This is a genomic window from Variovorax sp. dw_308, assembly GCF_019207085.1.
In the GTDB taxonomy this organism is placed as follows: domain Bacteria; phylum Pseudomonadota; class Gammaproteobacteria; order Burkholderiales; family Burkholderiaceae_C; genus Variovorax.
In genome coordinates this window covers 222,595-449,369 of the sequence record NZ_JAATOM010000003.1, presented here as the reverse complement: position 1 = coordinate 449,369, position 226,775 = coordinate 222,595, and the positions used below count along the sequence as shown (strand labels likewise).

Annotated in this window: 210 protein-coding genes, 2 tRNA genes, 1 other RNA gene and 4 pseudogenes (2 of these 217 only partly in view); 94 read left to right on the top strand and 123 right to left on the bottom strand. The window is 66.3% G+C overall.

Translation table 11 applies throughout. The annotated features are described in order from the left end of the window. The 4 genes in view from pheA to gyrA are tightly spaced (at most 14 nt apart) and all read right to left on the bottom strand, a layout consistent with a single transcriptional unit that may run on beyond the window. A protein-coding gene (gene pheA, locus HCU76_RS08540; RefSeq protein WP_213955642.1) for a prephenate dehydratase crosses the window boundary here: on the bottom strand, positions 1–321 show its start. The gene continues 804 nt to the left of window position 1, outside the view; only the first 321 of its 1,125 coding nucleotides appear in the window; it begins with the start codon at positions 319–321; the stop codon falls past the left edge of the window. Continuing rightward, positions 314–1,432, bottom strand: coding sequence for a 3-phosphoserine/phosphohydroxythreonine transaminase (serC, locus tag HCU76_RS08535; RefSeq protein WP_213955759.1), 1,119 nt, complete (start codon positions 1,430–1,432; stop codon positions 314–316). Before serC ends, pheA begins: the two co-directional genes overlap by 8 nt. Beyond that, positions 1,432–2,022, bottom strand: a complete 591-nt coding sequence (locus tag HCU76_RS08530) for a DUF2059 domain-containing protein (RefSeq protein WP_213955643.1) — start codon at positions 2,020–2,022, stop codon at positions 1,432–1,434. Before HCU76_RS08530 ends, serC begins: the two co-directional genes overlap by 1 nt. Before the next feature lie 14 nt (positions 2,023–2,036). Further along, positions 2,037–4,667: a DNA gyrase subunit A gene (gyrA, locus tag HCU76_RS08525; RefSeq protein WP_213955644.1), complete on the bottom strand. Its 2,631-nt coding sequence runs from the start codon at positions 4,665–4,667 to the stop codon at positions 2,037–2,039. Between the two features lie 224 nt (positions 4,668–4,891). Between gyrA and ompA the strand changes: the two genes are divergently transcribed. From ompA to ntrC, 15 genes are all read left to right on the top strand, one after another. Further along, positions 4,892–5,533, top strand: coding sequence for an outer membrane protein OmpA (gene ompA / locus HCU76_RS08520; RefSeq protein WP_213955645.1), 642 nt, complete (start codon positions 4,892–4,894; stop codon positions 5,531–5,533). Between the two features lie 69 nt (positions 5,534–5,602). Beyond that, positions 5,603–6,322, top strand: a complete 720-nt coding sequence (gene ubiG / locus HCU76_RS08515; protein ID WP_213955646.1) for a bifunctional 2-polyprenyl-6-hydroxyphenol methylase/3-demethylubiquinol 3-O-methyltransferase UbiG — start codon at positions 5,603–5,605, stop codon at positions 6,320–6,322. Further along, positions 6,322–6,990, top strand: coding sequence for an HAD family hydrolase (locus HCU76_RS08510; RefSeq protein WP_213955760.1), 669 nt, complete (start codon positions 6,322–6,324; stop codon positions 6,988–6,990). Before ubiG ends, HCU76_RS08510 begins: the two co-directional genes overlap by 1 nt. A gap of 12 nt (positions 6,991–7,002) precedes the next feature. Continuing rightward, positions 7,003–7,389: a transfer-messenger RNA gene (gene ssrA / locus HCU76_RS08505) on the top strand. Positions 7,390–7,697: 308 nt separating this feature from the next. Then, positions 7,698–9,293, top strand: a complete 1,596-nt coding sequence (locus tag HCU76_RS08500) for a methyltransferase regulatory domain-containing protein (protein ID WP_213955647.1) — start codon at positions 7,698–7,700, stop codon at positions 9,291–9,293. Between the two features lie 133 nt (positions 9,294–9,426). Continuing rightward, positions 9,427–10,158, top strand: a complete 732-nt coding sequence (locus HCU76_RS08495) for a 16S rRNA pseudouridine(516) synthase (protein WP_213955761.1) — start codon at positions 9,427–9,429, stop codon at positions 10,156–10,158. Between the two features lie 74 nt (positions 10,159–10,232). Further along, on the top strand, positions 10,233–11,225 hold the full coding sequence (locus tag HCU76_RS08490; protein ID WP_213955648.1) for a YncE family protein: 993 nt from the start codon (positions 10,233–10,235) through the stop codon (positions 11,223–11,225). Beyond that, a complete protein-coding gene (locus HCU76_RS08485; RefSeq protein WP_213955649.1) occupies positions 11,212–12,012 on the top strand; it encodes a polysaccharide deacetylase family protein in 801 nt (266 codons plus the stop codon). Before HCU76_RS08490 ends, HCU76_RS08485 begins: the two co-directional genes overlap by 14 nt. A 14-nt stretch (positions 12,013–12,026) precedes the next feature. Continuing rightward, complete coding sequence (locus HCU76_RS08480; protein ID WP_213955650.1) at positions 12,027–13,001, top strand: sterol desaturase family protein; 975 nt, start codon at positions 12,027–12,029, stop codon at positions 12,999–13,001. A 16-nt stretch (positions 13,002–13,017) separates the two neighbouring features. Beyond that, positions 13,018–13,896 (top strand): EI24 domain-containing protein, encoded by an 879-nt coding sequence (locus HCU76_RS08475; RefSeq protein ID WP_213955651.1) that lies wholly within the window; start codon positions 13,018–13,020, stop codon positions 13,894–13,896. Next, positions 13,893–14,717 carry a molybdopterin-binding protein gene (locus HCU76_RS08470; RefSeq protein WP_213955652.1) on the top strand — a complete coding sequence of 275 codons (825 nt, stop codon included), beginning with the start codon at positions 13,893–13,895 and terminating at the stop codon, positions 14,715–14,717. Before HCU76_RS08475 ends, HCU76_RS08470 begins: the two co-directional genes overlap by 4 nt. Positions 14,718–14,862: 145 nt before the next feature. Continuing rightward, complete coding sequence (gene glnA / locus HCU76_RS08465) at positions 14,863–16,278, top strand: type I glutamate--ammonia ligase (protein ID WP_213955653.1); 1,416 nt, start codon at positions 14,863–14,865, stop codon at positions 16,276–16,278. A gap of 128 nt (positions 16,279–16,406) precedes the next feature. Continuing rightward, complete coding sequence (locus HCU76_RS08460) at positions 16,407–16,907, top strand: hypothetical protein (RefSeq protein WP_213955654.1); 501 nt, start codon at positions 16,407–16,409, stop codon at positions 16,905–16,907. A gap of 5 nt (positions 16,908–16,912) precedes the next feature. Then, the gene (glnL, locus tag HCU76_RS08455; RefSeq protein ID WP_213955655.1) at positions 16,913–17,989 is read left to right on the top strand and encodes a nitrogen regulation protein NR(II); all 1,077 of its coding nucleotides are present in this window, start codon (positions 16,913–16,915) and stop codon (positions 17,987–17,989) included. Positions 17,990–18,012: 23 nt separating this feature from the next. Beyond that, positions 18,013–19,563 (top strand): nitrogen regulation protein NR(I), encoded by a 1,551-nt coding sequence (gene ntrC / locus HCU76_RS08450; RefSeq protein ID WP_213955656.1) that lies wholly within the window; start codon positions 18,013–18,015, stop codon positions 19,561–19,563. A gap of 93 nt (positions 19,564–19,656) precedes the next feature. Here the strand turns inward: ntrC and xth are convergent, their stop codons facing one another. Beyond that, positions 19,657–20,430 (bottom strand): exodeoxyribonuclease III, encoded by a 774-nt coding sequence (xth, locus tag HCU76_RS08445; protein WP_213955657.1) that lies wholly within the window; start codon positions 20,428–20,430, stop codon positions 19,657–19,659. A 351-nt stretch (positions 20,431–20,781) separates the two neighbouring features. Between xth and HCU76_RS08440 the strand changes: the two genes are divergently transcribed. Further along, positions 20,782–22,260 (top strand): coniferyl aldehyde dehydrogenase, encoded by a 1,479-nt coding sequence (locus tag HCU76_RS08440; protein WP_218509006.1) that lies wholly within the window; start codon positions 20,782–20,784, stop codon positions 22,258–22,260. Positions 22,261–22,313: 53 nt separating this feature from the next. Here HCU76_RS08440 and HCU76_RS08435 read toward each other — a convergent pair whose 3' ends face one another. After that, complete coding sequence (locus HCU76_RS08435) at positions 22,314–23,039, bottom strand: SOS response-associated peptidase (protein WP_213955659.1); 726 nt, start codon at positions 23,037–23,039, stop codon at positions 22,314–22,316. 103 nt (positions 23,040–23,142) lie between these two features. Here HCU76_RS08435 and HCU76_RS08430 point away from each other — a divergent pair, with 103 nt between their 5' ends. Together HCU76_RS08430 and HCU76_RS08425 are read left to right on the top strand one after the other, a co-directional pair. Continuing rightward, a complete protein-coding gene (locus HCU76_RS08430) occupies positions 23,143–23,400 on the top strand; it encodes a type II toxin-antitoxin system Phd/YefM family antitoxin (RefSeq protein ID WP_218509005.1) in 258 nt (85 codons plus the stop codon). Between the two features lie 6 nt (positions 23,401–23,406). Then, on the top strand, positions 23,407–23,832 hold the full coding sequence (locus tag HCU76_RS08425; RefSeq protein WP_218509004.1) for a type II toxin-antitoxin system VapC family toxin: 426 nt from the start codon (positions 23,407–23,409) through the stop codon (positions 23,830–23,832). Positions 23,833–23,908: 76 nt separating this feature from the next. On the opposite strand, the gene dhaK is transcribed toward HCU76_RS08425, so the two are convergent. The 16 genes from dhaK to HCU76_RS08345 form a co-directional block, all read right to left on the bottom strand. After that, positions 23,909–24,898, bottom strand: coding sequence for a dihydroxyacetone kinase subunit DhaK (gene dhaK / locus HCU76_RS08420; protein WP_213955662.1), 990 nt, complete (start codon positions 24,896–24,898; stop codon positions 23,909–23,911). A 31-nt stretch (positions 24,899–24,929) separates the two neighbouring features. Further along, entirely contained in the window at positions 24,930–25,553 is a 624-nt protein-coding gene (gene dhaL / locus HCU76_RS08415; RefSeq protein WP_213955663.1) for a dihydroxyacetone kinase subunit DhaL, read from the bottom strand. A 38-nt stretch (positions 25,554–25,591) separates the two neighbouring features. Continuing rightward, a complete protein-coding gene (locus tag HCU76_RS08410; protein ID WP_213955664.1) occupies positions 25,592–26,620 on the bottom strand; it encodes an ABC transporter ATP-binding protein in 1,029 nt (342 codons plus the stop codon). After that, positions 26,613–27,737 carry an ABC transporter ATP-binding protein gene (locus tag HCU76_RS08405; protein ID WP_218509003.1) on the bottom strand — a complete coding sequence of 375 codons (1,125 nt, stop codon included), beginning with the start codon at positions 27,735–27,737 and terminating at the stop codon, positions 26,613–26,615. Before HCU76_RS08405 ends, HCU76_RS08410 begins: the two co-directional genes overlap by 8 nt. A 248-nt stretch (positions 27,738–27,985) precedes the next feature. Next, positions 27,986–28,195, bottom strand: a complete 210-nt coding sequence (locus HCU76_RS08400) for a hypothetical protein (RefSeq protein WP_218509002.1) — start codon at positions 28,193–28,195, stop codon at positions 27,986–27,988. Between the two features lie 289 nt (positions 28,196–28,484). Then, positions 28,485–29,441, bottom strand: a complete 957-nt coding sequence (locus HCU76_RS08395; RefSeq protein WP_213955667.1) for a carbohydrate ABC transporter permease — start codon at positions 29,439–29,441, stop codon at positions 28,485–28,487. Between the two features lie 10 nt (positions 29,442–29,451). Continuing rightward, positions 29,452–30,411: a carbohydrate ABC transporter permease gene (locus tag HCU76_RS08390; RefSeq protein ID WP_218509082.1), complete on the bottom strand. Its 960-nt coding sequence runs from the start codon at positions 30,409–30,411 to the stop codon at positions 29,452–29,454. 36 nt (positions 30,412–30,447) lie between these two features. Next, positions 30,448–31,788, bottom strand: coding sequence for an ABC transporter substrate-binding protein (locus HCU76_RS08385; protein ID WP_256354081.1), 1,341 nt, complete (start codon positions 31,786–31,788; stop codon positions 30,448–30,450). Positions 31,789–31,844: 56 nt separating this feature from the next. Beyond that, on the bottom strand, positions 31,845–32,876 hold the full coding sequence (locus HCU76_RS08380) for a LacI family DNA-binding transcriptional regulator (protein ID WP_218509001.1): 1,032 nt from the start codon (positions 32,874–32,876) through the stop codon (positions 31,845–31,847). A gap of 127 nt (positions 32,877–33,003) precedes the next feature. Next, on the bottom strand, positions 33,004–34,089 hold the full coding sequence (locus HCU76_RS08375; protein ID WP_218509000.1) for an App1 family protein: 1,086 nt from the start codon (positions 34,087–34,089) through the stop codon (positions 33,004–33,006). After that, a complete protein-coding gene (locus tag HCU76_RS08370) occupies positions 34,086–35,120 on the bottom strand; it encodes a nitronate monooxygenase family protein (RefSeq protein ID WP_218508999.1) in 1,035 nt (344 codons plus the stop codon). Before HCU76_RS08370 ends, HCU76_RS08375 begins: the two co-directional genes overlap by 4 nt. Beyond that, positions 35,117–35,620: a dihydrofolate reductase gene (locus HCU76_RS08365; RefSeq protein WP_218508998.1), complete on the bottom strand. Its 504-nt coding sequence runs from the start codon at positions 35,618–35,620 to the stop codon at positions 35,117–35,119. Before HCU76_RS08365 ends, HCU76_RS08370 begins: the two co-directional genes overlap by 4 nt. An 8-nt stretch (positions 35,621–35,628) precedes the next feature. Beyond that, on the bottom strand, positions 35,629–36,462 hold the full coding sequence (locus HCU76_RS08360; protein WP_218508997.1) for a thymidylate synthase: 834 nt from the start codon (positions 36,460–36,462) through the stop codon (positions 35,629–35,631). Further along, on the bottom strand, positions 36,459–36,647 hold the full coding sequence (locus tag HCU76_RS08355; RefSeq protein ID WP_213955673.1) for a type II toxin-antitoxin system CcdA family antitoxin: 189 nt from the start codon (positions 36,645–36,647) through the stop codon (positions 36,459–36,461). Before HCU76_RS08355 ends, HCU76_RS08360 begins: the two co-directional genes overlap by 4 nt. Before the next feature lie 29 nt (positions 36,648–36,676). Then, positions 36,677–38,095, bottom strand: coding sequence for an FAD-binding oxidoreductase (locus tag HCU76_RS08350; RefSeq protein ID WP_218508996.1), 1,419 nt, complete (start codon positions 38,093–38,095; stop codon positions 36,677–36,679). Then, positions 38,092–38,496 carry a DUF2069 domain-containing protein gene (locus HCU76_RS08345; RefSeq protein ID WP_218508995.1) on the bottom strand — a complete coding sequence of 135 codons (405 nt, stop codon included), beginning with the start codon at positions 38,494–38,496 and terminating at the stop codon, positions 38,092–38,094. The genes HCU76_RS08350 and HCU76_RS08345 overlap by 4 nt, the downstream gene beginning before the upstream one ends. 134 nt (positions 38,497–38,630) lie before the next feature. Between HCU76_RS08345 and HCU76_RS08340 the strand changes: the two genes are divergently transcribed. From HCU76_RS08340 to HCU76_RS08330, 3 genes are read left to right on the top strand one after another with little or no spacing between them, the layout of a single operon-like run. Beyond that, positions 38,631–39,842 carry a YihY family inner membrane protein gene (locus HCU76_RS08340; RefSeq protein ID WP_218508994.1) on the top strand — a complete coding sequence of 404 codons (1,212 nt, stop codon included), beginning with the start codon at positions 38,631–38,633 and terminating at the stop codon, positions 39,840–39,842. A gap of 27 nt (positions 39,843–39,869) precedes the next feature. Continuing rightward, positions 39,870–40,238 (top strand): thioredoxin family protein, encoded by a 369-nt coding sequence (locus HCU76_RS08335; RefSeq protein WP_218508993.1) that lies wholly within the window; start codon positions 39,870–39,872, stop codon positions 40,236–40,238. Between the two features lie 3 nt (positions 40,239–40,241). After that, the gene (locus tag HCU76_RS08330; RefSeq protein ID WP_218508992.1) at positions 40,242–40,907 is read left to right on the top strand and encodes an epimerase; all 666 of its coding nucleotides are present in this window, start codon (positions 40,242–40,244) and stop codon (positions 40,905–40,907) included. Positions 40,908–40,997: 90 nt separating this feature from the next. Here HCU76_RS08330 and HCU76_RS08325 read toward each other — a convergent pair whose 3' ends face one another. The 10 genes from HCU76_RS08325 to HCU76_RS08280 are packed head-to-tail and all read right to left on the bottom strand — an operon-like array spanning position 40,998 to position 51,226. Then, entirely contained in the window at positions 40,998–42,050 is a 1,053-nt protein-coding gene (locus HCU76_RS08325) for a phosphotransferase family protein (RefSeq protein ID WP_218508991.1), read from the bottom strand. Continuing rightward, a complete protein-coding gene (locus HCU76_RS08320; RefSeq protein ID WP_218508990.1) occupies positions 42,047–43,258 on the bottom strand; it encodes an acyl-CoA dehydrogenase family protein in 1,212 nt (403 codons plus the stop codon). Before HCU76_RS08320 ends, HCU76_RS08325 begins: the two co-directional genes overlap by 4 nt. Further along, positions 43,255–44,394 carry a class III poly(R)-hydroxyalkanoic acid synthase subunit PhaC gene (phaC, locus tag HCU76_RS08315; protein ID WP_218508989.1) on the bottom strand — a complete coding sequence of 380 codons (1,140 nt, stop codon included), beginning with the start codon at positions 44,392–44,394 and terminating at the stop codon, positions 43,255–43,257. The genes HCU76_RS08320 and phaC overlap by 4 nt, the downstream gene beginning before the upstream one ends. Continuing rightward, on the bottom strand, positions 44,391–45,398 hold the full coding sequence (locus tag HCU76_RS08310; RefSeq protein WP_218508988.1) for a poly(R)-hydroxyalkanoic acid synthase subunit PhaE: 1,008 nt from the start codon (positions 45,396–45,398) through the stop codon (positions 44,391–44,393). Before HCU76_RS08310 ends, phaC begins: the two co-directional genes overlap by 4 nt. Before the next feature lie 25 nt (positions 45,399–45,423). Beyond that, positions 45,424–46,206, bottom strand: a complete 783-nt coding sequence (locus tag HCU76_RS08305) for an SDR family NAD(P)-dependent oxidoreductase (RefSeq protein WP_218508987.1) — start codon at positions 46,204–46,206, stop codon at positions 45,424–45,426. Positions 46,207–46,214: 8 nt separating this feature from the next. Beyond that, the gene (locus HCU76_RS08300; RefSeq protein WP_218508986.1) at positions 46,215–47,858 is read right to left on the bottom strand and encodes an acyl-CoA synthetase; all 1,644 of its coding nucleotides are present in this window, start codon (positions 47,856–47,858) and stop codon (positions 46,215–46,217) included. Between the two features lie 4 nt (positions 47,859–47,862). Then, entirely contained in the window at positions 47,863–48,402 is a 540-nt protein-coding gene (locus HCU76_RS08295) for a carboxymuconolactone decarboxylase family protein (RefSeq protein WP_371319780.1), read from the bottom strand. A 32-nt stretch (positions 48,403–48,434) separates the two neighbouring features. Next, the gene (gene pcaG / locus HCU76_RS08290) at positions 48,435–49,061 is read right to left on the bottom strand and encodes a protocatechuate 3,4-dioxygenase subunit alpha (RefSeq protein WP_218508985.1); all 627 of its coding nucleotides are present in this window, start codon (positions 49,059–49,061) and stop codon (positions 48,435–48,437) included. Continuing rightward, the gene (gene pcaH, locus HCU76_RS08285; RefSeq protein ID WP_218508984.1) at positions 49,058–49,801 is read right to left on the bottom strand and encodes a protocatechuate 3,4-dioxygenase subunit beta; all 744 of its coding nucleotides are present in this window, start codon (positions 49,799–49,801) and stop codon (positions 49,058–49,060) included. Before pcaH ends, pcaG begins: the two co-directional genes overlap by 4 nt. A 30-nt stretch (positions 49,802–49,831) precedes the next feature. Beyond that, on the bottom strand, positions 49,832–51,226 hold the full coding sequence (locus HCU76_RS08280) for an MFS transporter (RefSeq protein WP_213955688.1): 1,395 nt from the start codon (positions 51,224–51,226) through the stop codon (positions 49,832–49,834). 323 nt (positions 51,227–51,549) lie between these two features. On the opposite strand from HCU76_RS08280, the gene HCU76_RS08275 reads away from it, so the two are divergent. After that, the gene (locus tag HCU76_RS08275) at positions 51,550–51,732 is read left to right on the top strand and encodes a hypothetical protein (RefSeq protein ID WP_213955689.1); all 183 of its coding nucleotides are present in this window, start codon (positions 51,550–51,552) and stop codon (positions 51,730–51,732) included. 12 nt (positions 51,733–51,744) lie between these two features. On the opposite strand, the gene HCU76_RS08270 is transcribed toward HCU76_RS08275, so the two are convergent. Both HCU76_RS08270 and HCU76_RS08265 read right to left on the bottom strand, forming a co-directional pair. Then, positions 51,745–52,551: an alpha/beta fold hydrolase gene (locus HCU76_RS08270; RefSeq protein ID WP_218508983.1), complete on the bottom strand. Its 807-nt coding sequence runs from the start codon at positions 52,549–52,551 to the stop codon at positions 51,745–51,747. A 1-nt stretch (position 52,552) separates the two neighbouring features. Further along, positions 52,553–53,857 (bottom strand): O-acetylhomoserine aminocarboxypropyltransferase, encoded by a 1,305-nt coding sequence (locus tag HCU76_RS08265; RefSeq protein ID WP_218508982.1) that lies wholly within the window; start codon positions 53,855–53,857, stop codon positions 52,553–52,555. Between the two features lie 144 nt (positions 53,858–54,001). Between HCU76_RS08265 and HCU76_RS08260 the strand changes: the two genes are divergently transcribed. Further along, complete coding sequence (locus tag HCU76_RS08260) at positions 54,002–54,457, top strand: CBS domain-containing protein (RefSeq protein ID WP_213955692.1); 456 nt, start codon at positions 54,002–54,004, stop codon at positions 54,455–54,457. Here HCU76_RS08260 and HCU76_RS08255 read toward each other — a convergent pair. The 3 genes from HCU76_RS08255 to HCU76_RS08245 form a co-directional block, all read right to left on the bottom strand. Next, positions 54,412–54,981, bottom strand: a complete 570-nt coding sequence (locus tag HCU76_RS08255; RefSeq protein WP_218508981.1) for a hypothetical protein — start codon at positions 54,979–54,981, stop codon at positions 54,412–54,414. The two genes, HCU76_RS08260 and HCU76_RS08255, sit on opposite strands and share 46 nt — an antisense overlap. Positions 54,982–54,988: 7 nt before the next feature. Then, a complete protein-coding gene (locus HCU76_RS08250; protein WP_218508980.1) occupies positions 54,989–55,687 on the bottom strand; it encodes a hypothetical protein in 699 nt (232 codons plus the stop codon). 349 nt (positions 55,688–56,036) lie between these two features. Further along, entirely contained in the window at positions 56,037–57,401 is a 1,365-nt protein-coding gene (locus tag HCU76_RS08245; RefSeq protein WP_218508979.1) for a homoserine dehydrogenase, read from the bottom strand. Positions 57,402–57,943: 542 nt separating this feature from the next. Between HCU76_RS08245 and HCU76_RS08240 the strand changes: the two genes are divergently transcribed. Together HCU76_RS08240 and HCU76_RS08235 are read left to right on the top strand one after the other, a co-directional pair. Continuing rightward, positions 57,944–58,183: a hypothetical protein gene (locus HCU76_RS08240; protein WP_218508978.1), complete on the top strand. Its 240-nt coding sequence runs from the start codon at positions 57,944–57,946 to the stop codon at positions 58,181–58,183. After that, positions 58,183–58,632 (top strand): putative toxin-antitoxin system toxin component, PIN family, encoded by a 450-nt coding sequence (locus HCU76_RS08235; protein WP_218508977.1) that lies wholly within the window; start codon positions 58,183–58,185, stop codon positions 58,630–58,632. The genes HCU76_RS08240 and HCU76_RS08235 overlap by 1 nt, the downstream gene beginning before the upstream one ends. A gap of 113 nt (positions 58,633–58,745) precedes the next feature. Here the strand turns inward: HCU76_RS08235 and HCU76_RS08230 are convergent, their stop codons facing one another. The 7 genes from HCU76_RS08230 to HCU76_RS08200 all read right to left on the bottom strand — a co-directional run bounded on the left by HCU76_RS08230 (position 58,746) and on the right by HCU76_RS08200 (position 75,293). Continuing rightward, entirely contained in the window at positions 58,746–63,857 is a 5,112-nt protein-coding gene (locus tag HCU76_RS08230; RefSeq protein WP_218508976.1) for a malto-oligosyltrehalose synthase, read from the bottom strand. After that, positions 63,850–65,679 (bottom strand): malto-oligosyltrehalose trehalohydrolase, encoded by a 1,830-nt coding sequence (gene treZ, locus HCU76_RS08225; RefSeq protein WP_218508975.1) that lies wholly within the window; start codon positions 65,677–65,679, stop codon positions 63,850–63,852. The genes HCU76_RS08230 and treZ overlap by 8 nt, the downstream gene beginning before the upstream one ends. A gap of 16 nt (positions 65,680–65,695) precedes the next feature. Beyond that, positions 65,696–66,556, bottom strand: coding sequence for a hypothetical protein (locus tag HCU76_RS08220; RefSeq protein ID WP_213955700.1), 861 nt, complete (start codon positions 66,554–66,556; stop codon positions 65,696–65,698). Continuing rightward, the gene (treS, locus tag HCU76_RS08215; RefSeq protein ID WP_218508974.1) at positions 66,553–69,912 is read right to left on the bottom strand and encodes a maltose alpha-D-glucosyltransferase; all 3,360 of its coding nucleotides are present in this window, start codon (positions 69,910–69,912) and stop codon (positions 66,553–66,555) included. Before treS ends, HCU76_RS08220 begins: the two co-directional genes overlap by 4 nt. Positions 69,913–69,925: 13 nt before the next feature. Next, a complete protein-coding gene (locus HCU76_RS08210; RefSeq protein WP_371319779.1) occupies positions 69,926–71,965 on the bottom strand; it encodes an alpha-1,4-glucan--maltose-1-phosphate maltosyltransferase in 2,040 nt (679 codons plus the stop codon). After that, a complete protein-coding gene (gene glgB / locus HCU76_RS08205) occupies positions 71,958–73,856 on the bottom strand; it encodes a 1,4-alpha-glucan branching protein GlgB (RefSeq protein ID WP_218508973.1) in 1,899 nt (632 codons plus the stop codon). The genes HCU76_RS08210 and glgB overlap by 8 nt, the downstream gene beginning before the upstream one ends. 216 nt (positions 73,857–74,072) lie before the next feature. Beyond that, complete coding sequence (locus tag HCU76_RS08200) at positions 74,073–75,293, bottom strand: polyhydroxyalkanoate depolymerase (RefSeq protein ID WP_218508972.1); 1,221 nt, start codon at positions 75,291–75,293, stop codon at positions 74,073–74,075. 115 nt (positions 75,294–75,408) lie between these two features. Between HCU76_RS08200 and HCU76_RS08195 the strand changes: the two genes are divergently transcribed. Further along, the gene (locus tag HCU76_RS08195) at positions 75,409–76,065 is read left to right on the top strand and encodes a glutathione S-transferase (RefSeq protein ID WP_213955705.1); all 657 of its coding nucleotides are present in this window, start codon (positions 75,409–75,411) and stop codon (positions 76,063–76,065) included. Between the two features lie 18 nt (positions 76,066–76,083). Here HCU76_RS08195 and HCU76_RS08190 read toward each other — a convergent pair whose 3' ends face one another. Further along, positions 76,084–76,749, bottom strand: coding sequence for a hypothetical protein (locus HCU76_RS08190; protein WP_218508971.1), 666 nt, complete (start codon positions 76,747–76,749; stop codon positions 76,084–76,086). Between the two features lie 335 nt (positions 76,750–77,084). Here HCU76_RS08190 and HCU76_RS08185 point away from each other — a divergent pair, with 335 nt between their 5' ends. Further along, on the top strand, positions 77,085–78,173 hold the full coding sequence (locus tag HCU76_RS08185; protein ID WP_213955707.1) for a PA0069 family radical SAM protein: 1,089 nt from the start codon (positions 77,085–77,087) through the stop codon (positions 78,171–78,173). Positions 78,174–78,321: 148 nt separating this feature from the next. On the opposite strand, the gene HCU76_RS08180 is transcribed toward HCU76_RS08185, so the two are convergent. Next, positions 78,322–78,882: an isoprenylcysteine carboxylmethyltransferase family protein gene (locus HCU76_RS08180; protein WP_213955708.1), complete on the bottom strand. Its 561-nt coding sequence runs from the start codon at positions 78,880–78,882 to the stop codon at positions 78,322–78,324. 119 nt (positions 78,883–79,001) lie between these two features. On the opposite strand from HCU76_RS08180, the gene HCU76_RS08175 reads away from it, so the two are divergent. The 9 genes from HCU76_RS08175 (at position 79,002) to HCU76_RS08135 (ending at position 86,576) form a co-directional block, all read left to right on the top strand. Continuing rightward, positions 79,002–79,982, top strand: a complete 981-nt coding sequence (locus HCU76_RS08175; protein ID WP_218508970.1) for a dialkylrecorsinol condensing enzyme — start codon at positions 79,002–79,004, stop codon at positions 79,980–79,982. After that, positions 79,972–81,108 (top strand): beta-ketoacyl-ACP synthase III, encoded by a 1,137-nt coding sequence (locus tag HCU76_RS08170; RefSeq protein ID WP_218508969.1) that lies wholly within the window; start codon positions 79,972–79,974, stop codon positions 81,106–81,108. Before HCU76_RS08175 ends, HCU76_RS08170 begins: the two co-directional genes overlap by 11 nt. Positions 81,109–81,113: 5 nt before the next feature. After that, positions 81,114–81,509 carry a hypothetical protein gene (locus HCU76_RS08165; protein WP_218508968.1) on the top strand — a complete coding sequence of 132 codons (396 nt, stop codon included), beginning with the start codon at positions 81,114–81,116 and terminating at the stop codon, positions 81,507–81,509. Continuing rightward, positions 81,506–82,486, top strand: a complete 981-nt coding sequence (locus HCU76_RS08160; protein ID WP_218508967.1) for a BtrH N-terminal domain-containing protein — start codon at positions 81,506–81,508, stop codon at positions 82,484–82,486. The genes HCU76_RS08165 and HCU76_RS08160 overlap by 4 nt, the downstream gene beginning before the upstream one ends. Positions 82,487–82,503: 17 nt before the next feature. After that, positions 82,504–83,415 carry an ABC transporter ATP-binding protein gene (locus HCU76_RS08155; protein WP_218508966.1) on the top strand — a complete coding sequence of 304 codons (912 nt, stop codon included), beginning with the start codon at positions 82,504–82,506 and terminating at the stop codon, positions 83,413–83,415. Positions 83,416–83,428: 13 nt separating this feature from the next. Further along, positions 83,429–84,586, top strand: a complete 1,158-nt coding sequence (locus HCU76_RS08150; protein ID WP_218508965.1) for an ABC transporter permease — start codon at positions 83,429–83,431, stop codon at positions 84,584–84,586. After that, positions 84,583–84,858, top strand: coding sequence for a phosphopantetheine-binding protein (locus HCU76_RS08145; RefSeq protein ID WP_213955715.1), 276 nt, complete (start codon positions 84,583–84,585; stop codon positions 84,856–84,858). The genes HCU76_RS08150 and HCU76_RS08145 overlap by 4 nt, the downstream gene beginning before the upstream one ends. 79 nt (positions 84,859–84,937) lie before the next feature. Continuing rightward, positions 84,938–86,020, top strand: a complete 1,083-nt coding sequence (locus HCU76_RS08140) for a beta-ketoacyl synthase N-terminal-like domain-containing protein (protein WP_218508964.1) — start codon at positions 84,938–84,940, stop codon at positions 86,018–86,020. Positions 86,021–86,060: 40 nt separating this feature from the next. Beyond that, a complete protein-coding gene (locus HCU76_RS08135; protein WP_218508963.1) occupies positions 86,061–86,576 on the top strand; it encodes a hypothetical protein in 516 nt (171 codons plus the stop codon). A 116-nt stretch (positions 86,577–86,692) separates the two neighbouring features. Here the strand turns inward: HCU76_RS08135 and HCU76_RS08130 are convergent, their stop codons facing one another. From HCU76_RS08130 to HCU76_RS08105, 6 genes are all read right to left on the bottom strand, one after another. Further along, positions 86,693–87,859: an acyltransferase gene (locus HCU76_RS08130; RefSeq protein WP_218508962.1), complete on the bottom strand. Its 1,167-nt coding sequence runs from the start codon at positions 87,857–87,859 to the stop codon at positions 86,693–86,695. A gap of 54 nt (positions 87,860–87,913) precedes the next feature. Beyond that, positions 87,914–89,320 (bottom strand): efflux transporter outer membrane subunit, encoded by a 1,407-nt coding sequence (locus HCU76_RS08125; RefSeq protein ID WP_218509079.1) that lies wholly within the window; start codon positions 89,318–89,320, stop codon positions 87,914–87,916. Between the two features lie 41 nt (positions 89,321–89,361). Further along, positions 89,362–90,570 (bottom strand): efflux RND transporter periplasmic adaptor subunit, encoded by a 1,209-nt coding sequence (locus HCU76_RS08120; RefSeq protein WP_213955719.1) that lies wholly within the window; start codon positions 90,568–90,570, stop codon positions 89,362–89,364. Between the two features lie 68 nt (positions 90,571–90,638). Continuing rightward, on the bottom strand, positions 90,639–93,848 hold the full coding sequence (locus tag HCU76_RS08115) for an efflux RND transporter permease subunit (protein WP_218508961.1): 3,210 nt from the start codon (positions 93,846–93,848) through the stop codon (positions 90,639–90,641). 129 nt (positions 93,849–93,977) lie between these two features. Beyond that, positions 93,978–94,178, bottom strand: coding sequence for a 4-oxalocrotonate tautomerase (locus HCU76_RS08110; RefSeq protein WP_218508960.1), 201 nt, complete (start codon positions 94,176–94,178; stop codon positions 93,978–93,980). A 70-nt stretch (positions 94,179–94,248) separates the two neighbouring features. Continuing rightward, positions 94,249–95,007 carry a class II aldolase/adducin family protein gene (locus HCU76_RS08105; RefSeq protein ID WP_218508959.1) on the bottom strand — a complete coding sequence of 253 codons (759 nt, stop codon included), beginning with the start codon at positions 95,005–95,007 and terminating at the stop codon, positions 94,249–94,251. Positions 95,008–95,135: 128 nt separating this feature from the next. Between HCU76_RS08105 and HCU76_RS08100 the strand changes: the two genes are divergently transcribed. The 3 genes from HCU76_RS08100 (at position 95,136) to HCU76_RS08090 (ending at position 96,640) form a co-directional block, all read left to right on the top strand. Continuing rightward, on the top strand, positions 95,136–95,864 hold the full coding sequence (locus tag HCU76_RS08100) for an alpha/beta fold hydrolase (protein WP_218508958.1): 729 nt from the start codon (positions 95,136–95,138) through the stop codon (positions 95,862–95,864). A 150-nt stretch (positions 95,865–96,014) separates the two neighbouring features. After that, positions 96,015–96,236 (top strand): AbrB/MazE/SpoVT family DNA-binding domain-containing protein, encoded by a 222-nt coding sequence (locus tag HCU76_RS08095; RefSeq protein ID WP_213955724.1) that lies wholly within the window; start codon positions 96,015–96,017, stop codon positions 96,234–96,236. Then, a complete protein-coding gene (locus HCU76_RS08090; protein WP_218508957.1) occupies positions 96,236–96,640 on the top strand; it encodes a PIN domain-containing protein in 405 nt (134 codons plus the stop codon). Before HCU76_RS08095 ends, HCU76_RS08090 begins: the two co-directional genes overlap by 1 nt. Positions 96,641–96,677: 37 nt before the next feature. On the opposite strand, the gene HCU76_RS08085 is transcribed toward HCU76_RS08090, so the two are convergent. The 11 genes and pseudogenes from HCU76_RS08085 to HCU76_RS08035 all read right to left on the bottom strand — a co-directional run bounded on the left by HCU76_RS08085 (position 96,678) and on the right by HCU76_RS08035 (position 105,637). Continuing rightward, positions 96,678–97,232, bottom strand: coding sequence for a GNAT family N-acetyltransferase (locus tag HCU76_RS08085; protein WP_218508956.1), 555 nt, complete (start codon positions 97,230–97,232; stop codon positions 96,678–96,680). A 107-nt stretch (positions 97,233–97,339) separates the two neighbouring features. Then, complete coding sequence (gene gnd, locus HCU76_RS08080) at positions 97,340–98,773, bottom strand: decarboxylating NADP(+)-dependent phosphogluconate dehydrogenase (RefSeq protein WP_218508955.1); 1,434 nt, start codon at positions 98,771–98,773, stop codon at positions 97,340–97,342. A gap of 224 nt (positions 98,774–98,997) precedes the next feature. Further along, the gene (locus tag HCU76_RS08075) at positions 98,998–99,975 is read right to left on the bottom strand and encodes a tripartite tricarboxylate transporter substrate binding protein (RefSeq protein WP_218508954.1); all 978 of its coding nucleotides are present in this window, start codon (positions 99,973–99,975) and stop codon (positions 98,998–99,000) included. A gap of 221 nt (positions 99,976–100,196) precedes the next feature. Then, positions 100,197–100,610 (bottom strand): annotated as a pseudogene (locus tag HCU76_RS36555) (DUF6691 family protein); the annotation flags it as partial. A 5-nt stretch (positions 100,611–100,615) separates the two neighbouring features. Then, on the bottom strand, positions 100,616–101,047 hold the full coding sequence (locus HCU76_RS08065) for a YeeE/YedE family protein (RefSeq protein ID WP_213955765.1): 432 nt from the start codon (positions 101,045–101,047) through the stop codon (positions 100,616–100,618). 19 nt (positions 101,048–101,066) lie between these two features. Next, the gene (locus HCU76_RS08060; RefSeq protein ID WP_213955730.1) at positions 101,067–101,696 is read right to left on the bottom strand and encodes a 3'-5' exonuclease; all 630 of its coding nucleotides are present in this window, start codon (positions 101,694–101,696) and stop codon (positions 101,067–101,069) included. Further along, a complete protein-coding gene (locus HCU76_RS08055) occupies positions 101,693–102,127 on the bottom strand; it encodes a TfoX/Sxy family protein (protein WP_218508952.1) in 435 nt (144 codons plus the stop codon). Before HCU76_RS08055 ends, HCU76_RS08060 begins: the two co-directional genes overlap by 4 nt. A gap of 33 nt (positions 102,128–102,160) precedes the next feature. Next, a complete protein-coding gene (locus HCU76_RS08050; RefSeq protein WP_213955732.1) occupies positions 102,161–102,634 on the bottom strand; it encodes a GNAT family N-acetyltransferase in 474 nt (157 codons plus the stop codon). After that, complete coding sequence (gene fghA / locus HCU76_RS08045; protein ID WP_213955733.1) at positions 102,631–103,491, bottom strand: S-formylglutathione hydrolase; 861 nt, start codon at positions 103,489–103,491, stop codon at positions 102,631–102,633. Before fghA ends, HCU76_RS08050 begins: the two co-directional genes overlap by 4 nt. Continuing rightward, complete coding sequence (locus tag HCU76_RS08040; protein WP_213955734.1) at positions 103,488–104,399, bottom strand: alpha/beta fold hydrolase; 912 nt, start codon at positions 104,397–104,399, stop codon at positions 103,488–103,490. The genes fghA and HCU76_RS08040 overlap by 4 nt, the downstream gene beginning before the upstream one ends. A 131-nt stretch (positions 104,400–104,530) precedes the next feature. Further along, positions 104,531–105,637 (bottom strand): S-(hydroxymethyl)glutathione dehydrogenase/class III alcohol dehydrogenase, encoded by a 1,107-nt coding sequence (locus HCU76_RS08035; protein ID WP_213955735.1) that lies wholly within the window; start codon positions 105,635–105,637, stop codon positions 104,531–104,533. Positions 105,638–105,891: 254 nt separating this feature from the next. On the opposite strand from HCU76_RS08035, the gene HCU76_RS08030 reads away from it, so the two are divergent. The 5 genes from HCU76_RS08030 (at position 105,892) to HCU76_RS08010 (ending at position 110,366) form a co-directional block, all read left to right on the top strand. After that, on the top strand, positions 105,892–106,251 hold the full coding sequence (locus HCU76_RS08030; RefSeq protein WP_213955736.1) for a hypothetical protein: 360 nt from the start codon (positions 105,892–105,894) through the stop codon (positions 106,249–106,251). Further along, positions 106,251–107,189, top strand: coding sequence for a zinc ribbon domain-containing protein (locus HCU76_RS08025; protein ID WP_218508951.1), 939 nt, complete (start codon positions 106,251–106,253; stop codon positions 107,187–107,189). The genes HCU76_RS08030 and HCU76_RS08025 overlap by 1 nt, the downstream gene beginning before the upstream one ends. Positions 107,190–107,351: 162 nt before the next feature. Continuing rightward, positions 107,352–108,185, top strand: a complete 834-nt coding sequence (locus HCU76_RS08020) for a shikimate dehydrogenase (RefSeq protein ID WP_213955738.1) — start codon at positions 107,352–107,354, stop codon at positions 108,183–108,185. A 60-nt stretch (positions 108,186–108,245) separates the two neighbouring features. Then, a complete protein-coding gene (aroQ, locus tag HCU76_RS08015) occupies positions 108,246–108,701 on the top strand; it encodes a type II 3-dehydroquinate dehydratase (protein ID WP_213955739.1) in 456 nt (151 codons plus the stop codon). Between the two features lie 114 nt (positions 108,702–108,815). Further along, the gene (locus HCU76_RS08010) at positions 108,816–110,366 is read left to right on the top strand and encodes a serine hydrolase (protein WP_218508950.1); all 1,551 of its coding nucleotides are present in this window, start codon (positions 108,816–108,818) and stop codon (positions 110,364–110,366) included. Positions 110,367–110,402: 36 nt separating this feature from the next. Here the strand turns inward: HCU76_RS08010 and dnaJ are convergent, their stop codons facing one another. The 18 genes from dnaJ to HCU76_RS07920 all read right to left on the bottom strand — a co-directional run bounded on the left by dnaJ (position 110,403) and on the right by HCU76_RS07920 (position 127,959). Next, on the bottom strand, positions 110,403–111,539 hold the full coding sequence (dnaJ, locus tag HCU76_RS08005; RefSeq protein ID WP_213955741.1) for a molecular chaperone DnaJ: 1,137 nt from the start codon (positions 111,537–111,539) through the stop codon (positions 110,403–110,405). A gap of 88 nt (positions 111,540–111,627) precedes the next feature. Next, positions 111,628–113,568: a molecular chaperone DnaK gene (gene dnaK / locus HCU76_RS08000; protein WP_218508949.1), complete on the bottom strand. Its 1,941-nt coding sequence runs from the start codon at positions 113,566–113,568 to the stop codon at positions 111,628–111,630. Positions 113,569–113,685: 117 nt separating this feature from the next. Next, positions 113,686–114,258, bottom strand: coding sequence for a nucleotide exchange factor GrpE (grpE, locus tag HCU76_RS07995; protein WP_213955743.1), 573 nt, complete (start codon positions 114,256–114,258; stop codon positions 113,686–113,688). A gap of 314 nt (positions 114,259–114,572) precedes the next feature. Then, the gene (locus HCU76_RS07990) at positions 114,573–114,923 is read right to left on the bottom strand and encodes an FKBP-type peptidyl-prolyl cis-trans isomerase (RefSeq protein ID WP_213955744.1); all 351 of its coding nucleotides are present in this window, start codon (positions 114,921–114,923) and stop codon (positions 114,573–114,575) included. Between the two features lie 111 nt (positions 114,924–115,034). Beyond that, entirely contained in the window at positions 115,035–115,391 is a 357-nt protein-coding gene (locus tag HCU76_RS07985; RefSeq protein ID WP_213955745.1) for a helix-turn-helix domain-containing protein, read from the bottom strand. A gap of 155 nt (positions 115,392–115,546) precedes the next feature. After that, positions 115,547–116,413, bottom strand: coding sequence for an archaetidylserine decarboxylase (gene asd, locus HCU76_RS07980; RefSeq protein ID WP_218508948.1), 867 nt, complete (start codon positions 116,411–116,413; stop codon positions 115,547–115,549). A gap of 122 nt (positions 116,414–116,535) precedes the next feature. Beyond that, positions 116,536–117,528, bottom strand: coding sequence for a tripartite tricarboxylate transporter substrate binding protein (locus HCU76_RS07975; protein WP_218508947.1), 993 nt, complete (start codon positions 117,526–117,528; stop codon positions 116,536–116,538). 113 nt (positions 117,529–117,641) lie between these two features. Then, the gene (locus HCU76_RS07970) at positions 117,642–118,406 is read right to left on the bottom strand and encodes an SDR family NAD(P)-dependent oxidoreductase (RefSeq protein WP_213955748.1); all 765 of its coding nucleotides are present in this window, start codon (positions 118,404–118,406) and stop codon (positions 117,642–117,644) included. Between the two features lie 213 nt (positions 118,407–118,619). Then, a complete protein-coding gene (garD, locus tag HCU76_RS07965; protein WP_218508946.1) occupies positions 118,620–120,209 on the bottom strand; it encodes a galactarate dehydratase in 1,590 nt (529 codons plus the stop codon). A 24-nt stretch (positions 120,210–120,233) separates the two neighbouring features. Next, complete coding sequence (locus HCU76_RS07960; RefSeq protein WP_213956205.1) at positions 120,234–121,244, bottom strand: beta-propeller fold lactonase family protein; 1,011 nt, start codon at positions 121,242–121,244, stop codon at positions 120,234–120,236. Positions 121,245–121,247: 3 nt separating this feature from the next. Continuing rightward, positions 121,248–122,600: a TRAP transporter large permease gene (locus tag HCU76_RS07955; protein ID WP_213956206.1), complete on the bottom strand. Its 1,353-nt coding sequence runs from the start codon at positions 122,598–122,600 to the stop codon at positions 121,248–121,250. After that, positions 122,591–123,085: a TRAP transporter small permease gene (locus HCU76_RS07950; RefSeq protein WP_213956207.1), complete on the bottom strand. Its 495-nt coding sequence runs from the start codon at positions 123,083–123,085 to the stop codon at positions 122,591–122,593. The genes HCU76_RS07955 and HCU76_RS07950 overlap by 10 nt, the downstream gene beginning before the upstream one ends. Before the next feature lie 10 nt (positions 123,086–123,095). After that, positions 123,096–124,082: a TRAP transporter substrate-binding protein gene (locus tag HCU76_RS07945; protein WP_213956208.1), complete on the bottom strand. Its 987-nt coding sequence runs from the start codon at positions 124,080–124,082 to the stop codon at positions 123,096–123,098. A 73-nt stretch (positions 124,083–124,155) separates the two neighbouring features. Continuing rightward, complete coding sequence (locus HCU76_RS07940; RefSeq protein WP_213956209.1) at positions 124,156–124,968, bottom strand: NAD(P)-dependent oxidoreductase; 813 nt, start codon at positions 124,966–124,968, stop codon at positions 124,156–124,158. Between the two features lie 11 nt (positions 124,969–124,979). Beyond that, positions 124,980–125,777, bottom strand: coding sequence for a transporter substrate-binding domain-containing protein (locus HCU76_RS07935; RefSeq protein WP_213956210.1), 798 nt, complete (start codon positions 125,775–125,777; stop codon positions 124,980–124,982). Between the two features lie 57 nt (positions 125,778–125,834). After that, positions 125,835–126,563 (bottom strand): amino acid ABC transporter ATP-binding protein, encoded by a 729-nt coding sequence (locus tag HCU76_RS07930; protein ID WP_213956211.1) that lies wholly within the window; start codon positions 126,561–126,563, stop codon positions 125,835–125,837. Beyond that, positions 126,547–127,200, bottom strand: a complete 654-nt coding sequence (locus tag HCU76_RS07925; protein WP_213956212.1) for an amino acid ABC transporter permease — start codon at positions 127,198–127,200, stop codon at positions 126,547–126,549. The genes HCU76_RS07930 and HCU76_RS07925 overlap by 17 nt, the downstream gene beginning before the upstream one ends. A 9-nt stretch (positions 127,201–127,209) precedes the next feature. After that, positions 127,210–127,959, bottom strand: a complete 750-nt coding sequence (locus tag HCU76_RS07920) for an amino acid ABC transporter permease (protein ID WP_213956213.1) — start codon at positions 127,957–127,959, stop codon at positions 127,210–127,212. A gap of 131 nt (positions 127,960–128,090) precedes the next feature. Here HCU76_RS07920 and HCU76_RS07915 point away from each other — a divergent pair, with 131 nt between their 5' ends. From HCU76_RS07915 to HCU76_RS07885, 7 genes are all read left to right on the top strand, one after another. After that, positions 128,091–128,885 (top strand): FadR/GntR family transcriptional regulator, encoded by a 795-nt coding sequence (locus tag HCU76_RS07915; RefSeq protein ID WP_213956214.1) that lies wholly within the window; start codon positions 128,091–128,093, stop codon positions 128,883–128,885. 116 nt (positions 128,886–129,001) lie between these two features. Then, positions 129,002–129,991, top strand: a complete 990-nt coding sequence (locus HCU76_RS07910; RefSeq protein WP_213956215.1) for a tripartite tricarboxylate transporter substrate binding protein — start codon at positions 129,002–129,004, stop codon at positions 129,989–129,991. A 193-nt stretch (positions 129,992–130,184) separates the two neighbouring features. After that, positions 130,185–131,102, top strand: coding sequence for a 5-dehydro-4-deoxyglucarate dehydratase (gene kdgD, locus HCU76_RS07905; RefSeq protein WP_213956216.1), 918 nt, complete (start codon positions 130,185–130,187; stop codon positions 131,100–131,102). 150 nt (positions 131,103–131,252) lie between these two features. Beyond that, complete coding sequence (locus HCU76_RS07900) at positions 131,253–131,711, top strand: nuclear transport factor 2 family protein (RefSeq protein WP_218508945.1); 459 nt, start codon at positions 131,253–131,255, stop codon at positions 131,709–131,711. Positions 131,712–131,853: 142 nt separating this feature from the next. Next, a complete protein-coding gene (locus tag HCU76_RS07895; RefSeq protein ID WP_218508944.1) occupies positions 131,854–133,290 on the top strand; it encodes an aldehyde dehydrogenase family protein in 1,437 nt (478 codons plus the stop codon). A gap of 168 nt (positions 133,291–133,458) precedes the next feature. Continuing rightward, on the top strand, positions 133,459–133,767 hold the full coding sequence (locus HCU76_RS07890; protein WP_218508943.1) for a hypothetical protein: 309 nt from the start codon (positions 133,459–133,461) through the stop codon (positions 133,765–133,767). A 128-nt stretch (positions 133,768–133,895) separates the two neighbouring features. Beyond that, a complete protein-coding gene (locus HCU76_RS07885; protein WP_218508942.1) occupies positions 133,896–134,222 on the top strand; it encodes a GYD domain-containing protein in 327 nt (108 codons plus the stop codon). A 10-nt stretch (positions 134,223–134,232) separates the two neighbouring features. Here the strand turns inward: HCU76_RS07885 and HCU76_RS07880 are convergent, their stop codons facing one another. The 7 genes from HCU76_RS07880 to HCU76_RS07850 all read right to left on the bottom strand — a co-directional run bounded on the left by HCU76_RS07880 (position 134,233) and on the right by HCU76_RS07850 (position 144,922). Beyond that, positions 134,233–135,495, bottom strand: coding sequence for a catalase family protein (locus HCU76_RS07880; RefSeq protein WP_218508941.1), 1,263 nt, complete (start codon positions 135,493–135,495; stop codon positions 134,233–134,235). Beyond that, entirely contained in the window at positions 135,492–137,000 is a 1,509-nt protein-coding gene (locus HCU76_RS07875; protein ID WP_218508940.1) for a hypothetical protein, read from the bottom strand. Before HCU76_RS07875 ends, HCU76_RS07880 begins: the two co-directional genes overlap by 4 nt. Next, positions 136,997–138,295 carry a hypothetical protein gene (locus HCU76_RS07870; protein WP_218508939.1) on the bottom strand — a complete coding sequence of 433 codons (1,299 nt, stop codon included), beginning with the start codon at positions 138,293–138,295 and terminating at the stop codon, positions 136,997–136,999. The genes HCU76_RS07875 and HCU76_RS07870 overlap by 4 nt, the downstream gene beginning before the upstream one ends. Positions 138,296–138,322: 27 nt before the next feature. Further along, positions 138,323–138,754, bottom strand: coding sequence for a hypothetical protein (locus tag HCU76_RS07865; protein WP_213956224.1), 432 nt, complete (start codon positions 138,752–138,754; stop codon positions 138,323–138,325). Between the two features lie 60 nt (positions 138,755–138,814). Then, on the bottom strand, positions 138,815–140,680 hold the full coding sequence (locus tag HCU76_RS07860) for a GMC family oxidoreductase (RefSeq protein ID WP_218508938.1): 1,866 nt from the start codon (positions 140,678–140,680) through the stop codon (positions 138,815–138,817). 21 nt (positions 140,681–140,701) lie between these two features. Continuing rightward, positions 140,702–143,227 (bottom strand): hypothetical protein, encoded by a 2,526-nt coding sequence (locus tag HCU76_RS07855; protein ID WP_213956226.1) that lies wholly within the window; start codon positions 143,225–143,227, stop codon positions 140,702–140,704. Between the two features lie 168 nt (positions 143,228–143,395). Continuing rightward, a complete protein-coding gene (locus HCU76_RS07850) occupies positions 143,396–144,922 on the bottom strand; it encodes a glycine betaine ABC transporter substrate-binding protein (protein ID WP_371319778.1) in 1,527 nt (508 codons plus the stop codon). 104 nt (positions 144,923–145,026) lie between these two features. Between HCU76_RS07850 and HCU76_RS07845 the strand changes: the two genes are divergently transcribed. After that, positions 145,027–146,112, top strand: coding sequence for an ROK family protein (locus tag HCU76_RS07845; RefSeq protein WP_213956227.1), 1,086 nt, complete (start codon positions 145,027–145,029; stop codon positions 146,110–146,112). A gap of 34 nt (positions 146,113–146,146) precedes the next feature. After that, on the top strand, positions 146,147–146,536 hold the full coding sequence (locus tag HCU76_RS07840; protein WP_213956427.1) for a response regulator: 390 nt from the start codon (positions 146,147–146,149) through the stop codon (positions 146,534–146,536). A 31-nt stretch (positions 146,537–146,567) separates the two neighbouring features. Here HCU76_RS07840 and HCU76_RS07835 read toward each other — a convergent pair whose 3' ends face one another. Then, entirely contained in the window at positions 146,568–147,941 is a 1,374-nt protein-coding gene (locus HCU76_RS07835) for a phospholipase D-like domain-containing protein (RefSeq protein WP_213956228.1), read from the bottom strand. Between the two features lie 497 nt (positions 147,942–148,438). Between HCU76_RS07835 and HCU76_RS07830 the strand changes: the two genes are divergently transcribed. Next, on the top strand, positions 148,439–148,699 hold the full coding sequence (locus HCU76_RS07830) for a hypothetical protein (RefSeq protein WP_218508937.1): 261 nt from the start codon (positions 148,439–148,441) through the stop codon (positions 148,697–148,699). A 386-nt stretch (positions 148,700–149,085) separates the two neighbouring features. On the opposite strand, the gene HCU76_RS07825 is transcribed toward HCU76_RS07830, so the two are convergent. Next, positions 149,086–150,204, bottom strand: a complete 1,119-nt coding sequence (locus tag HCU76_RS07825; protein ID WP_218508936.1) for a 5-methyltetrahydropteroyltriglutamate--homocysteine S-methyltransferase — start codon at positions 150,202–150,204, stop codon at positions 149,086–149,088. A gap of 145 nt (positions 150,205–150,349) precedes the next feature. Between HCU76_RS07825 and HCU76_RS07820 the strand changes: the two genes are divergently transcribed. The 8 genes from HCU76_RS07820 to HCU76_RS07785 all read left to right on the top strand — a co-directional run bounded on the left by HCU76_RS07820 (position 150,350) and on the right by HCU76_RS07785 (position 158,005). Continuing rightward, positions 150,350–151,462, top strand: coding sequence for an aromatic ring-hydroxylating dioxygenase subunit alpha (locus HCU76_RS07820; RefSeq protein ID WP_213956231.1), 1,113 nt, complete (start codon positions 150,350–150,352; stop codon positions 151,460–151,462). Next, the gene (locus tag HCU76_RS07815) at positions 151,459–152,223 is read left to right on the top strand and encodes a GntR family transcriptional regulator (RefSeq protein WP_218508935.1); all 765 of its coding nucleotides are present in this window, start codon (positions 151,459–151,461) and stop codon (positions 152,221–152,223) included. Before HCU76_RS07820 ends, HCU76_RS07815 begins: the two co-directional genes overlap by 4 nt. A 7-nt stretch (positions 152,224–152,230) precedes the next feature. After that, entirely contained in the window at positions 152,231–153,223 is a 993-nt protein-coding gene (locus HCU76_RS07810) for a PDR/VanB family oxidoreductase (RefSeq protein ID WP_218508934.1), read from the top strand. 148 nt (positions 153,224–153,371) lie between these two features. Continuing rightward, positions 153,372–154,547 (top strand): ABC transporter substrate-binding protein, encoded by a 1,176-nt coding sequence (locus tag HCU76_RS07805; RefSeq protein WP_213956234.1) that lies wholly within the window; start codon positions 153,372–153,374, stop codon positions 154,545–154,547. Between the two features lie 156 nt (positions 154,548–154,703). Then, positions 154,704–155,576, top strand: coding sequence for a branched-chain amino acid ABC transporter permease (locus tag HCU76_RS07800; protein ID WP_213956235.1), 873 nt, complete (start codon positions 154,704–154,706; stop codon positions 155,574–155,576). Continuing rightward, the gene (locus tag HCU76_RS07795) at positions 155,576–156,553 is read left to right on the top strand and encodes a branched-chain amino acid ABC transporter permease (RefSeq protein ID WP_218508933.1); all 978 of its coding nucleotides are present in this window, start codon (positions 155,576–155,578) and stop codon (positions 156,551–156,553) included. The genes HCU76_RS07800 and HCU76_RS07795 overlap by 1 nt, the downstream gene beginning before the upstream one ends. Then, complete coding sequence (locus HCU76_RS07790) at positions 156,550–157,308, top strand: ABC transporter ATP-binding protein (protein WP_218508932.1); 759 nt, start codon at positions 156,550–156,552, stop codon at positions 157,306–157,308. The genes HCU76_RS07795 and HCU76_RS07790 overlap by 4 nt, the downstream gene beginning before the upstream one ends. Next, positions 157,301–158,005 (top strand): ABC transporter ATP-binding protein, encoded by a 705-nt coding sequence (locus HCU76_RS07785; protein WP_218508931.1) that lies wholly within the window; start codon positions 157,301–157,303, stop codon positions 158,003–158,005. Before HCU76_RS07790 ends, HCU76_RS07785 begins: the two co-directional genes overlap by 8 nt. 182 nt (positions 158,006–158,187) lie before the next feature. Here HCU76_RS07785 and HCU76_RS07780 read toward each other — a convergent pair whose 3' ends face one another. Beyond that, positions 158,188–162,675, bottom strand: a complete 4,488-nt coding sequence (locus HCU76_RS07780) for a response regulator (RefSeq protein WP_218508930.1) — start codon at positions 162,673–162,675, stop codon at positions 158,188–158,190. A 48-nt stretch (positions 162,676–162,723) separates the two neighbouring features. Further along, the gene (locus HCU76_RS07775; RefSeq protein ID WP_218628250.1) at positions 162,724–163,887 is read right to left on the bottom strand and encodes a two-component system response regulator; all 1,164 of its coding nucleotides are present in this window, start codon (positions 163,885–163,887) and stop codon (positions 162,724–162,726) included. A gap of 137 nt (positions 163,888–164,024) precedes the next feature. Here HCU76_RS07775 and HCU76_RS07770 point away from each other — a divergent pair, with 137 nt between their 5' ends. Beyond that, positions 164,025–164,522 carry a flavodoxin family protein gene (locus HCU76_RS07770; protein WP_213956240.1) on the top strand — a complete coding sequence of 166 codons (498 nt, stop codon included), beginning with the start codon at positions 164,025–164,027 and terminating at the stop codon, positions 164,520–164,522. 8 nt (positions 164,523–164,530) lie between these two features. After that, positions 164,531–165,790: an MFS transporter gene (locus tag HCU76_RS07765; RefSeq protein ID WP_218508929.1), complete on the top strand. Its 1,260-nt coding sequence runs from the start codon at positions 164,531–164,533 to the stop codon at positions 165,788–165,790. 53 nt (positions 165,791–165,843) lie between these two features. Here the strand turns inward: HCU76_RS07765 and HCU76_RS07760 are convergent, their stop codons facing one another. The 7 genes from HCU76_RS07760 to dnaG all read right to left on the bottom strand — a co-directional run bounded on the left by HCU76_RS07760 (position 165,844) and on the right by dnaG (position 174,856). Continuing rightward, positions 165,844–166,446 (bottom strand): hypothetical protein, encoded by a 603-nt coding sequence (locus HCU76_RS07760; RefSeq protein WP_213956242.1) that lies wholly within the window; start codon positions 166,444–166,446, stop codon positions 165,844–165,846. Positions 166,447–166,530: 84 nt separating this feature from the next. Then, positions 166,531–166,935, bottom strand: a complete 405-nt coding sequence (locus HCU76_RS07755) for a hypothetical protein (RefSeq protein WP_218508928.1) — start codon at positions 166,933–166,935, stop codon at positions 166,531–166,533. A gap of 191 nt (positions 166,936–167,126) precedes the next feature. Next, positions 167,127–167,681 (bottom strand): DedA family protein, encoded by a 555-nt coding sequence (locus HCU76_RS07750; RefSeq protein ID WP_218508927.1) that lies wholly within the window; start codon positions 167,679–167,681, stop codon positions 167,127–167,129. A gap of 5 nt (positions 167,682–167,686) precedes the next feature. After that, positions 167,687–168,829, bottom strand: coding sequence for an HPP family protein (locus HCU76_RS07745; RefSeq protein ID WP_213956245.1), 1,143 nt, complete (start codon positions 168,827–168,829; stop codon positions 167,687–167,689). A gap of 3 nt (positions 168,830–168,832) precedes the next feature. Then, the gene (locus HCU76_RS07740; RefSeq protein WP_218508926.1) at positions 168,833–170,062 is read right to left on the bottom strand and encodes a multidrug effflux MFS transporter; all 1,230 of its coding nucleotides are present in this window, start codon (positions 170,060–170,062) and stop codon (positions 168,833–168,835) included. Between the two features lie 172 nt (positions 170,063–170,234). Next, positions 170,235–172,589 (bottom strand): RNA polymerase sigma factor RpoD, encoded by a 2,355-nt coding sequence (gene rpoD, locus HCU76_RS07735; RefSeq protein WP_218508925.1) that lies wholly within the window; start codon positions 172,587–172,589, stop codon positions 170,235–170,237. 260 nt (positions 172,590–172,849) lie between these two features. Further along, entirely contained in the window at positions 172,850–174,856 is a 2,007-nt protein-coding gene (gene dnaG, locus HCU76_RS07730) for a DNA primase (RefSeq protein ID WP_218508924.1), read from the bottom strand. A gap of 70 nt (positions 174,857–174,926) precedes the next feature. On the opposite strand from dnaG, the gene HCU76_RS07725 reads away from it, so the two are divergent. After that, positions 174,927–175,853, top strand: a complete 927-nt coding sequence (locus HCU76_RS07725; protein ID WP_218508923.1) for a YihY/virulence factor BrkB family protein — start codon at positions 174,927–174,929, stop codon at positions 175,851–175,853. Positions 175,854–175,951: 98 nt separating this feature from the next. On the opposite strand, the gene HCU76_RS07720 is transcribed toward HCU76_RS07725, so the two are convergent. Together HCU76_RS07720 and HCU76_RS07715 are read right to left on the bottom strand one after the other, a co-directional pair. Next, positions 175,952–176,974, bottom strand: a complete 1,023-nt coding sequence (locus tag HCU76_RS07720) for a beta-propeller fold lactonase family protein (protein WP_218508922.1) — start codon at positions 176,972–176,974, stop codon at positions 175,952–175,954. Positions 176,975–177,012: 38 nt separating this feature from the next. After that, a complete protein-coding gene (locus tag HCU76_RS07715) occupies positions 177,013–178,053 on the bottom strand; it encodes a YeiH family protein (RefSeq protein ID WP_256354095.1) in 1,041 nt (346 codons plus the stop codon). 217 nt (positions 178,054–178,270) lie between these two features. Here HCU76_RS07715 and HCU76_RS07710 point away from each other — a divergent pair, with 217 nt between their 5' ends. Then, entirely contained in the window at positions 178,271–179,203 is a 933-nt protein-coding gene (locus HCU76_RS07710; RefSeq protein ID WP_218508920.1) for a LysR family transcriptional regulator, read from the top strand. Between the two features lie 128 nt (positions 179,204–179,331). Here HCU76_RS07710 and HCU76_RS07705 read toward each other — a convergent pair whose 3' ends face one another. The 5 genes from HCU76_RS07705 to HCU76_RS07685 all read right to left on the bottom strand — a co-directional run bounded on the left by HCU76_RS07705 (position 179,332) and on the right by HCU76_RS07685 (position 184,486). Beyond that, complete coding sequence (locus HCU76_RS07705) at positions 179,332–180,738, bottom strand: NAD(P)/FAD-dependent oxidoreductase (protein WP_256354077.1); 1,407 nt, start codon at positions 180,736–180,738, stop codon at positions 179,332–179,334. 452 nt (positions 180,739–181,190) lie between these two features. Further along, complete coding sequence (locus HCU76_RS07700) at positions 181,191–181,667, bottom strand: 2,4'-dihydroxyacetophenone dioxygenase family protein (RefSeq protein ID WP_218508919.1); 477 nt, start codon at positions 181,665–181,667, stop codon at positions 181,191–181,193. Positions 181,668–181,777: 110 nt separating this feature from the next. Further along, a complete protein-coding gene (locus tag HCU76_RS07695) occupies positions 181,778–182,737 on the bottom strand; it encodes a TauD/TfdA dioxygenase family protein (protein ID WP_371319777.1) in 960 nt (319 codons plus the stop codon). 44 nt (positions 182,738–182,781) lie between these two features. Continuing rightward, the gene (locus HCU76_RS07690) at positions 182,782–183,153 is read right to left on the bottom strand and encodes a tautomerase family protein (RefSeq protein ID WP_218508918.1); all 372 of its coding nucleotides are present in this window, start codon (positions 183,151–183,153) and stop codon (positions 182,782–182,784) included. A gap of 289 nt (positions 183,154–183,442) precedes the next feature. Next, positions 183,443–184,486: an AraC family transcriptional regulator gene (locus HCU76_RS07685; RefSeq protein ID WP_218508917.1), complete on the bottom strand. Its 1,044-nt coding sequence runs from the start codon at positions 184,484–184,486 to the stop codon at positions 183,443–183,445. A 102-nt stretch (positions 184,487–184,588) separates the two neighbouring features. On the opposite strand from HCU76_RS07685, the gene HCU76_RS07680 reads away from it, so the two are divergent. From HCU76_RS07680 to HCU76_RS07665, 5 genes and pseudogenes are all read left to right on the top strand, one after another. Next, positions 184,589–185,644: an alpha/beta fold hydrolase gene (locus tag HCU76_RS07680; RefSeq protein ID WP_256354076.1), complete on the top strand. Its 1,056-nt coding sequence runs from the start codon at positions 184,589–184,591 to the stop codon at positions 185,642–185,644. A gap of 45 nt (positions 185,645–185,689) precedes the next feature. Then, positions 185,690–185,908: pseudogene (locus HCU76_RS37175) on the top strand (flavin reductase family protein); the annotation flags it as partial. Then, positions 185,909–186,106 (top strand): annotated as a pseudogene (locus HCU76_RS37170) (3-keto-5-aminohexanoate cleavage protein); the annotation flags it as partial. 76 nt (positions 186,107–186,182) lie between these two features. Beyond that, positions 186,183–187,055: a 3-hydroxyacyl-CoA dehydrogenase family protein gene (locus tag HCU76_RS07670; RefSeq protein ID WP_218508915.1), complete on the top strand. Its 873-nt coding sequence runs from the start codon at positions 186,183–186,185 to the stop codon at positions 187,053–187,055. A gap of 191 nt (positions 187,056–187,246) precedes the next feature. Next, positions 187,247–187,624, top strand: coding sequence for a helix-turn-helix domain-containing protein (locus HCU76_RS07665; protein WP_218508914.1), 378 nt, complete (start codon positions 187,247–187,249; stop codon positions 187,622–187,624). A 428-nt stretch (positions 187,625–188,052) separates the two neighbouring features. On the opposite strand, the pseudogene HCU76_RS07660 reads toward HCU76_RS07665, so the two are convergent. The 6 genes and pseudogenes from HCU76_RS07660 to HCU76_RS07635 form a co-directional block, all read right to left on the bottom strand. Beyond that, a pseudogene (locus tag HCU76_RS07660) lies at positions 188,053–188,260 on the bottom strand (IS6 family transposase); the annotation flags it as partial. 68 nt (positions 188,261–188,328) lie between these two features. Then, the gene (locus tag HCU76_RS07655) at positions 188,329–189,687 is read right to left on the bottom strand and encodes an MFS transporter (protein ID WP_218508913.1); all 1,359 of its coding nucleotides are present in this window, start codon (positions 189,685–189,687) and stop codon (positions 188,329–188,331) included. 31 nt (positions 189,688–189,718) lie between these two features. Continuing rightward, entirely contained in the window at positions 189,719–190,747 is a 1,029-nt protein-coding gene (locus HCU76_RS07650) for an alpha/beta fold hydrolase (protein WP_256354075.1), read from the bottom strand. Positions 190,748–191,014: 267 nt separating this feature from the next. Beyond that, positions 191,015–191,491 carry a 2,4'-dihydroxyacetophenone dioxygenase family protein gene (locus HCU76_RS07645; protein ID WP_218508912.1) on the bottom strand — a complete coding sequence of 159 codons (477 nt, stop codon included), beginning with the start codon at positions 191,489–191,491 and terminating at the stop codon, positions 191,015–191,017. Between the two features lie 104 nt (positions 191,492–191,595). Beyond that, positions 191,596–192,555 carry a TauD/TfdA family dioxygenase gene (locus HCU76_RS07640; protein WP_218508911.1) on the bottom strand — a complete coding sequence of 320 codons (960 nt, stop codon included), beginning with the start codon at positions 192,553–192,555 and terminating at the stop codon, positions 191,596–191,598. Between the two features lie 292 nt (positions 192,556–192,847). After that, a complete protein-coding gene (locus HCU76_RS07635; protein WP_371319776.1) occupies positions 192,848–193,465 on the bottom strand; it encodes an AraC family transcriptional regulator ligand-binding domain-containing protein in 618 nt (205 codons plus the stop codon). A gap of 262 nt (positions 193,466–193,727) precedes the next feature. Between HCU76_RS07635 and HCU76_RS07630 the strand changes: the two genes are divergently transcribed. Then, the gene (locus HCU76_RS07630; RefSeq protein WP_218508910.1) at positions 193,728–195,356 is read left to right on the top strand and encodes a 3-(methylthio)propionyl-CoA ligase; all 1,629 of its coding nucleotides are present in this window, start codon (positions 193,728–193,730) and stop codon (positions 195,354–195,356) included. A 92-nt stretch (positions 195,357–195,448) separates the two neighbouring features. Beyond that, entirely contained in the window at positions 195,449–196,525 is a 1,077-nt protein-coding gene (locus HCU76_RS07625) for an AraC family transcriptional regulator (RefSeq protein WP_256354074.1), read from the top strand. 84 nt (positions 196,526–196,609) lie between these two features. Here HCU76_RS07625 and HCU76_RS07620 read toward each other — a convergent pair whose 3' ends face one another. Next, entirely contained in the window at positions 196,610–197,368 is a 759-nt protein-coding gene (locus HCU76_RS07620) for a 3-hydroxyacyl-CoA dehydrogenase (RefSeq protein WP_218508909.1), read from the bottom strand. A 149-nt stretch (positions 197,369–197,517) separates the two neighbouring features. After that, positions 197,518–198,075, bottom strand: coding sequence for a phasin family protein (locus HCU76_RS07615; RefSeq protein WP_213956265.1), 558 nt, complete (start codon positions 198,073–198,075; stop codon positions 197,518–197,520). A 193-nt stretch (positions 198,076–198,268) separates the two neighbouring features. Between HCU76_RS07615 and HCU76_RS07610 the strand changes: the two genes are divergently transcribed. Then, on the top strand, positions 198,269–198,733 hold the full coding sequence (locus HCU76_RS07610) for a thioesterase family protein (RefSeq protein WP_218508908.1): 465 nt from the start codon (positions 198,269–198,271) through the stop codon (positions 198,731–198,733). A gap of 8 nt (positions 198,734–198,741) precedes the next feature. On the opposite strand, the gene HCU76_RS07605 is transcribed toward HCU76_RS07610, so the two are convergent. Both HCU76_RS07605 and HCU76_RS07600 read right to left on the bottom strand, forming a co-directional pair. Then, positions 198,742–199,146: a hypothetical protein gene (locus tag HCU76_RS07605; RefSeq protein ID WP_218508907.1), complete on the bottom strand. Its 405-nt coding sequence runs from the start codon at positions 199,144–199,146 to the stop codon at positions 198,742–198,744. Positions 199,147–199,188: 42 nt separating this feature from the next. Next, the gene (locus HCU76_RS07600) at positions 199,189–199,422 is read right to left on the bottom strand and encodes a CsbD family protein (RefSeq protein WP_213956268.1); all 234 of its coding nucleotides are present in this window, start codon (positions 199,420–199,422) and stop codon (positions 199,189–199,191) included. A gap of 180 nt (positions 199,423–199,602) precedes the next feature. Between HCU76_RS07600 and pncB the strand changes: the two genes are divergently transcribed. From pncB to HCU76_RS07575, 5 genes are read left to right on the top strand one after another with little or no spacing between them, the layout of a single operon-like run. Then, positions 199,603–200,808, top strand: a complete 1,206-nt coding sequence (gene pncB, locus HCU76_RS07595; RefSeq protein ID WP_218508906.1) for a nicotinate phosphoribosyltransferase — start codon at positions 199,603–199,605, stop codon at positions 200,806–200,808. Beyond that, positions 200,805–202,217: a sodium:proton antiporter gene (locus HCU76_RS07590; protein WP_218508905.1), complete on the top strand. Its 1,413-nt coding sequence runs from the start codon at positions 200,805–200,807 to the stop codon at positions 202,215–202,217. The genes pncB and HCU76_RS07590 overlap by 4 nt, the downstream gene beginning before the upstream one ends. A 5-nt stretch (positions 202,218–202,222) precedes the next feature. Further along, complete coding sequence (locus HCU76_RS07585; RefSeq protein ID WP_218508904.1) at positions 202,223–203,212, top strand: D-glycerate dehydrogenase; 990 nt, start codon at positions 202,223–202,225, stop codon at positions 203,210–203,212. Between the two features lie 20 nt (positions 203,213–203,232). Further along, positions 203,233–204,867, top strand: a complete 1,635-nt coding sequence (rmuC, locus tag HCU76_RS07580) for a DNA recombination protein RmuC (RefSeq protein ID WP_256354073.1) — start codon at positions 203,233–203,235, stop codon at positions 204,865–204,867. Between the two features lie 49 nt (positions 204,868–204,916). Continuing rightward, positions 204,917–206,104, top strand: a complete 1,188-nt coding sequence (locus HCU76_RS07575; RefSeq protein ID WP_218508903.1) for an MFS transporter — start codon at positions 204,917–204,919, stop codon at positions 206,102–206,104. Here HCU76_RS07575 and HCU76_RS07570 read toward each other — a convergent pair. Continuing rightward, positions 206,092–206,955: a TIGR00730 family Rossman fold protein gene (locus HCU76_RS07570; RefSeq protein WP_218508902.1), complete on the bottom strand. Its 864-nt coding sequence runs from the start codon at positions 206,953–206,955 to the stop codon at positions 206,092–206,094. The genes HCU76_RS07575 and HCU76_RS07570 overlap by 13 nt on opposite strands. Positions 206,956–207,027: 72 nt before the next feature. After that, positions 207,028–207,501: an Lrp/AsnC family transcriptional regulator gene (locus tag HCU76_RS07565; RefSeq protein WP_218508901.1), complete on the bottom strand. Its 474-nt coding sequence runs from the start codon at positions 207,499–207,501 to the stop codon at positions 207,028–207,030. A gap of 102 nt (positions 207,502–207,603) precedes the next feature. Here HCU76_RS07565 and HCU76_RS07560 point away from each other — a divergent pair, with 102 nt between their 5' ends. Both HCU76_RS07560 and HCU76_RS07555 read left to right on the top strand, forming a co-directional pair. Further along, a complete protein-coding gene (locus HCU76_RS07560) occupies positions 207,604–208,764 on the top strand; it encodes a M20 aminoacylase family protein (RefSeq protein ID WP_213956276.1) in 1,161 nt (386 codons plus the stop codon). 8 nt (positions 208,765–208,772) lie between these two features. Then, entirely contained in the window at positions 208,773–210,002 is a 1,230-nt protein-coding gene (locus tag HCU76_RS07555) for a diaminopropionate ammonia-lyase (RefSeq protein WP_218508900.1), read from the top strand. A 215-nt stretch (positions 210,003–210,217) separates the two neighbouring features. On the opposite strand, the gene efp is transcribed toward HCU76_RS07555, so the two are convergent. Beyond that, complete coding sequence (gene efp / locus HCU76_RS07550; protein ID WP_213956278.1) at positions 210,218–210,772, bottom strand: elongation factor P; 555 nt, start codon at positions 210,770–210,772, stop codon at positions 210,218–210,220. 139 nt (positions 210,773–210,911) lie between these two features. Further along, entirely contained in the window at positions 210,912–212,012 is a 1,101-nt protein-coding gene (gene earP / locus HCU76_RS07545) for an elongation factor P maturation arginine rhamnosyltransferase EarP (RefSeq protein WP_218508899.1), read from the bottom strand. Positions 212,013–212,050: 38 nt separating this feature from the next. Here earP and HCU76_RS07540 point away from each other — a divergent pair, with 38 nt between their 5' ends. Further along, positions 212,051–212,521: an OsmC family protein gene (locus tag HCU76_RS07540; protein WP_218508898.1), complete on the top strand. Its 471-nt coding sequence runs from the start codon at positions 212,051–212,053 to the stop codon at positions 212,519–212,521. 18 nt (positions 212,522–212,539) lie between these two features. Here the strand turns inward: HCU76_RS07540 and HCU76_RS07535 are convergent, their stop codons facing one another. Next, on the bottom strand, positions 212,540–214,522 hold the full coding sequence (locus tag HCU76_RS07535; RefSeq protein WP_218508897.1) for a gamma-glutamyltransferase family protein: 1,983 nt from the start codon (positions 214,520–214,522) through the stop codon (positions 212,540–212,542). 189 nt (positions 214,523–214,711) lie between these two features. Here HCU76_RS07535 and uvrC point away from each other — a divergent pair, with 189 nt between their 5' ends. From uvrC to HCU76_RS07520, 3 genes are read left to right on the top strand one after another with little or no spacing between them, the layout of a single operon-like run. Next, the gene (gene uvrC, locus HCU76_RS07530) at positions 214,712–216,661 is read left to right on the top strand and encodes an excinuclease ABC subunit UvrC (RefSeq protein WP_218508896.1); all 1,950 of its coding nucleotides are present in this window, start codon (positions 214,712–214,714) and stop codon (positions 216,659–216,661) included. A gap of 21 nt (positions 216,662–216,682) precedes the next feature. After that, positions 216,683–217,249, top strand: coding sequence for a CDP-diacylglycerol--glycerol-3-phosphate 3-phosphatidyltransferase (gene pgsA / locus HCU76_RS07525; protein WP_213956283.1), 567 nt, complete (start codon positions 216,683–216,685; stop codon positions 217,247–217,249). Continuing rightward, positions 217,246–218,136, top strand: a complete 891-nt coding sequence (locus HCU76_RS07520) for a DMT family transporter (protein ID WP_218508895.1) — start codon at positions 217,246–217,248, stop codon at positions 218,134–218,136. Before pgsA ends, HCU76_RS07520 begins: the two co-directional genes overlap by 4 nt. Here the strand turns inward: HCU76_RS07520 and HCU76_RS07515 are convergent. Beyond that, the gene (locus tag HCU76_RS07515; RefSeq protein WP_218509072.1) at positions 218,099–219,103 is read right to left on the bottom strand and encodes a LysR substrate-binding domain-containing protein; all 1,005 of its coding nucleotides are present in this window, start codon (positions 219,101–219,103) and stop codon (positions 218,099–218,101) included. The genes HCU76_RS07520 and HCU76_RS07515 overlap by 38 nt on opposite strands. A 74-nt stretch (positions 219,104–219,177) precedes the next feature. On the opposite strand from HCU76_RS07515, the gene HCU76_RS07510 reads away from it, so the two are divergent. The 7 genes from HCU76_RS07510 to HCU76_RS07480 all read left to right on the top strand — a co-directional run bounded on the left by HCU76_RS07510 (position 219,178) and on the right by HCU76_RS07480 (position 224,290). Beyond that, entirely contained in the window at positions 219,178–220,056 is an 879-nt protein-coding gene (locus tag HCU76_RS07510) for an alpha/beta fold hydrolase (RefSeq protein ID WP_218508894.1), read from the top strand. Between the two features lie 16 nt (positions 220,057–220,072). After that, on the top strand, positions 220,073–221,158 hold the full coding sequence (locus HCU76_RS07505) for a tartrate dehydrogenase (protein ID WP_218508893.1): 1,086 nt from the start codon (positions 220,073–220,075) through the stop codon (positions 221,156–221,158). 225 nt (positions 221,159–221,383) lie between these two features. Beyond that, the gene (locus tag HCU76_RS07500; protein WP_068642416.1) at positions 221,384–221,656 is read left to right on the top strand and encodes an HU family DNA-binding protein; all 273 of its coding nucleotides are present in this window, start codon (positions 221,384–221,386) and stop codon (positions 221,654–221,656) included. Between the two features lie 16 nt (positions 221,657–221,672). Beyond that, positions 221,673–221,748 (top strand) — tRNA-Val (locus tag HCU76_RS07495). Between the two features lie 76 nt (positions 221,749–221,824). Then, positions 221,825–223,732 carry a SurA N-terminal domain-containing protein gene (locus tag HCU76_RS07490; protein WP_218508892.1) on the top strand — a complete coding sequence of 636 codons (1,908 nt, stop codon included), beginning with the start codon at positions 221,825–221,827 and terminating at the stop codon, positions 223,730–223,732. Between the two features lie 29 nt (positions 223,733–223,761). Further along, positions 223,762–223,837, top strand: a tRNA-His gene (locus tag HCU76_RS07485). A gap of 117 nt (positions 223,838–223,954) precedes the next feature. Next, positions 223,955–224,290, top strand: a complete 336-nt coding sequence (locus tag HCU76_RS07480; RefSeq protein WP_213956362.1) for an H-NS family nucleoid-associated regulatory protein — start codon at positions 223,955–223,957, stop codon at positions 224,288–224,290. Positions 224,291–224,377: 87 nt separating this feature from the next. Here the strand turns inward: HCU76_RS07480 and HCU76_RS07475 are convergent, their stop codons facing one another. Further along, positions 224,378–225,364, bottom strand: a complete 987-nt coding sequence (locus HCU76_RS07475; RefSeq protein ID WP_213956363.1) for an NADPH:quinone oxidoreductase family protein — start codon at positions 225,362–225,364, stop codon at positions 224,378–224,380. A 186-nt stretch (positions 225,365–225,550) separates the two neighbouring features. Here HCU76_RS07475 and surE point away from each other — a divergent pair, with 186 nt between their 5' ends. Then, positions 225,551–226,309, top strand: coding sequence for a 5'/3'-nucleotidase SurE (surE, locus tag HCU76_RS07470; RefSeq protein WP_218508891.1), 759 nt, complete (start codon positions 225,551–225,553; stop codon positions 226,307–226,309). After that, positions 226,309–226,775, top strand: partial view of a protein-L-isoaspartate(D-aspartate) O-methyltransferase gene (locus tag HCU76_RS07465; RefSeq protein WP_213956365.1) — the 5' portion only. It continues 310 nt past the right edge of the window; 467 of the gene's 777 nt are visible here — the first part of the coding sequence; the start codon lies at positions 226,309–226,311; its stop codon lies beyond the right edge, outside the window. The genes surE and HCU76_RS07465 overlap by 1 nt, the downstream gene beginning before the upstream one ends.

Genomic DNA, 226,775 nt, shown 5'->3' with positions numbered 1-226,775 from the left:
GAGCACCGCCACGCGTTGGGGCGACTCGAGCGCGAGGCAGGCCGACATGATCTCGCGCCAGATGGCGGCCACGTGCGGCCCCTTCAGCGGCCCCGGGTTGCTGCGCTCCATCTTGTCGATGACCTGCGCGACGCGGTCGGGGCGGAAATAGGGCGTGCCTTCGCGCTTCTTGATCTCGCCGACCAGTTCGGCCACATGGGCACGTTCGTTCAGCAGGCCGAGCAGCTTCTGGTCGAGCGCGTCGATCTGTACGCGCAGTCCTGCCAGGCTGGCAGAAGCGTCGGTGGGCGGTTGGGGAGGGGAGGAGGCGTTGTCAGGCATGCGATTGCTCAAATTCTCGCATGCAGTCGACCAGCGCCTGCACGCCCGAAAGCGGCATCGCGTTGTAGATGCTGGCCCGCATGCCACCGACCGATTTATGGCCCTTGAGTTGCAACAGCCCGGCCTCGCGCGCCTTGGCCAGGAAGGCCTCGTTGCGGCTCTCGTCGGCCAGGAAGAAGGGCACGTTCATGCGCGAGCGACAGTCCGGGCGTACCTTGTTCAGATAGAAGCCCGAACCGTCGATGAAGTCATAGAGCAGCTTCGCCTTGGCGATGTTGCGCTGCTCCATGGCCTCGATGCCGGTGAGCCCACCTTCGGTCTGCTCGCGCAGCCACTGGAAGGTGAGCCCGGCCACGTAGATGCCCCAGGTCGGCGGGGTGTTGTACATCGACTGGTTGTCTGCCACCGTCTTGTAGTTGAAGGCGCTCGGGCAGATCTGCAGCGCATGGCCTAGCAACTCGTCGCGAACGACCACGATGGTGAGTCCGGCCGGGCCCAGGTTCTTCTGCGCGCCACCAAAGGCCAGCCCGACACGACGCCAGTCGACCGGGCGCGAAGCGACGTGCGATGAGAAGTCGATCGCCAACGGCGCCTTGCTGCCCAGCGCCGCCAGATCGGGCAACTCCTGGAACTCGATGCCGTTGATGGTCTCGTTGGTGCAGACGTGCACATACGAGGCGCCGGCATTGAGCTGCCAGCTTGCCGCATCGGGCAGGGCCGTGTGGCCGTCGGCGGCGTTGCTTGCGATGATGCGCGCGTCGCAATAGCGCTGCGCTTCCTTGTGCGACTTGATGCTCCAGCTGCCGGTGATCACGAAGTCGGCCTGGGTGCCGCGCGACAGGTTGAGCGGCACGATGGCGTTCTCGCCGAGCCCGCCACCCTGCATGAACAGGACGTGGAAGTGCTCGGGAATCGCGAGCAGCGCGCGCAAGTCGCTTTCGGCCTGCGCCAGGATGATGCCGAATTCCTTGCCGCGATGGCTCATTTCCATCACGCCCATGCCGCTGCCACGCCAGTCGAGCATCTCGTCGGCGGCGCGGCGCAGCACGGCTTCCGGCATGGCAGCCGGGCCGGCGGAGAAGTTGTATGGACGCTTGCCCTGCGCGGGCATCACTTCTTGGCGGGCGCCTTGGCAGGCGCCGCGCCTTGACCGCCGCCGCCACCACCGCCGGTCGGCGCGCCGAGGGCCTTGGCCACGGCGGCATCCAGTGCACGCATCTTCGGCTCGATGGTCGGCTTGGTTTCGGCCACGAGCTTTTCGGTCAGCGCATTGCGAAGCTTGGGATTGACTTCCTCGTACTTCTTGCTGAGCGGCGAATTCAGCCACGCGATCAGTTGCTTCAGTTCGTCTTCGGTAAAGGAGTCGCTCAGGACCGGTCCCAGCGCGCCAGGCGCCAATGCAATGGCCCTGTCGCGCACGTAAGGGTAGGCATCGTCGAAATACTTCTTGAGCTCGGCGTCCGCTGCCTTGGCTGCGGCCTCGCGCTTGTCGGCCGGTACCTGGGTCTGCAGGTAACCCGAACCGGCCTGGGCGATCTGGGCACTGGAGTCTTCGACGAGCACGCGCGCCAGTACTTCGATGCCGGGCCGTTGCAGATCGATGAACTGCTTGACCAGGGCGGCCTTGCCGTCTTGCGCCCAGCCGATCGAGCTGGTGGCGGCCATGGCGGTGGCGAGGATGGCGAGCTTGAGTTTTTTCATTCGGTAATTTCCGTTCAGGATGTTGGATTGGTTTCTTCAGGATTGGAGTCGGCGTCGGTGTTGGCGTCGTTCTCCACGATGCGCTGCAGCCCGCTGAGCTTTGCGCCTTCGTCGAGTCCGATCAATGTGACGCCTTGCGTGGCCCGTCCCAGTTCGCGGATTTCCGCGACCCGGGTGCGCACCAGAACACCCTTGTCGGTGATCAGCATGATCTCGTCGTCAGCGTGCACGAGCGTCGCCGCGACGACCTTCCCATTGCGCTCGCTTTGTTGAATCGCAATCATGCCTTTGGTTCCCCGGCCATGACGCGTGTATTCGGTAATGCTTGTACGTTTGCCGTAACCATTTTCAGTGGCGGTGAGGACGCTTTGTTGTTCGTCCTCGGCCACCAGCATGGCGATCACGCCCTGGCCGTCTTCCAGCGTCATGCCGCGCACGCCGCGAGCGTTGCGGCCCATCGGGCGCACGTCGTTCTCATCGAAACGCACCGCTTTGCCGCCGTCGGAGAACAGCATCACGTCATGTGCGCCGTCCGTCAGCGCGGCGCCGACGAGGTAGTCGCCCGGATCGAGGTCGACCGCGATGATGCCGGCCTTGCGCGGGTTGCTGAATTCATCGAGCGTGGTCTTCTTGACCGTGCCCATCGAGGTGGCCATGAAAACGTACTGGTTGGCCGGGAAGGTGCGCTTCTCGCCGGTGAGGGCGAGTACGACGTTGATCTTCTCGCCTTCCTGCAGCGGGAACATGTTGACGATCGGCCGTCCACGCGAGCCGCGCGAGCCTGCCGGCACTTCCCACACCTTGAGCCAGTAGAGCCGGCCGCGGTTCGAGAAGCACAGGATGTAGTCGTGCGTGTTGGCGATGAAGAGCTGGTCGATCCAGTCGTCTTCCTTGGTCGCCGTGGCCTGCTTGCCGCGCCCGCCGCGCTTCTGCGCGCGGTATTCGCCGAGCGGCTGGCTCTTGATGTAGCCGCTGTGCGAGAGCGTCACCACCATGTCGGTTGGCGTGATCAGGTCTTCGGTCGACAGGTCGAAGGCGCTGTGCTCGACCTGGCTGCGGCGTGCGCCCAGCTTGGTCTGGCCGAACTCCTGCTTGATGGTGGTCAGCTCGTCACCGATGATGACCGACACCCGCTCGGGCTTGGCGAGGATGTCCAGCAGGTCCTCGATCTCGGCCATCACTTCCTTGTACTCGACGACGATCTTGTCCTGCTCCAGGCCGGTCAGGCGTTGCAGCCGCATCTGCAGGATTTCCTGCGCCTGCGTTTCCGAGAGGCGGTAGAGGCCATCGGCAGCCATGCCGAAGTCGGCTTCGAGGCCGTCGGGGCGGTAGTCGTCGGCATTTACCACGCCGCCGTCGGCGCGGGTGCGGGTGAGCATCTCGCGCACCAGCTTGCTGTCCCAGCGGCGCGACATCAACTCGGTCTTGGCGACGGGCGGGGTCGGGGCGTTGCGGATGATGGCGATGAAATCGTCGATGTTGGCCAGCGCCACAGCCAGGCCTTCCAGCACGTGGCCGCGTTCGCGCGCCTTGCGCAGGTTGAACACCGTGCGGCGCGTCACCACTTCGCGGCGGTGCTGCAGGAAGACCTGGATCAGGTCCTTCAGGTTGCAGAGCTTGGGTTGGCCGTCGACCAGCGCCACCATGTTCATGCCGAAGGTGTCCTGCAGCTGCGTCTGCTTGTAGAGATTGTTCAGCACCACCTCGGGGACTTCGCCGCGCTTGAGCTCGATCACCAGGCGCATGCCCGACTTGTCGGATTCGTCCTGGATGTGGCTGATGCCTTCGATCTTCTTCTCGTGCACCAGCTCGGCCATGCGCTCCTGCAGCGTCTTCTTGTTCACCTGGTAGGGCAACTCATCGACGATGATGGCCTGGCGCTGGCCGCGGTCGATCTCCTCGAAGTGGCAGCGCGCCCGCATCACGACCTTGCCGCGACCGGTTCGGTAACCTTCCTTGATGCCGTTGATGCCGTAGATGATGCCGGCCGTGGGGAAGTCGGGCGCGGGCACGATTTCCATCAGGTCGTCGATGCTGGCGTCGGGGTGGCGCAGCAGGTGCAGGCAGGCGTCGACGACTTCGTTCAGGTTGTGCGGCGGGATGTTGGTGGCCATGCCGACCGCAATGCCGCCGGCGCCATTGACCAGCAGATTTGGCAGCTTGCTCGGCAATACCGCGGGCTCTTTTTCGGAGCCGTCGTAATTGTCCTGAAAATCGACCGTTTCCTTGTCGATATCGCCGAGCATTTCATGCGCAATTTTGGCGAGCCGGATTTCGGTATAGCGCATCGCCGCGGCCTGGTCGCCATCGACAGAACCAAAATTGCCCTGGCCGTCCACCAGCATGTGGCGCATCGAGAAGTTCTGCGCCATCCGCACGATGGTGTCGTACACCGACTGGTCGCCGTGCGGGTGGTACTTGCCGATCACGTCCCCGACGATGCGGGCCGACTTCTTGTAGGGGCGGTTCCAGTCGTTGTTGAGTTCGTGCATCGCATATAGCACGCGGCGATGCACCGGTTTGAGGCCATCACGGGCGTCCGGCAGGGCGCGACCGACGATCACGCTCATGGCGTAGTCGAGGTAACTGCGACGCATCTCCTCTTCGAGACTGATAGGTAAGGTTTCTTTGGCGAACGAGGTCATGAGCAGTACGCAGACAGCAAGGAGGCGAAATTTTACGCCCCGGCGGGTGTCGCACCGCCGCAACACAAGGCGGCTATTCCGGCTCCGTCCGGCGATTCCGGGCGCTCCGGCGGCCTGTTTGCCAAGGTCCCTGTGGCAGAATCGTCCCAACGTTTTGGGTGGTGGTCACTTAAAGCGTCCTTGATTCGCAGCGCGGCTGCGGCTTTTTCCCCAAGAGGAGAACCATGAAGAAACTGAATAAAGTGGCGATGATGTTTGCAGTCGCTGCGCTCGCCACTGCCGCCGGCGCGCAGACCCGTGTCACCGCAGCAAACGGCGGCCCCGTGATCGACAACTGGCAAGACAGCGCTGGTCAACTGGTCTGGAGGAACGGCACGAACGAACTGTGCTGGCGCGATTCGAACTGGACGCCCGCCACCGCCGCTGTCGGTTGCGACGGTGCCTTGGTTCCCGCCGCTCCTGTCGCGACGCCGGCGCCGCCTGTGCCGGTTCCCCCGCCGCAGGTCGCCGCTTCGAAGGTCACCTTCGCTGCTGACGCATTCTTCGACTTCGACAAGTCGGTCCTGAAGCCGGAAGGCCGCGCCAAGCTGGACGACCTGGTCTCGAAGATCAAGGGCGTGAACCTCGAAGTCATCATCGCCGTCGGCCACACCGACTCGATCGGCTCTGACGCTTACAACCAACGCCTGTCGGTCCGCCGCGCAGAAGCTGTCAAGGCCTACCTGGTCTCGAAGGGCATCGAACGCAACCGCGTCTACACCGAAGGCAAGGGCGAGAAGCAACCTGTTGCGGACAACCGCACCAAGGAAGGCCGCGCCAAGAACCGTCGCGTGGAAATCGAAGTGGTTGGTACCCGCGCCAACTAAGCACTCCGCAAGGATCTTGAGGAACCCCGCCACGGCGGGGTTTTTTTATGCGCCATTCATAATCGCGGGATGACAAATAGCTTGAATGCGGACCCGGCCGAATTGGCCAAGTTTTCCGAACTGGCACATCGCTGGTGGGATCTGGAGAGCGAATTCCGGCCACTTCATGAAATCAATCCATTGCGGCTTGACTGGATTGACGGAATTTCTCCGATCGGCGGCAAGCGCGTGCTCGATGTCGGTTGCGGTGGCGGCATCCTGGCCGACTCGATGGCGCGCAAGGGCGCCGACGTACTCGGCATCGACCTGGCCGCCAAGGCGCTCAAGGTGGCGCAGTTGCACGCGCTCGAAGCCGGCACCCGCAACGTCAAGTACCGCGAGGTGAGTGCCGAGGCCATTGCGGCCGAGGCGCCGGACGAGTTCGACGTGGTGACATGCATGGAGATGCTGGAACACGTGCCGGACCCGGCCTCGGTCGTCAAGTCCTGTGCGACGCTGGTGAAGCCGGGTGGCTGGGTGTTCTTCTCGACCATCAACCGCAACCTCAAGGCATTCATGCTCGCCATCGTCGGGGCCGAATACCTGCTCAACATGTTGCCGCGCGGCACGCACGAATACCAGAAACTGATCCGACCGAGCGAACTCGCCGCGCACTGCCGCGCAGCGAGACTGGTGCTGCGCGAGACCCGCGGCCTGCAGCACAACCCGGTCACGCGTCGGTACTGGCTCAATGACGACACCAGCGTCAACTACATGTTTGCAACCCAACGACCGCCAGCCGCCCCGTGATGCTTTTCCATGAAGTCCAAGCCGTGCTGTTCGACCTCGACGGCACGCTGATCGACAGCGCGCCCGATCTGGGTGCCGCCGCTGACAAGATGCGTACTGACCGCGGCATGACCTCGCTGGACTCGGCGTTGTATCGGCCGATGGCCGGGGCGGGCGCGCGGGGAATGCTGGGGATCGCTTTCGGCATCACGCCGGAAGCAGTGGAGTTCGAGGAATTGCGCGAGGAGTTCTATGTGAACTACGAGACGCGCATGCTGGAAAACACCTTTATTTTCGACGGCGTGCCCGAGTTGGTCGAAGCGTTGTGCGCGCGCGGGCTCGGCTGGGGTGTGGTGACCAACAAGTCGGAGCGTTTCACGGTGCCGCTGACGCGATCGATCCCGCTGTTCGCAAGCGCCGGCGCCATCATCAGCGGCGACACAACGCCCTTCGCCAAGCCGCACCCCGAGCCGCTGTTCGAAGCGGCGCGGCGGTTGCGCATCGACCCGGCCCGTTGCATCTACGTGGGCGACGACCATCGCGACATCCTGGCCGGGCGCGCCGCTGGCATGCAGACGGTCGCGGCGACCTACGGCTACCTTGGCGAGGAGGCCGATGCCACCGTCTGGCAGGCGAATGCGGCCATCGCTTCACCCTTGGGACTCTTGCAGGTACTCCAGCAGGCCTAGAATAGCGGGCTTGGGGCTGCACTGGTTTCGACGTGGGTTCGGAATCGCAGCGGGGCATGTCGAGCTGAATGCGCTCGTAAAACAGATTCAAACAAACTAACTGCAAACGACGAACGTTTCGCACTCGCTGCTTAATTGCCAGTGAGCTTTGCAACAGCAGGCCGATGGGCTGGGCAAGGGGGTGACAGAGCAATCTGAAACCTCCCGGCTGCAAAGATAATTACATGGGCTGGCTTCGATCCGGGTACCTTGGGTCGGGGCGAGAAAATAGGGTGCTGGCGTCCGGTTTAGCGTGTGACTGCGCGACTCCGGAAGCGAGACTCAAATCAGATCACTAAACATGTAGAACTGCGCGAAGAAGGCTTGCGGACGGGGGTTCAAATCCCCCCAGCTCCACCACACACAAGAGGGCCCGGATGATCTCCGGGCCCTTTTTCTTGCGCGACACTTTCCGGCGCCGCGCTGGTGGCTGAGATGCAGCCCGCCTCCGGGAGTGTCAGAGATGTCAGAGGTGTCGGGAGTGTCGGGAAATGCAGGAAATGCCGGGAAGAGCTGGGAAGAACTGGGAAGAGCTGGGAAGAGCTGGGAGAAGGACCTGGAAGGGCCGCGCCCCGCCCAGGCGCGGCTTTTTTTGCCCCGCGAGACTACATTAGGTCTTGCCCGGGGCCCGCGTTGCTGGCCTGTCTTTCTTCTCTCAGGAAAACTACATGCCGGACAAGCTGACGAGCGCGATCACGAGTTACTACGACGCGGTCCCGTACGACTCCCATCCCTTTCCGCAGTCGGCGCCCGAACACCTGGAGGCGCTGGCGTACCTGTTCGGCCTGGAGGCGGAGCCGCCGGCCGTGGCCCGCGTGCTGGAACTGGGCTGCGCGGCTGGCGGCAACCTCATACCCTTCGCGGCGCGGCATCCCGCTGGCAGGGCGATCGGCGTGGATGTTTCGCCGGTACAGGTCGGGCAAGGTGCCGCGGCGATCGAGCAGGCGGGGCTTGGCAACGTCGGCTTGCGCGCCTTCGACATCCACGACATCGACGCGTCCTTCGGCAAGTTCGACTACATCGTCTGCCACGGCGTCTACAGCTGGGTTCCGCCCACGGTCCAGTCGGCGATCCTGCGGGTGTGCTCCGAGAATCTTGCGCCGAATGGCGTGGCCTACGTGAGCTACAACGTCTATCCGGGCTGGAAGTCGCGCGAGATCGTGCGCGACGCCATGATCCTGCGCGGCGGGCCGCGTGACGCGCCGGAAGAAAAACTGTCGTTCGCGCGCGGCATGCTGGAGTTCCTCGAGCAATCGGCCCGGAAGGACAGCGTGCTCGAGAAGACGCTCGAGGAAGCGATGCCGATCGTGCGCAATGCGAGCAGCGCCTACCTGCTGCACGAGTTCCTCGAGCCCTGCAATGCACCGTGCTACTTCAAGGAATTCGTCGAACGCGCCGATGCGTACGGGCTGGCCTACCTGGCCGATGCAGAGCCGTCGACGATGTTCGTGCAGAACTATGGCGAGAAAGTTCGCGAGCCCTTGTTGCGCGAATGCGGCGGCAGCCAGGTGATGATGGAACAGTACCTCGACTTCCTGGTCAACCGCACTTTCCGGCAGACGCTGCTGGTCAGGAAGGAGCGGGCGGGACAGATCCGCTATCGGCTCGATCCGGCACGCCTGCGCTCGCTCGCTTATGCAGGGGTGTTCCTGCCGGATGATGGCGGCGCCATCAAGCTCGATGGGCCCGAGCAGCCCTGCACCGCGTTGCGCAACCAGAAGCTCACGTTGCGCCTGCCGGTCCACAAGGCAGTGGCGCAAGTGCTGGACCAGCACTATCCGGCGGCCGTCTTGCCCGATGTATTGCTGGACGAGGTGGCCGCGCGCACCGGCGAGCCGCGTGATGCGGTCGAGCCATTCGTCATGGCCATGCTGGAGGAGTTGCTCATCCTGGGCGCGGTGCGTTTGCGCCGGAGTCCGTTCGGGGCGGCAGTGACAGTGACGGAGAGGCCGCGCGCGTTGGCGGCGGTGCGCAGCTTGCCGGGCCTCGCGCTGCACACGGGCCCGAGCGCCCAGGCTTGCAACTTGTGGCATGAGAGCGTTGCGTTGTCGCCGCTCGAGCGCTGCCTCTTGCCCTTGCTGGATGGCTCGCATGGGCATGACGCGCTGGCAGACCATCTGGTAGCGGAAGCGCGTGCGGGGCGTATCCGGTTCATCAAGAATGAACAACCATTGAAGGATGAATCGGTGCTGCGCGAGTTCGCTGCGCAGCAAGTGGCGCTCGCTCTGCAGGACTTGCGTCGCAAGGGATTGCTTGCAGCCTGAAGCCGGCGGCTGGCCTTGCGGGCCTCTTCGATGGCGTCCCGTCGATCTGGCGCCCCGCCGGCTGGCGGCGCCGTCGGCAACAATCCCTGCTTCGGCGCGAATGCCTCGCGTCATCCTTCCGGTCATTGAAATCGTGCAACTCCAGGAAATTCTTTACTGCCAGGGCTTCGGAACCCGTCGCGTGTGTGCCGGCCTGGTGCAGCAAGGCCATGTATCCATCGCTGGCGCCGTTGAAACGGACCCATTCGCCGAGCTGGAGCCCGATGGGCTGCGCTTCACCGTACAGGGCACCGAGTGGGGGTTCCACGAGAAGGCCTACCTGATGCTGCACAAGCCGGCCGGCACCGAGTGCTCGCAAAAGCCCTCGACCTGGCCCAGCATCTACACGCTGCTGCCGTCGCCCTTGCGCCTGCGCCCGAACAAGGGTGCGGTGCAGGGCGTTCAGGCGATCGGTCGGCTCGACCAGGACACCACCGGCCTGTTGCTCCTGACGGACGACGGCCAGTTCATCCACCGGATGGGCTCGCCCAAGCACCATGTGCCGAAGGTGTACGAGGTCACGGTGAAGCATCCGCTGGACGAGGTGCAGGTGCAGAAGCTGCTGGCCGGCGTGGTGCTCGACGACGATCCGAAGCCGGTGCGCGCCGCGGCCTGCGAGGCGGTCGGGCCGCTGCACCTGCGCCTGACGCTGACCGAAGGCAAGTATCACCAAGTCAAGCGGATGGTGGCGGCGGTAGGCAACCGGGTGGAGGGATTGCATCGTTCGTCGATCGGTCGACTCGCGCTGCCGCCGGACCTGGCACCGGGGCAGTGGCGCTGGCTCACGGCTGGACAGGTCGAGTCGCTGCGCCAAAAACAGCACTGAACACCCATTGCCCCGGTCAGCCGCAGGTCCGGCCCGGCCGTTAAAATTCGAGTGCCCTCTTACGGAACCTCCCCTTGCGAATTTCTGCTTCCCCGACCGGCCGCATCGCGGCCTTTTTGTTGTCCCTGGCTGCGACCCTCACGACCGCCGTCGCGGCCGAGCCGCCACCGGTCTTCGTGCTGAATTCGCTCGACGCCACTGTCAGCGTGATCGACCCCGCCACCTGGGCGGAGAAGCAGCGCATCCCGACCGGCAAGGAGCCGCATCACCTCTACCTCACGCCCGACGAGCAATCACTCATCGTCGCCAACTCGGCCGGCGATTCGCTCACGTTCCTGAACCCGCGCACGGCCGAGGTGCAGCGCGTGGTGCACGGGATCATCGATCCGTACCAACTGCAGTTCTCGCGCGACATGAAGTGGTTCGTGACCGCGGGCAACCGGCTCAATCACGTCGACATCTTTCGCTGGGACGGCAAGGAACTGAAGCTGGCCAAGCGCATCGCCACCGGCAAGACGCCGAGCCACATCTGGATCGACAAGACCAGCACCACGGCCTACGTGACCATGCAAGACAGCGACGAGCTGATCGCGGTCGACCTGGCCACGCAGGCGATCAAGTGGCGCATTCCCACCGGCGCGATGCCGGCGGACATCTTCGGCATCAACGGCGACAAGACGCTGCTCGTCGGCCTGACCGGCAGTGATGGCGTGCAGGTGTTCGACGTGTCCGGCCCACAGCCCAAGGTGACCGGCAAGATCCCCACCGGCAAGGGCGCGCACGCCTTCCGCGCCGCAGGCGACGGCAAGACGGTGTTCGTCAGCAATCGGGTGTCGAACAGCGTCAGCCGCATCGACCTCCAGACGCTCAAGGTGACCGACGACTACCCGGTGCCGGGCGGCCCCGACTGCATGGACGTGTCGGCCGACGGCAAGACGCTGCTGGTGACCTCGCGCTGGGCCAAGAAGCTCAGCGTGGTGGACCTGGCGTCGCACAAGGTCGTGCATCAGGTGAACGTGGGTCGCTCGCCGCACGGCGTCTGGACGCTCGACCATGGCGCGCGTTAAGTCCCTGCAGCTTGCCGTCCTCCTGGTTGCGGCCCTTGCAGGCACCACCGGCGCAGTCGCGCAAACGTCCTGCGATAAGCCGGTGTATCTGACGGTCGACACGGGCCACATGGGCGTGGCGCCGCTCTTTGCCGAGGTGCTGAAGCGGCAGAACGTGCGGGTGACCTTCTTCGCCGCCGCCGAGCGTACGCAGACCGAGGGCGACAGCCTCGACAACCACTGGGCCGCCTGGTGGAAGGCGCGTGCCGCCGAGGGCAACGAGTTCGGCTCGCACACCTACGACCATGTCTACTGGCGCGGCGACGACAAGAGCATCGAGCCGCGCTTCCGCGTGCGGCCGTCGATGGGCGCGTTTGCCGGCCGCGAGTTCACCTGGACGGCGGCGCAGTACTGCGAAAACATCGCCAAGGCGGCCGATCGGCTGGCCTATGTCACCGGCAAGCAACCGCTGCCGCTGTTCCGCGCGCCGGGCGGCAAGACGTCGCCGAAGCTGCTCGCCGCCGCCAAGGCCTGTGGCTACGAGCATGTGGGCTGGTCGCCGGCCGGCTTCCTCGGCGACGAACTGCCGAGCGAGACCTACAGCAACGAGAAGCTGCTGGCGCAGGCCCTGGACCGCATCCGCCCGGGCGACATCCTGCTGGCGCACCTGGGCATCTGGTCGCGCAAGGATCCGTGGGCGCCGGCCGACCTGGAGCCGCTGATCGTGGGCCTGAAGGAAAAGGGCTTCTGCTTCCAGACGCTGCGCCAGCATCCCGACTACAAGGCCTGGATCGCTGCGCATTCTTGAGTTGGACGGCTGATATGGAATGGCTCACTGACCAATTCGCCGCGCTGCAGCAGTGGCTGTTCGAGGCGGCAGTGCAGCCGCTCGTGTACGCGGCGGGGCTGGGCGGCCTCGTCGAGGATGCATTCGACGCGACCGGGTGGGTGCTGGTCGGGCTCATCCAGATCGCCATCCTGATCGCGCTGATCGGGCCGTTGCAGCGCTGGCGACCGGTCGAGGCGGTGACGGACCGGCGCGCGATTCGCGTCGACGTGCTCTACACGCTGATCCATCGGCTAGGGTTGTTCCGGCTCGGCATGTTCTTCCTGCTGCAACCGCTGTTCGACGACGCGCTGGGCCCGTTGCGCGCCGACGGATGGGGCTCGCTCCATCTGGACGACCTCTGGCCGGGCGTCACCGACGTGCCCTGGGTCGCCTTCGCGATCTACCTGGTCGTGCTCGATTTCGTCGAGTACCTCATCCACCGCGGGCAGCACCGCTTCAACTGGTGGTGGGGCCTGCATTCGCTGCACCATTCGCAGCGACAGATGACGATGTGGAGCGACAACCGCAACCATCTGCTCGACGACGTCATCCACGACACGATCATCGTGGTGGTGGCGCAGCTCATCGGCGTGGCGCCGGGGCAGTTCATCGCCATCGTCGCCTTCACGCAGCTCAGCGAGAGCCTGCAGCATGCCAACTTGCGCCTGTCCTTCGGCGCGATCGGCGAGCGGCTCTGGATCAGCCCGCGTTTTCACCGAGTGCACCACAGCATCGGCATCGGCCACGAGTCGAACGGCCCCACCACGCTGGGTGGCCACAACTTCGGCGTGCTGCTGCCCTGGTGGGACATGCTGTTTCGCACCGTGGACTTCGAACATCGCTATGACCCCACCGGCATCCGCGACCAGGTCGAGCCCGATGCATCGGGCCGCGTGCGCGACTACGGACGCGGCTTCTGGGCGCAGCAATGGACGGGCTTGCGGCGCATGGTCGGTCGTGAGCGGTAGCGTATCCTCGCAGCCGATGCGTATTCTTCTCGATTCCTTCTGGCGCGCAGCTGCTTATTGCCTGCGCCCGCGCGTGATATTGCTGTCGTTCTTGCCGTTGGTGTTGATGGTGGCGCTGGCGGCCTGTCTCGGCTATTTTTTCTGGGAGCCGGCCGTCGTCTGGACGCGTGCAACGCTGGATTCCTGGCCGCTGCTGGCGAATTTCTGGGGCTGGATCGGGCGCCTCTTCACCGGTGACATCTCGGGCATGCTGGCGCAATTGGTGGTGGTGCTGGCGGCAACGCCGGCCATCGTGCTGGTCTCGCTGCTGATCGTGTCGGGCCTCATGGCGCCGGCGCTGACACGGCTCGTGGCCACGAGGCGCTTCCCGATGCTGGAACACAAGAAGGGGCCTCCGCTCATCTGGAGCGTGATCCGGGCGTTGGGGCTCACGCTGCTGGCGCTGATTGCCCTGGTGGTGTCGATGCCGCTGTGGCTGGTGCCGCCGCTGGTGCTGGTCCTGCCGCCGCTGATCTGGGGCTGGCTCACCTACCGCGTGATGAGCTTCGATGCGCTGGCCGAGCATGCCAATGCCGAGGAGCGTACGACGCTGTTGCGCACCCACCGCCTGCCGTTGCTGGGCATCGGCGTGCTGTGCGGCTATCTGGGCGCTGCGCCCAGCATCGTCTGGGCGTCCGGCCTTCTGTTTGCCGCCGGCTTCTTCGTGCTGGCGCCGATCGCGATCTGGATCTACACGCTGGTGTTCGCGTTCTCGGCGCTGTGGTTCGCGCACTACTGCCTCGACGCCCTGGCGCAACTGCGTGCGCAACGCACCGTGCCCAATGCCAACGGCAACCGCCCGGCCCTGCCGCACGATGGGGACAGGGCCATCCAGACTCAATGGGGAGCACCATGAAAAGCGAAACGAGCGGCGCGGGGCCGCGGTCCTTTGGCCTGATCGTCGTCGGCGACGAAATCCTCTCGGGCAAGCGCCTCGACAAGCACATGCCCAAGGTCATCGAACTGCTGACGGCGCGCGGCCTGCAGCTCGATTGGGCGGAGTACGTCGGCGACACGCCGCAGCGCATCACCGCGGTGCTCAAGCGCGCCTTCGCGTCCGGCGACATCGTCTTTTCCACCGGTGGCATCGGCGCCACGCCCGACGATCACACGCGCCAGTGCGCCGCGGCCGCGCTCGGCCGGCCGCTCGCCTTGCATCCGGAGGCCGAGGCCCTCATCCGCGAGCGCATGCGCGACACCGCGGCCGAGCAAGGCATCACCTACGAACCCGACCGCCCCGATAACGTGCATCGGCTCAACATGGGCGTGTTCCCGCAAGGCGCGACGATCATCCGCAACCCGTACAACAAGATTCCGGGCTTCAGCGTGGCCGACGTGCACTTCGTGCCCGGCTTTCCGGTGATGGCCTGGCCGATGATCGAATCGGTCCTCGATGCGCGCTATGCCGACCTGTTCGCACGAGGGCGCAGCGCGGAGAAATCCGTGATCGTCTATGGTGCGATGGAGGCCACCCTCACGCCCCTGATGGAAGCCGTCGAGCGCACGCATCCGGGCGTGAAGGTGTTCAGCCTGCCGAGCGTCGACCACCCCGAGCACGGCCGCCATATCGAACTGGGCGTGAAGGGCCATGCCGAGGGCTTGGCCGCGGCGTACCAACAGCTCATCGAGGGCCTGCACTGTTTTAATGCACGCCTCGGCCCCGAAATGGTGCGTTGAAAGTGTGCGCACCAAAAGAGGAGAATATGCCTCCCATCAGGGCCAAACGGCGTATTCGAAGCCCCTGTCGCACGCGCTGACAATGGCACAGAAACTGCATTCCCCACCCCTGAATTTCTAACCACCCCATCGCAAGGAGAATTTGATGGCAAAGACCGTCGCCGACGTACTCAAACTCGTGAAGGAAAACGAGGTCAAGTTCGTCGATTTCCGTTTCACCGACACCCGTGGCAAGGAACAGCACGTGACCGTGCCCGTCTCGGCTTTCGACGAAGGCAAGTTCACCGACGGCCACGCCTTCGACGGCTCCTCGATCGCCGGCTGGAAGGGCATCGAAGCATCGGACATGCAACTCATGCCCGACCCGAACACCGCCAATATCGACCCCTTCTTCGAAGAAACGACGCTGATCCTGACCTGCGACGTGATCGACCCGTCGGACGGCAAGCCCTACGAGCGCGACCCGCGTTCGCTGGCCAAGCGTGCCGAGGCCTACATGAAGGCTTCTGGCCTGGGCGACACGGCTTTCTTCGGTCCGGAACCGGAATTCTTCGTGTTCGACGGCGTGCGCTGGAAGAACGACATGTCGGGCTGCTTCGTGAAGATCGATTCCGAAGAAGCTTCGTGGAATACCGACAAGGAATACGAGCACGGCAACACCGGCCACCGTCCCGCGACCAAGGGCGGCTACTTCCCGGTGCCCCCGGTCGACAGCTTCCAGGACATGCGCTCGGAAATGTGCCTGGTGCTCGAATCGCTCGGCATCCCGGTCGAAGTGCATCACCATGAAGTGGCCAACGCCGGCCAGATGGAACTGGGCACCAAGTTCAGCACGCTGATCCAGCGCGCCGACTGGGTCCAGCTGCAGAAGTACGTGATCCACAACGTGGCCCACGCCTACGGCAAGACCGCGACCTTCATGCCGAAGCCGATCGTCGGCGACAACGGCTCGGGCATGCACGTGCACCAGTCGGTCTGGAAGGACGGCAAGAACCTGTTCGCGGGCGACGGCTACGCCGGCCTCAGCGAATTCGCGCTGCACTACATCGGCGGCATCATCAAGCACGCTCGTGCCCTGAACGCCATCACGAACCCCGGCACCAACAGCTACAAGCGCCTCGTGCCCGGCTACGAAGCCCCGGTGAAGCTGGCCTACTCGGCCAAGAACCGCTCGGCCTCGATCCGCATTCCGTTCGTGGCCAACCCGAAGGGACGCCGCGTCGAGGCGCGCTTCCCCGATCCGCTGATGAACCCGTACCTTGGTTTTGCCGCGCTGCTGATGGCCGGCCTCGACGGCGTCGAGAACAAGATCGATCCGGGCGAAGCCGCGAGCAAGGACCTGTACCACCTGCCGCCGGAAGAAGACGCGCTGATCCCGACCGTCTGCCACAGCCTGGACCAGGCGCTGGAATACCTGGACAAGGACCGCGCGTTCCTGACCAAGGGCGGCGTTTTCACCGATGCGTACATCGATGCCTACATCGACCTCAAGATGCAGGAAGTCACGCGTTTCCGCATGGCGACGCATCCGGTCGAGTTCGACATGTACTATTCCCTCTGAGCGAACAACTTCTTCAGTGACAAAAGGGCGGCTTTGGCCGCCCTTTTTCGTTGACGGGGAACATGCGAATGCCAAGCACATCCAATTGCAACGAAAATGTTTCCCAGTCGCGCCATTTCCACATGACCATGAAACCTGCATCGATCCTGTTACTGCCCCTGGTCCTCCTGGCCGCTTTGCCGGCGCTTGCCCAGGAGCGCGTCTACCGCTGCGGCAACGAGTACACGAACAACGCGACCGAGGCGCAGAAGCGCGGTTGCAAGGTCATGGAGGGCGGCAATGTCACGGTAGTGCAGGGCGCGCGGCCGGCGGCAGCGGCGTCGTCCAGCGCCGGGGCGGTGAAGTCGCCGCCGGGCAGCCCGCGCGTCGAAACCGCGGACCAGCGCGCGCGCGATGGCGAGGCGCGCACGGTGCTCCAGACCGAGCTGAAGAAGGCCGAGGCGCGCCAGGTCGAACTGCTCAAGGATTACAACAACGGCGAGCCCGAGAAGCAGGGCAGCGAGGCCCGCAACTACCAGAAATACCTGGATCGCGTGGCGGAAATGAAGGCCAACATCGCCCGCAACGAAAGTGACATCGCCGGCATCCGCCGCGAGCTCGGCCGCTTGCCGCCGCCGGCCAATCCGTGATCGCCATGGCCTTCGGCAAGGCCGCGGCTACCACCAAGCGTTTCCAGTCCTTCGATCTGCTCGCCACGATGATTGCCGTGGTGAAGCCGGATGGCTCGGTCCTGTTCGCCAATGCAGCCCTGGAAGATGCGTTGGGCACCTCGCGGCGTACGCTCGAGGGCTCGCAGTTCGGCGCCTGCTTTCATGAACCCGCGGTGCTGCGCACCGCCATCGACGGCGCCTGCACCCATGAATTCGCCACCCTGCGCTACGAGGCCTTCCTGCGGCGCGTCAACCATGAGTTGATGCCGGTGCAGGTCACGCTTTCCCGTGCCGAGAAAACGGGGGAGTTGATCATCGAGATGCTGGCGATCGAGAACCAGGTGCGCCAGGACCGCGAGGAGCGCCTGATCGACCAGGCGCAGGCCAACAAGGAGTTGATCCGCAACCTGGCGCACGAGATCAAGAACCCGCTCGGCGGCATCCGCGGCGCGGCGCAGTTGCTGCAGATGGAGGTGGAGTCGCGCGACCTCATCGAGTACACGCAGGTCATCATCCACGAGGCGGATCGGCTGCAGACGCTGGTCGACAGGCTGCTGGCGCCCCACCGCCGGCCGCACGTGGTGGGCGACGTCAACATCCATGAGGTGTGCGAGCGCGTGCGCTCGGTGATCCTGGCGGAGTTCCCGCGCGACCTGCACATCGAGCGCGACTTCGATCCGTCCATTCCGGAGTTCCGTGGCGACCGTGAGCAATTGATCCAGGCCACGCTCAACATCGTTCACAACGCGGCGCAGGCGCTCGCCGAGCGGCGCGCCGCGGGCGATGCGCGGATCACCTTCAAGACGCGTGTGGCGCGTCAGGTCATCTTCAACAAGCAGTGGTATCGACTGGCACTGGAATTGCATGTCATTGACAATGGACCGGGCGTGCCGGACGCGATCAAGGACCGCATCTTCTACCCGCTGGTGTCGGGCAGGGAAGGCGGGACAGGGCTGGGACTGACGCTGGCGCAAACCTTTGTGCAGCAACACCACGGCGTGATCGAGTGCGACAGCGTCCCGGGCCGGACCGATTTCAGGATATTGATACCGCTGCCCTAGCAGCCAGGCCGAACAGGAGTTGCATGAAGCCGATCTGGATAGTGGATGACGACCAATCGATACGCTTTGTGCTTGAGAAAGCGCTGCTGCGCGAAGACATGCCGACGCGCAGCTTCACCAACACGCGCGAAGTGCTTGCGGCGCTCGAAGCCGCCAATGAAGATGAGTCGCAAGGCCCGCAGGTCCTGGTGAGCGACATCCGCATGCCGGGTGGCTCGGGGCTCGAACTGCTCGACAAGATCAAGCTCACGCACCCCGGCCTGCCGGTCATCATCATGACCGCGTTCTCGGATCTGGACAGCGCCGTTTCGGCATTCCAGGGCGGCGCTTTCGAATACCTGCCGAAGCCCTTCGACCTGCCACGCGCGGTCGAACTGATTCGCCGCGCGGTCGATGAAAGCCAGCGCGAGGAAGTGGCCGAGGAACGCATGGTGGCCGCGCCCGAGATGCTCGGCCAGGCGCCTGCCATGCAGGACGTGTTCCGCGCGATCGGGCGGCTGTCGCAAAGCAATGTGACGGTGTTGATCACGGGCGAATCGGGTTCGGGCAAGGAACTGGTGGCGCGTGCGCTGCACAAGCACTCGCCGCGCACGAATGGGCCGTTCGTGGCGATCAACACCGCGGCGATACCGAAGGACCTGCTGGAGAGCGAACTGTTCGGCCACGAACGCGGCGCCTTCACCGGCGCGCAGACGATGCGCCGCGGCCGCTTCGAGCAGGCCGATGGCGGCACGCTCTTCCTCGACGAAATCGGCGACATGCCGTTCGACCTGCAGACGCGCTTGCTGCGCGTGCTGAGCGATGGGCACTTCTACCGCGTGGGCGGTCACAACGCGGTGAAGGCGAACGTGCGCGTGATCGCGGCCACGCACCAGGACCTGGAGCAGCGCGTCAAGCAGGGCAGTTTTCGCGAGGACTTGTTCCACCGGCTCAACGTGATTCGCCTGCGCCTGCCGGCGCTGCGCGAGCGGCGTGAGGACGTGTATTCGCTCACGCGGCACTTCCTACAGCAGAGCGCCAAGCAGCTGGGCGTGGACCCCAAGCGGATCTCCGACGCGGCGCTGGCGCAGCTCTCGACTTTCAACTTTCCGGGCAATGTGCGGCAGCTAGAGAACATCTGCCATTGGCTCACGGTGATGGCCCCTGCGCAATTGATCGAGCCGAAGGACCTGCCACCGGAAGTGATCGCGGGTGCGCCGGTGGAAGGACCGGTGCCGCACGCCCCGGCGCCATCGGTGCTGCTGCCGGCGAGCGTGCACGCGGAGCACGAGACCTTGGCCGAGGTACCGGCGTCGCCCGTGGCGCCGGCTGCTGCATCCACGGCGGGCGGCGAATCCGTGCCTGCGTCAGGCGGCAGTGTCGAGGCTTGGGAAACCGGGCTGGAGCACGAAGCCCAGGCCTTGCTCGCCGCGGGGCGTCACGATGTGTGGGATGCGCTGTCGCGCCGCTTCGAGTCGCGCCTGATCCTCACCGCGCTGGCCAGCACGCGCGGCCGCCGCATCGAGGCCGCGCAGAAGCTCGGCATCGGGCGCAACACGATCACGCGGAAGATCCAGGAACTGGGGATCGAGTAGCTGGAGGGCTGCAAGGGCCGTTGAATACGGAGTTCCGGACGCGGAGGACGCGGAGGATGCGTCCGGCTGTCCGATCCCGTATTCAACGGCCCGTCAGATCTCCAGCACCACCGGCGCGTGGTCGCTTGGCGTCTTCCACTTGCGCGGCACGCGGTCGATCACGCAGCTCTTGGCCAGCGGCACGAGCGGCGCGCTGACGAGGATGTGGTCGATGCGCAGGCCGCGGTTCTTCTGGTAGCCGAGCATGCGGTAGTCCCACCATGAGTAGCTCTTCTCGGGCTGGTCGAACAGGCGGAACGCATCGGTCAAGCCGAGCGCGAGCAAGGCCTTGAACTGGTCGCGTTCGGCGGTCGTGTGGTGGATGGTCTCGGCCAGGCCGATGGGGTCGAAGCTGTCGCGGTCTTCCAGCACGATGTTGAAGTCGCCGAGCAGCACCAGCTGGGGGTGCGCAATCATTTCCAGGCGCAACCATTCGCGCAGCGCGTTGAGCCAGTTCATCTTGTATTCGAACTTCTCGCTGCCGGGCGCCTGGCCGTTGACGAAGTAGCCGTTGACCACCCGCAACTCGCCCGCCGGCGTGTCGATGGTGGCTGCGATCACACGCGATTGCTCGTCCGTGAAGCCGCTGATGTTCTTCACCACGTCGCGCACCGGCTGCAGGCTCAGGATGGCGACGCCGTTGTAGGTCTTCTGGCCGAACACCGCGGCTTCGTAGCCGGCCGACTTGAGCACTTCGAGCGGGAACTTGTCGTCGGTCATCTTCAGCTCCTGCAGGCAGAGCACGTCGACCGGATTGGCGATCAGCCAGTCGAGCACATGCTGCAGGCGGGCGGTGAGGGAGTTGACGTTCCAGGTGGCGATTCGCATGGGTGGAATGAAGGGGATCTGATGTTGGACAACGATGCGCCGGATTGCCGATGCCAGGCATCCGATGGCCGTGCGTCCGGCGGCAGGCTGGCGCGCCGCGCCGCCCATTGTGCCCCGCCCGGGGCTGCCGCAACCTGGATGTGTGCGGTGTAGCACGCCGGCGCCACGGTCATGGCCGGAGCCAACAGGTTGACGCATCGATCGCATGGACGCACCATGCGATGCCATGGTCCGGCGCGGGCCATGCGGGAGTGGAATCCAGCCACCCATCTGGATGACCATGCAGAGGCGCCATGTCGGGCGCGCCAACTATCCGATGCGGCGCGCAAGCCCTTCCCCGGAGACCGCTCCATGAACAACGCTCCATTCCAGACTCCCGCCGCGCTCGAGGCCAACGAGCGCGTCGCGCGGCTCTTCGCTGCGCAACAGGCGGCCTACCGGGCCGAGCCGTATCCCTCGGGCAGCGAGCGCGTGAGGCGCGTGCAGGCGCTCAAGACGCAGATGCAGCGCTACCAGGACGTGCTGGCCGACGCGATGAGCAAGGACTTCGGCTTTCGCTCGCACGCCGAATCGAAGATCCTCGACCTGCTGGGCTCGACGATGGAAGCCAGCCATGCCATTTCGCACCTGAAGCGCTGGATGAAGCCGAGCCGCCGCTCCACCGAGCTGCTGTTCCTGACCAACAGCGTCTCGGTGCGCTACCAGCCGAAGGGCGTCGTCGGCGTGGTCACGCCGTGGAATTTCCCGATCTACCTGTCGGTCGGCCCGGCGATCGCGGCGCTGGCCGCGGGCAATCGCGTGATGATCAAGATGCCCGAGGCGACCCCGGCCACCAATGCGCTGCTGCGCAAGATGCTGGCCGAGGTCTTCCCGGAGGACCTGGTGGCCGTGGTCGGCGAGGAACTGGTCGACCCGAGCGTCTTCACCACGCTGCCTTTCAACCACATCGTGTTCACCGGCTCGCCCGCGGTCGGCAAGATCGTGATGCGCGCCGCGGCGGCCAACCTGACGCCGGTGACGCTGGAACTGGGCGGCAAGTCGCCGGCGCTGGTGACGCGCAACTATCCGGTGGCCGATGCCGCCAAGCGCGTCACGCACGGCAAGACGACCAACGCCGGGCAGATCTGCGTCGCGCCCGACTACGCGCTGGTGCCGCGTGAGAGCGTCGACGAGTTCATCGCGGGCGTGCGGCGTACGGTCCAGTCCTTCTTCAAGGGCAAGACGACGGGCAACCCGGACTTCACCTCGGTGGTCGACGACCGCCAGTTCAAGCGCATCGGCAAGCTGCTGGACGATGCCCGCGAGAAGGGCGCGAACATCGAGTCCTGTGGGCCGATGCCCACCGGCAGCGACCGTTCGCTGCCCTTGCAGATCATCACGAACCTGCGGCCCGACATGCTGGTGATGACGGAGGAACTGTTCGGCCCGCTGCTTCCCGTGGTGCCCTACGACACGATGGAGGAGGCCATCAACTACATCAATGACCGCGAACGGCCGCTCGCGCTGTATTGCTTCAGCTACGACGGCGCCGAGCGCGACGAAGTGCTCACGCGCACCCACTCGGGCGGCGTGTCGGTCAATGACTGGGGCTGGCATGTGGTGAACCACGACGCGCCCTTTGGCGGCATCGGCAACTCGGGCATGGGCAACTACCACGGCGAAGAGGGGTTCCGCGAGTTGTCGCATGCGAAGACGGTGTTCAAGCGCCATCGCTTCTTCCCGGTCGACCTGTTCTATCCGCCGTATGGCAACTTCGTGCAGCGCCTGACGATGAAGTACTTCCTGGGCAGCGCCGATCCGAGCCTGGGCGGCTCGACCGGGGCGCACTGATCTACACGTCTATCTTCCTGCTGCGCCCCGAGGGGCGGACGTGGCTCAGCGCCTCACCAGAGCCCGGCCTGTTGCGGTGGGGCCGGTGGCGTCTTCGGCTTTTTCGGCGGTGGCGCCGCTGCGACGGAGGGCGCGCCGACAAACATGTCCACTGGCGCGAGGCGCAGCAGTTCGGTCGCTTCCTTCACGGTGCCGGCCAGCCATTGGTCGACATCGCCGCGCTCGATCGGGATCACGCTGCGCTTGTCCTGCTGGTCGGCGCCGAGTTTCGGGTCGGGCTTGTGCATGCGGTTCATCAACGGATGCGCGTCCGCGTTGATGGTGAGCATGGTGTAGCTCTCGTGCACCTCGCCGGTGAGCTTGTCGGTCCAGAGGTTCCACAGGCCGGCAAGGCCCCATGGCGCACCGTCGGCGCGGCTGAAGGTCCACCAGACGTTCTTGCCGGTTTCCCAGTTGGGCTCGTCGAAGGTGGCGGCCGGGATGATGCACCGCTGGCCGCGGGCCCACGGCTGCTTGTAGCTGGCCTTGGCGGAGAGTTCTTCAGAGCGCGCGTTGCTGGTGGGGAACTTCAGCTTGGCCTCGGTCGCGAACCAGGGGATCAGGCCCCACTGGCCCACGACCAGTTGGCGTGCGTAGTCGACCTCGTCGCGTGTGCGGCGGATGAAAGGACCAGGCGAGCGCGGGAATATCTCGGCCGGCCACGGTGGTTGGTTGCGGGCGCCGATGAGCCACTCGCGCTCGATGGCGGCCCAGTCGGGCGGGGTGTAGCGGGTGCACATGAGACTCGCGATTGTCGGGGCAATGCAGGCGCCAAGCCCCGGCGTTTGACAAGCGACTGAAACCTTGACAGACTAGTCAGATAACTAGTCTGTAGGAGTTGTGATGCACACATGGCCCGTTCAGGATGCGAAGGCAAGGTTTAGCGAGTTCCTGGAGGCGTGCCTCTCGGAGGGGCCGCAGATGGTGACACGGCGAGGTACCGAGGCCGCAGTGCTGGTGCCCGTGCAAGAGTGGCGGCGCCTGCAGTCCGCTGCACGCCCTTCGCTGAAGCAACTGCTGCTGTCGGACACGGCGCGCGCAGACATGATGGTTCCGGCCCGAGGAAGCGCAAGGCGCCGCAACGTGGCGCCGATCCGGTAACGCCGCATGTACCTGCTCGATACCAACGTCGTCTCCGAACTCCGAAAGCCTCGACCTCACGGCGCTGTGGTTGCCTGGATCGAATCGATGGATGACGCGCAGCTTTTCCTTTCAGCCGTGACCCTGGGCGAGATCCAGGCAGGCATCGAGTTGACGCGGGAGCAGGACACGGAAAAGGCCGACGAAATCGAGGCATGGCTCGAGATGCTGTCCGCGGCCTACAACGTCTTGCCAATGGATGTGCCGGCATTCCGGAACTGGGCGCGACTGATGCACAGGAAGTCCGACACGCTTTATGAAGACGCCATGATCGCCGCGACGGCGCGAGTCCATGGGCTCACGGTTGCGACGCGGAATGTCGCGGATTTCAAGGCGCTTGGCGTCGAAGTATTCAATCCTTTCGCGACAACTGCGGGTCGGTCCACGCGGTAGAGCGTTCCCGCAGCGAGCACATCGAATCGTTGATTCGGCCCCCGCGCGTCGCAGCGGCCTGAGGGCCAGCTTGCGATCAGACGCCCCAGCGTAAGGCCGGCGTATGCACCGGCGCGTCCCACAGCGCCAGCGTGGCCGCATCGACGGCCGTCACCGTCACCGAGCAACCCGCCATCTCCAGCGAGGTCACGTACGGCCCGGTCAGGAAGCGCGCCACCTTCAACCCGTGCCCATCGAGGATCTTGCGCACCGAGTTGACCATCAGGTACAGCTCCATCAGCGGCGTACCACCGAAGCCGTTCACCAGCAGGATCACCTCCTGTCCGGCCTTCAATGACAGGTCCTTGAGGATCGCGCCGGTCAGCTCCGCCGCGATGTCGTCCGCCGACGCGAGCTTGACGCGGCGCCGGCCCGGCTCGCCATGGATGCCGACGCCCATCTCCATCTCGTCCGGCCCGATCTGGAAGGTCGGCTTGCCTGCGGCCGGCACGGTGCAGGAGGTGAGCGCCACGCCCATCGAGGCGGTAGCTTTGTTGACCGCATCGCCAAGCGCCTTCAGTTGCGCGAGCGAGTCGCCGCGCTCGGCCGCCGCGCCGATGATCTTCTCGACGATGAGCGTGCCGGCCACGCCACGTCGTCCGGTCGTGTAGGTGGAGTTCTCCACCGCCACGTCGTCGTTGACGATGACGGTCTCGTTTTCGCAATCGACCATCTCGGCGGCCATCTGGAAGTTCATCATGTCGCCGGAATAGTTCTTGACGATGAACAGCACGCCCGCGCCGGTGTTCACGGCCTGCGCCGCGGCCAGCATCTGGTCCGGCGTGGGGGAGGTGAAGACCTGGCCGGGGCAGGCCGCGTCGAGCATGCCGTGGCCGATGAAGCCGGCGTGCAAGGGCTCATGGCCCGAGCCGCCGCCGGAGATCAGCGCCACCTTGCCGGGCTTGGGCGTCTTGCGCCGCACGAACAGGCCGCCCTCGCCAAGCGTCACGATGTCGGCATGTGCGGCGGCGAAGCCGTCAAGGGATTCGGTCAGGATGTTGTCGACGTCGTTGATGAGCTTCTTCATGGGGCGGTGGCTTTCTGGCGAGTCAGGCGATTCAGGCGGAAAGGGAAGACGTTGGCGAGGGCGAGGAAAGGCTGTCACAGATCGCACCGATGATCAATGCCATCGAACGCGAACCCGGGTCCACATGGCCCAGCGCCCGGTCGCCGAGGAAGGAGGCGCGGCCCTTGATGGCGTCCATCGCGGCCGTGGCTTCGGCGCTGGCAAAGGCGCACTCGCGCACGCGCGCGGCGAGGTTGTCACCGCCCGAGGCCAGCACCTTCTGCACCGGGTCGAGCACGTCGAGCAGCGTCTTCTGGCCGACCTCCGCCTTGCCGAGCCGTGTCAGCGCCTTGATGCCGGCGTCGACGGCGCTGGCCAGCGCGGCGGCAGTCGGCGGGTCCGGCAGCTCCTTGCCGAGCGTGACCATCAGCGTGCCGAACACCGGGCCCGAGGAGCCGCCGATGGTCGACATGCAGGTCATGCCCATGGTGCGCAGCGCGTCATTGAGCGACTGGCCGGCCATGTCGTCGAGCTTGCCCTGGATCGCGAGCGCGCCGCGCCGCATGTTGAGGCCGTGGTCGCCGTCGCCGATGGCCTGGTCCAGCGCGGTGAGTTCGTCGACGTGGTCGATGAGCGTTTGCGTGGCGTTGCGGATGAGGTCGATCTGATCGGTCATGTCGTTCTTCCCTGTTGGTGATTCATGCAGTCATTCACTCATGCGGCGATGCGCTGGCCCTCGGCGTCGAACCACAGTGGGCGCATCAGTTCGACGCGCACCGCATCGTCGGGCTCGAAGCGCTCGCCGCCGGGCGCGGAGACGATCAGTTCCTGGTCGCTGTCGTCGAGGCCGACGTGCACGAGGTGCTGGTCGCTCAGCCGCTCGATGCGCTTGACGCGGGCGCCGCGGTGGGCCGTGTCCGCCGCATCGCGATGGATTCGCAGATGCTCCGCCCGCACGCCGACCGTGACCGCCTGCCGTGGCCCCGCGACAGCCGGCACCAGCGCGCGTGGAAAGAGGTTGATGCGCGGCGAGCCGAGCCGCGCCGCGACGTGGCTGCTGCGCGGGTCTTCGTAGATCTGCTGCGGCGTGCCGACCTGGACCAGCTTGCCCGCATCGAGCACGCCGATGCGCGTGGCCATGGTCATCGCTTCGATCTGGTCGTGCGTGACGTAGAGCATGGTCGCGCCGAGGTCCTGCTGGATGCGCTTGAGTTCGAGGCGCAGGTCGTTGCGCAGCTTGGCATCGAGCGAAGACAGCGGCTCGTCCATGAGGTAGAGCGACGGGCTGCGCACCAGCGCGCGGCCGATGGCGACGCGTTGCATCTGGCCGCCGGACAGCTTGGTCGCGGGGTTCCTCAGCTTGTCGTGGATGCGCAGCATGTGCGCGACCTCCTCGACCTTGCGGCGGACCTCTGCCTCGGGCGTCGGGCGCAAAGGCGAACGCAGGGGAAAGGCGAGGTTGTCGAAGACGCTCAGGTGCGGATAGAGGGAGTACTGCTGGAACACGAAGGCGACGTCGCGCAGGGCCGGGGCCAGCGCGGTCACCTCGCGTCCGGCGATGCAGACCTTGCCTGCGTCCGGCTGCTCCAGGCCCGCGACGAGCCGCAAGGTGGTGGTCTTGCCGGCGCCGCTCGGGCCGAGCAGCACGAAGAATTCGCCGCTCGGGATGTCGAGGTTCAGTCCATCGACCGCCTGGATCGCGCCGAAACGCTTGCCGACGTTGGTGAGTCGCAGCTCAGCCATGGCGTGCTCCCTGGCGACGCACGGCGTGCGGCTGGTCGTCGCGCGCGGTGCGCAGCGCGCGGCCGGATGCGGCGTCGAAAAGCGACACTGCGCGTGAATCGAAAGCCAGGCCGACGTGGTCGCCGCGCCGCGCGGGGCTCGTGACGTCGACCTTGGCCCGCACCGTTGCGCCCTGCGCGGTGGCCAGCGTGACGACGGTACTGGTGCCAAGGTACTCGGTACCGAGCACTTCGGCGCGCAGCATGGAATCGTCGTGGAAGCGCACATGCTCGGGCCGCACGCCGCACAGCAGGTGGCGCGCCGACACGTCCTCGCGCGCGGCCGGCACGATGAGCTTCGCGGGGCCGATCTGGATGGCGTCGTCGCCGCTGGCCATCGCCGCTTCGAAGGGCAGGAAGTTCATCGACGGCGCGCCGATGAAGTCGGCGACGAACACGCTGGCCGGCCGCTCGTACACCTCCAGCGGTGCGCCGAGCTGCTCGATCACGCCCTCGTTCATGATCGCGATGACATCGGCCATGGCCATCGCTTCCATCTGGTCGTGCGTGACGTAGACGGTGGTGGCATGCAGGCGGTCGTGCAGCGCGCGCAGTTCCTGGCACATGACCTCGCGGAATTCGGCATCGAGCGCGCCGAGCGGCTCGTCCATGAGAAAGGCCAGCGGCTGCCGCACGATCGCGCGGCCGAGCGCTACGCGCTGGCGGTCGCCGCTGGAGAGGCCCGACACCGGCTTGTCGAGCAGGTGCGTGATGCGCAGCGTGCGCGCGGCCTGTTCCACCGCCTGGTCGACCTGCTTGCGCGGCATGCCCTGCGACACCAGCGGAAAGGCGATGTTGCGCCGCACGTTCATGTGCGGATAGAGCGCGAACATCTGGAACACGAAGGCGATGTCGCGCGCCGATGCGCGCTTGAAGCTCACGTCCTCGTCGCCGAGGAAGATCTGTCCGGAGGTCGGCAGTTCGAGCCCCGCGATCATGCGCAGAGTGGTCGTCTTGCCGCAGCCCGAGGGGCCGAGCAGGCAGAAGAACTCGCCGTCGTGCACGGTGAAGGTGGAATCCTTGACCGCGGTGAAGTCGGCGAAGGCCTTGTGGAGGTGGTGGACGCGGATGTCGGCCATGTCACATTTCCGTCGCGTGGCGTGCCGGGCGCTTCATCGCATGAATTACGGGCTTGGGCGCGTGCCGAGGCCGCTGGGTATTCCCCTCCGCGAATGTCCCCCGGCCTTCGGCCTCCTCCTTTATTTCGCTGCGGGGAACACCCAGCACCCTCGACACGTGGGACGGTCTGTGTTTCCGGCGTCCGCTATCCGCAAACCCGGCGGGCGGAAAACTCGGCAAGGGTCGAGCGCATGTCATTTCGGTTCGCTCATTCGGGAAACTTCGACACGACCATGAACAGCAAGGTGCCGAACAGCGTCGTCACGAACGACCACGTGTAGAGCACCATCGCCAATGGCTGCAGCATCATCACCAGCCCGGCCGTGATGACGACGCAGGCGACGATCTCCATGGGGCCACGTCGCAGCCAGCGTGGCCAGCGGCGTTGGCGGTGCAGGGGCGTTGTCGTATTCGTCATTCCAGTTTTCCATGACTGCGCGCCGCTCGCGCCGCTCGCGCCGCTTGAAGCTCGATTGGGCGCACGGGCCGAGGGCAGGTTGTGTTGTGCCGGCCGATCAGCCACTGCGCATCTGGATCACGTCGATGGTGTGCTCTGCGCAGCGAAATAAAGGAGGAGCCGGCAGCCGAAGGCTGACGGCGGGGGACATTCGCGGAGCAGAGTACGCCGTCGGCGTGATCCCGTGCCCCGGCCGCAAACCCGGCGGTCAGAGTACGTCGCGAGCGCCGGGGCAGTTTCAGGGCGAACGTCATTTCCGCACCGCTCCAAACGTGATACCGCGCAGCAGGTGCTTGCGCAGCAGGATCGTGAAGACCAGGATCGGTATCAGGAACAGCGTCGTCCCCGCTGCGACTGCAGGCCAGTCCTGCCCGCCTTCGCCGATGATGATCGGGATGAACGGCGGCGCCGTCTGCGCCGTGCCGGAGGTCAGCAGCACGGCGAACGCGTATTCGTTCCACGCGAAGATCAGGCAGAAGATCGAGGTCGCCACGATGCCGGTGGTCGCCTGCGGCAGCACCACCTTGCGAAAAGCTTGCAGCCGCGTGTAGCCGTCGACCATCGCCGCCTCCTCGTACTCGCGCGGAATCTCGTCGATGAAGCCCTTGAGCAGCCACACCGCGAGCGACACGTTCACCGCGCTGTAGAGCAGGATCATTCCGAGACGCGTGTCCGACAGGCCGAGTTCACGGTACATCAGGTAGATCGGGATCGCGACCGCGATCGGCGGCATCATCCGCGTCGACAGGATGAAGAACAGCAGGTCATCCTTCAGCGGAACCTTGAAGCGCGAGAAGGCATAGGCCGCCATCACGCCGAAGCCGACCGACAGCACGGTCGAGCCGAAGGCGATGATCAGCGAGTTGATGAAGCGGGGGATGTAGTTCGACGGCCCCGCGATCACCATGTTGTCGGCACGCGCGACCTTGTCGCAGGTGTCGGTCGCGGGCGGAAGCGCGGCGACGTATTCGGGTGTCTGGCGCGAGCGCGTCGTGAACAGGTTGCAGTAGCCCTGCGGCGACGGTGTGAACACGATCTTCGGCGGATAGCTGATGGAGTCCGGCGGCGTCTTGAAGCCGGTGAGGATGATCCATACCAGCGGGATCATCGTGATCAATGCATAGAGCACGACCACCGACCCGGCGAACCAGCGCGTGCGCGAACTCGGCTCGACGACGGAATGCGCGGTGCTGATGCCTTGGCTCATGTCGTCCTCATCAGCGGTTCTTCACGTGATTGAGTGCCTTCACGTAGATGTTGGCCAAGCCGAACACCGACACGAAAAGGATGATCGCGAAGGCCGACGAATAGCCGGTCCTCCACTTCTCGAATGCCTCGCGCTTCAGCGTGATCGACGCCAGTTCGGTCGCGGACCCCGGCCCGCCGGACGTCAGCAGGTTCACCATGTCGAACATCTTGAAGTTCTCGATGCCGCGGAACAGCACCGCGAGCATGATGAAGGGCAGCACCATCGGCAGCGTGATCGACCAGAACTGCCGCCACTTCGAGGCCCGGTCGACCTCGGCCGCCTCGTAGATGTAGTCGGGTATGGAGCGCAGGCCGGCCAGGCAGATCAGCATCACGTAAGGCGTCCACATCCAGGTGTCCACGATGATGATCGCCCACGGCGCCAGCTTGACCGACCCGATCATCTCGAACGACGACGCCGGCACGCCCGTCAGGAACGACACCGCGTAGTTGAACAACCCGATCTGCGGCTGATAGAGGAAGGCCCAGAAGTTGCCCACCACGGCCGGCGACAGCATCATCGGGATCAGGATCATCGTCGTCCAGAAGCCGTGCCCGCGGAACTTGCGGTCGATGAGATAGGCCAGCGCGAAGCCGATCACCATCTGCAGGAAGATGGTCCAGAACAGGAAGTGCGCCGTGGCCTGCATCGCCAGCCAGATGTCCGGATCGGTGAGCACCGACACGTAGTTGTCGATGCCGACGTCCAGCACATTGGCGTTGGGCCGGTTGGCCCGGTAGTTGGTGAAGGACAGCTTGATCGTCCAGATCAACGGGAAGATGTTGATCGCGAGCAGGAGCACCATCGTCGGCCCGACAAAGAGCCACGCGATCGCCCGGTCGGACAGGCCGCGCATGCGCATCGCCGCCGCCGGTGGCGTGGCTTCGGCGGCCCGGGCGACGATTCCTTTGGCGGAGGGGCTCGGCATCGGTGGACGAATGGCGCTCACGGTCTTCACGCCTTCTTACTTCGCCTTGCCATCGTCCTTGAACACCTTGGTCCAGTCAACGACCAGCGCGTCCAGTGCTTCCTTGGCGGTGCCCTTGTCGGCCACGACGTAGTCATGCACGCGCTTCTGCATGGCGAGCAACAGTTGCGCGTAGGAAGGCTCGGCCCAGAAGTCGACCACCATGCCCATCGAGTCGAGGAAAGCCTGCGCGAAGGGCGAGCTCTTCGGGTAGGCCGGGTCGTCCAGCACGGCCTTGGCCGCCGACGAGCCGCCGATGGCCTGCCACTTCTTCTGCACCTCGGGGCTCGCGAACCACTTGATGTACTGCAGCGATTCGTTCTTGTTCGCCGAGTACGACACCACCGAGATGCCTTGGCCGCCCAACTGCACGCCCTTGCCCTTGTCCGACGGGTTGGTGAAGAAGCCGATCTTGTCGCCACCGACGTTCGGGTCCTTGTAGAGGCCGGGGAAGAAGGCGAACCAGTTCATCATCATCGCGACCTGGCCGGACTTGAAGGCATCCAGCCCTTCGCCCATGTACGCATTGGTCAGGCCGGGCGGCGTGCTGCCCTTGTAGATGGCCTTGTAGAACTCGAGGCCGCGCACCGCGTCTGGCGAGTTGACGAAGCCTTGCATCGAATACGGCTTCTTCGGGTCTTCGTATTTGAAGCCCATCGGGTAGAGCACGTTGGTCACGCCCATCGTGATGCCTTCGGAGCCGCGCTCGGTGAAGATGTAGGCGCCGTAGACCTTCTTGCCGTCGATCATGCGGCCCTGGAAGAATTCGGAGACTTCCTTGAACTCGGTCCAGGTCTTGGGTGGTGCGAGGTCGCGCTTGTACTTGCCCTTGAACTCGGCCTGGATCTCGGGCTTGGCGAACCAGTCCTTGCGATAGGTCCAGCCCACCGCGTCGGCCATCGCGGGCAGGGCCCAATAGTTGGGCGTGTTTTTCGGCCACTCCGCGTAGCCCACCACGGTGGCGGGCGCGAAGTCGGTCATCTTGATGCCTTCCTTGGCAAAGAAGTCATTGAGCTTGACGTAGTGGCCCTGCTCGGCCGCGCCGCCGATCCACTGGCTGTCGCCGATGATCAGGTCGCACAGCTTGCCCTTGGAGTTGAGCTCGTTGAGCATGCGGTCGGCGAAGTTGGTCCAGGGCACGAACTCGAACTTCATCTTCACGCCGCTCTTGGCCGTGAAGTCCTTCGACAGTTCGACCAGCGCATTGGCCGGGTCCCATGCGGCCCAGCAGAGCGTGATGGTCTTGTCCTGCGCCTGTACGTTGGCGCTGGTGAGGCCGAGAACGGCAGCAGTGGCCAGGGCGAGCACCCCCGGCAGCATCTTCGAGATCGATTTCATGAGCAGTCTCCAGAAAAACAAGGGGTTTCAAGGACACATACCCGGCTGTCGAGCACCTAATGCAGGTTCTCGGCCGTCAGGATCTCGATGCGCGGCTGCACCACGTTGAGTGCGCCGCGGACGTTCTCGCACAGCGCGCGCAACACGCGCGCCGCCGTCAATACGCAGTAATGAATGTCCTGGTGCAGGACGTAGCTGAGCGCGTTCGCCGACAGCAGCGATCCGTGCTCGTCGGTGAAGTCGTGGGCGATCGCGCCGGCCTGCGGCAACAGGCCCGATTCGCCCAGCGCGCGGGCGACGCCGGCGCTGCCGGAGCCGACGTTGTAGATGCCGGCCACGCGCGCGGGGTCGATGTCGCCGCGCAGGGTCTGCAGCAGCGCCTCGCAGGCGCCATCGTTGTCGGCCGGAAGGTCGGGCGTGCGCTGCAGCTTCAGCGTGGGGAAACGCTCCTCGACGGCCTGCGCGAAGCCGATGCGCCGCTCGATCTCGGAGCTGAGCCGCGTGGCCTGCGACGACAGCAGCAGCGTGTCGCGCCGGGCGCCGCAAGCCATGCGGCCGAGCAGCAGCCCGGCCGTGCGCCCGGCGGCGCGGTTGTCGGCGCCGATGCAGGTCTCGCGCATCGAGCCGGCCACGTCGGAGAACAGCGTGACGACATGCACGCCTGCACGCACCAGCTCGTTGATGGCGCGCTTGATGGGCGGGAGGTCCGGCGCCATCAGCGCGATGCCTTCGCAGTCGCCGACCTGGGCCAGTTCCTCGGCAAAGCGGACGGGGTCGGTGGTTTCGATGCGGTGGGTGATTTCGGTGATGTGCGCATGCCGGAAGTCGCCGGCCGCCTGTGCGATCTGGCGCTCGACCAGGTCGACGAACGGCGATTCGTCGGCCGGCAGCACGAAGGCGAAGCGGGCGTTGGCGCCCTTGCGAGGCCGCCCGGGTTGCTGCGGCGCGCCGACTTCCTCGACCACCTGCATCACGCGTTGCACCGTTTCGGCATTGACGCCGGGCCTGCGGTTCAGGACCCGGTCTACCGTGGCCGTCCCCACGCCGGCGATGCGGGCGATGTCGGCAATGGTGGGGGTGGCGGACATGCTTGATGTCGTATTTGGTTTGGTGATGCTATTAACATCAATAAATAAATCAATCAGGGTTTTGGAGCATTGGCCGATGCCGGTGCACGCCAGCGGCCAGGGATGCAAGGAGAAGAGGGGCGGCGCCTCAGCGCGCCGGAACGGGCCAGGCGTCGCCGTCGACCAGCACATGCCAGCGCGCCGGATCCACGCCGTCGAAGGTAGCGAAATAGCGCGGTGACTCGCGCCCTTCCTGCGTCACGTCGCGGATCACGATGGCCTCGACGAGGGCTGGATGCTTTCGCGCGAGCTCGGCATAGATCTCAGGGTCCGCCTCGCCCGAATCGCCCACCAGCAGGAAGCGTCGCTGCGGAAAATCCGCCATCAGCTGCTCGATCACTGCGAGCTTGTGCGCGCGCGAAGTCCCTTTGCCTGGCAGCAGCGATCGCCAGGTGGTGCTTTCGCGCAAGTGCACGCTGCCCACGGGGAAGTCGCCGGCGCGCAGGAACTCGGCCAGCGGCGGGAAGAGCTGGATCGGGCTGGCAGAGACATAGTGAAAGCGCGTGCCGGGTTCGCCCGCGAGCGTGCGGTACATCTGCGCCATGCCCGGCACCGGATCGAAGCGCCGCGTGAAGGTGTTCAACATCATCTCGTGCGTGTTGCGAACGTGGGTGTGCTTGATGGTGTCGTCGATGTCCGAGACCACCGACAGCCCGACGGGCGGCACCACGATCGCCTGGCCGTTGAAACGCCGCGTATCGCCGGGCGCCGTCAAGGCATGGAACCGCACCACATCTTCGTCCGGGCGCGGAGAGGGCGCATCGATCAACAGCCGCATGTTGGTGCGGCCGTTGTCGGCGGTTGGCGGCAGCGCGATCTGCAGCCCGGTGGCGTCCACGACGATGTCGATCACCCGCTCGTCGCTCGACTCGGTGTGGAACAGGCCGGTGCGCTGGTCGAAGCGCGTGCGGGCCGCCCGCGAGAGCCGCTGCACGTCGATCTTCAGGTAGCGCGACAGAAGGCTGTTCACGCCGTGCATTCGCTCCTTCTCGTAGAGCCACGCATGCACGTCGATTTCAAGCTGGCCGCCTTCCACGACCCGCGCGACGCCGGGCATGAAGAGCACCTGGTCCTTGGCGCGAAGCGGCTCGGCATGCAGCGCAGGCGACAGCGCCACGGCCAGCCAGAAGGGCAGCAGCAGGGCGTGTACGCCGTGCGCGACCGATAAGTTCATGCAGGCACGAGCGAGCGCAGCAAGTCGGCTGCGGGGATCGCGCGGCAGCCGGTGGCGTTCTGGCCCGACCACAGCGTGGAGAAATCGTCATGTCCCAGTTTTTCGGCGGCGGCCTTCAGCGGCGCCAGCGCGGCGGTCGCGAAGGGGAAGGCGGGCGCGGCGTCGCTCAGCGCACCCAGTTCCTTCATGAGCCGGTTGTACATGCCGCGTGCGGGCCGGCCGGTGAACACGTTGGTGAGCGTGGTGTGCTCGGCGCGCCGGCTTTGCAGTGCGGCCCGGTGCATCGGGCTGATGGTCGCCTCCGCGCACAGCATGAACGAGGTGCCGAGCTGCACGCCGGCCGCGCCCAGCGCCAGCGCCGCGACCACGCCGTCACGGTCGGCAATGCCGCCCGCTGCGATCACGGGCACCTTCACCGCGCGCACCACCTGCGGCAGCAGCGCCATCGTGCCGAGTTGCGTGCTGAGGTCGTCGCTGAGGAAGATGCCGCGATGTCCACCGGCTTCCACGCCCTGCGCGATGACGGCATCGACGCCGTGGGCTTCGAGCCAGCGCGCCTCCTCCACCGTCGTGGCCGAGGAGATCACCTTGGCGCCCCATCCCTTTACACGGGCAAGCAGCGCTGGCGGCGGCAGTCCGAAATGAAAGCTCAGCACGGGCGGCTTGAACTCCGCGATCAGCCCGGCAACCTCGGCCGAGAAGGGTGCGCGACCGCCACCCGCAGGCACCGTGGCCGGGTCGATGCCGAACTCGGCGTAGTACGGCGCGAGGGCCGCGCGCCATTTCGCCTCGCGCACCGGGTCGGGCTCGGTGGGTTGGTGGCAGAAGAAGTTGACGTTGTAGGGCCGCGTCGTCTGCGCCGCGATGGCTCGCAGTTCCGTGCGCAGGCCATCGGGCGTGAGCATCGCGCAGGGCAGCGAGCCAAGGCCGCCCGCGTTCGATACCGCAATGGCCATCGCGCTGGTTTGCACCCCGGCCATCGGCGCCTGGATGATCGGCAGTTCGATGCCGAACAACTGCTGGATGTTCATGGTGCCTCGCTCCTTTGCAGCGTCACGAAACTGTAGGGCAAGCCGTTGGCCGCGACGTGCGATTCACGGGCCGTTTCATGCCAGCCTGCGCCAAGCGGCGGCGCATGGACATCGCCGTCGAAATCGCGGTCGATCTCGGTCACGATCGCGCGATGCGCGAAAGGCGCCGCCTCGGCAAAGATCTGCGCACCGCCGATCACCCACACCTCTTCGCTCTGTTCGCACAGCGCGAGCGCCTCCTGCAGGCTTGCCGCGCGTTGCGCGCCTTCTGCGCTCCAGTCGGGCTGGCGCGTGACCACGATGTTGTCGCGTCCCGGCAGCGGCCGGAACCTGGGCGGCACCGAGTCCCACGACTTGCGCCCCATGATCACCGGCGCACCCATCGTCGTGCGCCTGAAGTGCGCCAGGTCCTCGGGCAGGTGCCAGGGCATGGTGCCGTTGAAGCCGATCACGCCGTTGGCGGCGCGGGCGTAGAGGAGGTTCACGCGTGCCATCGTCATCTCCCGCTTCAGACCGCGACCGGCGCCTTGATCGCCGCATGATGCTGGTAGTCCAGCACCTCGAAGTCCTCGTACTGGTAATCGAAGATCGACCCGGGCTTGCGCTTGATGTGCAGCGTGGGGTACGGGTGCGGCGTACGGCCCAATTGCAGCGCGACCTGCTCGGCATGGTTGGTGTAGATGTGGCAGTCGCCGCCGGTCCAGATGAAGTCGCCCACGTCCAGGTCGCACTGCTGCGCCACCATGTGCGTCAGCAGCGCGTAGCTCGCGATGTTGAAGGGCACGCCGAGGAAGATGTCGGCGCTGCGCTGGTAGAGCTGGCAGCTCAGCTTGCCGCGTTCGCCCTCGGCTTGCGGCGGCGCCACGTAGAACTGGAAGAAGGCATGGCAGGGCATCAGCGCCATCTTCGACAGCTCCGCCACGTTCCATGCGCTCACGATGATGCGGCGCGAATCGGGGTTGCTCCTGAGCGTCTTGATGACGTCGCTGATCTGGTCGATGTGGCCGCCGTCGGGCGTGGGCCAGCTGCGCCATTGCACGCCATAGACCGGGCCCAGGTCGCCGTCCTCGCGCGCCCATTCGTCCCAGATCGTGACGCCGCGCTCCTTCAGCCAGTTGTTGTTGCTGGAGCCGGTGAGGAACCACAGCAGTTCCTGGATGATGGACTTGAGGTGCACCTTTTTCGTGGTGACCAGCGGGAAGCCTTCGTTCAGGTCGAAGCGCATCTGGTAGCCGAACACGCTCCTGGTGCCGGTGCCGGTGCGGTCGGCCTTGAACACGCCGTGCGTGTCGACGTGGCGCATGAAGTCTTCGTATTGGGAGCGGATGGGGCGGGGGGTCATATCGGTTGGGCGGGTGGCCGCCCGTCCCTGGAAGTGCGGGCGTTGTGGATGGCGACAACTTCCGCGGTCAGCAAATCGTTGACTGTCCGGGAGAGATCCAGGCCAAGGTGCTCGGCCATTTCGAGCACCTTGCTGTTGAGCTGGAGCTCGATCTCTTCGTGCGGCGCGTTTTCGAAGTCGTGCATGAGGTCGAAGAATACAGGCGGGTTTGCGGTCAAGCCCGCAGCACTCGCCCCGGATTCAGGATGTTCTGCGGATCAAGCCCGCGCTTGATGGCGCGCATCATGCCCAGCGCGACCGGGGACTTGTGCTTCTCCAGCTTGTCGACCTTGAGCGCGCCGATGCCGTGCTCGGCCGAGAAGGAGCCACCGAACTGTTCCACCGCGTCGTACACCAGCGTGTTCACGCGCGCTTCCTCGTTGTTCAGGAAAGCCTTCGAATCGCCATCGGCCGGCGCCTGCACGTTGTAGTGCAGGTTGCCGTCGCCGAGGTGGCCGAAGTTGACCAGCCGCACGCCCGGGATCTCGCGCTGGAGCAGCGCGTCCGTGGCGGCGACGAAGGCCGGGATGCGCGACACGGCAATCGAGATGTCGTGCTTGATGTTCAGGCCTTCTTCGGCCTGCGCCAGCGGGATGCTTTCGCGGATGTGCCAGAGCTGGTGCGCCTGCGCGAGGTTCTCGGCCACCACGGCATCGGTGATGCAGCCGTCTTCGAAGGCCTTTTCCATCAGCGCCTCGAAGCGCGTGCGGGCATGGTCTTCGGATTCGCTGTCGGAGTTCTCCAGCAGGACGCAGTAGGGCGCCGAAGCGTCGCCTGCGAAGGGCACACGCATCGCGGGAAAGTGCTTCACCACCAGGCTCAACGCGAACTGGCCCATCACCTCGAAGCCGGTCAGGCCCGCGCCCAGGTATTGGTGCGCGAGGCCCAGCAGCGTGACCGCATTGTCCAGTGACGGCACGGCGGCCCATGCGGTGAGTTGCGCCGCGGGCATCGGATAGAGCTTCATCGTCGCGGCGGTGATGATGCCGAGCGTGCCTTCACTGCCGATCAGGAGGTCGCGCAGGTCGTAGCCTGTGTTGTCCTTGCGAAGGCCATTCGTGCCCTCCCAGATCTCGCCCTGCGGCGTGACCACTTCGAGGCCGAGGCACAGGTCGCGCGTGTTGCCGTAGCGCACGACCTGCGTGCCGCCGGCGTTGGTGGCGAGGTTGCCGCCGATGGTGCAACTGCCTTCGGCCGCGAGACTCAGCGGGAACAGGTAGCCCGCCTTTTCGGCCGCCTCCTGCAGCGACTGCAGCACGCAACCGGCCTCCACCGTCACGGTCATGTTGGCGCCGTCGATCTCGCGCACCGCGTTCATGCGCTGCAGGCTCAGCACGACCTGCCTGCCGCTCGCGTCCGGCGTCGAGCCGACCGCGAGCCCGGTGTTGCCGCCCTGCGGCACCAGCGAGGTGCCGGCAGCCGCGCAGGCCTGGACGACCCCGGCCACCTGCTGCGTGCTGCCCGGCCGCACCACGGCCAGCGCCTTGCCGCGGTCGCGCTTGCGCCAGTCCTGCTCGTAGGCGGTGAGGTCGCCTTCGGTGAGCACGTTGGGGGCGCCGACGATGACGCGCAGTTGGTCCAGCAAATCGGTCATGAGGAGGCAGTCCCGGTGGGGTGTTGCGCCGCGGCGTTGCGCAGGCGCAGCCGCACGTGAAAGGCGCAGGCGACGAAGAGGACGAGGCACAAGACCACTTCCAGCAGCGCGAGCGCGCGGCTCAGCGGCAGCACGTCGCTCCAGGCGCGCACCACGCCTTCGGTGAAATAGAGCCAGACCATGAGGCTGACCCAGCGATAGGTGTACATGCGGTTCTTCAGGAGCCCGGCCAGCGGCACGATCAGCGGCAGCACCTTGAGCGCCAGCCAGGAACCGCCGGGCCGCACGGGCGCGAGCCACATCTCCCACGCAAGGCCGAGCACGATCAGGCCGACCAGGCTGCCCACGGCCAGGATACGGGTCAGGGCGACGGAAGAAGAGGGCGTTGCGGTGGTTGTCAAAACGGAAAGCTTGCAGGTGGCAGGACCCCTTCCAGGAACACCGCGAAGAATCGGCTTCGCGCGGCCGCTGGTGCTGCCCCGCCGAGGGGGTGGCGGCTCGACTCGCAGTGCCGGGCGGCCCGGGGGGTGAACCTATGATACCGGGCATGAATTCCCGGCAGTGGCTGCAAGATCTCTCGCAATTTCCCTGGCGCAACACCGCCGCCGTACTCGGAAAGCGATTTCGCGAAGACCGGCTCGGCTTGACGGCCAGCAGCCTCACCTTCACCACCATCATTGCGCTGGTGCCGTTCTTCACCGTGGCGCTGGCCTTGTTCACGGTGTTCCCGATGTTCGCGTACATGCGCGGACGCCTCCAGCGCTGGCTGGTCGAAAGCCTGATCCCCGACAACATCGCGCGGCAGGTGCTGGACTACCTGAACCAGTTCTCGAGCAAGGCGAGTGGGTTGGGCATTGCCGGGCTGGTGGTGCTGGTGTTCACCGCCGTCGCATTGATCCTCACCATCGACAAGACGCTCAACAACATCTGGCGTGTGCGCACGCCGCGCCCGCTGGCGCAGCGCGTGCTGATCTACTGGTGCGCGATCACGCTCGGTCCGGTGATGCTGGCGGTCAGCATCACCACCACGGGCTGGGCGTTCGCGGCGTGGGGCGGCGGACAGGGAGGCATCGCCCTCCTCAAGACGCTGTTCGACGCGGTCGAATTCATCCTGGTGGCGGGCGCCCTCGCCACGCTGTACCGCTTCGTGCCCAACACCCACGTCAAGTGGGCGCACGCCTGGGCGGGAAGTCTTTTCGTGGCGGTTGCCATCGACATCGCCAAGCGCGGCCTGGCCTTCTACCTGAGCCTGATGCCCTCGTACTCGGTAATCTACGGTGCGTTCGCGATCCTGCCCATCCTGCTGATCTGGATCTACATCGCCTGGGTGATCGTGCTGCTCGGCGCGGTCATCGCGGCCTACCTGCCGAGCCTGATGACGGGCGTGGCGCGCCGCGGCAATGTGGCCGGCTGGCGCTTCCAGCTGGCGCTCGAAGTGCTGCAGAACCTGCACGCCGCCCAGTCGACAGCGGCGCGCGGACTCGGCGGCGCGGCGCTGGTGCAGCGCTTGCGGGTCGACTCGCTGCAGCTTGCGCCGGTGCTGGAGACGCTGGTCGCGATGGACTGGATCGCGCCGCTGGCCGAAGCGCCCGGCAACGACGATCCGCGCTTCGTGCTGCTGGCCGATCCCGACAGCACGTCGCTGGCCCCGCTGGTCGGGCGCCTGCTGCTGCCGCCGGCGCAGAGCCTGCAGCCGGTCTGGCAAAAAGCCCCGCTCGCGGAGTTGCGCCTGCGCGATGCGCTGTAATTCCACCCGACTGATAATCCCGCTTCCTTGAACGCAGTACTCCAATCCCCCGCCGATGACGCCCTCTGGGTGGTGTGCCTTTGCGCCGAATGGTGCGGGGCCTGCCGCGAATACCGCCCGCTGTTCGAGCAGGTGGCCAAGGCCCATCCTTCCATGCGCTTTGCCTGGGTCGACATCGAGGACCATGCCGACATTGCCGACGACTTCGACGTGGAGACCTTTCCGACCCTTCTCGTCGCAGGCGGGCAAGGCACCCATTTCATCGGGCCGATGCTGCCCCATGCCGAGACGCTCTTGCGCATGCTCGCGTCGCTGCAGCCGGCCCGTGCCGCCGACCCCGAAGTGAGCACGCTGCTGGCCGCGCTGCGCCAGGCCCCCGAACAATTCGAGATCTGATCCATGAAAGTCCTGCTTTTCGGCGCCAGCGGCATGGTTGGCCAGGGTGTGTTGCGTGAATGCCTGCTCGACCCCGACGTGAAGCGCGTGGTGGCGGTCGGGCGGAGTTCACTCGGCAAGTCCGAACCCAAGCTCGGCGAGCTGATCGTCAGCGACTTCTACGACTATTCGGCGGTCGAATCGAAGCTCAAGGGCTTCGACGCCTGCTTCTTCTGCCTGGGCGTGTCGTCCGTGGGCATGAAGGAGGCCGACTACCGCCGGCTCAGCTACGACCTGCCGATGGCCGCGGCCACGGTGCTGGCGCGGCTCAATCCGAAGATGACCTTCACCTTCGTGACAGGCGCCGGTTGCGACAGCAGCGAGCGCGGGCCGGTGATGTGGGCGCGGGTCAAGGGCGCGACCGAGAACGCCTTGCTGAAGCTGCCGTTCAAGGCGGCCTACATGTTCCGGCCCGGCATCATCCAGCCCCTGCATGGTGTGCGTTCGAAGACGCCGCTGTACCAGGGCATCTACAGCCTGACCGGGCCGCTGTTCCGGGTGTTCGGGGCGGTCGCGCCCAACTCGGTGACCACGAGCGAGAAGGTCGGGCGCGCGATGCTGGCGGTGGCCAAGCGAGGGGCTCCGACGCCGTTCGTGGAGATGGCCGACATCAATCGGCTCGGGGCTTGAGAACCCGGCCGGTGGCCGAAGCTCCTGCGTTATTTCGCTGCGCAAGGACCTGAAGGGGCCGAGCGCCTGCCAGCTTCAAATTGCACCCGCTCACGCGGTCTTCGTGGCTTCCCCCCAGGCCAGCTCCGCCACCCGTTCGAATTTCGACGACAGCGCCACCGCCTCGGGGCTCGACGCCGTGCCGCGCAGCACGCGCCCGCGGATGCCGTGCAGGATGGCGGCGAAGCGGAACATGTTGAAGGCGACGTAGAAGTCCAGGTCCCCGATGCCATCGCGCCCGGTGCGCTCGCAGTAGGCCCGCACATACTCTGCCTCATCCGGCAGGCGCGAGGCCGCCAGGTCCACGCCCATGATGCCGCCCAGGATGTCCGGCGGCATGCGGTACATCATGGCGTGGTAGGCGAAGTCGGCCAGCGGATGGCCCAGCGTGGAAAGCTCCCAGTCGAGCACGGCGATGACGCGCGGCTCGGTCGGATGGAACATCAGGTTGTCGATGCGGTAGTCGCCGTGGACGATGGAGGTCTCGTCGCCGGCCGGAATGTTCTTCGGCAGCCATTCGACCAGCAGGTCCATGTGCGCATTGCGGCCCGCGGCCTCGTCCTCGAAGTACTGCTTCGACCAGCGCTTGACCTGGCGCTCCACATACGCGCCGGGACGGCCGTAGTCGCCGAGCCCGATGGCAGCGTAGTCGACGCAGTGAAGTTGCGCCAGCGTCGCGTTCATCGCATCGAAGTACGCGGCGCGCTCGGCGGCCGGCAGCTTCGACAGCGTCGCGTCCCAGATGATCCGTCCCTCCATCATCTCCATGACGTAGAACCAGCTGCCGATCACCGCATCGTCCTGGCACAGCCCGTAGACCCGCGGCACCGGAAAGCCCGCGCCGTGCAGCGCACCGATGACGCAGGCCTCGCGCTCGACCGCATGGGCGCCCTTGAGCAAGTGGCCGGAGGGCTTGCGCCGCAGCACGTAGGAGCGCGTCGGCGTCGTGAGCTTGTAGGTGGGATTGGACTGGCCGCCGGCAAAGCGTTCGGCCGAGATCGGCCCCTTGAAGCCGTCGACATTCGCCGTCATCCATTCCGCGAGGTTTTCCCCGGACAGATCTTGTTGCACGAGTGGCGTGGCGCTCGTGTTGCTCTTGCTCATGCGTGGCCCTTTCCGAGCGCATCGCGCTTGATCTTCTTGGCCAGCGACCACTTGTGCACCTCGGTCGGGCCGTCATAGATGCGAAACGCGCGCACTTCCCGGAACACCTGCTCCACGATGCTGTCGCGCGAGACGCCGGTGCCGCCCATCACCTGCACGCAGCGGTCGGCGATGCGGAACAGCAGGTCCGCGACGGCCACCTTGGTCACCGAGCTTTCGGTGGTGCCGAGCGAGCCGGAGTCGAGCACCGTGGCGCACCAGTCGATCATCAGCTCGGCCTGCTTCAGGTCGATCATGTTTTCCGCGAGCATGAAGCCGACGCCCTCGTGATCGACCAGCAGCTTGCCGAAGGCCTTGCGCCGCACCGCGTACGCGGTGGCGATCTCCTGCGAGCGCACGCACGCGCCGAGCCAGCGCATGCAGTGCGACAGGCGTGCGGGAGACAGCCGGATCTGCGCGTAGCGGAAGCCTTCGTCCACCTGGCCGAGCACCTGGTCGTCGGCGACCTTCAGGCCGTCGATGAGGACGACCGAATGGCCGCCGGGCATCGAACTGTCGATGGTGTCGAGCACGCGTTCGACGCGGATCGCCCGATGCGGCAGGTCGACCAGGAACATGGTCGCGGTGGTCTTGTCGCCGGTGCTGGTGCGCGCCATGACGATGCCCACAGAGGCACCGACCGCGCCGGTGATGAAGGCCTTGCGGCCGTTGATGACCCAGCCGCCGCCCTCGCGCACCGCGGTGGTCTGCAACATCGACGGGTCGGAGCCCGCGCCGCCTTCGTCGGCCGGCTCCGTCATGAAGAAGGCGGAACGCGCCTCGCCGCTCACGAGCCTTGCCAGGAAGCGTTCCTTCTGCGCGGCCGATGCGACCTTGCCGAGCAGGAACATGTTGCCCTCGTCGGGCGCTGCCGTGTTGACGGCCGTGGGGCCCAGCGTCGAGAGGCCGCTGAAGCGCAGGACATGGGCCGTCTCGAGTTGCGAGAGGTGGTCGCCATCGTCGAGGATGTGCGGCGTGAGCACGCCGGCCTCGCGGGCCTTGGCGCGCAACTCGCGCACGAGATCCTCGCTCGGGCCGTGCGGGCCGCAGCGCGGATCGCGCTCGTAGGGAACCACGACGTCGCGGACGAAGGCCTCGACGCGCTTGCCGATGGCGTGGGCGCGCTCCGTCGGGAGGTGGCCGATAGGAGTCGGGGGTTGGGTCGTCATGCGTTCGTATCCTCGTTGCGTTCCTTCAGCCACTTCGAGATGGAAGGCGCGAGCACCTTCTGCGCCTTGCCGCCGACGAAGGTGCCGATGTGCCCGCCAGGCACCGACAGCTCGCTGTAGTCCTTTGTGCCGAACTTGTCCCCCATGTCGCTGGAGCAGCAGGTCGGCACGACCACGTCGCCCTGCGCGTAGACATTGAGCACCGGCATGCGGATGTTGTTCAGGTCCACGCGCCTGTCCCCCAGCATCAGTTCGTTGCGGATCAGCTTGTTCTCCTGGTAGAGGTCCTTGAACCATTGGCGCAGGACCTCGCCGGGGTGCCCCGGACGGTCGGCGATCCAGCGTTCCATGTGCAGGAAGCCGAGCATCTTGGATTCATCGTCGAGGATGTCGACGAGCTCGGTCGTGTACTTCGTCATGTTGAGCACCGGGCTCATCATCAGGAATGAAAGGCCCACCGCCGCACCCGGCGCCACGCCCATCGTCTCGACCATCAGGTCGATGTCTTCGGGCTGCAGCGCGCGCGCCCACAGGTTCATGTAGCCGGAGCCCGGCTCGGGCGGCAGCGCCTTGTCGCCGTGGAAGTCCAGCGGCGTCACGGTGATGACGAGGTTCTTGATCTTCTCCGGGAACAGCGCGGCGTAGCAGGTGCAGAACACGCCGCCCTGGCAAACGCCCAGCAGGTTGATCTGGTCGACGCCGTGGCGCTCGCGGATCACGTCGACGCAATCGTCCAGGTAGCCCGAGACGTAGTCGTCGATGGTGAGCCAGCGCTGCGCGCGCGTGGGATGGCCCCAGTCGACGACGTAGACATCGAGGCCTTCCGCGAGCAGCTTGCGCACGAAGGAGCGGTCCGGTTCCAGGTCGATCATCTGGTAGCGGCCGACCAGGGCGTAGGCCAGCAGGATCGGCGGGCCCATCGGCTTGTCGACGATGGGGCGGTAGCGGTAGAGGCGCACCGTGTCCTGCCGCCAGACCTCGTCCTTGGGCGTGGTCGCGATGGCGAGCTGGTCCTCGGTGTAGGAAGCCAGGCGCTGGCTGCCGCGCGTGATGTTCTCGGTGACGCGTTGCAGTTCGCGCATCACGCCTTCGGGGGTGAGGCGGATCGGCAGCGTGGCAGTGGGGGTGGCGGTCATGCTTTCTGGCCCTTTGACGATGGGATGCGCTTGGCAGCGGCGGGGTGGGATTCCGTGGGCCTGGCGGCGGGCTTGGGCTTGGGAGCGGCCAGTTCGGCGACGGCAGCTGGCGCTGGCGCGACCGGCTTGCGCAGGCGGCGCACCTGGCGCTTGAGTTCCTGGATCTCGCGGTAGGCGTCGTCGACTTCGGCGCGCGTCGGGATGTTCAGCGCCTCGCTGGCGATGGCGACGATGCGCTGCTTCTGCTTTCTGGTGCGCGCGCGTGCCCGCACCAGCTCGGCCGAGGCCGCGAGCGCATCGGGGCCCTGCATCGCGCCGTGCATGGACTGATCGAGCGCACGGGCCCAGAGCCGCACCAGCTTCAGCAGCGAGTCGACCGACTCGCCACGTTCGCCCATCGCGCGAAGGTCCTTCAACAGCATGTCGTTGCCCTTGGCCAACGCGGCCACGACGATGCTCATGTACTGCGCCTGCGCCTGCTGCTTGCCGAGCGAGGCGGCTGCCAGTTCGCGCGCCGCGCCCTGCAGTTCGCGCGTCGGCGCCAGGCCGAAGGCATCGGCCAGGCCGCCATAGGCGCGCTCCAGGTTGAGGGACAGGGGCGCGAGCGCATGGCCGAACAATTCCATCGGCGCCCCCATCAAGCCCCAGCCGTCGGTCAGCAGGGTCTGGGCGGACTTCAGGCCCGGCGCCATGACGCCCAGCGCATCGGCGATGCCCTGCATCTGCCGGCGGAGCACGTCCTGCAGCGAGATGAAAGCCTCGCCGGGGTCCGGGTTCGCGAGCAGCGCCTGGACATAACCCTGGTAGAGCGGGCCGATCAGTTGCTGCGTGAGTTGCAGTGCCTGCGCCACCTGCCCGGCCGGAAAGGGCAGGCCGTTGCCATCCACGGCCACGGCGCCGTCCTTGGGCATGGCGATGCCGGCCAGGTTGGCGATCTGGCCGCGCCACCACTCGAAGAGCTGGCCGGATTCGTTGCGTGCTTCGTTGTCGTTTTCGGCGGTCATGTAGGTGCTTTCTTGTGCGAGGAGTTCAAAGCGAACTGACCAGGTGCCCGCCGTCCACCGCGAGTACCGCGCCGGTCATGTGCGAGCCGGCCGGGCTGGCCAGCAGCAGAAGCGGGCCGTCCAGGTCTTCGAGTTGGCCGAAGCGGCGTGTCGGGATGCGCGCGCGCAGCTTGTCGCCGGCCTCGCTCTGGAGGAAGTCGCGGTTCAGGTCGGTGACCACGCAGCCCGGAAGGATCGCGTTGACGCGGATGTCGTAGCGGGCCAGTTCGAGCGCCATCGCCTTGGTCGCCTGCACCACGCCGGCCTTGGAGATCGCATAGGGCGCGACGCCGCCCGCCACGCGCTCACCGAGGATGGACGCGATGTTGACGATGCGGCCGGCCTTCTTCGCGGCGACCATCCGGCGCGCCGCTTCCTGCGCGACCATCCAGCCGCCCTTGAGGTTGGTGCCGACCACCGAATCCCAGTCCTCCTCGGTGTGCTGCAGCAGCGACTTGGTGACCGTCACGCCCGCGTTGTTGACCACGATGTCGGCGGGGCCGCCGCAGGCGCGTTCGAGTTCGTCGAAGCAGGCGACGATGCTGGCGCCGCTGGTCACGTCCAGGCTCAGCGCAATGCATTTGCCGCCGAGCGCCTGCACCTCTTCCACCAGCGCGCCGAGCTTGTCGGCGCGCCGCGCGACGACGACCAGTTCAGCCCCGGCCTTTGCCAGCGTGAGCGCGAAGCGGCGGCCGAGCCCGCTCGATGCGCCCGTCACCAGCGCACGCTGGCCGTCGACGCGGAACATGTTCTCGATGCCTTGTGTCATGGCGGTACTCACAGCAGTGCGGCTTGCTCGCGCAGCACGTTTTTCTGGACTTTCCCGGTCGCGGTCTTCGGCAACTCGCCGAACACCACGTTCTTCGGGCACTTGAATCCTGCGAGGCTGGCGCGGCACCACTTGATGATTTCCTCCGCGCTCACTTCCCCGGCGTCGGCCCGGAGCGTGACAAAGGCGCAGGGCGTCTCGCCCCACTTCTCGTCGGGCTTGGCGACCACGGCGGCATCCATGACCTTGGGATGCCGGTAGAGGACTTCCTCCACTTCCAGCGTCGAGATGTTCTCGCCGCCCGAGATGATGATGTCCTTCAACCTGTCCTTGATCTCGATGTAGCCGTCGGGATGCATCACGGCCAGGTCGCCGGAGCGGAACCAGCCGCCCTTGAACGCCTCCTCGGTGGCGGCCGGATTGTTCAGGTAGCCCTTCATCACCGTGTTGCCGCGGATCGCGATCTCGCCGACCGTTTTGCCATCAGAGGGTGCACGGGCGCCGGTCTCGATGTCGAGCACGGCGATCTCCTGCTGCGTCGGCATCGCGACGCCCTGGCGCGCCATCTTGGCCGAACGCGCGGTCAGGTCGAGGCCGTCCCAGTCATGCTGCCAGGCGCACAGCGTGGCGGGACCGTAGGTTTCGGTCAGGCCGTAGAGGTGCGTGATCTTGAAGCCGATGCGTTCCATGGCCTCGATCACCGCGCTCGGCGGCGCGGCGCCGCCGGTCGCGACTTCCACGCGATGGGCGTAAGGGTCTTTCGGCAGGGCCGGCGAGTGCAGCAGCATGTTGAGCACGATCGGCGCGGCGCACAGGTGCGTGATGCGCTCGCTGCCGATCAGCTCGAAGATCCGCGCCGGATCGACCGTGCGCAGGCACACGTGCGTGCCGCCGACCAGCGTCACGGCCCAGGTGTAGGTCCAGCCGTTGCAGTGGAACATCGGCAGCGTCCAGAGGTAGGCCGTGTCGGGCGTCAGGCCGAAGGCCAGCGCATTGCCCATCGCGTTGAGGTACGCGCCGCGATGGTGGTACATCACGCCCTTTGGGTCGCCCGTCGTGCCCGAGGTGTAGTTGAGCGCGATGGACTGCCACTCGTCGGCCGGCAGCTTCCATGCGAAATCGGCGTCGCCCTGCGCGAGGAAGTCCTCGTAGCCGAGCTGGCCGATCGCCATCTCGTCGCCATGGCCGTCCTTGCCGGTGGCGGTGTCGACGATGTCGATCACCAGCGGCGGCGATTCCAGGCCCTGGAGCGCCTCGCGCATCGGCTTCACGTAGTCGCGGTCGGCGATCAGCACCTTGGCCTGGCTGTGCTTCAGGCCGAAGCCGATCGCCGGGCCGTCGAGCCGCGTGTTGATGGTGCTGAGGATGGCGCCCGCCATCGGCACGCCGTAGTGCGCCTCGAGCAGCGCCGGGACGTTGGGCGCCATGATCGCCACCGTGTCGCCGAGGCCGACACCAGCCTTGGTCAGGGCCGATGCGAAGCGCTTGCAGCGCGCATACAGCTCGGCATAGCTCATGCGCCAGTCGCCATGCACCACCGCCGTCTTGTCCGGGTAGACCTTGGCGGCGCGCTCCAGGAAGCTCAGCGGCGACAGCGGAACGAAGTTCGCCTCGCGACGCGGCAGGCCGTCGTCTTTTGTGGGGGATGCCATGTGTCTACTCCCCGGACGCGTCGATGTCGAGCACGACCAGGAAGCGCGACACCATGTTGTAGCCCGCGATGGTGCCCATCAGCTCGACCAGTTGCTGCTCGCCGAACAGCACGCGCGCCTTCTCGATGATCTCCTTGCGCACCTTGACCTGGCGTGTCATGTCCAGCGTCAACCGCAGGGCCACACGCTCGTGCTCGTTGAAGAGGGCGGTGTCGTAGCAGGCGGCGGTGACGTCGTCGAGCGCATCGAGCTGCGCCTGCGTGCCGTTGGCGGCCAGGAACTCGGGCGCGTGCTGGATCCATTCGTAGTCCGCGTTGTTGAGCCGCGCGACCGCGCAGATCGCCAGTTCGTTGATGTGGCGCGGCACCTGCAGCTGGTTGCGGATGGCGGCGAACATCTCGTTCCAGCCGCGGGCGAAGGCCGGGCTGTGCAGCAGCATGCGGTCCAGGTTGAGCAGCTTGCCGCTGGAGCGGCGCTTGCGGATGGTGGCGGCCAGTTCGGCGACTTCGGGGTCGTCGACGTTGCAGTATTCGATGTTGGGCACAGGGTGTCTCCTGGTGTTGGATTCGTGAAGAGTCAGATGTCGAAGAAGACGGTTTCACCGTCGCCTTGCAGGCGGATGTCGAAGCGGTAGACCACCTGGCCGTCGCGCGTCTCGCGCTGCGCGACCAGGGTCTTGCGGCGCACTTCCCATTCGATGAGGTTCAGCACCGGGTCCTTGGCATTGGCCTCGGCTTCGTCGCTGAAGTAGAGCCGCGTGTGCAGGCCCAGGTTGATGCCGCGCGCGACGATCCACAAGGCGATGTGCGGCGCCATCGGCCGGCCCTTGCGGCCCTCGACCACGCCGGGCTTGATCGTCTCGAAGCTGTAGATGCCCGTGTCGAAGTCGCTGCACGCGCGCCCCCAGCCACGGAACGACGGGTCGACCGACTTGCCGGCCTGCCGGTCGGCGGGATGGTTGTACGCACCGTCGGCGTTGGCCTGCCAGCACTCGATCAGAACGTCGCGCACGGGCGTGCCCGAGCCGTCGTACACCGTGCCCTCGATGCGGATGCGCTCGCCCTTCGTCTCGGGCGTCACCAGCACGTTGCCGAAGTTCTTCTCGAAGATGTCGAACCCGGCCTGGTTCGGCGCCAGGCCGATGTGCACATAGGGCCCGGCCGTCTGGGAAGCGGTCTCGCGCAGCAGCTTGGTCGTGTTCATGCCTTGGCTCCCTGCACGAAGTTCTCGAACAGCGTGGCACGGTGGCCGCGCAGGATGATGTCGAAGCGATAGGCGCGGCTGTCCAGCGGCACGAAGGCGCTGGTGTCCTGCATCGCGATCAGGCCGCGGATCTGTTCCTCGCTCGGCACGATGCCCAGGATCGGGCAGCTCCAGATCAGCGGGTCGCCCTCGAAGTACATCTGCGTGATGAGCCGCTGCACCCAGCCGTCGCCGGAGATGGCGTAGTGGATGTGGGCCGGCCGCCAGTCGTTGACCCGGTTGCGCCAGGGATAGGGGCCGGGGCGGATGGTGCGGTAGGCGTAGTAGCCGTTCTCGTCGGTCAGCATGCGTCCGCAGCCGCCGAAGTTGGGATCCAGCGCGCCGATGTACTGGTCCTTCTTGTGACGGTAGCGTCCGCTCGCGTTCGCCTGCCACACCTCGACCAGCGCGTTCCTCACCGGCCGGCCGTACTGGTCGCGCACATAGCCGTGCACGATGACGCGCTCGCCGATGGGCAGGCCGTCCTTCGAGGCGTTCATGATCAGGTCGTTGTCGAGCGGGCCAAGTTCCTCGGGGCGGAACACCGGGGCCGTCACCTCGGTCAGCGACTGCTGCAGCGAGATCAGCGCGTTGCGCGGGCTGCGCAGGATGCTGGTCTTGTAGGGCGGGGAATAGGCGAGCGGATGCGAGGTGGTGTCGCGCATCATGAATTCATCGCCGGGTGCGGCGGCATGCGTCATCTTTGTCTCCTGGTCGTTCGGGTTCTGGCGTCAGGCCTTGGCGCTGGCGATGGCCTGCGCCCGCAGCCGGTCGTATTCGGCCTTGGGCACGGGCACCGCGTCGGCGTTGCCAAGGTCGTTCATGCGCACGCGATAGGTTTCGCGGGCGGTCCAGGCCGCGATGGCAGCCACCGCGCAGATGGCCAGGGTGATGGCGCCGATGGTCATCGGGATGCCGGTCGCGCCGGGGGGCGCCACGCTGACGAAGAGCGCCGGCAGCAAGGCCGACACCAGCGTGCCGAGGTTCTGCGAGATCGCCATGCCCGAGACACGGGTGCGGGTCGGGAACATCTCCGGATAGAAGCTCGGGAACACCGCGTTGTAGCCTTGGTAGACCACGCCCCACATCAGCAGCGAGAAGATGATGGCCATCGGCACGCTGTGGATGCTGATCGCGTAGAGGTAGCCGAAGGACAGCAGGCCGGAGACGATCGCACCCACCATGATCGGGATGCGCCGGCCGATCTTGTCGGCCAGGTTGCCGACGAAGGGGATCACCAGCACCGCGACGATGTTGCCCATCACGGGGATCCACAGGTACACGTCCGCCGCGAAGCCGATGCCGTAGCCCGGCTGCACCGCGTAGGCCGCACCGAAGATGGTGGTCACCACCGGGATCACGTTCATCAGCGAGCAGCACATCACGCGCAGCATGTCGCGCCAGCTTTCCTTGACGGCCTGCACGATGGGCGCCTTGGGCAGTTCGCCGTGCTCGCCTTCCTCGGCAAAGGCGGGCGTCTCGTCGACTTCCTTGCGGATGATGTAGCCGGCCACGATCACGATGAAGCTCAGCAGGAACGGGATGCGCCAGCCCCAGCTGTTGAACGCGTCCTTGTCCATGAAGTGCGCCAGCGGCAGGAACACCGCGGCCGCGAGGATCTGGCCGGCCTGCACGCCTTGCAGCGTGAAGCTGGCGAAGAAGCCGCGGCGCCCGAACGGGGCGTGCTCCAGGATCATCGAGCTGGCGCCCGAGATTTCACCGGCGACCGCGAAGCCCTGGATCAGGCGAAGCGCGACCAGCAGCGCGGGCGCCCACAGGCCGACCTGGTCATACGTCGGCAGCAGTCCCACGGCCACGGTCGAGAAGCCCATGAGGAACATGCAGACGATCAGCACCATCTTGCGGCCATGGGTGTCGCCCCAGTGCCCGAGGAAGAAGGCGCCGATGGGGCGGGCCACATAGCCCACGCCGTAGGTGGCCAGCGACGCGATGATCGCGACCTTGGGATCGGTCTTCGGGAAGAAGATCTGCGGAAAGATCAGCGACGCCGCAGTGGCGTAGATGAAGAAGTCGTAGTACTCCAGCGCCGAGCCGATCCAGCCACTGGCGGTGGCTTTCCTGGTTTGATTCCTGGCGTGGGGATCGTGGGAAGAGGTGCTTGCCATCGGTTGTCTCCGGTGTGAATTTGTTGACGTTTGGAGGTGCCCCCCTAAGGTATCCAGCCCCTCCGCGGGTCGCAACGAATGCCTTTGACACAACGGCGCTCATCGACCACCTTGCACGATGAACGATCGTTTTAATGGTTTCTACCAATGCCGATGAGCGGTCTGGAGCCCGGCGCGCGGTGCCGGTTGTCGCTATCGCTGTGCTCGTACGAGCGCGTGGCGAACTCCGCCGGCAGCAAACTGTCGGTTCGGTTCGTGGGTTCTCCGGCTGGGCGAGAACCTGCCTGGATGCGGCCTGTTTGCCGCCCGTGGTGCAGCCGGGGATGACTGACCGGTTCCGGCGATCGGCGTCACTCGCGGATGCGCGCCTGGTGGCCTGCAACAGCCAAGTCGCAAGTGCCTGCCGTGCATCGGCTGGCTGCATGCCTTGGCCGCGCGAGTCGGTGATCGCGGAATTGGTGCCTGCGTTGAGCGAGACGGCGCAGGCGCTGCGGCCGCCGCTCTGACCGCGCCGGTCCTCAGGCGCCCAGGAAATCCTTCAGCGCGAACAGCGTCTGATCGGGCGCCTCGGTCATCAGCGCATGGCCGGCCGGCACGGTGACCACCTTCGCGCCGCGCGCCTTGGCGATGAGTGTCCTGGCGGCGCGCGGCGGCGTCATCTGGTCGGACTCGCCGAGCACGAACAGCACCGGGCAACTGACCGCGGCCATCGCCGCCTCGCCGTTCGCGTAGTCGTTGCAGGCTTTGAAGCCGATGTGGAACACGTTGGCCTCGCGGTTGCTCGCGAGCACGCGCCGCATCAGGGCGCGCGAGCCGCCCTGCAGCCAGGTGCCCGGTCCGAGCGAGGAGGGTGGCGGCGCCAGCAGCGAATGCGAGAAGGTGTTGACCATGTCGATGGCGCGCTGCGGCGCGTTGAGCGCGCCGTCCAGCAGGGCCGGCGACACCGTCATCGGACAGGCGGTGCCGACCAGCGCCAGGTGCGAGACGCGTTGCGGCGCACGCGCGGCGGTCTCCAGCGCGATCAGCGAGCCGAAGCTGTGGCCGACCAGCGCCGCCTTGTCGACGCCCGCCGCGTCGAGCAGCGCCAGCATGAAGCCTGCCGCCTCCTCCACGCTCGCCGGCGGCTTGCCTTCGCTCCTGCAGTGACCCGGCAGGTCGAGCGCCAACACGTTCCAGCCGTGATTGGCGAACCATCGGCTCTGCAGGATCCAGACGCTGTGGTCGTTCAGCACGCCGTGGATGAAGACGACGGTGGGCTTGGCTGCGTCGAAGGACTTGCCGCCGGTGTAGCAGTAGGTGGTGTGGCCGTTGACGGTGTAGTTCATGTCACGCCTTCCCCGCGGCCTTGAGTGCGCGCTTCAGGTCGTCGATGAGATCGGCAGGATCCTCCAACCCGATCGACAGGCGGATCGTCCCCTGCGAAATCCCCGCGCCCGCCAGCGCCTCGTCCGTCATCCGGAAATGCGTCGTGCTGGCCGGGTGGATCACGAGGCTGCGGCAATCACCGACGTTGGCCAGATGGCTGAACAGCTTCAGCGCCTCGATGAACTTCTTGCCCTGCTCGCGCGTGCCCTTCAGGTCGAAGCTGAACACCGCGCCCGCGCCCTTGGCCCCGTGCCGCAGCAGCTTGTTCGCCAGCGCATGGCTCGGATGCGACTCGATCAGCGGATGCCCGACATGCGAGACGAAGGGATGCGCCGCCAGGAACTCGACCACCTTCTGCGTGTTGTCGATGTGCCGTTCCATGCGCAGCGGCAGCGTCTCGATGCCCTGCAGGATCAGCCACGCGGTGTGCGGGCTCATCGATGCGCCGAAGTCGCGCAGGCCCTCGCGGCGCGCGCGCAGCAGGAAGGCGCCGACCGTGCTTTCCTCGCTGAACACCATGTTGTGGAAGCCGTCGTAGGCCTCGGTCAGTTCCGCGAACTTGCCCGAGCGCTCCCAGTCGAAGCTGCCGCCGTCCACCACCACCCCGCCGATCACCGTTCCGTGGCCCGAGAGGAACTTCGTCGCCGAGTGATAGACCAGGTCCGCGCCCCAGTCGAAGGGCTTGATGAGGTAGGGCGAGGTCAGCGTGGAGTCGACCAGCAGCGGCACGCCCGCCGAATGCGCGATGTCGCTCACGGCGGGGATGTCCAGCACGTCGAGACCGGGGTTGCCGACCGTCTCGCCGAACAGCAGCTTCGTCTCCGGGCGGATCGCGGCGCGCCAGCCGTCCAGGTCGCCGGGCTTGACGAAGGTGGTCGAGATGCCGAAGCGCCGCATCGTGTAGTGCAGCAGGTTCTGCGAGCCGCCATAGAGCGCGGTGCTGGCCACGATGTGCGAGCCGGCGCCCATCAGCGTCGCGATGCTCAGGTGCAGTGCGGCCTGTCCGCTGGCCGTGGCGATGGCGCCGATGCCGCCTTCCAGCGCGGCCACGCGCTGCTCCAGCACCGCATTGGTCGGGTTGCTGATGCGGCTGTAGACATGGCCCGCGCGCTCCAGGTTGAACAGCGCAGCGGCATGGTCGCTGGACTCGAAGACGAAGGAGGTGGTCAGGTGGATCGGCACCGCGCGCGCGCCGGTGGCGGGGTCGGGCGCCGCGCCCGCGTGCAGTGCGAGCGTGTCGAAACCGGGATCGGAATAGCCTGGCATGAGGGCCTTTGGTTGGGGCAGGAATTCGGCGCGACCCGCCGACCCCTGCAGCGATGCGGTGGGCGGCGCGGGCGCCTCGGTGGGCGATGATTGTGGGCTATATTCAATTCGCATTCGCCACCGCCCAGCAGAGGAAAAACCACCATGAAAGTCAGCGACATCCTGCGCGTCAAGGGCAGCACCTTGTTCACCGTCACGCCCGACGAGACGCTCCTGGTGGCAGTCAACACGATGGCCGAGAAGGACATCGGCTCGCTCGTCGTCATGGAGCATGGCGACCTGGTGGGCATGCTCACCTTCCGCGAAGTGATCCAGGCCATCGTGGCCAATGGCGGCGGTGTCGGCAGCACGCTGGTGCGCAAGGCCATGGACGACCATCCGGTCACCTGCACCATGGAAACCGAGCTCGACGAGATCCGCCGCATCATGCTCGAGCAGCATGCCCGCTACATGCCCGTGATGGACCAGCGCATGCTGATGGGCGTGATCAGCTTCTACGACGTGGCCAAGGCCGTCGTCGACAGCCAGAACTTCGAGAACAAGATGCTCAAGGCCTACATCCGCGACTGGCCTTCGGAAGACGTGTCCGGCAGCAACTGAGCCGGCTGCGTCGTCGGCACGTCGAAGCCGCGGAGCCTGTCGCGGCCCCTGGCGAGGACCGCCGCGCTCCGGGCGCGAGGCGAGGGCAGCCGGAACTTGCCCGCGCACTTGTGGCAGGCGCAGTCGGTGGCCACCGACAGCCACATGCCGCCATCGACGGCGCGCACCGAGATGAGGCAATTGCACAGCGGGCAGGTCTGGCTGACGCCTGCGGACCGACCGTACTGGGCGATGGCCCGGGCGCTGGCGTTCTCGCAGGCAATTTCCCATGCGGCCTCGGGCATGGCCGCCTGTTGCTGGAGCTTTTCGGCGTCGGGTCCGGCGAAGCGCGCCAGCACGGGGTAGGCTGCCCAGACCAGCAGGAAGGCAGCCCCGTATTCCATGGCGTTCCACGCATCGATGTCGCCGGAACTGCTCCCGTCGGCGTGGCGTTTGTACGCGTGCCAGGCGACGAGCAGCAGGCCGCTCATCACCAGGCGGCCCAGGGTCTTGGCAATGACTTCGAGCATGGCGGGTTCGCTCACACCTTCTTCAGGTCTGGTCCTTGATGTTGCGCGCCACCTGCTGCGCAAGGCCCTGGATGCCGGCGTCGATGCTGGCAACGACCTCTGCCGGTCGGTCCACCAGCGATTCGAAGTCCGGAAAGCGGAAGCGCTCGGGCGCCGGCACGCTCCAGGAGGCCTCGCCGCGCGCGTCGGCGCCGTAGTAGATCGATTCGCCATACAGCGAGCCGACCGTGCCACGGCCCACGAGGTCCACGCTGATGTTGACGCGCGGCTGGTAGTAGCGCGAGAACTTGGCAGAATCCATGCCCGCTTCGCCGAAGTAGACGTGCAGCACGGGAGCGGTCCCCGGCAGCTTGTCGATGTCGACGGCGTAGGGGTCCTTGCGATCGGGCCAGTCGAGCACCTCGGCGTCATAGCCTTGGCGGCGCAATTGCTCGACGAGGGCGGCCGTGAGCTTCGGACCCATGGCGTTGCGCTCGGAGGCCATCTTCTCGTCGAAGATGTTGCTCTTGATGCGATTGGCGATGGCCGACGCAATGACGCCGCGGATCAGGTTGTTGTAGGTCCAGAAGCGGTCTGGCGGCAGCACCGGCAGCACGAGGATCTTCTTCACGACCGGCCTGGGCGCCTCCGGCATGGAACTGCGCGAGCAGCCCGTCAATGCGACGCCGCCAAGTGCTGCGGCAGCGGCCGACAGCACGAACTTTCTTCTCGTTGAACTCATCGATTTCTTCCCTGAAACATCCCTGGAGGCGCGATGCTATCGAGGAAGAACGGTGTTGAGGCACTGTTGCTTGGCAATTGTTCACGACCAAGACACATTACGGTGTGAATGTTTCTCAGTGGCTGCGCTTCGTTGGCGCGGGCTGCGGGAACTGCCAAATAAATCACTGGCCGGGACGCGCGCGCAGGCCGCCCCGGCCGACGCCTCGGAGGAGTGGCGTCAGAAGGTGTGAAGATTTCGTAGCGAGGGCGCCTGCCGGGAGGCCGGTTCGCGGACCGGAACCCCACTCTCGTGCGGTGAGGACCGCAGACCCGAGATCGGTGGCCGCAGTAGAAAGATTCACACCTGCTCAGGCCATCCAGTCTTCCACGCGCAGGGTCGTGACCCGGCCCGCCAGCGCGGGATGGGCATGCAGCGCCTGCACGGCCTGGTCGAGATCGGCCTGCACCACCGTCTCGGTCAGCACCAGCACTTGCGGGCCGATGCCGGGCTGCGCGTCGGCGAGCGCAACACGGCGCACGGGCACCTGCCGCGCCGCCAGCCAGTTGGCCATCGCCTCGGCCTGACCGGCGTCCGCCACCGGTATCCGCAGGTAGTGCGCGCCGCACACGTCGGCGCGCGGGAGCACCGGCAGATCACGCACCGCATGGGCCTGGAAGCCCAGGTGCGGCACGCGTTGCGCGGCACGGGTGCAATCCAGCCGCGCGATGTCCACCAGGTCGGCGATGACTGCGGAGGCGGTCTGCTCGGAGCCTGCGCCCGCGCCGTAGTACATCGTGATGCCGGCCGCATCGCCCTTGACCATGACGCCGTTCATGGAGCCGTGCACCTGCGCCAGCAGGTGCGTGGCGGGCAGCAGCGCGGGCTGGACGCGCAGTTCCACGCCGTGCGCCTGCCGCCGTGCGATGCCCAGCAGCTTGACGCGGTAGCCCAATTGCTCGGCGCAGGCCACGTCCAGGCGAGAGAGGCCCGTGATGCCCTCGACCTGTGCATCGGCGAATCGGATCGGCATGCCGAACGCATTGGCGGCCAGCAAGGAGAGCTTGTGACCAGCATCGGTGCCTTCGACGTCGAAGGCCGGGTCGGCCTCCGCATAGCCCAGCGCCTGGGCCTGTGCGAGCGCCGTGTCAAAGTCCAGCGCCTCGTCGCGCATCCTGGAGAGGATGAAGTTGCTGGTGCCGTTGATGATGCCGGCGACCCATTCGATGCGGTTCGCGGCCAGCCCTTCGCGCAGCGCCTTGACGATGGGGATGCTCACCGCCACCGCGCCTTCGTAGGCCACGGCCACGCCGCGCCGCCGGGCGGCGTCGAGGATCTCCGCGCCATGCACGGCCAGCAGCGCCTTGTTGGCCGTGACGACGTGCTTGCCGTGCGCGATGGCGGCCAGCACCCAGTCGCGCGCGGGGCCGGTGCCGCCGGCGACCTCGACCACCACGTCGATGCCGGGATGGGTGGCGACCAGCAGCGGATCGTCGGTGAGCGTCACGCCTGTGTCGCCCACGATCTCCGCGGCCCGGCCGAGCTGGCGGGCGGCGACGATGACGATCTCGATGCCGCGCCCGGTGCGCGCGACGATGTCGGCCTGGTTGCGGCGCAGCACGCGGAAGGTGCCGGCGCCAACGGTGCCGATGCCGATCATGCCCACGCGCAGGGGGCGAAGACTGGCCGGCACCTGGTGCTCGGGCTGGAAGGACTGGACGGGATCGCGATACATGAAACTTCTCCTGGCAAAAACAAAAAAACCCGGCTGCCAGAGCTGGGTTTCTTGGGATTCGCTGGAGAAGCGGAAGAGACACCAGGTGGCTGCCGAAGCGGCCACCTGCGCGTGCTCAGGTGGCCGCGGCGGTCATGGTGGTAATCATTCGTGCATCCACTGCTCGCGCGAAGGCGAGCGACATCGCACGGCCCCGGGAAGCGGCGTTGGGTGCGAGGGGGAGGGGATGGGACGGCATGAGGGGGCAAGTGTAAGGCAGGTTGCGCTAGGGGGCTCGGGCGCGCGGCGCCCTTGTGGTGCAGAGCCAATTTGTTTGGACCGAGGTCTCGCAATACAGGGTATGGACACCAGGCGCAGCTGCGGTAAGACCGAACGCAGTCCCCACCTCGGATCCAAGGAGTTTTTGCCCTGGTCTTGGCGGCTAAAGGAGGGGGCGGCGCAGCCTTCTGCGCAAGGGTTTCCGGCGCCTGGTTTAGCTAAACCGAGGCAACCTGCGGTACAACCTGAAAAGCAACCCACGCAGCCCCGGCGAGGAACCCCAAATGACCACCGTGCAAATTGATCTCCCCGACCAACTGGCCCAGCAAGCCCGAAGTGCCGGCCTGTTTTCTCCCGAGAAGATGGAAGCCATCCTGCGCGCGCAGCTTCGCCGCGAAGCCGTCGAGGGCCTGCGAGCGCTGCACGCGCGTGAGCCGATCGAAGAACTGACGCCCGAGATCGAGCAAGAGATCGTGGATATCGTGCGCGAAGTGCGCGCCGAGCGCCGCCGCAACAGCAACTGATGGCAGCGCCTGCAACGCCCGGTCACCGACGACTGCTGCTTGACACCAACGTGGTGATCGGCGCGCTGCTGTGGAGCGGCCCGCCCTTGCGCCTGATGGAGCAGGCTGTGGACGAGGGAATCGAACTGTTCAGCAGTGCGATGTTGTTGGCCGAGTTGGAACACACCCTGAACTATCCGAGATTCACCAAGCGCCTGGCTATGCTGCAAACCGACGTGGCTGCGCTGATGCGCAGGTATGAGCTCATCGTTACGATGGTGCAGCCTCCTGTCGAAGTACCGCGCGTGGTACCGAATGATCCGGACGACGATCACGTCATCGCTGCGGCCGTGGCCGCCCAGGCCGACCTGATCGTCAGCGGCGACCGCCACTTGCTGAGCATGGGCAGTCATCGGGGCATCGTCATCGTGAAGGTGAGCGAAGCGGTGGAGCGCATCTCCCACGCGTAGCCCCTTGATCTTTTTCCTCAGCGCTCACCAGCCCCTGAATGCTGCTGCTCGTTGCCGCGAGCGAGTCCCCAACGCATTGCCAAATGCCTCGGGCTTCACGCGCAACGAGTGGCTCACGCAGGAGGCAAGCTGACAAGCGCAGCGCCAGGCAAACTGCCAAACGCATCACTTACCCGCACGGCCCCGTCCACCATCACCAGCGTCTCATCGGTCAGCACATTGCGAAAGCGGGTGCCCTCCGGCCAGCCCGGCAGCTTCACCACCGTGTCGCCCCAGCTCGCGTGGCCCAGCGGCAGGCGTTGCGCGGCGGCGGCATCGGCGGCGTCGGCCTCCAGTCCTGCGAACAGGCGCCCCGCGATGACCACGAGCGCCTGCCCTCGGTGCTGCCGCGCATACGCCACGATGTGCTGCGCCTTGGCGCCCCGGGCGTGCAGCCCCGCATACCCGCCATCGCGGAACAGCAGCGGCACCTCCTTGCGCAAGCCCATCAGCCGCCAGGTCAGCCACAGCTTGGCGCGGCCGTCGTGCGGTGACTGTGCGAGGTCGCGGACCAGCGTCGGGATGTCGGCGGGTTGCTGCTGCGCCTGTGCCGCCAGTGCGTCAAGCCACTGCGCGCGCAGCCCATAGTCCACCGACCGGCGGTTGTCCGGATCGACCAGGCTCAGGTCCATCAGCTCGTTGCCCTGGTACAGGTCGGGCACGCCTGGCGAGGTGTACTTGATGAGCGTCATCGACATGCTGTTGAGCGCGCCGAACCAGGCGAGCGTGGCGCTCATCGCCTGCAGGTCGGGCAGGAAGACGTTGTCTTGCGCAGGGGTCAGCAGGCGCTGCACGAAGCCGGTCAGCGCGGCTTCGTAGTCGGCGTTCGGGGTGACCCAGCTGGTGAATTCCTTCGACTCGCGGGCGGCCTTCAGCGCGTAGCGTTCGATGCGGGCGATGTACGGCGCGCGGGTGTCGTCGTCCAGGCCGCCGGCCGGCAGCGTGCCGAGCAGCGTTTGATAGAGCAGGTACTGGTCGGCCGCGCTGGGCAACGCCGCGCCGCCGGGCGCCGCTGCATTCATCTCGCGCCAGCGGCGCAGGGCGAGGCGCCAGGCCGCAGGAAATTCCGACAGGACGTTGATTCGGTTGCGCACGTCTTCCGAGCGCTTGTTGTCATGCGTGGACGTGGCAAGCATGGTGTGCGTCCAGCGGCGGGCGCGGTCGGTGCTGGCCTCGTGGAAGGCTGCCACGGTCATGCCGAAATGCGCAGGCTCGCCGCCCACTTCGTTGAGCGAGCTGAGCGGAAAGTAGCGGTAGAAGGCCGTGTCTTCCACGCCCTTGGCCGTGACCGGCGCGCTGAACTGCTGGAAGCGGATCGCAAAGCGCAACACGCGCGCATGGAGTTCGGCAGGCGCATCCGCCACCGCCTTGCCCAGCAGCGTGCGGCGCACGAAGTCGAACACCGAGGCATCGGCCTCGGGGCTGTGCTGGAGCGCCCGGGCGACGGCCTGCTCGATGTAGTGGAAGTCCTGCGCCGAGGGCGCCTCGATGATGTAGGTGCGGTACACCTGCAGGCAGGCCGCCACCTGGGCCAGCGCGCGGCGCAGCGTGTTGAGCGTGTAGTCGCGCGTGTGGCGGTCGGCGCGCGCGATGCGCAGCAGCTCGGTCGAGAGCACGTTGAGTTCCGACGAGAGCGCGTTGCGCATGATGGCGTGCTTGCCGAGGAAGGCGAGCTGCCCGAAGGAGGCCTCGACGCCGGTGAAGCTGCGCCAGATGCGGTCGAAGCGGTCGGCCGCGCCGGTGTCGACCAGCACGCCGTTGAGCACCATGGCAAAGCGGTAGCCGGTGGTGCCGTGCACGTGCCATTGCTCGGGCACTTCCTCGTGCGAGGCGGCGATCTTTTCCGCGACCACATAGAGCGGCCGCGCCGGCCGGCCCTGCGCATCCGGGCCCGGCAGCGCGATGCCGGCGCGCCGCGCGAAGCCATGCTGCAGGCGCTCGAAGTACTGGGCCGGGTCGTACAGGCCGTCGGGGTGGTCGATGCGCAGCCCGTCGACGAGGCCGGCCGCCGCCAGGTCGAGCGCCATGCCGTGCGTGGCCTCGAACACCGGCTCGCGCTCGATGCGCAAGGCCGCCAGGTCGTTGATGTCGAAGAAGCGGCGGTAGTTGATCTCGTCGGCCGCCACGCGCCAGAAGGCGAGTCGGTAGGCCTGCGCGTCGAGCAGTTCGTGCAGTGCGTCGCGCTCGGCCGCGCTGTTGAATTCCGCGACGGCGGAGGCCATGGCATGCGCCACGTCGTGCTGCCGGGACACGAGCCGCGCGAGCCGGCCCTTGAGCACCTCCTTGTCGCGCGCGCGTTCGGCCACGGCCTCGGGCCCGGTGGCGGTGCGCGCCGGCAGGTGGCCGAAGGATGCAGCGACGCTGGCCAGGCTGGCGCCGATGTCGGCATCGGCGATGCGCGACTCGGCGCGCTGCAGCACGCGCGGACAGGTCTCCGGCGCGAGCGGGAAGCGGTGCTCGTTGTAGTGGAGCGCGAAGCTGCCGGCCTCGGCATCGAAGACCAGCACCAGTTCGCCGCGCCCCAGCACGTCGCCGTAGTGGTCGCCCAGCACGGGCAGCAGCACCTTGTCCTGCAGCTCGATGTTGAGCGGGTGCCAGTCGATGTCGAAGTGCTGCGCGTAGAGCGACGACGGGCCGTTCTCCAGCACGTCGGTCCACCAGGCGTTGTCGGCGCCGAGCACGCCCATGTGGTTGGGCACCAGGTCGAGCAACTGCCCCATGCCGTGCGACTTGAGCGCGGCGCTGAAGCGCTCGAAGCCTTCGCGGCCGCCCAGCTCGGGATTGATCTCGTCGTGCGCGACCACGTCGTAGCCGTGCATGCTGCCTGGCCGCGCGCGCTGGATCGGCGAGCAGTAGATGTGGCTCACGCCGAGCCGCGCCAGGTAGGGCAGCACGGCAATGGCGTCGTCGAAGCCGAAGTCCTTGTGGAACTGCAGGCGGTAGGTGGCGCGCGGGATCACCGCCTCGGCGCTGCGGCGCGCGCCGGCCTGCGGCGCCGGGTGCGGACGAATGGCGGCGAGGGCTTCGCACAACTGCTGCGTCGGCACGTCGGCCGCGAGTTGCGGCAGGTCGAGGCGCAGCTTGCGGCGCCAGTTGGGTTGCGAGTCGGTCGTGCCGGGCATGTTGGCCTGCTCCAGCATGCCGACCGTGTCTTCCAGCTGCACCATCATCACCTGCGACGGCGTGCTCGCGAGGTAGGCGTGGATGGCGGTGACGGTGGCGGCCGACAGCGTTTGCGCGCCAGTGGCCTCGACCACGGCATCGGCCGACAGCAGGCCGACGCGCTGCACCGCGAGCAGCAACCGGACGCGCTCCTGGGCGCGGTCGAACAACTGCTTCTCGAAGATGGCCTGGCTCGGGAACAGGCCGAGCGTGAGCCGCAGGCGCAGGTCGTGGCCGGCCCACCAGCCGGTGAGCGTGGCCAGGTCGTGCGTGCTGATGGCAACCAATGCATGGCGCGGGTATTCGTCCGGCGCCTTGAAGTCGCCTTCATGATTGCGCTCGAAGTACAGCAGGCGGTACGACAGCACCTGGAAGCGGGCCAGCGCGCCGCGCATCTCGTCGGCCACGGTGCCGAGGTCCTCACCGATGATCATGCAGCGCTGGCGCTGGCTCTCGATGGCGACGATGGCCAGCATCTCGTGCAGCGCGTAGTGCACGTAGGCGCCATCTTGCGGTGTCTTGTCGGGCGGTATCCAGAACAGGCGCATCAGGCCCATGACATGGTCGATGCGCAAGGCGCCGGCGCCGCGCATGCTGCCACGCAAGGTCTCGATGAAGAAGCGATAGCCGCTGCTGCGCAGCTTGTCCGGCCGCAATGGCGGTAGGCCCCAGCCCTGGCCGTTGGGGTTGAACTCGTCGGGCGGCGCGCCGACGCTGGCGCCCAGCGCGAACAGCTCGCGCTCGCACCAGGCGTCGGAGCCCGCGCGGTCGACCGACACGGCCAGGTCGAGGTAGAGGCCGACCGCCATGCCCAGCGCCTGGCATTGCTCGCGCACGTAGCCGAGCTGGCGCGCGGCCTGCCACTGCAGGTATTCGAAGTAGCCGATGCGCTCGGCATGCGACTCGGCGAAGTGCGCGACCTCGGGCGTATCGGGTGACCGGTAGGCCTCGGGCCACACGGGCCAGCCCCAGGTGCCGGGATCGGACTGGTGGAAATGCTCCTGCAGCGCCTCGTACAAGCCGTGCTTGCGCAGTGCATCGCCGCGGTCGGCGCGGAAGGCGTCGAAGGCCGCCGCGCTGGCCGTGCCATGGGCGATGTGCTGCGTGCGGAAGTGCGCGTAGAGCAGTTCCATCACCTCGAACTTGGCCGCGGCGACGCCGGGATAGTCGACCAGTTCGGTGTCGCGCAGGGCGGTCAGCCGCGCCTGGAATTCCGGCGCGCGCACGCGCTGCTGCGCGGGCTCGCATTCGCGGAATTCGTCGACGGCCTCGACGTCGATGTAGAGCACGTCGAGCTGCACCCGCGACGACGGGCTGTAGGGGCTCGCATGCGCCGGGTTGTGCGGGAACAGCGCATGCAGCGGATTGAGGCCGAGGATGCCGGCGCCGCGTTGCGCGGCCTGCTGCGCGAAGCGGGCCAGGTCGGTGAAATCGCCGACGCCCCAGTTGCGGTTGGAGCGCAGCGCATACAGCTGCACCGCCGGGCCCCACACGCGCACGTCGTCCTTCATGGCCGGCGGGTTGTAGCAATTTGGCGGTGCACTGATGACCAGCGTCTCGCCGGGCAGGTCGTCCAGCGTGAGGCGGTGGTAGCCCATCGGCAACGCCACCGTGAATGCAACGCGGCGCTCGCAATGCGCCACGCCGTTCACGTCGGTGCGTGACTCTTCGTGGAAGTCGTGCAGGCGCACATGGCCGCGGTGGCGCGTGCCGCCTTCCTCGACCAGCGTCCAGTGTGCCTCGGCCAGTGCAGCCGGCACGCGAACGCCGAGGGACCAGTGCGGCTGGCCGGCGTCGACGGCCGCGGCGGGCGGCAGCGCGAGCAGCCATGCGGCCGAGCGCACGGCGCGCAGGCCCTGCTGCAGCGGCTGCGCGATGTCGATGCCGAAGGTGCCGAGCAGCGCGCGCAGGTTGTCGGGTGCGATGACATGCCGGTGGCCGAAGATGTCGTGGTAGTCCGTGGCAATGCCGAAGTGGGCGCACAGGGCATGCAATGCCTCGTGTTCGCCGGGAGCCTCATCCATGGTTGTTTTCCTGCAGCGTGACGCAGACCGCGCCAGGGGCCAAGCGTAGCGTTTCGTTGTTGTTGCCGGCGGGCGCGAGGCCGGTGGCGTAGATCGGTGAGCCGGCCAGCGGCTGGATGCCGGTGAGCGGCTTCCTGCCGAAGTTGGCGAGCAGGCGCAGGCGCGCGCTGCCGAGCGACCAATCGACGCGCAGGACCTCGCCTTCGCGCCAATACTGCCCGCCGCCACGCTGGTTGGCCAGGTGCGGCGTGACGAGGCGCCGGCGGATCGCCAGCAATTCCGAGATGAAGGCAAGGAAGTCGCGGTGCGGACCGTGCAAGCGCTCTTGCCAGTTCAGCTTCGAAGCCTCGAAGGTGGAGGCCGCGTTGGGGTCGGGGATGCGGGCGCGCGCGGCTTCGTCGGCAAAGGCTGCGAACTTGCCGAACTCGGCGCGCCGGCCGTCCGACACCGCGGCAGCGAGTTCATGGCCGAAGTCGCAGAAGTAGAGGAAGGGCGTGGAGGCCGCGTATTCCTCGCCCATGAACAGCATCGGCACATGCGGCGACAACAGCAGGCAGGCATAGGCTGCGCGCAGCAACGCCGGATCGGCCAGCGCATCGATGCGGTCGCCGAAGGCGCGGTTGCCGACCTGGTCGTGCGTCTGCAGGAAGGAGACGAAGGCGTTGGAGGGCAGGTGCGTGCTCGGCTCGCCGCGCATTTCACCGGAGCGGAAGGGCGAGGCCTGGCCCTGGAACACGAAGCCCTCCGCGAGTGCACGGCCGAAGTGGTCGATGGGGTCATCGGCGTAGTCGGCGTAGTAGCCATCGGAGTCGCCGGTGACCAGCACATGGGCCGCGTGATGCAGGTCGTCGTTCCACTGCGCGGTGGCGATACGGGGCTGGCCCGTGGCGTCGCGCTCCAGGTAGCGCGCGCCGTTGGCATCGTTCTCCAGCACGACGTGGATGTGGCGCTCGCGGCCGGGGCCGTCGCGCAGCGCGGTGCAGATCTCCTCGACGATGTCGGGGCGGCTGTCGTCACGGATCGCGTGCACCGCATCCATGCGAAGTCCGTCGAAGCGGTATTCCTCCACCCAGAACAGCGCGTTGTGCACGAAGAAATCGCGCACCGTGCGCGCCTCTTCGCCGTCGTAGTTGATGGCGGCGCCCCAGGGGGTCTGGTGCGCGGCATTGAAGAAGTGGGGGCTGCCCGCGTGCAGGTAGTTGCCCTCCGGGCCGAAGTGGTTGTAGACCACATCCAGCAGCACCATGAGGCCGAGGTCGTGCGCTGCATTGACGAAAGCCTTCAGCTCGTCCGGCGTGCCGTAGCAGGCATCGGGAGCGAACAGCAGCACGCCGTCGTAGCCCCAGCCCTGGTGGCCCGGCGAGGCGGCCACCGGCATCAGCTCGACGACCGTGATGCCGAGCGTGGCCAGGTCGACCAGGCGCTTGCGTGCCGCCGCGAAAGTGCCTTCCGGTGTGAAGGCGCCGATGTGCAGTTCGTAGATGACCGCCTCGGTCCAGGGGCGTCCGCGCCACTCGTCGTCGTGCCAGGCGTAGGCTTGTGGGTCGATCACCTCGCTGGCGCCGTGCACGTCGACCGGGTTGCGCCGCGATGCGGGGTCCGGCACGCGCGTGCCGTCGGGCAGGCAGAAGCGATAGCGCTCGCCTGCGCGGGCCTGCGGTACGTCCAGCCGGTGCCAGCCATCAGCCGTGCGTTGCATGGGCACGGGCGGCTGCTCACCTCGTTCGAGCCCGATGCGTTCTGCGTCTGGGGCCCAGTAGCTGAATCTCACGCCAGCGTCGAGCACGGAGGCTCCGAAGGGCATGGCGTGAACATGGTTCATGCGCGGCTTGGGTCTTTCAAAGCGGTGGCGGTGGATCGGCGGGCCGGCTCTGGATGAGCGGCCGGCCGCGCGGGCGCAGCGTGGTCACGTGGCTGGTGGCGGCGGCCTGTTCGCTGGCCGGCGCTGCTGGCGCCTCGAAGGCGCTTTCCGCGGGCGCCACAGGGGGAATGTCGCGTTGCGGCGTCGTGGCGGGCGCGGGCGGCGTGGCGCGGCCTCCATGCGGCCACCATTGCGCGATGCGGTCCGCGGCCCAGTCCTTGCCCGCCAGGCCGAAGGCCAGCGCCAGCGCGAACACCACGCCGGCCAGGATCACGAGGAAGCTCTCGCGCACGATGTCGCCGCCGACCTTCACATGGTCCAGCGCGATCAGCACCACGAAGATCATGATCGCGTAGCGCGCCACCTTGCCGAAGAAGGTCGCATCCGCCAGCTTGGCGCTGCGGCCGTAATGGACGACCGCATCGCCCACGAACTTGGCGAAGTAGGAGCCGAAGGCCAGCACCAGCAGGGCGACGAAGATGTTCGGCACGAACCACATCACGCGGCCGAGCAGGTCGGTGATGTAGGTCAGCCCCAGGCCGTTGAACGCGATGATCAGCGCGGCCAGCAGCACCATGCCGTAGGCCAGCAGGCCGATCAGGTCGCTGGTGTCCTTGCTGAGGCCGCCCTGCTTGAGGAAGTTGTCCATTCCCGAACGCTGCGTCAGCAAGCCGAAGTTGGCGGCCCGCAGCCCCCTGGTGACGGCAAAGCGCACCACCTTGGCGATGAGCCAGCCGGCCACGATGACCACGGCCGCGAAGAACAGCCGCGGCAGGTAGGCGCCGATCTGGAACAGGAAGGCGCGCAGCGGCTCGAGGCCGATCTGGAACTGGTTCATGCGACATCTCCTCTTGCTTCAATCCGTGGACCATCGGCGCCGGTGGCCAGTGCCTGCAGGCCCTGCATCGGCACCTGGACCCAGTCGACCCGGTTGTTCAACTCGTAGCGAAGCTCGTACATGGCCTTGTCGATCTCGAACAGCGACAGCATCCCGGGCTCCGGTGGCGCCGCGCCGGCCGCGGCCAGCGTGTCGACGTAGCCGCCCAGGAAAGCCTGGCGCACCTGCTGCTCCCAGTCGGCGGCGGCGATGTCGAGGCGGGCCAGTTCCTCCGGGTTCTGCGCGTTGCGCTTGAGCGAGGACCAGCGCGCATAGTTGAAGGAGCGCAGCATGCCGGCCACGTCGCGCAGCGGCGATGTCTTGGCGCGCCGCTCGTCAAAGCTGCGGGCCGGTTCGCCTTCGAAGTCGATGATGACGAAATCATTGCGCGAGACCAGCACCTGGCCCAGGTGGTAGTCGCCGTGGAAGCGGGTCTTGAAGGCGACCGGGCTGCTCGCCTCCGTTGGGAAGGCCTCGATGCGCTGCAGCAACGCGGCTTCGCGCCCCAGCAGGCGTTCGGCATCGAGCTGCACCTCCGGCGGCAGGCCGTGCAGGCGTTGGCGCAGCATGTCGAAGCTGCGGCGGGCCTCGGCAGCTGCGCTGTCGCGCAGCGAGATACGGTCCGCGGCGACCAGCGGCTCGGGGTCGAATGCGGGGTCGCCTTGCGAACGCGCGAAGGCCAGGTGCAGTTCGGCGGTGCGCTGGCCCAGCACGCGCGTCAGCTTGAGGAAGGCGCCGTGGTCGACGACCGTGCCGCCTTCGGGCAGGTCGCGCTGTTCCGCCAGCACGCGGTCCAGGTAGCCCAGCGTGTAGTCCCATGCATCGCCCTGGTTCGGCACATAGGCCTGCAGCAGCGCGAGCGTCATCACCTTGCCGTCTGCGCCGTGGTATTCGATGGCCCCGGCCACCGGCACGCAGTTGGCGAAGCGCGCCACCTGCGTGAGATAGCGGCCCACGTCGAGTTCCGGGTTCACGCCTTCGTGCAGGCGGCGATAGCCCTTGAGGAACAACTGGTCGCCCAGGGTGACGACCGTGTTGCTGCTGGCGGCGCTGGGCTTGCTGACTTCGAGCGCGTCGATGTCCTCGTCGGTCACGTCGACCAGGGCGCCGGTGGAGGTGAAGCGGATCTCGCCATGCGTGGCCGGCAGCACCAGGCCCTGCGCGATGCCCATCACCACGGCGCGGCAGAAGGCTTCGTCATAAAAAGCGTCGCCCATCAGGCCCACTTCGGCCTGCTGGCGCACCTTGGCGATGACGGCCTGCGTGAGTTGCTTCATGCGTTCTTCGTCGTGGTCTTCCCAGGCCAGGGCGAGCGGCATGAAGTAGGTCGAGGGGCCGTCCGCGGCCTGCACGTCGAGCAGCGGCAGCATCCAGCGCAGCCGGCCGCGTTCCCACACCGCGTGCTCGCCGATGGTGGTGCGTGCGATGGCGCTGCCCTTGGACCCGTACCAGCGCTGCACCTCGATGTGGCGCGCGAACAGATCGGACTCGACCTGCTCGCGCAGTCGGTCGGCCATGGCCATGCGCCACGGCATCACGCTTTCGCGGAACAGGCTTTGCCAGCCGTCGAACAGCACCAGCGTCGGCCGGTCGCGCAAGCCCACTTCCTCCTGGTGCCACACGGGCATCGGCGCGTCGGTGGTGAGCTTGAACCAGTAGAAGCCGTAGGAAGGCATGGTCAGCAGGTAGGGCAGCTCGCCGATGGGCGGGAAGGTCGTGCGCCCCAGCATCTCGACCGGCACGCGTGTCTTGTAGGCCGACAGGTCCAGCTCCACCGGCTGCGCGGCGCGCGACAGGTTGAACACCTGCAGGATCACGTCATCCTCGAACAGGCTCAGGTAGGCCAGCACCTTGCGATTGCCGGGGCGCATGAAGACCTTCTTGCCGCGGCCGAAGGCGCTGCTGGTCTTGCGCACCGCGAGCATGCGGCGCGTCCAGTGCAGCAGTGAGCTGTTGTCGCGCAGCTGGGCCTCGACGTTGACGGACTCGTAGCCGTACATCGGGTCCATGATCGGCTGCAGGTAGAGGCGCTGAGGGTCGGCGCGCGAGAAGCCGGCGTTGCGGTCGGGCGCCCATTGCATCGGCGTGCGCACGCCATTGCGGTCGCCGACGAACACGTTGTCGCCCATGCCGATCTCGTCGCCGTAGTAGATGATCGGCGAGCCCGGCATCGACAGCAGCATGCCGTTCATGAGCTTGATGCGGTCCTTGTCGTTGTCCATCAAGGGCGAGAGGCGCCGCCGGATGCCGAGGTTGATGCGCGCGCGCTTGTCGGAGGCATAGGTGGTGTACATGTAGTCGCGTTCGCGGCTGGTCACCATCTCCAGCGTCAGCTCGTCATGGTTGCGCAGGAACACGGCCCACTGGCAGCCCTCGGGGATGTCGGGCGTCTGCTGCATGATCTCGACGATCGGGTCGCGGTCTTCCTGCGCGATGGCCATGTACATGCGCGGCATCAGCGGGAAGTGGTACGCCATGTGGCATTCGTCGCCATCGCCGAAATACTCGCGCACGTCCTCGGGCCACATGTTGGCCTCGGCCAGCAGGAAGCGGTTCTTGTATTCGGCGTCGAGTGCGGCGCGGATCTTCTTGATCACGTCGTGCGTCTCCGGCAGGTTCTCGTTGCTGGTGCCGTCGCGCTCGACCAGGTAGGGAATCGCGTCGAGCCGGAAGCCGTCCACGCCCATGTCGAGCCAGAAGCGCATGGTCTTGAAGATCGCTTCCAGCACCGCCGGGTTGTCGAAGTTGAGGTCCGGCTGGTGGCTGAAGAAGCGGTGCCAGAAGAACTGCTTGGCCACCGGGTCCCAGGTCCAGTTGGAGGTCTCGGTGTCGGTGAAGATGATGCGCGTGCCCTGGTAGATCTGGTCGGTGTCGCTCCACACGTAGAAGTTGCGCTCGGGCGAGCCCGGCGGCGCGTTGCGCGCGGCCTGGAACCACGGATGCGCGTCCGAGGTGTGGTTGATGACCAGCTCGGTGATCACGCGCAATCCGCGCTTGTGCGCCTCGTCGAGCATCTCCTTGAAATCGGCGAGCGTGCCGTACTGCGGGTTCACGTCCTCGTACTCGGCGATGTCGTAGCCGTCGTCGCGCAAGGGCGAGGGGTAGAAGGGCATCAGCCAGATCGTGTTGACGCCCAGGTCCTTCACGTAGTCGAGCTTGGCGGTCACGCCCTTGAAGTCGCCCATGCCGTCGCCGTCGGTGTCGAAGAAGGCCTTGACGTTGAGCTGGTAGATCACCGCGTCGCGGTACCACTGGGGGTCGCTGGTGTGATCGACCTCTGGCGTTTCGAGGGCAAGGGCGGGGACATTGGCGTTCATGTTCTTGATGCCCCTAGAGGTAGTAGTCGAAGTCCTGCTCGCTGCGCGTGCGGCGCCGCACCAGCATGATGTGCGCAGGCGTGTGGTGCGGGTCAAGGCGCACGTAGTGCCAGTCGCCCTGCCATTGGTAGCGCTCGTCGCTGAGCAGATCATGCATCTGCCAGGTGCCGCCAGGGTCCACGCCGATGGAATCGGCCGTGAGATGGACCCATCCGTATTGCGCGTTGTGCGGATCAAGGTTGACCACCGTGACGACGATGTTCTGGCCGTCGTCGGATTCCTTCGCGTAGGCCAGCAACTGGTCGTTCTCCACCGGCAGGAAGCGCAGGCTGCGGTTGAACTGCAAGGCGACGTTGTCGTGGCGGATGCGGTTCACGCGCTCGATCAGGGGGGCGATGCTGTCGGGGCGGTCGTGGTCCCAGCTGCGGATCTGGTACTTCTCGGAGTCCAGGTATTCCTCGCTGTTCGGGCCGCGCGGCAAGTGCTCCAGCAATTCATACGCCGGGCCGTAGATGCCGTAGCTCGCGGCCAGCGTGGCGGCCAGCACCAGGCGCAGGCGGAACATGCCCGGCCCGCCCGTCTGCAACTGCTCGTGCAGGATGTCCGGCGTGTTGGGCCAGACGTTGGGGCGGAAGTACTCGTAGCCCGGGCCCTGCGAGAGTTCGGTGAAGTACTTCGTCAGTTCTTCCTTGGTGTTGCGCCATGTGAAGTAGGTGTAGGACTGCGAATAGCCGAGCTTGGCCAGCCGGTGCATCACCTTGGGTCGCGTGAAGGCCTCGGCCAGGAAGATCACGCCGGGATGCTCGCGCTTGATCTGCGTGATGCACCACTCCCAGAACGGAAAGGCCTTGGTGTGCGGGTTGTCCACGCGGAAGATCTTCACGCCCTCGTGGATCCAGTGGTCGAACACGCTCTTGAGCTCGATCCACAGGCCCTGCCAGTCATCGCATTCGAAGTTGAAGGGATAGATGTCCTGGTACTTCTTGGGCGGATTCTCGGCGTACTGCACGGTGCCGTCGGGGCGCCAGCGGAACCAGCCGGGATGCGCCTTGACGTAGGGATGGTCGGGTGCGCACTGGAACGCGATGTCGAGCGCGATGTCGATGCCATGCGTGGCCGCTGCCGCCACCAGGTGGCGGAAGTCCTCCGCCGTGCCGAGTTCCGGCAGGATCGACTTGTGCCCGCCCTCGGCCGCGCCGATGGCCCAGGGGCTGCCCACGTCGCCGGGCTCGGTCACGAGCGTGTTGTTCTTGCCCTTGCGGTCGATGCGCCCGATGGGGTGGATCGGCGGCATGTACAGCACGTCGAAGCCCATCTTCGCGATGGCTGGCAGGCGGCTTTCGACGTCGCGCAGCGTGCCGTGCGTGCCCGGTGCGCCGGTGGACCGCGGGAACAGCTCGTACCAGCTGCTGAAGCGGGCCCGCACGCGGTCGACGATGAGCGGCAACTCGGCCGAGCGCGTCTGGAAGCGCCGGTCCGGATAGCGGCCGGCCAGCTCGGCCAGGTCCCGGTCGAGCGCCTGCGCCTTGAGCGCCGCGCCGTCGATGGCCCGGTCTGCTGCGTCGCGATCGAGGGCCTGCGCCCATTGGGTCAATGCCTGCCGGTCCGCGCCCGAGGCCCGGCCCGACGCCGCGGCCACTTCGATGGCGCCCACCTGCACCGCGACGCGGATGTCCTCTTCGTCGACGCGCCGCGTGAGCTCATGCCGCCACGACGCGAACGAGTCGACCCAGGCCACCACGCCATAGCTGTAGCGCCCGGGTGTGGGCGCGGTGAAGTCGGCTTCCCAGATGTCGTTGTTCAGCAGCACCATCGGCACTTCATGCGTGGCGCCGCCGTCGGCGCGCCACAGCAGCAGCACGCGAAGCACGTCATGCCCGTCGGCGAAGCAATGCGCCTTCACCTCCAGTTTTTCACTGGCGGTGCGCTTGACCGCGAAGCGCCCGCCGTCGACCACCGGCAGCACGGCGTCGATGACCGCGCGCGCATGGCCGTCGTCGGGCATGCCCGGCAGCGTGGGTGTCAGGAGAACCGGTGTATGCATTTCAGTCATGGACAGCGGGCCTCAGCATGATGGTGGACAGCGGTGGCAACGTCAGGGTCAGGGTATAGGGCTGGTGGCCGACGGGAAGCGGTGCAGCTTGCACGCTGCCCATGTTGCCCCAGCCCGCACCGCCGAACTCCTTCGCGTCGCTGTTGAGCAGTTCTCGCCAGACGCCCCCCGTGGGCACACCCACGCAATGGTTTGTACGCGGCAACGGGGTCAGATTGCAAGCGATCAGCACGGGAGTGCCGCCCGCGAGCGGCTTGCGCAGGAACACCAGCACGCTGGTTTCGGCCTCGTCCGCCTGCAACCATTCGAAGCCTTCGGAGGAGAAGTCGAGCTGGTGCAGCGCGGGCTCCTCGCGCAGCACGCGGTTGAGTTGCCGTACATAGGCCTGGAGGCCGGCATGGTCCGACAGTTCGGTCACCCACCATTCCAGTTCGCCGTCATGCGTCCATTCGCGCCGCTGCCCGAACTCGCCGCCCATGAACAGCAGTTTCTTGCCCGGATGCCCCCACATGTAGCCAAGCAGTGCGCGCAGGTTGGCGAACTGCTGCCAGTTGTCGCCCGGCATCTTGCCGATCAGCGACCCCTTTCCGTGCACCACCTCGTCGTGCGAGAGCGGCAGCACGAAGTTCTCGTTGAAGGCATAGACCAGCGAGAAGGTCAGCTGGTTGTGGTGATGCCGGCGATGGATCGGGTCCTTGCTGAAGTACTTTAGCGTGTCGTGCATCCAGCCCATGTTCCACTTCATGCCGAAGCCGAGCCCGCCCATGTCGACAGGACGCGTGACCAGCGGCCAGGCCGTCGATTCCTCGGCGATGGGCACCGTGTCGGGCTGCTCGCGGTAGATGGCCTGGTTGAGATCCTGCAGGAACTCGATGGCTTCGAGGTTCTCGCGTCCGCCGTTCCGGTTGGGAATCCACTCACCGTGCTTGCGCGCGTAGTCGAGGTAGAGCATCGAGGCGACGGCGTCGACGCGCAGCCCGTCCAGGTGGTAGTGCTCCAGCCAGAACAGCGCCGACGAGATCAGGAAGCTGCGCACCTCATTGCGGCTGTAGTTGAAGATGCTGGAGTTCCACTCCGGATGAAAGCCCTGGCGCGGATCGGCATGCTCGAACAGGTGCGTGCCGTCGAAATAGCCGAGGCCGTGTTCATCGGTCGGGAAGTGCGAGGGCACCCAGTCCAGCAGCACGCCGATGCCGCGCTGGTGCAGGTGGTCGACGAAGGCCATGAAGTCCTGCGGCGTGCCGTAGCGCGCGGTCGGCGCGAAGTAGCCGGTGGTCTGGTAGCCCCAGGAACCATAGAAAGGGTGTTCCGTGACGGGCATCAGCTCGACGTGGGTGAAGCCCATGTCGGCGACGTAGTCGGCCAGGCGGTGCGCGAGTTCGCGGTAGCTGAGCATCTGGCCGTCGCGGCGTTTCCACGAGCCGAGGTGCACTTCGTAGATGGACATCGGCGCATCCAGCGCATTGCATGCGCCTCGCGTGGTCATCCAGTTGCCGTCATGCCATTCATGGTCCAGCGACCACACGCGCGAGCCGGTGGCCGGCGGCGCCTCCGCGCAGAACGCGAAGGGGTCGGCCTTGTCGACCACATACTCGTTGAATTGCGAGAAGACGCGGTACTTGTAGGCTTGCCCCTGCGTGGCCTTGGGTGCGATGGCCTCCCAGATGCCGCTGCCATCGGGCCGCGGGTGCATGCGCAGGGCGCTGTCGTCCCAGCCGTTCCAGTCGCCGATGACCGACACGGCCTGCGCATTGGGCGCCCACACGGCAAAGGTGGCGCCGCTGCCGTCCGCATGCAGGTGACAGCCGAGGTTGTCGTGCATGCGGGCATGGGTGCCTTCGCGAAAGAGCCAGCTGTCTTGCTCGCCGAAATGCTGATGATGGATTTGCACTGTGTTCCCTGTGACCGGACGGGTTGACGCGTCCCGGGGCTTGCGAGCGATTCATTGAAGCGCAGGCGCCAGGTGTGCGCAAGGCAGGTGTGCGCCTTGTCGCGTCGGACACCGACTACACGCTTGCGAAGGCGCGAATAGCTCCAACGCGTCCGCCGGTTCCGGGCCTGCGCCTCGCCCGGGTGTGCTGGACTCGCCTCTTCGGCGTCTCTTCGATCAGCGAATGATTTCGGCCGCCGCGTGGATCGTCTCGCGCACACGCGGGTAGATCTGCGTGTTCCACCGGGTGCCGCTGAACACGCCGTAGTGGCCCACGCCGGCTTGCAAGTGGTGTGCCTTCAGGTAGGGACGGATGCCGCTGCACATGTCTTGCGCGGCCACGGTCTGGCCCACGGAACAGATGTCGTCGCGCTCACCCTCGACGGTGAGCAGCGCGGTGCGGCGGATGGCCGCGGGATCGATCTTTCGGCCGACGATTGTGAGCTCGCCGCGCGGCAGGTCGTAGGTCTGGAAGATGCGTTCCACCGTCTCCAGGTAGAACTCCGCGGGCAGGTCGTTCACCGCCAGGTACTCGTCATAGAAATCGCGGATGTTGTTGGCCTGCTCGATGCGGCCTTCGACGAGGTGCGCGTAGAGGTCGCGGAACTGCTTCTTGTGACGGTCCATGTTCATGCTCATGAACGCGGTCAACTGCAGGAAGCCGGGGTAGACCTTGCGCCCCGCGCCCGCGTGCGGTAACGGCACGCGGCTGATCAGGTTGCGCTTGAACCAGCCGATCGGCCGCTCCGTCGCGAGTTCGTTGACCTTGGTCGGGTTGACGCGGCAGTCGACCGGCCCGGCCATCAGCGTCAGGCTGCGTGGCGTCGCGACGTGGTCGTCCTCGGACATCAGCGCGGTGGCGGCGATCGCGGCCACGCAGGGCTGGCAGACCGCCACCAGATGCACGCCGGGGCCGATGGCGGCCATGAAATCGATCAGCGTGGTGGTGTATTCGTCGAGCCCGAACTTGCCTTGCCACAGCGGCACGTCACGCGCGTTGCGCCAATCGGTCACATAGACGTCGTGGTCGCGCAACAGGGTCCGCACCGTTTCGCGCAACAGCGTCGCGAAGTGGCCCGACAGTGGTGCGGCCAGCAGCACCGGCGGGTGCACCGCCTTGGTGTCCTTGCGGAAGTGCAGCAGCGTGCCGAAGGGCGCCATCAGCGTGGGCTCTTCATGCACCGCCACTTCCTCGCCGTCGACCATCACCGTATCGATGCCCCAACTGGGCCGCGTGTGCGTGAGCCGCATGCGCGAGAACACCTCCATCTGCGCCGATATCTGCCGGGCGGCAGTGCGTTCGGAGCCTTCGCTCCACAAGGACGCTCCCAGGAACTGCGCACCGAGCCGCAGTGGAGAAAGCATGTCTGTCTGGTTTTGGTAGGCCCGGTAAAGCATGCAGCACTGAAGGCAAGTTGCGGGCCAAGCCGCGCGCCGACGCGGTGCATGTGGCATGAGGCTTGCACGGTTGCAGGCTGCAGGCCGGCACGACAACAGCCCAAGGAGCACCGCCATGTCCAAACCCATCCTCACGATCAGCAGCAAGAACTACGGCGCCTGGGCCTTGCGCGGCTGGCTCATGTGCCGCTTCGCCGGGCTCGACTTCGTCGAGAAGATCATCCCGCCGGACGACCCCGCGATGAAGGCGGAGATGCTGCTGCTTTCGTCGTCGATGTTGGTGCCGTCGCTGCAGCACGACGGGCTCAAGGTGTGGGACACGCTGGCCATCGGCGAGTACCTGCACGAGATCAAGCCCAAGGCGGGCCTGCTGCCCACCGATGTGCGGGCCCGCGCCCACTGCCGCGCGATCTGCGGCGAGATGCATTCGGGCTTTGCCAGCATGCGTGGCGCGATGCCGATGAACGTCAAGGCCCGCTTCCCCAACTTCAAGATCTGGTCGCGCGCGCAAGGCGACATCGACCGCATCGTGGAGATCTGGAAGGAATGTCTCGGTAAATTTGACGGGCCCTACCTTTTCGGCAAGAAGCCCGGGCTGGCGGACGCCATGTACGCGCCGGTGGTGACGCGCTTCATCACCTATGACGTGAAGCTGCCGCCCGCCTGCGCGGGCTACGTCAAGCACATGATGGAACTGCCCGAGATGAAGGAGTGGATCGCCGCGGCGAAGCAGGAGCCGGAGGCGATCGACGAGTTGGAAGCGGAGTTCTAGGGTCTGTTCAGCGCAGCCCTAGCGGGAGAAGGCGCTGTTCCCGTCGCCGTCCGCCGCAACCTTCTGGAATTGCAGATACGGCGCCTCGGTGCGCTGCGCCTTGGCCGGTACGCGTTCGCGTTGCCTGCGACGCTCGAGCTCCCTTGCTTCGGCGTCACGGCGCGACTTCTCGACCAGATGCGCCTGGATCATTTGCTGGTGCCGGGCTTCCGCAGCCGCCTGCTGCTGCGCGGCTTGCTCGGCCCTGGCCACGGCCGCCTCGGCGGCGGCGCGGTCGCGCTGCTGCTCGAGGTACCAGGCACCGCCGCCAAGGACGGCCAGCAACAGGCCAAAGAGCATCGTCACGCGCCCCCACTGCGACGGCGCCTTGCCTTCGGGATAGTAGATTTCCACCCAGGATGAAACGACAGGCTCCGAAGAGACCGCCTGCGCCAGCTTGCGGTCATGCGCGGCGCGCATGTCGGGGTTGCGCAGCACCTTGTAGGCTTCCATCACGTCCGCCAACCTGGCGTCGGCGCCGGCATCCACACGGAGGCGTTCACGCGTGAACATTGCCAGGGTTTTATTGAACGCGCGATCAATCTCGCCGGACTTGGCGTTCCCATGGACGCCCAGCACGCTGTATGCAGACCTCATCACTTCCCCCTGCGGGCAAGGACGCGTGCCGGCAACCTGCCGGGACATCGATCCGCACCCTGATTTTATGTATCGTGATGTTACGTCGCGCCCGGGGCAGGCGCAATTAGCACATAGGACCCCACTCCGACAGGGCACGCGTCGGGAGCGGGCAATAAGTTCTACTCGGAGGCCTTGCCGACGGTGACGAAGTAGGAAGCGACGACAACGCCCACGCTCACGAGACAAGCAATAGCAATCGACATGGGGAACCTCTCAGAAGAGTTGACGAATGTTGACAGTTTAAGGGTAAACCCTAGTTCGTGTTTGTAAAGGGAATGGATGTGTCGCTGGCGTCCGACACCGGATAGCGACATACTGTGAATACATCCAGTATTTTCGTCATGACCGATACCTTCATTCCCGTCCATGCCCTCAAGGGCCGCGGCGCGGCGACGCGCATCCCGCATCGCTTCGAGAAGGACGCGCGCGACGCTTACGACGACGGCTGGGGCACGCTGGAGGACGATGCCGCCGAGCAAAGATCGGCGCCGCAAACCGAGGTCCGCTTCGAGGATGCGAAATCGGTGCTCGGCGAAAACGATTCGCCGGACGTTCCCTTCGACCGCTCGCTCAACCCGTACCGGGGCTGCGAGCATGGCTGCATCTACTGCTTCGCGCGGCCGACCCACAGCTACCTCAACCTGTCGCCGGGGCTGGACTTCGAGACCAAGCTCATTGCCAAGCGCAACATCGCGCAAGTGCTGCGCGCCGAACTCGGGCGGAAGAACTACCGGCCCAGCCAGATCGCGATCGGCACCGCCACCGATTGCTACCAGCCGATCGAGCGCGAACTCCGCCTGACGCGTTCCGTCATCGAGGTATTGCACGAGACGCATCACCCCTTCGCCATCGTGACCAAGTCGAGCGCCGTCGAGCACGACCTGGACCTCATCGCGCCGATGGCGGCGGACCGTCTCGCCGCCGTCTACATCACCGTGACCACCCTCGACGGCGAACTCGCCCGCAAGCTGGAACCGCGCGCCGCCGCGCCGCACCGGCGCTTGCGCACGATCCGCACGCTGGTGGACGCGGGCGTGCCGGTCGGCGTGAGCGTGTCGCCGCAGATTCCGTTCGTCAACGAAGACATGGAGAAGGTGCTCGAAGCCGCCTGGGAGGCCGGCGCGCGGCGCGCCTTCTACAACGTGATCCGGCTGCCCTGGGAGGTGGCGCCGCTGTTCAAGCAGTGGCTCGAACTGCACTACCCGCAGCGCGCGGGCCGCATCATGGCGCGCATCCGGGACATGCGCGGCGGCAAGGACTACGACGCCGACTTCGCAACGCGCATGAAGGGCAGCGGCCTCTGGGCCGAACTCATCCGGCAGCGCTTCGAGAAGGCGACGCAGCGCATCGGCTTCAACCGCGAGCGCATTCCCATGGACCTCGAGGCCTTCCGGCCGCCGGGAGCGGTGGGGCAGCGGAGCTTGTTCTGACGCATTGGAATTCGGACAGCCGAACGCAGAAGGAATACAAAAACTCGCAGAAGTCGCAGAAGGAATTCAAGCAAAGGAAATCTTTGGAATTTCTTTTGCGACTTCTGCGAAACCTTTGCGACTTCTGCGTTCGGTCTTCGCATTCAGTTCACAGCACGAATGGAATGAAGCGTCGCGTTCCGCGCATATACGCCCGATAGGCCTCACCGAAGTGCTGCAGGCACTCCTTCTCGTCCCGCAAGGCGGTGATGAACAGCAGCACCGTGGCGGCCAGCACCAGCGCCAGGCCGACCCATGAAAACTGCTTCAGGAAGGCGCCCCAGGCCAGGAAGATCAGCGCCGCGTACATCGGATGGCGGATGTAGCGGAAGGCGCCGCTCGTCACCAGGGCGCTGGTCTTCTCGAAGCCGAGCAGGGCGTCGTCCTGGCGGTCCTCTGTCGGTCGCCCCACCCGCTTGAGCAGGCGCACGGCATGCAGCGGCAGCCATGCGGAGGCGACCAGCAGCAGCCAGGACAGCAATTGATGCGGCGCCAAGGGGTCGTCGCCCCAGACCGGGAGGTTCAACAGGACCAGCAGCAGGATGCATTCCCACGCGAAGAAGCGATAGAAGCCGTGCGAGCCGGGGCGCCGCAATGCGCCGCGCGAGACGTGCAGCAGCGCGGCAGACCCGGCGAGAAAGGCGGCGACGAGAACGAGAGGGTGGAGCATGGCGCCGAATCTACACGCCGCGCCAGGCGAGGCTGCCGGCCCACGTCTTGCGTACGTCACAGAGATTTCACACTGTCATATTCCCCTACACTCGCACGTCTTCCCCGCCTGTTGCCCCTGTGACCTCACTTCCGCTGAGCGCGACCGCGCCTCCCAAGCGCGTGCTCGCCATTCGCTATTCCCAGACGGGACAACTCGACGCCGTTGCGGACCAGATCCTCATGCCACTGCAGGGCGATCCCGGCATCCAGGTGCATGTCGAGACGTTGAAGCCCTTGCAGCCGCTGCCGTTTCCGTGGCCTTTCCTCCGCTTCTTCGACGCCTTCCCCGAGACGGCCCACATGCGGCCGGCCCCGCTGGCGCCCCTGTCGCTGACCGGTGACGAAGAGTTCGACCTCGTCATCCTGCCGTGGCAGGTCTGGTTCCTGGCGCCGTCGCAGCCCATCGCTGCCTTCCTGCAGCACCCGGTCGCGGCGCGCCTGTTGAGGGGCAAGCCGGTCGTCTCGGTGATCGCCTGCCGCAACATGTGGCTGACGGCGCACGAGAAGCTCAAGGCGATGCTGGCCGCTGTCGGCGCACGGCTGATCGACAACGTGGTGCTGACCGACCCCGGTCCCACGCTGGCCACGTTCATCACCACGCCGGCCTGGCTGCTGCTCGGCCGCAAGCGCGGCTTCTGGGGCATGCCCGATGCGGGGCTGACCGCAGCGCAGATCGCGGGTGCGCGCCGTTTCGGGCTGGCGCTGCGCGACGGTCTGCATGGCGATGCGGAACGCGGCACGCAGCCGTTGCTGGCCGGCCTGGGCGCGGTGGTGGCCGAGCCTCGCCTCTACGTCAGCGAAAAGGCGGGCACCCGCAGCTTCTTCCTCTGGGGCAAGCTGATCATGGCGGTGGGGCGGCCGGGCAGCGTACAGCGGCAGCCGCTGGTGCTGGCCTATGTGCTGTTCCTGCTGGCCCTCATCGTCACCGTCGTGCCCGTCAGCCTCGGACTGCAGGCCCTGCTGCGGCCGTTGTTCAGGAGCCAACTGACTAAAATCAAGACCCGCTTTGAGCTGCCCTCAGGCTCGGCCACAGACCGATGCCACCGTTATGACAGTTGATGTATTCCTGACGCGTTCAGCAGCTTATTTACCCTTCTCGCCGGTCTCCAACGACGAAATCGAAGATGTCCTCGGCCGGATCGGCGGCAAGGACTCGCGTGCGCGCCGGCTGATCCTGCGCAGCAACGGCATCCAGTCGCGGCACTATGCGATCGACCGCGCCACCGGCAAGGTGGCCATGACCAACGCCCAACTCACCGCGAATGCCGTTCGCGCGCTGGGCGAGGACATCGGCCCCGTAGGTTGCCTGGCCACCGGGACGTCGATGCCAGACCAGCTCATTCCCAATCACGCGGTGATGGTGCACGGCGAACTGGGCTGGCCGCGCCTGGAAGCCGTGTCCCTCGCCGGCGTCTGTCTGTCAGGCATCGCGGCCCTGAAATACGCCTGGCTGGCGGTACGCGCGGGGGACGCGCAGCGCGCGGTGGCTACGGGTTCCGAACTGGCGTCCCCGTTGCTGATGGCTTCCAACTTCGAGGCCGAGATCGCGCACAAGGTCGACGCGCTCGAAGCGCGGCCCGAGATTGCCTTCGAAAAGGACTTCCTGCGCTGGATGCTGTCCGATGGCGCCGGCGCCATGTTGCTGGAGTGCGCACCGCGCGGCGCGCTGTCCTTGCGCATCGACTGGATCGACCTGTCTTCCGCCGCCCATGAGCTGCCGGTGTGCATGTACGCCGGCGCCGATCGCGCTGCCGACGGCACGCTGCAAGGCTGGATGCAGACGCCGTCCTCGCAATGGCATGCCCAGTCGATCTTCGCCATCAAGCAGGACGTGCGCCTGCTCAACGAGAACATCGTGCGCGCCACCATCGGCGAGCCGTTGCGCGACATCATCGCGCGGCACGACCTGAGGGTGGACCAGATCGACTGGTTCCTGCCGCACCTGTCCTCGCACTTCTTCGCGCAGCCGGTGGCGCAATGCCTGGAGGAGGTCGGCCTCCCGATCCCGCGCGAACGCTGGTTCAACAACCTCGCGCAAGTGGGCAACACCGGCGCCGCTTCGCCGTTCATCATGCTCGATGCGCTGATCCGGTCGGGTCGCTTGCAGAAGGGGCACAAGCTGTTGATGTTCGTGCCTGAAAGCGGCCGTTTTTCCAGTGGCTTCGTGCACCTGGAAGCGGTGTAGCCGTCATGGACGTCGACGCGGTTCCACAAGAGGGCAATGCCACCCTGGACGGGCATCGCAAGCTCATGTACGCGCGTGACGCCAGCGGCCACACGGTGACGGTCGGCTCGCGCGGCTGGGAGGCGGAGGAAATCGTCACGACGCATGCAGTGGAAGCACTGGTTGCGCAGGCCGGGGAAGCACGCGCGCGCGTGCTCGCGGGCACCGCATCGCCGCTTGAATTCTGGATGTACGAGCGCCGAATGGACGTGGCGCTGCTGTCGCAGACCAGCGGCTTCTGGCAATGGCGCGTGCGGCGCCACCTGCAAGCCCGTCATTTCGCCGATCTGTCGCCCGCGCAACTTGCGCGCTATGCGGATGCGCTGGGCCTGTCGGTCGAAGGCTTGAAGCGGCTGCCATGAACTTCGAACACCGGCATGCCGCGCACTGCGAGAGCGGCGTCATTTCCAACATGCTGCGCCACCATGGCGTGCCGATGACGGAGAGCCTCGCCTTCGGGCTCGCGTCGGCGCTGACCTTCGCGTACTTCCCCTTCATCAAGCTGTCGGGGCTGCCGCTCATCTCCTACCGCATGCCGCCGCGGTCGATCATCAAGGGCATGCTGGCGCCGCTGGCCGCGCGCTTCCGGTTCGAGACCTTCGGCAATCCGCAAGCGGGGCAGGCGCGTCTGGATGCGCTGCTGGCCGAGGGGCAATTGGTCGGCCTGCAGACCTCCGTCTACTGGCTGCCGTACTTTCCGCCGCAGATGCGCTTCCACTTCAACGCGCACAACCTGCTGGTCTACGGCAAGGACGGCGACGACTACCTGGTGAGCGATCCGGTGTTCGAGACACCGATGCGCTGCGGCAGCGCGGACATGGCGCGAGCGCGCTTCGCCAAGGGCGTGCTGGCGCCCAAGGGACTGCTTTACTACCCGCAAAAGATCGACCGCAAGACCATCGAGCCCGAGGCCATCGTCAAGGCCATCCGCAAGACCGTGCGCACCATGCAGGCGCCTGTGCCGCTCATCGGCGTGCGCGGCATGCGGACCTTGGCGAGGAAGCTGGCGAGCCTGCCGGCCGGGGATGCCCGCACGGTCGACTACATCGGCCACATGGTGCGCATGCAGGAAGAAATCGGCACCGGTGGCGCGGGCTTCCGCTTCATCTACGCGGCCTTCCTGGAAGAGGCTGCGCAGATCGCTTCGATGCCGCGGCTGGTCGAGTTCTCCAACCGCATGACCGAGATCGGCGATGGCTGGCGACGCTTCGCCCTCAAGGCGGCGCGCATGGTCAAGGGGCGCGAGCCGGTCGACCCGCCCGCACTGGCCGGCCTGCTACGCGGCCAGGCCGACCAGGAGGAAGCCTTCTTTCGCGACCTGAAGCGCGCCGTGGCATAGGCGCACAAGGGACGCATGTGCTGGCGCTCGAACACCTGAGCTACCGCTACCCCGGCGCCGCGCAAGCCGCGCTCGACGACGTGTCGTTGACGGCCCGGCGCGGCAGCGTGCTGGGCCTGCTCGGGCCCAACGGCGCGGGCAAGACCACGCTGATCTCGCATGTGTCGGGCGCGCTTGCCGTGCAAGGCGGACGCGTGCTGGTGGATGGCGAGCCCTTGCAGGCGGTGCGCGCGCGCACGCCCACGCGCATGGCGGTGGCGCCGCAGGAGCATGCGTTCTATCCGATGCTCACCGTGACGGAGAACCTCGCATGCTTTGCCGGAGCGGCCCGGCTGGAAGGCGCGCGCAAGCGGGCGCGCATCGCGGCATGCATCGGCTTCGCGCAACTCGAATCCTTTGCGACGGTGCGCGCCGAGCGCCTGTCGGGCGGATTGAAGCGGCGGCTCAACCTTGCGATCGCCTTGCTGGCCGAGCCCGAGTTATTGCTGTTCGACGAGCCGACCGTGGGCGTGGATCCGCAGTCACGCGCCTTCGTGCTCGACGCCATCAAGAAACTGGCCGCCAATGGAGCGGCGGTGATCTATGCGACGCACTACATGGAAGAAGTCGAAGCCATCGCCGACCGCGTCGCGATCCTCGACAACGGCCGGGTACTGCGCAACGACACGCTGGAGGCCTTGCTCTCCGAAGGAGGAAGGGTGCTGACGGTGCGCGCCGAGGGCGTCGATGGCGCGATGCTCGCGCGCTATGGCGAGGTGGAGCAGGGCCCCGACCACTGGCGCGTGCGGCTCGCCGCCGATGCGCGTCCGGCCCAGGTGCTGGACGCGCTCGACGCATCGGGCGTGACGGTGCGGCAGGCCGAGTTCGGGCGCTACAACCTCGAGCAGTTGTTCATGGCGCTCACTCATCGCTCGCTACGAGACACATGAAGTTCGCCCCGCCATGCTGACCTCGCTCATCAAGAAGGAGCTGATTGCCCTCGTGCGCGACGTGCATGGACTGGCCGCGTTGTTCCTGATGCCGGTGATCTTCATCGTGGTGATGTCGCTGGCGCTCAAGGACTACTACAACCCGCCCTTGATGGCCCTGCGCTATGCGGTCCAGCAGCACGACAACGGCGTGCCTGCGCAGTCGATCCTGGCGGACTGGAAGCGCGCTCACGGAACGCCGCAGGACTTGCCGGCCGACTGGCAGGCGCAGTTGACGAACGGCCAGCTCAAGTACGTGATCGTGCTGCAGCCCGGTCTGTCGGACGCATTGAACGCGGACGCGCTTCCGACCGCGCCGCACATACGCCTGCTCGCGGAGCCCGGCATCGACGGCAACCTTTTCAATGCGCTGCGCGCCGAACTGGTCGGTGTGGCCGGCGAAGTCAAGGGCCGGCTGGAAGCCTCCGTGGCCGGCGGCCCGCCTGCGCCACCCGGCGCATCGATGGCCACGCTGCTGGAGGCCGAGCGCTTCGCGCCGAGCGGGCCGCGACCGACGGCCGTGCAGCAAAGCGTCCCAGCCTGGCTGGTGTTCGGCATGTTCTTCGTGGTGGCGTCGATGTCGAGCCTGTTCATCCAGGAGCGCGCGTCGGGCACGCTGGGACGGCTGCGCAGCCTGGGCGTGCCGACCGGCATGCTGCTGGTCTCCAAGGCCTTGCCCTACCTCGGCGTCAATGCCTTGCAGGCCGCCCTGATGCTGGCCGTGGGCGTGTGGCTCATGCCCCTGCTCGGCGGCGATGCGCTGTCGCTCGCAGGCATCCATTGGGACGCGCTGGTCGTGGCGTTGGTGGCCATCGGCCTGGCCGCGGTGAGCCTGTCGCTGGCGCTGGCCTGCGCGGTGCGCACCCATGCCCAGGCCGCCACGGTCGGACCCGTCGCCAACGTGCTGATGGCGGCGATCGGCGGGATCATGGTGCCGAAGTTCGTGATGCCCGCGGCCATGCAGCACGTGGCCGAATGGTCCCCGATGAATTGGGGCCTGGAAGCCCTGCTGACGGCGCTGCTGCGCGGCGGCGGCCTGGCGGCGATGCTGCCGGAACTCGTTCGCCTGCTTGTTTTTTCCGCGGCCATGCTGGCGCTGGCCGCCCTGTTGTTTCAAAGACGTGCCGCATGAACGAAAGCCTTTCGCTGCCTGACCTGATCGCCGAGTTGAAAGCGCTCGTGCTCGACGCCGTGGAAAAGACTGCGCCCGAAGGCGGCCTGTCCGACGACGAACCCCTGTTCGGCCCCGATGCCAGGCTGGACCTCGACTCGCTCGACGCGCTGCAGGTGTCGATGGCCATCCAGCAGCGCTATGGCGTGCGCATGCCCGACAGCAAGGAGACGCGCCGGGCGCTGAGCTCGATTGCGCATCTGGCGGCGCACTTGAGCGCCAGCCGGCCATGAGCGCAGCGCCGGGCCGCCCAAGCAAACTCGCGCCCCCTCCCTGGTGCAGCGAGAACACGGAGTGCCGAGCGTGGGGGCCATGAGCGCCACGACCGCCGACGTGTACCTGGCAGGCACCGGCCTCGCCTGCGCGCTCGGCCGGGGCCTGCCGCAATCGCTGGCCGCGCTGCGACAGGGCGGCGTCCCCGCGAGGCCTGCGACGGTCCCGGGCGGCTTCTCATGGCCGGTGCATGCGCTGCCACCCCCCGAAGGCGACTGGCTTGGGCAACTGCGCCGCACGGTGCGCGAGGTGGTCGCGCAGTGCGGCCTGCCATGCGACAGGGTGTCGCCGCAGATGCCGCTCTTCGTCGCCTCGTCGTCGCTCGACGTGGGCTTCGAGGAGCAGGCCGGCTGCTTCGCCGGCGACGTGCAGGTCTTCGCCGATCTCGTGGCCGAGGCGATCGGATGGCGCGGGCCGGTGTTCACCGTGTCGACGGCCTGCACGTCGGCCGTCAATGCGCTGCTGGCCGCGGTCGACCTGATTCGCAGCGGTGCGGTGCAACAGGCGCTGGTGCTGGGCATCGAGTTCAGCAACCGCCTCACGTTGGCCGGCTTCGGCGGCATGCAGTTGCTCTCCCCCGATCGCGCCTTGCCCTTCGGCGCGCAGCGCGATGGACTGGTGCTCGGCGAAGCCGCGGCCGCGATGCTGTTGAGCAGCACGCCGTCCCGCTGGCGCCTGGCCGGCGGCGCGAACGTGGTTGCTGGCGACACGCCGACCGGCGCCGATGCCGGCGCCATCGCCGCAGTGACCCTTGCCGCGATGCGGCAAGCCGGCGTGCAGGCCGAGGACATCGATCTCATCAAGCCGCAAGCCGCCGGAAGCCCGGCCAACGACGCCATCGAGGCCGCGGCATTGAAGACGCTGTTCGCCAGCCTCCCGCCGATGGTCGCGCTCAAGCCGCTGATCGGCCACACGCTCGGTGCGGCCGGTGCGGCGGAACTGGTGCTGCTGCTGGCCTGCATCGAGGCTGGTGCGTGGCCCGCCGCGGACTACGTGCTCGATCCGTTGCTGGACGTGGCGCTCGCCGCGCAGCCGCCAGCGCGCCTGCGGCACATCCTGTTCAACGCCATCGGATTCGGTGGTGGGCACGCGGCGCTGGTGCTGGAGGACTGCGAGTCATGACATCGCGGCGAGGCGCGGCAGCACCGGGCGTGTGGCGCCAATGAGCGAATCCGCCGAATCCATTCCGGGCTGGCGGCTCGCCGCGCATGTCGCGTCGGACCCGCCGCCGCTCGGTTGGCGCGACGCGCTGGCCGCGCGACTTGGCGCACGCCCGCGCCGCATCGGCGTGTGGGCCGAACTGGCGCTCTACGGCGCCTGGCAATGCCTGGACGCCGCTGGCGAGTCCGCGTTGCCGTCAGGCGCCCGGCTGCGCGTCGCCAGCCTGAGCGGCCCGCAGACGGCCACGCGCGACAGCATGACGCAACTGCGCACCGGCCTGCCGATGCCCTTCGACTTCATGCAGAGCCAGTCGGGACTGATGCTCGCAGCGCTGGCCAAGGGGCTGGGCTGGCAGGGCGACGCCAGTTTCATGGTGTGCCGCGACGCGTCGTTGCTGATGCGCGTGGCCGCGTGCGGCGCGGGGCCGGATGGCCTGCTGCTGGGCTGGATCGAGCAGGAGGGCGAGGCGCTGCGGGGCGAATGGTGGCGCTGGCTGCCGGACGCCCCCGGCGCATGAGCTTGGGGGCTCATGCGACTTCGCAATCGAACGCATAACTGCGTTGGATCGCCTTGCCGTGCTACAGCACTGTCGGCGGCGCTCCGCCTTGTTCTGCGCTTGATTGCAAAGTCGTATCAGGACCCGCTGGCGTGCAGATAGCGCTTGGGCAGGCCGGCGACGAAGCGTCGCACCTCATCGGTCTTGCGCTCGAACAGCCACCAGAACACGCCGCCCACCACCAGCAGCAGGGCCAGCCAGCCGGTGAATTGCAGGATGCCGGCCAGGTCTGGGCGCACGCGCGTCGTGCCATAGCCAAGTGCGCCGATCAGCGCCACCAGCGGAAAGTGCGAAAGGTACAGCGAGTAGGAGAAGGTCGACATGCCGTGGCTCAGCCGCACGAACATCGAGTTCATGTTCTTCGGCATTGGCAGGTTGGCCAGGGCCACGCACAGGATGCAGAAGCACACGCCGATGGTCGGGTCCACCGGCCAGCCGAGGCGCGCCTGCAACGTGTCGGACTTGCTGTAGCCCAGTGACGCGGCAAAGGCCACCAGGCCCACCACCATCACGACACGTCGCAGCGTCGGAGACAGCCGGCCGCGGCTGAAGTAGACGACCAGGCCCATCAGCCAGATCGAATAGGCATCGCGGATGTCCGCCGGCAGCCAGAACAGGATCGCGACGGCCAGCGCGCCGGCCACCACGCGCGGCGCCACCGTGCCGGCCTCGCGGCGCACCGACCAGCCAATGGCCACCGAACACAGCGGAAACAGCACGTAGTACCAGAACTCGTTGGCCAGGCTCCACAGAGGACTGTTGATGCCGAACACCGGCGTCAGGATGGTTTGCACGAACACGAGGTTGCCGAGCAGGGTGCTCCAACTGCTCGAATAGTCGTGGCCATCGACCGGGCCCGAATTCCAGATGGGCTTGTAGCCGCCGCTCAGCACGTCCGGCGCCATGCTGGCCAGCACCTGGTCGACCACCGCGGTGAGCAGCAGGGCGGGCACCAGCACCACCCATAGCCGCGACAGCCGGGCCAGCGCATAGCGGCCCGCGTTGAAGCCTGCGCCGCTGCGCAATACGGATCCACCGACGAAGAAGCCGCTCAACACGAAGAACACCATCACCGATTGGTGGCCGAGGCCGGTGGCGGCATAGAAGGCCTTCTGCAGCAGGTTTCCTTGCCCGAGCTCGGCATAGTCCACGATGGTTGCGGCTCGCAAATGGCCCAGGCAAACCGCAATCGCGGACAGGCCGCGAACGAAGTCCAGCCAGACGAATTTGTGTTCAGTGTTCAAAAGGGGAGAGCACCGCGTGGGGTGAGCCTGTGTCGGAACACCATTGTGCAGCCGCTATCCGCAGCCGGGCGCCGGGTCCCGTGACGTACTGCACCAATCGCCGCCCAAAGCCTTCACGAGGAACACCGAGGTGACGAGCCGCTGGCCCAGCACCTGGGCCGCCTGGCGCTCGGTGTTGAGCACGGCCTGCTGCGCGGTGATGACGTCGAGGTAGGTCGAGGCGCCGCCCTCGTAGCGCGTGGTGGACATGTCGAGCACGCGCCGCGACGCGGCCACGGCCGACAGGGCCTGGCGGCTGGCGTTGTCGAGCGCGGCCAGGCCGCTGATGCCGTCCTCGACTTCCTGCATCGCGGTCAACACCACGCGCCGGTAGTTTGCCACCGTGGCCTCGTAGCCGCCCTGGGCGAAATTCACGTTGGCGCGCATGCGACCGCCGTCGAACAGCATCTGCGTGGCCGACACACCCACCGACCACAGCAGGCTGGGCGCATCGAACAGCGACTCGATCATGCGGCTGTCCATGCCGACCGTCGGCGCCAGCGTGATGCTTGGATAGAAGGCCGCCGTGGCAATGCCGATCTGCGCATTGGCCGCCGCCATCGCGCGTTCCGCCGAGGCCACGTCGGGCCGGCGCTGCAGCACCTCCGAGGGCAGGCCCAGCGGAATGGCCGGCGGCGTCATGGGCTTCAGGTCGGGCGCCACGGAGAAGGCCGGCGCGGGCGTGCCGGTGAGCGTGGCCAGGGCATGCTCGTATTGCGCGCGTTGCTTCTTCAGCAGGTCGACCTGGGTCAGCGTGTTCTCCAGCAGCGCCTGCTGCTGCGCCACGTCCAGGCCCGACACGGCGCCGAGGTCATGCCGCGCAGTCACGAACTCCAGCGCGCGGCGTTGCAGTTCGATGCTGCGCAACACCACGTCGAGTTCGACGTCGGTGTAGCGCAGGTTGAAATAGTTGGTGGCCAGGTCCGCGGACACCAGCAGGCGCGCATTGGCCAGGTCGGCGGCCGACTGTTCGGCGGAGGCGGCGGAGCCTTCGACCAGCCGCTTCACGCGCCCGGCAAAGTCGATCTCGTAGCTGGCCGTGAGGGACAGGGCGAAATCGTTCTGTACCGTTTCGAAGTTGGGCGTGCTGTAGTTCGTCAGCGGCCGGTTCCCGGAAATCTTGAAGCGCTGCGCCCGCACCCCGAGGCCGACCTGCGGATAGCGTGCGGCGCTGCTCGCGTCCAGCGTGGCGCGCGCCTGCATCAGCCGCGCGACCGCAATCGCCACCGTCGGGTTGTCGGCCAGCGCCTTCTGCTGCAGCGCGTCGAGCTGCGCGTCCTGGTAGCGGGTCCACCAGCGTCCCTTGTCGATCGAGTCGCCGGGCTCGGCCTGGCGCCAGGGATGCTCGACCTGCCAGGTCACAGGCAGGTCCGGCGTGCTCGGCGCGCGGTAGTCCGGGCCGACGGCGCAGCCGGCGAGCATCGCCGCCACAGCCAGCGAGACGGCAACGCGGTACGACGGCTTCACGGGCTTTCCTTGGCCAGGGCCACCACATCGCCTTCGGCCAGCGAGTCGGAGGGGTTGAGCACGAGCCGATCGGTGGGGGCGATGCCGTCCAGCAGTTCCACGGTCTCGCCGTAGTTGCGGCCCAGAGTCACCTGGCGCAGGCGCACCGTGTTGTTGGCATCGACCAGCGCGACGCGCGTGCCCTCGGCGCGGAACAGCAGCGCGTTCGCCGGCACCGTGAGCGACAGGCTCGCCGCCAGGGGCAAGGAGACCTGCACGTAGGCGCCCGGCAGCAGGATGCCTTCGCGGTTCGGCAAGGACACCTCGACCTGCATCATTCGCGTGGCGGTATCGATGGCGCCGGAGGAGCGCGCGACTTCCCCCTTGAAGGTCTGGCCACGCAATTCGGCCTGCGTCACGACCACCGGCTGGCCGGCCTTGATGAGCTGGGCATAGGCCTGAGGCACGTTGATGTAGACGCGCAGCGGGTCGGTCTGGGAGAGCAGGAACAGCGGCCGGCCGCCATTGCCGGCGCCGGCGTCTATGAGGTCGCCGACGTCGACATTGCGTCGTGTGATGACGCCAGCGAAGGGCGCCAGCACGCGCTTGAATCCTTCCGTCTGCTTCAGTCGCTGCACGTTGGCGTCGGCGGCGGCCAGGTTGGCGACAGCGGAGGCGACCGCGCTGCGGCGCTCATCGAGGTCCTGTTGCGAGACCACGTCCTTCTGGCGCAGCGCCTCCCAGCGGGCCACGGTGCTCCTGGCCAGCGAGAGCCCGGCGGCGGCCTGCTCGCGCGCAGCAACGGCCTGCGACAGTTGCTGGTCGATTTCGGGTGTCTCGATCTCGGCCAGCAACTCGCCTTGCTGCACCCGCGCGCCGATGTCCCTGGTCCAGCGCTTGAGGTAGCCGCTGGCGCGCGCGTTGATCGGCGACTGCACGAAGCCCTGCAAGGTGCCCGGCAGCGCCAGCGTCTGGCCCGCGGTGGGCTTGGTCGGCAGCGCGGTCTTGACGTACTGCGTGGCCCGCTCGGTGGTGCCAGCCTGCAGTTCCTTCGCGTTGGACATTCGCACGAGGACCGTGCGCGCGGCGCCGATCCCGAGCAGAACCAGCACGATGAGCACCAGCCAGCGCGTGCGGCGCACGATCTGGCGGCGCCGCAGCAGGTCGTGGTGATCGTCCGTTTCGCCGCCGTGGATGGCCAGGCCGGCGTGGCGTTGCTCACTCATGGCCAGGCTCCTGTGAGAAGTCGCGGGGCAGGGAAAGCACGCAATGCAAGAGCGTGGGCGTCATGGCTTCAGTTCTCCTGGGGCGCCGCGTTGGCAGGTGGCGCCGGATGGTTTTGTTCGCGGGCCGCCTTGCGGTGCGCAAGCCGGCTGTGCACGCTGGCGAAGACCACCGGCACGAAGAAGAGGGTGGAGACGGTGGCGAACAGCAGGCCGCCGATCACGGCGCGACCCAGCGGCGCATTCTGCTCGGCGCCTTCGCCGAGGCCGAGCGCCATCGGGATCATGCCGATGATCATCGCCAGCGCCGTCATCAGCACCGGCCGGATGCGCGTGGCGCCGGCCTCCAGCGCGGCCGACAGCGGCGGTACGGCTGCTGCCAGGCGTTCGCGGGCAAAGGCAATCAGCAGGATCGAGTTGGCCGTCGCCACGCCCATGGTCATGATCGCGCCGGTCAGGGCCGGCACGCTCAGCGTGGTGCCGGTGATGAACAGCATCCATGCGATGCCGGCGAGCGCCGCCGGCAGCGCCGTGATGATGATGGCCGCGTCGATCCACGACTGGAAAGTCACCACGATCAGGAGGTACACCAGCACGATCGCCATCAGCAGCCCGACGCCCAGGCCGATGAAGGAGTTCTGCATGGTCTGAACCTGCCCGCGGATCGTGACGACGTTGCCGCGCCCGAGCTTGGGACGCATCTCGTCGACCAGTTTCTTCACCTCGCCGGCGACATTGGCCAGGTCGGTGCCCTGCACGCTGACGAACACGTCGACGACCGGCTGGATGTTGTAGCGCGACACGATGGCCGCCTGCCGCGCCGCCTGCGCGTCAACCAGGTTGCCGAGCAACTGCGGCGCCTGGTTGCTGTTCGGCCCCGAGTTGCCGACCGGAATGTTGAGCAGCGAATCGAGCGAGTCGACGTTGTACTGCGGCGACTGCACCGCGATGTTGTAGACCACGCCGTTCGCCGGATTGAGCCAGAAGGCCGGCGCCGTCTGCGAACTGCCCGACAGCGCGATCAGCACGTTCTGGCCGACGTTCGATGCGGTCAGCCCGTATTGCTGCAGCCGCGTGCGATCCATCTGCAGGTTGAGGCTGGGGCCGTCCAGGCGCTGGTGCACGTGCGCGTCGACGGCGCCGGGGATCTTGCGGATCGACTTCACAAGGTCGGCCGCGAAGGCCGCGTTGCTGGCCTGGTCGTTGCCGCCGAACTGCACGTCGATGGCAGCGGGCAGGCCGAAGTTCAGGATCTGCGTGACGATGTCGGCGGGCTGGAAGAAGAACTCCGTGCCCGGGAAGCGCTTGGGCAGTTCGGCGCGCAGCAGCGTCACGAACTTCTCGGTGGGCTCGTGGCCTTCCTTCAGCGACATCAGGATCTCGCCGTCCAGCGTGCCGATGGTGCCGGCGTTGCTGTACGAGAGGTTGATGCCGCTGTTGGGGACGCCGAGGTTGTCGAGGATGGTCTCGAGCTGGTCCTTCGGGATCAGTTCGCGGATGGCCTGCTCCACCGCGTCGGCCAGGCGTGCCGTTTCCTCGATGCGCGTGCCGGTCGGCGTGCGCATGTGCAGGCGGATCTGGCCGCCGTCCACGCTCGGGAAGAAGTCGCGGCCGAGGACGGTGAACAGCCCGCACGAGAGCACGCAGAAGCCGAGGAAGATGCCGATGAAGGCGCCGCGCCTGGACAGCACCGTCGACAGCACCAGCGTGTAGGCGCGGCGCACGCGTTCGAACTGCCGGTCGAAGGCGCGGTAGAGGCGCTGCAGCAGGCTCGGCTTCGTGCTCGCCGCATTGGCTTCATGCACGCCGCCCATCAGCAGCATCACCAGCGTCGGCACCAGCGTGCGCGACAGCAGGTAGGAGGCCAGCATCGCGAACACCACCGCCTCGGCCAGCGGCACGAACAGGAAGCGCGCCACGCCGCTGAGGAAGAACATCGGCACGAACACGATGCAGATGCACAGCGTCGACACGAAGGCCGCCGCACCGATCTCGCCCGCGCCGGTGTCGATCGCCTCCAGCAGCGGCGTGCCCATGTGCAGATGCCGCTCGATGTTCTCGATGGTGACGATGGCCTGGTCGACCAGGATGCCGACCGACAGCGCGAGCCCGCCGAGCGTCATGAGGTTCAGCGTCTCGCCCAGGCTGTACAGGACCAGGATGGACGCCAGGATCGACAGCGGGATGGTCAGCGCGATGATCAGCGTGCTGCGCCAGTTGCCGAGGAAGAGCAGCACCATCGCCGCCGTCAGCGCCGCCGCCAGCGCCGCTTCGGCCACCACGCCCTGCACGGCCGCCTTGACGAACAGCGACTGGTCGAACAGCGGCGTGATCTTGATGTCCTGCGGCATGCCCTGCGCCGCGACCGGCAGCAGCGCGCGCAGGTTGGAGACGATGTCCAGCGTCGATGCACCGCCGTTCTTCAGCACGGACAGCAGCACGCCGCGCACCCCGTCCTGGCGCACCACATTGGTTTGCGGCGAGAAGCCGTCGCGCACATAGGCGACGTCGCGCAGGTAGGTCGTCGCGCCGTTGACCGTGCGCACCGGCAGGTCGTTCAGGCCGACGATCTCGTTCGGCGAGCCGTTCATCTTCACCGCGTATTCGGTGGCGCCGAACTTCACCGTGCCGGAAGGCAGGATCAGGTTCTGCGTGTTGACTGCGTTCACCACGTCGGTAGGCGACAGGCCGCGCGCCTGCAGCGCCTGGGTGTCGAGGTCGACCGAGATCAGCCGGTTCTTGCCGCCGTACGGAAAGGGCACGGCCGCGCCGGGAATCGTGATCAGTTGGGGCCGCAACTGGTTCACGGCCGCGTCGAACAGCGAGTTCTCGGCCCGCGTCGGACTGGACAGCGCGAGCTGGATCACCGGGATGCTGGATGCCGAGTACTTGATCACCAGCGGCGGCGTGATGCCGGGCGGCAGCTGCCGCACCTGCGTCTGCATCGAGGCCACCACCTGCGCGATGGCGGTCTCGATGTTGGCGGTCGGCTGGAAGAACACCTTGATCACCGACACGCCCGCCAGCGACTGCGACTCGATGTGCTCGATGTCGCTGACGGTGGTGGTCAGGCTGCGCTCGGTCTGGGCCGAGATGCGGTTGCCCATTTCCGAAGCCGGCAGGCCGTTGTAGTTCCAGATGATGCTGATCACCGGAATGTTGATTTCCGGGAAGATGTCCGTGGCCATTCGCAGCAGCACGAAGGGCGTGGCCAGCACGATCAGCATCGCCATGACGATGAAGGTGTAGGGGCGGCGCAGGGCGAGTTGGACCATGGACACGAATTGTTACTTCAATCGGCGAAGGGCGTCATCGTAGGGGCAAAGCCCGCAAGGACGGCATGCAGCACATTTGGTGCCTGCCGTCGGCTTTACGTTCCCGATACCAGCTCGACTCGCTCTGCGCGGGCTTCAGCCGCCCGGTCGCGGCGGATCGCTCCAGAGCGAGCCGCCGGTGGCCCAGTCCTGCTTGGCGATGTCATAGAAGACGATGTCGACGGACCCCGGCGAGCCGCCGAGCGTGCGGACCGTGGCGTCCGTCAGGGCTTGCGCGAGGGCGCGCTTCTGCTCGACGGTGCGGCCCTCGAAGAGTTCGACTCGGATGGTGGGCATGGTTGGGTGGTTCCTGTGGGTTTGTGCGTGCTGAGTTTGCTGCGACTTTGGGGCGCGTGCCGAGGCCCGTTCATTCGCGGTACCCCGGGTCGCTGCGATCCAGCCGGCGCAGCAGCGCCGGCCATTCGACATCGCCGTCCCATTCGCTGCCGTCGCCCACCCATTCGTCGTAGGTGCGCGCGGCCAGCGCGTCGCCGACGACCCGCAGCGCGCCGCCCGTGGCCGCCATCGCGCGCAACTGCGCCTTGGCGGCTCGCTCCAGCAAGTGCATCAGCATCCAGGCCTCGGCCACGGTGCGACCGACGACCAGCGTGCCGTGGTTCTCGAGGATCAGGCCGTCGAGCGCGCCGAGGTCGGCCACCAGCCGCCGCTGTTCGTCCGGGCCCAGCGCCAGCCCCTCGTAGGCGTGGCGGCCGAGCCGTCGGTAGAGGCGCATCGCGTACTGCGACGTTGGCTGCAGGCCGTCCGGCAGCATCGACAAGGCCACGCCCCAGGGTGTATGCAGGTGGATCACGCATTCGACCTCGGGCCGGGCCGCGTGCACCGCGCCGTGGATCGCGAAACCGCTGGGATTGACGCGCGCGCCGGAGCCGTCGACCACCTCGCCGCGCACGTTCACCTTGACCAGGCTCGATGCCGTGATTTCGTCGAAGGTGGCGCCAAAGGGGTTCAGCAGGTAATGGCCCGGCTCGCCGGGCACGCTGGCCGACAGGTGCGTGTAGACCGTGTCGTCCCAGCCGTTTTGCGCGGCCATGCGGTAGGCGGCGGCGAGGTCGGTGCGGACCTGCTGCCCGGTGCGGGCTGGGCGTTGGCGGCGGTTCTGGTTCATGCGATGCAGGCTGTCACGCGGCGGAGGGAGCGCCACTTTAGCGCTGCGGCACGGCGCGCGTGCGGCGGGCGCATGTCGGGCGATTCCCGTACGATTTCCCCCGCCCCAAAACCACAACGGAGACATCCATGCCTGACACCTATGTCCTTGTCCATGGCGCCTGGCACACCGGCGCCGAGATCGAAGCCGTCGCCGCCGTCATGCGCGAGGCCGGCCACACCGTGCATTGCCCGACCGTCGCCGGCAACCGACCCGGCGACGACCGCGCCAGCACCGGCCTGGCACATGCGATCGATTCGATCGTCGCCTTCATCGAGGAGCAGAACCTGAGCGAGGTCAGGCTCGCCGGCCACAGCTACGGCGGCATGGTGATCTCCGGCGTGGCCGATCGCATCGCGGCGCGGCTGAAGCGGCTGGTCTACATCAACGCCTTCGTCCCGCTCGACGGCGAGTCGCTCAACGACATGGTGCCGCCGCACTACGTCGCGATGTTCGACGCCATCGCGGGCGCCGGCAACAACGCGGTCAACCTGCCCTTCGAGATCTGGCGCGACGCCTTCATCAACGACGCCGACATGGTCACTGCGCAGGCGGCGTACGCGAAGCTGAACCCGCACCCCTACGCCACCTTCACCGACAAGATCAAGCTGAGCCAGCCGCTGGCAGCGCTGGCGCTGGGCAAGTCCTACGTCAATTGCCAGCAGGACATCGCGCTGCCGCACAGCATGCCGTGGCATCCGCGGCTGTCGGAGCGGCTGGGGCTGTTCAGGCTGGTGGAGTGTCCGGGCAGCCACGAGATGTTCTTCTCGAACCCGAAGCGGCTGGCGCAGGCGATTCTTGAGGCGGGGCGTGATTAGGCTGGGCTTCGGCCGGGTGGCGTGTGCTGCTCACGATGCCGGGGCCTCCGGCAGCGTCACTGCCCGTCGATGCGGGTCCGGACGGCAGGTCGTAGCTTATTGCCAGCATTGCGATGTGGCATTACAATTCAATGAAAAGTAAGGCGAAAAATGACTGAGTCCACCATCACCGCCAAGGGTCAGACCACGGTCCCGGCCGACGTCCGGGCGCTCGTGCATGCCACGGCAGGAACGCGCCTGGTCTGGTCGGTGATGCCCGATGGCACCATCATCGTTCGGGCCAAGACCCGGTCCATCCTCGACATGGCCGGCATGCTGAAGGCCCCCAAGGGCAAGCGTGTTGCCGTGGACGACATGAACCCCTGGCGCTGATGCCGGCGCTGGACACCAATGTCCTTATCCGCTACCTGGTGCAGGACGACGAAGCGCAATTGGCGACGGCCAGGAAACTCATTCGCAAGTGCGTCAGCGAGGGCTTGACGCTGTTCGTGCCGGTGACCGTCACGCTTGAACTGGAGTGGGTGCTGCGTGCCAGTTTCGAGTATGCGAAGGATGACGTGATGGTGGCGTTGAGCAGCCTGTTCTCGGCCGCGGAACTGACCTTCGAGTCGGAGCAGGCCCTCGAGGTGGCCCTGCAGCTGTACCGAGGTGGCTCCGCCAACTTTGCCGACTGCCTGCACATCGCCTTGGCGGCTCAAGCGGGCGAATTGCCGCTGTGGACCTTCGACAAGCGTGCGGCCAAGGTCAACGGGGCGCGGCTGCCAGGCTCGCAGTAGTCGCCAAAGCACTTCCGCTGCGAGCGGCTGGCCCGGTTCACGCGCGTTCGGCGTCCCCCTTCAAGTCGAGCCGCAACCGCGTCACGTTGGGATCGCCCGGATCGCGCTGCGCCTTGAACCCCAGCTTGCGCGCCAGCGCCAGCATGCCGCGGTTGTCGTAGAGCGTGATGTCGGCCAGGCGCCGCACGCCGGCTTGCCCGGCGGCTGCGATGAGGCGGCGCATGAGCTTCTCGGCCAGGCCCCGGTGCTGCCAGGCATCGGCGATCACGATGGCGAATTCGGCGGTGTCGAAGCTCTCGGGCGTGTCGCCGCGCACGTAGCGTGCGACCCCGACTTCATGCACCTCGCCATCGGCTTCGCGCGCCAGCGCGATCAACGCCAGTTCGTGCTCGTAGTCGACATCGGTCATGCGGCGCAACTCGGGCTCTTCCGGAATCCGCGGCGACAGCAGCCGCGCGAAGCCGGTGGCCGGCGAGAGGTGATGCACGAAGTCGGTGTGCTGCGCCAGGTCGTCGGCGCGGATCGGCCGGATGCGGCACTGCGTGCCATCGGCCAGCTGGAAGTCCTCTGCGAGATGAGTCGGATAGTCCATGCATGCCTCCATGCGGGAAACACGGCGAAATCCGCCGGACCGCTGGCGCGGCCTCCGGCAGGCGGATGGAGGCTGCACGACCTGCGCCGGGCCCGGCGGCCGCGTCGTCAGCCGATGACCTCGGGCCAATCGGTGTGGAAGAACTGTCCTTCGGGCTTGTCGGTGCGCTCGTAGGTGTGCGCACCGAAGAAGTCGCGCTGCGCCTGCAGCAGGTTGGCCGACAGGCGCGCCGAGCGGTAGCTGTCGTAGTAGCCCAGCGATGCGCTGAAGGCCGGCACCGGAATGCCGTTGGTGACGGCCAGCGCCACCACCTCGCGCCAGTTCTGCTGCGTGCGGTTGAGCAGGTCCTTGAAGAAGGGCGCGAGCATCAGGTTGGCCAGTTGCGGGTCGCTGCGGTAGGCCTCGGTGATGCGGTTGAGGAAGCGCGCGCGGATGATGCAGCCGCCGCGCCAGATCGACGCGATGCCGCCGAAGTCCAGGCCCCAGTTCCTCTTCTCGCCCATGGTCTTGATGAGGTCGAAGCCCTGCGTGTAGCTGATCACCTTCGAGGCGTAGAGCGCGTCGTGCACCTTGGCGACGAGCTCCTTCTTCACCTTGTCGAGCGCCGGCACCGGGCCCTGCAATTGCGTGCTGGCGACTACGCGCTGCTTCTTCTGCGAGGAGAGCACGCGCGCCTCGACGGCCGCGTTGATGGTGCTGATGACCACCGCGTTCTCGGCCGCGTTGAGCAGCGTCCATTGGCCCGTGCCCTTCTGGCCGGCCTTGTCGAGGATCAGCTCGACCAGCGGCTGGCCCGTTTCCGGGTCCGTCTGCTCCAGCGCCTTGCCGGTGATCTGGATCAGGTAGCTCTGCAGTTCGCCTTCGTTCCACTCGGTGAAGATCGCGGCCATCTCCGCGTTCGTGAAGCCGGCCGCCTTGAACAGGCTGTAGGCCTCGCAGATCAACTGCATGTCGCCGTACTCGATGCCGTTGTGGATCATCTTCACGTAGTGGCCCGCGCCGCCCGGTCCGATGTGGATCACGCAGGGCTGGCCGTCGACCTTCGCAGCGATGCTCTCGAAGATCGGCTTCATCACTTCCCACGTGGACTCCGGCCCGCCCGGCATGATGGCCGGCCCCTTGCGCGCGCCTTCCTCGCCGCCCGATACGCCCGCGCCGATGAAGCGCAGGCCCTTGCTGGTCATATAGGCGTCGCGGCGCTCGGTGTCGGTGTAGAGGCTGTTGCCGCCGTCGATGACGATGTCGTCTTTTTCCAGCAGCGGGATGAGTTGCTCGATGACCTGGTCGACCGGCGCGCCGGCCTTGACCATGATCTGGATCTTGCGCGGCCTGGAAAGGCTCTGCACGAAAGCCTCGAGCGTGTCGCAGCCGACCAGCTTCTTGCCCGGATGCTTCGCCACGAATTCGTCGGTGGTGGCGGTGGTGCGGTTGTAGACGCTGACCTGGAAGCCGCGGCTTTCCACGTTCAACACCAGGTTCTGGCCCATCACGGCCAGGCCGATCAGGCCGAAGTCGCTCTTCTTGTCAGTGCTGCTGCTCATGTTGTCCCTAGTGAGGTGGGCAAGCGCCCGTTGTTGCGTCGAGCCAAGCATTTTGCCGGGCCTTGCGCCGGCGTGCTTCGCGGGGGAAGCGCAATGCCGCCCGGCTCAGGAAGCGGCGCGGCGGCGGCAGCCGTCAGGCCGCGCCACCGGCAGGGTCGGGTCGTTGAACCAGGCGGCCACGCCAGTGCGCGCCTGCCGGCAAGGTGGGCCCTCTCGCCTCCGTCTTATTGAGGCTGCAGGTTGATCGCCTTGGCGATCGCGCGGTAGCGGGCGTTTTCCGCTTCATAGAACTTCGCCGATTGCGCAACGGAGACGGGCTCCGACACCGTCTGCATCTGCACCGCCATCTGGGAGCGAACGGACTCGTCCTTCAGCGTGGCCTGGATGCCCGCATGCAGGCGCTCGACGACTGCGTCCGGCGTGGCCTTGGGCACAAAGAGTCCGCTCCAGATCGTGTACTCCAGCTTGGGAAGTTCCTTGCCTTCCGCGGCCGTGGCCACGTTCTTCAGGAACGGCGAACGTGTGGCGCCAAGCTGGCCGATGATCTTGAGGCGTCCCTGCTCGGCCATCGCGCCCATCGCGGAGCTGTAGACCAGCACCGCGAAGTCGACCTGCCCGCCGCCCAGGTCCTGCAGCAAGGGCGCATTGCCTTTGTAGGGCACATGGCTCAGCTTGATGCTGGTGCGCTGCTGTACGTCCTCCAGGATGAAGTGATAGAGCGAGCCGATGCCCACGCTGCCGTAGTTGAGTGGCTTGTCGGCCGACTTGCGCGCCAACGCGATCAGCTCGTCGACGTTGTTGACGGGCAAGTCCTTGCGCGCGACGAACACCATCGTGGCATCGGTCATCGGATGCACCAGCCGGAAGTCCTCGGCCTTGAGCTTGATGGCGGCATTGGCCAGCGAAGCGAGGATCAATTCGTTGGGGCTGCCCTGGAAGACGTAGCGCCCGTCGGCGGGCGCGGACAGCACCTTCTGCGCGGCGATCGAACCGCTCGCGCCGCCCAGGTTCTCGACGATGACCTGCTCCTTGAGCGCATTGCCAAGCGGTACGCTCACGATGCGGGCCGCGGAGTCCGAGGGTCCGCCGGCCGGGTAGGGGACCATCAGGTTGACGGGCTTGCCGCTGCCCTGGGCATGCGCGCCGCCCACGGCCAGCAGCAGCACAGTCAGCAGGGCGCCGAGTTTCTTGAAATGGGTCATGTCTTGCCTCCTTGAATAGGTTTTGTTGGAGTCGCCATGCCCGTGCCAATGCGAGGGTTCCCAGGCAGCTGACGGCGACAAGCGCGAGCATAGGGATGATCCAACGCATGGGACAGCCGGATAAACGCGATGCAGGCCCGCCCGGCACCCGTGCTGCGCCCGGCCCCGGCGTGGAGGGCGCGGGGCAGACGGGCTATGCCGCGGTCGCCTCTGGCTGCGCGACGGCGCAGCCGTTCAATCAGCTCGAAGCCAGCCATCCCGCTCACCATCGCCAGCACGAAGACCAGCGCCTTGGGCTCGCCCATGCCGAGCGCCACCAGGCCGGGACCGGGACAGAAGCCGGCTATGCCCCAGCCCACGCCGAAGACCAGGCTGCCAAGAACCAGCCGGCGGTCGATGCGACCGGCGCCGGGCAGCTTCATGTCCGTGCCCAGCAGCGAGCGCGTGCGGCGCCGCGCCGCGAGGAAGCCCAGCGATGCGACCGCAATCGCCCCCGCCATCACCAGGGCCAGCGACGGGTCCCAGCGCCCGAACAGGTCGAGAAAGCCCAGCACCTTGGCCGGATTGGCCATGCCGCACAGCAGCAGGCCGATGCCAAGCACCAGGCCTGAAGCGAAGGCAGCGAACGCTTGCATGTGCTTCAGCGCCACAGATGCCGCATGACGAACACCGTGGCAAAGCCGGCCGCCATGAAAGCCAGCGTCGCGATGATCGAGCGCGGCGAGAGCCGCGACACGCCGCACACGCCATGCCCGCTGGTGCAACCCGACCCATAGCGTGTCCCGAGTCCCACGAGCAAGCCGGCCGCGCCGACCCCGGCGAAGCCGATGTCGATCTGCAGCGGCGCCAACACGCCCCACCCCGCAAACGCGAGCGGCGCAGCCACCAGCCCGAGCAGGAAGGCCATCCGCCATCCGATGTCGCCCCGCGCCGGCCGCAGCAGTCCGCCCATGATCCCGCTGATCCCGGCGATGCGACCGTTGAGCAACGCGAACATGCCGGCGGCCAGGCCGATCAGCGCGCCGCCCGCCAGGGCGTGCCACGGCGTGAACGCGGTCCAGTCGATGGCGATGCGCAGCAACTGCATTGCGTCAGCCTCGTACGTCCGCCGAGTGCGCCGGCCGCAGCCCCAACGCCTCGTACACGCGCATCGCCGCCCAGGCATCGTTCGCCGCGTACCGAAGCTGACCTTCGCTCAGGTGCCGGCTGGACCAGTTCGACGTGCTCTGCTTGCGTGACTTGCTGAAGCGCTGTCCGAACACCAGCGCCACCGCCGTCTTCACGCCGACCGAATTCTTGTAGCCGCGACGCCGGAACACCATGTCCAGGTCGATCACGGCCTGCGGCTCCACGCCGAGCTTCGCGCGGATCTGCGTGCGGTCGCTGGAAAGGCCGAAGCCGACCTTGGTCAGCGCGCTGGAGGCCAGCAGGCTCGCGGCGGCGGCGCGGCAATCGGCATCGTGCAACTGGAACACCCAGGCGTGGTCGAGCGTCGCCAGTTGCAGCGTGTGCGGACCGGACGACACTTCGTTCTTCAGGAAGGTGGGCTTGGATTCGGTGTCGAAGCCGACCACGTCGAGCCGGCCCAGCGCGGCCAGCGCGCGTGCCGCGTGTTCGGCGGTGGCAACCAGTTCGATGTCGGGCATGCCGAGCCCGGGGAACTCGTCGAGCAGTGCGATTTCCTCGCGGGTGGGCAGCGGGGGTGGCGGCGTCGCGATCATCGCGCGGCCGCCTTGCGGGGGGCCTTGGCGGTCTTCGCGGCCTTCGCGCTCTTTGCGCTCTTCGCGGGCTTCGGCTTCAACGCGGTCCTCGGAGTCCGTGCCTTTGGCGCATGGCCGGATCGCAGCGCGGCCTCCCAGGCAAGTCGGCCCCAGGCCGCAGCCTCCTCGCGGTCCTCGAACACGTCGGCCGGCGCCTGGCGGTAGGAGGTCTGCATCGTTTTGTCACCCCTGCGGTATTCGAAGGCCGGCAGTTGGAGCCGGTCGAAGTGCGCGACGGTTTCGGCATCGGACTTCAGGTAGAGCGTGTCGGCGACCACCAGGCCGATCATGCGGCCCTCGTGGTAGATGCCGTGGCCGCCGAACATGCGCCGCGTCTCGATGCGGCCGAGCCGCTCGAAGGCTTCATGCAGGCTGGAAACAAACTCGCTCATGCCTGGTTCCTTGACATGGTGGGCGCGCGCGCGTCAGCGTGCGCCCGGGATGCAATGGTAGGCAACCCGTTGAATGCCCGTACCAGGGTGCCGGTCGACCACGCCGGGCGCCAGGCCGCGGCGCGCGTAGAAATGCTGTGCGTGCACGTTGTCGAGGGCCACGTGCAGCTTCCATCCTTCCGGCATGCGCCGGCTGGCCTCGTCGAGCAGCATGCGCCCGAGTCCCTGGCCATGCACGTGCCGGTCGACATACAGCTGCGCGACATAGCGGTGCGCCGTGTGCAGCACGATGAAGCCGAGCACCTGCTTTTCGCGTTCCACCAGCAGCAGTTCGCTGGGTGGCCTGAACTCCGCGTTCACGCGCGCGAGCCAATGGCCGATGGGCTCCACCACCATCGCATCGTGGCGCGCGGAAGACCACGCGCGGCGCCAGATGCCGGCCACGGCGACGGCTTCCTCGTGCGTGAAGCGGCTGCCGCGGACGTGGGAGGTGGGGGCCGGTGTCATGGGGTGTGGAGTGTCCGCGCATGATGCGCCAGATGGTCGGCCATGAAACTCTGGATGAAGTAGTAGCCATGGTCGTAGCCTTCGTGCCGGCGCAGCATGAGCGGCTGGCCGATCGCCGCGCAAGCGGCTTCCAGCAACTGCGGATGCAATTGTTCGGGCAGGAATTTGTCGGCCAGGCCCTGGTCGACCAGGATGCCGGCGGGGTAGGGTGCAACGGGCTGCTGCTGCATCAGCACCGTCGAATCATGTGCGAGCCAGCGCGTGGTGTCGGCGCCCAGGTAGCCGGTGAATGCCTTCTCGCCCCACGGGCATTGCATGGGCGCGCAGATGGGCGCAAAGGCCGACAGCGACTTGAACAGCCCGGGGTGGCGCAAGGCCAGCGTGAGCGCGCCGTGGCCACCCATCGAGTGGCCGAAGATGCCGAGCCTCTGCATGTCGAGCGGCAGGTGGGCGCCGACGAGCGGAAGCAGCTCCTGGATGAGCCAGCTTTCCATGCGCCAGTGCTTCGCCCACGGGGCTTCGGTGGCGTCGAGGTAGAAGCCGGCGCCCACGCCGAAGTCCCAGCTGTCGGCCTCGCCGGGCAGGTCGGCGCCGCGCGGGCTGGTGTCGGGCGCGATCAGCGCGATGCCGAGGTCGGCCGCCATGCGCTGGGCGCCGGCCTTGACCACGAAGGTCTCCTCGTTGCAGGTCAGGCCGGCGAGGTACAGCAACGCCGGCACCTTGCCGATCGCCGCCTGCGGCGGCAGGTAGATCGAGAAGCGCATCGGCAGGTCGACTTCGCGCGACGCGTGCTCCAGGAAGCGTTGCATGCCGCCGAAGCAGCGGTGTTCGGAGAGCAGCTTGAAGGGAGTGGTCATGGGCCGCGCGAGGCAACGAGTTCAAGGACCGCATCGGCGAACACGCGCGGCACTTCCTGCGGCATGTTGTGGCCCACGCCCGGCACGATGCGGTGCGAGCGCGGGCCAGTGAAGCGGGCGGCATGCACCGACGCGTCGGCCGGATCGCGCACGCCGTCGTCGGCGCCGTCGAAGGTGATGCACGGGACGGTGATGGCAGGCTGCGCGGCGAGCCGGCGTTCGATGTCGGCATAGGCCGGATCGCCCGGCACCAGGCCGAAGCGATGCCGGTAGGACTGGATCACCACGTCGACGAAATCCGGGTTGTCGAAAGCCGCGGCGCTGCGCTCGAAGGTGGCGTCGTCGAAAGGCCAGGTCGGCGACCACAGCTTCCACAGCAGCTTCGCGATGCCGCGCCGGTCCCTGGCCAGGCCGGCCCGGCCGCGTTCGCAGTGGAAGTAGTACTGGTACCAGAGCCGGTGCTCGTTTTCCGCCGTGTCGGGCTCCATGCCCCGCGCGATGTTCTGGATGTTGTAGCTGTTGTACGAGACCAGCCCGGTGCAGCGCTGCGGCCACAACGCTGCCACCACGCAGGCCGCGCGCCCACCCCAGTCGTAGCCGGCGAGCACGGCGCGCGGGATGTGCAGCGCATCCATCAGCGCGAGCAGGTCGGCGCCGAGCGCGGCCTGCTCGCCGGAACGCGGTGTCGCGGCGTCGAGAAAGCGGGTGGGGCCATAGCCGCGCAGGTACGGCACGATCACGCGGCAGCCTGCCGCGGCCAGCATCGGCGCGACCTCGGCATAGGAATGGATGTCGTACGGAAAGCCGTGCATCAGGAGCACTGGCGCGCCATCGGCCGGCCCAGCCTCGACAAATGCGACGTCCAGCACGCCGGCTTCGATGCGTTTCAGCGGCCTCAATGCTTCCATTCAACAATCCTCAAACGGCGACGGTTTCCATTCCAGAACCACCGCGGAACCGGCTTTGCCCGAACGCTGGTGGTGCCTCCGGTAGGGAGGGGGAGTCGCGGCACGAAGTGCCGCGGCGACCTGGGGGCGAGCTAGTAGATCACCACGCCCCGGATCGATTCCCCCCGCTTCATCAACTCGAAGCCCTTGTTGATGTCCTCCAGCGGCATCGTGTGCGTGATGAGGTCGTCGATGTTGATCTTGTTCTCCATGTACCAGTCGACGATCTTCGGCACGTCGGTGCGTCCGCGTGCGCCGCCGAAGGCCGAGCCTTCCCACTTGCGGCCGGTGACGAGCTGGAACGGCCGGGTGCTGATTTCCGCACCCGCCTCGGCCACGCCGATGATGATGCTGCGGCCCCAGCCCTTGTGAGTGCATTCCAGCGCCTGGCGCATGACCTGGGTGTTGCCGATGCATTCGAAGCTGTAGTCGGCGCCGCCGTCGGTGAGTTGCACGATGGCGTCGACCACATTCGGCACGTCCTTCGGATTGATGAAGTGCGTCATGCCGAACTTGCGCGCCATCGCCTCGCGCTCCGGGTTCAGGTCGACGCCGATGATCTTGTCGGCGCCGACCATCTTCGCGCCCTGGATCACATTGAGTCCGATGCCGCCCAGCCCGAACACCACCACGTTGGCGCCCGCCTCGACCTTGGCCGTGAAGATCACCGCGCCGATGCCCGTGGTCACGCCGCAGCCGATGTAGCAGACCTTGTCGAAGGGCGCGTCCTTGCGGATCTTGGCCATCGAGATCTCCGGCGCCACCGTGTAGTTGCTGAAGGTGGACGTGCCCATGTAGTGGAAGATCGGCTTGCCGTCGAGGCTGAAGCGACTCGTCGCGTCGGGCATCAGGCCCTTGCCTTGCGTGCCGCGGATCTGCTGGCACAGGTTGGTCTTGCGGCTGAGGCAGAACTTGCACTGGCGACATTCCGGCGTGTAGAGCGGGATGACGTGGTCGCCTTTCTTCAGCGTGGTCACGCCGGGGCCGACGTCCACCACGATGCCTGCGCCTTCGTGGCCCAGGATCGCCGGGAAGATGCCTTCCGGGTCGGCGCCGGAGAGGGTGTAGTAGTCGGTATGGCAGATGCCCGTGGCCTTGATCTCGACCAGCACCTCGCCGAATTTAGGGCCCTCCAGGTCGACGGTTTCGATGGTCAGCGGGACGGCGGATTTCCAGGCGACGGCGGCTTTGGTTTTCATGATGATCGGTATCGGTGGACGGTGGAGGACAGCGCTGACTATAGAGGCGAGTCCCGGCCCGCAAGAGCGTCCGGTTGCGAAAAAGCGGCCGGCATCCGCCATGGCTTCCGCGACCCTGGACCCTTTGCGGCAACCCACGGGAGTGCTACATTGAGTTAACTAATGTTTCTAAACGTGTCTTATTGCACGCGGCGTTGCGGCCGTCGAATGGCACGATTCCCGCCAACCCAACAGTGCGTACTCCGCCATCCGCGATGAACACCATCTCCGAGCGAGCCCTCCTGGAGCGTGCCTTGATCGCCATCGAGCAAGTCATGGCCCGCGACAGTGCGACGGGTGGTGCGACCGACACGCCGGCCCGCGAGGCGATCGGGATGTGCCTGACCTCCGCCGCCGCGCTGGTGGACGTTGCGCAGATGCTGTTGCGCGATGCGGCATCGCGCCCGCCAGAAGTCCTGGCCAGCGAGTGGCAGACGTTGATCGGCCACACCAAGACAGCCAGCCGTACGGCGCACCAGGCCGTGCTGGTGCTGTCGGCGCAGCGGGACCTCGTTGCGGCGCAGGAGGGCGTCCGCGTCACCGGCCATTCGGCAGTGCCTGAGCACGCGCACTGATGGCGCTGGTTTGCCCCGCCTGCGGCACGGAAAACCGTTCGGTCGCGAAGTTCTGCATCGAGTGCATCGGCGCGCTGCCGGCGGGCTTCGAAGCGACACAGCTGGCGGCGCGGCCGGCGCCACGCGAGGCAGCGGCGTCGGAGGGCATGCCCTCGGCGCTGGCTGCGTTCGCGGCTTCTGTGCCGTTGCAGGCGCCGCAGGAGCGGGTGCGCGCCGCCGCCGCGCTGGCCCCGCCGCCGGAAACAAGGGGGCGCAAGGGCCTGTGGGTCAGCGTCGGCGCGCTTGCCATCGCGCTGCTGGTCGGTGCGGCGGGCTGGGCTGCGGCGGGCGCGGGCGGGTGGTACATCTACAAGGCCGGCAACGGGGTCGAGGAGCGCGAGGCTGCGGTGACGCCGGCGGTGCCCGCGACGACTGCGATGACAACGACCGCGACGACTGCAACGACTTCGGCGCCTGCGACGACCACAGCGCCTGCAACGACCACGGCGCCCGCGACGACCGCGCCGGCATCCAGCGTCGAGCCGGCGCGAACAGTGGCCGCCGAAGCCTCGAACGGACCCGCAACCACGCCGACCGGCGCGCCCCGGGCTGCATCTGCACCAACAGCGGCATCGACCTTGGCTCCCGGCGAAGTACTCGTCACCGCTTCGACGCAGGCAGGGCAGGAAGCCCCATCGCAAGCCGAAGGTCACCCGGGCACGCCGGCCCCCGCGGCTCCCGCGCGTATCGTGCACAAGCCGCACGCGGCGGCGGCGCCCGCGCCGGCTGCTGCTTCATTTCTGGCCAAGGCGTGCAGCGGGATGAACTTCTTCGCGACCGCGCGCTGCAAGGTCACCGAGTGCGCTAGGTCCGCGCTGCGTCAGACGGCGGAATGCCGGGTCGTGCAGGCACAGCAGCGCCTGATGGAAGAAAAGCGCAACCCCACTTTGTCCAACTGATCCGGAAGGAAGCAGTTGGCTCGCCGAAGCGGGTAAACCCGAAAAAAGATCGCTCATCGATCATGCGTTTGCGCTGATCGATCGAAGGTGGCCCTGATGTGGTGTACGCCGCGCACCGTGGCTCCTAAAGTGGCGCACCTACCCATCGGAGACAACCCCATCATGATCAGCGGCAAGACCACCCTCATCGCCCACATCGGCTACCCGACCGAGTCGTTCAAGGCGCCCATGATCTACAACCCGTGGTTCGACCGGAAGGGCATCGACGCGGTCGTGATGCCGATGGGCGTCAAGCCCGACGACTATCCGGCCTTCCTGAAGACGCTGGCCACCCTGACCAACCTGCGCGGCGCGCTGGTCACGATGCCGCACAAGGTCACGACGATGAGCCTGGTGGACGAGGTCACGCCGACCGCGAAGATTGCCGGCGCCTGCAACGCGATCCTGAAGCGGCCCGACGGCACGCTGCTGGGCGATCAGTTCGACGGCGCCGGTTTCGTGCGCGGCGTCGAGCGCAAGGGCCGCGCGCTCAAGGGCGCGCGGGTGCTGGTGTCCGGCGCGGGCGGGGTGGGGTCGGCCATCGCGGCATCGCTGGCCGGCGCGGGCGTGGCCGAGCTGGCGCTGTTCGACATGAACACCGCCTCGGTGGAAGCGCTGGCCGGCCGCCTGCGCGAGCACTATCCGCAACTGGTGGTGAAGACCGGCTCGAAGGACCCGGCCGGCTTCGACGTGGTGGTGAACGCCACGCCACTGGGGATGAAGGAGGGCGATCCGCTGCCTTTCGACATCGACCGCATCGCGCCCACCACCTTCGTCGGCGAGGTCGTCATGAAGTCCGAATACACGCCGCTGTTGCAGGCCGCCAAGGACAAGGGCTGCGCGATCCAGGTCGGCACCGACATGTTGTTCGAGATGATCCCGGCGTACCTCGAGTTCTTCGGCTACGGCACGAGCACCCCCGACGAACTGCGTGCGTCGGCGCAAATCCAGTACTGAGCCCCCGCGGCCGGCTCGCGCCTGGCCCACCCCCCAACGCCCCCCGACAATGCCAAGACCATGAAAAAAATCCTCGTCCTCAACGGCCCCAACCTCAACCTGCTCGGCACGCGCGAGCCCGCGCAATACGGCTACGAAACGCTGGCCGATGTCGAGCGCATGTGCGCGGAGGCGGGCGCGAAGCTCGGCGTCGCGGTCGAATGCCGCCAATCCAACCATGAAGGCCAGCTGATCGACTGGATCCATGAGGCCGGACGCGAGATCGCGGCGGGCAACATGATCGGCGTGGTGATGAACCCGGGCGCCTACACACACACGTCCGTCGCGTTGCACGATGCGATCAAGGGCGCGAGCGTCACACTGATCGAACTGCACATCTCCAACGTGCATGCGCGCGAGGAGTTCCGCCACCATTCGTTCATCTCGCCGGCCGCGCGCGGCATCATCGTGGGGCTGGGCGTGAAGGGTTATCCGCTCGCCATCGAAGCCTTGGTTCGCCTCGCCGACAAGGCATAGCCCAGGCGCCATCCGCCGGAAGCGATGTTGCGCCGGCCGGTGCCGCCGTACAAGAATCCTTCCGACCCGTGATCCCGGCGAACCCGCCGGCGACGCGCGGCCCGGAAGGTCGACATGAACTCCCGACTGCGGCAACGCCGCCATTTTCTGGGCGCCTGCGCGGCATTCGGGCTCGTGGGTTGCGGCGGTAGTAGCAGCCAGAACCGTGTGGCGGCTGCTTCGACTGACGAGGCGAAGCTCCAGGCTGCGGTCGCCCAGCTCGACGGGCTGGCCGGCGCCTTGATGCAGAAGTCGGGCCTGCCCGGCATGGCCGTCGCGATCGTGCAGGGGGACCGGACGATCTATGCCAAGGGCTTCGGCACGCGGGTCGCCGGCACGCAGGCGCCGGTGGATGCCGACACGGTGTTCCAGCTCGCGTCAGTGTCCAAGTCGCTGGGTGCCTCGGTCGTGGCGCATCAGGTCGGGCAGGGCGGCATCGCGTGGGACACGCCGGTGCGGCGGCACCTGCCCTGGTTCGAATTGAAGGACCCGGCCGTGAGTGCGCAGCTCACCATCGGCGACCTCTATGCGCATCGTTCCGGCCTGCCCGCCTTTGCTGGCGACCGCCTCGAGGACTTGGGCTACGACCGGCAGCAGGTGCTGCAGCGCCTGCGCCATCTGCCGCTCGACGCATTTCGCAAGTCCTACCACTACACCAACTTCGGTCTCACCGGCGGGGCCGCCGCTGTCGCCGCGGCGGCCGGCGTCGACTGGGCGACGCTGTGCGAACGAACGCTCTATGTCCCGCTGGGCATGACCCGGACCAGTTCGCGCTTCGCGGACTTCCAGGCGCGGTCGAACCGCGTGGTGGGCCACGTCAAGGCCAACGGTGTGTACGTGCCCGGCCCAGTGCGCATGCCGGACGCACAGGCGCCCGCTGCAAGCGTCACCTCGTCGGTGAACGACGTCGCGCGATGGCTGTCGATGATGGTGGGGCAGGGAGCATTCGCGGGCAGGACGATCGTCGACGCTGCTGCGCTGGCGCCTGCCGTGTCGCCGCAAATATTGTCTTCGCCGGCGAGCGGGGCGCGCCCTGCGGGGCACTACGGATTTGGCTTCAACGTCGGCACCACCGCAGCCGGTCGGGCCTCGTTCAGCCACTCCGGCGGTTTCGCGCTGGGGACGGGGACGGCGTTCACGGTCGTGCCGTCCACCGGCGTCGGCATGGTCGCGTTGACCAATGCGACGCCGATCGGCGTCCCGGAAACCCTGGTCGCGCAGTTCTTCGACCTGCTGCAGTTCGGTGCGATCCAGCAGCCGTGGGCGGACATCTTCACGAAGGGGTTTGCGGCGTTTGCCGACCCCGAAGGCTCCCTGGTGGGTGTCGCGCCGCCCGCGCGGCCGGCGCCGGCGCAAGGCTTGGCGGCCTATGCCGGCACCTATGGCAACGCCTATCACGGGCCGTTGCGGGTGGTCCAGGAAGCGGGTGGGCTGGTGATGGTGCTTGGCCAAGCACCGCTCCGGCTCCCGCTGAAGCACTGGGACGGCGACGTCTTCACGTTCACCCTGTTCAACGAGAACGCCGGGCCGGGCACGATCTCGAAGGCCAGCTTCGCGGGCGACCGGCTGACGCTGGAGTACTACGACCGCGAAGGACTGGGGACCTTCGTGCGAGGCGGCGCGTAGCGGATCTCCGGTTGCGCGCCACCTTTCGCGGGACTGTCAGCTGAAGAATTCCTTCGCCCGGTCGAACCAGCCCTTGTCCGTCGGGCTGTGCTTGTTGCCGCCCTTCTTGAGCGACTCGTCGAGTTCCTTCACCAGCTTGCGTTGATGCTCGGTGAGCTTCACCGGCGTCTCGACGCGCACGTGGCAATACAGGTCGCCCGGATAGGACGCGCGCACGCCCTTGATCCCCTTGCCGCGCAGGCGAAACTGCTTGCCGCTTTGCGTGCCTTCGGGAATGTCGATGGCTGCCGCGCCCTTCAGCGTCGGCACGTTGATCTCGCCGCCCAGCGCCGCCGTCGTCATGCTCACCGGCACGACGCAATGCAGGTCGTCGCCTTCGCGCTCGAACAGGTCGTGCTTTTTCAGGCGGATCTCGATGTAGAGGTCGCCCGGAGGTCCGCCGTTGGTGCCGGGCTCGCCGTTGCCCGTGCTGCGGATGCGCATCCCATCATCGATGCCGGCCGGGATCTTCACTTCCAGCGTCTTGTTGTTCTTCAGCTTGCCCTGGCCGTGGCAGGTGGCGCACGGCTCGGGAATGATCTTGCCGGTGCCGTGGCACTGCGGGCAGGTCTGCTGGACGCTGAAGAAGCCCTGGCGCATCTGCACCGCACCCTGCCCGTGGCAGGTGGTGCAAGTGATCGGCTTGGTGCCGGGCTTGGCGCCGCTGCCGTGGCAGGTGCCGCACTCGTCCCAGCTCGGGATGCGGATCTGCGAGTCCTTGCCTTCGGCCGCTTCCTCGAGCGTGATCTCCATCGCGTAGCTCAGGTCGCTGCCGCGGAACACCTGGCGTCCGCCGCCGGCACGGCCGCCGCGCGCACCGCCGAACACGTCGCCGAAGATGTCGCCGAACGCTTCCGCAAAGCCGCCGAAGCCTTCCGCGCCCGGGCCGCCGCGCATGTTCGGGTCCACGCCGGCATGGCCGTACTGGTCGTAAGCGGCGCGCTTCTGGCCGTCCGACAGCATTTCGTAGGCTTCCTTGACCTCCTTGAACTTGATCTCGGCGTCCTTGCTGTCGCCGTGATTTCGGTCAGGGTGGTGCTTCATCGCAAGCTTGCGATAAGCCTTCTTGATTTCTTCCTCGCTCGCGTTCTTCGGGACGCCGAGGGTTTCGTAATAGTCGCGTTTGGTGGCCATGTTCTGTCCGTGCGGGCTTCTTCTCTACAAGCAGAAAAGGCTGGACCACCTTGGACGGGTGTTCCAGCCTTGATTCGGGGCTGCGGAATCAGCCCTTCTTCACTTCCTTGACTTCAGCGTCCACGACGTTGTCGTCGGCCGGCGCGCTGTTCGCAGCATGTTCCGCGCCAGCACCCGGGCCGCCTGCGGCACCGCCTGCTGCGGCTTGCGCGTCGGCGTACATCTTCTCGCCGAGCTTCTGGCTGGCCGACATCAGCGTGTTGGTCTTTTCCTCGATCGCGGCCTTGTCGTCACCCTTGAGGGCTTCTTCCACGTCCTTGATCGCGGCTTCGATCTTTTCCTTCTCGCCGGCTTCCAGCTTGTCGCCGTGCTCGCCGAGCGACTTCTTCACGCTGTGCACCATCGCTTCGCCCTGGTTGCGGGCCTGCACCACCTCGACCTTCTTCTTGTCCTCGGCGGCGTTCAGCTCGGCGTCCTTCACCATCTTCTGGATCTCGTCTTCGGAGAGGCCCGAGTTCGCCTTGATGGTGATCTTGTTTTCCTTGCCGGTGCCCTTGTCCTTGGCGCCGACGTGCAGGATGCCGTTGGCGTCGATGTCGAAGCTCACCTCGATCTGCGGCGTGCCGCGCGATGCCGGCGGGATGCCTTCGAGGTTGAACTCGCCGAGCAGCTTGTTGCCGGTCGCGATCTCGCGCTCGCCCTGGAACACCTTGATCGTCACGGCCGGCTGGTTGTCTTCGGCGGTCGAGAAGGTCTGCGCGAACTTGGTCGGGATCGTGGTGTTCTTCGTGATCATCTTGGTCATCACGCCGCCCATCGTCTCGATGCCGAGCGACAGCGGGGTCACGTCCAGCAGCAGCACGTCCTTGCGGTCGCCCGACAGCACTTGACCTTGAATGGCGGCGCCGACGGCGACGGCTTCGTCAGGGTTCACGTCCTTGCGCGGTTCCTTGCCGAAGAACTCCTTCACCTTTTCCTGCACCTTGGGCATGCGGGTCATGCCGCCGACCAGGATCACGTCGCTGATGTCGTTCACGCTCACGCCGGCATCCTTGATGGCGGTGCGGCACGGGGCGATGGTGCGCTCGATCAGTTCCTCGACCAGCGATTCGAACTTGGCACGCGTCAGCTTGATGTTCAGGTGCTTCGGACCCGAGGCGTCGGCCGTGATGTAGGGCAGGTTGACGTCGGTGGCCGGGCTGTTCGACAGCTCGATCTTGGCCTTCTCTGCCGCTTCCTTCAGGCGTTGCAGCGCGAGCACGTCCTTGCTCAGGTCGACGCCTTGTTCCTTCTTGAACTCGCCGATGATGTAGTCGATGACGCGCTGGTCGAAGTCCTCGCCGCCGAGGAAGGTGTCGCCGTTGGTCGACAGCACTTCGAACTGCTTCTCGCCGTCGACGTCGGCGATCTCGATGATCGACACGTCGAAGGTACCGCCGCCCAAGTCATACACGGCGATCTTGCGATCGCGCTTGTCCTGCTTGTCGAGGCCGAAGGCCAGCGCGGCAGCGGTGGGTTCGTTGATGATGCGCTTGACGTCCAGGCCGGCGATGCGGCCGGCGTCCTTGGTAGCCTGGCGCTGAGCGTCGTTGAAGTAGGCCGGCACCGTGATGACGGCTTCCGTCACCGTCTCGCCGAGGTAGTCTTCGGCGGTCTTCTTCATCTTGCGCAGGATCTCAGCGCTGACCTGTTGCGGTGCGAGCTTCTTGCCGCGGGCTTCGACCCAGGCGTCGCCGTTGTCGGCCTTGGTGATCGTGTAGGGCATCAGGTTGATGTCCTTCTGCACTTCCTTCTCCTCGAACTTGCGGCCGATCAAACGCTTGACGGCATAGAGCGTGTTCTTGGGGTTCGTCACGGCCTGGCGCTTGGCCGAGGCGCCGACCAGCACTTCGCCGTCTTCCTGGTAGGCGACGATCGACGGCGTGGTGCGCGCACCTTCCGAGTTCTCGATCACACGCGTGGTGTTGCCTTCCATGATCGACACGCACGAATTGGTGGTGCCGAGGTCGATGCCGATGATTCTGCCCATGGTGATAGCTCCTGAAATCTGAAAAAGTTAGGTTGTGAAGAACGTGTGGATAACCGCGCGGGATTCAAGGGATGAAGCGGGGGTTTCCTGTGGATTCGTCTGTATGAAACGGGTCGATCAGCCTGCGGCACTGACCGTGACGAGCGCGGGACGCAGCACGCGCTCGGCGATCGTGTATCCCTTCTGCAGCACCGTGACGACGGTGTTGGCTTCCTGGTCGGGCGCCGGCACGACCGAGATGGCCTGGTGCTGGTGCGGGTCGAACTTGCTGCCGGCAGCTGGCGCGATCTCGATGACCTTGTTGCGCTCCAGCGCGCTCTTGAGCTGGCGCAGCGTGGCTTCGGCGCCTTCGCGGATCTGCTCTGGCGTGGCGTCGGCATGGGCCAGGCCGGCTTCGAGGCTGTCGGTGACCGGCAGCAGGCTTTCGGCAAAGGCTTCGACCGCGAACTTGCGCGCCTTGGTGATTTCGTCGTCGGCGCGGCGGCGGGCGTTCTGCACGTCGGCCTGGGCCCGCAGGAACTGGTCCTTCAGCGCGGCGTTTTCCGCCTGCAGCGTGGCCAGCTCGGCTTGCGCGACAGTCAGGGCGTCTTGCGCCTCGGCTGCGGTCGCGGCCTGAGCGGCTTCAATCTCTTCGGGGCTGGGCTCGCCCGTGAGCTGATATGGATCGATGGGGGTTGTTTCTGCTGACATGGTCTAAAAACAGTGGATTCCGCCCGAATTGGGGCCGCTTTGGGCGGTTTCAAGCAAAAAAATGCGTCGGAGACGCTATTTCGGGTCGACGGGCCTGGCTTGCCGGGAACACGGTCACCGGCTTGCCGGAATGTGGTCGCCGTCTCTCCCGCAACGCGGGTATTTGTGTCAGGCGACGGGGTGGAGACGCGACAGCAAGTGGCGCCGGACCTCGGCGTGAACTGCAACCCATCGGCGGTGTCGGCCAGCCGGGACGCTTTCGGTGTCCCGTCGGCGTGGGCCGTGCCTCGCGCGCCGACCCACTCGGCGGGCGATCAGTGCGCGTCGAGCAATTCGACGTCGAACTTCAGCGTGGCATTCGGCGGGATCACGCCGCCAGCGCCGCGGGCACCATAACCCAGCGATGCCGGGATGATCAATGTGCGCTGGCCGCCGATCTTCATGCCGGCGACGCCTTCGTCCCAGCCCTTGATGACCTGGCCGGCGCCCAGCGAGAACGCGAAGGGGTCGTTGCGGTCGCGGCTGGAGTCGAACTTGGCGCCTTGCACGCCGTCGTTGTAGAGCCAACCGGTGTAGTGCACGTGCACGTGGTGGCCAGGCTTGGCTTCGGCGCCGTCGCCGGTCTTGGTGTCTTCGAATTGAAGGCCGGAGGGGGTGGTGGGCATGGGGTCTCCTGGATCGGTCGGGAAAATGCGAGCCGCGCAGTTTAACGGGCCCAGGGGGTGGGCTCGCTGCGCCGCCGCCCCGGGGTCGGCGTGCAGCCCCGTCGGCCGCAGCTACTTGAGGAGCGGAGCGCTGGTCGTCGCAGCGGCTGCGATTGCCGCGGCCGCCTTCTTGGCCGGGCCGCCTTGCCACTTGCCGGCAAAGGCCTGCAGGTCGGAGAGGCGCTTGAGGAGATCCTGCCCGCTGACGGTGAGGCTGTAGCCGTCGCTCCCGTGGTGCACGATGCCGGCCTCGCGCAGTTCCTTGATGCGGGTGTTGAGCGTGTTGGGCGTGATGCCGCCGACGCTGTCCTGCAGCAACCGGAAGGTCTGCGCATGGCCGTCGCGCAAGGCCCAGAGCACGCGCAGGGCGTATCGGGCCTCGAGCAGTGCCAGCAACTGGCTGACGGCTGCGTTTTCCTTCATGCTCATCGACATTCATCTCCTCGGGGAAGGCGGTCTCCGGCGGCGGCACCGCGCGTTTCCGCTGTCCGGGCCGGTCGGGGACTATATCGCGGGAGGCAGTCGGCTGCTACAAGTTTTATAGCTGCCACAGCCCGCTGCATGCGGGTTGTGGCGCCAAAGCATCATTGTGATGCGGCTTGTTGCGAGCTGCGGTTGGCCATGACTTCGCCGAGCCGGACCGGGCGCGCGGGAACCCATACCGGGCTGAACGCGAGCGGCGGGCCGGGGAACAGAAGGACGACCGTCGAGCCCAGCAGGAAGCGGCCCATTTCCTCGCCTTGCTGGAGCACGATCTGCTTGTCTTCATAGCGCCATTCGCGCACCTTGCCGGTACGCGGCGGGTTGACCACGCCGTGCCATGCCGTCTGCATGCTGCCGACGATGGTCGCGCCGACCAGCACCAGCGCGAAGGGGCCGAGCTCGGACTCGAACAGGCAGACCACACGCTCGTTGCGTGCGAACAGGCCGGGCACGCCGCGCGCGGTGGTCGGGTTGACCGAGAACAGGTCGCCCGGCACATAGGTCATGCGCAGCAGGCGGCCGGTGCACGGCATGTGGATGCGGTGGTAGTCCTTGGGGCTCAGGTAGATGGTCGCGAAGCTGCCGTTGGTGAACGGCGCTGCCAGCGCCGCGCTGCCGGCGAGCAGGGCGGCGCAACTGTAATGATGGCCCTTGGCCTGGAAGATCTGGTCGCCCTCGATGCGGCCGAACTGGCTGATGGCGCCGTCCACCGGGCAGACCAGGTCGGCCTTGGCCAGGGGGCGGGCGCCGGGCTTGAGCGCGCGGGTGAAGAAGGCATTGAAGGTCTTGTAGGCGCGGATGTCGCTGTCGAGCGCCTCGCTCATGTTGACGCCGTACTTGGCGACGAAGCGCTTGATGATCCAGGTCGTGACCTTGCCGCGCTTCTTGCCGGCGACCCAGCCCGCGAAGTTCGTCAGTGCCTGCTTGGGGATCAGGTATTGGAGCAGGACGGCTGAGCGGTCGGACACGGTGGGATTGCCTTGTATGCGGAGCGAGGGGCGCATTCTATGTAAAGGGCGCACCCGCCATTCCTCAGGCAGCGCGTGGCGTGCATTCGCGGCGCCGGCTACGCGGGTGACGCGGCCGCGGCTTACTCGGCCTTGATGTTCGCGGCCTTGATGACTGCGGCCCACTTGTCGACCTCCGCCTTCTGGAAGGTCGCGATCTGCGTCGTCGTCATGTCGGCCGGCGCCATGCCGAAGCCGGTGAGCTTTTCCTGCATGTCGCTCTTCGCGAGGATCGTGCGGATCTCGGAGTGCAGGCGGTCGATGATGGGCGCGGGCGTCCCGGCCGGCACGAAGATGGCCTGCCACGACACCACCTCGAAGTCCTTGAGGCCGTTGATGCCGGACTCGGCCACGGTCGGCACGTCGGGCATCGAGGGCAGGCGCTTGGCCGAGGTGACCGCGATGGCGCGCAGCTTGCCGCTCTGGATGTGCGGGCCGGCCACGACGGTGGTGTCGAACATCATGTCGACCTGCCCGCCGATCACGTCCTGGATGGCCGGGCCGCTGCCCTTGTACGGGATGTGCGTGAACTTCACGCCCGACCTGTAGGCCAGCAGCTCCATCGCCAGGTGCTGCGAGGTGCCGGTGCCCGCGGAGGCCGACGAGAGCCCGCCGGAACCTGCCTTGGCCTTGCTCGCGTCGATCACGTCCTTCAGGGTCTTGTAGCGGCTGGCCTGGTTCACCACCAGCACCACGGGGTTGGTGCCGATGAGCGTGACCGGCGCGAAGGACTTGATCGGGTTGTAGCCGAGCTTGGGATACAGGCTCACGTTGATCGCATGCGAGCTGATTGTGCCGCCCAGCATCGTGTAGCCGTCAGGTGCGGCGCGCGCCGCGATCTCGGAGCCGACGCTGCCGCCCGCGCCGCCCTTGTTGTCGATGATGACCGAGGTGCCGAGCGCGACGCCGAGCTGTTGCGCGATCAGGCGCGCCAGCACGTCGGTGGTGCCGCCGGCCGGGAAGGGCACGATGTAGCTGATGGTCTTGCCCGTGGGCCACGCACCTTGCGCGAAGGCGGGCAGGGCGCCCGCGGCGAGCGAGGCGATGGCGGACTGGACGAGAGTGCGGCGTTGCATGGATTTGTCTCCGGGAAGCTGTCTGCAGGAAGAATGGAGGCGAGGGCCCGCAGCTCCCTCGGCATCTGCGGGTGGCGCTCTTGTTGTTCTGGCGTCTTGCGATCGATGGCGGCTCAGGGCATGTACTGGCCGCCGTTGACTTCGAGGATCTGGCCTGTCACATAGCCGGACATAGCGTCAGAGGCCAAATAGAGAAAGGCGCCGACGCATTCCTCCGGATCGCCGATGCGGCCCAGCGGGATGCTGGCCTTGAAGGATTCGAGCATCGCCGCGGTCGAGAAGCGGTCGTGGAACGGCGTCTGGATCACGCCTGGGGCGACCGCGTTGACGCGGATGTTGTCGGGCGCGAGCTCCTTCGCCAGCCCGTGCGTGGCGGTGCTGACGAAGCCCTTGGCGCCGGCATAGAGGTAGGCGCCCGGGCCGCCGCCATTGCGCGCCGCCACCGAGGACACGTTGATGATGCTGCCGCCCTTCTTGCGCGCGCGCATCAGCGGAACCACCTCGCGGCAGAAGGCCAGGACCGAGCGGGCATTGATGTGCATCACCTCGTCGAACAGCGCGTCGTCGAAGTCCGCGATGGGCACGCGCTTGACCAGGCTGCCGGCGTTGTTGACCAGCACGTCGATGCCGCCGAGTTGGTCGTGGGCTTGCCGTGTGGCCTCCTTGATGGCGGCGGTGTCGCGCACGTCGGTGCGCAAGGTGAAGGCCTCGCCACCAGCAGCCTTGATCGTGGTGACCACCTTCTCGGCGGCATCGGAAGAGCTGTTGTAGTGGACTGCCACGCGCATGCCGCGCGCCGCATAGGCGATGGCGACCGCGGCGCCGATGCCGGTGCTGGCGCCAGTGATGAGGGCGGTCTTGCCTTTCAGGTCTTCCATGTCGATTCCTTCATAAAAAATTGACTCGGTCCCGAGCTTCGCGCAATTCTTCTATGGCCGCCGGACGGCAGGACTTGCGTGTTTGAAGGGCTTGTTGTTCGCCCCCACGCTGCAATTGGCGCAGTCCATCCCCAGCCGGGTGCAACACCAGCAGCCCGGCGGCGCCGGTTGCGCTGAGGCTGTGGAAGCGGTGGGCGTGGTGGCACATGGGAGTCACGTCACCGGCGCCGGATTGAACAACACCAGCGCGTTGTGCAGCTTCCAGTGCTCGGCCCAGGTCTTCTTGCGACCGCTGGCCACGTCGAGCATCAGCTGGAACATCTCCCAGCCCACGTCCGCGATGGTCTTCTCGCCCGTGGCGATGGTGCCGGCGTTGATGTCCATCAGGTCGTGCCAGCGGCGCGCCAGGTCGGCCCGCGTGGCCACCTTGATGACGGGCACTTCGGCCAAGCCGTAGGGCGTACCGCGTCCCGTGGTGAACACATGCAGGTTCATTCCTGCAGCGAGCTGCAGCGTGCCGCAGATGAAGTCGCTCGCCGGCGTGGCCGCGTAGATCAGGCCCTTTTGCTTCAACTTCTCGCCCGGCGAGATCACGCCCGAGATCGGCGAGCTGCCCGACTTCACGATCGAGCCCATCGCCTTCTCCACGATGTTCGACAGCCCGCCCTTCTTGTTGCCCGGCGTCGTGTTGGCGCTGCGGTCCACGCGCCCCTTGTCCAGGTAGGCGTCGTACCAGGCCATCTCGCGGATCATCGCCTCGGCCACTTCGGGCGTCGTGGCGCGCGAGGTCAACTGGTCGATGCCGTCGCGCACTTCGGTCACTTCCGAGAACATCACGGTGGCGCCCGCGCGCACCAGCAGGTCGGTGCAGTAGCCCACCGCCGGGTTGGCCGTGACACCGGAGAACGCATCGCTGCCGCCGCACTGCACGCCCACCACCAGTTCGCTGGCGGGGACGGTCTCGCGGCGGCGCGCGTTGAGCCGCTCCAGGTGTTCTTCCGCCTGCCGCATGATCGACTCGACCATCGACATGAAGCCCACATGCGCATCGTCCTGCAGGCAGACCACGTCCAGCTTGGCGTCGGCACTGGAGCCGACATCGGCCACGTTGCGCTCGTCGATGAGCGGAATGGTGCCGGGCGGCATCAGGCGCTCGGGCTGCAGCTTCTCGCAGCCCAGGCTCACCAGCATCACCTCGCCGCCGAAGTTGGGGTTCAGGCTGATGTTGCGCAGCGTGCGGATCGGGATGATCGCGTCGGGCGCGTCGATGGCTACGCCGCAGCCGTAGGTGTGCTCCAGCGCGACGACATCGTCGACGTTGGGGTACTTGGGCAGCAGCTCGGACTTGATGCGCGAGACGGCGAAGTCGGTGACGCCGGCCACGCACTGCACGGTCTGCGTGATGGCCAGGATGTTGCGGGTGCCCACCGAGCCGTCGAGGTTGCGGTAGCCCTCGAAGGTGTAGCCCTCCAGCGGCGGTTGGGGCTCGGGCTTGATGGTGGCGATGGGCAGGCCGACCAACTCGCGTGCGGGCGGCATCTTCAGCAGCCGCTCATGCACCCAGGTGCCCGCGGGCAGCGGCTTGAGCGCATAGCCGATGACCACGTTGTAGCGGCGCACCTCGCCGCCCTCGGGAATGTCGACCAGCGCGACCTTGTGTGCCTGCGGCACCTTGTCCACCAGCGTGAGGCCCGAGGGGAACTCCGTGCCGGCGGGCAGCCCGCCGTCGTTGGCCACGATCGCGACGTTGTCGGCATCGTGCATGGTGATGAACAGCGGGGCGCACGTGGGGGTCGCAGACATGTCAGTCCTTCCGGAGAGGCTGGCTCAGGCAGTGAGGGAGATGCTCTCGACCCAGTTGGCCCCGCGACCCGCCGGGGCGTCGCCGACGGGCGTCAGTTCGCCGGAGGCGCTGTCGATCCCGTAAAGCCGCAAGCGATCCGATTTCTGGCCGGCGGCGATGAGGAATTGCCCGTCCGCCGTGATATTGAAGCCGCGCGGCTGCGATTCGGTCGGTGTGTGGCCGATCAGCGAAAGCGTGCCATCGGCCGCGTCGACGCGGAAGGCGGCCAGCGTGTCGGACCGGCGCTCGCTGCTGTAGAGGTAGCGGCCGTCCGGCGTCAGGTGCAGGTCGGCGGCCCATGGCTCGCCGCTGAAGCCCGGGGGCAGCGATCCGATGTTCTGCACCGGGTTCAAGGTGCCACTTGCGGCGTCGCAGACGAGCACGTCGATGCTTGCGTCCAGCTCGTTCAGCAGGTAGACGAAGCGAGCGTCAGGGCTGAAGACGAAGTGCCGCGGGCTCGCGCCTTCGTGCGGCGTGATGCTGGGCGGCGTGTTCGGCACGAGTTGCCCGGTCGCGGCATCGAAGCGGAACTGGTTCACGACCTTGCCGCCCAAGCTGGTCGAGAACACGAAGCGGTTGGACGGCGTCGCCAGGATGGCATGCGCATTCGGTCCGGTCGGCACCACCTGCTGCGTGGCCTGCACGACTCCATTGCCGTCGATGGCGTTCACCGCGATCAGGTTGCCGCCGTAGGAAGCGCTGAAGAGGTAGCGGCCGGTGAGGTCGGTCGCGATGTAGGCCATGCTTTGCGGCAGCGGGCCAGCGCCGAGCAGCGACAGCGCGCCGCTCTTCGCATCGATGGCAAAGCACACGGCCTCGCGTGGCTCCGACCGGCGCGCCGCGTAGAGGCGGTCGCGCTTCGGACTCAGCGCGAGCGGCATCACTTCACCGCCGACTTCGACCGTCTGCACCGGCGTCAGCGTGCGCAGTGCCGGGTCGAGCTGCAGGACCGAGATGTCGCCGCTCTCGGCGTTGGATACATAAACGGCGAACATCAGCTACAGAACCACATGGCCGGTGATCAGCGATGGCAGCCAGGTCGAGAACGCTGGAACATAGGTCACCAGCGTGATTGCTATGAAGATCGCCAGGTAGTAGGGCCAGGCGGTTTTCGTCGCCTCCCCGATCGATATCTTGCCGATCGCACAGCCGATGAACTGCACCGTCCCCACGGGTGGATGCACGAGCCCCAGCGCGCAGTTGAGCAGCAGCATCATGCCGAACTGCACCGGGCCCACGCCCATCTGGATCGCCAGCGGCAGGAACAGCGGCGTCGTGATCAGGATGTGGGCCGCCATGTCCAGGAAGATGCCCAGGAAGATCTGGATGATGTTGATGTACAGCAGCATGATCCACGGCGTGGTCGTCGCGGTCAGCAGCGCAGCCTCGATGGTGTCCGGGATCTCCAGGTACGCCATCTGGTAGCGCAGCATGTTCGAAACGCCGATCAACAGCAGGATCACGCCCGTGGTCTTCGAGGCCTTGGCCAGCGACTTGAACAGGTTCTTGCGGCTCATCGTGCGGTAGACGAAGACCGTCAATATCAGCGAGTAGGTCACCGCGATGGCCGCTGCCTCCGTCGCCGTGGCCACCCCTTCCATCACGCAGAACAGGATGATGACGATCACCATCAGGCCCGGGATCGCGGCGATGAACGTGCGCAGCACCGCGCCCCAGCCAGGGAAGCGTTCGACGGCGGTGGTGCCGTCGGGGCGGCGCGGGTAGCCGTACCTGGCGGCTTGCCAGTAGGCAGCCACCAGCATGCAGACCATGATCCAGAACACCGGGATCAGGCCGGCGAACATCAGGTCGCCGATCGACACGCCGCGGATCACATGCCCGCCGATTTCACCGGCGGCAGCCTGCGCCGCGAAGGCGTAGATGATCATGTTGTGCGAGGTCGGCATCAGCGCGCCCGAGAGCGACGCGTGCGTGGTCACGTTCACCGCGTAGTCGGCGCCGTAGCCTTCCTTGACCATGACCGGGATCATCACGCCGCCCATGGCCGAGGTGTCCGCCACGGGCGAGCCCGAGACGCCGCCGAACAGCGTGGAGGCCACCACGTTGGCCAGCCCCAGGCCGCCCTTCCAGTGGCCGACCAGGCTGCGCGCGAAGTTGACGATCTTGTCTGCGATGCCGCCATGCAGCATCAGCTCACCCGAGAAGATGAAGAACGGAATGGCCAGGAACGAGAACACGTTCATGCCCGACACCATCATCTGGATGGCGGTCTCGAAGGGCAGGCCCTCGAAGGCGAAGGTCAGCAGGCAACTCAGCCCGATCGCGAAAGCGACCGGCATGCCGAACAGCAGGAAGACGCCGAAACTGACAGTGAGCAGTGTCAGTGCCATGATGGAACGACCTCTTCTTCGGTGAACTGGGCAACCATGTGCTCAAGGGAAAAAAGGGTGATGAGCACGCCGGCGATCATCACTGGCAAATACCGGTACGACTCGGAGATGCCCAGCGTGGGAATGGTGTCGTGATGTGTCGAGACTGCCATCTCGCCTGCGCCGAGGAACAGCGCCACCGCAAACGCGATGCTCAGCACGTAGACGATGAACTTGCACCAGAACTGTCCGCGCGGTGGCAGCACCTTGACCAGCGAATCCAGGCCGATATGGCCGGCGTCCCGCACACCTGCGGAAGCGCCGAACATGGCGACCGAGATCACCAGCAGCAAGGCGACCTGCTCGACGTAGGCGGGCGCGTTGTTGAAGACGTAGCGAAGCACCACGCCGTACACCACGACCGACAACAGGCCGACCAGGCACAGGCACGCAAGGTACATCGCCCAGCGCGACAACCTTGCGTTCAGATGGGTAAACAAGCTCATCGCACGGCCATTACTTCGTGTTCACGATTTCCGCGACGAGGGCCTTGAGTTCAGGCGTGGTCGCGAACTTGTCCCACACCGGCTTCTCGACGTCGACAAAGCCCTTGCGGTCGATGTCCGCGGCCGGCACGATCTTGGCGCCGCCCTTGATGACGGCCGCCTTGGCGTCCTTCTCACGCGCTTCCCAGAGCTTGACGTAGTAGGGCACCGAGTCCTTCGCGGCCTTGCGGATCTGCTCTTGCTGGTCCTTGGGCAGCGTGTCCCAGATCTTCTTGGAAAACACGAGCACCTCAGGCGTCATGACGTGCATCGTTTCCGAATACACGGGCGCCGATTCGTAGTGCTTGGCTTCTTCGTACGAGGGGTAGTTGTTCTCGGCAGCGTCGACCAGGCCGGTCTTCAGGCCGGTGTAGACCTCGGCCAGGGGCATGGGCGTGGGCGATCCGCCAGCGGCGGTCACCAGGCTCACCATCAGGTCGGACGGCTGCACGCGGATCTTCATGCCCTTCATGTCGGCAACGGTCTTGACGGGCTTCTTGGCATACACCGAGCGCGCGCCACTTTCATAGAAGCACAGGCCGACGAAGCCGGCCTTCTCGAACGAGGCCAGGATCTTGTCGCCGGTCGGGCCGTACATCACCTTGCGGAAATGCTCGATGTCGCGGAACAGGAAGGGCAGCGACGGAATCACCGAATCCGGCACGATGCCGTGGAACGAGGCCGAGCTGACGCGCACCATGTCGAGCGCGCCGATCTTGACCTGCTCGACCGTGTCCTTTTCCGAACCCAGGGCGCTGTCGGCGAAGATCTTGATCTTGTCCTTGCCGCCCGAGGCCTTGGCCAGGTCGTCGCTCATCTGCTTGACGGCCATGTTGGTCGGGAAGTCCTTGGAGTGCACTTCCGCGGAACGGAAGTCGCGGGCTTGCGCGGCGCCGGCCGCCAGTGCGAGCACTGCCGTCGCGACGACGCTGAGAAGCTTGGCTTGTTTGAATTTCATCTGTCTTCCTTGGGTTGAGATGGAGACCCTCGTCTCCGATGCACTGCTTACAAAAAGGGGTGGAACCGGCGCTTCATTCAAAGGGGCCTTGCGCGGTGAAGGCGCCGCCCTGGTAGATGGCGTTCGGGTCATCGGCTGCGACCGGCGGCTGGGCCTCGACCTTGGCGCGGAACGGTTCCGATGAATCCTGCGGCACGAAGCCCAGGCGCGCGGCGGCGCTGTTGTCCCACCAGACGTCGCGATTGGCCGACATGCCGTAGACGATGGTGTGCTTCACGTCGGGCGTGAACAGGCACTTCTCGACCAGGTTGGTCAGGTCGCGGTAGCTCAGCCACGAACTCATCATCCGGCGGTTGAGTGGCTCGGGGAACGAGGAGCCGATGCGGATGCTGACCGTCTCGATGCCGTAGCGGTCGTAATAGAACTGGGCCACGTCCTCGCCGAAGGCCTTCGACAGGCCATAGTTGCCGTCGGGCCGTTTCGCGGCGGTGGCGTCGATGTGCTCGGTCTGCCTGTAGAAGCCGATCACATGGTTGGAACTGGCGAACACGATGCGCTTGCAGCCGTGGCGGCGTGCCGCTTCGTAGAGATGGAACACGCCCTTGATGTTGGCTTCAAGGATTTCCTCGAAGGGGCGCTCGACCGACACACCGCCCAGGTGGACGATGGCGTCGCAGCCGGCCACCAGTGCGTCGACCGCGGCCTTGTCGGCCAGGTCGCACACCACGACTTCTTCGTGCGGACCCTCGGCCGCGGCGGGGGCTGCAAGATCGGACACGCGAATCACGTCCGCAAAGGGACGCAAGCGCTCGCGCAGGACCTTGCCCAGGCCGCCGGCCGCGCCGGTCAGGAGCAGGCGCTTGACCTTCAGGTTGGAAGTCGACATTCAGGTCCTCCTCACGCGGGCTTCACGACATTGGTGGGCAGGTCGCGGCCGTGGTACTTCTTGTAGATGGCATTGAGCTTGCCGTTCTTGACGTTGGTCGACACCCAGGCGTTGATCCATTCCTTCAGCTTCGGCTCGCCCTTGTTCATCGTGATGCCGAGGCCCGAGTCGAGTTGCGAGAACTTCATCTCGAAGTTCTTGCCCGGGGCGCGCTTGTTGATCTCGCCCATGTTCGAAGGCGTGCTCGAGAAGATGTCGACCTGGCCAGTGACCACCGAGGTGATGAGCGTGGCGTCGTCCTCATAGCGCATGATTTCGGCGCCCTTGGCTTCCTTGGTCGTCAGCGTGTCGTTGGTGGTGGCGCGCGTGAGGCCGATCTTCTTGCCATTCAGGTCCGCGTAGCTGGCGATCTTCATGTCCTTGGGCGCGCCGACCATGATGGTGATGGCCGAATAGGGAATCGAGAAGTCGACGACCTTGGCGCGTTCCTCGGTGATCGACAAGCTGGAAATCACGAGGTCCGCGCGCTGCGCTTGCAGGGTAGGAATCCGGGCGGCGGTGGTGATCGGCACGATCTCGAGCTTCACGCCCAGGTCTTTGGCCAGTTCGGTTGCGGTATCGACGTCGGAGCCGGTGGGCTGAAGGTTCGCGTCGGCATAGCTGAACAGCGGCGTGCCGATGGCGATCGCCACGCGAACCTTGCCGGCCTTCTTGATGTCGTCGAACTGGTCGGCCAGCGCGGCGTGCGCACCGCAGGCCAGCAATACGGCGGCGATGGCGGTGCGGGCGAACATGGTCTTGGAAGTCATTGGAAGTCTCCTGGAATGATTCGTTGAATGGAAGGAACAAAAAAACGGGTGTGGCGCCTACAGGCCGTTGTCGAGGAAGGCCTTGAGCTCGGCGGTCTTCGGCGAATCGAGCATGTCGCCCGCGCCGGTTTCCCAGACCTTGCCCTGGTGCATGTAGATGATCCGGTCGGCCACGCGCTTGGCGAAGGCCATCTCGTGCGTCACCAGCAGCATGGTCATGCCGCCGGCCGCGAGGTCTTCCATCACGCGCAGCACTTCGCCGGTGAGTTGCGGGTCGAGCGCGGAAGTGACTTCGTCGAACAGCATGACCTTGGGCGACATGGCCAGCGACCGGGCAATCGCCACGCGCTGCTGCTGGCCGCCCGAGAGTTGCTCGGGATAGGCGCCGGCCTTTTCCTTCAGGCCGACCTGGTCGAGCACGCGCATGCTGACCTCGTGCGCCTCGCTGCGCGACAGCTTCTTCACGTGGCGCAGCGCCAGCATGATGTTTTCCTCGACCGTGAGGTGCGGGAAGAGGTTGTAGCTCTGGAACACGATGCCCACTTCGAGCCGCAGGCGCTTCAGGTCGACCGAGGGGCTGTCGACGCGGATGCCGGCGACTTCGATGGTGCCGCGGTCGATGGCTTCGAGCCGGTCGATGCAGCGCAAGGCCGTGCTCTTGCCCGAGCCGCTGGCGCCGATGATCGCGATCATCTCGCCCTTGGCCACTTCGAACGAGACGCCCTTGAGGACCTGGTTCGAGCCGAAGCTCTTGTACACGTCCTGGAGACTAACGATTGGCGACATTGAGCTTTTTCTCCATCGCTTCGCTCCAGCGCGACAGCGGATAGCACAGGGCGAAATAGAAGGCGCCCACGATGCTGAAGATCAGGAAGGGCTGGAAGATCGAGTTGTTGATGATCTGGCCCGCGCGTGTCAGTTCGACAAAACCGATGACCGAGGCCAGCGATGTCATCTTGATGATCTGCACCAGGAAGCCCACGGTCGGCGGCAGGGAAAGCCGCACGGCCTGCGGAATGATCACGAGGCGCAGCGTCTGCCAGCGCGAGAAGGCCAGGCACTCGGCGGCTTCCCATTGCGGCTTGGGCATGGCCTCGACGCAGCCACGCCAGATGTCGCCCAGGTAGGCGCTGACGTAGACCATCATCGCCAGCCCCGCGGCCACCAACGAGGGCAACTGGAACCCGTACACCGACAGCCCGAAGTACACGATGAACAGCAGGATCAGCAGCGGAATGCCCTGGATGCACTCGATGTACGCGACGGCCAGCCAGCGCAGCCAGGGCCGCGGCGAGATGCGCGCGAGCATCACGCCGAAGCCGCCCACCGCGCCGAGCGCGAAGGCCAGCGCGGAGAGCACCAATGTCCACCCGATCGAGGTGAACAGGTAGAGCAGGTGGGTGAGCGAGAAGCTGCCGAACATCGCTTGCCCCTATGCGGCGCCGCCGTGGCTCGCCACGTTGGCTTGCGTGGTGTCGACCATCAGCCGGCCCGAGCTGGCAGCGGCCTTGCGCAGCACGCGCCGGCGGCGGAACAGGTATTCGCCGAGCAGGCCGGTGACGAACTTGATGACGAGGGACAACACCAGGTAGAGGGCCGCCACCACGATGTACGTTTCAAGAGAACGGAAGGTGTCCGACTGCACCGTGTTGGCGATGGCCGTGAGTTCTTCCGCCGAGATCTGGGAGGCCATGGCCGAGGCCTGCATCATCAGCAGGAACTGGCTGGTGAGGGCCGGGTAGACCTTTTCGATCGACGGCTGCAGCATCACATGCCAGCCGATGCGCCATTTCGACAGTCCCAGGCATTCGGCCGCCTCGATCTGCCCGCGCGGCACCGACTCCAGCCCGGCGCGGATGATCTCTGCCGCATATGCCGCGATGTTGATGATCATCGCCAGCACCGCCGCCGCGAAGGTCGGCATGCGCACCCCGAAACTGGCCAGCCCGAAGTACAGCAGGAAGATCTGCACCAGGAAGGGCGTGTTGCGCACCACCTCGATATAGGCCGAGCACAGGCGCGCGAGCGGCTTGTTCCTGCCGCGCTTGGCAAAGGCCACCAGCGTGCCGACCGCCACGCCCACGACCACGGCCACCGCGGTCATCTTGAGCGTGAGCCAGGCCCCGTTCACGAAGACGGGCCAATAGGGAAGCAGGGGGGTGAAGTCGAGGGAGTACTTCATGGCCGGGTGGCTCGAACGTTGAACATGAAGTTTTTATCTCGTATTGTCAGTTATGTGTTGTCGTACAACGAGGCCCGAATTATGATCAAGACATGGCGATGACTGATACGGGTAATCCCTTAAAAAGAGACATGCGGGCCACAACAACAAGCACGGAAGCCGGCGCCCCCTTCGTCGGCCGCCCGCGCCAACGCGCACGCGGCCTGGCCCATGGCCTGGTCGACGACCTGAGCGACAAGATCCGCAACCAGGTGCTGCGCCCCGGCGACAAGCTGCCCACCGAATCCGAAATCATGCAGGCCTACAGCGTCAGCCGCACCGTGGTGCGCGAGGCGTTGTCGAAGCTGCAGGCGGCCGAGTTGGTCGAGACGCACCATGGCGTGGGCACCTTCGTGCTGCAGCCGCGCGCGGGAGGTGTGTTCCGGCTCGACCCGGGCGAAATCGCCGCATCGGTCGACGTGCTGGCCGTGCTCGAGCTGCGCATCAGCCTGGAGACCGAGTCGGCCGGGCTGGCCGCCAGCCGCCGTACCGACGAGCAGCTGCTGGCCATGCGCCAGGCGCTCGACGAATTCGAGAGCAACGTGTCGGCAGCAGGGGACACGGTGTCGCCCGACTTCCGCTTCCACCTGGCGATCGCCAAGGCGACCGGCAATCCGTACTTCGCGGACATCATGAGCCACCTCGGCACCACGATCATCCCGCGCACGCGCATCAGCGCCATCCGCAACAGCGACCGCGGCGGGGCCTACCTGACGCGCGTCAACCGCGAGCACGAAGAGATCTATGCCGCGATCGCGCGGCGCGACCCCGAATCAGCGCGCGCCGCCATGCGCATCCACCTGACGAACAGCCGCGAACGGCTGCGCGTGGCGCAAGAGGCCGCGCAAAAGACCGCCGCCCCCACGCCCCCGGCTTCCGAAGCCTGAGTTTTTTGAGGCTGCCCCGCTGGACGTGTTGTATTTTTAGTTGTACGATGACTGACGACGAAAATGATTGCGCTGTCATTTCGAGCGCACCTGACAAACCCTTCAAGGAGACAACAATGATTCCTGCACGTCGCTCCCTTCTTGCCGCCGGCGTGGCCAGCCTGCTGGCTGCCGCACCGATCGCGGCACTGGCCCAGGCCGCCGCGCCGGCCAACTGGCCCACCAAGCCGATCAAGATCATCGTTCCGTACCCGCCGGGCGGCTCGTCGGACATCATTGCGCGCTTCATCAGCCAGCCGCTGTCGCTGGCGCTGGGCCAACCGGTGATCGTCGAGAACCGGGCAGGCGCCAACGGCAACCTGGGTGCGGACGCCGTCTCTAAATCGGCTCCGGACGGCTACACGCTGCTGCTGTGCGACGTGGGCGCGCTGGCCATCAGCCCATCGGTCTACACCAAGCTCTCGTTCGACCCTTCGAAGGACCTGCGCGGCGTGACCATGCTGGCCTATTCGCCGCACCTGCTGGTGGTGCATCCGTCGGTCAAGGCCAGCAACCTGAAGGAACTGGTCGCCTTGTCGAAGACCAGCGACCTGAACTTCGCGGTGACCGCCACCGGCAGCGCGCCGCACCTGGCCGGCGTGGCGTTGCAGCGCGCGGTCGGCGCCAAGTGGACCTACGTGCCGTACAAGGGCGGCGTGCAGGCGGTGCAGGACACCGTCGCCGGCCAGACCCAGATCCTGATGAACGGCATGCTGGCGACGCTGCCGCAAGTGCAGGGCGGCAAGCTCAAGGTGCTGGGCGTATCGAAGGCCACCCGCATGCCGCTGCTGGGCGACGTGCCGACCATCGCGGAGCAAGGCGTGCCCGGGTTCGAAACCGGCACCTGGCAAGGTGTGCGCGTGGCCAAGGGCACGCCGGACGCGATCATCCAGCGCCTGAACAAGGAACTGATCACCATCATCCGCTCCGCCGACATTCGCTCGCGCATGGCGGTACAGGGCGCAGAGGTCGTGACGATGTCTCCGGCTGAAGAGGAAGCCTTCTTCAACAAGGAGCGCGCGCGCTGGGCCAAGGTGGTCGCCGACGCCGACATCAAGCTCGATTGACCGAAGCCGCGAATCTTCCTGCTGCGGACGCCGATCTCGGGCCTGCGGTGCTCACCGTACCAGAGTACGGCTCCGCTCCTCGACCCGACCTCAACGCCCTCGCTACGGAATCTTCGCGACTTCTACGCGCGTTCTTATCGCGATTTCCGCTCCCCGTTTCTATTGCCAATCCATCCACTGAACGTTCTCAACAATGAATCCGCAAGAACTCAAGACCATCATGGGCTCCGGCCTTCTCTCGTTTCCGTTGACCGACTTCGACGCGAACGGCGACTTCAACAAGCAGGGCTATGAAAAGCGCCTCGAATGGCTGGCGCCTTATGGCGCGACCGCCTTGTTCGCAGCGGGCGGCACGGGCGAGTTCTTCTCGCTGACCGGCGCGGAATACCCCGGCATCATCAAGACGGCCGTCGACACCTGCAAGGGCGTGGTGCCGATCATTGCCGGCGCCGGCGGCCCGACGCGCTTTGCCATCGAATGCGCGCAGGCCGCCGAGAAGGCCGGCGCGCACGGCATCCTGCTGCTGCCGCATTACCTCACCGAAGCCGGCCAGGAAGGCCTGGCTGCGCACGTGGAAGCCGTGTGCAAGAGCGTGGACTTCGGCGTGATCATCTACAACCGCGGCTCGACGCGCTTCAAGCCCGAGACGCTGGCCAGGCTGGCTGAACGCAACCCCAACCTGGTCGGTTTCAAGGATGGCATCGGCGACATCGAAACCATGGTCGCGATCTACCAGCGCATGGGCGACCGCTTCGCCTACCTGGGTGGCCTGCCGACTGCCGAGGTCTATGCCGCCGCCTACAAGGCCATGGGTACGCCGGTGTACTCGTCGGCCGTGTTCAACTTCATCCCGAAGACGGCGATGGACTTCTACCACGCGGTAGCAAACGACGACATGACCACGCAGCATCGCCTGCTGAAGGACTTCTTCATGCCGTACCTCGATTTGCGCAACCGCATGCAAGGCTACGCGGTCAGCATCATCAAGGCCGGCGCGAAGATCGTCGGCCACGATGCAGGCCCGGTGCGCACGCCATTGACTGACCTGAAGGCCGACGAGATGGACATGCTCAAGGCCTTGATCGACAAGCTGGGCCCTCAAGGCCTGTAATTCGCCCGCAGGCTGCGGACGCCCGGTGCGCGCAAGGCGATCTCCGGCGGGGCCTGCAGCGGCGGGCCGGCGACGCCGGTACCGCGGTGCTCCGCGTGAAGAGTTTCCATCCGCAAGAAGAACTTCGACAACAACCCCAGGAGACGCCAAATGCTGAAGAAACTGATCCTCATCATCGCCGCCACCGTGGCACTCGCCGGTTGCGCCGGCATGTCGTCTGGCGGCGCATCGTCGCCGGGCGATGCGCAGGCCGTGGCGGCCGCCGCCGAGAAGCTGCGCGTGGCAATGATCGACCCGACACCCGCCGCGCTCAACGCGCTGGTCGCCGACGACTTGAGCTACGGGCATTCAGGCGGCAAGGTCGACACCAAGACCAGCTTCATGGCCGACCTGATGAGCGGTGCGTCGGACTTCGTGACCATCGCGATCACCGAACAGACCATCAAGATCGTCGGCAACAACGCGATCGTGCGGCACACGCTCACCGCCGACACCAACGATGGCGGCAAGCCGGGCAAGGTCGCGATCAAGATCCTCGGCGTCTGGCAGAAGCAGGGCGGCGACTGGAAGCTGCTGGCGCGCCAGGCCGTTCGCCCACCGGCGCCGTGAGTGCCGCCCGGTCGTGCGCAGGCGCACGGAGCGCACAGCGCGGCGCTCGACCCGCGAACGCCATCCCATAGCCATCACACGCGGGGGCCGAAGCCGCATACGCTTCGGCCCTCACGTCTTTCCACCTCAAGGACATCCTGACATGCAACAACACGACAACCTCATCGGCGGCCAGTGGACCCGGGGCAATGCCTACAGCCCGAACCTGAACCCGTCGAACCTGGGCGACACGATCGCCGAGTACACGCAGGGCGACGCCACGCACGTCGAAGCCGCCGTGGCCGCCGCCACCGCCGCCTTCCCGGCATGGGCCACAGGCAGCATCCAGGCCCGCTCCGATGCGCTCGACAAGATCGGCACCGAGATCCTCGCGCGGCGAGAAGAGCTTGGCACGCTGCTGTCGCGCGAAGAAGGCAAGACCAAGGCGGAGGGCATCGGCGAAGCCACGCGCGCCGGCCAGATCTTCAAGTTCTTCGCGGGTGAGTGCCTGCGCCTGTCGGGCGAGACGCTGCCTTCGGTGCGCCCGAACATCGGCGTCGAGATCACACGCGAGCCGGTCGGCGTCGTCGGCCTGATCACGCCGTGGAACTTCCCCATCGCGATTCCCGCGTGGAAGATCGCGCCCGCACTGGCCTTCGGCAATTGCGTGGTGCTGAAGCCGGCCGACCTGGTGCCGGGTTCCTCCTGGGCCCTGGCCGAGATCATCAGCCGCTCGGGCATTCCGGCCGGCGTGTTCAACCTGGTGATGGGCCGCGGCAGCGTCATCGGCAATGCGCTCGTGAACCATCCCGGCATCCATGCGATCAGCTTCACCGGCTCGGTGGGCGTGGGCCGCAACATCGCGATCCAGTGCGTCACCAACCACAAGAAGGTGCAGCTGGAGATGGGCGGCAAGAACCCGCAGGTCATCCTCGATGACGCCGACCTCGCGCAAGCCGTCGAGCTCAGCGTGCAGAGCGCCTTCTATTCGACCGGCCAGCGCTGCACTGCATCGAGCCGCCTGATCGTCACCGAAGGCATCTATCCGAAGTTCATCGCCGCGATGCAGGAACGCATGGCGAAGATCAAGGTGGGTGACGCGCTCGCGGCCGGCACCGACATCGGCCCGGTGTCGAGCCAGTCGCAACTCGACCAGGACCTGGAATACATCGCCATCGGCAAGGGCGAAGGGGCCACGCTGGCGGCGGGTGGCGAACGCCTGAAGCTGGGCACCGAGGGCTACTACATGTCGCCCGCATTGTTCAGCGAATCGGTCGCATCGATGCGCATCAACAAGGAAGAGATCTTCGGCCCGGTGGCAAGCGTCATCAAGGTCAAGAACTACGAAGAGGCGCTGTTCACCGCCAACGACACAGAGTTCGGCCTGTCCGCCGGCATTGCGACCACGAGCCTGAAGTACGCCACGCACTTCAAGCGCCACAGCCAGGCCGGCATGGTGATGGTCAACCTGCCGACCGCGGGCGTCGACTACCACGTGCCCTTCGGCGGCCGCAAGGGATCGAGCTACGGCCCGCGCGAACAGGGCAAGTACGCGCAAGAATTCTTCACCACGGTGAAGACGGCGTATACGCTGGCGTAGGACATTTCGGCAATGCGGCGTGAAAGCGCCGCGCGCCGGCGCGGCAAGGTCTGCCGTGTCGGCGGAAGGCGGGCACACGCCGGCATCCGTGCCTTTGTTCCTCGAGGTAAGCGCAAGTAAAAAACACAATTCCCGCATGGCGACGTTTCGCTCGCCCCAGGAGTTGCCGTGTTTTCCCAGATCAATCTTCCCGCTTGCATGATGCAGGCCTTCGCGCTTGCGCTGGTCTTGTGGGTCGCCATGCCCGCTGCGCAGGCACAGTCATCGCCAGCCAGGGCCTTCGTCGTCGAACTGCACCAGCAACATCGCAGTGACGGAGGGACCATCCCGTGGTCGTACAAGCGGGTGGCAAATGCAGACGCCTTGCGCGCCATGTTTCCGGGACTGAAGTCGCTCCAGATCCAGGGCCAGATCCTTCCGACGGCCGGCGACTTGCGCGTGCCCAGTGCGTTCACAGGCCGGCAAGCCTCGCTCTGAGCCTTGTGCCGGCTGCGTTGCTTTTCGCCGCCGAAGGAGTACAAAAATGGCCCCAACCAAGGCAAGGCCTCGTCCGGCAATCCTGCGCGGATCCGGCCGAGCCTCGATTCACAAGAACGGAGCGGGGCATGCCGACATTCATCTCGCATTTCAGCTACAGCGCCGAGGCTTGGCAAAAACTGTGCAAGAACCCGGAGGACCGCAGCGTACCGATCAGGGCGCTGGTGGAAAAGCTGGGTGGCAAGCTGGTCAGCATGTACTACATGGCAGGCGAGCACGACGGGATCATCATCTACGAAGTAGCGGATGCGAAGGTCGCCGCGACCGTCGCCGTCGCGGCCACCCTCCCCGGACACGTGCGCAGCATCCAGACCGGTCAGCTCTACACCGTCGCGGAAGCGATGGAAGTGATGGGCTCCGCGGGCAAGCTGGCGTTTCCGGCGCCGAAGGGCTGACGGGGCGGGATCAGTCGAAGCGTTCGTCCCCGTCCGGCTCGTAGTGCGGCACGTCGTTCATCCGGTGCCGCAGTTGCGATAGCTCCCAATACATCCGCTTGCGCGCCCGGCTCTGGTTGCCCAGCGGCCGGTGCTCCGCAATCGTGTGCCACGGGTTGTAGGAAAGCCGCTTCGCAAATGCCATCTGGTCGGGCGAATTGAAGGTCTGCTTGGGCAGGCGCAGCGTCGCGACCGGGATGCGGGGCGACAGCTTCTCGGGCCACAGCACGCCGGCGTTCTCGATGGGCATCAGGTGCGGGTCGGTCTGCATCTGTATGCGCACTTCCAGTTCGACATCGCCTTCCGACAGTGCCGACACCATGGCATTGCGCAGGTAGTCGTCGGGCGGACGGAACGGCAGGCGCGGAATGCGCGTCTTCCTGTTCGACGTGGGCCACACCGAATACACCATCGCCTGGCCCTCGCCCATGAGGTAGGGCACGCAACTGAAGTAGGGCGCCTCGAAGGGGCTCGACTGCGTCTTGATGTACAGCGACTGCATGACCAGGTCGAGCACGTGCGAGTCGTGCAGGTTGACGAAGTAGAAGACCTGCGCGTTCTTCACGCTCCACTTCTGCAGCGCCGCATTGGCCTTGGCATCGGGCGTGACGAAGGTCGGGGTCGACACGCCGAACATGTCGAGCGTGTGCTTCTCTTCCGCCAGCAGCTTGGGCCCCTCCACCCCCATGAGCTTGATGCTGATGCTCATGAAGCCGACGTCGTCGATGTCTGGCGTGATGTAGGGGCCCGGCCCCGAGAAGCGCACCCAGGCCTTGAAGGTCTGCGGCTTCGCATAGATGCCGCGGCGCATGTGCTCCGGCAGGTTGTCGTGCACGGTGAATTCGCCGCGCACGATGCCCTGCGTCTTGGTGTTGCCGCCGCGCTCGAAGCCGCCGGGCTTCCACAGGTCGGTCATCTGCTGGGTGAAGCTCTGGACGATCGAGTCGGTCCAGGCTTCCTCGTCGACCAGCAGGCGTTCCTCGGCGATCTTCAGGTGCTCGTCGACGCGCTTGCCGTTGATCAGCGCGGTGGCCAGGCGCGCCAGCGGATCCTTCAGCAGCGCATCGAAGACAGGTCGCACGAAGGGGTCGAAGCGGCGCTCCAGGCGGATCAGCGCCATGCCCGTGTCGGCGACGATATCGCGCCAGGCCACGCCGGTGCTGGAGCGCGGTTGCGGACGGCTGGTGTTGGAGTCGGCGTTCGGTCGGGTCGTGCCGGGTCGGTTGGGGTTCATGGCTGCACCTTTGACAGGAATCGAAGGGCACGGATGCCGGGCATGAAGAAGTAGCCGCCGCCGAGCACGGTGATGAACTGCGGCAGTCCGGTCACGCGCCGGTCGCAGCCGTTGGCCACCGGGATCGAGAAGCTGTCGGTGGGTGCGCCGGCAGGGTCGGGTTGGCGGTTGCCCAGCAAGGGATCGCTTTCGCCATGCAGGCTGTCGAAGCGCACGCCTGCGAGCCAGGCGCCCTGCACGAACTCGAACTGGCGCGTGATGTTCGCGGCCAGGCAGATGAAGTGCAGGCCGGTGCCGTCGCGCTCATGGTCTCCGTGCGCCGTGTCGAGGGGCGCGGCCAGCGCCTGTTGCAGCGTGAGCTTCGTGCCGTATTCGCGTCCGCGCCGCAGCAGGCGGTGGAAGCGCGTCGACGAGACGTGGTCATTGGCCAGTGCATCTGCATCGCAGCCCAGCGTGCGGATGGCCCACGAGATGAAGCCCCTGGTGCCCGGCGGCAGGTCGGCATTGCGCGGGTTGCTGCGACGAATGTGGGCGCCGACGGGGCAATGCAGGCCTTCCTCGTCGCCGCGGTAGGTGAAGGTGTTGCGCGGGTCGTCTTCGCCGGCGATGGGTTCGCCGGTGGGGATCAGCGGGTCGCCGTCGATGCTGCGGCCGACCATGGCCTCCGCCAGGTGCGTGCGCGCGGCAACGTCGCCATGCGCGACGCCGTCGACGAATTGCCAGAAGCGGCCGACGTCCTGCCGCAGCTGGCGCAGCACGAGGTAGCTGCCGTTGCGGCCGAGGTCGGCCATGTCGGGCTGGTCCTCGGCGCGCGGGAGGTCGGCATCGGGGTGGCGCTGTGGATCGAGGAGGGGGCGCTCGGTGTATTCGCCGTATTCGTTGGGATGGCCCAGCACGAATTCGCCGAGGCATGCGATGTTGGTGTAGTCGCGCAGTTCCTGGTCGACGGCGGGGCGTTCGCGCTCCCAGTCGATGTTGGGCTCGGAAATGCCATCCTTGAAGCCGAAGGGCTCGCGGCCGCCCATGTCGGTGGTGGAGAGACGCTTCACCAGCGTGAAGCCGGCCTGGCATCCCGCAAGCACCTCGTCCTGCCACGCGGCCAGCCTGCCCTCTGTCGCATACAGCAGCACGACCACATGCGGGACGACCTGGGGCGTGTTGCCCCACTGCCAGCGCGCGGGATCGTTCTCTCCGACGTCGCCGAGCCGCCGTGCCCGGCTTTCGTCGCTGCTCATTCCGGCGACGAACTCCGGCGAAAAGTCTTGCACGATGTCCTTGGGCACGCCGAGGGCGCAGAGGCCGCGACAACTCAGCGCCACCTGCAGCGCGGTGCATGGCGCCGACTTCGGCTTCACCGCGTTGTTCACCTGGCATTCCGAAAGCCAGGCGCGCGCCGCGGCGGCGTCGCGCACGTCGAGCAGGAGGAAGCAGGCCTCCTTCAGCTTGCCGTAGCCGAACGCGACAAGGCCCTGGATGTCGTCGAGGTCGACGAGTTCCTGGCTCATAGCAACCTCAGCCAGGCCAACGCCTGTGCGTCGTCCATGCGATCCGCATCGACGCCCGCCCGGATGCGCCGGTTGCGCTCCAGGTCGCCGAGCGTGAGGCCGGGGTAGGCGCGATACCAGACCTGTGTCGGCAGCTGATGGCGGCGCTGGTAGTGCTTGAAGCGTTGCTCGTGCCGCGCGCCGCCGAAGACGAGCCACTCGGTGCGCGGCCAGCCGAAGCCGTTGCTGAAGACCAGGTTCAGGCCCCACGCCGCCTTGTTGACGAAGTCGTCCATGTAGCTCTCGTGGCTGCCGTCGTAGTCGCTCGCGAACAGCACGCGCCGCCGGTCGTCGATGAACACCCAGCGCGCGAAGTGGATGGTCTGGATGCGCGCCAGGTGTCCCTTGCCGAAGAAATGCCGCGCCGCATAGTCGATGAGCAGCAGGATCACCGGCACCAGCGCGCGGCGAAACCACCCCGGCTTGACGGCGCCCAGCGCGGTGAAGCTGTTGGTCAGGTCATGGTCTTCCAGCCCCTGCATCGCGCGCACGGCGGCAGCGTCCGGTCGGGGGCAATGCTCCGGGTCGGTCTTCTCCTGCCTGCGCAGGATGACGAGCGCGAAAGGGAGCACGAGCAGCAGCGGCAACAGCATCAGCGGGATCATGACGAAGTGGATGGCGTTGCGCAGGTCCCAGCCCGGCGGCGTGGATTCGGGTTCGGTCAGCGCCAAGCCGCCGGCGGCCTGTTCATCCTTCACGAAGTCGAGCAGCGCCTGCCGCAGCACCTGCGGGTCGGAGACCGTGCCGTGCGCCGAGCCGCGCGGCACGCGGGCCGAGAGCGCCTTCTGCAGTGCGCTTTCCTCCCGCACCTGGCGCACGGTGCGGCCGATGCGGTTGACGTAGTGCGTGTCTACATGCACGTCGTGCGACTTCATCCATGTCAGCAGGTCGGTCGAGGTGTTGAAGCCTTCGCAGTGCGAGAAGATGCGTGACAGGCCGCGGCCGGCGAAGTGCGCGAATTCGGCCAACTGCGCATCGGCCGCTCCATCGCATACGCCCAGGAACACGAGGTACAGCGGCGGTGCCTGCGGGCGGGGCAGGCCGAAGAGGTCGAAGTCGGCGAGTGTCGAATCGTCCAGCAGCGCGAAGCGCGCGTAGTGCAGCTTGTTGAAGAGGCCGAAGGGCAGCACGCCGTTCGCCGGATCGGCCGTACCGGCCTTGCCCGCCACGTTCATTCCGTCGAGCAATGCGCGCAGCGCGCCTTCGCGGCCGGCAGCGACCGCGGCCAGCACCGTGAAGGGCGATTGAGGGGTCACCGAGGCGCCCGGGTTTCCTGGACGTGCTCAGAACTGCAGGCAGAAGTCGATCAGCCGGTCCTTGTCCCAATACACCTTGCCGAGGTAGAAGTTCGGCCCGATGAGACGGATCTCGTCGCGTATCCGGCTGGCCACGAACGAGGTTTCGGAGTAGTCGAGCACGATGCATTCCTTGTCGTCGAGCCAGCTCTTGTCCTTGTAGACCCTGGCGACGATCGCGTGCACGCCAAAGGCCGAGATCTTGTTCTTGAGCACGCCCTTTTGCGCGTCGAAGATCTTTCCCTGCCAGCCGAACACATTGATGATCTGCGCGATGCTGTCGGAGAACTTCGTGCCCGGCGCGACGATGGCGGTGCCTTTCGCCTCGCCGTTGGGGATGTCGCCGGGAGGGCTGGCCTTGAACAGGTCGTCGAGTTGCTGCTGGGTCATGCCGAGCAGTTGCGGAACGTCGTATGCCATGGGTCTTCTCCTCTGGAGTTGAGCAGCCGGAAAGCAGTGTCGACCGGTCGCGGGAGGCCGTCAATTTGTCGAAAGAGGTGTCTGCGTGGCGGTGGCCAGCAGCATGTCGGCCGCCTTCTCGGCCAGCATGTAGATCGCCGCGGCGATGAAGAAGCCGGGAATTCTCGGAAAGGCCGAGGCATCCACCACCCGCAACCGCGACACGCCATGCACCGCCAGCGTGCTGTCGAGCACGCCGCCCTTGTCGCGCTCCCCGATGGGGCAGGAACACGATGCATGGTGGCCCCACGCGGTGTCGCGCACGTATTGCGCGAGCGCCTCGTCGCTTTCGCAGCCGGCGCCCGGCAGGCACTCCTTCGTGACGAGCCCGCTCGCATGCAGCGGCGCCGTCAGCTCGCGCACCGAGCGAATGGCCTGCACCACGGCGCTGAGGTCGTCGTCGGCATCGTCCTCGTCGCCTTCGTCGAAGTAGTGGAAGTTCACCTCCGGCGTGTCGCGCGGGTCGGCCGAGCGCAACCGCACGCGGCCGGCGCGGTTGCGCGTGTGGCCCTTGAGGATGGCCCAGGTGAGGCGGTCCGGCTCGTCGCGGATGAGGTCGGAGAACTTGGGGAAGTAGCCCTCGAAGCGGGCCAGCAATGCCATGCAGAAGATGTCGGGCTCGTTGCCCGCGCGCTCGCTGCGCGTCACCATGCCAATGGCCGCGCCGTTGGAGCTGTACATGCCGTCGCCCGATGACTTCCAGCGCTGCCACAGCGGATCGTCCTTCGTCCACCGTGCGCCCTGGAGCACCTGCCAGGGCCGGCGGGTTTCGTGCGTCACCGCGACCTCGTAGCGGTCCTGCAGGTTGCGGCCCACGCCCTGCAGGTCCACCCGCGTTTCGATGCCGTGCGCCTGCAATTCCTCCGTCGGCCCGATGCCCGAGAGCATCAACAGTTGCGGCGTGTTGAAGGCGCCGCCGCACAGGATGACCTCGCGCCGTGCGAACACCTGCCGCACTTCGCCCTTCGAATCGCTGGGCTCCGGATGGGCGCGGTAGAGGTGTGCGCCCTTGCGGTATTCGATGCCCATGGCGCCGCCCTGGGCGTCGAAGAGCACGCGCGTGGCCAGCGCGTGCAGCTCGACATGCAGGTTGTCGGGGCAACGCCGGGCCACGTCGCGCAGCCGTTCGCGCACGCCGTAGCGGCGATGGCGCGCGGTGGCCAGCGGCGTGTAGCAGAGGCCTTCGAAACTGTCGCCGGAAGCGCGCCGCGAATTGGGGTCGCCCCAGCCGCCGCGCATCCAGTGCCATGCGCTCGCGAGCGGCGTCGGCAGGTGGCGGACGAAGCCGCCGATGGTGTCGCGCAGCGCGCGCATCAGGCCGTCGTCATGCAGCACCGACAGCGGCATCGCCTTCTCCGTGCGCAGCCAGCCGCTCCAGCCGTGGCCCGTCGGATCGATGCCGAGGTGGCGGATGGCGCGCCACACGGGCCGGTGCCGGCAGTTCTCGATGCGCTGCGCATAGCGCCGCATGCGCGAGGCCTGCCAGGACACGTCGCCGGTGAGCCGCGCGATGTCGTCCCAGTCGGAATCGTGTGGTGGCATGAAGATCATGGCGTTGTGCACCGTGCAGCCGCCCAGCGCCGCGGCGCGCGGATAGAGCACGCCCTGGCCGGCGCGGTACTTGGGGTCCCGCGCCTGGCGTTGCTCATCCGCGTAGTGGCGCACGTGGAAGTTCCAGGCCAGCGCCGGGTTCTCGCAGGCGAAGGCATGGAAGGCCGGTACGTCGTAGTCGTCGGGCAGGCGCTCGGCCTCGGCGCGCGGATCGCCGCCGGCCTCGAGCACGAACACGCGCATGCCGGACTCGGCCAGGCGCGCCGCCAGCACGCCCCCGCCCGCACCGGAGCCCACGATCACGTAGTCCCACTCAGACGCCTGTTCATCGGTCATGTGCGGTTGTGGGCGCACGTGTCAGAAGGTCTTGAGGAAGGCAATGAGCGCTCGCTTGTCGTCCTCACTCAACACGGGCTCCTCGCCGAAGGAGCGTTCGTCGCCGCTCAGGCCGGCCTGGTTGTTGAACTCGGCCGTGCCGAAGTAGTGGCCGCGGTTGACCACGAAGTCGGGGCACTTGCTCAGTTCCAGCAAGGGCTCGCGCAGGTCGGCGAAGTGCTTGCGCAGGTCCTCGTCGGTGGCGTTGGCCGGCGCCGAGAGCAGGTCGCCCTTCATCTTGAGCGCGAGCTTGCCGAGCTTGGCCGCGTGCTCGGCCTGTTCGGCGAGGCCAGGGTCTTCGGAGCGCAGGCGCAGGTTGGCCAGCAGGCTGATCGGCATGCCCTTGGGGATGGGGCCTAGCTCCACGTCGCCGCCGCTGGAGACCAGCGCCGGCAGCCAGCGGTGCAGCGTGCCTTGCAGCGGCTGCAGGGCGTCCGGCACGAAGCCGACCGGGATGGTCACGCTGCTGCGCTCGGTGGTGCGGTCGATGACGCCGTTGACCTTGATGCCGAGTTCGGAGTCGCGCTCGCGCTTCTCGGGCCACAGCATCTGTTCGATCGATGCGTCGAACACCTTCATGCGCGCCTCCACCGACGGGTTGATGTCGAAGGGCCCGACCGAATTGTTGAGCAGGAAGGGCGCGGTCGACCAGATGCTGATGAGGGATGGCACACGGGTGTAGCCGCGTCCGCCGGCCGGCATCACGTAGGGCCGCGCTTCTCCGGTGAAGGGGTCGGCGACCGTGACGGTGCCGATCGAGGGCAGCGACTTGTAGGTGCTCGACGAGAAGTTGTCCCAGATGTTGCCGGCCAAGGCATTGGTGGCGAGCGGGCTGCACACGTTGGTGCGCAGCAAGGTGGCGGGTATGCGCACCTCGGTCGAGAGGTAGTTGTTCTCCAGGAAGTCCGGCGCCTGCACGATGGCGCGCATCTTCGCCTTGTAGTCCTCGGTCTGCGTCCACGCCCAGTACTTCTTGAAGCAGTCGAGGTAGCCGGGGCCGGCGCACTGGGCCGGCGAGACGTCCACCGCCACCGGCGGCGCCTTGCTCGAGTGGCAACGCGCGCAGGTGTCGGCAAAGGCGACCTTGCCTTTTTCAAGCGTGGCTGTATCGGCGGCGAGGTACTTGTCGCCGCCGGGTGCGTCCTTCAGGTGGTCGGGCCTGGCGGCCTTCAGGAAGAACAAGGCGGTGTTGGGCGTGCCCAGTTCGGTCGCCTGCCAGTAGCTGGAGTTCTTCTGGGCATCGGCGATCTTGATGGGCGTGATGGTCTTGCCGCCGACCACCGGATTGAAATGCAGCAGCCACTCCTCGCTGAACAGGCCGATGTTCAGGTACACGCGGTTGAGCGCGCCGAGCAGGCCCACCGAATCGGCGCCATCCTTCAGCACGTGCGGCGTCTTCACGGTCTGGTCAGCCTTCGAATAGAACTCGGTCAACGGGCCGCTGTCGAGGAAGTCGTTGAACTGCTTGTTGTCGCGTTCGCCGCCGGTCAGCTTCTCCTGGCCGAGGCGCTTGGCGACGCCCATGCGGTCGGGGAAGTCATACACCGCGTTCATGGTGCGCGGGTTGTTGATGCTGTCGGTGGAAATCAGCGAGGTGTCCATCGAGCCCGGCCTGAAGGTGTGGGCCAGCTGGTACATGAAGTTCTTGCGGCCTTCGGGCATGTTCGAGTTGTGGATGAAGAGGCGGTCCACCCACATGTACTGCGCGCCGACGGAGGAACTGAGGTTCTCCCACTTCGGGTTGTTGGCATCCGCCGGCGGCTTCACCGGGCTCGGCCCGAGGTGGCAGAAGCCGCAGGACATGCCCACGCGATAGGGGCGCACCAGGTCGGCGCGGTTGTAGTACTCGGGCTTGGTGTAGTACTTCTCCGCGTCCCATTCCTTGGCGGCCTTCTCGTCGAAGGCGGGGTTGGGGAAGAGCCGCAGGCCGGCGATGCCGGTGGCATAGCCGTAGTAGGACCCCACAGCTTGCGTGGTGCCGTCGCCGAGCGGCTTGCCGCGTGAGCCGACGGCCACGCCGGGGTACTTGGTTTCGTTCTCGAAGGGGTCGGGTGCGCAACCCTTGTCCCGCACGTCGAGCCACAGGCCGCGCCGGGCCGGATCGGGGCCGGTGGCCTTGTTGAAGCAAGGCTCGTTCACCAGGCCGAAGTACTCCCAGCGGTTGACGCGCGAATAGCCCTGGGTCGGATGCGAGCTGATGATCTTCAGGAGGTCGAACGCGCCGTAGGTGTAGTCGGTCATCTTGTTCCAGAGGCGGTCGTTGCCGCCGCTCCAGACCAGCCACATGTTGCGACCCTTGATTTCTTCGGGTGAGAGCGCGATGCCGCCATCCATGTCCTTGAAGTAGTCCTCGTCGGCATGCGGGAAGGACTTGGCGTCGCGTTTCGCGAGCATCGCTTCGTCCAGCACGGTGCCGGCCTCGGGTTCGTTCTTCGAGCAGCCGGCAACAAACAGGGCGCACAAGACCAGCGGGAGCAGCCTTGAGGTGGCCCAGCAATCCTTGTTCATTGCCACTCCTCATGCACGGTCGGGTCAACGCGCAAAAGCACAACGCCATCGCATCGCGGGGAAAGTTTGTTCGTGCGCCTTGCTTGCGTCTATCCGCCATGCGCGGTAACGCAAAGGGAATAGGGGGCTGTGCCCCCACGGGGCTCGCCCAGGCAGGAACGATGCGCTTCAGGCCTTGCGCCGCAGCAAGTGTTCGACGGCCTCGAACACGATCTCGCTGAGCAACGCCAGCGCCGCGGCCGGCACCGCCCCTGCGACCAGCAACCCGCTGTCGTTCAACGCCAGCCCGGTCACGATGCGCTCGCCGAAGCCACCTGCGCCGATGAAGGCCGCGATGGTCGCGGTGCCGATGGCGATGGTGGTCGCGGTGCGTACCCCCGCGATGATGGTCGGCAGTGCGAGCGGCAGCAGCACGATGCGCATGCTTTGCGAATGCGTCATGCCCAGCGCGGTGCCGGCCTGGCGCAGGCCGGCGGGCACTTCGGTCAGGCCAGTCACGGTGTTGCGCATGATCGGCAGCAGCGCGTACAGCGTGAGCGCGACCAGCGCCGGCGCCGTGCCGATCGCGCCCATCCACGAGATCAGCAAGGCCAGCAAGGCCAGCGAGGGCACCGTCTGCAGCAGGCCGGTCGCGCCCAGCACCACGGCGCGCACGCGCGCATGCGGAAACACCAGCACGCCCAGCGGCACCGCGATCAGGATCGCGCAACCCACCGACACCGCCACCAGCAGCAGATGCTGGCGTGCCAACCGCCCGAGGTCCGGGCCGAACAGCTTGGCCACCCAGCCGCGTTGCGCATCCGGTGCGCCGGTCTTCGCGCTGCCCGCGATGAAGTCCCTGGCAATGACGTCGAAGGGCACGCTCTGCAACTCGGCCCGCGCATTCATGGCGATCATGGCGCGCTCGTCGATGCGGCCTTCGAGTTTCTGCAACGCGGCCCAGGCCTGCGGCAGCCGCTGCGGCAGGTCGAGCTTGTAGAGCAGCACGGCGTCGTAGCGCGGAAAGTACTGCTTGTCGTCCTGCAGCACGCGCAGGCCCAGGTGGTCGATCTTGGCGTCGGTCGTGTAGATGTCCATCACGTCGATCTGCTTCGCGGTGATCGCGTCGTAGGCCAGTCCGTGGTCCAGGCCGGTGGGCTGCTGCATGAGGGCATAGCGCGCGGCCAGGCCCTTCCAGCCATCGGCGCGCCCGATGAATTCGTTTGACAGGCCGAGCTTCAGGTCCGGGTGCCTGGCCAGGTCGCTGAGCGACTTGATGCCCAGCCGGTCCGCTTCCGCCGCGCGCATCGCCAATGCATAACCGTCGTTGAAGCCGAGCGGCACGCCCACCCCCAGGCCCTTGGGTGCGAGCGCGGCGTTCATTTCCTCGCGCGTCATCGGGCCGGTGTGCTGCAGGATCTCCAGCGCGATGGTGCCGGTGTATTCGGCATACAGGTCGATTCCGCCGGAGCGCAGCGCCTCGTAGACGATGGCCGTGTTGCCCAGGCCCTGCCGCACCACGGGCGGCTGCTTCAACTCCGGCGCCGCGGTCTGCGCGATGACTTCGGCCAGGATGTACGACTCGGTGAAGCGCTTGGAGCCGACGCGAAGCGTGTCCGCGTCCTGTGCGTGCACGGCCATCAGTGCAAGGCACACCAGGCCCCAGCCCAGCGCGACGGCGCGCCATGTTCGGATCGACGTCATCCAGTGTGGCATCGGGGCAGTGTATAGATTCGGCGCGATTCAGGCGTCCTTCCTACACGGCGCGGCGGGGCGCACCGATGCGGTGCCGCGCCACCTGCGTGCATATTGCGAAGCCCATGAAAAAAACAACGCGCCGCACTGCTTCGGAAACGCCATCGGCCGCTTCGGCGCCCGCGCATGGAGCGATGGAGTTGCCTTCGGTCGTGGTGCAGAGCTACAGCCTCGCGCTGCGCGACGCCGAGGGCTTCGTCGGCGACAACGCAAGCCAGACGGCGTTCCGGGAACTGCTCGACAAGTGGCGCAAGCGCGTCACGCGCGGCGGCGACGACCCGCTCGGCACGCAAGCTTCAGCCGCATTGAGCAAGGCGGAGATCGACAAGAAGCTGCACAGCAAGTCCGACGATGCCGCCGCGGACATCGTGCAGGGCGCGATCGAGGAATTTGCAGTGGAACTGGCGCATGTGATCCGCCGGCACCTGCGGCAGAAGCCCTGGGCTGGCGTGCGGCGCATCGTGGTCGGCGGCGGCTTTCCCGAAAGCGACGTGGGTGAGCGGGCGATCCTGCAGGCCGCGTCGATGCTGCACATCGAAGGCACCAAGGTCGAGCTTGCGCGCCTGCGCCATGAGCCCGACCACGGCGGACTGCTCGGCTGGCTGCACCTCGCGCCGCCTGAGATGCTGGCCGACTACGACGCCATCCTGGCCGTCGACATCGGCGGCACCAATGTGCGTTGCGGCATCGTGAAGCCGCGGCTGGGCAAGGCGGTCGACCTGTCGAAGGCCAGGGTGATCAGGTTCGACAAGTGGCGCCACGCGGACGACGACCCAAAGCAGAAGGACCTGCTCGCCGGCATCGTCGGGATGCTCGAGCGCAACATGCGGCGGGCGCGGCGCAAGGGCGTGCGGCTGGCGCCGTTCATCGGCATCGGCTGCCCGGGGCTGATCCGCGCCGACGGCTCGATCGCGCGCGGGGCGCAGAACCTCCCGGGCGACTGGGAGCGCGAGACCTTCCACCTGCCGAGCCACGTGCAGGAGAAGATCCCGGCGATCGACGGGCGAGCGACCACGGTGATGCTGCACAACGACGCAGTCGTGCAGGGCCTGAGTGAACTGCCTTTCATGCAGGACGTCCACAAGTGGGCCGTCCTGACCATCGGAACCGGGCTCGGCAACGCGAGCTTTCGCAATCGCCATGTGGGTTGAAACTACACTCGCGCAAAGCAAGGCATTGAGCACAGTGGCCCTCATCACGTTTCTCGTCGAAGACAACCCGACCATCCGGGACAACCTCATTCCAGCGCTGGAAGACATGGTGAATGCGAGCATCGTCGGCGTGGCGGAGACAGAGGTCGATGCCGCCGAGTGGCTGGCTGCGCACGGCGACGAGTGGCAACTGGCCATCGTCGACCTGTTCCTCAAGGAAGGCTCCGGCCTCGGCGTGCTGGCCAGTTGCCGCGAGCGCGGGCCGCAGCAGCGCGTGGTGGTGCTGACCAACTACGCCACCGTCGACATCCGCGAGCGCTGCCTGAAGCTCGGCGCGGACGCGGTGTTCGACAAGTCGAATGAGCTCGATGCGTTCCTGGATTTCTGCAATCGGGATCGGCCTTCGAGCTTCGCTGCGTTGTAGCCCACCCCCGAACGCGCCTGCGGCGCTTGGGTCACAGCTGGAACGCGACGGTCAGCAGCAAGCCTTCCGCCAGGTCGCGCATGAGCCCGGGCCGACGCGCCCGATAAGGCTCGCCGGCGGAGGCCATGGTCTCGATCCATTGCGCCAGCCAGTCGATCTGCGCCGTCCCGTAGAACAGCACGCTGGCCTCGTGGTTCAGCAGCAGGCTGCGCAGGTCGAGGTTGATCGAGCCGCACATGGCGATGTCCTCGTCCACCACCACCGCCTTGGCATGCACCATGAACGGCAGCATTCGAAAGTTGACCCCGGCGCGCGCCAGGTCGCGCATGGCGCGGGCTCGCACGAAGTCCGCGAGCGGATGATTGGAGCGCGCGGGTATCGCGATGGTCACCTGCACGCCGCGGCGCGCAGCCAGCCGCAGTGCATCGCGCAAGCCGTCGCCGGGCACGAAGTAGGGCGTGATGGCCAGCACGCGGTGCTCGGCGCGAAAGCAGGCGCCGACCAGCAATGCGAGGGCCGTGTCCTCGGTCTGGTCGGGGCCGCTGGGCATGTATTGCGTCAACGGGCCGTCGACCGGCTGCGCGGTGGGCGCCGGCCCGCGCGCCTTGCGCCCGCGCACGGAGGCCCAGTCGTGGTCGAACTGGCGAGCGGCGGCGGCGGCGGTGCTGCCGCGCAGGTCGAAGCTGAGGTCGAGCCACGGCTCGGGATGCGCCTCATTGCCCAGGAAGTACTCGCCCGCCAGGTTGCGCCCGCCCGACCAGAGCCATTGGTCGTCCGCGATGGTGGACTTGCGGTGGTTGCGCAGGTTGCGCGGGCCGCTGCGGCGCAGGCTGAAGAGAGGACGGAACACGGCTACCTCGCCACCGGCCGCACGCAGGCCGTTGAAGTGGCCATGCGGCAGCGATAGCGCGCCAAAGCCATCGAGCAGCACGCGCACGGCCACGCCATCGCGCGCCCGTTGCGTGAGGCGCTCCAGCACGTCGCGGCCGAAGGCATCGCTGCCGATGATGAAGGTGCCGACGTCGAGTCGCCGCTGGGCGCCGGCGATGACCTCGAACAGCGCGTCGCGCGCGGCCGTGCCATCGGCATGCATGCGAATCTCGGTAGGGCCGGGCGCCGCGAGGCCGAAGCTCTCGACGAGGTCGGCGGCCCAGTGTTCGGTGCCGGTGGCGCGCGGCGGTCGCGGTGAGCCGGCGGGCCGGAGCTTGCGCTGGCCGAACATCAGGTAGGCGGGCAGCGCGAGGTACGGCACCACCAGCATGCCCATCACCCAGGCGATGGCGGTGGTCGGCGCGCGCTGGTCCCGCCGGGAGCGCGTGGTGAGCACGTAGATCAGCAGCGCGGTCGAGACGACCAGGAAATGCTGGGACGGGCTTGGCAACCAGGCAAACAGGGCGCTGTGCATGGCGCGAAGTGTCGCCCACGGGGTGGTTTGCGCGCTAGGTGCTTATGCCTCTGTCGTTTGGGGGATATGAGGGGGGTGCGCGGGGCGTTGGGTTGTTGGTTCGTTGGTTCGCTGGTTCGCTGGTTCGCTGGTTCGTTGGGGGGAGCGCCCGGTGCGCGGTGCGGGCCGGCCGACCCTGCTGCGCCGGCCCCTTCGGGGCTGCCCTGCAGTGCTCGCGTTTGGCGGGGTCCACATGAACTCGCTTCGCTCAAACAGCATGTGGCCCTGATCCGCCAAACGCTGCGCGCTTCGGCGGCGCAGAAGGGTCGACCAACCCACACCGCGCACCGGGCTTGGGGGTGATCGAACGCCCCGCACTTGGGGGAGGGGGCTGCCCTCACCCCGGCCCTCTCCCAGAGGGAGAGGGAGGAAGACTGGATCGACCGCTGCGCGCGCGAATCAAAAAAGAGAACCCGATCGGAGGTTGCTGCAACTCAGTGGCATACAAGGAGAACGTCATGGAACACAACCTTCGCCCCGTCAACCTCATCCGTGCTGAGCTCGCCAGTGCAAGAGATCTTCTTTCTGCCCTGGGTCTCGCCGGGGGCACTGCCTACGCCCTGGCCCTCCTCCGCGTCGTGCGCCTGACCGAGGAACTCTGTGCAGCAGAGGACGAATTCGAGCGCATGGCAGAGGCCGTCGCATTGAAGTGGATCTATCGCTACACCGGCGGCAGGCTCCTGGCGATCGACGAAGGCAATGCGCCGAAGGGGGCGTGACGCGCCAGTGAAGACGTCGGAGCGCGGGAAACGCCGCGCTCCTTCTCGGCCGGGGCTGTCCTCACCCCAACCCTCTCCCGAGGGGAGAGGGAGCAAGAGGGATGCACCACGAGCGTGTCCACGGTGGTGGGCGGTGTGCGGTGCGAGGTGGGTGACCCTTCTGTGCCGCCGAAGCGCGCAGCGTTTGGCGGATCAGGGCCACATGCTGTTTGAGCGAAGCGAGTTCATGTGGACCCCGCCAAACGTGAGCACTGGAGGGGAGTCGCGAAGCGACCGGCACAGTAGGGGCGCACGCGCCGTGCCGCATGCCGCCCGCCGCCGCGCCCCGGACAACGAATCCGCCCAGGCGCAATGCTCCCGCCGCGCCCCGGACGAACTTTCGTGTCTCAGCCCCCCCAGACCTCTCGCGCGGTCTCGACGACGAGACGCAGCTTGTTGCGCTGCGCCTCCACGGCAATGTTGTTGCCATGCACCGTGCTCGAGAACCCGCACTGCGGCGACAGCGCCAACTGGTCGAGCGAGGCGTACTTGGCGGCGTCCTCGATGCGGCGCTTGAGTTCGTCCTTGTCTTCCATCTCGCCGAACTTGGTCGTCACTAGGCCCAGCACAACCGTCTTGCCCTTGGGCAGGTAGCGCAGCGGCTTGAAGTCGCCCGAGCGCGCGTCGTCGTACTCCATGAAATACGCGTCCAGGTCCATCTCCTTCAGCAGCGCCTCGGCCACCGGCTCGTAGTTGCCGGCCGCCGCGTGCGTGCTCTTGAAGTTGCCACGGCACAGGTGCATGGCCAGCAACATGCCCGGCGGCTTCTGCGCGACCACCTTGTTGATGAACTTGGCATAGCGGTGCGGCAGTTCGTTGGGGTCGTCGCCGCGCTGGCGGGCGGCTTCGCGCATCTTCTCGTCGCAGAGGTAGGCGAGGTTGGTGTCGTCCATCTGCACGTAGGTGCAGCCAGCGGCGGCCAGCGAGCGCAGTTCGTCGCCATAGGCCCGGGCCACGTCGTCATAGAACTCGGGGTCCAGCTCCGGATAGGCCGTCTTGCTGATGCCGGCGCGACCACCGCGGAAATGCAGCATGGTGGGCGACGGGATCGTCACCTTCGGCGTGTTGCCGGCGGAGACCTGGCTCTTGAGGTACTGGAAGTCGGCGAGCTGGATCTGCTTGGCGTGCGTCACCTTGTCGATCACGCGCATCACCGGCGGCGCCAGTTCCTCGGTGCCGTCGGGCTTGCGGATCGTGACCGGGATGTCGGTCTTCACGCCGCCCAGCTGCTCCAGGAAGTCGATGTGGAAATACGTGCGGCGGAACTCGCCGTCGGTGATGCTCTTCAGGCCGATGTCTTCCTGGAACTTGACGATCTCGGTGATCGCCTTGTCCTCGACCAGGCGAAGCTGCTCGGGCGTGATCTCCCCTTTGGCTTTCTGCTCGCGCGCTTCGAGCAGGTACTTGGGTCGCAGGAAGCTGCCGACATGGTCGAACCTTGCGGGCAGGGTGGCGTGCTGGGACATGAATGGCTCCGTCTGTGCTGAAAGGTGGATGTGGATGGTAGCGGCTTCTGGCGATCCGGCGTTGGATACATTGAGATCGGTATTTACCCTTGAAAATGCCCGGAGAGATGGAATTCAACGGCATCAATGTATACAGTACGAATCCATGAACACCACCCCCAGCTTCCCACTGAATGCCTGGTACGCGGCCGCCTATGACGTCGAAGTGAAGCGCGCGTTGTTCCCCAGGACGATCTGCAACCAGAAGCTGGTGCTCTATCGCCAGACCGACGGACAGGTCGCAGCGCTCGAAGACGCCTGCTGGCACCGGCTGATGCCGCTGTCGCTCGGCCGGCTGGAGGGTGACGAGGTGGTCTGCGGTTACCACGGGCTGGTCTACAACAGCCAGGGCCGCTGCACCTTCATGCCGAGCCAGGAGACGCTGAACCCGTCGGCATGCGTGCGCTCGTATCCGGTGGTCGAGAAGCACCGCTTCGTCTGGATCTGGCCCGGCGATCCGGCCAAGGCCGACCCGGCGCTCGTGCCCGACATGCACTGGAACGACGACCCCGAGTGGGCCGGCGACGGCAAGATGATCCGCGTCGCCTGCGACTACCGGCTGGTCGTCGACAACCTCATGGACCTCACGCATGAGACCTTCGTGCACGGCTCCTCGATCGGCAGCCGGGAGGTGGCGGAGGCGCCCTTCGTCGCGACCCACGGCGACCGTTCCGCCACTGTCACGCGCTGGATGGAGAACATCGACGCGCCGCCGTTCTGGGCCGCGCAGATCAAGCACGGGCTTGGCTACAAGGGCAAGGTCGATCGCTGGCAGATCATTCGCTTCGAAGGTCCGTGCACGGTGAACATCGACGTCGGCGTGGCCGAGGCGGGCAGCGGCGCGGTGCCGAAGAAGGATGGCGACAAGGGCGACCGCAGCCGCGGTGTCAACGGCTACGTGCTCAACACCATCACGCCGGAGACCGACAACACCTGTCTCTACTTCTGGGCCTTTGCACGCAACTATTGCATCGGCGAGCAACGCCTGACGCACGAGTTGCGCGAAGGCGTGGCGACGATCTTTCGCGAGGACGAACTGGTGCTCGAGGCGCAACAGCGTGCCATCGACGAGCGGCCCGACTACGCCTTCTACAACCTCAACATCGACGCCGGCGCGATGTGGGCGCGGCGGCTCATCGACCGCATGGTCGAGCGCGAGCAGCCGAAGCGGCCGACGATTCCGATCCGGCCGGCGGAGCCGGTCGGGACTGCGCGATGAGTGCCGTGGTCACGCCATCGGCGGACGCGGCGGAAGCGGGTGCATCGCAGGCGGTCAAGGCGCAGTTGCGCCTGCGCGAGATGGTGCTGGCCGGCGAGCTGCCGGGCGGCTCGCGCATCGCGGAAGTGGCCATCTCCGAGCAATTGGGTGTCTCGCGCACGCCGGTGCGCTCGGCGCTGATGCGGCTCGAACAGGAAGGCCTGCTCGAAAGCCTGCCCAACGGCGGTTATGCGGTGCGCACCTTTTCCGAGCGCGATGTGTCCGATGCCATCGAGTTGCGCGGCACGCTCGAAGGGCTCTCGGCCCGGCTGGCCGCCGAACGCGGCGCGGCGCCCGTGGTGCTGCGGGAGGCCCGCGCCTGCCTGCAGCGCATCGATGAACTGCTGCGCGAACCCGCGCTCGACGACGCGGCCTTCTCGCGCTACGTCAGCTTCAATGCGCAGTTCCATGCGCTGCTGTCGGAGTTGTCGGGCAGCCCGGTGATCGCCCAGCAACTGGAGCGCATCAGCAACCTGCCGTTCGCTTCGCCCTCGGGCTTTGTCGTGGTGCAGGCCAACTCGCCGGCCGCGCGCGACATGCTGCTGATCGCGCAGGACCAGCACTGGCAGGTGCTCGATGCGATCGAGTCCCGCGAAGGCTCGCGCGCGGAGGCGTTGATGCGTGAGCACAGCCGCATCGCGCAACGCAACCTGCGCGAGGCGCTGCATGGCGCACTGAGCCATCCCTTGCCGGGCGTTCAATTGATCCGCCGACGTAGCTGAAGAAGACATGAAGAGTTCCTCCAACTGGCGAGCCGCCCGCGTCGAGGCGCTGCGCGACATCACGCCGACCGTGCGCGAGTTCACCATCCGCCCGCAAGACGCGCACGACATCGGCGCCGACTGGTCGCCGGGCAGCCACATCGAAGTCGAACTGCTGCGCGAGGGCCGGCCGATCAAGCGTTCGTACTCGCTGGTGGGCACGCCCGATGGCGAATGCTTCCGCATCGCAGTCAAGCGCCTGGACGAAGGGCAGGGCGGCTCCCGCGCGATGTGGCAGCTCGCCGTGGGCGACCGGTTGCAGGTGAACGGCCCGCGCAACCATTTCGGCCTCGACCTGAACGCGCCGGCGTACCTGCTCGTGGCCGGCGGTATCGGGATCACGCCGATGCTGCACATGGCGCAGCACCTGCGTTCGCGCAAGGGCAGTCAGGCGCCGTTGCGCATGGTCTACGGCGCGCACGAGGAGGCTGAGCTGGCCTACCGCCCGCTGCTGGGCGAATTACTCGGCGAATCCTTCGCCGAGTTCGTCGGCGCGAAGGGCCGGCACATCGACATCGCCGCGGAAATCGAATCATTGCCCGTCGGCGGCCAGATGTACGTCTGCGGCCCGGTGCCGATGCTCGATGCGGTGCGCCGGCAATGGGCCGCGTCGGGCCGGCCACTGGCCGACCTGCGCTACGAGACCTTCGGCAGCAGCGGCCGCTTCGCGCCGCAGCCATTCCGCGTCGAGGTGCCGCGCCAGGGTATCGACATCGTGGTGCCGGCCGACAGCAGCATGATGGACGCGCTGCATGCCGCGGGCGTGCAGACACTGCACGACTGCAAGCGCGGCGAGTGCGGACTGTGCGCGGTCGACGTGCTTGCGCTCGACGGGGAGATCGACCACCGCGACGTCTTCCTCAGCGAGCACGAGAAGGCGAGCAACGAGCGCATCTGCACCTGCGTCTCGCGCGTGGTCGGCTCGATTTCGATCGATTCGTCGTACCGGCCGGACGACTGATCTGCGCGATCATCGCGCAGTTGTTTCGCAAATCGCACACAATCGATCTCGACCGGATTCGTCTAGGGATAGCCACAGCCTCCGTGTCGAAACACTTGTTCACAATAAGCACACTCTCACCATTTCGCCAACTGGAGGACTTCCCGCCATGCAACGTCGCCATCTGATCCACGCCGTCGGCCTGACTGCCGTCGCACTTGCCCTTCCCCTGGCAGCGCAGGCCCAGGACAACGTGTTCAAGATCGGCCTGATCCTGCCGATGACCGGCCAGCAAGCGTCGACGGGTCGCCAGATCGAAGCGGCGGCCAAGCTCTACATGGCGCAGAACGGCGACACGGTCGCTGGCAAGAAAGTCGTGCTGATCGTCAAGGACGACACCGCCACGCCCGATGTCACCAAGCGCCTGGCGCAGGAACTCATCGTCAACGACAAGGTGAACGTGATCGCCGGCTTCGGCGTGACGCCGGCCGCGCTGGCCGCTGCGCCGCTGGCCACCCAATCGAAGACGCCGCAGGTGGTGATGGCCGCCGCCACGTCGAGCATCACCGAGGCATCGCCCTACATCGTGCGCACCAGCTTCACGCTCCCGCAGGTGTCGGTGGCGATGGGCGACTGGGCGCCGAAGAACGGCATCAAGTCGGTCGTGACGCTGGTCAGCGACTACGGCCCCGGCAACGACGCCGAGAAGTATTTCAGCGAGCGCTTCCAGCTCAACGGCGGCAAGGTCCTGGACAAGCTGCGCGTGCCGCTGCGCAACCCGGACTTCGCGCCTTTCCTGCAGAAGGTGCGCGATGCCAAGCCCGATGCGCTGTTCGTGTTCGTGCCCTCGGGCGCGGGCTCGGCCGTGATGAAGCAGTTCCTGGAGCGCGGCATGGACAAGGCCGGCATCAAGCTGATCGCCACCGGGGACGTGACCGATGACGATCAACTCAACGACATGGGCGACGGCGCGCTCGGCGTGGTCACCACGCACCACTACTCGGCGGCGCATCCGTCGGCCGCGAACAAGAAGTTCGTCGAGGCCTTCCAGAAGGCCAACAAGGGCATGCGGCCCAACTTCATGGCCGTCGGCGGCTACGACGGCATGCGCGTGATCTACGAAGCACTCAAGCAGACCAAGGGCCAGGGTGGCGGCGATGCGCTGCTGGCCGCGATGAAGGGCCAGGTCTTCGAAAGCCCACGCGGCGAAGTGCTGATCGACGCACAGACGCGCGACATCGTGCAGGACGTGTACCTGCGCAAGGTCGAGAAGAAGGACGGACAGCTCTACAACGTCGAGTTCGACGTGCTGAAGGCTGTGAAGGATCCGGGCAAGGCCAAGTAAATACGGCCGTCTGAATGCGGACTTGACCGGACGCGAAGGCACGCGAAGGTCGCGAAAGAACAGCCAGGAAATTTTTTTTCTCTTTTGCGTCCTTCGCGGAACCTTCGCGTCCCCTGCGTCCGGTAGCCCGAATTTCTTCAGCCTCGGATCAGAAGCATGCTCACCATTCTTTTCGACGGCATCGCCTACGGCATGTTGTTGTTCGTCCTGGCCGTCGGGCTGGCCGTGACGCTGGGCTTGATGAACTTCATCAACCTGGCGCACGGCGCCTTTGCGATGGCCGGCGGTTATCTCACGGTCTTTGCGATGCAGAAGGCAGGCTTGCCCTTCCTGGCCTGCCTGCCGCTGGCCTTCATCGTGGTCGCGCTGCTGGGCGCGGTGCTGGAGCGCACGCTCTACCGGCCGATGTACGGGAAGCCGCACCTCGACCAGGTGCTGTTCTCGATCGGGCTCGCGTTCATGGCGGTGGCCGCGGTCGACTACTTCGTCGGCTCGTCGCAGCAGATCGTGCAATTGCCCGAGTGGCTGCGCGGACGCACCGAGATTGGCGATGGCGCGCTGATGCTGGGCATGGGCCACTACCGGCTGTTCATCATCGCGGTGTGCGCGGTGCTCACGGTGGTGCTGCAACTCATCCTCTCGAAGACCCGCTTCGGCAGTCGCTTGCGCGCCGCGGTCGATGACCCGCGCGTGGCGGCGGGGCTGGGCATCAACGTCAACATCGTGTTCCTGTCGACCTTTGCCGTGGGCTCCGGCCTCGCGGGCCTGGGCGGCGCGCTGGGTGCGGAGATCCTGGGGCTCGACCCGACCTTTCCGCTCAAGTACATGATCTATTTCCTGATCGTGGTGTCGGTCGGCGGCACCTCGTCGATCACCGGGCCGCTCGCGGCGGCCTTGCTGCTCGGCATTGCCGATGTGGGCGGCAAGTACTTCATTCCGAAGATGGGCGCGTTCACCGTGTACCTGCTGATGATCGCGATCCTGATGTGGCGACCGCAGGGCCTGTTCACCCGGAAGGGAGGCCGTTGATGGCCGCCGGCAAGGGTTTGGATTTCCAGGCGGCGCTGCTGCGCAAGACGCGTTGGCGGCCGCTGGAGTTCGTGGTGTGGCTGGTGGCGTTTTCGCTGCCGCTGGTGATGCCGTCGCACGCGCTGATGGTCAACGAGATCGCCATCGTCGCGCTGTTCGCGATGTCGCTCGACCTGATCCTCGGCTACACGGGCATCGTGTCGCTCGGGCATGCGGCCTTCTTCGGCTTCGGCGCCTATGCAGCGGCCTTGTTCGCCAAGCTCGTGATGCCCGACCCGACGGTGGGCCTGCTGGTGGCCATCGTGCTGTCGGGCGCCATTGGCGCGCTGGCCAGCGTGACGATCCTGCGCGGCAGCGATCTCACGCGGCTCATGGTCACGCTGGGCACGGCCCTGCTGCTGCTCGAACTGGCCAACAAGCTCGACTGGCTCACCGGCGGTGCCGATGGTCTGCAGGGCGTGGTGATGGGACCGGTGCTCGGCATGTTCGAGTTCGACCTCTTTGGCCGGACGGCAGCGTGGTACAGCCTGTCGATCGTGCTGCTGTTGTTCCTGCTCATGCGCCGCATCGTGCAATCGCCTTTCGGCGCGACGCTGAAGGCGATCCGCGACAACCGCCTGCGCGCGATGGCGATCGGCATCCCGGTGGCCTCTCGCCTGGTGACGATCTACACCATCGCCGCGGCCATCGCCGGTGCGGCGGGTGCGCTGCTGGCGCAGACCACGGGCTTCGCGTCGCTCGACGTGCTGGCCTTCGACCGATCGGCCGACGTGATGCTGATGCTGGTCATCGGCGGCGTGGGCTGGCTCTATGGCGGCATCGCCGGGGCGATCGTGTTCAAGCTGTTGCAAGACACGCTCTCGACCGTGACGCCGCAGTACTGGATGTTCTGGATCGGATTGATTTTGGTGTTGCTGGTGCTGGTCGGGCGCGATCGCCTGTTGAAGCCTTGGACCTGGTTCGGGAGGCGGGCATGACGGAGGTAGTCCTTTCCGCCACCGGCCTCGTGATGCGCTTCGGCGGCATCACCGCCACCAACAACGTCTCGCTCAACCTGAAGCGCGGCGCGCGACATGCCCTGATCGGCCCGAACGGCGCCGGCAAGACCACGCTCATCAACCTGCTGACAGGCGTGCTCACGCCCACCGAAGGCCGCATCGAACTGCTCGGCGAGGACATCACCAAACTCGCGCCGCACAAGCGTGTGACGCGCGGCATGGTGCGCACCTTCCAGATCAACCAGTTGTTCGACTCGATGACGTCGCTGGAGACGCTGGCGCTCGTGGTGTCGCGGCAGCAGGGCTTGTCGGCGCAGTGGTGGAAGCCGCTGGGCGCAGACAAGCGCGTGGTCGAACGGGCCGGCGAGTTGCTGGAACATTTCCGCCTGGCCGAGGTGGCCGGGCAACCCGTCAAGCAACTCGCTTATGGCAAGCGCCGCCTGCTGGAGATCGCAATCGCGCTGGCCTGCGAGCCGCGTGTGCTGCTGCTCGACGAGCCCGTGGCCGGCGTGCCCGCGGGCGAACGCGAGGAACTGCTGCAGACCGTCGCCGCATTGCCGGCCGATGTGTCGGTGCTGCTCATCGAGCACGACATGGACCTGGTCTTCAGCTTCGCCGACCGCATGACGGTGCTGGTCAACGGCACGCTGCTGACCGAAGGCAACCCGGAGCAGATCGCCAACGACCCGAAGGTGAAGGAGGTCTACCTGGGCCATGGAGCCACGCATGTCTGAACTGCTCAAGGTAGAAACGCTCAGCGCCGGCTACGGCGAAGCTGTTGTCCTGCACGATGTGTCCCTGACGCTCGGCGTCGGCCAGACGCTCGCGCTGCTCGGCCGCAACGGCACCGGCAAGACCACCTTCATCAACACGCTGGCCGGCGCCACGCGCCAGCACGGCGGGCGCATCACGCTCGGCGGGGCGGCGCTGGACAAGCTCGCGCCGCACCAGCGCGCAGCCGCGGGCATCGGCTGGGTGCCGCAGGAGCGCAACATCTTCAAGTCGCTCACGGTGCATGAGAACCTGACGGCCGTGGAGCGCCCCGGCAAGTGGAACCCGCAACGCGTCTACGAGATGTTCCCGCGGCTCGCGGAGCGCAAGGGGAACCTCGGCACGCAGCTCTCGGGTGGCGAGCAGCAGATGCTGGCGGTCGGCCGCGCGCTGGTGGTCAACCCCAAGCTGCTGCTGCTCGACGAGCCGCTGGAAGGCCTGGCGCCGATCATCGTGGAAGAGCTGCTGCGCGCGATCCGCCGCATCACGCAGGACGAGGGCCTCGCGGCCATCATCGTGGAGCAGCATCCGCAGGCGATCCTCGCGATCTCCGACACGGCCGTCGTGCTGGACCACGGCACGGTCGTCCACACCGACAGCGCCGCGGCCTTGCGTGCGCAACCTGAAGTGCTGGAGCGATTGCTGGGCGTGGCGCGCTGACGCGGCCTGCGCCGGACAAATTTCTTCGAACAAATCGCCGCCCTTGCGCGCAGCCTCCGGGGCGCACCAAGTAGCGACCGGGACGTTCGCTGCCGCGGCGTGTTGATCGCCGACCCGCAAGACGCGCCCGCCAGCCTGCGCCTGCTGGCCGACGATGGCAGCCGCACGGTGGACCTGCGCGCTTACGCGGAGCCCGCAGCCTGAGCTGAGGCCCGGGCAGGCCATCCGCTCTCCCAGGCCTCGAGCAAGCCCAGCGCCTCGTCGAAATCGAAGTCGTTGACCTTGCCGCCGACACGGCGCAGCGCGGCCCGGTGCGCCGGGTGCGCGGCCAGGGCCTTCTCGAGTTCGGCGGCAAGCTCCACCGCTGCCGGATCGCTGGCGACCAGCCGCTGCTTCAGCCGCTTGACCAGCGGTGCGAAGCTCCCCAGATCAAGCTCGATCGCCGGCCCCGTCGGCACGGATGCCGCCGCCGAGTCGAGTTGGCGCAGCCCCTCCATCACCGGCGTGAACTCACTCATCACCGCCGCCAGCGGTTCGTGCAGCGCATCGCCCCGAAGGCCCTGCTGGCAGGCGTCTTCGAGCGCAGCCGCGGCTTGGGCCAGCGCTGATGCACCGATATTGCCGGCAGTGCCCCGCAGCGTGTGGGCGACCCGGGCCGGCGCCGCGGCGTCATCGCCCTTCAGCGCCTGCGCAAAAGCCTGCGGAAAAGCTGCCTGCGAGTCGCGGAACTTGACGAGCAGGCGGCGATAGAGATCGGCCTTGCCCTGGCACGTGGCCAGTCCGGCGGCCTGGTCAATGCCCGGCAGCGCCGGCAGCACCGGGCGCGCTTCGGCAGCTTGCGGCGCGACGTGGCCACGGCCCGTCGCCTGTGCCGGTGGCGAGCCCTTTCCCGGGCGAATCCACTTCGCCATCGTCGCGAACATCGCCGCCACGTTCAGCGGCTTGGCAATGTGGTCGTTCATGCCGCTGGCCAACGCCTTGTCGCGATCGCCGACCATCGCGTTGGCCGTCATCGCAAGGATGGGCATGTCGCGGAAGCGGTCCTGCTCGCGCAGCTGGCGCGTGGCCGCGTAGCCGTCGAGCACGGGCATCTGGCAGTCCATCAGCACGCCGTCGAAGGCGGCGTCCTGGGCGAGCAGCGCCAGCGCCTGCGCGCCGTCGCCGGCGATGACCACCTCGATGCCGGCGCCTTCCAGCAGTTCCCGCGCCAGTTCCTGGTTCACGTCGTTGTCCTCCACCAGCAGAACCCGAGCACCGGCCAGTTGCGCCATGGCGCTGTAGCCGGGCGCCGCGTCGGGCGCGCTGCGGCGCTCGGCCCCCTGCGTCTTGCCGAGCGCCTCGCCGATCGCCTCCAGCAGCGTCGACGGCGTGACCGGCTTGTTCAGCACCAGCGGCAGGCTCACGGCGCGCCGATCGGCGGCCTCCTGCGCCTCGTGGCGGGCGAGGGCGGTGACCATGATCACCGCGGGCGGCCGGCCCGCTTGCCCCGGCGCGCCGGCGTGGATGCGCGCCGTGGCCTCGACGCCATCCATGCCTGGCATCTTCCAGTCCATCAACACCAGGTCGTAGGCGCGGTCCGTGCCTTCCGACGCAGCCACCAGCGCGACGGCCTCCTGCCCGCTGCGCGCGACATCCACCTCGAGCCCGAAGCTCCGGGCCATCTCCGACAGGATCTCGCGCGCGCTCGCGTTGTCGTCCACCACCAACGCACGGTGGCCCTGCAACTCGTCAGCCCTGAGCATGTGGCGCACTTGCGATGGCGACAGCGCCTGCAAGCCGAACTGCGCCGTGAAATGGAAAGTCGACCCCCGGCCCGCCTCGCTCTCGACCCAGATGCGCCCGCTCATCATCTCGACGATGTTCTTGGAGATGGTCAGGCCCAGCCCGGTGCCGCCGTAGCGGCGTGTGATCGAGCCGTCCGCCTGGCTGAAGGGCTGGAACATGCGTGTCATCTGCTCCGGCGTCATGCCGATGCCGGTGTCGCGCACCCGGAAGCGGAGCGCCACGCGGTCGTCGTGCAACTCCTGCACCTGGACGCCGACGACGATCTCGCCCGCATCGGTGAACTTGACGGCGTTGTTGCCCAGGTTGATGAGCACCTGGCCGAGCCGCAGCCGGTCGCCGACCAGCGCGGTGGGCAAGCCGGCCGGCGTGCTGAACAGCAGCTCCAGGCCCTTGCCCTCGGCCTTCAGGCTCACCATGCTGGCGAAGTCGTCGAGCACCTCCTCGAGCCGGAACGGCGCCTCTTCCAGGCTCATCTTGCCGGCCTCGATCTTCGAGAAATCCAGGATGTCGTTGATGATGCCCAGCAGGCTCTCGGCGGCGCGGTTCACCTTCTCGATGTAGTTGCGCTGGCGCGCGTCCAGCCCGGTCTTCAATGCGAGGTGGCTCATGCCGATGATGGCGTTCATCGGCGTGCGGATCTCGTGGCTCATGTTGGCGAGGAAGTCGCTCTTCACGCGCGTGGCCTCCTCGGCAATTTCCAGGGCGCGCTGCGCCTCGGCCTCGGCGGCCTTGCGGTCGGTGATATCGAAGTACCAGTTGCCGGCGATCGTCCGGCCGCCCGCGCGGACCCGGGTCGACGACACCAGCACATGGCGCAAGCTGCCGTCGCGCCGCCTGAAGGTGGCCTCGAAGTCGCGCACGATCTCGTTCGCCCCGACAAGCTCGATGAAGCGGGCCAACTCTTCGGGCTCCGCCCAGAACTTGACGCGATCAGCCCTGTACGTCACACGCTCGACGGGTTCGCCGAACACCTCCGCAAGCTTGTGGTTGGTGAACAGCAGCGCCTCGGTGTCGTCGTCCGCGATCAACAGGCCCGCCGGCGCTTGTTCGATGACCCGGCGGAAGCGCTCCTCCGTGTCGCGCACGGCTTCCTCGATCGCGCGGCGCGCGGTGATGTCTCGCACCGATGCGCACACGCAGACGCCCCTTGCGTCGATGGCCGGCAGTTGCGCGAGACCGATTTCCAGCGTGAAGCGGCTGCCGTCCTTGCGCTGCCCCTGCAGGTCCATCTGCGAGCTGCCCATCTGCCGCGTGAGGCCCTGCGTCATGAAGCCCGCGCGCAGGCCGGGGTGTTGCGCGCGGACGCCGGGTGGCACGAGGATCTCCATCGGCTGGCCGATCAGTTCGCCCTCGGGATAGCCGAAGAGGCGGTGCAGTTCGGGATTCGCGAGCACGATGCGGCCCTTGGCGTCGACGATGAGCATGCCGTCGGGCGCCGCCTCGACGATGCCCTGGTACCAGGCGCGGGTGGCCTGCAGCGAGGCTTGCTGGGCCTGCAGTTCGGCGGCCTGTTCCGCGAGCCGGTCGGCCTGGCCCCGGATCGACGCGGACTGCTCGCGCGTCTGGTCGAGCAGCTCCTGCACGGCCTGGTTGCGCTCGACGATCGTCAGGCTCATCGCCAGCTTGGGCAGCAGGTCGCGCAGCAGTGCGAGTTCCTTTTCTCCCGGTGCGATGCCGCTGATCAGTTCGATCACGCCCAGCAGGCGCGCGCCATGGAAGACCGGCGTGGCGGTGACCCAGCTGTGCGCCAACAGGTCGGAATGCGGATCACTGGACGGACTCTGCTCCACTTCGTCGGGCACCCGGCGCAGCTCACGCGCCTCCTCGGCGCACCGGCCGGCAACCCCTTCGCCGAAGGCGAGGTGGTCGCTCGGCGGTCGGACCGGCACGATCGCATGCGCACCGATCAGTTCCAGTGCGCGCACCGGGGTATCGACGCGGTAGAGGGCGCCCCGCGTGACGTCGAGCAGCGGACCGATGCCGCGCAGGAAGCGCCGGGCCAGTTCGACCGGCGTTTCCGCCTGCTGCAATTCGGCCAGGATCAGCGCCTGGTGGTTCTTGTTCCACCGCTGCTCGTCCAGCTGTTGCAGCTCGGACTGCAACGTGGACACGGCCCGCGCGAGCTCGCCCACGTCGTTGGGCAGGTCGGTATGCGGCACCTGCTGGTGCAGCTGGCCGCGCGCCAGTGCATCGACCGACAGCCGAACGAGCGTATTCGGCCGGCGGATCGACGCCGCGATCATCCATGACCACAGCACCGTCAGTGCCAGACCGCCCAGCAGCAGCCCCAGGGACAGCGTCGCGTTGCGGCCGGCAAACCTGCGAATATCGTCGGCCGCCTGGTCGGCGCCTTGCTCCTTCTCGGCCGCGATCTGTGCGAGCAGGCCTTCTGCCTGCGCGGCCTGGAGCTCGATGGCGTCACCATCGACCAGGCTTCGCGCCTGTTCCGGTGATCCTCTGCGGGATACGGCGATCAGTTCTTCACTGGCGGTTTCCATCTGCGCCAGCAGCGCATTGAACTGTTCCAGCCGCTCGATGTTCTCGCGTCGCGACAGCGTGGGCCGGATCTGCGCGATCGCGGTGTGCAGCTGGTCGCGCCGGACCTCGAAGAGGTTCAGCAGGTCGTCCCGCTGCGCCGGAGTCGCCGCCCACATGGCATTGCGCAGGGTCAGGCGAAGCCACACGAGATGGATCTGTGCCTCCTTGGCGCGCGCCATGCCCACCACTTCCATCGACTGCAGGCGCTGGAAGTCGCGGTTGAAGAGCTGCTGTGTGAGCAGGCTCTGGACGCCCAGCGCGAGCGTCAGCAGCATCACCGACCCGAAGCCGAGCACCAGCTTGCGGCGCAGCGTGAGGCGTTCGAGCAATCGCAGCAGCTTGCGCATGGCTCGCGCTAGGGGCAGGCGCCGGTAGGCGGCAGCGGCGCCATGTCCTCAGGCCGACTCGGCGATGAAGACCAGTGCCTCCATCTTCCGCGCGATGTCCTCGTCGGTGTCGGCGAAGCGCAGGGCGATCTGGCGGAAGTCGTCGGTGCGTGCAAGGAAGGCGTCGACGATGTCGGGGTCGAAGTGCGTGCCCCGGCCTTCCTCGATCAGCTGCACCGCTTCGTCGTGCGACATGCCGTCCTTGTAGACGCCCCGGCTGGTGAGCGTGTCGTAGGCGTCGGCCAGCGCCATGAGCCGCGCGGCGATCGGAATGGCGTCGCCGGCCAGGCCTTCGGGGTAGCCGCTCCCGTCCCACTTTTCCTGGTGGCTGTAGATGATGTCCTTGGCCACGCGCAGGAAGGCCACGTCGGTGCCGAGCTGGCGCTCGGCCTGCTCGATCGCGTCGCGACCCAGCGTGGTGTGGGTCTTCATGATCTCGAATTCCTCCGGGCTCAGCGTGCCCGGCGCGAGCAGGATGCGGTCCGGAATGCCGGCCTTGCCGATGTCGTGCAGCGGCGCCGACTTGAACAGCAGCGCGATCGTTGCATCGTCGAGGAAATGGCCGAAGCGCGGATGCTCGCGCAACTGCTCGGCGAGCACCCTGACGTCATGCTGCGTGCGGCGGATGTGGTTGCCGGTCTCGTTGTCGCGCGCCTCGGCCAGCGAGGCCATCGCCAGGATGGTGACGTCCTGGATCGCCGAGATCTCGCGCGTGCGCCGGGCCACCTCCTGCTCCAGGTAGTCCTTCTGGTCGCGCAGGAAGTCGGCGGCGGCCTTGATCTTCAGTTGCGTATCCACGCGCGCCAGCATCACGGGCGGTCGGATCGGCTTCGTGATGTAGTCGGCCGCGCCTATTTCGAGGCCGAGCGTCTCGTCCTTCTCGGAGGACAGCGCGGTCAGGAAGATGATCGGGATGTCGCGGGTCGTCGGGTCGGCCTTGAGCTGGCGCGCGACATCGTGGCCGGAGAGGCCAGGCATCATCACGTCGAGCAGGATCAGGTCGGGTGGCTCGCCGGCACGCACGATCTTCAGGGCCTTCTCGCCGCTGTTCGCCACCTTGACCGCGTATTGGTCCTTGAGCAGGTTGCTGAGCAGCATCAGGTTGTCCGGCGTGTCGTCGACCACGAGGATGGCCGGTCGACGGGCAATGTCTGGATCGAGATCGAGGCTCAACGCGGCGTCCTTGGTGGGAAAAGTGGTACTTATACGCCGTGATCCGGATTCGCCAAAGTCATTCGCGCGCAAACGTGAGGCTCGGGCCACGGGGGCGTGCAAGCGGGATGCGGCCGTTCGCACTATGCTGGCCGGCCATGACTTCGAAGACGCTGTTGATCGTCTACCACTCCATGACCGGCGGCTCCGAGCAGATGGCCCACGCGGCCGCCCAAGGTGCGCGTGAGGAAAGCGGCGTGCGCGTCCGCCTGCTGCGCGCATCGGAGGCCGGGCCCGAGGATGTGCTGGCCGCCGACGCCTACCTTTTCGCGACGCCGGAGAACCTGGCAGCGATGGCCGGCCTCATGAAGGATTTCTTCGACCGTTGCTACTACGCCGCACTCGACCGCCTCAATGGCCGGCCCTACCTCGCACTGGTCTGCGCCGGCAGTGACGGCCAGAACGCGTTGCGCCAGCTGGAACGCATCGCCACCGGCTGGCGCTTGAAGCAGGTCGCGCCGACGCTCATCGTCTGCACGCATGCGCAGACGCCCGAAGCCATCCTGCGGCCCAAGCAGATCGGCGCCGCCGACCTTGCACAGTGCCGTGAACTCGGCGCCGCACTGTCCGCGGGCCTCGCGCTTGGCGTTTACTGATCCATTGAATGTCTGCCACTCCCAACACCACGCAGCCGCCAGCGCCATCTTTCGCAGCCTTGCGCCATCCCGGCTACCAGGCGCTCGTCGGCACCTACCTGCTGGCCATGATGGCCGACAACGTCGAGCACGTGATCAGCTACTGGATGGCCTTCCAGAAGTTCCAGTCGCCCGCGCTGGGCGGCTTCGCGGTGGTGTCGCACTGGCTGCCCTTCCTGCTGTTCTCCGTGCCGGTGGGTGCGCTGGCCGACCGGGTCGACCCGCGACGGCTGATCCAGTGCGGCATGGCGCTGTTCATGACGGCGTCGGCCGGATGGGCGTACTTCTTCATCACCGACACGCTGCAGATGTGGCATGCGATGGTGCTGCTCATCATCCACGGCTGCGCCGGCGTGCTGTGGCAGGGCGCCACGCAACTGTTGCTGCATGACGTGGTGCCCTCGCGCGACCTGCCGAGCGGCGTGCGCCTGCTCGCGACCGCGCGCTACCTCGGCGTGCTGGTGGGTCCGGCAGTCGGCGGGCTCATCATGCTGACCATCGGGCCGCGCTACGGCCTGCTGCTCAACACCGTGTTCTTCCTGCCGGCCTTTCTCTGGCTGTGGCGTGCGCCGTACGGGCCGCGCTTTCGCAAGGGCGGTGGCGCGCCGCCGCGTGCGGTGCGCGGCCTGGCCGACATCCTCCAGACGATCCGCGAAGTGCGCTCCGATCCATCATTGGGTTCGATGATCCTGCTGGCGGGGCTGGCGTCCTTCTTCGTCGCCAACAGCTACCAGGCCCAGATGCCGGGCTTCGCGCGTGACCTCGGCCACGGCGACCCCGGCACCACCTACAGCATGCTGCTCGCAGCCGACGCCGCCGGTGCATTGTTGGCCGGCCTGCTGATGGAGAGTCGTGGTGGCCTGCTACGCCCGGCGCCTTCGACCGCGCTGGTGCTTTGCATGTGCTGGTGCCTGTCACTTGCAGGCTTTGCGGCGACCGGCTCGTATCCGCTGGCGCTGCTGCTGCTGTTCGCGGCGGGCGTCTTCGAGTTGTCCTTCAGTTCGATGGCGCAGACGCTGGTGCAATTGAACGCCCCGGCCGCGTCGCGTGGTCGCGTGATCGGGCTGTTTAACATGTCGGCGCTGGGGCTGCGCGCGTTTGCAGGCATCACGGTGGGATTGGGCGGCAGCGCGGTCGGCATCCATGCATCGCTGGCGGGCGCGGCGCTGACCCTGCTGGCCATCCTCGCCCTGCTGCGCCTGTGGCTGGCGCGGCGGGCCAGGGCTTGAAAGCAGCGTTCCACGGCATTCGATTCATCGTGAAATGAAGCCCCCCGCGAGGCTCAATCCGCAGTGAAGCGCGTCGCACTCACCGTGCCGGTGATGTGCACGATCAGTGTTGTTTCGTCAGGCGCGTATTGGTCGATCGTGAAGGTGCCCGCGTAGCTGTTCTTCGAGCGGCTGAGCGTCACCGTCTGTTGCATGATCGCCGGGCCAACAAATGCTGCGGGTACCACGGGCGGCGCGGAATCACTGCTGCTGTAGGCGAGCGCAATATGTTTCAGCTTGTAGGTAGAGCCGCCGGTCTGTTCCCATGCCCCCATGCAGACGTCGCCGGTACTCGGCGCACGGCCGCCGGAAATCATGAACTCGGTGCCGTCGCTGTGCCACTGCACCGTCGCGAAATCGACCTGGGTGTGAGCGGCGTCGTCTGCGAAGAAGCTGACTTTCCACATGCCGACGATATTCGTGGCGGAGGGCGGTGGCCTCCTGCCCTCATGCGCCTGCATCGAGGACGGGCTCCAGCTCGGTGGCAGTGACGACGGCCCGGTGTACATGCCACAGCCGGCGGCGGCCTCGCTGGCCGCTGTCGCCCCGGCGATGCCCAGGCCAAGCACGACCAGGTAGCTGCCCATGGAACGCCGCAAGATCGATCTTCCGTTCATGATGAATCCCTTCAGGTGGTTACGTACGGGGCCGCAGGCTTCGTGAGTTCACTGTCCTGCGGCGGAGGGCCGGGCTGCACAGCTTCAGATGCGCAGGAGCAGCCAGACGAATGCGACAGCGCTGGCCACGCTTGCGGCCAGCGTCATCGTCAAATCGGGACCACCTTTGCTCGGCATTCGCGCAGCGGATGGATATTCCTGGTAGGTGAACAGGCCGGAGGAGAACGGGCTGTAGATGGCCTCGCCGCGGGACTCAGGTTCGGCTTGCGACGCTTGCTGGCTGGCGGACAAGAGCTGCACGCCGGCAGTCCCTTCGTCATCCACCGCCGTCGCCACGGGCAGATCGATCTCTGCACCCTGTTCCTTGGCGCGCGATGGAATGCAGGTGACGCTTGCAAGGGCCAGGACGACGGCACCCGTCCAATGAGAAGGCGCTTTCATGCTGGCTCCTTGAAAACAATCCACCGAGGAAGTGCGGTGCACCACCATAGGTCCCTGCCCCCGGATCGCCACGAAGGGGAGACGATGAACTGCCGATCAATCGCCGAGAAAGCGGTCAGGAAGGGACGCGTCTGATCGAGGGATTGCGCTGGGCGGGCCTGCCGGAGCGACAGGACAACCGGCGCGAGCCTGTCCCTACCACGCGACTTGCAGGCTCAGCCAGCGCGCTCTGATGTGACCTACCGCCGAACCCGCCACTGTCGCAGCATCGCCAGGGTCAACGCGATCGCCAGCGTCCCGAAGACGATCACATGCTCGTGATGCTGCACCTTGCTCATCAGCGAATGCACCACGCCTGCGATGTTGACGCCGAACAGTGCGATGACCGTTGCCCACGCCACCGCCGCCACGGCGTCCAGCGCGACGTACGCCGCGACCGGCATCTTGCCCATGCCCAGCGCCGCCGGCATCACCACGCGGAAGCCCCAGGCAAAGCGCATGAGGAAGATCGTCGCGACCGGATGGCGCTCGATGAAGCCTTGCACGCGCGCAAGATGCGCCGCCAGCTTCGGGCGCGTGGCCATCAGTTCGGCGCCCTTGCGCCGGCCCACCTGGAAATAGAACTGGTCCGTGCAGAAGGCTGCCAGTGCGCCGACAGCGATCAAGGGCAGCATCGACAAGTACCCCTGGTGCACCGCATAGGCGCCCAGCATCAGGATCGTCTCCCCCTCGAACATCCCGATGAAGAAGACCGCGTAGTAGCCGTAGTGTTCGAGAAGCTGGTGAGGGTGCATGCGCTTCAGCCTCCAGGGCGCACGGCGCGGTAGAGCGCACGCACGAAGTCGGACTGCGTGATCATGCCCACCAGGCGCTGCCCGCCGTCGATGATCGGTATGTGGTGGTGGCCCGCATCCGAGAACAGCGGCACCAGGTCCAGCGCCGGCCGATCGTCGGTCGCCACGCGCACCTGCTTCGTCATGATCTGCCCCACGACCTCCGCCTTGCTCGACGTCACGCCGGGCGAGGGCCGCAGGAAACTGCGCAGCCGCGCGCCCAGGCCCTGGTGCAGCCGCAGGTCGATGTGCCGGAAGAAGTCGGCCTGCGTGACGATGCCCACCACGCGCCGCGTGCGGTCCGTCACCGGCAGCGCCTTGACGTGCCGCTGCTGCATCACCTGCCAGGCTTCCTGCAGCGAGGTGCCGAACTCCACCGTCATGGGCTCACGCGACATGATGTCGGCGCAGCGCAACTCGCCCATGCGGCGGCGGAAGGACTCGACCTCGGTCTGCTGGATCAGCGACTCGAGGTCGTCGCGACTGATGTCCAGCACCTGGTTGTAGCGGGCCAGCACCGCGTCCACGTCAGCCGAACTGAAGCGCGCATCGGCCGGCGGCGTGGCAGGCGCGGACTGGATGTGCGGATAGCGTCGCCCGGTCAGCGTGTTGTAGGCCACGCCGGCCAGCACCAGCAGCACCGAATTGGCCATCGCCGGAAACAGCGCGAAGGAAAACGACGTGGTGTGCGTCAGCACCACCAGCAAGGCCATCGCGCCGCCGGGCGGATGCAGGCAGCGCAGCGAGAACATGAGCCCGATGGCGAGCGCGGTTGCCAGGGCGCCCGCGAGGGCGGGGTCGGGCAGCAGGTTGGCGCAGGCAATGCCGACCAGCGCCGACACGGTGTTGCCGCCGATGGCCGACCACGGTTGCGCCAACGGACTCGCCGGCACCGCGAACACCAGCACCGCGCTCGCGCCCAGCGGCGCAACCAGCCAGATGGCGCCAAGGTCCGCGAACGCACGACACACCAGTCCTGTGAGCAGAAGGCCCAGCAGGGCGCCAGCCACGGCGCGCAAGCGCTCCTTCGAATCGACACGCGCACGCGCAGGCAGCCACGCGCGCAGCGCGGTGCGAAGCGAGGCCGTGCGCGCTTCAGTCCCCGCCATGGCTCAGGCGGCGACCATCCGGCCGATCTCCGGCCAGCGCCGGTGCAGCCAGAGCCAGGCCACGAGCCCCACACACAGCATCAGCATCGAGGACACCGCCAGCGCCACAGTCGAGTGCATGACGAGCGGCGCGATCACGCCCGCCACGACGCCATTGGCCGTGGAGCCGATCACCGCCTGCAGCGACGAGGCCATGCCGCGACGCTCGGGGTGCAGGTCCAGCACCAGCAGCGTCACGCCCGGCACCATCAGCGCCCAGCCGAAGGCGAAGATGCCGATCGGCCACAGCGCCCACCAGACGTTCGGCGTAAACAGCAGGTTGGCAGCCACGTTGACGATCGAGGTCACGACCATGATCAGGAAGCCGTCGCGGATCTGCCGCTTGGGCGCGACGCGGCCGGCCATCTGCCCGCTGGCGCGCGCGCCGGCCATGATGCCGCCGATGGTCATGAGGAAGAACCAGAAGAACTGCGTCGGCGCCAGCGCCAGGTGGTCGCCCAGGAAGGCCGGCGCCGACAGCACGTAGAGGAACATGCCGTTGAAGGGCACGCCGCTCGCCAGCGCGAGCAGCAGGAAGCGCGGGTCCGAGCACAGGTCCCAGTAGCCGCGCATCAGGTGCCGCACATGGAACGATTGCCGATGGTCCGGGTGCAGCGTCTCGGGCAACAGCTTCCAGTTGGCCACGAACAGCACCACGCCCACGCCGACCAGGAACCAGAAGATGCTGTGCCAGCCCAGGTGCACGAACAGGAAGCCGCCCACGATCGGCGCGATCGCCGGCGCCACGCCGAAATAGATCGTCACCTGCGCCATCACCTTCTGCGCATCCGCCGGCGGGAACATGTCGCGGATCACCGCGCGCGACACCACGATGCCCGCGCCCGTCGAGAGCCCCTGCAGCGTCCGGAACAGCACCAGCTGCCCGATGGTCTGCGACAACGCGCAACCCAGCGACGCCAGCGTGAACACCGCCAGCCCGCCCAGCACCACCGGCCGCCGGCCGAAGCTGTCCGATAGCGCGCCGTGGAACAGGTTCATGAACGCAAAGCCGAACAGGTAGCCCGACAGCGTCTGCTGCATCTCCGCGGGCGTTGCGCCGATGGTGCTCGCGATCCCGGAGAAGGCCGGGATGTAGGTGTCGATCGAGAACGGCCCGAGCATGCCCAGCACGGCCAGCAACACCGCCAGGGCCCAGCGTGGCGCTTTCCAGAGGGTGTCGGCGTTGGGATTCATGGGGGAGGCTATTGTTCAGGAAAAACAAAAAAGCGGACTTCCGGACGCAAAGGTCGCGAAGTTTCCGCGAAGGACGCGAAAGAAGCCAAGAAGAATTTGGCTGTTCTTTCGCGACCTTTGCGTATCTTCGCGTCCTTCGCGGCCGGTCAAGTCCGCTTTCGACGGCGTGCGTTTAGAGCGTATCGATGAACGAGCGCAGCTTGTCCGAACGCGACGGGTGCTTGAGCTTGCGCAGCGCCTTCGCCTCGATCTGGCGGATGCGCTCGCGCGTCACGTCGAACTGCTTGCCGACTTCTTCCAGCGTGTGGTCGGTCGACATCTCGATGCCGAAGCGCATGCGCAGCACCTTGGCTTCGCGCGGCGTCAGCGAGTCGAGGATGTCCTTGACCACGTCGCGCAGGCCCGCCTGCATCGCGGCCTCGATGGGCGCCGTGTTGCTGCTGTCCTCGATGAAGTCGCCCAGGTGCGAATCGTCGTCGTCGCCGATCGGCGTTTCCATGGAGATCGGCTCCTTGGCGATCTTCATGATCTTGCGGATCTTGTCTTCCGGGATCTCCATCTTCGCGGCCAGGATGCCGGCGTCCGGCTCGAAGCCGAATTCCTGCAAATGCTGGCGCGAGATGCGGTTCATCTTGTTGATCGTCTCGATCATGTGCACCGGGATGCGGATGGTGCGTGCCTGGTCGGCGATCGAGCGGGTGATCGCCTGGCGGATCCACCACGTCGCATAGGTCGAGAACTTGTAGCCGCGACGGTATTCGAACTTGTCCACCGCCTTCATCAGGCCGATGTTGCCTTCCTGGATCAGATCGAGGAACTGCAGGCCGCGATTGGTGTACTTCTTGGCGATGGAGATCACGAGGCGCAGGTTGGCCTCGATCATTTCCTTCTTGGCATCGCGCGAGGACGATTCGCCCTCGTTCATGCGCTTGTTGATGTCCTTGAGCTGCGTCAGCGGCACCACCACGCGCGACTGGATGTCGGCCAGCTTCTGCTGCAGTTCCTGCACCGGCGGAATGTTGCGCGCGAGCACGGCGCTCCACGGCTTGCCGGAGGCGGCCTGCTTCTCGACCCATTTCTGGTTCAGCAGGTTGGACGGGACCTTGTGGCCGTGCTTGTCGAGGCCGCTGAAGTCGCGGATGAACTCTTCCTGCGGGAAGCCGCACTTGTCCACGATGATGCGGCGCAGCTCGCGTTCCTTCTTGCGCACGTCGTCGACCTGCGTGCGGACCATGTCGCACAGCTTCTCGATGGTGCGGGCGGTGAAGCGGATGGTCATCAGCTCGTCCGACAGGGCGCGTTGCGCCTTGTCGTAGGCCGGCGTGCCGTAGCCTTCCTTGTCGTAGATCTTGTGGACCTTCTCGAACAGCTCGGCCATGCGGTCGAAGCGCCCCAGCGCGTCGCGCTTGAGTTCTTCGAGCTTCTTGGTCAGGGCCTTGGAGCCGCCGTTGCCGTCGTCGTCGTCTTCCGCGTCGAACTCGTCGAAGTCTTCCTCGGCCACGTAGTCGTCGGCTTCATTGGGGTTGGAGAAGCCGTCGACGATGGTCGAGATGACGACCTTGCCTTCGCGGATCTCATTGCCCAGGCGCAGGATCTCGGCGATGGTGGCGGGCGACGCCGAGATCGCTTCCATCATGGCCATCAGGCCGCCTTCGATGCGCTTGGCGATCTCGATTTCGCCTTCGCGGGTCAGCAGCTCGACCGTGCCCATTTCGCGCATGTACATGCGGACCGGGTCGGTGGTGCGGCCGAATTCGCTGTCCACGGTGGAAAGTGCCGCTTCGGCTTCTTCCTCGGCTTCCTCGACGGTGGTGGCGGTGGGGGCCGTGTTGTTCAGCAGCAGCGTCTCGGCGTCCGGCGTCTGCTCGTACACCGCCACGCCGAGGTCGTTCAGCATCGTGACCACGACTTCCATGGTCTCGGCGTCGACCAGCTTGTCGGGCAAGTGGTCGGAGATTTCGCCCTGCGTCAGGTAGCCGCGCGTCTTGCCTAGCGTGATCAGCGTCTTCAGGCGCTGGCGGCGCTTGGCCATGTCTTCCTCGGAGAGCACGGTCTCGTCGAGGCCGAACTCCTTCATCAAGGCGCGTTCCTTCGCCTTGCTGATCTTCATGCGCAGCGGCTTGACCTTTTCCTCGGTCGAGGCGACGACCGGCTCACCCGCCAGGTCGTCCTCGATGTCCGACATGTCGATGTCGCTCGCCGGCGCGTCGTCCTTCCCCTTCGCCTTGGGCTTGCGGCCGCGCTTGGCGCCGGTGGTGGCGGGGGCGGCATCGCCGGCCGCAGCGGCGGCCTTGGGCGGGCGGCCGACCTTGCGCGGGGCAGCTGCAGCGGCAGGCGCGGCGGCAACGGCGGTGGCGGCTGCGGCAGGTTTCTTGAGTTCAGCGGTGGCGGGCGATTTCGTGGAGGTCACAGGTTTGGCTTTCGTGGCAGTCGGGGCGACGGTCGCCTTGGGGGCGGCAGTGGTCTTCAACGGCTTTGCCGCGACGGGTTTGGTGGCTGACACGGCAGGCTTCTTGGAGCTGGGCATACGACCTCGTGGATCAAGAATGAACAAGCGGAATCACTGAGCCAAACAGGGTTTGGCTGCGCCTACCCGGCGCGGGCATACAGAAACGGAGAGGAATCTCTCCAGACGGCAAGATGTCGGGCGAACATTTGGTGTGCAGTCCTTGCGGTGTATTGACCCTTTTCCCGTTGGGAAGTGCATTGCGCGTGGGGTCGGCCCGGAGGTGCTGCTGTCGCTCTTGCCGTACAGACAGCCTTAGATTATAGCTTGACAACCAGAATTCAAGAGGTATTACGTGCGGGAGAAAGGCGCAATTGCAGCTCGCGTCGGCGTGCCTGCAACGCCCGGTAGCGGTCGATGGCGCCCGGGTCGGTGCCCGCGGCGGCAATGGCCTCCGTTTCCTGGGCCTTGAGGTGGTCGTCGAGGATGTAGTCGAGCACGTTGCGCAGTTCGGCCGCGGCTTCCGCCGCCGCCGGGTCGGCCCCGGCATCGATCGGCGCGCCATCCGGGCCCGTCATGACCTTGTTCGCCAGCGCCTCGAACGGCAGTTCGCGCATGCCTTCGCGCAGCGCGGCCCAGGGCTGCGCACCATGCTCGTGCACCTGGCTGTCGAGCCACGCAAAAAGCTGGCCATGCATGCCCGGCAGGTCGCAGAGGATGCCGTGCATCTCCTGGCTGAGAGCCTCCCAGGCGCTGGTGTTCGACAGCAGCAGGCGGACCGCGACGTCCGAGCGGCCGATGGGCAGGGACCGGCCGCGCGGCGCCGAATCCGCGGCGGACTTGTCTCGGCCCCAGCGGCTGCCTTTTTCCCACTGGCCTTTTTCCCATTTCTTCTTGAAGGGCCGCTTGCCGCCGCCGTCGCCCCCGCCGCTCCCTCCGCTCTCGCCCGGGCCGTAGTCGGGCGACCAGGAAGGCTCCCAGTCGCCATCCGGCATGGGCGGCCCGTCGTCCATCGCTTGCGGCGGCGGCGACCCGCGCCGGGGTGGCGCGGCCGGCTTCCAGAGGTCAGTCAGAGCCTGCGAGCCGAGCTGCACCAGCCCCGCGATCTCTTCCAGCAGTTGCCGCTTCAGGGCGCCGTCGGGCATGGCCGTCCAGAGCGGACGCACATTGCTGGTCATGCGGGCGCGGCCCTCCGCCGTGCCCAGGTCGCAACCGTCGCGCGCCGCGTCGAGCATGAAGCGGCTGAGCGGCGTCGCCTCGCCCACGAACCGGGAAAACGCCTCGGCGCCGTGTTCGCGGATGAAGCTGTCCGGATCGTGCTCCGCCGGCAGGAACAGGAACTTGATGCTGCGCACGTCGGTGGCAAAGGGCAGGGCGCCATCGAGCGCCTTGCGCGCCGCCCGCCGGCCCGCACCATCGCCGTCGAAGCTGAAAACCACCGAATCGGTGAAGCGGAACAGCTTCTGGACATGTTCCGGCGTGCAGGCCGTGCCCAGCGTGGCCACCGCGTTCGGAAAACCCAGTTGCGCCAGCGCCACCACGTCCATGTAGCCCTCCGTGACCAGCACGTAGCCCTTGTCGCGCAGCGCCGCGCGGGCCTCGAACAGGCCGTACAACTCGCGGCCCTTGCTGAACACCGGCGTCTCCGGCGAATTGAGGTACTTGGGCTTCTCGTCGCCGAGCACGCGCCCGCCGAAGCCGATGCACTCGCCCTTGACGTTGCGGATCGGAAACATCACCCGGTCGCGAAAGCGGTCGTAGCGCTTGTCCTCGCCATCCTCGCCGGTGATCACCAACCCGGATTCGGCCAGCAGCGGGTTGTCGTATTCGGGGAAAACGCTCGCGAGCGTGCGCCAGCCGGGCGGGGCATAGCCGATGCCGAATTGCCTGGCCACTTCGCCGGAGACACCGCGGCCTTTCAGGTAGTTGACGGCGGTGTCCGAGTCGCGCAGGTGCTTGCGGTAGGCGTCGCCGGCTTTTTCAAGCACTTCCGTCAGCGTGGCCTGCTTCTGGCGCTGCCCGGCGGCGCGGGCGCGTTCCTCGGGCGAGGCGTCGTCCTCGGGCACCTGCAGGCCATACTGGCCAGCCAGGTCGTGCACCGCCTCGACGAAACCCATGCCCGCATGCTCCATCAGGAAGCCGATGGCGTTGCCATGCACGCCGCAACCGAAGCAGTGATAGAACTGCTTGGTCGGGCTGACGGAGAAAGAGGGCGACTTCTCGCTGTGGAAGGGGCACAGGCCGGAGAAATTCGCGCCGGTCTTCTTCAACTGCACGTAGCGGCCGACGATTTCCACCACGTCGGCGCGCGCGATCAGTTCCTGGATGAAAGAAGCGGGGATGGTCATGTAGGCGGGGAGCGGCAGATGATACGCAAGGCTTCTGGCCTGCGTCCGGCGGCGGCATACTGCACCGACGATGCTGCGCAACCCGCTCGCCAACGCCCCCCCGTTCATGCGCCACCCGCTGCGCTTCGCCTGGGGCGCGCTCAAGGCCTTCAAGGCGAACCAGGGCCTGCTGCTGGCCGGCGCGGTCGCCTACTACGCGCTGCTGTCGATCGTGCCGCTGCTGATCGTCATCGTGATGGCGATGTCGCACTTCATCGGCGAGCATGAATTGCTGGGCACCATCGGGCGCTACCTGGAATGGCTGCTGCCCGGGCAGTCCAGGGCGATCGTGACGGAGTTGTCGAACTTCCTGGACCACCGCGACGTGCTGGGGCCGGTGTTGCTCATCACGATGATCTTCTTCAGTTCGCTGGCATTCACCGTGCTCGAAAGCGCCATGGCGGTGATCTTCCACCACCGCAAGGAGTTGCACCGGCGGCATGCGCTGCTGTCGCTGGTGATGCCGTACCTCTACATCCTGAGCCTGTGCGTCGGGCTGGTGCTGGTGACGCTGGTGGCGGGCGCGCTGCAGCTGATCGGGCAGGAAAGCGTCGAGTTGCTGGGGCGCAACTGGTCCCTCTCCGGCGTCTCGGGGCTGTTGCTGTACCTGCTGGGGCTGGCGGGCGAGATCTTCATGCTGACCTCGCTCTACCTGGTGATGCCGGTCGGGCAGCTGTCATGGCGCCATGCGCTGCTGGGCGGCGTGACGGCGGCGCTGCTGTGGGAGGTAACGCGGCGCGTGCTGATCTGGTACTTCACCAGCCTGTCGCAGGTGAACGTGGTGTATGGATCGCTGACCACGGCCATCGTGGTGCTGCTGAGCCTCGAGATCGCCGCGACGCTGGTGCTGTTCGGGGCGCAGGTGATCGCGGAGTACGAGCGGCTGGAGCGGGCGCATCGCGTGCGGCATGCCAAGCCTGGAAAGGCCGGGCCCTGGCAGCCGCCTGGCCGGCACTGAGGGGTCAAGGTGACAGAGGTTGCGCAAACGATCCGCCGGGCAGCGGCAGATTGCCCTCGGCGCCCTTGCGTCACCGGGTGCGCCTTGTAGGCGGCGACTCAGAAAGCAGGAGCGGCGAGCGTGCCCACGATGCGGTTGCTCGCGCGGTCGACCCTGGACACGCTCAGGTCTTCGTTCAGCACATAGGCGCGCGTGCCGTCGCGTGCGAACACGATCGCCTGGCGCGGCTCCTTGAAGCCGGTGATGGTGGAGACGACTTGCTGCGTGGCCACCGAGATCACCGAGACCGTGTTGTCGCCGAGATTGCCCACGTAGACGAACAGTCCGTCCGGCGAGAGCGCGGCGCCGTACGGGTCTCTGCCGACCGCGATCGTGGTGGCAATCCTGCGCTTGTCGACATCGACCACCGCGATCGTGTTGCTGCCGCTGTTGGCGGCAAAGATCGTCTTGCCGTCGGCCGTGACCGAGATGGCGCGCAATTTGTCGAAACCGGTGATTTCGCCCGTGATCCGGTTGGTCGCCGTGTCGACGACCGTGATCTTGTCGCCGAGGAAATTGGTCACGTACAAGGCCTGACCGTCCGGACTCAGGCGCACACCCTGCCGTGGCTGCGCAAAGCCGGTGACCACCGCGCGCGGCTGCTGCGTCGCGAGGTCGTAGCGCGTGACGGTATTGGCTGCCTGATTGTTGACGTACAGCGTGCCGCCGTCCTTGCTCAACACGGTGCCGAACGCGCCAGCGCCGACCGGCAACCTGCTCACGGTCTCAAGGCTCGCGGTATCGATCGCGGCGACGGTGCCCAGACTGCTGTCGGACACGTAGAACTGCCGGCCCGATGGGGCAAAGACGATGTTGCGCGGTGTGACGAAGCCGTGCAGCACGGCGCGCACCTTGCCCGTCGCGAGGTCATAGACGATCACGTCGGGTCGTTCGCTGTACGACACGACGGCGGTACGCTCGTCGGGACTCAGGGCCAGCGAGTTGTTGTGAATGCTGCCGTCGAAGGTCCAGCGCGCCGTCACTGCGGAGGAGGCCGTCGGCTCCGCGGCCATTGCGGTGCTGGCGCTGGCCGCGGCGAGAGCGGCAAGGCAGAGCGTGGCGGTGAGGGCGAGGTGTTTCATTCGGGGGCTTTCAAGCTCGGTTGCAGGGATCCACGGCCTTATGCGAACAAGGCACTGACACCTGAGTGAATGGCGAGGCCGCCACCCAGCAACCACGCGGCCAGCAGCGCCGCGAGTGCCAGCGGCTTGATGCCCGCCTTGCGGATGGCCGAGGCATGGGTGGTCAGGCCGAGTGCGGCCATCGCCATCGCGAGCAGCGCGGTGTCGATCTCGACCATCACGCCGACGAGCGGCTTGGGCAGGATGGCCAGGGAATTCAGGCCGGCCACCACGACGAAGCCGAACGCGAACCAGGGAATCACGACGCCACCGGACTTCTTCGCGGGCGCCCCTTGGGGCTGCACGTCGCTCGCATCCTTCGATCGCGACAGGTAGGCCGACAGCACGATCAGAAACGGCGCCAGCATCATGACCCGGACCATCTTCGCGATCACGGCCGTGTTGGCTGCTTCTTCGCTGATGGCGCGCCCGGCGGCAACGACTTGCGCGACTTCGTGGATGGTCGAGCCGGCGAAGATGCCGTAGGCGCCGGGCGACATCGAGATCAGCTGGTATTGCTCGTTCAGGTGATAGAGCGCCGGGTACAGGAACATCGCCAGCGTGCCGAACACGACCACGGTGGAGACGGCCACCGTCACCTGTTCGGCGCGGCCGCGCACCACCGGCTCGGCCGCCATCACCGCGGCAGCGCCGCAGATGGAACTGCCGGCACCGATCAGCATGGCGGTCTTGCGGTCCAGGCCGAGCACGCGGGTGCCGACGAACCACGAGAGCGCGAAGGTGCTGCACAGCACCAGGGCGTCGATCACCACGCCGGCCATGCCGACATTGCCGATGTCCTGGAAGGTCAACCGCAGGCCGTACAGGATGATGCCCAGGCGCAGCAGTTTCTGCTTGGAGAACCCGACGCCGGCGGTGCTGGCCGGTGCGATGCGCGCATAGACCGTGTTGCCCACCAGCATGCCGAGCACGATCGCCAGTGTCAGCGCGCTGATGCCGTTGGCTTGCAGCCAGGCGATCTTGCCAAGCTCGATGGCGACGAGGGCCACGCCACCGGCCAGTGCCAGGCCGGGCAACATGCCGCTGATGCGCGGCCACACGCCGTGCGGTGATGGATGGGATGCGGCGACATTCGACGGCGCGAGGGCATTAGCGTGGGCGGACATGAGGTGTTGGGGATGGGCTGGATTCGACAGGGCGGATTGCATGGGACGGACTTTGAGCCATCTCGATTCATCTGACAAACGGATAGTTTCCGTATAACCTACCTGTAGATCAGGTAGAAAGGATTTCGCCATGCGCCTCACGCTGCGACAACTTCACATCTTCACGGCGGTGGCTGACACCGGCAGCACCACCGCGGCAGGGCTGCAGGTCGCGCTGTCGCAGTCGGCGACCAGCGGCGCGCTGAATGAACTGGAAGCCCTGCTGGACGCGCAGCTGTTCGACCGCGTCGGCAAGCGCCTGGTGCTGAACGACACCGGCCGTGCCCTGCTGCCGCAGGCCAGGGCCGTGCTGGACGGCGCCCAGGGCATCGAGAAGCAGTTCGGCCTGGCCGGCGGGGCCGACAAGGACATGGGACTCGCTACGCACCTGCGCGTGGGCGCCAGCACGACGATCGGCAACTACCTGTTGCCGGCGCTGGTGGCGAGCCACCTGCGCGACTCGCCCGCAACCACCATCGACGTGACCATCGGCAACACCAGCGAGATCGCCACCGCGGTTGCGCGGCTCGAGGTGGACGTGGGGCTGATCGAAGGCCCTTGCCACGAGCCCGAGCTGCATGCGCAGCCCTGGCTCGAAGACGTGCTGGCTATCGTCTGCGCGCCGTCGCATCCGCTGATGCGCGCAGATCTCGGCGCGCGCGTCGGACTGAAGGCATTGCGCACGCAGCGTTGGCTGCTGCGCGAGCCTGGTTCCGGCACCCGTGAGGCGGTCGAGCACGCCTTGCTGCCGCACCTGCACCAATGGGTGCAACCGATGCAGCTCGGCAGCACCGAGGCCATCAAGCAGGCCGCGGCCGAAGGACTGGGCCTGACCTGCCTCTCCCTGTGCGCGGTGCAGGACCTGCTGACGCTCCGGAGGCTGGTGCTGGTGAACACGACCCTGCCGCGCCTGGCGCGACGCTTCTACCTGATTCGCCATCGTCAGAAGAAGTTGTCGAACAGCCTGCAGCGCTTCGTCTCGCGTTGCGAGGCGTCAGATCCCAATCGTCTGCGGGAGTCTTAGGGCGGCCTTATCCGCGTCTTGGCGCTCGTCGTCTTCAGATGCGAATACACGACGGGGAGCGGCCAAAACCGGAGGCTGGATCTGAGCGACTGGCGAGTGTGTCGCCGGTCTTGTGGTGAGTCGTTGCATCAATGCAGCTTCACCCGCGCAACTGTCCGCCGGAACATGAAGCGCGCCGCTGTACCGAGCGCTGTCTTCCACGCACCATGCAAGGCCAGTTCGTGCATCTTGTAGAGCGACATATACATGCCGCGCGCGAAGAGGCCGTCGATCCACAGGTTGCCGCCGACGAGCCGTCCCATCAGGTTGCCCACGGTCGTGTGCCTGCCGAGTGACACCAGGGAGCCGAAATCGCGGTAGCGCCAAGGCTTCATCGGTTTGCCGCGCAAGAGACCAGTGATCTGGCGAAGCACGTGCGCGGCCTGCTGGTGCGCCACCTGCGCGCGCGGCGGCACGTTGCCGTCCTGTCCGAGCCAAGGCGCGGCGGCGCAGTCCCCGATGGCGAAAATGGCGTCGTCGCCGGTGGTCTGCAGCGTGGGCTTGACGACAAGCTGGTTGATGTCGTTGCTTTCCAGGCCGTCGAGTTGGGCGAGGAATGCCGGCGCTTTGACGCCGGCAGCCCACACCACCAGTTCAGCGGGAATGGTTTCTCCGTTCGCGAGCTGCACACCGGCGGCGGTGACGGCGGTCACCCTGGCGCTGGTCCGCACGCGAATGTCGAGCTTCTCGAGCAACTGTGTGGCCGCCGCGGAGATGCGCTCGGGCAGCGCGCGCAGCACGCGCGGACCGGCCTCGATCAGGTTGAGCCTGATGTCGCGCTCAGGATCGATGTGGTCCAGGCCGTAGGACACCAGGGCACGCGTGGCGTGGTGCAACTCGGCGGCCAGCTCCACACCCGTTGCACCGGCCCCGATGATGGCGACCTGCAGCTGTTCGGGTCGAAGAGCGGTGCTCTGTGCGTTTGCGCGCATGCATGCATTGACGAGCCGGCGGTGAAACTGCACCGCCAACGCGGGCGTCTCCAGCCGGATCGCGTGTTCCTGGACGCCTGGCGTGCCGAAGTCGTTGTTGAGACTGCCCACGGCAATGACCAGCGTGTCGTAGCCGAACACGCGCGGGCCGGTGACGTGCTCGCCTTGCTCCGCGTCGATGTAGGGCGCCACATGCACCTCGCGCCGCTGCCGGTCCAGGCCCGTCATCTCCCCCATGCAATAGCGGAAGCCGTGCCAGTGCGCCTGGGCGAGATAGTCGACCGCATGCGCGTGCAAATTGACCGTGCCTGCAGCGATCTCGTGCAGATGCGGCTTCCAGAAATGCGTGCGCGCCTTCTCGATCAGCGTGACCTGTGCCGCACCGCGGTGACCCAATTGGTCACCCAGCTGAGTGGCCAACTCGAGCCCGCCCGCCCCACCGCCCACGATCACGATGCGATGCACGGGCGTGCCCGATTGGGCGGGGCGTTCCTCGGTGACAACAGTTGCGGTTTCGGTTGCGTGCGCTCCGCGTTGAAGCATCTTGTTCATTGCTCGCGACATTGGGCGACCTTGTTCGGGTTCATGTCGTCAGGAGCCTCAGCGGGCTTGGGGACCCGGGTGGCCGATGGAATCCCCGTGCCATCAGATCAGTTGACTGCGGTGAGGTCTTTCGATGCGACCTGTCGCCACGAACACCGGGCTGCAGGAACCAGTCCATTTCTTCGGGCGCCCAATCGCGGCGCGCGACGCGAACCTCGCGCAAACACTCTCTCAGGAAAGCCATGCTGCTGTTCTCCAGTTGCGGGTGCCGCGCGGACGCAGCGTCGTCGAAGCAAAGGGGCCGGTTGGCCTGTCAAGCAAATCTGTCGCTCGGCCGCTCGCGCAGTACCCGTCTCAATCGTCCACGGTTAACCTGAAACAGCGGGCACGTTCAGCTGAATGCACGCGACGCAGGAGCCTCAGCGGGCCAGGCTGGGGGCCTGAGTGCCCGTAAGGATCTCCGTACGATCAGATCAGTTGAATGCCGTGAGGTCTTTCGGCTCGATGAAGTGCTGCTTGCAGTAGGCAAGATAGCGGTTCAGCGAGGTCTTCCAGTTTTCGGATGCGACGATGTTCCCGTTGTCGTCGAGGAACAAGAGTTCGCCGGACACCTGGACCAGCGCGACCGAATCTCCGTTTTGGCCTGCCTCGACGACTTCAAACGTGTGGCTCGATGCGGCCGTCTCATACACGATGCTGCCCGGCCCGGCGACCCAGTCGTGTTCCTTGTATTTCCACTTGCCTTCGATCGTGTAGACCATGACCGTACCGGTGTGGTGGTGCTTGGGCAGTTCCACGCCCATCGGGGTCTTCATCATGACGATCCATTCGCCCTTGATCGGGTCGAGCTTGAAGTACTTCAGCAGGATCTTGTCTGCATAGGGCACCAACGGTACCCACGGCAGGGATTCTCCATCGATGACTGCGGTATCGACTTGTTGGAAGAGCATTTTTGTCTCCATTGGAGTGGTTGAGGTGGGGTTGAGAAACAATCTGTGAACGTGCCAGGGTTGCCCGCCGCATAGGCGGTGCCCTGGATTTGCCGAGGGAGCCGGTGGGCTCAGGTCAGCTCGGTGCCCGTGAGGGTGGCGCGCAGCATCTTTCGTGGCGCATTGCCGTAGTCGGACACTGCGTAGTGCTGAACTTGCAGGTTGTCCCACATGGCAACCGTGTTGGTTCTCCACTTCAGACGTACCTGGTATTCCGGAATCGCGGCTTGGGAGCTCAGGTAGTTCATCAGATGATGAGCCTCTGGCATGAAGTCCTGGCCGTATCGGAAGTCCTCGAAGTTGAAGAAATTCGAGAAATGGGTCGTGAATGCCGAGTTGACGAACAACACCTTTTCACCCGTCTCCGGATGGGTGAGCACAACAGGGTGCTCGGCGCCGGGGTTCTTCGCGGCCATCGCGTGTCGGTCTTCGATCGCGAACTGCGCGCCAAAGATATGCTCGCCACTGTGCTTGGCGTACAGGCCGGCGATGCGCTGCTTGACGGCGGCGGGCAGGTTTTCATAGGCCATCACCATGTTGGACCAAATGGTGTCTCCGCCGGTGTCCGGACCCAGTTCGCAGCGCAATACCGCTCCGCGGGGTGGCGCCTTCTTGAAGGTGACATCGGCATGCCAGAGGTTTTCGCGGCTGGTCTTCTCGACGTAGGTGGGCTTGCTCGGGTCGAGATTGCGGTAGAGCGTCAGCAGCTTGTCCGCCTCCGGATGGCTCGGAGCAAGGGGATGGCTTTCCAGTTCGGCGAATTGCAGGGCAAAGTTCTGTTGCTCCATCGGCGAGATGTCCTGATCGCGAAAGAACAGCACCTTGTGCTTGAGCCAGAGCGCCCGGATTTCGGCAATGGCATCCGGATCGAGGGCGGCATCAGCCAAGCTGATGTTGCTGAGTTCGGCACCGATGGCGGGCGTGCAAAGCTCCACCTTGATCGAATGCCGGCGCACCGATGGCCGGACAATGGCCGGTGCCATGGGCTTGCCTTGTGAAGCCGTTTCTTGGGTTGCGGCGGTTGCTGTCATTTATGTCTCCAATCTATGTTTGAGGAGGCGGATCCGCGATGTGCTCAAACGCGAGGCGCTTCGGCAAGGCGTTCACCGCCTCGCACGACGTGTCTTGCCGGATAGAGGGCCGCCGCGACTTCGATGTCGTCCTCCGAGTCACCAGTGCAGGCGCTCCATATCGCGCTCACTTCCTTGATGAGCGAAAGAATGGCGCCGTCGCTTCGTCCGTCCCGTAGATGGCAGAAGATCAACGTATCGGTGGTGGGCCTTCCGGAGCGATAGCTGCTTTGCTCGTCCAGATCGTGGAACACGACGCTGATGAGATCTAGAGGGGACCGGATGATTTCCTGGATTGCGGTCGTCACCTTGCGGGCGATCTCGGCTTTAACTTCGGCTTTGAGGCCGACGCGGTTTTCACAGACGATGATGGGCATGTTGGCTCCTGGGTTGGGGAAGTTCGGAGCCTTAATGGTAGATATTGAGGTCGTGAACGGATTTCAAGGGCGGGACAATTTCGTTCAATATTGGGACACCAGGGCCAGGAGGGAGCGAGGCTGGGGAGCCGGTAGCGAAAGCGCTTCGGCACAGTCCGTGCGGCCGACAAATCGCGGGCAGGCCGGGATCTGCAACGTCAGGTTGTAGGGTGCGGCAGGTTCAGGCAGCTAGCCTGCCTGGCTCGGGATGACGAAGGTACGCCTCAGACGCCCTCGAACCTGACCCTTCTCACTTATGCGAGGTGGGCCGCGCTGCGGCCTTGCCCTCCCGGTAGCGGGCGGCCCAATCCGAGGGTGTCTTGCCAAACCGACTGTGGAACCAGCTGGAAAAGTGAGTGCTAGAGGAAAAGCCGAGGAGTTCTGAGACCTCGTACAACCTGCGTTTGCTGTTGGCCAGGTACTCCTCGGCGAGTTCGGCACGTACAGCATTGATGATCGTTTTGACACTCTCACCCTGGGTCGCCAGCTGTCGGTTCAAGGTGCGTCGATGCATGCCAAGATGCTGGGCAATCCGATCCACTGAACAAAGCCCGGTGGGCAGCAGCATCCTGACGATCTCGCGAGTCCGCTGCGCCGGCTCGTCGGGGAGGTTGACCAGTTGCATCTCCAGCCATCGCTTGACCTCGCGGTTCAGCTTCGGGTCTGCAGCAGGGATTGGCACACCCAGGTCGCGGCTCCGACAAACAATGGCGTTGCATTCCTGGGAGAAATCCGTGGCTCTTCCCAGCACGCGGCGATGCACTGCAAGGCTGGCGGGCCGCTCGTGGGTGAAACAGAACCGTTGCGGCCGGAATGTATCGGCACTGAGCACTCTCAACACCCGCAGTACGACGACCATCGCCTGTTCGACAGCCTGGCGGCAGGCGCCTTCGTGCTTCACATTCACATCCACATGGACCAGCACGAAGTCGCCATCGTCTTCGAGCCGCAATTGCACGCCGGCGTTGTGCAGCCGCATGTAGCGAATAAACGATTCCAATGCTGCGCGAAGCGTTGGCTCTTCCCGGATTGCCAGCGCCAGGATCCCCAGGTTGGCCAGGCTTCTCGTTTCCGCGAGCAACAGCCCGAAGGCCTCTTGGCCCGACAGGCGTGCCGACTCCTCGAGCAGCCACACCACCGAATCCACACTGATCATCAGATTCGGATCATCGAGGACCACAGCCGGCAGCTTGGCCATCCGCAGCATACGAAACGGATCGAGCCCCACTGAACGGGCAACGTGCTCGTAGTCGGTAAGGGAGGCACTTCGCGTCAGGGCATGCATCACGGTCATCTGTCCCAATTTTGAAAAATTATGTCCCAAGTAATACAGCTTTCGCAAGCGGCCATGGCTATCTTTGAGGCCGAGAACTTTTGAAAGATGGAGACAATCGACATGAGCACTGCAACACACATCGGTCAGCCGCGCCACGCGCTGGGGCAAGTGGATGCCGACAACCCCGACGCATTCAACCACTGCTTTGCCGAAGTCAACGGCATTCGCATGCACTACGTCGACGAGGGCCAAGGCCCGCTCGTCATCTTGCTGCATGGTTTACCTTACCTCTGGTACATGTGGAGGCGCCAGATCGGGGCCTTGGCCGAGGCCGGCTATCGGGTCGTCGTGCCTGATCAACGGGGATTCGGGCAAACCGATCGGCCAGATTCCATTGAAGCCTATGACCTGAATCAGGCAGTGGGCGACATGGTCGGCCTGATGGCGGCCCTGGGCGAAACGTCCGCGGTGATCGTCGGGCACGACCTGGGCGCTTGGGTGGCTCAAGCGGCGGCCATGCTGAGGCCGGACCTGTTCCGTGGCCTCGCGATGCTCTGTACGCCGGTGCCACCGCGCGGCAAGGTCAAGCCGACAGTCGCCCTTCAGGAAATGGCGAAGGGCAAGGTGTATCACCACCTCTACTTCCAGCAGGTCGGCAAGCCGGATCGCGAGTTGGCCAGCGATCCGCGCAAGACCTTGCGCAGCATCTACTACTCGGTCTCTGGCAGCGCCGTCGGCGCCGAGCGCTGGCGCCTGTTCATCGAACCCGGCGAATCCATTCTCAACGCCTTCACCGAGCCGAAGGAGTTCCCGTCATGGCTGAGCGCACGGGCGATCGACTACTACGTCCATGAATACACGCGCACAGGATTCACCGGTGCCCTGAACTACTACCGCTGTCGCGACCGGAACTGGGAGATCACAGCGTTTCTGGACGGCGCGGTGATCCGCCAGCCGAGCATGTTCATCGGCGGCGCTGCCGACCCTTCCCTCGAACCCGTCGAAATGCGCGCTGTCTATGACCGGCTCGACACCTATCTGCCTGGACTGCGGAAAAAGATACTACTGCCCGGTGTAGGCCATAGCGCGGCGGAAGAACGCCCTGACCAGGTCAACGAATTGCTCCTGGAATTTCTCGAGCAGCTCGAGCGCCATCCTCGGGTTGTCCGGCTGTGAGGCGCGGGATCAGGCGTCCTGCGACATGGCGAATGAGCACAGGCAATGTCACTTTCGCTGCGATTGATTCGAGTGCGGTGCCCCGAATCCAAAATCCGCGTTAAGGAGGGCGACATGAGCGCTACCACCATCGACTCCAAGCAGTTCCGCAAGGCTCCAGGCTCGTTCACCACCGGCATCACGGTAGTCACCACGCGCGGCGTGGATGGCGCGGACGTCGGCCTGACGGCCAACAGCTTCAATTCGGTCTCTCTCGATCCGCCGATGGGCGCCGTCTTGGGCGGCAACGTTCGCGTCGGGCTCGAGGACGGCCTGTATCTCGGCAAAGGCCAAATGGCCAACTCCAGTGCCGAACAGGTTCGCAAGATCAAGCGAATCCTCAAGGGACTGTCGCTGGAGATGGCCACGCCCGCGCAGGCGCGCGCCATGCTCGGGCTCAAGGGCAAGGACGCCGTCGGATTCGCGACGGCATCAATGAACCAGCTCAATGGATTGACATCGAGCACCTTCGCGCCGCAATGAGCGCATTGGATACCCCATGACATTCAAACTCCCCGAGAACATCACGAGGCGCCCCATCGCCATCCTGGGCGCGGGCACCCTGGGTCGCCGCATCGCGCTGATGCTGGCCACGCGCGGCGCCGAAGTGCGCCTGTATGCCCGCAGCGCCGCAACGCGCGATGCCGGCGTCGCCTATGCCAAAGAGCAATTGCCTGCCGTGCTGGCCACGCTGCCGGGCAGCCGCGGCGGCACCGTCGTGGGCTTCGACGACTTGGCGACCGCGCTCAAGGACGCGTGGCTCGTCGTGGAGTCGTTGCCGGAAGATCTTGACCTGAAGAAGGACATGTTCAAGCGGATCGATGCACTCTCCGAGCCCGACGCCATCCTGGCCAGCAATTCCTCGTCCTATTCCTCCAGTGCCCTTGCCGACTGCGTGAAAGACCCGGCGCGCCTGCTGAACACTCACTTCCTGATGCCTCCGGCCATCACGCCGGTCGAGCTGATGTCGTGCGGCCGCACCGACCCGGCGGTGATTCAACTGCTGGTCGACGCACTGCCCGGCTACGGCCTGACGCCCTATGTGGTGCAGTGCGAGAGCATGGGATTCATCTTCAACCGAATCTGGGCCGCCATCAAACGCGAAACGCTGGCCGTGGTGGCCGAGGGCGTCGCATCCGCGGAGACGGTGGATGCTATCTATAACCAGGCCACCGGTTCACAGTTCAGCCCCTTCCGCCTGATGGACGCGGTGGGCCTGGACGTGGTGCTGAGCATCGAAGAGAACTATGCCCGGCAACGACCCGGGCTGCCCGAGGCGACGCGCACCTTGCTGAAGAAGATGATCGCCGAGGGCCGCCTTGGCATGAAGAGCGGTCGAGGTTTCTACGACTACGGATCTTCCGGGAGTTGACACGTGCAGACGCAATCTATGGTTCGAGCAGCCGCTCTGACCGAACTAAGTTCAGGTCCCGGAAGAGATCGGCCTCGACCCTGCCACGGAGTTGAACCGGGTCGACGACCCAGTATCGCCACCTCCTCAATGAGTCCCTGCTTCTGACGCTCGAAGAAGGGCCCAATATTTCGGTGATCTGGGCGCAGGTCATGAATCCGGCCATGGCCGACTGCGCCCGTTCGTTCGTCAATGCTCTCCAGCGCAAGACAGAGAACTCATTGGTAGCCGAAACGCGGCGCGCGATCTACCTTTCGCTCCCCGTGCAGCTTGCCACGATCAAACAAGTGGCCCAGTCGCCGGGTCGTAGCGTCAGAAGCTTTCAACGCGAACTGGACGCAAGCGGCAGGTCCTTCACCGATCTCTTCAACACGGGTCGACGCGAACTGGTGATCCGCTATCTCGCGGATACCCAGATGGACGTGGGCCAGATCTCCAGCCTTCCCGGCCATGCCGATAGCCCGTCGTTCATTCGCTGGTTTGTCCAGCAATTCGGCTCGACGACACCAAGAACTCCTCGAGATCGGTGATCCCCTGTTCGGCATCTATCGAGTCCTGGACAAGACTTAACAAGGCCTCGACGCATCTCCCGCCATCGTCCAGGACCTTGCGACCGAGCAAGTTCCATTGCCTGCACGCCATTCGTGCCTTCGTAGAGTGGAATGATCCGTGCGTCGCGAAGATGCTGCTCAACGCCGTTGGCCGGAGTGTGGCCATTGCATCGGCAGAAGGGTCGATTCGAGCGAAAGGTCGCTGCAAAAGGCCTTCACGACTGGCGTCAAGAACGCCCAGCAATCGGCCCGCTCTCGCACTTTCTTTTTCGTCGGGATGGCGAAGTTGCACGTCGATCAACGTGGTCGTCCAGAGTGCGAACGCGCGCGAACCCTCTACGTAGCCTTCTGCGGGCGTTGTCACGTTGACGGCGAGTGGTCGCAACGTCGGCAGGCGGCGTTGCGATTCAGAAGGCGGCAGACGGATTGTGGGTGAGGCCAAAGACGCCAGGCGTCGAAGCGCGCAGCCAGTTGCTTGCGATAGAGCGATGGTCGCAACAGGTGACGCTTGAGCGCAAAGTGCTGGCGGATGGGACCGAAGCTCGAGAGAAAAGCCTGGGCGCGCTCAGGCCTGCAAAAGCCTCGCATGCGCCGCTCGGGCTCCCGAGTGGGCTGCTTGTCGGCGCCGATTCGATATTGACCTCGGGTCGGTTTTCGGTCGGCGCCAGCACTTTAAGGTCGCCTCAGGCAGGCGCAGTGGGCTCGCCCGCTACGGGGGTCGAGGTCGGCTCGTCGATGGGCTCGTCGGCGCGCCGCATGTCGGCGTCGTAGGTTCGACCCGCAAGGCCGAAGGCCAGCACCGCCAGCAGCCCGATCGCCGGCACAGCCGTCAACGCCGTCGACAGTCCCCAGGCGTCCGATAGCACGCCGGCAACGAAGGGCCCGACGGCCAGGCCGAACAGGTTCGAGAACAGTGCCAGCACCGAAGCGCCGGTGGCACGGATGCCGGGGTGGATCACGTCCATCACGATCGCGGGCGACGGTCCGATGGTGCAGGTCATCAGGAAGCCACCGAGGGCGATGAGCGCGAACTGCACCTGCTGGGACATCGCCAGGCCCAGCCGCGGACCGCCGAAGGCCACCGCGACCGTCAGCAACGAGGCGGCACACAGCAGCGCCATCGCGTACAGCTTGGCGCGCGGGTGGCGGCGGCCGGCCCGGTCTACCACCGCGCCCCAGACCACGCTGCCGATGGCGCCGCACAGCACGACCAGCCCCGCCTTGATGGCTGCCTGGTCGGGCGCGATGCCGTACTCGCGGTTCAAGAAGCTCGGAAGCCACGACCAGACGGCCGAGACCACGATCAGTTGCGCCGCACTGCCCACGCAAACCCACAGCATGGTGCGCGAGCGAATCAGTGCCTTGCCGATGGCCTGCGCCGCGCTGAAGGTCGAGCGGGTGGCGCGTTCGAGCCGGGGCGTGAGCGCCACGGTCGGGTAGTCGCGCACCTTGAGGTACAGCAGCGCGAGCAACAAGCCCGGGAAGCCGACCACGCCGAACGCGGCCTGCCAGCCCCAGTGCTGCGCGATCAAGCCGCCGAGCATCACGCCGAGCACGGAGCCCACCGACGCTGCGGCGAAGAAGCCGCCCATCAGGGCACTGCGCATGCGCGTCGGGAAATGGGTCGCGATCAGGGCCGCACCGGCCGAGCCGTAGCCGGCTTCGCCCATGCCGATCAGCGCGCGCGCGGCCAGCAACTGGCCGTAGTTGCGCGTGAACATGCAGGAGATCGTCGACAGGCTCCAGATGGTGGCCATCACGGCGATGCTCTTGACCCGGTTGGTGCGGTCAGCGAGCAGTGCGATCGGCAGCGCCCCGATCGCGACGGTGATCGACACCATCGAGACCAGCGCACCGAGCTGCTTGTCAGACAGGCCCCAGTCCTGCTTCATGTGGGGAAAGAGCGAGACGATCACCTGACGGTCGACATAGTCGAACATCATCAGCGCGATCGTCATCGCGAAGGCGAACCAGGCTTGGCGGGGGCCGAACAGATAGCTGTCGGCACAGCCCTGCTTCGCATCTAGCGAGTGCGTGTGCATTGGAACCTCGAGTTGTCGAACGGAAGAGGCGCTAGCGCTCTAGCTGCTCGAGAAATCCCAGCAGCAACTCATTGACTTGATCAGGGCGTTCTTCTGCGGCGCTATGGCCCACGCCGGGCAGCAATATCTTGTTCCGCAGTCCAAGCAGGTAAGTTTCGAGCTGGTCATAGAGGCCGACAATTTGTTCAAGAGCCGGGTCGGAGGCGCCACCGATGAAAAGGCTTGGCTGGCGCACCACGGCGCCGTGGAGAAAAGCCGAGATTTCCCAGTTGCGGTCGCGACAGCGGTAGTAGTTCAAGGTGCCCGTAAATCCCGTGCGCGTGTATTCATCGACGTAGTAGTCGAGGGCCCGCGGGCTCAGCCAGGACGGAAAGTCCTTTGGCTCAGGGAACGTGTCGGGAAAGGTTTCTCCAGGCTCGACGAACAAGCGCCAGCGCTCTTTGCCGGTCGCGGCACCCGAGATGGCGTAGAAGATGCTGCGCAAGGTCTTGCGTGGGTCGCGCGACATTTCGCGATCGGCCTTGCCGACCTGCTGGAAGTACAACTGGTAGAAGGTTTTGTCCTTTGCCATGGCACGCCAGCCGACGCTTGGCTTTTCCTTGCCCCTTGGTGGCGCCGGCGTGTTGAGCATCACGAGGCCGCGGAACAGGTCCGGCCTCATCATGGCGGCCGCTTGAGCCACCCCTGCGCCCAAGTCGTGTCCGACGATCACCGCGGACGTTTCGCCGAGGGCCGCCATCAGTCCGACCACGTCGCCGACTGCCTGACTCATGTCGTAGGCTTCAATCGAATCTGGCTGATCGGTTTGCCCGAATCCCCGTTGATCGGGCACGACGACCCGATAGCCGGCCTCGGCCAAGGCCCCGATCTGGCGCCTCCACACGTACCAGAGGTATGGAAATCCATGCAGCAGGATGACGAGCGGGCCCTGGCCTTCGTCGACGTAGTGCATGCGAATGCCGTTGACTTCGGCAAAGCAGTGGTTGAATGCGTCGGGGTTGTCGGCATCCACTTGCCCCAAGGCGGGGCGCGGCTGACCGACGTGTGTTGCAGTGCTCATGTTCATTGTCTCCATCTTTTAAAAGTTCTCGGCCTCGAGATAGCCTTGGCCGCTTGCGCAAGCTGAATGGGAAATAATTTTTCGAAATTGGGACAGGTGACCGTGATGCATGCCCTGACGCGAAGTGCCAGCCTTTGCCCAGCAGGCGCAGGTCCTGTCGTATCTGTCGCATCGTGATCGTGGCGGCGGGCATGCAGGGCGAAAAATCGGCCTGCATGCCAACGGTCAAGATCACCCGTGCGCAACCGGTCCCCCGTGCAATCCAGATCAGTTGAATGCCGTGAGGTCTTTCGCCTCGATGCCGTGCTGCTCGCAGTAGGCCAGATAGCGGTTCATCGAGGTCTTCCAGTTTTCGGACGCGACGACGTTCTCGTTCTCGTCGAGGAACAGGAGTTCGCCGCTCACCTGGACCAGCGAGGTCATGTATCCGCTTTCGCCTGCCTCGACGATTTCAAGCGTGTGGCTCGATGCGGCGGTCTCGTACACGATGCTGCCCGGCCCGGCGACCCAGTCGTGCTCCTTGTATCTCCACTTGCCTTCGATCGTGTAGACCATGACCGTACCGGTGTGGTGGTGCTTGGGCAGTTGCACGCCCATCGGTACCTTCATCAGTACGAGCAATTCACCCTTGATCGGGTCGAGCTTGAAGTACTTCAGCAGGAGCTTGTCTGCATAGGGTGTCAGAGGCACCCAGGGCAGGGATTCGCCATCGATGACTGCGGTGTCGACTTGTTGGTAGAGCATTTTTGTCTCCATTAGAGAGGTGGGGTTGAGAAATAATTTATGAACGTGCCAGGGTTGCCCGCCGCATAGGCGGTGCCCTGGATTTGCCGAGGGAGCCGGTGGGCTCAGGTCAGCTCGGTGCCCGTGAGGGTGGCGCGCAGCATCTTTCGTGGCGCATTGCCGTAGTCGGACACTGCGTAGTGCTGAACTTGCAGGTTGTCCCACATGGCAACCGTGTTGGTTCTCCACTTCAGACGTACCTGGTATTCCGGAATCGCGGCTTGGGAGCTCAGGTAGTTCATCAGATGATGAGCCTCTGGCATGAAGTCCTGGCCGTATCGGAAGTCCTCGAAGTTGAAGAAATTCGAGAAATGGGTCGTGAATGCCGAGTTGACGAACAACACCTTTTCACCCGTCTCCGGATGGGTGAGCACAACAGGGTGCTCGGCGCCGGGGTTCTTCGCGGCCATCGCGTGTCGGTCTTCGATCGCGAACTGCGCGCCAAAGATATGCTCGCCACTGTGCTTGGCGTACAGGCCGGCGATGCGCTGCTTGACGGCGGCGGGCAGGTTTTCATAGGCCATCACCATGTTGGACCAAATGGTGTCTCCGCCGGTGTCCGGACCCAGTTCGCAGCGCAATACCGCTCCGCGGGGTGGCGCCTTCTTGAAGGTGACATCGGCATGCCAGAGGTTTTCGCGGCTGGTCTTCTCGACGTAGGTGGGCTTGCTCGGGTCGAGATTGCGGTAGAGCGTCAGCAGCTTGTCCGCCTCCGGATGGCTCGGAGCAAGGGGATGGCTTTCCAGTTCGGCGAATTGCAGGGCAAAGTTCTGTTGCTCCATCGGCGAGATGTCCTGATCGCGAAAGAACAGCACCTTGTGCTTGAGCCAGAGCGCCCGGATTTCGGCAATGGCATCCGGATCGAGGGCGGCATCAGCCAAGCTGATGTTGCTGAGTTCGGCACCGATGGCGGGCGTGCAAAGCTCCACCTTGATCGAATGCCGGCGCACCGATGGCCGGACAATGGCCGGTGCGATGGGCTTGCCTTGTGAAGCCGTGTCTTGGGTTGCGGCGGTTGCTGTCATTTATGTCTCCAATCTGTGTTTGAGGGGGGCGGATCAGTAGTACGTCCGAAAGATGTGGCTGAACAGGAAGGCCACTGGTTCGTTCGTCTACGGGCTCAATGGTAGGTTTTGAGGCCGCGAAAGGAATTCAGGATTGGGACAATTTCGTTCAATACTGGGACATCGACAACCAGAGGGCAGCAAGGCCGGGAAGCCGATGGCGAAAGGCGCTTCGGCACAGTCGAGCGGCCGGCAATCGCGGGCAGGCCGCGATCCGCAACCTCAGGAACGCATAGGGAGCAGGTTCAGGAGTTCAGGCAACCAGCGTGCCTGGCTCGGGATGACGAAGGCACACCTCAGACGCCCTCGAACCTGCCTTCTCACTTATCCGAGATGGGCCGGGCTGTCGCCTTGCCCTCCAATCCGAGGCTCTTCCCAGCACGCGGCGATGCACTTCCAGGCTGGCGGCCCGATCGTGGGTGAAACAGAACCGTTGCGGCCAGAAGGTATCGGCACTGAGCACTCTCAGCACCCGCAGCACGACGACCATCGCCTGTTCGATAGCCTGACGGCGCACGCCCTCGTGCTTCACATTCACATCCACGTGTACCAGCACGAAGTCACTTTCGTCTTCGAGCCGCAATTGCACTCCGGCGTTGTGCAGCCGCATGTAGCGAACAGACGATTCCGTTGCTGCGCGAAGCGTTGGCTCTTCGCGCAGTGCCAGCGCCAGCATGCCCAGGTTGGCCAGACTTTTCATGTCCGCCATCAACAGTCCGAAGGCCTCCTGGCCGGACAGGCGGGCCGACTCTTCCAGCAGCCACGCAACCGCATCGGCACTGATCATCAGATTCGGATCGTCGAGCACCGCGGCCGGCAGCCTGGCTATCCGCAGCATGCGAAACGAATCGAGCCGCAGTAAACGGGCCACGTGTTCTTAGTCGGTAAAGGTGGGACTTCGCGTCAAGGCATGCATCACACCTGTCCCAATTTTGAAAAATTATGTCCCAAGTAAAACAGCCCGCGCAGGCGCGCACGGCTACCGTAGAGGCATGCCAAGCCTTCGCACCATCAAAAAGGAGACAAAAGAGTGAATCAATCCATCCCGTCGCACCTCGGTGCGGATCCCGAACTCATCGACGCGGCCGTGACCGGCAAACTCGCGTCAACCCGCCGATAAGAAGACAGCCACCATGAACGCAAACATGATGCAGCAGCCGCTGCTGATCTCGACGCTTCTCAATCACGCAGAGCGTCACCATGGCGAGCAGGAAATCGTCTCGCGCCGCGTCGAGGGCGACATGCATCGCCAGACCTACGCCGACCTCGCGCAGCGCGCGCGCCGCATGGCCAACGCGCTGGCCGCGAAAGGCGTGAGCTTCGGCGACCGTGTCGCGACGCTCGCATGGAACGGCTACCGCCACATGGAGCTGTACTACGCGGTGTCGGGCTCCGGCGCCGTGCTGCACACGCTCAACCCCCGGTTGCATGCGGACCAGGTGGTGTGGATCGCCGACCATGCCGAGGACCAGGTGCTGTTCTTCGACCTGAGCTTCCTGCCGCTGGTCGAGGCGATCGCCCCGCGCGTGAAGACCATCAAGACATTCGTTGCAATGACCAGCCGGGAGCACATGCCGGCGTCCTCGACGATCCCGGACCTGCTGTGCTACGAGGACCTGATCGACGCGCACTCCCCGGAATTCACCTGGCCCCTGTTCGATGAAAACACGGCCTCGTCGCTGTGCTACACCTCGGGCACCACCGGCAATCCCAAGGGCGCGCTATACAGCCACCGGTCCACGGTGCTGCACACCTACGCCAGCGCACTGCCGGACTCGCTCGACTGCTCTTCGCGCGACACGATCCTGCCGGTCGTTCCGATGTTCCACGTCAACGCCTGGGGCCTGCCCTATGTGGCTTGCATGGTGGGCGCCAAGCTGGTGTTCCCCGGCCCCTGGCTGGATGGCAAGTCGCTGCACGAGCTGTTCGAGTCCGAAGGCGTGACCATGTCCGCCGGCGTGCCGACCGTCTGGCAGGGATTGCTCGCGCATGTAGAAGCGAACGACCTGAAGTTCAGCACCATGAAGCGCACCGTCATCGGCGGCTCGACCTGCCCGCCGGCCATGATGGATGCCTTCGAGGACAAGTACGGCGTCCAGGTCATCCACGTCTGGGGCATGACTGAGCTGAGTCCGATGGGCGCGCTGGGCAAGCTCAAGGGCAAGCATGTGGGCCTGGACGCGGTGCAACGCCGGGCGCTGCAGGCGAAGCAGGGACGCTCGCTGTACGGCATCGACATGAAGATCGTGGACGAGCACGGCGGCGAACTCCCGCGCGACGGCCGGGCTTCGGGCGACCTGATGGTGCGCGGTCCCTGGGTCATTGCGAACTACTTCAGGGGCGAGGGCGGTGATCCGCTGGTCGACGGGTGGTTCCCGACGGGCGACGTCGCGACCATCGATGCCGATGGGTTCATGCAGATCACCGACCGCAGCAAGGATGTCATCAAGTCCGGCGGCGAGTGGATCGGATCGATCGACCTCGAGAACATCGCGATGGCCCACCCGGCGGTGGCGATGGCCGCGTGCATCGGCGTCAAGCACCCGAAGTGGGACGAGCGCCCGCTGCTGGTGGCGGTGAAGAAGCCGGGCGCCGAGGTGACGCGCGAGGAACTTCTCGCCTTCTTCGACGGCCGCATCGCCAAGTGGTGGACGCCGGACGACGTGGCATTCGTCGACAGCATTCCGCTGGGTGCCACGGGGAAGATGCTGAAAAACCGGTTGCGCGAGACCTTCCGCGAACACCGGCTGCCGACCGCCTGACTTCGGAAGTGCACACCATGCCCTCGGGTTCCACGACCTCCTTGGGGACCAGTTCACGCGCCTCTTTGATCCAGCCACGGCTGGCGCATCGAATGCGTAACGAGTTGACTGCCCAGACCATGGGCCCGCGGGTTCGCGCCGCCGCCCTGACCCACTTCCCGGAGGTCGCCGAGAGCCTTGGCTTCGATCCCAGGGAGGCCTTGCGGCATGCAGGCCTGAACCTGAATCTGCTGAAGCATCCAGAACAGCGCATTTCGACAGATGCCGTGGTGGCCTTGCTCGAAGCGTCGGCGGCCGGCTCCGGCTGTGCCACCTTCGGCCTGCGCATGGCGCAGTCGAGGAAATTGTCGAGCATTGGCGTGGCGAGCATGTTGATCACGCACCAGGCAACCTTGCGCGACGCACTCGTCACGACCATCGAGAACCGCTACCTGTTCAACGAGAGCCTGGCAATGGAACTCGAGGAGGCCGGCGGGGTGGCGATCCTGCGCCAGGAGGTGATAAGCACCAAGCCGTCGCCGCAAGCCGCCGAGTTGGCCGTCGGCGTGCTGTTCCGGATGTGCAGCGACCTCATGGGCGCGCAATGGCGGCCAAGCAGCGTGAACTTCACGCACTCGGCGCCGTCCGACCTGCGCCTGCATCGCCGCGTGTTCGCCTGCAGGCTCGAATTCGACAGCGAGTTCAACGGCATCGTCTTCGCTGCGGCAGACCTCGCGGCACCCAATCCGCAAGCCGACCCGGCCGTGGCGCGCTACGCCCGGCAGCTCATCGAATCGCTGTCGCAGCAGTCGCAGTCGCACAAGCATCCGATCGTGCCCGAGGTGCGCAAGGCGATCTACCTGATGCTGCCCACGGGACGAGCGACCGTCGAAAGCGTGGCACAGGCCCTGGGGATGAGCGTGCGTTCGATGCAACGGCAACTTGATGAAGCCGGCACGAGCTTCACCTTGCTGCTCAACGCGGTGCGCTCCGCACTGGCGCCCCGCTATCTCGAGAACCCGAAATTCAACCTCGGCAGGATTTCCGAGCGGCTGGGCTACAGCAAGCAGGGCTCGTTCACGCGCTGGTTCACGGCCCAGTTCGGGCAGCTACCGTCGAACTGGCGCGAGCGCGAGGAAGCCAGGCATCACTTACACAATCAGGGCCGCGCGCGAGCCCAAGGGGGCTGACCCTCGCAAGCAGCGGCCGGCGCTTGCGCCGCGCTCCATCCCGGCGTTGCGCGACAAGCACGTCGGTCGGAAACAGCGGTTTGCCTACTTCGGCGGCAGCCGGATCGCCCCATCCAGCCGAATCACTTCCCCATTCAGCATGTCGTTCTCGATGATGTGCTTCGCCAGCTTGGCATAGTCCGCCGGCGTGCCCAGACGCGACGGGAACGGCACGCTGGCTGCCAGTGCGTCCTGCACCTCCTGCGGCATGCCGAACAGCATCGGCGTGCCGAAGATGCCCGGTGCGATGGTCATGTTGCGGATGCCGTTGCGGGCCAGGTCGCGTGCGATAGGCAGCGTCATGCCGACCACGCCGCCCTTCGATGCCGAATACGCCGCCTGGCCCATCTGGCCGTCGTAGGCCGCGACGGAGGCGGTCGAGATGAGCACGCCGCGCTCGCCGGTGGACTCGGGCTCGTTCTTGCACATGGCTTCCGCAGCCAGGCGGATCATGTTGAAGCTGCCGATGAGGTTGACCGTGACCGTCTTGCTGAACACCGCCAGGGCGTGCGCGCCGTTGCGGCCCACTGTCTTTTCGGCCGGCGCGATGCCGGCGCAGTTGACCAGCCCGACCAGCTTGCCGAGCTGGAGCGCCGCGGCGACAGCGGCCTGGCCGTCGGCCTCCTGGCTCACGTCGCACTTGACGAAGACGCCACCGATCTCCTGCGCCACCGCCGCGCCTTTCTCGGCCTGCATGTCGGCGACGACGACCTTGCCGCCATTGGCCGCAAGCATGCGCGCCGCCCCTTCACCCAACCCGGACGCGCCGCCGGTGACGATGAATACCTTGCCTTCGATTTGCATGCGAATCTCCAAGAAATGTTGGGCGGCATTATCCGGGAGGCGGGCGCGGCACAAAAAAAAGGGGCCCTGTCTTGCGACAGGGCCCTGAATTGGATCCGGGAGGACCCAAGGAGACAACTTGTAAATAGAGAGGCAGAGGCCCCGAGGGCTTAGCGCTTGCGCGTAGCGGTCTGGGCGGTGCTCTTGGCTGCGTTCACGGCCGAGTTCGACACGGCGGTGAAGTTGGCTTCGGCGACATCGGAGGCTTGCTTGACAGCCTTTTGCACCGATTCGAAAGCGTTGTTGGCGGCAGCCACGGCGCTCTTCATCATGGCGACGGCGGTTTCCGAACCGGCGGGTGCGTTCTTGGAAGCGCTGTCGACCAGGTTCACCAGCGTCGATTGGGCTTCAGCGGCCTTGGCTTCGAAAGCCTTGGTGAATTCGCCGGTCGTGCCTTGAACGATGTCGTACAGGTGACGGCTGTAAGCGGTCGCCTTTTCAGCCAGGGGCTGGAACAGGCCGGCTTGCAGGGCGATGAGTTCTTGCGCGTCCTTCACGCTCAGCACGGCCTGGGCGGTGGTGCCGGCTTCGGCCAGGGCAGTCTTGGCAGCGGTCACATTCAGTTCGATCAGCTTCTCGACGCCTTCGAATGCCTTGGAGGTCAGGCCGAACAGGGTTTCGACGGTTGCCTTTTGTGCGGCGAGGAATTGGTCAGCGGTCAGTGCCATGTGGAGCTCCAGAGATTTGAGATGAGAGGAAGAGGGGCGGTTTGCTGACATCGCTTTTTGTTGCGCCGCAGCATGGAGTGAAGTATAGGCCTGCCGACGATCAAATCAACCCCTTTTTGTTGCGTTGCAGCAATCTAGGTGACTGGTTCTAAATCAACGGGCCAAATGCACGCCGCAGGCAAAATGCCGCGCCATGAGCAGCGCAGCCCGTTCCAGGCCCTTCAAGCCTTCGCCCGATCACCGCAGCCAGTACGCCGTGTTCCGCAAGATCCCAACGCGCTGGTCCGACAACGACATGTACGGCCACGTCAACAACGTCGTCTACTACGGTTGGTTCGACACTGCGATCAACGCCCTGTTGATCGAGCGCGGCGTTCTCGACATCTACCACGGCGAAGTGGTGGGCTTCGTGGTCGAGACGCAGTGCAACTACTTTGCCCCGCTGGCCTTTCCGCAGACGACTGTGGAGGCCGGCATCCGCGTCACGCAGACGGGCCGCTCCAGCGTGCGCTACGAGATCGGCCTTTTTGCCGAGGGCGCCGAAACGGCCGCCGCCCAAGGCCACTTCGTCCATGTCTACGTGGACCGCAAAAGCCAGCGGCCAGTCGAGCTTTCGCCCGAACTGGCCGCGGTAGTTCACACCCTGATGAAGGTGTGACGCAAGCGTCACATCTTCATGGCCTTGATGTCGGCCTTGCCCTTGGCCTCGTCGGCCTTGGCCTGCTTTTCGCAAGCGCTCTTTTCCGCTCCCTTCTGGTCGTCGCACTTTTCCTTGGCGACGGCGTACATCGCGTCTACCTTTTCTTCAGCCACCTTGCGTTGATGGCTCGCGCTGGGCTCGTAGCTTTGTTCGAGTTCGGCCTTGGCAACGTTTTCCTTGCCCTTGGCTTCCTTCATGCACACGTCCTTGGCGTTGTCCTTCATCGTGTCGCACTGGGCCTTGTCGACCTTGTAGTCGGCCTCGATCTTTTCCTTGGCCGCCTTGTATTCGTCCTTCGACATGGCATTCGAGGCTTGCGCGCCGAGCAGGCAGGACGATGCGATGGCAAGCATGAGCAGATGTTTCTTCATGATGGGTTCCTCTAGGGGTAGTTGCTGAAAAAGTGCGGGAGATCAGACGCGTTCGAACCACAGCGCGCTGGGTTCGCGACCGTCGCGCGTTTCCCATTCGCTGACCTGCTTTTCCGCTTCGTCGCGGCTGATGCCATGGCGTTCCTGGATGCGGCCGAGCAACTGGTCGCGCTTGCCGGCGATCACGTCGAAGTCATCGTCGGTCAGCTTGCCCCACTGTTCCTTGACCTTGCCCTTGAGCTGCTTCCAATTGCCCTCGATGGTGTCCTTGTTCATGGCTTTCTCCTTCGTTGCGGTTGAGGCGTCGGCGTGTTTGCCAACGTGGAGGCAATGTGGCTGAGGCACCCGTGCACGACGGTAGGACTTGCAGGGAAGGGCCCGTAGGCACGCGCCGACGCGAAGCGGCATAGCCCGTGATAATGGGCCGGCACAAAGAGACAACACGGTTTTGCACCCATGATCATCAACAGCCTGCTCGACACCGACCTCTACAAGTTCACGATGATGCAAGTGGTGCTGCATCGGTTCCCGGGGGCCCGCGTGGAGTACCGCTTCAAGTGCCGCAATCCGGGCGTCAACCTCGCCCAGTTCGCCAACCAGATCCGCGAGGAAGTGCGGCACCTGTGCTCGCTGGAGTTCAAGGAAGCGGAACTGGTCTACCTGCGCTCGATGCGCTTCATCAAGAGCGACTTCGTCGATTTCCTCGGCTTGTTCCGCCTCAACGAGAAGTACATCCAGATCACGCCGCAGGCCGATGGCCAACTGGACATCCTCATCAAGGGACCGTGGCTGCACACCATCCTGTTCGAGATCCCGGTGCTGGCCATCGTGAACGAGGTCTACTTCCGCAACACGCAGCCCGCTGCGGACTTTTCGGAAGGCCGCCGCCGCCTCGCGACCAAGATCGAGCAGTTGCAGGGCGAGGGCCTGAGCGACCTCAAGATCGCCGACTACGGAACCCGCCGCCGCTTCTCCAAGGAATGGCACGAAGAGGTGTTGCGCACGCTGAGCAGCAAGCTCGGCGTGGTGACGGTGCCGGCCCGCCTCGGCGATCGCAGCCCGCAGCTCGCGGGCACCAGCAACGTGCTCTACGCGATGAAGCTCGGCCTGATCCCGCTGGGCACGATGGCGCACGAATACCTGCAGGCCTGCCAGGCGCTCGGTCCGCGGCTGCGCGACAGCCAGGTGTTCGGCTTCGAGATGTGGGGACGCGAGTACCGCGGCGACCTCGGCATCGCGCTGTCGGACGTGTACGGCATGAGCGCCTTCCTGCGCGATTTCGACCTGTTCTTCTGCAAGCTGTTCGACGGCTCACGGCACGACAGCGGCGATCCGTTCCAGTGGGGCGAGCGCATGCTGGCGCACTACGTGTCCAACCGGGTCGATCCGCGCACCAAGACGCTGATCTTCAGCGACGGACTGACCGTGCCGCGCACCATCGAGCTCTACCAGCAGTTCCGCGGACGCTGCCAGCTGGCCTTCGGCATCGGCACCAACCTCACCAACGACCTCGGCTACGAGCCGCTGCAGATCGTCATCAAGATGATTGCCTGCAACGACCAGCCGGTGGCCAAGCTGTCCGACACGCCGTCCAAGAACATGTGCGAGGACGAGAAGTATCTGGCCTACCTGCGGCAGGTGTTCGAAATCGCACCCGCATGAAGACTGTGGCTCGCGCTGCCGCCACCTTCCTCTTCGTCTCCCTGTTCCCGACGCTGGCCGGTGCGGCCGGGTTCGACGCCGCCGCGCTGTCCCCGCTGTGGGGCGTGCCCTTTGCCGGCATTCTTCTTTCGATTGCGTTGATGCCCTTGCTGGTGCCGGCCTTCTGGCACCACCACTACGGCAAGGTGTCGGCTGCCTGGTCGCTCGCGTTCCTGGTTCCGTTTGCGGTGGCATTCGGGCCCTCGCTGGGGGGCGCGCAGCTGGTGCACGCGCTGCTGGGCGAATACATCCCCTTCGTCATCCTCCTGACCGCTCTGTTCGCGGTGGCTGGCGGCATCTACATTCGCGGCAACCTGCATGGCGCACCGGGGCTGAACACGGGCATCCTTGCCATTGGCGCGGTGCTTGCAAGCCTGATGGGCACGACCGGCGCGTCGATGCTGCTGATCCGGCCGCTGATCCGTGCCAACGACAACCGCAGGCACCGGGTGCACGTGGTCGTGTTCTTCATCTTCATCGTGTCGAACATGGGCGGCTCGCTGACGCCGCTGGGCGATCCGCCGCTGTTCCTCGGCTTCCTGAACGGCGTGGACTTCTTCTGGACCTTGAACCACATCCTGCCGGACACGCTCTTTGTGGTCGGCGTGCTGCTCGTGCTGTTCTACCTGGTCGACCGCCACTACTACCGCAAGGAAGGCGTGCTGCCGGTGGACCCGACGCCCGACACGCGCGGCTTCGGGTTCGACGGTGCCCGCAACTTCTGGCTGCTGGCCGCCATCGTCGGGCTCGTGCTGCTGAGCGGTGCGTGGAAATCGCCGGTGAGCTTCGATGTCCACGGCACCGAGGTCGGGTTGCCAGGCATCGTGCGCGATGTGGGGCTGGTGCTGGTCACGCTGCTGTCGCTCCGGATCACGCCTGACAAGGTGCATGCTGACAACCACTTTTCCTGGGCCCCGATGGCCGAGGTGGCCAAGCTCTTCGCGGGCATCTTCCTGACCATCATCCCTGTGATCGCGATGCTGCGCGCGGGCGTGCATGGCCCCTTCGGTGCGATCGTGTCCGCCGTGACCCAGGCCGATGGCCAACCCGACCCGGCCATGTACTTCTGGGCCACCGGCCTGCTGAGCGCCTTCCTGGACAACGCGCCGACCTACCTGGTGTTCTTCAACACCGCCGGCGGCGACGCACAGGCGCTGATGACCACCCATGCCGACACGCTGGCCGCGATCTCCGCCGGTGCCGTGTTCATGGGCGCTTGCACCTACATCGGCAATGCGCCGAACATGATGGTCCGGGCCATCGCCGACGAGCGTGGCATGGGCATGCCCGGCTTCTTCGGCTACATGGCCTGGTCCGGTGGCATCCTGTTGCCGCTGTTCGTTCTTTTATCCCTCATCTTCTTTCGCTGAACACCATGAGCCAACCCAAGGTACTGATCGCGCGCGGCATCTTTCCCGAGACCATCGCGCGGCTTGAAGAACATTTCGAGGTCGAGTCCAACCAGGCTGACGCACTCTGGTCGAAGGCCGAACTCATCGCGCGGCTGCAAGGCAAGGTGGGCATGTTCAGTTCCGGCACCGAGCGCATCGACGCCGAAGTGCTCGATGCCAGCCCGGACCTGAAGATCGTCTCCAACATGTCCGTGGGCTACAACAACCTCGACATCGACGCGATGACCGCGCACGGCGTGCTCGGCACCAATGCGCCCGACGTGCTCACCGAGACCACGGCCGATTTCGGCTTCGCGCTGTTGATGGCGACCGCGCGCCGCATCGCCGAGAGCGAGCATTTCCTGCGCGCCGGAAAGTGGACCAAGTGGGCCTACGACATGTTCTCGGGCGCGGACATCCACGGCAGCACGCTCGGCATCATCGGCATGGGTCGCATCGGGCAGGGCATCGCGAGGCGCGGCGCGCATGGCTTCGGGATGAAGGTGATCTATCACAACCGTTCGCGGCTCGATGCATCGCTGGAGGCCGAATGCAAGGCCAGCTACGCGGGCAAGGAGGAGCTGCTCAAGACTGCCGACCACGTCGTGCTGGTCGTGCCCTACAGCCTCGCATCGCACCACACCATCGGCGCTGCCGAACTGGCGCTGATGAAGCCGACCGCCACGCTCGTCAACATCGCACGCGGCGGCATCGTCGACGATGCGGCACTGGCCGTGGCCTTGCGAGAGAAGCGTATCGCCGCTGCCGGCCTGGATGTGTTCGAGGGCGAACCCAAGGTGCACCCCGACCTGCTGACGGTGCCGAACGTGGTCCTCACGCCGCACATCGCCAGCGCCACCGTGCCCACGCGGCGCGCCATGGCCGACCTGGCGACCGCCAACCTCATCGGCTTTCTCACCCAGGGCAAGGCGGTGAGCCCGCTCAACCCCGCGGCGCTTGCCGCCAAGTCTTGAACGAACAGAAAACGCGTTGAATGAGCGATTGGAATGCATGGATGGTGCCGGCCGCGCTGGCGGCGGTGGCGCTGCTGGTGGGACTGTTGGCGGGCTGGCTTTTTGGCGGCGCCTCGGCGCGGCGCAGCGCGCAGGAGTCCCTGAAGGAGCAGGTGGACGAGGCCCGCGCGCAGGCGCTGCAAATGGCAACCGCGGAGGCCGAGGGCAACCTGCGTCCGCAGATCGCGGTGGCGCAGGAGCGGGCGCGTGGCGTGGAGCAGGAACTCGGCACGCTGCACGCTGAATTCGCCGACCTGCGCGCACAGTCCGACGATTGGCGGGACGCGTTGGACAACGTGCGCGACGAGCGCGCGCAACTGGCCGAGCGGGCCGAGCGCGTACCGGTGCTCGAGCAGGCGTTGATGCAGGAGCGCCACGCGCACGACGCGCTTCGCAACGAGGCCAGCGCGCTGCGCACGCAGGTGGCCGAGTTGAAGACGCAGATGGAAGCAGACCGGCACGAGGCCGAGAAAGTGCAGGCGCTGCAACGCGCGCAGGCCGAAGAAAAGCTGGCCTACCTCCATGAAGCGCGCGAAGCGCTGGCCAACCAGTTCAAGGCGCTGGCCAACGACATCCTGGAGGAGAAGAGCAAGCGCTTCGTCGAGCAGAACCAGACCAGCCTGGGCGCGTTGCTCGATCCGCTGCGCATGCGGCTGGCCGACTTCCAGGGCCGTGTCGAGCAGTTCTACGACACCGAGGGCAAGCAGCGCTCCGCCCTGGCCCAGCAGGTGACGCAACTGATGGAGCTCAACCAGTTGCTCGGCGCCGAGGCCCGCAACCTGACGCAGGCACTCAAGGGCTCGTCCAAGACGCAGGGCAACTGGGGTGAGCTGATCCTCGAGCGCGTGCTCGAGGCATCGGGCCTGCGCCGTGGCGTCGAGTACCACGTGCAGCAGAGCCACACGCGCGAGGACGGCTCGCGTGCGCAACCCGACGTGATCATCCACCTGCCGGAAGACCGCAAGCTGGTGGTCGATGCCAAGGTGTCGCTGCTGGCCTACGAGGAATGCGTCAGCGCGGAATCCGACGAACAGCGGCATTCGGCCCAGCGCAGGCACCTGGCGTCCATCCGCACTCATATCGACGGGCTCTCGAGCAAGCGCTACGAGCAGCTCTACAGCCTGAAGTCGCTCGACTTCGTGCTGATGTTCGTGCCGATCGAGCCTGCGTTCATGCTGGCCGTGTCGGCCGACGACCAACTGTTCATGGATGCCTGGGCCCGCAACGTGCTGCTGGTCAGCCCTTCGACGCTGCTGTTCGTGGTTCGCACCGTGGCGCATCTCTGGCGGCAGGAGCAGCAAAGCCGCAACGCGCAGGACATCGCCAAGCGCGGCGCCGAGCTCTACGACAAGCTGGCAGCCTTCGTCGGCGACCTGGAGCGCGTGGGCAAGTCGCTCGACCAGGCCCAGGCCGCGTACGGCGAGGCGTTCAAGAAGTTCAGGAGCGGCAATGGCAATGCGATCCGGCAGGCCGAGATGCTGCGTGCGCTCGGCGTGAAGCCGACCAAGTCCTTCAGCGCGGCCACCCTCGACGCGGCCATCCCGGAGGCGGGCCTCGAAGCGCCCGAGCCCGGATTGCCCATGATCGGCCTCCCGGAAGACCTCCCGCAGAAATGAAGGCCTTGCGCAGCGTCGCAGGGGCGCAACCGATCGATCGGCAGGTGCGATGACGCCTGAACTGCTGCGCCTGATCGTCGCGCAGGTCTGCCTGCACGCCGCCATGACCGGCACGCGGCTGGCCTCGCCGTTGCTGGCGCTGAAGGAGGGCTACAGCGCCGCCACGGTGGGCGCGCTTCTGTCCTTGTTCGCGCTCACGCAGGTGTTCCTTGCGCTGCCTGCAGGGCGCTTCGCCGATCGCCACGGGTTGCGGCTGCCGCTGCAGATAGCGGTGGCGGCCGCCACGTCTGGCGCAGCGCTGGCCGCCTTGTTCCCGGTGCTGCCGGTGCTCTGCCTGGCCGCCTTGCTGACCGGCGGCGCGACCGGCATCGCCCTGATTGCCTTGCAGCGACATGTCGGCCGCGCCGCGACCAACCCAACGCAGCTCAAGCAGGTGTTCAGCTGGCTCGCCATCTCGCCGGCGGCCGCCAACTTCGTCGGACCCTTCGCGACCGGCCTTTTGATCGACCATGCGGGCAGCACGCCCGGCGACCTGGTCGGCTATCGCGCGTCCTTCGTGCTGCTGGCCGTGCTGCCGGTCATCTGCTGGCTGCTCGCGCGTGGCACGCAGGAGCTGCCGACGGCACCCGCGGTGCCCGGTGCGCCGAAGCCGCGCGCCTGGGACCTGCTGCGCGAGCCGATGTTCCGTCGCCTGCTGTTCGTCAACTGGCTGCAGTCGGCCTCATGGGACGTGCACACCTTCGTGCTGCCGCTGCTGGGCCATGACCGCGGGCTGAGCGCGTCGGTGATCGGCTCGGTGCTCGGTGCCTTCGCGGTGGCTGCGGCGGCCATCCGCGTGGTGCTGCCGATGGTCGCCTCGCACCTGAAGGAGCGCACCGTCATCACCGCGTCGAACATCCTCACGGCGCTGGTGTTCGCCGTCTACCCGCTGATGACCACCGCCATCGGCATGGGCGCCTGCTCGGTCGCGCTCGGCGTGGCGCTCGGCGCGGTGCAGCCGATGGTGATGAGCATGCTGCACCAGATCACGCCGCATGCGCGGCACGGGGAGGCGCTCGGCCTGCGGGTGATGACGCTCAATGCGTCCAGCGTCGCGATGCCGATGCTGTTCGGCGCGGCCGGTTCGCTGATCGGCATCGCGGGCGTGTTCTGGCTGGTGGGCGGCATCGTGGCCGCGGGGACGCGGGCGGTGTGGGGGCTGAAGGTGCCCCCGGCACCCGCCGATCACAGCTTGTAGAACTTCTTGATGTAGTCCCACGCATCCGCGGGCGCATCGACGTACTCGAACAGGTTCACGTCACCGGGCGAGATCACGCCTTCGTCCACCATGAAGTCGAAGTTCACCAGCTGCTTCCAGTAGTCCGAGCCGAACAGCACGATCGGCACCGGCTTCGACTTGCGGGTCTGCACCAGCGTGATGATCTCGAAGAGTTCATCCATCGTGCCGAAGCCGCCGGGGAAGGCCACCAGCGCCTTCGCCCGCATCATGAAGTGCATCTTGCGGATCGCGAAGTAGTGGAACTTGAAGCTCAACGCCGGCGTGACATAAGGGTTGGCTGCTTCCTCCATGGGCAGCGCGATGGCCAGCCCGACGTTGAGGCCGCCGCCTTCGTAGGAGCCGCGGTTGGCCGCCTGCATGATGCCGGGACCGCCGCCGGTGCAGATGAAGAGCTTGTCTTCCGGTTCCTTGTCGTTGCTGTACTCGGCCACCAGCTTGCCGAAGGCGCGGGCCTGTTCGTAGTAGTGCGAACCGCGCGCGAGCTTGCGCAGGCGCTCGACCAGCGGCGCGTCGCCGGCCGCTTCCGCCTGCGCGATCAGGGCGCGCGATTCTTCCTCGCTGCGAAAGCGCGCGCTGCCGAAGACCACCACCGTGTTCTCGATGCCGTGCTTGCGCATCTCCAGGTCGGGCTTCATCAACTCCAGCTGCATGCGGATGCCGCGCGTTTCCCGGCGCAGCAGGAACTCGGGATCGGCGAAGGCGATGCGCGACGGATCCGGGTCCAGCGGCAGGCCGCTGTCGGCGTGGGTCTGCAGCGTGGCCCATGCATCGGCCAGGCGCTTGTCGTGAAGGTTGTGGGTCTTGTTCATGGCGGTGCGGCGAAGAAGAAGTGGACTTGATTGTGCGCGTTGCAGGATGCGGGCCAACCCCTTTTATGAGGGTCAGGCCGGCGGCTCGGCGAGCGGTATGCGCGTCTCGAACTTGGAGCAGTTCATGGCGAAGGTGCTCTTGAAGTTGCGCACGTTGTTGTTCGATGAAAACACCTCGCGCGTGAAGGCGTGGTAGCGCTCCATCGAGGCGGCATTCACCACCAGCAGGAAGTCGAATTCGCCCGACACCTCGTAGCAGGCCATGACGTCGGGCTCCGCGCTCATGCGCTTCTCGAAGTTGCGAAGGAGGGCATCGTTCTGCTTGTCGAGCTCGACCGACACGAACACCGTGAGCGGCCGCCCGACCTTGAGCCGGTCCACGATCGCCACCTGCTTGAGCAGCACACCCGATGCCTTGAGCTGGGCGATGCGGCGCTGGCAGGTCGCGGGCGAGGCGTTGACCTTGTCGGCCAATGCGCGCAGGCGCAGCGAAGCGTCCTGCTGCAGCGCGTCAAGGATCTGCGTGTCGAGGCGATCGAGGTTCATGCGGCGATCTGTTTCATCCGGCGGGCAAAGTCGAGCCAAATGCAGCAAAAGAGGGGCGGGAATGGTAAATCCATTCACCCGCCCGTTCCTAAGATCACTGCCATGAGCACCACCACCTTCGACCAGCAACTCGTGCGCTGGCGCCATCACCTGCATCGCCACCCCGAGACCGGCTTCGAGGAGAAGAAGACCTCCGACTATGTCGCCAGCGTGCTCAATGCGCTGGGCCTGGAAGTGCATCGCGGCATCGGCGGAACGGGCGTCGTTGCCAACCTGAAGGTGGGCGATGGCCAGGGCGTGATCGGCTTGCGCGCCGACATGGATGCGCTCGCGATCACCGAGGACGCCGCCGGCCGGGTGCATGCCTCGCAGGCACCCGGCCGCATGCACGCCTGCGGCCATGACGGCCACATGGCGATGGTGCTGGGCGCGGCGCAATTGCTGGCGGAACGGCGCGACTTCAACGGCACGGTGCGCTTCATCTTCCAGCCGGCCGAGGAACATGGCCGCGGCGCCAAGGCGATGATGGACGACGGCCTGTTCCAGCGCTTCCCGGTCGACGAGATCCATGGCGCGCACAACATGCCGGGCATGCCTGCCGGTCACTTCGCCACCCGCGCGGGCGGCATCATGGCCAGCGAGGACAACTTCGTGATCCGCATTACCGGCCGCGGTGGACATGCGGCCCGGCCGCACATGGGCGTGGACCCGCTGGTGATCGGCGCGGAGATCGTGCTGGCGCTGCAGACGGTGGTGGCGCGCTCGGTCGACCCCGGCATGTCCGCTGTCGTGTCCTGCACCGAGTTCATCACCGACGGCATCCGCAATGCCATCCCGACGCGCGTCACGATCAAGGGCGACACCCGCAGCTACGCACCCGAGGTGCAGGCGCTGCTGGAGCGGCGCATGCGAGAGATTTGCATGGGCATCTGCCAAGCCCACGGAGCCGAATGCAGCTTCGAGTACACGCACGAGTTCGCGCCGACCGTGAACTGGCCCGAATGCGTGCCGACCGCGCTGGCCGCCGCCACCGCCATCGTCGGCGCCGACAAGGTCGATGCCAACGTGCAGCCGATGATGATCTCCGAGGACTTCGGCGCCTTCCTGCGCCACGTGCCGGGCGCCTTCGTCTTCATCGGCAACGGCGATGCGGGCCAGGGCGGCGTGCCGCTGCACAACGCGCGCTACGACTTCAACGACAGCGTGCTGCCCGTGGGCGCCCGCTACTTTGCCGAACTGGCGCGCATCCGCCTGCCGCGCTGAAAGTCACCATGCTGATTGCCAACACGCGCGCCCGGCGCGGCGCCTACCAGCCCGCGCTCGCGCAGGTCATGAACATCGCCACCGCCCGCGAGAGCCGTCGCTGGCTCTCGCACTGGCCGGGCCTCAACGCCGGCGCGACGCCGCTGCGGACGTTGCCCGGGCTGGCGCGGCGGCACGCGATCGCCAGGCTGGACCTCAAGGACGAATCCGCGCGCTCGCCACTGGGCAGCTTCAAGGTGCTGGGCGCCCCCATCGCGCTGCTGCGCTTGGTGCTGCGCCGTTGGCCCGACAGCGGCTTCAAGCCCGCGGACCTGTTCGCCGGGCGGCATGCGCGGGCGTTGCGCGATTTCACTGTCATCAGCGCCACGGACGGCAACCATGGCCGCGCGCTGGCCGCCGCCGCGCAGAGCCTCGGCTGCCGCTGCGTGATCGTGCTGCATGCCCAGGTGAGCCAGGAGCGCAAGGACGCGATCGCGGCTTTCGGTGCAACCATCGTGCGCATTGCCGGCAACTACGACGCGTCGGTGCGGGAGGCGGCGCGGCTGGCCGAGGCCAACGGCTGGCAGGTGGTCTCCGATACCTCGTACGAAGGCTACGAAGAGATCCCGCGCGACGTGATGCAGGGCTACGCGGCCATCGTCGACGAGTTGCTCGAACAGCAACCGGCAGTCGAGTGCCCCTGGACGCACGTGATCCTGCAAGGCGGCGTCGGCGGGCTGGCCGCCGGCATCGTGGGCTACTTCTGCGAGCGCTTCGGCGCCGCGCGGCCCCTCTTCATCGTGGTCGAACCGGAGCAGGCCGATTGCCTCATCCAGAGCGCCCGCCTGGGCCGACCGGCGCTCGCGACCGGGTCGGTCGATTCGGTGATGGCCGGCCTGGCCTGCGGCCAGACCTCGCCCCTCGCATGGCGCTTCCTGGAGCCGGCCGTCGACTTCTTCATGACGATCCCCGACGCCGCGGCAGTGGCCGGGATGCGCACGCTGGCCGATGGGGCGGAGGGGGACATGCCGGTGCTGAGTGGCGAGTCAGGCGCAGCGGGCCTGGCTGCGCTGCAAAGTCTGGCTGGGACGCCGCCATCGCGCCTGCAGGTCGGCCTGGATGGCGACTCGCGCGTCCTGCTCATCAACACCGAAGGCGCGACCGCGCCAGCGGTGTACCGCGAACTCGCTGGCCGATCCCCCGCAGATGTGCTGGCCGCGCAGGCCGACTGGCTCGCCGCGCATCCAGGGCGGCCCTGAGCAAGTCTTCCACGCGGCGCGGGGCCTCACACAGGTCCGGAACCTGTCCAGTCAGCGCCTGGCCCGGGCGCCGATCAAGCGCAATCGAGGTGCGTCCGGAGCTTTCTCTCGCTCCAGAAAGTCTTGGAATTCCTTTCGCGACCTTCGCGTTCGGCTGTCCGACCCAAAAACAAAAAAGGCCCCTTCCGGAGCCTTTCAAGTGTGCGGGGTAAGCCTCAGACGCGCTTGCGGTACTCGCCCGTGCGCGTGTCGATTTCGATGCGATCGCCTTGCGCCACGAACAGCGGCACACCCACTTCGAAGCCGGTCGAGATCTTGGCCGGCTTCATGACCTTGCCGGAGGTATCGCCCTTGACGGCGGGTTCGGTCCAGGTCACTTCGCGCTCGACGCTGGTCGGCAGTTCGACCGAGATGGCCTTGCCGTCGTAGAACACCACTTCGACCGGCATGCCGTCGTCGAGGTAGTTGAGCGCGTCGCCCATGTTCTCGGCTTCGACTTCGTACTGGTTGAACTCTTCGTCCATGCAGACGTACATCGGGTCGGCGAAGTAGGAGTAGGTGCACTCCTTCTTGTCGAGCACGATCTGGTCGATCTTGTCGTCGGCCTTGAACACCACTTCGGTGTTGAAGTTGGCGATCAGGCTCTTGAGCTTCATGCGCACGGTGGCGGAGTTGCGGCCGCCGCGGCTGTATTCGGTCTTGAGGACGACCATCGGGTCCTTGCCGTGCATGATGACGTTGCCAGCGCGGATTTCTTGAGCGATTTTCATATCAGGGTCTCTGGATGTTGGGCCGCTCGGAGCGACTGCAGACGGAGGGCCTGAAGCTGCATGGTTCCCGCGGCGGGTTCAGCGAAAAGGGAGCGGGACCAGATGAGAATCCGGCCCGAATTTCGCAAAGCCCGCAATTTTAGCTTTTTTGCGAAATCAGACTGCGCAACTGTGTCACCAGATCGTTCTGTTGCAACAGCCGGTCGCGCGCGGACTGGGCATTGGCGCGCCATTCGGCCAGCGTCTCCCGGTCGAGCAGCGGCATCGGGCCGGCCTCGAATCCGTTCCAGATCGTGTGGCCATGGCGCAGCGAGGCGGGGGCGCCGAGCCAGTCCAGGAAAGCTGCCAGCTTGATGTGGTGCGCATCGTCGTCCTGCGGGTAGATCTGCCAGACCATCGGCGCGCCGGCCCAGATGGCCCGCACGAAGGAATCCTCGCCCCGGACGAAATTCAGGTCACAGGCCCACAGCAAGTGGTCGAAATCCGGTTGTGCAAGGTGGTGGAGGTAGGAGATGGACAGCGCGCCCAGCCCGCCCGGCAAGCGCTCCATGCCCCGCCGGGAGCCAGTGATCGCCTGGACCGCCTGCGCTGCACGGCCCGGTGTGACCAGCAGGCGCGTGGGCGTCGGCCCGGCGGCAAGCTGCGCCAGCAGGTCCGCCAGCGCTGGCGGCTCGTAGCAAAAGAGCGAGACCAGCCGCTCGCCCTGCCATTCGATGCCCCGCGCGACCAGCCAGGCCGCGCGGTCGAAGGCTTCCTGCTGCGCCGTCAGGTCGGGCTCGCGCAGGAGGCCGCCGGTGGCGGTGGTGAATCCCGGATAGAAGAATCGCTTCGACAGGCCCTCGCCCGGCCCGCGGAACACCGGGGACGGCAAGCCGTGCAGCCGCTCGACATAGGGCTCGGCGGAAAGGTACTCGAGGTTGATCCAGGGCCGCGCGGGCCGGCCCTCCGACGCCGCCTCCGCGAACCGCGCGATCAGTTCCGGCGCCGGATCGCATCCGAATGCCTCGATAAGCACGTCCGGCGCCAGCGCCGCTGCAGCCTCGACCACGGCCGCCGGCGCGCGCCAGTCGACTACCTCCACGCCGGCAAGCCCCACCGGCGCCATCCATTCCAGCGCGGCGCCATCGTCCACCCAGAGCCGCACGCCGTCGCCCTGCGCGGCCAGCTGGCAAGCCAGCCGCCAGCACACGCCCAGGTCGCCGTGGTTGTCGATGACTTTGCAGAAGATGTCCCAGCGCATCGCGGTTACTCTACAGCCCCGAATCGAGGTCCCTCGCCATGGCCGTCTATACCGCTGAAATCCATTGGGAACGTTCCGACCAGGACTTCCTGGACAACCGCTTCAGCCGCCGCCACCTGATCCGCTTCGACGGCGGTGCGACGCTGGCCGGCTCGTCCTCGCCGCACGTCGTGCCGCTGCCGATGTCGGACGCATCGGCGGTCGATCCTGAAGAGGCCTTCGTTGCCTCCTTGTCGAGTTGCCACATGCTCTGGTTCCTGTCGATTGCGCGGGACCGGGGCTTCAGGGTCGATCGCTATCGGGACAGCGCCGAAGGCAAGATGGCGCGCAACGAGGAGCGGCGCGTGGCCATGACCGTGGTCACGCTGCGGCCCAGCGTCGCCTTCTCGGGCGACCCGCAGCCATCGCGCGAGCAGGTCGACGCCATGCATCACGAAGCGCACGCGCAGTGCTTCATCGCCAATTCGGTGAAGACCGACGTGCGTTGCGAACCGGTCCACGGCGATTGACCTGCGCCCGGTACTGCGTCAGCGCGCCGGCGCGTCACCCAGCACGATCCCTTCGCGCCGTGGATCGGCCCCCCCTGTCAGCACCGTCACGCCGTGCTCCTTCTTGCGGATGATGGTGGAGATGCCGCTGCTCTGCGCGGCGGTCGACACCGTGTGGCCCAGCGCCCGCAGCCCCGTGATCAGCGCATCGTTGTTGCCGCCGCTGGACGTGTCGATGGCAGGATGCTCGCCGCCGACGTTGGTCGTCGGGCTGTTGGCCGCGCCGAAGTCGACCAGCGACGTGGCCTGTTGCGCGTCGAGGCCCCAGTCGAGCGCACCCACCGTGGTCTTGACGACGTACTGGATGATCGTGCCGCCGCCCGGCGAGCCGGTGGCCATCAGGAAGTCGCCCGTGTCGCTGCCCTTGAACACCAGCACCGGCGCCATCGTGCTGCGCGGGCGCTTGCCCGGCGCCACGCGATTGGCCACCGGTGCGCCCGTCGCATCGACCGGGGATGCGCTGAAGTCGGTCAACTGGTTGTTCAGCATGATCCCGCGCGCCATGTGATAGGAGCCGAGCGTGGATTCGACCGTCGTCGTCATGGTCACCACATTGCCTTCCTTGTCGACGATCGAGAGGTGCGTCGTGCCTTGCTCGACCGTCTTGTCGATGCCCAGCGGCGGCGCGCCGAAGTCGCCCGCGCTGGCCGTGCCCATGCTCCTAGTGAGGCTGATCAAGGCGGCGCGCGAGCTCAGGTAGTTCTTGTTGAGCAGCGTGTCGGGACTGCCGCCGGGCAGTGGCACGAAGTCGGTGTCGGCCACGTACTTGTCGCGGTCCGCATAGGCCAGGCGCTCGGCCTCGCTCACCAGGTGCACGCCCATCACGGCGGGCTTGCCGCCTTCGAGGTCGATGTTGCCCGGCGGATAGTTGCCGAGCGGGAAGTTCTCCAGGATGCCGAGCGTGGACAGCACGCCGATCCCGCCCGACGAGGGTGGCGACATGCTGCAGACGTTGTAGCTGCGATAGGTGGCGCACACCGGATCGCGCCGCTTGGCCTGGTAGTTCTTGAGGTCGGCCAGCGTGGTCTTGCCGGGCGTGATGACCGAGCCGTCCGCGCCCTGAGTCGCCTGGATCTTGGCCACGATGGCCTCCGCGATCGGGCCGGTGTAGAGCGCATCGGCGCCTTGGGTCGCCAGCGCCTTCAGCACCTCGGCATAGGCCGGGTTGGTGAGCGTCGTGCCCAGGGGCTTCGGGTTGCCGGCGGCGTCGAGGAAGTAGGCCGCGGCCTCGGCGTCACGCTTCAGGTTCGGGGCCGACAGCGCGATGGCCGCGGCCATGCGTCCGCCGATCTTGAAGCCGTTGGTCGCGAGGTCGGTGCCTTCGCCGAACAAGTCCTTCCAAGGCAGCTTGCCGTGGTCGCCGTGCGCGAGGGCGAGCATGCGCATCACGCCCGGCGTGCCGATCGAGCGCCCGCTGGCGCGGGCATTGGGCAAGGGCGCCGTCGGGTCCGAGGCGTCGTCGACGTAGCGCAGGTAGTTGCCGGTGGCAGCTGCCGGCGCGGTTTCGCGGCCGTCATAGGCCTGGACCTTCTTCGTCTTCGCGTCGTAGTGCAGCAGGAAGGCGCCGCCGGCCAGGCTGCTCGATTGCGGTTCGACCAATGCCAGGACGGCCTGCACCGCGATGGCCGCGTCCGTCGCGCTGCCGCCGGCCTTGAGCACGTCGCAGCCGGCGCGCGTCGCCAGCGGGTGGTTGGCCACCACCATGTAGCTTTTGGCCGTGACCACCTTGTGCCCGACGACATAGCCGGAAGCCGGTTCCGGCAGGGCAGGGTCGCCGGCCAGGCCGGATCCGACCGTGACCGAGCCGCCCGACGTGCTGGTCTGGCAACTGGCGTCCACCGCCACGGGCGGCTGCGGCGTGATGGGGAAATAGGCGCCGTTGTTGGAGTCTCCGCCGCAGCCGGCGAGAGCGAGTGACAAGGCGACCGGTGTGGCGAGCCACCAGGGATATCGGGTTTTCATGAGGCAATCCAGCGTTGGTTTTTTTCGATGCCTCGGCGCGTTGCGCCGGGCCCTCCCGCGTGCCGCACAAGGCGTGCGGCAGCCAGAACATCCTGCTTGAGAAAATGCTGGAATACAAGGCCGACACTACCGAGTGCAGAGCCAGGGCGCACCATGATCGCGCTCGCAGCCCAAGCCACAATAGCCGCCATGTCAGACGTGCATTCCGATCAACTCCTCAGCGAAGTCGCGGCCCTGCCGCAGCTCCCGGGCGTCTACCGCTACTTCGATGCGGCTGGCGCGGTGCTCTACGTGGGCAAGGCGCGCAACCTGAAGAAGCGCGTGGCCAACTACTTCCAGAAGAGCCACGGCGGCACGCGCATCGGTCACATGATCAGCAAGATCGCGCGCATGGAAACGACTGTGGTGCGCTCCGAGGCCGAGGCGCTGCTGCTCGAGAACAACCTCATCAAGTCGCTCAAGCCCAGGTACAACATCCTGTTCCGGGACGACAAGAGCTACCCCTACCTGAAGATCGCCTCGCACACCTTCCCGCGCCTGGCGTACTACCGCGGCGCGACCGACCGCAAGCACCGCTATTTCGGCCCTTATCCGAGCGCCTGGGCCGTAAAGGAGTCGATCCAGTTGCTGCAGAAGGTCTTCAAGCTGCGCACCTGCGAGGACACGGTCTACGCCAATCGCACCCGGCCCTGCCTGCTCTACCAGATCAAGCGCTGCACCGGCCCTTGCGTGGGCTACATCACGCCCGAGGCCTATGCGCAGGACGTGGCCAATGCCGAGTCCTTCCTCATGGGCGACACGCAGGCGGTGCTCGGCCAGCTCGAAGGCCGCATGACCGCGCATGCCGAGAAGCTCGAGTTCGAACAGGCTGCCGAACTGCGCAACCAGATGTCGGCGATCTCGCGTGTGCTGCACCAGCAGTCGATCGAGATCGCATCGGACAAGGACGTCGACATCCTTGCCGTGAAGGTGCAGGGCGGAAAGGCCTGCGTCAACCTGGCGATGGTGCGCGGCGGCAGGCATCTGGGCGACCGGGCCTACTTCCCTGTGCATGTGGAGGACGCCTCGCTCGTCCACCCTGACGAACTGGACGAAGGCAGCGCGCCTGCTGCGGCCGATCCGGTCGAAGTCCAGGTGCTCGAAGCCTTCATCGCCCAGCACTACATCGACGTGCCGGTGCCCGCCACGCTGGTGCTCAGCGAACTGGTGAGCCGCTCGCTCATCGAGGCGGTGTCGCAGCAGGCCGGCACGCGCGTGACGGCAGTGTTCCAGCCGCGCGAGCAGCGCCGCCACTGGCTCGAGATGGCGCAGACCAACGCGGGCCTCCAGCTGGCCCGCCTGCTGGCCGAGGAAGGCTCGCAGCAGGCGCGCACGCGTGCGCTGGTGGATGCGCTGGAACTCGCGCCTGACGACCTCGACAGCATGCGCATCGAATGCTTCGACATCTCGCACACGGCTGGCGAGGCCACGCAGGCCTCGTGCGTGGTGTTCGAGAAGCATGCGATGCAGAACCGCGAATACCGCCGCTACAACATCGAGGGCATCACGCCCGGCGACGACTATGCCGCCATGCGCCAAGTCCTGACCCGGCGCTACGGCCGGCTGGCCGAGACCATGGCCGCCGAGACCGACGCGCCCACGCCTGGCGACGGCGGCGGTGCCGACGCACCCGCCGGAACCAAGGCCGCGCGCATGCCCGACCTGGTGCTGGTCGATGGCGGCAAGGGCCAGGTCTCGATGGCGCGGGAGGTCTTCAGCGAACTGGGCCTGCCGCTGTCGCTGATCGTCGGTGTCGAGAAGGGCGAGGGCCGCAAGGTCGGCCTCGAAGAACTCGTGTTCGCCGACGGCCGCGAGAAGGTCTACCTCGGCCGCGACTCCGCCGCCCTCATGCTCGTCGCCCAGATCCGCGACGAGGCCCATCGTTTCGCCATCACCGGCATGCGGGCCAAGCGCGCCAAGGTCCGCGTGGGCGGCAGCCAGCTCGAAGACATTCCGGGCATCGGTCCCAAGCGGCGCGCCCGCCTGCTGCAGCGCTTCGGCGGAATCCGCGGCGTTGCGGCGGCCAGTGTCGAGGACATCGCGTCGGTCGAAGGCATCGCCCTCGACCTTGCGGAAGACATCTACAAGGCCCTTCACTAATCCAAGTCACAATCAAGCGCTATGTTCTGGACCCTGCCGACCATCATGACCTGGACGCGCATCGTCGCGATCCCCCTCATCGTCGGTGTGTTCTACCTGCCCATCGCCGAGCCGATGCGCAACCTCATCGCCACGGTGATGTTCGTCGTGTTCGCCTTGACCGACTGGCTCGACGGCTACCTGGCCCGCAAGCTCAACCAGACTTCCTCCTTCGGCGCCTTCCTCGACCCGGTGGCCGACAAGTTCCTGGTCTGCGCTTCCTTGCTGGTGCTGGTCCACCTGCAGCGCGCCGACGTTTTCGTGGCGCTCATTATCATCGGCCGCGAGATCGCGATTTCCGCCCTGCGCGAATGGATGGCGCAGATCGGCGCGAGCAAGAGCGTGGCCGTGCACATGGTCGGCAAGGTCAAGACGGTGGTGCAGATGGTGGCGATCCCGTTCCTCCTCTACGACGGCCAGCTGTTCGACCGCATCGACACGGGTACCTGGGGCCATTGGCTCATCTGGATTTCCGCCGTGCTCACCGTCTGGTCGATGGTCTATTACCTGCAGAAGGCGCTGCCCGAGATCCGGGCCCGCGCCAAATGACGGCCGAGGCGCGCGACACCGCCTGGCTTCGGCTGATGCCGGCGGTCTTCGTGCTGATCTGGAGCACCGGCTTCATCGTGGCGCGCTACGGCATGCCGTATGCGCCGCCGCTCAAGTTCCTCGCGGTGCGCTATGCCTTCTCGGTGCTTTGCTTCGGGCTGTGGATCGCCGTCGCACGCGTCGCGTGGCCGCAGCGACGCGAACAGTGGCTTCATCTGGTCGTCACCGGCATCCTGATGCAGGGCGGTTACCTGGGCGGCGTGTGGGCTGCCGTCAAGGCCGGCATGGGCTCGGGCCTGGTGGCCTTGCTGGTCGGCATCCAGCCGGTGCTGACGGCGGTGTGGCTCTCGCTCAGTGGCGGCGCGATCACCAAACGCCAGTGGGCCGGGCTGCTGCTCGGCTTCGCAGGCCTGGTGCTGGTGGTGTCGCGCAAGCTGGGGCAGGGCGGCGAAGTCACCGCGCTCAGCATGAGCCTGGCCATTCTTGCGCTGCTGTCGATCACGGTCGGCACGCTCTACCAGAAGCGCTTTGTCGCACCCTGCGATGTGCGCAGCGCCAGTGCCGTCCAACTTGCCGCCGCCTTGGTCGTGACCTTGCCATTCGCGTTGATGGAAAGCGACGCCATCGTCTGGAATGCGGCCGTGATGGGGTCGCTGGCCTGGTCTGTTCTCGCACTGTCGCTGGGTGGCAGTTCACTGCTCTACATGCTGATCCAGCGCGGCACCGCGACGGCGGTCACCAGCCTGCTGTACCTCGTGCCGCCTTGCACCGCGGTCATGGCCTGGCTGCTGTTCGACGAACCCATCACCCTGACCACATTGGCTGGCATCGGCATGACGGCCGTCGGGGTCAGCCTGGTGGTGCGCGGGGACGGCGCGCCGGCGTAGCCTTGGCGCCGCGACGTGCCGGCTTCGGCGCGGCTGCAGTCTCGACCTTCCACGGCTCGGAGCGAAACGCCTCGACCAGATGGTCGATCAGCAAGCGCACGCGGCGCGGCGTCTTCGGTCGCCAGGGCGCGATCCAGTGAATGTCCGCATCGGGCATCGCATATTGCGGCAGCACCCGCACGAGTTCGCCCGAGGCCAACTGCGGCGCAATGTCCCAGAGGCTGCGCAGCATGATGCCCCGCCCTTCCAGGCACCAGTCGCGCACCATCTCGCCCGAGTTGCTGGCCAGCGCGCCGCCCACGCGAACGCGCGCGGTGCTGCCATCTCGCGAATGGCGAAGCGACCACAGGTCGACCGGTCGCTGCAGTGCATTGGCGTTCTCGCGAGTCACCAGGCATTCATGCCCCGCCAGCGCCGGCGGATCCGCTGGCAATCCGCAGCGGTCCAGATAGCTCGGCGCCGCAGCCAGCACCCGCTGGTTGCGCGCGATGCGTCGCGTGACCCAGTCGCTCGCGTGCCGGCTCTGCCCGCTCCAGAGCCAGATGGCACCGTCGAAGCCTTCGGCGCCGAGGTCGGGCAGTTGCTCGGTCAGGTGGAGATCGATCCGCAGTCCCGGATGCCGCGCCTGGAATGCCGCAATCGCCGGCCCGACCCAGCGGCGGCCGAAGCCGAAGGTCGCGATCAGCCGCAACGTGCCGTTCAATGCGTCCTGCCGTTCCGACAGTTCGGTCTCCAGCGCAGCAAAGCCGTCGAGCAGGCTGTCGGCCCGCAGGCAAAGCGCCTCGCCCTCGGTCGTCAGGCTCAGGCGCCGCGTCGTGCGCTCGAACATGCGCTGTCCCAGCCGCGCCTCCAGCGCACCCAGCCGCTTGGTGATGACCGAGGGCACCACGCCCAGCGCGAGCCCCGCGCCTGCGAGGCTTCCCTGCGCGCGAATGGCCTGCATCAGTTCAAGGTCGTCGCGATCTATTCTTGCCATGCTAGAAAGTATCAATTGGCGGATTGTTGCTTGATGCGCCAAGGCACGCAACGCACAATCATCCTGTGCTCAATTCATTCACCCCCTTCGAAGTCCTGCGCGGCCCGGTCCGCCTGCATGGCCGCATCGGCGGTCGCGGCGCTCCCTTGCTGTTGTTGCACGGACATCCGCAGACCCACGTGATCTGGCATCGCCTGGCCCCCATGCTGGCGCAGCGCTTCACGCTCGTCATGATGGACTTGCGCGGCTATGGCGACTCCAGCCGACCTGTTGCCGGCGCGGACCATGCTGCCTACAGCAAGCGCGAGATGGCGCTCGATGCGCTGGCCGTAATGAAACACCACGGCTTCGATCGCTTCGGTGTACTGGCGCATGACCGCGGCGCACGCGTGGCGCATCGCCTTGCAGCGGACCATGCGGGCGCTGTCGATCGCATGCTGCTGCTCGACATCGCGCCCACACTGGCGATGTACCGCGACACGAGCGAGGCATTCGCCCGCGCCTACTGGCACTGGTTCCTGTTGATCCAGCCGCCGCCCCTGCCCGAGGCCTTGATCGAATCCGGACCCGCACGCTATGTGCGCAGCGTGATCGGCAGCCGTCACGCCGGCCTCGCGCCATTCGCAGCTGAAGCACTCGCGGAATACGAGCGATGCGCCGCCATCGAAGGCACGGCCCACGCGATCTGCGAGGACTACCGCGCCTCTGCCTCGATCGATCTCGAACACGACCGCGCCGACATCGCCGCAGGCCGCCTGCTCACCCAGCCCCTGCAGGTGCTGTGGGGTGAGCATGGCGCGGTTGGCCGTTGTTTCGACGTGCTGTCACTGTGGCGCGAGCGCGCACTCGATGTGTCCGGCCGTGCGTTGCCGTGCGGCCACTACCTTCCCGAAGAGGCGCCGCAAGCCATTGCCGACGCGGCCCTCGCCTTCTTTCCCAACTGATTCCTGGAGACCCTGAATGAGCACACGACGCATCGCAGTCATCGCCGGCGACGGCATCGGCAAGGAGACCATGCCCGAAGGCATCCGCGTCCTCGACGCGGCCGCACGAAAGTTCGGCATCGACCTGAAATTCGATCACTTCGATTTCTCGAGTTGGGACTACTACGAGAATCACGGCAAGATGCTTCCAGACAACTGGAAGGACCAGATCGGCGGTCACGACGCCATCCTGTTCGGCGCCGTCGGTTGGCCGCAGAAGATCCCGGACCATGTGTCGCTGTGGGGCTCGCTGCTGCTGTTCCGTCGCGAGTTCGACCAGTACATCAACCTGCGCCCCGCGCGCCTCATGCCCGGCATCACGGCGCCCGTGGTCCGTCGCGACGGCTCCCCGCGTCAACCCGGCGAGATCGACATGTACATCGTGCGCGAGAACACCGAAGGCGAGTACTCGAGCATCGGCGGACGCATGTACGAAGGAACGCCGCGCGAGATCGTGATCCAGGAGACCGTGATGTCGCGCATCGGCGTGGATCGGGTGCTGAAGTTCGCGTTCGAACTGGCCCGATCGCGCCCCAAGAAGCACCTGACCAGCGCCACCAAATCGAACGGCATCTCCATCACGATGCCGTACTGGGACGAGCGCGTTGCAGCCATGGCCAGGGACTATGCGGATGTCGAACTCGACAAGTTCCACATCGACATCCTCACCGCGCATTTCGTGCAGCGGCCCGACTTCTTCGACGTGGTGGTCGCGAGCAATCTGTTCGGCGACATCCTCTCCGATCTCGGCCCCGCATGCACCGGCACCATCGGCATCGCGCCCAGCGCCAACCTGAATCCGCAACGCACCACGCCCTCGCTGTTCGAGCCCGTGCACGGCTCCGCACCGGACATCGCAGGCAAGGGCATCGCCAATCCGATCGGCCAGATCTGGTGCGGCGCGATGATGCTCGAGTTCCTCGGCCACAAGAATGCGCACGACGCGATCCTTGCCGCTATCGAGGCCGTGCTGGCACCGAAGAGTGGCGCGCCGCGCACGCCCGACATCGGCGGAACGGCCGGCACGACCGACCTCGGAAAGGCCATCGCCGACGCCCTTTGAAAAGGACTGCACGAAAGGCCCCTAAAATTGCGGAGGCCGTTGGTCTGACCGGCGTGATGTCTTATTGACACCCCGTAGACCAGTGGCTTTAATCGTTGTCGGCAGTGCGCTGCCGACGCGCCGAAACTGTCTCCCTCCTTCTCGCACCGCGCAGCGCGGCACCACTGCGGGGTCGGTCATGCCATCGGCGATACCTGACAACTTTTTTTCCGACAAGAGGCCCTTGTGAACAAGACCGAACTGATTGAACACATCGCAAAGAATGCCGATATTTCCAAAGCAGCCGCCACCCGCGCACTCGAATCCACCATCGGGGCGATTCGCACGACCTTGAAGAAAGGCAACTCGGTGTCCCTCGTGGGTTTTGGTACTTTCGCTGTAGGTAAGCGTGCCGCGCGCACGGGCCGCAATCCGCGCACCGGCGCTGCGATTAAAATCAAGGCCGCCAAGATCCCCAAGTTCCGTCCCGGCAAGGCGCTGAAAGACGCGCTGAACTGAGACATCGTTTTCGGTGGGGTGCTTAGCTCAGCTGGTAGAGCGGCGCCCTTACAAGGCGTAGGTCGGGGGTTCGAGCCCCTCAGCACCCACCACCCGATGCAAAGGCGAACAGGTTGTTCGCCTTTTTTATTGCCTGAGTCCGGGCCGAGTCGATAGAGAGAATGCTCAATGTTTGATTTCTTCCGCAAGTACAACAAGATCGTCATGGTGTTCTTGTTCTTGCTGATCATTCCGTCGTTCATATGGTTTGGCGTCGCTGATCGCTACAACCGGTCTGACCAGGGCGAGAAGGTCGCAAGCGTCGACGGCCACGACATCACGCGGCCTGAATGGGAGCAGCAGCACCGCATCGAAGTCGACCGCATTCGCCAGCAATCGCCGAATGTCGATGTGGCCATGTTCGATACCGATGCGGCGAAGTACGCCACCCTCGAACGCATGGTCCGCGACCGCGTGCTGCAGATCGCCGCGCAAAAAACCAACATGACGGTGTCGGAAGACAAACTGGCCCGTTACTTTGCAGCTGACCCTGGCCTGGCCATGTTCCGTGGTGCGGACGGCAAGTTCGATCGCGAGTTGTTCCAGCGCGCTACCCAGCAGACGCCCGAGCAATACGAAGCCTCGGTCCGCGCGAGCCTGGCGACGCAACAGGTGTTGCAAGGTCTTGCCGGTTCCGCCTTCGCGACCAAGGCGCAAGCCGATGCAACACTCAATGCTTTCTATGACCGCCGTGAAGTGCAGTTGGCCAAGTTCAATCCGGCCGACTTCGCCAGCAAGGTCAACGTCAACGACGCGGACCTCGAGGCCTGGTACAAGGATCACAAGGCGCAGTTCCAGGCGCCCGAGCAGGCCGACGTCGAGTACGTCGTGCTGGACCTGGATTCGGTCAAGAAGAACATCGCCGTCAGCGAGGCCGACCTCAAGACCTACTACGAGCAGAACAAGGCGCGCTTCACCACCAAGGAAGAGCGCCGCGCCAGCCACATCCTGATCACCGCGCCGGCCAGTGCGCCTGCTGCGGACCGTGAAAAGGCCAAGGCCAAGGCCGAGCAGTTGCTGGCCGAGGTGAAGAAATCGCCCGCCAGCTTCGCCGACATTGCACGCAAGAATTCGCAGGACCCCGGCTCGGCCGAAAAGGGCGGCGACCTGGACTTCGTGAAGCGCGACGGCACCATGGTCAAGCCCTTCGAGGACGCGATGTTCACGCAGAAGAAGGGCGAGATCAGTGGCTTGGTGGAAACCGAGTTCGGCTACCACATCATCGAGGTCACGGACATCAAGCCGGAGACGACGCCCACGTTCGACCAGGTGCGCGCGCGCATCGAGGACGAGGCCCGCGCGCAACTGGCCACGCAGGAATTCGCCAAGGCCGCAGAGTCGTTCAGCGACATGGTCTTCCAGCAGCCCGACAGCCTGCAACCGGTCGCGGACAAGTTCAAGCTCAAGGTCCAGACGGCCGCCCAGGTCGCGCGCACGCCGCCCGCAGGCGCCACCGGTCCCCTGGCCAACCGCAAGTTCCTGGATGCGCTGTATGCAGCGGACACGCGCGAACGCAAGCACAACACCGAAGCCGTCGAAGTCGGCCCCAGCCAACTCGCTTCCGGCCGCATGACCAAGTACATGGCAGCGCGCACGCAAGAGTTCATCGAGGTGAAGGACAAGGTCCGGACCCTGTTGATCGCGGAGCGTGCCGGCGCCTTGGCCAAGGCCGAGGGCGAGGCCAGGCTCAAGGCGTGGCAAGCCGATGCGGCGGGCGCCAAGTTGACGGAGCCGGTGACGATCTCGAGGCTTGAAGCCCAGTCGGTACCGCCGCCGGTGGTGGAGGGCGCCTTGCGCGCCGACACGACCAAGCTGCCGGCATGGACGGGCGTCGATCTTGGCGCGCAGGGCTATGTGGTGGTTCGCGTGAACAAGGTGGTTCCCCGCGAAGCGCCCAAGCCGGAGCAGGCGACGCAGGAGATCGGGCAGTTCTCGCAGATCGTCGCCGGCGCCGAGAGCAACGCCTACTATGAGTTGCTGAAGCAACGCTACAAGGCAGAAATCAGCGTTCCGCGACCGGCCGCAGCAACGCCCTAAATTTTGACGCTATAATTGAAGGCTCTTTGGTGGCTGTAGCTCAGCTGGTAGAGTCCCAGATTGTGATTCTGGTCGTCGTGGGTTCGAGTCCCATCAGCCACCCCAAAACATCCTGAAACGCGCCCGTCTTCACGACGGGCGCGTTTTTTTGCGTTTGCCAGTTGGAAGCGTTATTTTTTTGAATTAGAATTTTTTCTTTTCAAAATAGAGAAAGCAGGCCAAATGTCCTCTCTTGCCGATATCAATTCCCAGATCAAGAAGCACGACGAGCAGATCGCGCAATTGCGCAAGCAGGCCGAGGAGCTTCGCAACCAGGAGCGCGCCTCGGTGATCGACGACATCCGGGCGAAGATTGCGGAATACGGCCTGAGCGCTGCCGATCTCAAACTCGTGACGCGCGGTGCAGCCGGCAAGCGCTCCGGTGCAGCGCCCGCAAAGGCCGCCGTCAAATACCGCGGTCCGAATGGCGAGGGTTGGTCGGGTGGTCGTGGTCGCAAGCCGCGTTGGGTGACCGAAGCACTGGCTGCCGGCAAGTCACTCTCCGACTTCGAAATTTGAGCGACGCCCCGGCCTCAAAAGAAAAGCCCGCATCGCGGGCTTTTTCAATGGTGCACCGCCATCGAGTGGCGATCTGCGTGAGCCGTGTCAGTTCACCATCACCAGCTTGCCCTTGACACCGCGTGAGCCCATGTGCGCATAGGCGGCCTTGAGGTCTGCCATGGGCATGGTGCTGTCGATCACGGGCTTGATCTTGCCCTGACCGTACCATTGGGCCAATTCGGCCATCATTGCCGCATTGGCCTTGGGTTCCCTTTTGGCAAAGTCACCCCAGAACACACCCACCAGCGACGCGCCCTTGAGCAGCATCAAATTCAAGGGCAGAGCGGGAATGGGGCCCGCTGCAAATCCAACCACCAAATAGCGGCCACGCCAACCGATCGACCTGAACGCGGGCTCGGCAAAGTCGCCGCCGACCGGATCGTAAATAACATCCGGGCCTTTGCCGTCGGTCGCTGCTTTGATGGCATCGCGGAAGCCGTTCGGCAAGGCATGCGTCGTGTAATTGATGGTGATATCGGCGCCGATGGACTTGCACAGTTCGCATTTCTCATCGGTCGATGCCGCTGCAATCACGCGGGCGCCGGCGGCCTTGGCAATCTGTATTGCGGCCGTGCCGACGCCGCCCGCCGCGCCCAATACCAGCACGGTCTCGCCGGCCTTGAGTTGGGCCCGATCCATCAATGCATGCCACGAAGTGGCGTAGATCATGATGAAAGCGGCCGCATCCACATAGCCGAAGCCATCGGGCAAGGGCATGCATAGCGCGGCCGGCGCCAGCGTGTGCGTGCCAAAGCCGCCGGTGCCCGACAGGCAGGCCACGTTCTGGCCAACCTTGAGGTGGCTCACGCCTTCACCCACAGCCTGGACGACGCCGGCATATTCCGAGCCCGGCACGAAGGGCAGGGGCGGCTTCATCTGGTACTTGTTCTGGACGATGAGCAGATCGGGGAAGTTCAGGCTGGCAGCCTTGATCTCGATCAGCACCTGGCCGGGGCCGGGTTGCGGTGTGGGCAGTTCCTTCCAGGTCAGCGCATCGACGCCGATCGGGTTTTCGCAAAGCCACGCGTGCATGTCAGGCCTCCTGCCGGGCTGCCCCGAGGGAGGCTGCGGCCCCTTGGGGGGCAATGAATACACGAAGTGATGAATGTCGGGGCATAGGTTGAGTCTCCTTGGGGGCGGCCATGATACGTTTGCTCTCCTTCGGCCCAATGTCTCTGGCGTGACCGGACGCAACCCTAGAATGCCCGCATCAACGCCATGAAAATTCTCATCTCCAACGACGACGGGTACCAGGCGCCCGGCATCGTCGCGCTTCACGCTGCACTGAAGGACATTGCCGACGTCGAGGTCGTCGCACCGGAGCACAACAACAGCGCCAAGTCGAACGCATTGACGCTGGCCGCCCCGCTCTATGTGCATGCTGCGCACAACGGTTTCCGGTATGTGACGGGGACGCCTGCGGACTGCGTCCACATCGCGCTCAAGGGCTTGCTCGGCTACCGGCCGGACCTGGTCGTCTCGGGCATCAACAATGGCGCCAACATGGGTGACGACACCATCTATTCAGGGACGGTCGGCGCGGCGATGGAGGCGTATCTCTTCGGCATCCCGGCCATTGCGTTCTCGCAGACCGAAAAGGGTTGGGCGCACATCGATGCGGCGGCCGAGGTCGCGCGGCGATTGGTGCTGCAGATCGAGCGCGAGCGCATGCTCGAAGGGCCTGCCTTCCTGCTCAACGTGAACGTGCCGAACCTGCCGTTCGCCGAATTGCAGGCCACCAGGGTTTGCCGGCTGGGTCGGCGTCATTCCGCGGAGAAGGTCATCACGCAAGACAGTCCGCGCGGCGAAACCATGTACTGGATCGCCAGCGCCGGCAGCGCCAAGGACAGTGGCGAAGGCACCGACTTCCACGCCACTTCGTTGGGGCATGTCGCGCTGACGCCGTTGCAAATCGACCTGACCGATCACGCGAACCTCGGCGCCTGGCGCGACGCGGTCGTCCGTCTCACGAACTGATGGCCACGCAGCGTCCGAGTTTCCCGGTCCGGCTCAAGCCGACCGCTTCCGCGGCCACGCAAGGCCGCACGTCCGCGGTGCCGGTGCGGCCCGCCGTTCTCAGCAGCACGCCGTCGATGGCGTCGGACGCGGTGCGCGCCCGCATGGTGCAAAGGCTTGCGGCGCAAGGCGTCGCCGACACGCGCGTGTTGCGCGCAATGGGCTCCGTCGAGCGCCACCGTTTTGTTGACAGTGCGCTGGTCAACCAGGCCTACGAGGACACGAGCCTTCCGATCGGCCTGGGCCAGACCATCTCCAAGCCGAACGTCGTCGCCCGCATGATCGAACTGCTCCTGGGCGCGCCTGCCCTGAACGGCAAGCCGAGCGATCGGCTCGGACGCGTGATGGAGATCGGCACCGGATGCGGCTACCAGGCTGCCGTGCTGAGCCATGTCGCGAGCGAGGTCTACAGCATCGAGCGCCTGCG

Coding starts and splice junctions, on each gene's coding strand:
- serC (WP_213955759.1), bottom strand. CDS start 1,432: ATGCCCGCGCAGGGCAAGCGTCCATACAACTTCTCCGCCGGCCCGGCT.
- HCU76_RS08530 (WP_213955643.1), bottom strand. CDS start 2,022: ATGAAAAAACTCAAGCTCGCCATCCTCGCCACCGCCATGGCCGCCACC.
- gyrA (WP_213955644.1), bottom strand. CDS start 4,667: ATGACCTCGTTCGCCAAAGAAACCTTACCTATCAGTCTCGAAGAGGAG.
- ompA (WP_213955645.1), top strand. CDS start 4,892: ATGAAGAAACTGAATAAAGTGGCGATGATGTTTGCAGTCGCTGCGCTC.
- ubiG (WP_213955646.1), top strand. CDS start 5,603: ATGACAAATAGCTTGAATGCGGACCCGGCCGAATTGGCCAAGTTTTCC.
- HCU76_RS08510 (WP_213955760.1), top strand. CDS start 6,322: ATGCTTTTCCATGAAGTCCAAGCCGTGCTGTTCGACCTCGACGGCACG.
- HCU76_RS08500 (WP_213955647.1), top strand. CDS start 7,698: ATGCCGGACAAGCTGACGAGCGCGATCACGAGTTACTACGACGCGGTC.
- HCU76_RS08485 (WP_213955649.1), top strand. CDS start 11,212: ATGGCGCGCGTTAAGTCCCTGCAGCTTGCCGTCCTCCTGGTTGCGGCC.
- HCU76_RS08480 (WP_213955650.1), top strand. CDS start 12,027: ATGGAATGGCTCACTGACCAATTCGCCGCGCTGCAGCAGTGGCTGTTC.
- HCU76_RS08475 (WP_213955651.1), top strand. CDS start 13,018: ATGCGTATTCTTCTCGATTCCTTCTGGCGCGCAGCTGCTTATTGCCTG.
- HCU76_RS08470 (WP_213955652.1), top strand. CDS start 13,893: ATGAAAAGCGAAACGAGCGGCGCGGGGCCGCGGTCCTTTGGCCTGATC.
- glnA (WP_213955653.1), top strand. CDS start 14,863: ATGGCAAAGACCGTCGCCGACGTACTCAAACTCGTGAAGGAAAACGAG.
- HCU76_RS08460 (WP_213955654.1), top strand. CDS start 16,407: ATGAAACCTGCATCGATCCTGTTACTGCCCCTGGTCCTCCTGGCCGCT.
- glnL (WP_213955655.1), top strand. CDS start 16,913: ATGGCCTTCGGCAAGGCCGCGGCTACCACCAAGCGTTTCCAGTCCTTC.
- ntrC (WP_213955656.1), top strand. CDS start 18,013: ATGAAGCCGATCTGGATAGTGGATGACGACCAATCGATACGCTTTGTG.
- xth (WP_213955657.1), bottom strand. CDS start 20,430: ATGCGAATCGCCACCTGGAACGTCAACTCCCTCACCGCCCGCCTGCAG.
- HCU76_RS08440 (WP_218509006.1), top strand. CDS start 20,782: ATGAACAACGCTCCATTCCAGACTCCCGCCGCGCTCGAGGCCAACGAG.
- HCU76_RS08435 (WP_213955659.1), bottom strand. CDS start 23,039: ATGTGCACCCGCTACACCCCGCCCGACTGGGCCGCCATCGAGCGCGAG.
- HCU76_RS08430 (WP_218509005.1), top strand. CDS start 23,143: ATGCACACATGGCCCGTTCAGGATGCGAAGGCAAGGTTTAGCGAGTTC.
- HCU76_RS08425 (WP_218509004.1), top strand. CDS start 23,407: ATGTACCTGCTCGATACCAACGTCGTCTCCGAACTCCGAAAGCCTCGA.
- dhaK (WP_213955662.1), bottom strand. CDS start 24,898: ATGAAGAAGCTCATCAACGACGTCGACAACATCCTGACCGAATCCCTT.
- dhaL (WP_213955663.1), bottom strand. CDS start 25,553: ATGACCGATCAGATCGACCTCATCCGCAACGCCACGCAAACGCTCATC.
- HCU76_RS08410 (WP_213955664.1), bottom strand. CDS start 26,620: ATGGCTGAGCTGCGACTCACCAACGTCGGCAAGCGTTTCGGCGCGATC.
- HCU76_RS08405 (WP_218509003.1), bottom strand. CDS start 27,737: ATGGCCGACATCCGCGTCCACCACCTCCACAAGGCCTTCGCCGACTTC.
- HCU76_RS08400 (WP_218509002.1), bottom strand. CDS start 28,195: ATGACGAATACGACAACGCCCCTGCACCGCCAACGCCGCTGGCCACGC.
- HCU76_RS08395 (WP_213955667.1), bottom strand. CDS start 29,441: ATGAGCCAAGGCATCAGCACCGCGCATTCCGTCGTCGAGCCGAGTTCG.
- HCU76_RS08390 (WP_218509082.1), bottom strand. CDS start 30,411: ATGCCGAGCCCCTCCGCCAAAGGAATCGTCGCCCGGGCCGCCGAAGCC.
- HCU76_RS08385 (WP_256354081.1), bottom strand. CDS start 31,788: ATGAAATCGATCTCGAAGATGCTGCCGGGGGTGCTCGCCCTGGCCACT.
- HCU76_RS08380 (WP_218509001.1), bottom strand. CDS start 32,876: ATGTCCGCCACCCCCACCATTGCCGACATCGCCCGCATCGCCGGCGTG.
- HCU76_RS08375 (WP_218509000.1), bottom strand. CDS start 34,089: ATGAACTTATCGGTCGCGCACGGCGTACACGCCCTGCTGCTGCCCTTC.
- HCU76_RS08370 (WP_218508999.1), bottom strand. CDS start 35,120: ATGAACATCCAGCAGTTGTTCGGCATCGAACTGCCGATCATCCAGGCG.
- HCU76_RS08365 (WP_218508998.1), bottom strand. CDS start 35,620: ATGACGATGGCACGCGTGAACCTCCTCTACGCCCGCGCCGCCAACGGC.
- HCU76_RS08360 (WP_218508997.1), bottom strand. CDS start 36,462: ATGACCCCCCGCCCCATCCGCTCCCAATACGAAGACTTCATGCGCCAC.
- HCU76_RS08355 (WP_213955673.1), bottom strand. CDS start 36,647: ATGCACGACTTCGAAAACGCGCCGCACGAAGAGATCGAGCTCCAGCTC.
- HCU76_RS08350 (WP_218508996.1), bottom strand. CDS start 38,095: ATGACCGATTTGCTGGACCAACTGCGCGTCATCGTCGGCGCCCCCAAC.
- HCU76_RS08340 (WP_218508994.1), top strand. CDS start 38,631: ATGATACCGGGCATGAATTCCCGGCAGTGGCTGCAAGATCTCTCGCAA.
- HCU76_RS08330 (WP_218508992.1), top strand. CDS start 40,242: ATGAAAGTCCTGCTTTTCGGCGCCAGCGGCATGGTTGGCCAGGGTGTG.
- HCU76_RS08325 (WP_218508991.1), bottom strand. CDS start 42,050: ATGAGCAAGAGCAACACGAGCGCCACGCCACTCGTGCAACAAGATCTG.
- HCU76_RS08320 (WP_218508990.1), bottom strand. CDS start 43,258: ATGACGACCCAACCCCCGACTCCTATCGGCCACCTCCCGACGGAGCGC.
- phaC (WP_218508989.1), bottom strand. CDS start 44,394: ATGACCGCCACCCCCACTGCCACGCTGCCGATCCGCCTCACCCCCGAA.
- HCU76_RS08310 (WP_218508988.1), bottom strand. CDS start 45,398: ATGACCGCCGAAAACGACAACGAAGCACGCAACGAATCCGGCCAGCTC.
- HCU76_RS08305 (WP_218508987.1), bottom strand. CDS start 46,206: ATGACACAAGGCATCGAGAACATGTTCCGCGTCGACGGCCAGCGTGCG.
- HCU76_RS08300 (WP_218508986.1), bottom strand. CDS start 47,858: ATGGCATCCCCCACAAAAGACGACGGCCTGCCGCGTCGCGAGGCGAAC.
- pcaG (WP_218508985.1), bottom strand. CDS start 49,061: ATGAACACGACCAAGCTGCTGCGCGAGACCGCTTCCCAGACGGCCGGG.
- pcaH (WP_218508984.1), bottom strand. CDS start 49,801: ATGACGCATGCCGCCGCACCCGGCGATGAATTCATGATGCGCGACACC.
- HCU76_RS08280 (WP_213955688.1), bottom strand. CDS start 51,226: ATGGCAAGCACCTCTTCCCACGATCCCCACGCCAGGAATCAAACCAGG.
- HCU76_RS08275 (WP_213955689.1), top strand. CDS start 51,550: ATGACTGACCGGTTCCGGCGATCGGCGTCACTCGCGGATGCGCGCCTG.
- HCU76_RS08270 (WP_218508983.1), bottom strand. CDS start 52,551: ATGAACTACACCGTCAACGGCCACACCACCTACTGCTACACCGGCGGC.
- HCU76_RS08265 (WP_218508982.1), bottom strand. CDS start 53,857: ATGCCAGGCTATTCCGATCCCGGTTTCGACACGCTCGCACTGCACGCG.
- HCU76_RS08260 (WP_213955692.1), top strand. CDS start 54,002: ATGAAAGTCAGCGACATCCTGCGCGTCAAGGGCAGCACCTTGTTCACC.
- HCU76_RS08250 (WP_218508980.1), bottom strand. CDS start 55,687: ATGAGTTCAACGAGAAGAAAGTTCGTGCTGTCGGCCGCTGCCGCAGCA.
- HCU76_RS08245 (WP_218508979.1), bottom strand. CDS start 57,401: ATGTATCGCGATCCCGTCCAGTCCTTCCAGCCCGAGCACCAGGTGCCG.
- HCU76_RS08240 (WP_218508978.1), top strand. CDS start 57,944: ATGACCACCGTGCAAATTGATCTCCCCGACCAACTGGCCCAGCAAGCC.
- HCU76_RS08235 (WP_218508977.1), top strand. CDS start 58,183: ATGGCAGCGCCTGCAACGCCCGGTCACCGACGACTGCTGCTTGACACC.
- HCU76_RS08230 (WP_218508976.1), bottom strand. CDS start 63,857: ATGGATGAGGCTCCCGGCGAACACGAGGCATTGCATGCCCTGTGCGCC.
- treZ (WP_218508975.1), bottom strand. CDS start 65,679: ATGAACCATGTTCACGCCATGCCCTTCGGAGCCTCCGTGCTCGACGCT.
- HCU76_RS08220 (WP_213955700.1), bottom strand. CDS start 66,556: ATGAACCAGTTCCAGATCGGCCTCGAGCCGCTGCGCGCCTTCCTGTTC.
- treS (WP_218508974.1), bottom strand. CDS start 69,912: ATGAACGCCAATGTCCCCGCCCTTGCCCTCGAAACGCCAGAGGTCGAT.
- HCU76_RS08210 (WP_371319779.1), bottom strand. CDS start 71,965: ATGACTGAAATGCATACACCGGTTCTCCTGACACCCACGCTGCCGGGC.
- HCU76_RS08200 (WP_218508972.1), bottom strand. CDS start 75,293: ATGCTTTACCGGGCCTACCAAAACCAGACAGACATGCTTTCTCCACTG.
- HCU76_RS08195 (WP_213955705.1), top strand. CDS start 75,409: ATGTCCAAACCCATCCTCACGATCAGCAGCAAGAACTACGGCGCCTGG.
- HCU76_RS08190 (WP_218508971.1), bottom strand. CDS start 76,749: ATGTCCCGGCAGGTTGCCGGCACGCGTCCTTGCCCGCAGGGGGAAGTG.
- HCU76_RS08185 (WP_213955707.1), top strand. CDS start 77,085: ATGACCGATACCTTCATTCCCGTCCATGCCCTCAAGGGCCGCGGCGCG.
- HCU76_RS08180 (WP_213955708.1), bottom strand. CDS start 78,882: ATGCTCCACCCTCTCGTTCTCGTCGCCGCCTTTCTCGCCGGGTCTGCC.
- HCU76_RS08170 (WP_218508969.1), top strand. CDS start 79,972: ATGACAGTTGATGTATTCCTGACGCGTTCAGCAGCTTATTTACCCTTC.
- HCU76_RS08165 (WP_218508968.1), top strand. CDS start 81,114: ATGGACGTCGACGCGGTTCCACAAGAGGGCAATGCCACCCTGGACGGG.
- HCU76_RS08160 (WP_218508967.1), top strand. CDS start 81,506: ATGAACTTCGAACACCGGCATGCCGCGCACTGCGAGAGCGGCGTCATT.
- HCU76_RS08150 (WP_218508965.1), top strand. CDS start 83,429: ATGCTGACCTCGCTCATCAAGAAGGAGCTGATTGCCCTCGTGCGCGAC.
- HCU76_RS08145 (WP_213955715.1), top strand. CDS start 84,583: ATGAACGAAAGCCTTTCGCTGCCTGACCTGATCGCCGAGTTGAAAGCG.
- HCU76_RS08140 (WP_218508964.1), top strand. CDS start 84,938: ATGAGCGCCACGACCGCCGACGTGTACCTGGCAGGCACCGGCCTCGCC.
- HCU76_RS08135 (WP_218508963.1), top strand. CDS start 86,061: ATGAGCGAATCCGCCGAATCCATTCCGGGCTGGCGGCTCGCCGCGCAT.
- HCU76_RS08125 (WP_218509079.1), bottom strand. CDS start 89,320: ATGCTCGCCGGCTGCGCCGTCGGCCCGGACTACCGCGCGCCGAGCACG.
- HCU76_RS08120 (WP_213955719.1), bottom strand. CDS start 90,570: ATGAGTGAGCAACGCCACGCCGGCCTGGCCATCCACGGCGGCGAAACG.
- HCU76_RS08110 (WP_218508960.1), bottom strand. CDS start 94,178: ATGCCCACCATCCGAGTCGAACTCTTCGAGGGCCGCACCGTCGAGCAG.
- HCU76_RS08105 (WP_218508959.1), bottom strand. CDS start 95,007: ATGAACCAGAACCGCCGCCAACGCCCAGCCCGCACCGGGCAGCAGGTC.
- HCU76_RS08100 (WP_218508958.1), top strand. CDS start 95,136: ATGCCTGACACCTATGTCCTTGTCCATGGCGCCTGGCACACCGGCGCC.
- HCU76_RS08095 (WP_213955724.1), top strand. CDS start 96,015: ATGACTGAGTCCACCATCACCGCCAAGGGTCAGACCACGGTCCCGGCC.
- HCU76_RS08090 (WP_218508957.1), top strand. CDS start 96,236: ATGCCGGCGCTGGACACCAATGTCCTTATCCGCTACCTGGTGCAGGAC.
- HCU76_RS08085 (WP_218508956.1), bottom strand. CDS start 97,232: ATGGACTATCCGACTCATCTCGCAGAGGACTTCCAGCTGGCCGATGGC.
- gnd (WP_218508955.1), bottom strand. CDS start 98,773: ATGAGCAGCAGCACTGACAAGAAGAGCGACTTCGGCCTGATCGGCCTG.
- HCU76_RS08075 (WP_218508954.1), bottom strand. CDS start 99,975: ATGACCCATTTCAAGAAACTCGGCGCCCTGCTGACTGTGCTGCTGCTG.
- HCU76_RS08060 (WP_213955730.1), bottom strand. CDS start 101,696: ATGATCGCGACGCCGCCACCCCCGCTGCCCACCCGCGAGGAAATCGCA.
- HCU76_RS08055 (WP_218508952.1), bottom strand. CDS start 102,127: ATGAGCGAGTTTGTTTCCAGCCTGCATGAAGCCTTCGAGCGGCTCGGC.
- HCU76_RS08050 (WP_213955732.1), bottom strand. CDS start 102,634: ATGACACCGGCCCCCACCTCCCACGTCCGCGGCAGCCGCTTCACGCAC.
- fghA (WP_213955733.1), bottom strand. CDS start 103,491: ATGACCACTCCCTTCAAGCTGCTCTCCGAACACCGCTGCTTCGGCGGC.
- HCU76_RS08040 (WP_213955734.1), bottom strand. CDS start 104,399: ATGGAAGCATTGAGGCCGCTGAAACGCATCGAAGCCGGCGTGCTGGAC.
- HCU76_RS08035 (WP_213955735.1), bottom strand. CDS start 105,637: ATGAAAACCAAAGCCGCCGTCGCCTGGAAATCCGCCGTCCCGCTGACC.
- HCU76_RS08030 (WP_213955736.1), top strand. CDS start 105,892: ATGAACACCATCTCCGAGCGAGCCCTCCTGGAGCGTGCCTTGATCGCC.
- HCU76_RS08025 (WP_218508951.1), top strand. CDS start 106,251: ATGGCGCTGGTTTGCCCCGCCTGCGGCACGGAAAACCGTTCGGTCGCG.
- HCU76_RS08020 (WP_213955738.1), top strand. CDS start 107,352: ATGATCAGCGGCAAGACCACCCTCATCGCCCACATCGGCTACCCGACC.
- aroQ (WP_213955739.1), top strand. CDS start 108,246: ATGAAAAAAATCCTCGTCCTCAACGGCCCCAACCTCAACCTGCTCGGC.
- HCU76_RS08010 (WP_218508950.1), top strand. CDS start 108,816: ATGAACTCCCGACTGCGGCAACGCCGCCATTTTCTGGGCGCCTGCGCG.
- dnaJ (WP_213955741.1), bottom strand. CDS start 111,539: ATGGCCACCAAACGCGACTATTACGAAACCCTCGGCGTCCCGAAGAAC.
- dnaK (WP_218508949.1), bottom strand. CDS start 113,568: ATGGGCAGAATCATCGGCATCGACCTCGGCACCACCAATTCGTGCGTG.
- grpE (WP_213955743.1), bottom strand. CDS start 114,258: ATGTCAGCAGAAACAACCCCCATCGATCCATATCAGCTCACGGGCGAG.
- HCU76_RS07990 (WP_213955744.1), bottom strand. CDS start 114,923: ATGCCCACCACCCCCTCCGGCCTTCAATTCGAAGACACCAAGACCGGC.
- HCU76_RS07985 (WP_213955745.1), bottom strand. CDS start 115,391: ATGAGCATGAAGGAAAACGCAGCCGTCAGCCAGTTGCTGGCACTGCTC.
- HCU76_RS07975 (WP_218508947.1), bottom strand. CDS start 117,528: ATGCAACGCCGCACTCTCGTCCAGTCCGCCATCGCCTCGCTCGCCGCG.
- HCU76_RS07970 (WP_213955748.1), bottom strand. CDS start 118,406: ATGGAAGACCTGAAAGGCAAGACCGCCCTCATCACTGGCGCCAGCACC.
- garD (WP_218508946.1), bottom strand. CDS start 120,209: ATGTCTGCGACCCCCACGTGCGCCCCGCTGTTCATCACCATGCACGAT.
- HCU76_RS07960 (WP_213956205.1), bottom strand. CDS start 121,244: ATGTTCGCCGTTTATGTATCCAACGCCGAGAGCGGCGACATCTCGGTC.
- HCU76_RS07955 (WP_213956206.1), bottom strand. CDS start 122,600: ATGGCACTGACACTGCTCACTGTCAGTTTCGGCGTCTTCCTGCTGTTC.
- HCU76_RS07950 (WP_213956207.1), bottom strand. CDS start 123,085: ATGAGCTTGTTTACCCATCTGAACGCAAGGTTGTCGCGCTGGGCGATG.
- HCU76_RS07945 (WP_213956208.1), bottom strand. CDS start 124,082: ATGAAATTCAAACAAGCCAAGCTTCTCAGCGTCGTCGCGACGGCAGTG.
- HCU76_RS07940 (WP_213956209.1), bottom strand. CDS start 124,968: ATGTCGACTTCCAACCTGAAGGTCAAGCGCCTGCTCCTGACCGGCGCG.
- HCU76_RS07935 (WP_213956210.1), bottom strand. CDS start 125,777: ATGACTTCCAAGACCATGTTCGCCCGCACCGCCATCGCCGCCGTATTG.
- HCU76_RS07930 (WP_213956211.1), bottom strand. CDS start 126,563: ATGTCGCCAATCGTTAGTCTCCAGGACGTGTACAAGAGCTTCGGCTCG.
- HCU76_RS07925 (WP_213956212.1), bottom strand. CDS start 127,200: ATGTTCGGCAGCTTCTCGCTCACCCACCTGCTCTACCTGTTCACCTCG.
- HCU76_RS07920 (WP_213956213.1), bottom strand. CDS start 127,959: ATGAAGTACTCCCTCGACTTCACCCCCCTGCTTCCCTATTGGCCCGTC.
- HCU76_RS07915 (WP_213956214.1), top strand. CDS start 128,091: ATGCGGGCCACAACAACAAGCACGGAAGCCGGCGCCCCCTTCGTCGGC.
- HCU76_RS07910 (WP_213956215.1), top strand. CDS start 129,002: ATGATTCCTGCACGTCGCTCCCTTCTTGCCGCCGGCGTGGCCAGCCTG.
- kdgD (WP_213956216.1), top strand. CDS start 130,185: ATGAATCCGCAAGAACTCAAGACCATCATGGGCTCCGGCCTTCTCTCG.
- HCU76_RS07900 (WP_218508945.1), top strand. CDS start 131,253: ATGCTGAAGAAACTGATCCTCATCATCGCCGCCACCGTGGCACTCGCC.
- HCU76_RS07895 (WP_218508944.1), top strand. CDS start 131,854: ATGCAACAACACGACAACCTCATCGGCGGCCAGTGGACCCGGGGCAAT.
- HCU76_RS07885 (WP_218508942.1), top strand. CDS start 133,896: ATGCCGACATTCATCTCGCATTTCAGCTACAGCGCCGAGGCTTGGCAA.
- HCU76_RS07880 (WP_218508941.1), bottom strand. CDS start 135,495: ATGAACCCCAACCGACCCGGCACGACCCGACCGAACGCCGACTCCAAC.
- HCU76_RS07875 (WP_218508940.1), bottom strand. CDS start 137,000: ATGAGCCAGGAACTCGTCGACCTCGACGACATCCAGGGCCTTGTCGCG.
- HCU76_RS07865 (WP_213956224.1), bottom strand. CDS start 138,754: ATGGCATACGACGTTCCGCAACTGCTCGGCATGACCCAGCAGCAACTC.
- HCU76_RS07860 (WP_218508938.1), bottom strand. CDS start 140,680: ATGACCGATGAACAGGCGTCTGAGTGGGACTACGTGATCGTGGGCTCC.
- HCU76_RS07855 (WP_213956226.1), bottom strand. CDS start 143,227: ATGAACAAGGATTGCTGGGCCACCTCAAGGCTGCTCCCGCTGGTCTTG.
- HCU76_RS07850 (WP_371319778.1), bottom strand. CDS start 144,922: ATGCCACACTGGATGACGTCGATCCGAACATGGCGCGCCGTCGCGCTG.
- HCU76_RS07845 (WP_213956227.1), top strand. CDS start 145,027: ATGAAAAAAACAACGCGCCGCACTGCTTCGGAAACGCCATCGGCCGCT.
- HCU76_RS07835 (WP_213956228.1), bottom strand. CDS start 147,941: ATGCACAGCGCCCTGTTTGCCTGGTTGCCAAGCCCGTCCCAGCATTTC.
- HCU76_RS07830 (WP_218508937.1), top strand. CDS start 148,439: ATGGAACACAACCTTCGCCCCGTCAACCTCATCCGTGCTGAGCTCGCC.
- HCU76_RS07825 (WP_218508936.1), bottom strand. CDS start 150,204: ATGTCCCAGCACGCCACCCTGCCCGCAAGGTTCGACCATGTCGGCAGC.
- HCU76_RS07820 (WP_213956231.1), top strand. CDS start 150,350: ATGAACACCACCCCCAGCTTCCCACTGAATGCCTGGTACGCGGCCGCC.
- HCU76_RS07815 (WP_218508935.1), top strand. CDS start 151,459: ATGAGTGCCGTGGTCACGCCATCGGCGGACGCGGCGGAAGCGGGTGCA.
- HCU76_RS07810 (WP_218508934.1), top strand. CDS start 152,231: ATGAAGAGTTCCTCCAACTGGCGAGCCGCCCGCGTCGAGGCGCTGCGC.
- HCU76_RS07805 (WP_213956234.1), top strand. CDS start 153,372: ATGCAACGTCGCCATCTGATCCACGCCGTCGGCCTGACTGCCGTCGCA.
- HCU76_RS07800 (WP_213956235.1), top strand. CDS start 154,704: ATGCTCACCATTCTTTTCGACGGCATCGCCTACGGCATGTTGTTGTTC.
- HCU76_RS07795 (WP_218508933.1), top strand. CDS start 155,576: ATGGCCGCCGGCAAGGGTTTGGATTTCCAGGCGGCGCTGCTGCGCAAG.
- HCU76_RS07790 (WP_218508932.1), top strand. CDS start 156,550: ATGACGGAGGTAGTCCTTTCCGCCACCGGCCTCGTGATGCGCTTCGGC.
- HCU76_RS07785 (WP_218508931.1), top strand. CDS start 157,301: ATGTCTGAACTGCTCAAGGTAGAAACGCTCAGCGCCGGCTACGGCGAA.
- HCU76_RS07780 (WP_218508930.1), bottom strand. CDS start 162,675: ATGCGCAAGCTGCTGCGATTGCTCGAACGCCTCACGCTGCGCCGCAAG.
- HCU76_RS07770 (WP_213956240.1), top strand. CDS start 164,025: ATGACTTCGAAGACGCTGTTGATCGTCTACCACTCCATGACCGGCGGC.
- HCU76_RS07765 (WP_218508929.1), top strand. CDS start 164,531: ATGTCTGCCACTCCCAACACCACGCAGCCGCCAGCGCCATCTTTCGCA.
- HCU76_RS07760 (WP_213956242.1), bottom strand. CDS start 166,446: ATGAACGGAAGATCGATCTTGCGGCGTTCCATGGGCAGCTACCTGGTC.
- HCU76_RS07755 (WP_218508928.1), bottom strand. CDS start 166,935: ATGGTGGTGCACCGCACTTCCTCGGTGGATTGTTTTCAAGGAGCCAGC.
- HCU76_RS07750 (WP_218508927.1), bottom strand. CDS start 167,681: ATGCACCCTCACCAGCTTCTCGAACACTACGGCTACTACGCGGTCTTC.
- HCU76_RS07745 (WP_213956245.1), bottom strand. CDS start 168,829: ATGGCGGGGACTGAAGCGCGCACGGCCTCGCTTCGCACCGCGCTGCGC.
- HCU76_RS07740 (WP_218508926.1), bottom strand. CDS start 170,062: ATGAATCCCAACGCCGACACCCTCTGGAAAGCGCCACGCTGGGCCCTG.
- rpoD (WP_218508925.1), bottom strand. CDS start 172,589: ATGCCCAGCTCCAAGAAGCCTGCCGTGTCAGCCACCAAACCCGTCGCG.
- dnaG (WP_218508924.1), bottom strand. CDS start 174,856: ATGACCATCCCCGCTTCTTTCATCCAGGAACTGATCGCGCGCGCCGAC.
- HCU76_RS07725 (WP_218508923.1), top strand. CDS start 174,927: ATGCTGCGCAACCCGCTCGCCAACGCCCCCCCGTTCATGCGCCACCCG.
- HCU76_RS07720 (WP_218508922.1), bottom strand. CDS start 176,974: ATGAAACACCTCGCCCTCACCGCCACGCTCTGCCTTGCCGCTCTCGCC.
- HCU76_RS07715 (WP_256354095.1), bottom strand. CDS start 178,053: ATGTTGCCCGGCCTGGCACTGGCCGGTGGCGTGGCCCTCGTCGCCATC.
- HCU76_RS07710 (WP_218508920.1), top strand. CDS start 178,271: ATGCGCCTCACGCTGCGACAACTTCACATCTTCACGGCGGTGGCTGAC.
- HCU76_RS07705 (WP_256354077.1), bottom strand. CDS start 180,738: ATGTCGCGAGCAATGAACAAGATGCTTCAACGCGGAGCGCACGCAACC.
- HCU76_RS07700 (WP_218508919.1), bottom strand. CDS start 181,667: ATGCTCTTCCAACAAGTCGATACCGCAGTCATCGATGGAGAATCCCTG.
- HCU76_RS07695 (WP_371319777.1), bottom strand. CDS start 182,737: ATGACAGCAACCGCCGCAACCCAAGAAACGGCTTCACAAGGCAAGCCC.
- HCU76_RS07690 (WP_218508918.1), bottom strand. CDS start 183,153: ATGCCCATCATCGTCTGTGAAAACCGCGTCGGCCTCAAAGCCGAAGTT.
- HCU76_RS07685 (WP_218508917.1), bottom strand. CDS start 184,486: ATGACCGTGATGCATGCCCTGACGCGAAGTGCCTCCCTTACCGACTAC.
- HCU76_RS07680 (WP_256354076.1), top strand. CDS start 184,589: ATGAGCACTGCAACACACATCGGTCAGCCGCGCCACGCGCTGGGGCAA.
- HCU76_RS07670 (WP_218508915.1), top strand. CDS start 186,183: ATGACATTCAAACTCCCCGAGAACATCACGAGGCGCCCCATCGCCATC.
- HCU76_RS07665 (WP_218508914.1), top strand. CDS start 187,247: ATGAATCCGGCCATGGCCGACTGCGCCCGTTCGTTCGTCAATGCTCTC.
- HCU76_RS07655 (WP_218508913.1), bottom strand. CDS start 189,687: ATGCACACGCACTCGCTAGATGCGAAGCAGGGCTGTGCCGACAGCTAT.
- HCU76_RS07650 (WP_256354075.1), bottom strand. CDS start 190,747: ATGAGCACTGCAACACACGTCGGTCAGCCGCGCCCCGCCTTGGGGCAA.
- HCU76_RS07645 (WP_218508912.1), bottom strand. CDS start 191,491: ATGCTCTACCAACAAGTCGACACCGCAGTCATCGATGGCGAATCCCTG.
- HCU76_RS07640 (WP_218508911.1), bottom strand. CDS start 192,555: ATGACAGCAACCGCCGCAACCCAAGACACGGCTTCACAAGGCAAGCCC.
- HCU76_RS07630 (WP_218508910.1), top strand. CDS start 193,728: ATGAACGCAAACATGATGCAGCAGCCGCTGCTGATCTCGACGCTTCTC.
- HCU76_RS07625 (WP_256354074.1), top strand. CDS start 195,449: ATGCGTAACGAGTTGACTGCCCAGACCATGGGCCCGCGGGTTCGCGCC.
- HCU76_RS07620 (WP_218508909.1), bottom strand. CDS start 197,368: ATGCAAATCGAAGGCAAGGTATTCATCGTCACCGGCGGCGCGTCCGGG.
- HCU76_RS07615 (WP_213956265.1), bottom strand. CDS start 198,075: ATGGCACTGACCGCTGACCAATTCCTCGCCGCACAAAAGGCAACCGTC.
- HCU76_RS07610 (WP_218508908.1), top strand. CDS start 198,269: ATGAGCAGCGCAGCCCGTTCCAGGCCCTTCAAGCCTTCGCCCGATCAC.
- HCU76_RS07605 (WP_218508907.1), bottom strand. CDS start 199,146: ATGAAGAAACATCTGCTCATGCTTGCCATCGCATCGTCCTGCCTGCTC.
- HCU76_RS07600 (WP_213956268.1), bottom strand. CDS start 199,422: ATGAACAAGGACACCATCGAGGGCAATTGGAAGCAGCTCAAGGGCAAG.
- pncB (WP_218508906.1), top strand. CDS start 199,603: ATGATCATCAACAGCCTGCTCGACACCGACCTCTACAAGTTCACGATG.
- HCU76_RS07590 (WP_218508905.1), top strand. CDS start 200,805: ATGAAGACTGTGGCTCGCGCTGCCGCCACCTTCCTCTTCGTCTCCCTG.
- HCU76_RS07585 (WP_218508904.1), top strand. CDS start 202,223: ATGAGCCAACCCAAGGTACTGATCGCGCGCGGCATCTTTCCCGAGACC.
- rmuC (WP_256354073.1), top strand. CDS start 203,233: ATGAGCGATTGGAATGCATGGATGGTGCCGGCCGCGCTGGCGGCGGTG.
- HCU76_RS07575 (WP_218508903.1), top strand. CDS start 204,917: ATGACGCCTGAACTGCTGCGCCTGATCGTCGCGCAGGTCTGCCTGCAC.
- HCU76_RS07570 (WP_218508902.1), bottom strand. CDS start 206,955: ATGAACAAGACCCACAACCTTCACGACAAGCGCCTGGCCGATGCATGG.
- HCU76_RS07565 (WP_218508901.1), bottom strand. CDS start 207,501: ATGAACCTCGATCGCCTCGACACGCAGATCCTTGACGCGCTGCAGCAG.
- HCU76_RS07560 (WP_213956276.1), top strand. CDS start 207,604: ATGAGCACCACCACCTTCGACCAGCAACTCGTGCGCTGGCGCCATCAC.
- HCU76_RS07555 (WP_218508900.1), top strand. CDS start 208,773: ATGCTGATTGCCAACACGCGCGCCCGGCGCGGCGCCTACCAGCCCGCG.
- efp (WP_213956278.1), bottom strand. CDS start 210,772: ATGAAAATCGCTCAAGAAATCCGCGCTGGCAACGTCATCATGCACGGC.
- earP (WP_218508899.1), bottom strand. CDS start 212,012: ATGCGCTGGGACATCTTCTGCAAAGTCATCGACAACCACGGCGACCTG.
- HCU76_RS07540 (WP_218508898.1), top strand. CDS start 212,051: ATGGCCGTCTATACCGCTGAAATCCATTGGGAACGTTCCGACCAGGAC.
- HCU76_RS07535 (WP_218508897.1), bottom strand. CDS start 214,522: ATGAAAACCCGATATCCCTGGTGGCTCGCCACACCGGTCGCCTTGTCA.
- uvrC (WP_218508896.1), top strand. CDS start 214,712: ATGTCAGACGTGCATTCCGATCAACTCCTCAGCGAAGTCGCGGCCCTG.
- pgsA (WP_213956283.1), top strand. CDS start 216,683: ATGTTCTGGACCCTGCCGACCATCATGACCTGGACGCGCATCGTCGCG.
- HCU76_RS07520 (WP_218508895.1), top strand. CDS start 217,246: ATGACGGCCGAGGCGCGCGACACCGCCTGGCTTCGGCTGATGCCGGCG.
- HCU76_RS07505 (WP_218508893.1), top strand. CDS start 220,073: ATGAGCACACGACGCATCGCAGTCATCGCCGGCGACGGCATCGGCAAG.
- HCU76_RS07490 (WP_218508892.1), top strand. CDS start 221,825: ATGTTTGATTTCTTCCGCAAGTACAACAAGATCGTCATGGTGTTCTTG.
- HCU76_RS07480 (WP_213956362.1), top strand. CDS start 223,955: ATGTCCTCTCTTGCCGATATCAATTCCCAGATCAAGAAGCACGACGAG.
- HCU76_RS07475 (WP_213956363.1), bottom strand. CDS start 225,364: ATGCACGCGTGGCTTTGCGAAAACCCGATCGGCGTCGATGCGCTGACC.
- surE (WP_218508891.1), top strand. CDS start 225,551: ATGAAAATTCTCATCTCCAACGACGACGGGTACCAGGCGCCCGGCATC.